Genomic DNA, 229,384 nt, shown 5'->3' with positions numbered 1-229,384 from the left:
CGGCCACCGCACTCCAGTTGTTGCACGCGATCCTGCGAGCGTGATTGATGCCGCACGCAAGCAGCCAGTCGTCGAGAATGCGCGTCACGCCCGAACCGGACGGCAGCAGCACCAGCGCGTGGCTGGCGATCAGCGCCGGCGTCAGCACGCGCTCGCTACCGACCAGCGCGTCGGCCGCCATCCACGCGAACCGCGCTTCCGCGACCGGCTGCGACAGCACGCTGCCGCGCGACGAGCGGCCCGCGATGACCGCGAAATCCAGTTCGCCCGCGTCGACTTTCTCCTCGAGCGCCGCCCCCACGTCGACATACGGCTCCAGCGCCAGCTTCGGATGCTGCTTCTGGACGGCCGCCACGAAACGCGGCAGCCACGTCAACGCAGACAGCTCGCCGACCCCGAAGCGCAGCCGGCCGCTCAGTCCTTCGTCCCGTGCCACCGAGTCCTGCAGCGCAGCGACGGACTCCAGCACGCGCACCACGGCCGGCAACAACGCCTCGCCGTCGTCGGTCAGCACGGCCCGATGCCCGCTCCGGTCGAACAGCGTGCGCTCGACGACCTGCTCCAGTTCGTTGATGCGCTTGGACAACGACGACACCGATAGATGCAGCCGTTGCGCCGCGGTCGAGAAGTTTGCGCACGTCGCAGCCCAGTAGAACGCATCGAGTTGCTTGAGAGTCGGAGTCGCCATTGTCTTTCGCTTTTATCGAACAAATTCATTGGAAGATTATCGCTTTTTATGAACCTCGCGCGTACCTAAAATTCCCGCATCGATTCGATAACAGGCCGCTGAAATGACCCCGTCCGCATCCTCCCATCCCGCAACAAGCCGCCCGCAGGCCGATACGCGTACGCCGCGCGTACTGCGCAACATGCTGAGTCTTCACGATTTCGAGGCTGCGGCACGCCGCGTGCTGCCGCGCCCGATCTTCGGCTATGTCAGCGGCGCGGCGGAAGACAACCGCACGCGCGACGACAACCGTGCCGTTTTCGACGAGTACGGATTTGCCACGCGCGTGCTGCGCAACGTGTCGCAACGGCAGCAGGCGGTCGAGCTGTTCGGACGGCGCTATGCGTCGCCGTTCGGCATCGCGCCGATGGGTATCCATGCGCTGTCGGCCTATCGCGGCGATATCGTGCTTGCGCGCGCCGCGCAGCGCGCGGGCATCGCGTCGATCATGAGCGGATCGTCGCTCATCCCGCTGGAGGAGGTGGCCGCCGCCGCGCCGGGCACGTGGTTCCAGGCGTACCTGCCCGGCGATGCCGGGCGCATCACCGCATTGCTCGAACGTGTCGCGCGCGCCGGCTACCGGACGCTCGTGATTACGGTCGACATTCCCGTGTCCGCCAATCGCGAGAACAACGCGCGCACCGGCTTCAGTACGCCTCTGCGCCCCAGCCCGCGGCTGTTCTGGGACGGTATCACGCGCCCGCGCTGGCTCGCGGGCACCTTCGCACGGACGCTTCTCGCGCACGGCATGCCGCATTTCGAAAATTCCTTTGCGACACGCGGCGCGCCGATCCTGTCGTCGTCGGTGCTGCGGGATTTCTCCGCGCGCGACCATCTCGATTGGGGACACCTCGCGCGGATCCGGCAGGAGTGGAAGGGCGAGTTGGTGATCAAGGGCATCCTCAGTGTGGAAGACGCCGTCATCGCGCGCGACGTGGGCGCGGACGGGATCATCCTGTCCAACCATGGCGGCCGCCAGCTGGACGGCGCCGTGTCGCCGATGCGAATCCTGCCCGACGTCGTCCGCGCGCTCGGCGCCGATTATCCGGTGATGATCGACAGCGGCTTTCGGCGCGGATCGGACGTGCTGAAGGCGGTCGCCATGGGCGCACGGATGGTATTCGTCGGGCGGCCGTTCAATTACGCGGCGGCGGTGGCCGGCGAGGCGGGCGTGCTGCACGCGATCGGCCTGTTGCGCGACGAAGTGGACCGGAACATGGCGATGCTGGGCGTCGATCGATGCAGCCGTTTGACGCAGGACGTGTTGATCCGGAAAGTCTGATTCGTAAAATAATGCATCTATCGGGATAACTTTTCTTATCACAATAGATCGATTTTTTATAAAAACTCGCGCATGCGAAAACGCGGCCGGGTTCGTTTCGACATGCCTCGCAGCATGACGGGCGATCGGCATCAGGGCAGGGGGATCGCTGCACGGATGTCCTTCGCGCGTCATTGCAGGCGTTTGGAACGTGACCGCCATCCGCATGGCTTCGCGGCCGGTCATGAAGGTACGAGTCACATGTCTTTTCCAGGACGCCTGCGTGACACCGACACCGGAACTTCCCGCCCCTGATTCATGGCGGCGGCAGCGCGATCGCTGCCGCCCGTGCGGCCAACGTGCCGTCATTGACGAGTCAGTTGCCGGTCTTGACCTCAATGCGTCGCGGGCGAGCCTCGTCGCGGCGCGGGATCGTCAGCTTCAGCACGCCGTCCTGGAGGCTCGCGTCGATCTTTGACGTATCGAAGTCCGGCGACAGCGTGAACGTCCGGGCGAAGTGCGGTTCGCGGACCTCGGCATGCTGCAGCCGCAGCGTTGCCGGCGTCGGCACAACCGCCTCGGCCTCGATCGAGAGGCGGCTGTCGTGAACTCTGACGTCCAGCTTGTCCTTCGTCACACCGGGTAGGTCGGCCCACAGCGTGACGCCCTGGCTGTCCTCGTAAATGTCGACGGCCGGGGTGAGTGTGATCCGGCGGGGCTGTTCAGTGTCGCGACGCGCGGCGGTGGCGCGGTCGCGTTCAGCCAGTTGGGTCATGTCGGTCATGATCGGCTCCTCGGGTTACTGGACAGTGATGGCGCGCGGCCTGGACGATTCGCGCTTGCCGATACTGATCGACAGGCAGCCATTGTCGTAGCGCGCCTGAACCTTGTCGGGATCGGCAGTGTCGGGCAGTTCGATGACCCGCCGGAAGGTGCCGGCGAAGCGCTCCTGCGTATAGGTGCGCGTCTCGCCACCCGTGTCGGGTTGTGTCGATTTGCGTTCGCCGCTGATGATCAGCAGGCCCTTGTCGACCGATACGTCGAGTTCGGTGACGTCGAGGCCTGGGGCGAAGGCGACAATCTCGATCGACTCGTCGGTCGCACCGATATTGATCTGAGGAAACGCGCCGAAACGGCCGGCGCGGATGCTTGACGGGAAACCGCCGAAAAACTGCGCCATCTGCTGCAGCCGGTCAAGCTCGCTGAAGAGGTCGGTTCCGAAGTAAAGATCGCTCATGATCGTATCCTCCTTGAGTGCAGCCGGGGGGCGAACGGGCCTACGCGCTCCAGTTCGCCTGCCAGACTGCTGGCAAACAAATCGAAACACGCAGCGTGCGGAATGAAGCGACTCGCACGTCTGCCTGAGCGAAACTCAAGATAGGAGCTCTACGGAAAATTTCAAGAGGTGCCGGCGAATTCCTGCACTTGAAATTTTGAAGCTGGCGCCCATCATCGAAGTGGTTCGAAACGGCATGCGGAGGACGCCATGGAATTCGACACGGACTGGCTTACGCTGGGCAGGCATCGTATCCGGCTGCGCTCGACGAAGGGTTTTCCGACCGAGACGATGCGCACCGTCGTGGAGGTCGTCAGGCTCGCGATCGACAACAACATGAGTGCGCGGGCGCGACTCGTCGAGGTCGTCTGTCGGCAGGAAAAGACCTACGAGGCGCTGGTCGGCACGACGATGACGGAGGACAAGATCTGTGCACCGCAACTTGAAGCAGCGGTCGCGGTCGTGCTGGGTCTGTTACCTGAGCAGATCAACATCACGGTCACCCACGTCACGCAGAACGAGGTCGATCTGCACTTTGGCGTGTATGAGCGAATGTTGTCGGAAAAGCTGGGGGCGGTACCGCCGATCCAATGAGCGATCGGTCCGGCGCATTGCCGTGCGGCCCGTGCTTCAACACCAGAGCAGCCTGCGGGCCGTCGGCTACGTCCTGAATGACCTTGAATCGGTCCAGCTCGCGCATCGTCATCGTGATCCGTTCCGTTGCAGCCATCGCAGCCTCCGGCGCCGGGAAGCCGGCGGCCGGTCAGCTTACGCGGTCCGAAAGCGGACATTTCTATCTAGCCACTACAACCAGTCAGGTTGATAATTATGATTATGTCAAATCACAAATTCACCGGAAACCACCACTGAACATCGGTGGATCTTGACCAGTCCGCCACCCCTCACTTTCGCGGCGCAATCTTTTCGAAATCAGCGGCGCACGGTTGCCTCCGCGTCCGCCCGCCGGACGCCGTCACCACCCGTCGCAAACCACCCGCGACAAGCCGATCAAGACACCCACATTCCCTGCATCCTGTGCGAGAAATGCGCACGCTCGGCCGTCTCCATCAGCGACAGGAATTCGTCCTGCATCATGTGGATCAGCGCTTCGTGGTCGCCGGCTTCGAAATACACTTCCGGCTGCTCCGCGAGATGTTCCTCGAGGAATGTTTTCATCCCGTACGCCATGCACACCGGCGGCAGCGCGCCCATGTCGCAATCCTTGAACAGTTCGCGCAGTTCGATTTCCCTGGCGAGCACGAGATGGCGTCCGGTCTTGACCCAAAGGTCCGACAGCCGCACTGCGTGCGACGTCGGCAACACGGCGGCGACGTAGCCTTCGTCGTCCTCGAGCAGCACGGTTTTCGCGAGACGATTGCCGGGGATATGCGCGGCAGCGGCCGTCTCCATACTGGTATGGCTATACGGGTGGTACACAACTTCGTACCGCGATGACTTCTGGCGCAGGCAATCCTGCAGGGTGGCGGATACAGGCATAGCACACCTCATCTGGACGAATCGAGCGAACAAAGTTCGCACCGGATTCGTTCAGCATAGGTCGCATTCGGGCCAATGGAAACGCCCTCGCGCGGCATCCGTACGGGCCCGCCGACGGCCGGACGAGGCCTCGTTTCCGGCAGATCGCCCGCCCTCGCCGGCATGTGAAATCCGGACCCGGAATACGCTCGTCGAGTTGCCTTTCCTGAAGACAGGGTCTGTCGATGGACGTCCTGCCGCGATAGCTCAACCCAATACGACGGCGGAGAAGCGGTAGACCGTTAGTTGCATTTATGGGAAAAGGTACAGACGCACGAATGGCAAGCGCCGCAGCCACGCGAACGCGTCCGGACACGCCGGGAGAGTCTCTGCGAACCGCGCCGACAAAGACCGAACCGTGTCCTATACTGAGCCGGCCGCCGAACCTGCGCGGCAACCGATTCCGGGAGCAACCATGCATTACCAGCTGATCTACGATCTCGTCGACGATTACCTGGCCCGGCGCGAACAGTTCCGCGCCGAGCACCTCGCACTCGCGCAGGCCGCAACCGAACGCGGCGAGCTCATGCTCGCCGGCGCGTTGCAGGATCCGGCCGACCAGGCCGTGCTCGTGTTCGAAGGCGATTCGCCGGAAGCTGCCGAATCGTTCGCGCGCGCCGATCCGTACGTGCAGAACGGCCTCGTCAAATCGTGGCACGTGCGGCCATGGCGTGTCGTGGTCGGCAAGCACGCACCGCGTTAGCGGCGCGCGGCGACGGGCGCGGCTACAGCCACCCCGCCCGCTTGAACCGCCACCATAGTCCGAGATCGGCTGCGAGCATCACCGCGATGCAGCCGTAGAAGCCGTATTTGAGATGCAGCTCGGGCATGTTCGCGAAGTTCATCCCGTAGATGCCGGCAATCATCGTCGGAATCGCGAACAGCGCGGCGAACGAGCCGAGCCGCTTGGTCACCTCGTTTTCCGCAAGCGAGATCATCCCGAGGTTGACCTGAATCGCGGTCACGACCATTTCGCGCCGCCCTTCGATCGTTTTCACGATCCGCTGCAGATGGTCGTACACGTCGCGGAAATAATGTTCCATCCCGCTGCAGACCTGCGGAGTCCGCCCGCCGGTGAGCTTCGCGAGCGGCTCGAGCAGCGGCGCCGTGTGCTGGTACAGCATCACGAGCCGACGCTTGAGCGAATAGAGATCCTCGATGATCGCGCGCGACGATGACGGCGAGCTCTTCGTGAAGATACGGTCCTCGAGTTCCTCCAGCTCGTTGCCGAGCGCCTCGAGAATCGGAAAATAGCGATCGACGACCTGATCCATCAGCGCATAGAACACGAACGCCGAGCCCTCCTGCAGCAGATGCGGTTCGCGCTCGCAGCGCTTGCGCACCTCGCGGAAGTCCTGTTCCGTATGGTTACGAATCGACAGCACGTAGTTCGGGCCGACGAACACGTTCAGCTCGCCGACCTTGAATTCGTCGTCGTCGTCGAGCTCGACCGTATGCAGCACGGCGAACAGCGAGTCGCCATACTCCTCGATCTTCGGCCGTTGATGCCCGTTGCGGGCATCCTCGAGCGCCAGCTCGTGCAGCCCGAACTCTTCGCCCATCAGGTCGATTTCCTCGGGCGTCGGATCCTTCAGCGCCACCCACACGAAACACTCGGGTTTCGACACGTAGTCACTGATGGCGTCGATATCGATGTCGGCCAGCTTGCGGCCGTCCTGGTATGCAGCACAGTTGATCAGCATGGTGTCCGTGATGTTGCGGTTTGCGCGTCAGTTTACCGGTTTGCCGCGCAGGCGGCCCGGCTTGCGCGTCGCGCCGATATTGGTCATGATCGGACTGCATGCCGCACGGCATCGCTTCGACAGGCTCACGGCCCGCTCGTGCGCCCCAACCGTCCAGGAGACAGACCCATGTGGTATTTCGCGTGGATACTCGGCATCGGCGTGGCCCTCGGCTTCGGCATCATCAATGTGATGTGGCTGGAAGCGGAAGTGTTCTCGCGCGACGACAAACGCACCGACACGTCGCGTGCGGATTCGCGGAGCCGGTATTCGTGACGCACCTGGTGTTCTTCTGCGGCCATGCCGGCACCGGCAAGACCACGCTCGCGAAGCGGCTGATCGGGCCGCTGATGCGCGCGACCGGCGAGGCCTTCTGCCTGCTCGACAAGGACACGCTGTACGGCCACTACAGCTCGGCCGCGATGGGCGCCCTCACGTCGGATCCGAACGACCGCGACAGCCCGCTCTACCTGAAGCATCTGCGCGATCCCGAGTACCAGGGCCTGCTCGACACCGCCCGCGAGAACCTCGCACTCGGCATCGGCGCGCTGGTGGTCGGCCCGCTGTCGCGCGAAGTACGTGACCGGCGCATCCTCGACCGCGCGTGGCTCGGCATTACGCCCGACGTCACGCTGACCGTCGTCTGGGTCCATACGACAGAGGACGTCGCACACGAGCGAATCGTCGCACGCGGCAACCCGAACGACGCCTACAAGCTCGCGCACTGGGACGAATACCGGCAACGCCGCTTCGTGCCGACCGGTGACGAATGCGACGGGATCGTGATGTTCGACAACACCGCGCCGTCCGACGCCGACATCGAGACGTTGCTGTACCGCATCGCACCACCGGCGCCGCCCGTGCCGCAAGCGACGATCGTCCCGCCGCTGCCGGCCTGAGCGCGCCCCCGCCCTTCTCTTCTTCCGCGCCTGAAAAAACAACGCCGGAAGCGCTGCTGCGCTCCCGGCGTCGTCATACCACCCTCGTGCCGTCGATCCGTCGTCAGGCGACTTCGTGCACACGCTCCATCGTGCCGCCTTCGTACAGCTTGCCGAAGCGGTTCGACAGGAACGCCTTCAGCGACACCTTTTCCTGCGGGATGAAACCGCTCTGCGGCAGCTTCTTTTCGCGGAACAGATCCAGCACCGCGCACATCGCGCCGGCCGTCGTGATCTGGATCGCGCTCATGTGCATCCCGCACACGTCCTTCGCGAAGATCTTGCGGGTGAACACGTCCTGCACGAGCTGGCCGTCCTTCACGCCCGTCACCGTGACGAACACGAGCACGACGTCCTGCTTCGTCGACGGCACGGCACGGCGCATGATCGACTTCAGCGTGTCGCGGTCGCTCGACAGGCGCAGGTCTTCGAGCAGGAACTGCACGAGTTCGCGGTGGCCCGGATAGCGCACCGACTTGTAGTCGAGCGTCTCGACCTTGCCCGACAGCGTCTCGCACAGCGTGCCCAGGCCGCCCGACGTGTTGAACGCTTCGTATTCGGTGCCGTCCAGCGAGAAGTGCTCGAGGCCTTCGAGCGGCTGCACCCACTGCTTGCGGCCATCGCGGATCGCTTCGCACGGCTGGCAGTATTCGTTGATCAGACCGTCGACGCTCCACGTCAGGTTGTACTTCAGCGCGTTGGTCGGATACTCGGGCAGCGCGCCGACGCGCATCTTCACGTCGCGCACTTCGCTGAAGCCGTTCACGAGCTCGTGTGCGGCGATGCCGATGAAGCCCGGTGCGAGGCCGCACTGCGGCATGAACGCGCGGTCCGAACCGTCGGCGAGTTCGCGAATTGCGTGGGTTGCGCGCACGTCTTCGGTCAGATCGAAGTAGTGAACGCCGGCAGCCTTCGCCGCAGCCGCGACGTTGACCGCGAGGTAGTACGGCAGTGCGTTGACGAGCGCATCGAAGCCCTTCACGGCTTCGCGGATCGCATTGGCGTCGGCCGAATCGACGCGTTGCGTCGCGATCCCTTCGCGCGACAGCTTCGCAAGCGCATCGGCGTCGCGGTCGAACGCGACGACTTCGTAGTCGCCCGTTTCACGCAGCATGTGAGCAATGGTGTGGCCGATCAGACCTGCGCCGACGATGGCGATTTTCATGCGCTTATCTCCTGATAATGGGTTTGGTGTTGGTGTACGGCGTCGAGCCATGAACACAGTTTAGGGACGCGCAAAATCAGTTCCAAGACGAAGAATGATGCGAAACGACCGATACATTCGACGATATGACGAAGCTTTTCGTCATAATGACCGAATCGTCTAAAAATCGCATCAATCGCCGGCTGCAAACGGGCCGCACAAGCCGCGTCCGGGCGCTCGGAAAGAACGAATCCAAACGGGATCGGAGCGGGATGCCGGAAGACGCATGAGCCGTTGCTCACGCCAGCACCATCAGTCGACGCAACGACGCCGGCGTGACGATGCGCACGCCAGCGCGCCGTCCTGCGGCAAACGCAAACGGCGAGCATCAATGAAAGGTAAAGGAGGAAGATCCGCGCAACGATCGCGCTGCGACGTCACGCGCGACGCCGCATGCGAAGCATTAGCCGCCGATCGTGCCGCGATCGATCTTGCGCGACAGAATAATCGACGTCGTCGTGCGCTCGACGCCTTCGAGCGTGCCGATCTGGTCGAGCAGATCGTTGAGGCGCTCCGGCGAATCGGCGCGCAGCCAGGCGACATAGTCGTACTCGCCGCTCACCGCGCACAGCAGTTGCACCTCGGGCATCCGGTCGAGCCTGCGCAGCACGTCCTTGCCGAACTTCGGCGTGAGGATGATGCCGACATACGCGTAAATGCTCGCATCGAGCACGTCCTGTCCAAGCCTCACGCTGTATCCGGCGATCACGTTCGTCCGCTCGAGTCGCGCGATGCGTGCGACGACGGTCGTGCGCGCGACGTCGAGCTGCCGCGCGAGATCGGCGACGCTTGCGCGCGCATCCGCCTGCAGCAGCGCAACGAGTTGCCGGTCGAGGTCGTCGAGTTGGTCGAGGCGGGGTGGACGCATGAGGCTGGGCCGGCGTGCAGCGCACCGGCGAAATGGAACGTGACGCGATGATAGCGCTGAACGCCGGGCCGCCCAAACGGGATCGTGCATCGTGGCAACGATCGAACCGGTACATCGCGCGGACTGTTTCGTACGCATCGATCGCGCGCCACCGTCGCCGCCCGAACGCGCCCGACACCGCGTCCGCCCGCTATGTCCCTTTCAATTTCTATTCGTATCGGTTGTAAGCAAGTGTCGCTTTCGCTGCCGTGTCGTGCACAACGTGCTACTAATAGCGGGCGACGCGAGATGCGCGCTCGCGGCAGTTGCCGCCGCGCCCGCTCGCACGACACCACCCCGGAGAGCCAACCATGAAGAAAATCTCGCTCACCCTCGCTACGCTCGTCGTTGCGGCCAGTGCATTCGCGCAGACCCAACCGCAATCGCAGCCCGCTCCGGCTACGGCCACGCCGACGGCCGCGTCGGCGCCGGGCGCCGAGCAGCGTGCGGCACGCCATGAAGCGCGCATCGAGCAGCGCATCAAGTATCTGCACGACCAGTTGAAGATCACGTCGGCGCAGGAACCGCAGTGGAAAACGTTCGCCGACGCGATGCGCGAAAACGGCGAAACGATGGGCCGCCTCTATCGCGCACGGATCGAGAACCACAACGTGTCGGCGGTCGACGACGTGAAGCAGTACGCGGAACTCGCGCAGGCGAACGCGGACGGCGCGAAGAAGCTCGCCGACGCCTTCGCACCGCTCTACGAGAGCTTCCCGGCCGAACAGAAGGCGTTGGCCGACACGACGTTCCGCAACTGGCTGCACCACGGCGGCGAACACCACGGCAAGGGCAAGGCCAAGGCCAGAAGCAAGGAAGGCAAGGCAGCAGCCGCGCCCGCCGCAAGCGCTCCCGCCCAGCCCTGATCTCCGCATTGCCGGTGCCGCCCTGCCCGTCCGGGCCGAACGGCACCGCGCGTCCCGCGGGTAATCGGCGCGTCACACGGCGCGCCGATTTCGGGATAAGCTGCCGGCTTTTCCCGCACTTCCCCGCCATGCTCGAACTCAAGCACCTCGATCTGCGTACCGATCCGCAGGCCCGTCGCGTCGTCAAGGACGAAACCGTCGCGGTCGCCTTCGCGGATGCCGACGGCGAACTGATGAGCCTCGAAGGCCCGAACCGCTACGTCGCGGGCGACGCGCTGATCACCGGCTCGACCGGCGATCGCTGGGTCGTGTCGCGCGCGCGCTTCGACGCCAAGTACCTGCCCGCCGACTCCGCGCTCGCACACGGCGTGCCGGGCGCGTACCGAAACCGGCCGACCGTCGTGCTTGCCCGCCGGATGGACGAGCCGTTCACGATCGCCCGCTCGGAAAACGGCGACACGCTGCACGGCATCGCCGGCGACTGGGTGATGCAATATGCGCCCGGCGACTACGGCGTCGTACAGGCGCAGCGCTTCGCGCAGGTCTACCACGACGCGTAACCGGCCGCGCCGGCATTGCATCGGCGCTTGCGCTTACGCGAAGTCTTCGTCGAGTTCGAGCTCCGCGTCGCGCTCGATGGCCTGACCGGCCGCGTGCCGCTCCTCGAGCGAACCCAGCATCGCTTCCGTATACGCATGCAGCACCGCGTGGCTGCGTGCGCGCTGCATCGGCCGAAGCGCCAGATACCGCGCGAGCGCGGCCGGCACGATGCGGATATCGAGCGTCATCCGCTTCGGCGTCGCGCCGAAACGCATTGCCAGCCAGTGCACGGACAGGAACCGCCCGCGCGCGTCGCTGCTTTCCGCGAAACGTGTCTGCTCCGGAAAGAGATCGCAGATCACGCGCGCGAGCGCGTCGAATTCAGCGCTCTGGCATTCGATCAGATAGTCGTCCATTCCCTCTCTCCCGTCAGGCCGCCACACGCTGCGGCCGGCACGTCTTCGACAGCACGACGACCAGAATCGCGGTCAGCACGAAATACACGGCCTCGAGCCATCCGGCCGGCAGTACACGGACCTGGTAAAGCAGCGTCGGCGCGACCACCAGCGCATGCAGCACGATCGCGAGCGGCAGCACGCCTGCGCGGCCGGCGCGCACGCCGCGCCATACCAGCACCGACAGCGCGAGCTGCACCACGAAGCCCGCGCAGCGTTCAAGCAGCAACAACAGGATCGACTGCGCCGACAGCGTCGCCAGCATCACGTGCAGCCGCACGACGGTATCGCCCGGCAGGTCCGCGAGCTGTGTTTCGAGCTGGCCGCGGCTCGCGAGCCAGGCGAGATACGACCACTGGCCCCACACGAGCACGCCGACGAACCACGCTTCGGCGCCCGCATGGCCGATCCCGTAGCCGATGCCGCGACCGTCGCCGGCCGACGCGCCATAACGGCGACTCAGGAAGCGCATCCCCAGATAGCGGCCGACTTCCTCGAATACGGCGGTCGCGAGCGCGCTGTATGCGACGAACGCCAGCGGCTGCGTGAGCCACCCGCCTGCCGGCGTCTGGCTCAGCACGAGACCGTGGAAGGCGCGTTCGACGATCATCGCGAACAGCGTGAAGACGGCGACGCCGACGATCGTGTCGCGGCGGTCGAGCGCAAGCGGCTTGCGCAAAATACGGAAGAGAACGAACGGCAGCAGCGCGATGATCAGCGTGGCGGCGATCAGCACCGCCAGCGTGACGGGGGCGACAGTCATGTATTTCCTTGTTCAGGGCAGCGCACCTGACGCGCTGCGTGCCCCGAATGATACTCAGCTTGCCGTCGACGCGCGCGCAATCAGCTCGCCCGGCAGCATCGCGACGCGCACGTCGCCGGCCGCGCCGTCGATGCGTTCGTGCACGAATTCGACGGCTTTGTAGCCGATTTCGTAGGTCGGCTGGCGGATCGTCGTGATGCCGATCAACTCGGCCCACTCGGGATCGTCGATCGACAGCAGCGCGGCCTTTGCCTGCCACGCGGCACCGAAACGCGCGCGCAGATGGCGCGCGATCGCGAGCGCGACCGGCGCGTTCGCGGCGAACAGCGCCGCGCGCACGCCGCGTTGCGTCGCAGCGTCGATGCGCGCGTCGAGGTCGGCGAGCGCCGCCGCGGCCGCATCGGGTTCGTTCAGGTCGAGTACGACCGTCGGCGGCACCGGCAGCCCGCGCGCGTCGAGTGTCGCGCGGAATGCGGCCTCGCGCACGCGCCGCGAACTGACCTGCTCGAACGGCTGCACGACGAAATGGATCGCATCGAAGCCGCGCTCGATCAGGTGCGTGAGCGCCGTCTCGATCGCATCGGCGTTGTCGAGGCCGATCAGGTCGGCCTCGAAGCCCTCGACGGTCCGATCGACGAGCACGGCCGGAATACCGCCGCCGCGCAGCGGGCGCAGCACTTCCTCTTCGGCGCCGAGCGCGTTGACGATCAGCCCTTCGACGCGATACGTCGTGAGCAGTTGCAGGAAGCGCCGCTCCATCTCGACTTCGTTCGCCGCGTGACAGATCAGCGGCATGTAGCCGAGCGCGTGACAGGCGGCCTCGACGCCCTGCAGCACTTCGACGGTATAGGGATTGGTCAGGTCGGCCGCGAGCATGCCGAGCAGCCGGTTACGACCGCGCTTGAGCCCGCGCGCCATCTGGTTCGGCCGGTAATTGAGCCGGGCGATCGCCGCCTCGATCCGCTGGCGCAGATCGGCGGACAGCACGTGCGTCTCGCCGTTCAGGTAGCGAGAAACGCTGGTCTTGCCCGTGCCGGCCTCGCGCGCGACGTCGCTGATCGTCGCCGGACGCTGCGTGGTAAGTTGCGAATCGGTCAAGTCGTGCCTCGCGACGGTCGATCCGCGCCGCTTCATGTGCGGACGGACTTTGTTGTTGGATACGAAAGCCACCCGGCGCGCGCCGCTGTCGATCAGCGTCGGCGCTTCAGCGCCCATGCCGATCCGATGCTGTGCGATCGACCGAAGCCGGCGCATTCGCGCCCGACCCGGTCATCTGCTGCAACGAACAACGGCCGGCCGCACCGGATCTGGCACGGATGCCCGTCGCCGGAGGCCGTTGGCAAGGTGGGCCGGGCCGCGGATGCGACGAGCGGGCGATCATAACGCAGCCTGCCCTCCCGTACCAATACTACCGACTCTAACGGGGCCGGCAGCCTCGCCGGCCGGCCGTCGGCGCTCAGGCGCGCGCGAGCGCGTCGGGATTGACGAGATTCGTGCGCAGCGTGCCGGCGAGCGCGCCGACCAGGTTTTCAGCGGCGCAGCGCGCCATCGCGTGGCGCGTCTCGTGCGTCGCCGAGCCGATATGCGGCAGCGCGACGACGTTGCGCATCTGCAGCAGCGGCGAATCCGCCGGCAACGGCTCCTTCTCGAACACGTCGAGCCCCGCACCGCGGATCGTCCCCGCGCGCAGCGCTTCGATCAGCGCGGCCTCGTCGACCACCGGCCCGCGCGATGCGTTGATCAGGATCGCGCCGCGCTTCATCTTCGCGAATTCGGCCGCGCCGATCATATGATGCGTTTGCGGCGACAGCGGCACCTGCAGGCACACGAAATCCGACTGCGCGAGCAATGCGTCGAGCGTCACACGGCGCGCGCCGTACTGCGTCTCGGCTTCCTCGTGCGCGGACCGGTTCGCATACAGCACCTGCATCCGGAAGCCGAGCGCCGCACGGCGCGCGACCGCCCCGCCGATGCGCCCGAGCCCGACGATGCCGAGCGTCTTGCCCTGCACGTCGGTGCCGTACAGATCGGGGCCGATGCTGCGATGCCAGTGGCCCGCCTTCACCCACTCCGCCAGTTCGACCACCCGCCGCGCGGACGCGAGGATCAGCGAGAACACAGTGTCGGCGGTCGATTCGGTCAGCACATCGGGCGTATGCGCGAGCACGATGCCGCGCCGCGTCAGGTCGTCGACGTCGAAGTTGTCGTAGCCGACCGAGATCGTCGACCAGGCCTTCAGCCGCGGCGCGCGATCGAGCATCTCGGGTGTGACCTTCAGGCTCGCGCCGATCGCGCCGTCCGCGTCACCGAGCGCATCGGCGAGCGCGTCGGCACCGTCGGCCTGCACGACCTCCGCATGCTCGCGCAGGTACGCGAGAACGTCATCGGGCAGCGGCTTGTACGCGACGATACGAGGCTTCATCGTTTCATTTTCCTTGCAGCGGCGCCGCGAGCGAGTGCTCGTCGCGCGCCTGGGGTTTGACGGACAGCGTGAGGATCACCGCGGCGACGAGCGCGACGCTCATGAACGCATACGATGCGACGGGCGACCCGGTCGCGCCGTTCAGGTAGCCGACGAAGTACGAGCCGACGAACGAGCCGAGCGCGCCCATGCTGTTGATCAGCGCCATCGCGCCGCCGGCGACGTTCTTCGGCAGCAGCTCCGGCACGATCGCGAAGAACGGGCCGTACGGGGCATACATCGCGGCGCCCGCGACGACGAGCAGCGCATACGAGATCCAGAAATGCGACGAGCCGAGCGCATACGACGCGGCGAATGCGGCAGCACCAACCAGCAGGAACGGCCACACGAAACCGCGGCGCGAGCCGACCTTATCCGACGCCCACGATGCGACGAGCATTGCGATCGTCGCCGCCAGATACGGCAGCGCCGACAGCCAGCCGGTCGCGACCATCCCGAGCGCGGAGCCGTTCTTGACGATCGACGGCAGCCACAGCACGAAGCCGTACACGCCGATGCTCCAGCAGAAGTACTGTGCGCACAGCTTGATCACGGCCGGCGAGCGGAACGCCTCGCCGTAGTTGCGCATCGGCTTGATCGCCGCCTGTTCGGCCGCGAGCGCCGCGTCGAGGTCGCGTTTTTCCTGTGCGGTGAGCCACGGCGATTCGGCCGGCTTGTCCTGCACGAGGAACCACCAGCACACGGCCCAGATCACGGCCGGCACGCCTTCGGCGATGAACATGTGGCGCCAGCCGAATTCGTGGACCAGATAACCGGACACGACCGACATCCACAACACCGTCACCGGGTTGCCGAGGATCAGGAACGTGTTCGCGCGCGAGCGCTCGTTCTTCGTGAACCAGTTGCTGATGTAGATCAGCATCGCGGGCATCACGGCCGCTTCGACGACGCCGAGCACGAACCGGATCGCCATCAGCGACGGGATGTTGCTGACGATGCCCGTGAGCGCCGCGCAGCCGCCCCACAGCACGAGGCTGACGAACACGAGCTTCTTGACGCTGCGGCGCTCCGCATAGATCGCGCCCGGGATCTGGAAGAAGAAGTAGCCGAGGAAGAACAGCGCACCGATCAGCGACGACAGACCCTTGCTGATCCCGAGGTCCTGGTTGATGCCGGCCGCCGCCGCGAACCCGTAGTTCGCGCGGTCGAGGTAAGCGAGGCTATAGGTGATGAAGACGATCGGCATGATCGTCCACCAGCGTCGGGCTGCAAGATTGGCTGCCATCAGAGTGTCTCCTTGGGTGATCGGAGTGGGCGGGTCAAACGCCCGGCTCCGCTCCCGTCCTTTGGGAATCGACCGGCGGCGGCGCGGCGGCGCCGGATCCGGCCTCATGCAAAACCGTGCACGAAGCACGATATGGGTCCGCGGATTGTGCCGTGCCCGGCCTCTCATTGCGCGGTGACGGTTTCCTCCAGGCGACCGGCGCGATCGCCGGCGTTTTCGAGCCGATCGAGTGCCGCACGCGTCGGCAGGCCTTCCGAATCGCCGATCACCTGGATCGCCAGCGCCCCGATGCGGTTGCCGCGCGCGACGGCCTGCTCGACGGAGCGGCCTTCCAGCAGCGCGCTGACCACACCGACCGCGAAGCCGTCGCCGGCCCCGACCGTGTCGACCACGTTCGCGACGCGCTCGCCCGCCACCGTGCCCTCGCGGTCGTCGGCCGTGCGGAAGTACGCACCTTCGGCGCCCAGCTTGATCACCACGCCGCGCGCACCTTGCGCCAGGTAAAAGCCCGCGATATCGGCCGGCGTGTCGTGCCCGGTGAGTTGCCGCCCTTCGGCCAGACCCGGCAGCACCCAGTCGGCGAGCGCCGCCAGCGCGTTCAGCGTCTTCGCCATCACGTCGGCGGACGGCCACAGCGTCGGGCGCAGGTTCGGGTCGAACGAGATCGTCTTGCCGGCCGCGCGCATCTCGCGTGCGAGGCGGAACGCGAGTTCGCACGACGTCGCGGAGATCGCCGGCGCGACACCCGTCAGGTGCAGGTGGCGCGCGCCGAGCACGTAGTCGGCCACGTAGTCGTCGCACGACAGGTGGCTCGCGGCCGAGCCCTTGCGGAAATATTCGACAGTCGGGTCGCTGCCGTCGTTGTTGCGCGACTTCAGCTGGAAGCCGGTCGGATAGCGCGGATCGACGGTCACGCACGACGCATCGATGCCTTCGCGCGCCAGCGTGTCGAGCACGTAGCCGCCGAACGAATCGCGGCCGACCCGGCTCATCCAGCCGACCCGGAAGCCGAGCCGCGACAGGCCGATCGCCACGTTCAGGTCCGCGCCCGCGATCCGTTTCGTGAATTGCGCCGCGTGCGCGAGGTGGCCTGGCTCGGCGGCGACGAACATCGCCATCGCTTCGCCGTAGGTCACGACATCGAGTGCTACTTTCATGACTGAATTCCTCCGTGTCCTTACGGTCTCACGCGGCGGCGAGCCACGCGACGCGCCGGCCGGCGTCGCCCGCCAGGTCGGCCGCATCGAACGGGAACTCGATGCCGCGCGGCGCCGCTTGCGGCAAGGCCGCGAGCACGCCCGTGACGAGCGGATCGCCCGGCGCCGGGGCCACCGCGAAACGGCGTGCGCCCTCGCCAACGACTGCCTTGCAATGAATGTATTCCACATGCGGCGCAAGCGCCTGTGCGCACGCGAGCGGCGCTTCGCCCGGCCACTGCCAGTTGCCGATATCGAACGTCATGCCGACCGCATCCGGCATGCCCGCGTCGCTCAACGCGGCGAACAGCCCGCGGAACTGCGCGAGCGCGCCGCCCACCGGCAGTTGGCCGTTCTCGACCACCACGCGGGCCCGCGCGCCGCGCGACAGCGCGACGAGATCGGCCGCGTGCGCGTCGCCAGCGAAGCCGCCGAGCTGGAATTTGACGAAGCGCGCGCCGAGTGCGTCGGCTTCCACGAGCGTGTCGCGCAACGCGTCGGCATCGAGCGCGCCCGTTTCGGTGTACAGCGTGGCCGGCGTCGAGTAGACCGACCACAGCCCGTGCGCGGCGAGTTCCGCGCCGAGCGCGGCCAGCGCGCCCGGCGTCGCGTCGTCGTCCGACGCGAACAACTCGCGCCGCACCTCGAAACCGGTCGCGCCGGACGCCGCCGCGGTCTCGATGAATGCTCGGTGGCCCTGCTGGCGCACGCGGTCCATTCCGAATGCACTCGCCACGATCACGATGTCTGCCATTTCTCGCCCTTTTTTCCTGAAATGGAACCGGTTCCATTCGTTTGAGACGGATGGTGCGCTTCGCCTTTGGCGTGCGCCATAGAGGAAATCCCTAGGCCGGACCGTCGTGCAAGTACGCGCCAGCCGACGCGCATCCGGCGTTCCCGGGCCGCGCTCGGCCCGCTTATCCGGCGTCGTGCGTGAGGCTCATCTCGAGGAACTGGACAGCCACGCGCGATGGCGCGGCGCCGTGCGGCACGAGAATCGAGAAATGACGCGTGAGCGGCTCGGGCGCCAGCGAACGCGCCACCAGCGCTGCATCCTGATGGCGCAGCGACATCGCGGACACGAAACCGACGCCCATCCCCGCGCGCACGGCCTCCTTCACGGCCTCGACGCCCGAAATCTCGAACGCGACGCGCATCGGCGCGCCGCCGTGCGCGAACGCACGCTCGACGAGCTGGCGCACGCCGGAGCCCTCCTCGCGCAACACGAGCGGATGCGCGGCGAGTGCGCCGAGCGTGACGCCCGCGTCGTACCCGGGGGCGGCGAGCGGATGCCCGGCCGGCACGATCGCGACGATCTCGTCCTCGTGCCACGCATGCACGGCGGTGCCGGGCGGCAGCGCCTCGCCGGGCGGCCCTTCGATCATCGCGATGTCGAGCGATGCCAGCGCGGCGACCACGTCGGCCGTGTTGCCGCTCATCGTCTGGATTGCCACGCGCGGCGCGCGCGGCTGGAATGCCGCGATCAGGTACGGCAGCAGATAGCTGGCCGGTGTGGTGCTCGCACCGATTCGCAGCGTGCCGGCGTCGAGCCCGCGCACCGCGTCGCGAAACGCGCGCGCCTGCGCGAAGGTGTCGCGCTGCGCCTTCGCGTATTGCGCGAGCTGTTCGCCCACCGGCGTCAGCCGGATGCCGCGGCCGTCGCGCTGGTACAGCGGCTCGCCGAACTCCTCCTGCAGCAGGCGCAACTGGCCCGATACGGCCGGCTGCGACAGATGCAGCGCTACGGCGGCATGGCTGATGTTCAGGTGTTCGGCAACGGCGGCGAACGTTATCAGTTGATCCGGGGTCATTGGGTTGAATTATCGGATTTCCGGATATTTTACGTCACAAATCACAATTTTTCATATCGATATAACCAAATTAGGATTAGGACATCGCAACATGCTTCATAGGGTGCCTCCATGTCCACTGCCCCGACTCCCCATCTTGACCGCGCCGCGCCGTCGATGCGCGGCCAGTTGAACGGCGTGCTGTTCGTCGCGTTGTTCGCCGCCGCCGTTACCAGCCTGTCGCAACTGCCCGCCATCGCCGGGCTCGGCCTGTCGCCGCTGATCGTCGGGATCATCGCCGGCGCGCTGTACGGCAACGCGTTGCGCGACGGCATGCCGGCAAGCTGGGCAGCCGGCGTCAATTTTTCCGCGCGCAAGCTGCTGCGCATCGCGGTCGCGTTCTTCGGCTTGCGCGTGAGCCTGCAGGAAATCGCGCAGGTCGGCCTGCCGGGCCTCACGGTGTCGGTGCTGGTGGTCGTCAGCACGCTCGTGATCGGCACCTGGGTCGGCATGAAGGTGATGAAGCTCGATCGCGACGCAGCACTGCTGACCGCCGCCGGCAGCGCGATCTGCGGCGCGGCCGCGGTGCTCGCATTCGAGTCGACGCTGCAGTCGAAGCCGCACCAGAGCGCGATGGCCGTCGGTAGCGTCGTGCTGTTCGGCACGCTGTCGATGTTCCTGTATCCGCTCGCGTATCACGCCGGCCTGCTCGATCTCGACCCCGCCGGCCTCGGCCTGTTCTTCGGCGGCACGATCCACGAGGTCGCGCAGGTGGTCGGCGCCGCAAGCGACATCAGCCCGCAGGTCACGCACGTCGCAACGATCGTCAAGATGACGCGCGTGATGCTGCTGGTGCCGGTGCTGCTCACGCTCGGCTGGTGGCTCGCCCGCTCCGCACGGGCAACCGCCGACAGCACGCAGGGCAAGCGCAAGGTGGCCGTGCCCTGGTTCGCTCTCGGCTTCCTCGGCTTCGTGATCGTCAACTCGCTGAACGTGCTGCCTGCCGACGCCACGCATACGCTGAACGTGCTCGATACCTTCGCGCTGACGATGGCGATGACGGCCCTGGGCATCGAAACCCGCGTATCGCAGATCCGTGAGGCCGGCCCCCGCGCGCTGACCACCGGCCTGATCCTGTATGTGTGGCTGATCGCCGGCGGCTACGGCATCACGCTCGCCGTGCAGCACTGGCTTGGCTGAGCCGCACGCCCACGCCGCGACAAGCGCCGCGCCCGACGGGGAAGTCCCGCGGGCGCGGCGCAGTGCTATGCTTCGCGACGGTTTCCCTCGTCCTCTTTTCCGCTCTCTTTCAGCCGTGCTCTCGTTCCTGCTGAAGCTGCGCACTCGCGCCCAAACGCTGTTCCGCCTGTCGGACGCCCATACGATGCTGATCTGGTCGGCCATCGTCGGCGTCGGCGGCGCCTTCGCCACGATGGCGTTTCGCGAAGGCATCGACCTGATGCAGCACCTGATCTCGGGGCACAGCGGCAGCTTCGTGCAGATGGCGAGAAGCCTGCCGTGGTACGTGCGGTTCTGGATGCCGGCCGCGGGCGGCTTCCTCGCCGGCTGCGTGCTGCTGCTCGCGACACGCGGCGACAGGAAATCCGGCAAGACCGACTACATGGAAGCCGTCGCGCTCGGCGACGGCATCGTGCCCGTACGGCAGAGCCTGTGGCGCAGCGTGTCGTCGCTGCTGACCATCGGCAGCGGCGGCTCGATCGGCCGCGAAGGCCCGATGGTGCAACTCGCGGCGCTCGCCGCGTCGCTGGTCGGCCGCTTTGCGCACTTCGATCCGCCGCGCCTGCGCCTGCTCGTCGCGTGCGGCGCCGCGGCCGGCATCACGTCGGCGTACAACGCGCCGATCGCAGGCGCGTTCTTCGTGTCCGAAATCGTGCTCGGCACGATCGCGATGGAAAGCTTCGGGCCGATGGTCGTCGCGTCGGTCGTCGCGAACATCGTGATGCGCGAATTCGCCGGCTACCGGCCGCCTTACGAGATGCCGGTGTTCCCGGCCGTCACCGGCCCCGAGGTGCTGCTGTTCGTCGTGCTCGGCGCGCTGTGCGGCGTGCTCGCGCCGCAGTTCCTGCACCTGCTCGACGCGTCGAAGAACCAGTTCAAGCGGCTGCCCGTGCCGCTGCCGGTACGGCTCGCGATCGGCGGCCTCGTCGTCGGCGTGATTTCGGTGTGGATTCCGGACGTGTGGGGCAACGGCTACAGCGTCGTGAACCACATCCTGCATTCGCCGTGGACCTGGCAGGCGCTCGTCGCGGTGCTGGTGTTCAAGATCGTCGCGACCGCCGCGACGGCCGGCTCCGGCGCGGTCGGCGGCGTCTTCACGCCGACGCTGTTCGTCGGTGCGGTGTTCGGCTCGCTGTTCGGGCTCGCGATGAACACGCTGTGGCCGGGCCACACGTCCGCGTACTTCGCGTATGCGATGGTCGGGATGGGTGCGTTCATGGCAGGCGCCACGCAGGCGCCGCTGATGGCGATCCTGATGATCTTCGAGATGACGTTGAGCTACCAGGTCGTGCTGCCGCTGCTGGTGTCGTGCGTGTTCGCGTATTTCGTCGCGCGTGCGACGGGCACGACGTCGATGTACGAGATCACGCTGCGTCATCACCAGGACGCGGAAGAACGGGTGCGCCTGCGCACCACGCAGATGCGCCAGTTGATCCAGCCCGCGCAGACGGTCGTGCCGCTTACCGCGAGCGTGGCCGACATGACGCGCGTGTTTCTCGAATATCCGGTGAAGTATCTGTACGTGACCGACGACACCGGGCGCTTTCGCGGCGCGGTCGCGCTGAAGGACATCACGTCCGACCTGCTCGACAAGCGCGACACGACCGACAAGACGGCCGCGCACTACGTGCATACGCCGTTTCCGCTGCTCACGCCCGACATGCCGCTCGCGACCGCGCTCGAACGTTTCATGGCGTTCCAGGGCGAACGGCTGCCGGTGATCGAAAGCGAAGCCGAGCCGACGCTCGCGGGCGTGGTCTACAAGACCTCGCTGCTCGACGCGTACCGGCGGATGACGGGCGAGCGCTGACGGGCTCGGTGCACGCGACCCGGTGTTGCATGCGCTGCGCCCCGCATCCTCGGCGAACACCCCCCTACACTACGCGCCGCGCGCCTGAACGCTCAGTCCGGCGCGCGCCCCAGCACGACCCGTGCGAAGAACCCTGCGAGCACCGATTCGGCCGCGTCGGCCGACACGTGCTGCGGATCAGCTGTGTAAAACGACTGCACGCCGTCGCACAGGCACATCAGGCCGAACGCGAGCGTCTCGGCCGGCAACAGCAGCGGCGTGCCCGCGCGCTCGGCGAAGCGCTGGATGAATTCGGCCATCTGCAGCCGCTTGCCGTGCAGGAACTGATTGAAGCGCACGCGAAACTTCGCGTCGCGCGCCGCCTGCAGCTTTGCCTCGCCCCACAGCAGCGAATATTCGTCGTCGCGAAACAGCGTCCGGTAGTACGCGAGCGCCATCGACTCCATCTGCTCGCGCGGGCCGCCTCCCTCGAAGATCGCTTCGAAATCGGCCCGTACCGAATCATGGTCGCGCGCGAGCAGTTCGAGCAGCAGCTCCGACTTGCTGCGGAAATTCGAATAGAACGCGCCGCGTGTATAGCCGGCTGCCGCCGCGATGTCCTCGACGCTCGCGGCGACATAGCCTTTCTTCATAAAAATCCTGTGTGCGGCATTCAGCAGACGTTCGCGCGTCTGGTCCCTGCTCTGCTCGCGAGTTAGGCGCTGTGGTTTCATGTCGCGCAGTCTAGCACCAACTCCCTTTCGGATTCATTTTTGCATTTGGATACATGTGTGTATTAGAATCCACCGCAGTTTCCGAACGACCTCGTTCGGCTCTGTTCGTGCGCGCCGAGGCCGGCGCCACTCGGGGCAAGCGCCCGTCGCGCTTGCCGGCTTCGTTCCGCTCACACCTGATCTGGGGGTTTCGTGAATCGCTCCGGTTCCCGCGCCGCGCTGCTGCTCGGCGCCGCGCTCGTCCTCGCCGCCTGCCATCCGAAGGAGGCCGCGCCGCCCGCGCCGCGCCCCGTCGTCGCGCTGCCAGCGCATGCCGACGATGCAGCGCCCGCGCACACGCTGCCCGGCGAGATCCAGCCGCGCTACGCGACGCCGCTGTCGTTCCGCATCGCAGGCAAGATCGTCGAGCGCAAGGTGCGGCTCGGCGATACGGTAAAGGCCGGCCAGGTCGTCGCACTGCTCGATCCGTCCGACGTCGAGAAGAACGCCGCGAGCGCGCAGGCGCAGCTCGATGCCGCGTCGCACGGCCTCGCGTTCGCGAAACAGCAGCTCGACCGCGATCGCGCGCAGGCGCGCGAGAACCTGATCGCGACCGCACAGCTCGAGCAGACCGAGAACAGCTACACGTCGGCGCTTGCGCAGCGCGACCAGGCGCAGCAGCAGCTCGCGCTCGCGAAGAACCAGCTCCGCTATGCGACGCTCGTCGCCGATCACGCGGGCACCATCACCGCCGAACAGGCCGACACCGGCCAGAACGTGTCGGCCGGCCAGGCCGTCTACCAGCTCGCCTGGTCGGGCGACGTCGACGTCGTCAGCGACGTGCCCGAGGCCGCGCTCGCGTCGCTCGCGCCCGGTCACGCGGCCAGCATCACGCTGCCGTCGCTGCCGGGCCGCCAGTTCGCGGCCAAGGTGCGCGAAATCGCACCGGCCGCCGATCCGCAAAGCCGCACGTATCGCGTGAAACTCACGCTCGCCGCGCCCGATCCGGCCGTCCGTCTCGGGATGACCGCGAACGTCGCGTTCGACGGCGCGCCGGCCGCCGGCAACGCAGTGACCATCACGCTGCCCGCGACCGCGCTGTTCCATGACGGCCCGCATCCGGCCGTATGGATCGTGCGCGCGAAGGACGACACGCTCGAGCTGCGCCGTGTCGACGTCGCGCGCTTCAACGAACGCACCGTCACCGTGTCGCACGGGCTGCAGCCGGGCGAGCGCGTCGTGCTGCAGGGCGTGCACACGGTCAGCGCGGGGGAGAAAGTGCGCGCGATCGCGCCGCTGCATCCGGAGGACTTCGCGTCATGAGCGGCTCCCGTGAAGAAGGCCGGTTCAACCTGTCGGCGTGGGCGCTGCGCCACCAGGCGCTGGTCGTCTACTTGATCGCGCTCGCGACGCTCGCGGGCATCCTCGCGTACACCCGCCTCGCGCAATCCGAAGACCCGCCGTTCACGTTCCGCGTGATGGTGATCCGCACGTTCTGGCCCGGCGCGAGCGCGCGCCAGGTGCAGGAGCAGGTGACCGACCGGATCGGCCGCAAGCTGCAGGAAACGCCGGCCATCGACTTCCTGCGCAGCTATTCGCGCCCCGGCGAATCGCTGATCTTCTTCACGATGAAGGATTCGGCGCCCGTGAAGGACGTGCCCGAGACCTGGTACCAGATCCGCAAGAAGGTCGGCGACATCGGCTATACGCTGCCGTCAGGCGTGCAGGGCCCGTTCTTCAACGACGAGTTCGGCGACGTCTACACCAACATCTGGACGCTCGAAGGCGACGGCTTCACGCCCGCGCAGCTTCACGATTACGCGGACCAGTTGCGCACGGTGCTGTTGCGCGTGCCGGGCGTCGGCAAGGTCGACTACTTCGGCGACCCCGACCAGCGCATCTTCATCGAGGCCGACAACGCGCAGCTCACGCGCCTCGGCATCTCGCCGCAACAGCTCGGACAGGCGATCAACGCGCAGAACGACATCTCGTCGGCCGGCGCGCTGACCACCGCCGACGATCGCGTGTTCGTGCGGCCGAGCGGCCAGTTCGACAACGTCGCGGCGATCGCCGACACGCTGATCCGTATCAACGGCCGCACGTTCCGGCTTGGCGACCTGGCCACCGTGAAGCGCGGCTACGACGATCCGCCCGTCACGCAGATGCGTGCGAACGGTCATGCGGTGCTCGGCATCGGCGTGACGATGCAGCCCGGCGGCGACGTGATCCGGCTCGGCAAGGCGCTCGACGCCGAATCGAAGGATCTGCAGGCGCAATTGCCGGCCGGCCTGAAGCTGACGCTGGTGTCGAGCATGCCGCATGCGGTGGCGCATTCGGTCGACGACTTCCTCGAAGCCGTCGCCGAAGCGGTCGCGATCGTGCTGGTCGTGAGCCTCGTGTCGCTCGGGCTGCGCACCGGAATGGTCGTGGTGATCTCGATTCCGGTCGTGCTCGCCGTCACCGCGCTCTTCATGTACCTGTTCGACATCGGGCTGCACAAGGTGTCGCTCGGCACGCTGGTGCTCGCGCTCGGGCTGCTCGTCGACGATGCGATCATCGCGGTCGAGATGATGGCCGTGAAGCTCGAGCAGGGCTACAGCCGCGCCCGCGCCGCCGCGTTCGCCTACACCAGCACCGCGTTTCCGATGCTGACCGGCACGCTCGTCACGGTATCGGGCTTCCTGCCGATCGCCCTCGCGAAATCGAGCACCGGCGAATACACGCGCTCGATCTTCGAGGTGTCGGCGATCGCGCTGATCGCGTCGTGGTTCGCGGCCGTCGTGCTGATTCCGCTGCTCGGCTATCACCTGCTGCCCGAGCGCAAGAAGCACGCGCACGAGGCGCATCTGCCGGACGATCACGAGCACGACATCTACGACACGCGCTTCTACACGCGGCTGCGCGGCTGGATCGACTGGTGCATCGAGCGGCGCTTCGTCGTGCTGCTGATCACCGGCGCCCTCTTCGTCGTCGCGCTGATGGGCTTCACGCTCGTGCCGCAGCAGTTCTTCCCGAGCTCCGACCGTCCCGAGCTGCTGGTCGACCTGCGGCTGCCCGAAGGCGCGTCGTTCGCGGCGACGCTGCGCGAAACGGAGCGCCTGGAAAAGGTGCTCGACAGGCGACCCGAGATCGATCATTCGGTGAACTTCGTCGGCAGCGGCGCACCGCGCTTCTACCTGCCGCTCGACCAGCAGCTTCAGTTGCCGAACTTCTCGCAGTTCGTCGTCACCGCGAAATCGGTCGAGGATCGCGAAAAGCTCGCGACCTGGCTCGAAACCACGCTGCGCAACCAGTTTCCGGCCGTGCGCTGGCGCCTGTCGCGGCTCGAGAACGGGCCGCCCGTCGGCTACCCGGTGCAGTTCCGCGTGAGCGGCGACGATATTGCAACGGTACGCTCGATCGCCGAGAAGGTGGCGGCGACGATGCGCGGCGACGCGCGCGCGGTCAACGTGCAGTTCGACTGGGACGAGCCCGCCGAGCGCTCGGTGCGCTTCGAGCTCGACCAGAAGAAGGCGCGCGAGTTGAACGTCACGTCGCAGGACGTGTCGAGCTTCCTCGCGATGACCCTGTCCGGCACCACCGTCACGCAGTATCGCGAACGCGACAAGCTGATCGCGGTGGATCTGCGCGCGCCGCGCGCGGACCGCGTCGATCCGGCCCGGCTCGCGGGCCTCGCGATGCCGACGCCGAACGGTCCGGTGCCGCTCGGCTCGCTCGGCCGCTTCACGCCGACGCTCGAATACGGTGTCGTGTGGGAGCGCGACCGCCAGCCGACCATCACCGTGCAGTCCGACGTGCGCGCCGGCGCGCAGGGCATCGACGTGACGCATGCGATCGACGCGAAGCTGAATGCGTTGCGTGCGCAACTGCCGGTCGGCTATCAGATCAACATCGGCGGGTCGGTCGAGGAAAGCGCGAAAGCGCAGGCATCGATCAACGCGCAGATGCCGCTGATGGCGATCGCCGTGTTCACGCTGCTGATGATCCAGTTGCAGAGCTTCTCGCGCGTGCTGATGGTCGTGCTCACCGCGCCGCTCGGCCTGATCGGCGTGGTCGGCACGCTGCTGCTGTTCGGCCAGCCGTTCGGCTTCGTCGCGATGCTCGGTGTGATCGCGATGTTCGGGATCATCATGCGCAACTCGGTGATTCTGGTCGACCAGATCGAGCAGGACATCGCCGCCGGCCACGGACGCTTCGACGCGATCGTCGGCGCGACCGTGCGACGCTTCCGACCGATCACGCTGACCGCCGCGGCCGCCGTGCTCGCGCTGATCCCGCTGCTGCGCTCGAACTTCTTCGGGCCGATGGCCACCGCGCTGATGGGCGGGATCACGAGCGCGACCGTGCTGACGCTGTTCTACCTGCCCGCGCTGTACGCCACGTGGTTCCGCGTAAAGCGCGACGAACGCGATCCGCGCGACGGCCCGCCCACCGACGGCAGCACGCCTGCCGCGCCGTCGGGAGCCTGATCATGGAATTGTCGATGAACCTGAAAACGAAGGCCGCACGGGCGCTCGCGGCCGCGACCCTCGCCGGCCCGCTCGCCGGCTGCGCATGGTTCGCGCCGAGCGGCGAGCCGCCCCCGATGCCGTCGCCCGCCCACTACGGCGCCACGCCGCAAGTGCAGCAGACGGTTGCCGCGCAAGGCGTCGCGCAGCAGTTCGAGGTCGGCGCGCAACCCGTGCCCGACTGGTGGACGCAGTACCGCTCCGATGCGCTGAACGCGCTCGTCGACGAAGGGCTGCGCAACAGCCCGACGCTCGGCGCGGCGTCGCATTCGCTCGATGCCGCGCGCGAACAGTTGCGCGGGCAGATCGGCAGTTCGATGCTGCCGTCGATCGATGCGGGCGGGCAGGCCACGCGCCAGCGCGCGCTGGGCGTACCGATTCCGGCGCTCGGCGCGCCGACGCTGCTGTACGACACCTTCGTCGGACAACTGCAGGCGAGCTACACGATCGACCTGTTCGGCGCGGCGCGCTTCGCGAACCGCGCGCTCGCCAAACGCGTCGACGTCAGCGCGTTCCAGCTCGAATCGGCGCGGCGCGCGCTCGCCGCGAACATCGTCACCGCATCGATCACGGTCTCGGTGCTCAACGCGCAGATCGCGACGACCGAGCGGCTCGTCGCGCTCGCGAACGACCAGGCGCACGACGCGCAGCGCCGCTATGCGCTCGGTTCGGCATCGCGCAGCGACGCGCTGACCGCGCAGCAGAGCGCGGACACGTTCGCGGCCAGCCTGCCCGCGCTGCGCCAGCAGCGTGACTCGGCGCGCCATGCGCTCGCTGTGCTGATCGGCCGTACCCCCGACCAACCGCCCGCCGATCTCACGCTCGCCGACCTGCACCTGCCCACGCAGGTGCCCGTGGTCGTGCCGTCGGTCCTGCTACAAAGCCGCCCCGACGTCCAGGCCGCCGATGCGGGGCTGAAGGCGGCCGCCGCCGAAGTCGGCGTCGCGACCGCGCAGATGTTCCCGCAACTGTCGCTGTCGGCGGCGCTGGGCAAAGGCGGCTTCAGCTGGCCGGCGATGCTGTCGGGCGCCGGCGCGATCTGGAACGTCGGTGCGTCGCTGAGCCAGCCGCTGTTCCACGGCGGTGCACTGCTCGCGCAGCGCCGGGCGGCCAAGGCGACCTACGAGGCCGCGGTCGACCAGTACAAGCAGACCGTGCTGGCCGCGTTCCAGAACGTCGCCGATTCGCTCGCCGCGCTGGAGCACGATGCGGAAGCGCTCGATGCGTCGTCGCGCGCCGCGCTGTCCGCGCGCGGCGCCTACGACGACGCGGCCGCCCGCGTGCGGCTCGGCGCGTTGCCGCCGTCGGCCGCGCGTGCGAGCGAACTGCAGTACCGCAATGCGCGGCTCGACGAGATCCGCGCGACCGGCGCGCGCTTCGCCGACACCGCGCGGCTCTACCAGGCGATGGGCACGTCGCCGGTCGCCCCGGCCGGCAACGCCGCGAAGGCCGGGAAAGCCGACGCAGCCGGCAACGTGGATCAAAACACCCCCGGCGCCCAGGCAAGCACGGGCATACCCGACGCGCCGCCGTCACCGCAATAACGACATCACGCGCCCTTCGTGTCGGGCCGACGGCGCGCGGAGCCACCCCGCGCGCCGATGTGCGATCTTCCGCTTGACCCTCACGTAGCGTAACGTTCGAGACTCCAGTGTGCGCACCGAACGGAGGACACCATGCGGCTGAAAGTGGGAGAACTGGCGAAGCGGAGCGGACTGACCGTCCGCACGCTTCATCACTATCACGCGATCGGCTTGCTGACGCCTTCGGCGCGTGCCGACAACGGCTACCGGCTGTACGACCGCGACGACATCGCCCGGCTCCACAAGATCCAGACCCTGCGTCGCTTCGGACTGTCGCTCGCCGAAATCGGCGACCACCTGAACCAGCCCGGCACGCCGCTCGTCGAGCTCGTCGCTAAGCAGATCGCGTCGCTCGACCACCAGCTTGCGCAAACCGCGCAGCTGCGCGAACGGCTCGTGCATCTGCACGCGCAGCTCGCCGCGGGCGCGGAGCCGGAGCTGGCCGACTGGCTCATCACACTGGAGTTGATGACCGTGTACGACCAATATTTTTCCGAGGAAGAACTCGCGCGCCTGCCGATGTACCGCAAGAGCCAGACCGGCGACGCGGAATGGATCGCGCTCGTCGCCGACGTGCGGGCACTGCACGACGCGGGCGTGCCGCCCGAGGACGAGCAAGCGCGCGCGCTCGCCGATCGCTGGATGACGCTGCTCGTGCGCGACACGAACAACGATCCGCGCCTGCTGGCCAAGCTGAACCTGATGCACGAGCGCGAGCCGTCGATGCAGGCGCAGATCGGCATCTCGACCGGGTTGCGCGACTATGTGCTGAAAGCGGTGGCCGAGACCAAGATGCGGATCTTCGAGACGTATCTGGCGCCGGACGAAATCCGTTTCATGCGAGCGCACTATGGCGAGCGCGCGATGGAGTGGCCGCAGTTGATGGCGGACGCGCGCGATGCGATCGAGGCCGGTGCACAGCCCGATTCGCCGGAAGGCCGTGCGCTCGCGAAACGCTGGCTCGACCTGTTCTGCAGCTATGCTGGCCACGATCCCGCCACGCATGCGAAATTCCGCAAGGCGATGATGACCGAGCCGGTGCTGACGAAGGACGCATGGGTCGACGGCACGCTGCTCGGCTTCATGCGCGAGGCGATGGCGCAACTCGCGCCCGCACGCTGATCGCACGACGTCGACGTCGCGGACGGCGCGTGGCGGTTTCGCGCGCCGCCCGGCGAGCCGTCGTGTCGGAGCACTGTCGTCGCACCCTCAGCGTGATCGACATGCACTGAACCACCCGCCAGCCCGGGCACTCAACGATAGTCCTGCAGGCTGATCGCATGCCAGTGCTTCGTCATGTAGCGCAGGAACACGGGCTGCGCCTTCAGGTCCGCACTCGGCGCGGGTGCCGCACCGCCGTCCATGAACTTGCCTTTGACCGTGACGGTCTCCTCGCCGCGCAGCACGTATTTCGTCCCCTGGTCGATCAGGAAGTACTTGACCTGGTCCGCGCTGACGTCGCCGCGGCAGCCAATCTTGTATGCGAACAGGAACTGCTTGCGACCGTTGCCGAGCAGGTCGGTCATCTCGACCGAAGCCGGCACGACGTCGAGGATGACGTCGACCGGGCATTCCTTCACATAGTCGCGCACCGTCCAGTCGGGCCGGCCGTCGAGTGTCGCGGATACCTTGAGCTGCACGTCGTCGCCGGACTCGGTCCGGGCGAATGTCACCGCATGCGCGCCCAGCGCATCGGTCCACGCATATTCGGCAGCCTGCGCCGGGTTGGCCAGCGCAGCGGCGGCCAGAAACATGCAGCGGGAAAGGAGATGGCTCTTCATCGGCGATGACGTTGGAATCGAACGCGCCATTATCGACAAAGCCGCCTGTGGCCGCCAGGTACCACGACGCTACGCTGCGCTCACCCGCCGCGCATCCCGATCCCGAGCGCCTTCATCCGCCGATACAGCGTCCGCTCGCTCATCCCGACGTGCTCGGCCAGCGCCTTGCGCGTGCCTTCGAACGTGCCGGCAATGCGCACGAGCTCCGCGTCCGGCATGCCGCGCGATTCCGCCGCGCGCGTGCGCGGCGCCGCCGATGCCGCGACCAGCTCGGCCGGCAGATGCTCGACGCGAATCGTCCCGTCGTCCGCGAACAGGCACGCGCGCTCGAGCACGTTGCGCAGCTCGCGGATGTTGCCGGGCCACGCGTACGCGTCGAGGCACGCGCGTGCGCGCTCGCTCAGCACGAACGGCCGCGCCCCGGCATCGCCCGCGCCGGCGCGCGCATTCGCGATCCGCCGCAGGATCGATTCGGCCAGCAGCGCCACGTCGCCGCGCCGTTCGCGCAGCGCGGGCAGCGGAATCGGAAACGCGTTGATCCGGTAGTACAGGTCCTGTCGGAACCGGCCGTCGTCGATCATCTCGCGCAGCGGCTTGTGCGTCGCCGCGACGAGCCGGAAATCCGCGCGCAGCGCCTCGACGCCGCCGACGCGCCGGAACGTCCCTCGACTCGATCAGCCGCAGCAGCTTCACCTGCATCGGCAGCGGCACGTCGCCGATCTCGTCGAGAAACAGCGGTCCGCCCTGCGCGGTCTCGACGAGGCCCGGCTTGCGCTGGTTCGCGCCGGTAAAGGCGCCCTTCTCGTAGCCGAACAGCTCACTTTCGAACAGCGTCTCGGCGATCCCCGAGCAATCGACGACCACGAACGGCCCCATCGCGCGATCGCTCGCCTCGTGCAACGCCCGTGCGAACAATTCCTTGCCGGTGCCTGACTCGCCGAGCAGCAGCACGGGCAGCGTCGACGGCGCGACCCGCTGCAGCGCGCCGAGCGCCGCATTGAACGCGTCGGCGCCGCCGACGAGCCCTTCCGCGCTCGGCTGCGCCGACGCACTGCGCACCGTCGTCAGCCGCTCGACGTATGCGATCACGGTGCCGCTCGCATCGAAGATCGGCCGCAGTTCGACGTCGACGTGCTCGGGGCCGCGCGGCGTATGGTGGATGTGCAGCACGCGGTTCAGGCTGCGCGATTCGCGCGCCTGCTTCATCGGGCAATGCTCGCCGGCCTGGTCGCACGGCACGTCGTAGTGATGCGACACCTGGAAGCAGTGCCGGCCCACGTGCTCGACGCCCGCCACGCCGAACTGGCGACGATACGCATCGTTCGCTGCGAGGATGCGGTAATCGGGATCGACGACGATCATCGGCTGCGGGTCGTGCTCGAGATACGCGACGAGCGCGCGCACGTCGGGCATCACATCGCGCGGCGGCGCGGGAACGATCGGAATGGTGTCGTGCGGATGCATGCGGAGGCTCGAAAGCGGATGACCGGACGGGCTGCCAGGTCGACTGCCAATTCTGCCACGACACTGCCAGAAGTGGCAGTCCACATGGGCAGCAGCGCGCCCCCAGCCGTGGCAGATCGTCTCGATCGCATCGAAAAGTCGAGCCAAATCAATTACCTGCTACATCTTCGTGCACGACGTTGCCGATTGGCACGCTTCTTGATCATGAGATTCCCGATTGCAGATGCAGAACCCGATCGAGGACATTCCCGTGAGCCCTACTCCCACGCTGTCGGTCGAAGGCTTTTTCGACCCGGCGACCCACACCGTCAGTTATCTGCTGCTCGATACGGCGAGCCGCGCGTGCGCGTTGATCGACAGCGTGCTCGACTACGATCCGAAATCCGGCCGCACGCACACGGCCAGCGCCGACCGGTTGATCGCGCGCGTCGCCGAACTCGGCGCGACCGTGCACTGGCTACTGGAGACGCACGTGCATGCCGACCATCTGTCGGCCGCGCCGTACCTGAAGGCGCACGTCGGCGGCCGGATCGCGATCGGCTCGCACGTGCGCCGCGTGCAGCACGTGTTCGGCACGCTGTTCAACGCCGGCCCCGGCTTCGCGCAGGACGGCAGCCAGTTCGACCGGCTCGTCGACGACGGCGACACGCTCGCGCTCGGCACGCTGACGATCCGCGCGCTGCACACGCCGGGCCATACGCCCGCGTGCCTGACCTACTGCGTCGACGACGCGACGCGGCGCGCGGCCTTCGTCGGCGACACGCTGTTCATGCCCGACTACGGCACGGCCCGCTGCGACTTCCCCGGCGGCGACGCACGCACGCTGTACCGCTCGATCGCACGCGTGCTGGCATTGCCGCCGGACACGCGCCTGTATCTGTGCCACGACTACCAGCCGGGCGGTCGCGACGTGCAGTACGTGACGACCGTCGCCGAGCAGCGCCGCGCGAACGTGCACGTGAAGGACGGCGTGACCGAGGACGCGTTCGTCGACATGCGCACCGCGCGCGACGCGACGCTCGACATGCCCGTGCTGATGCTGCCGTCCGTGCAGGTCAACATGCGCGCCGGCCACCTGCCCGAACCCGAAAACAATGGCGTGCGCTACCTGAAGATCCCGCTCGACGCGATCTAAGCCGCAGCCGCGACCGGAGAATCCCCGACATGAACATCCGCAAGCTGACCGACACGCTGTCGGTCTCACCCCAGATCGCCGCGACCGACCTGCCCGCGCTGCGTGCGGTCGGCATCCGCGCGATCATCTGCAACCGCCCCGACGGCGAAGGCGCCGACCAGCCGACCGTCGCCGAGATCCGCACCGCCGCCGCGCCGCTCGGCATCGCCGTGCATTACCTGCCCGTCGATACGGGCAAGGTCACCGACGACCAGGCCGCGCAGTTCGGCGCGCTCGTCGCGTCGCTCGCCGGCCCGCTACTCGCGTACTGCCGCAGCGGCACGCGCTCGGCGACGCTGTGGGCGCTGTCGCAAGCCGGCCTGCGCCCGCTGAACGACATCGTCGCGACGGCCGCCGCGGCCGGCTACGACCTCAGCGCACTCGCGTCGCGCCTCGTACAGGGCGGCCGGTACGCCGCGCCGGCCGTCGACGCGCGGCACGACATCGTGATCGTCGGTGCGGGCGCGGCCGGCGTCGCGGTCGCATCGAGCCTGCTCGCACGCGACGCGTCGCTCGATATCGCGGTGATCGACCCGGCCGATACCCACTACTACCAGCCCGGCTGGACGATGGTCGGGGCCGGCGTGTTCCAGCCGGAAACGACCGCGCGCCGGATTGCCGACCTGCTGCCGCGCGGCGTGAAATGGATCCAGGCCGCCGTCGCCGGCTTCGAACCCGACGCGCACACGGTCGTGCTCGACGGCTGCCGGCGCATCGGCTACCGCAAACTCGTCGTGTGCCCGGGGCTCAAGCTCGACTGGCACGCGATCGACGGTCTCGCCGACACGCTCGGCCGCAACGGCGTGACGTCGAACTACCGCTACGATCTCGCACCGTACACGTGGGAACTGGTGCAGGCGTTCCGCGGCGGCAATGCGCTTTTCACGCAGCCGCCGATGCCGATCAAGTGCGCGGGCGCGCCGCAAAAGGCGATGTACCTGTCGTGCGATCACTGGCGGCGCACCGGCCGCCTCGGCACGGCGAACGTCGAATTCCTGAACGCAGGCGGCGCGCTGTTCGGAGTCGCCGACTACGTGCCTGCGCTGATGGAGTACGTGAAAAGCTACGACATCGCGCTGTCGTTCGGCCACAACCTCGTCGCGATCGACGGGCCGGCGCGACGCGCGACGTTCACGCGCACGCTGCCCGGCGGCGGCACCGAGACCATCGAGCGCGCGTTCGACATGATCCACGTCGTGCCGCCGCAGAAGGCGCCCGATTTCGTGCGCGCGAGCCCGCTTGCCGACGCGGCCGGCTGGATCGACGTCGATCCGGCGACGCTGCGCCACAAGCAGTTCGAGAGCGTATTCGCGCTCGGCGACGTCACCAATACGACCAACGCGAAAACCGCCGCGGCCGCCCGCAAGCAGGCGCCCGTCGTCGCGCACAACGTGCTCGCGTCGCTCGGCCGCGCGCAAGGCCATGCCACTTACGACGGCTACGGCTCGTGCCCGCTCACCGTCGAGCGCGGCAAGATCGTGCTCGCGGAATTCCTGTACGGCGGCAAGGTCGCGCCGACGTTCCCCTCCTGGCTGATCGACGGCAAGCGCCCGTCGCGGCTGGCATGGCTGCTCAAGGAGCGCGTGCTGCCGCCGATCTACTGGAAGGCGATGCTCAAGGGCCGTGAATGGCTTGCGAAACCCGCGATCGCACGTTGACCCACCGGATGACGCCATGCTGATTTCCCTCGTACTGGGCGGCTTCGTCGGCGCCGTGCTCGGCCTCACCGGCGCGGGCGGCGGCATTCTCGCGGTGCCCGCGCTCGTCGTCGGGATGGGCTGGCCGATGCAGCAGGCCACGCCCGTCGCGCTCGTCGCGGTGGCGGGCAGCGCCGCGCTCGGTGCGCTCGAAGGCTTTCGCCGCGGGCTCGTGCGCTACCGCGCGGCGCTGCTGATGGCCGTGGCAGGCGTGCCGCTCACGACGCTCGGCGTGAAGCTCGCGCACGTGCTGCCGCAACACGTGCTGCTGGCGTTGTTCGCGCTGACGATGCTGGTCGTCGCTGTCCGCCTGCTGCGGCAGGCGCTGCGCAACGCGCCCGGCGACGCGGACGAGTCGCGGCTGTGCGTCGGCCGCGTGAATCCCGACACGGCCGGCTGGCGTCCTGGCCGGTCGGTCTTCGCGCTCGCGTCGACCGGCGCGGTGACGGGCCTGGATGACGGGGCTGCTCGGCGTCGGCGGCGGGTTCGTGATCGTGCCGATGCTGCGCAAGTTCACGAACGTGTCGATGCCCGGCGTGGTCGCGACGTCGCTGATGGTGATCGCGCTGGTCGGCACCGGCGGCGTGTTCGCGACGCTGGTGTCGGGCACGCGCGCGCCGCTGGACATGATGCTGTGGTTCACGGTCGCGACGGCCATCGGCATGGCGGCCGGTCGCGGCGCGTCGCGGCATCTGTCCGCGCGACACGTGCAGGTCGGCTTCGCGGCCGTCCTCGTGTGCGTCGCGCTCGGGCTGCTGGCGAAGGCCGCATTCGGCGCGTAACCTCCAACCTGCATCGGCCAGACAAAACGCCCGGCCCGACTGATCGTCGGCGCCGGGCGTTTTTCGTTGCGTCGGCAACCGGTGCGTCAGGTCGCGAACGCGGCCATCCGCTTGCGCTCCTGACGCAGCATCACGAAGTTCGCGATCACGACGCCAGCCGTCACCGCGATGATGAACAACGTCGCGAGCGCGTTCATCTCCGGATTCAGGCCGAGGCGCACGCGCGAAAACACGACGAGCGGCAGCGTCGTCGAGCCCGGGCCCGACAGGAACGCCGACAGCACGAGGTCGTCGATCGACAACGTAAACGACAGCAGCCAGCCCGCGATCAACGCCTGCGAGATCAGCGGCAGCGTGATCGTGAAGAACACCTTCAGCGGCGTCGCACCCAGATCGAGCGCGGCTTCCTCGAGCGACGGGTTCAACTCGCGCACGCGCGACTGCACGATGATTGCGACGTACGAGATGCACAGCATCACGTGGCCGAGCCAGATCGTGAACACGCCGCGCTCGGCCGGCCAGCCGATCCACTTCGCCAGTTCGATGAACAGCAGCAGCAGCGAGATCCCCTGGATCACCTCGGGAATCACGAGCGGCGCGTTGATCATCCCGCTGAACAGCGCGAAGCCGCGAAAGCGGCCCATGCGCGCGAGCACGAAGCCGGCCCACGTGCCGATGAACACCGACGCGAACGCGGTCATCACGCCGATCTTCAGCGACAGCCATGCGGCGGTCAGCAGTTCATCGTCCTGCACGAGCGCCGAGTACCAGCGCAGCGAGAAACCCGACCACACGGTGACGAGCTTCGACTCGTTGAACGAATAGACGATCAGGCTGACGATCGGGATGTACAGGAACGCGAAGCCGGCGAACAGTGCCGCGAACTGCAGGTAACGATTCGGCTTCATCGACGGCGGCCCTCCTGCTCCTTCGCCTGGAAGTGCTGGAACATCGCCATCGGCACGAGCAGCAGCAGCACCATCGCGCAGGTCACGGCCGACGCCATCGGCCAGTCGGCGTTGTTGAAGAACTCGTTCCACATCACGCGGCCGATCATCAGCGTGTTCGCGCCGCCGAGCAGTTCCGGAATCACGTACTCGCCGACCGCCGGAATGAACACCAGCAGGCAGCCCGCGATGATCCCGTTCTTCGACAGCGGCAGCGTGATCTGCACGAACGCCTTCCACGGCTTCGCGCCGAGGTCGTACGCGGCTTCGAGCAGGCGCAGGTCCATCTTCACGAGGTGCGCGTACAGCGGCATCACGAGGAACGGCAGGTACGAATAGACCATCCCGATGTACACCGCATAGTTCGTGCGATACAGCTCGATCGGCGTATGGGTGAGCCCGATCCACATCAGGAAATTGTTCAGCAGCCCGTTGTTCTTCAGGATCCCGATCCAGGCGTACACGCGGATCAGGAACGACGTCCAGAACGGCAGCATCACGCCCATCATCAGCAGGTTGCGGGACGCGGGGTTCGAGCGCGCGATGTAGTACGCCATCGGATAGCCGAGCAGCAGACACAGCAGCGTCGTGATCGCGGCCACCCAAACCGAGTTAACGTAGGTCGCGAAATACAGGCTGTCCGTAAACAGGAACGCGTAGTGCGACAGGTTCAGCGCGATGTGCACCACGCCGTCGGTGTAGGACGCGAGTTCCGTATACGGCGGAATGCCGAGCTGCAGCTCCGCGAAGCTGATCTTCACGACCAGCACGAACGGCACGAGGAAGAACAGCACGAGCCACGTGTATGGCCCCGCGACGACCGCGGAGCCGCCCGTCAGGTTGAAGCGCCGCACGGGCCATGCGAGCAGGGACTTGAGCGTGCTCATGACGTCAGCACCACGCCTGCCGTCGCGCTCCAGCGCACGTAGATTTCGTCGCCGAGCGCCGGCGTCTCGAGCTCGGTGATCGCGAGGCTCGACACGTTCGCGATCACCGTCTTGCCCGCGTCGAGCAGCACGTGATACAGCGAATAGCCGCCCATGTACGCGACGTTGCTGATCTTGCCGTGCGCCCAGTTGAACGCGCCTTCGGGCGGCTTGCGCGTGAGCGCGATCCGTTCGGGGCGCACCGACACCGTGACCGGCATCCCGAGCGGGCCCGTGATCCCGTGGCTCACGTAAAGCCGGCTCGGCAGCTCCGGCGATTCGATGTACACGTGATCGGGTTCGTCCTCGACGGTGACGCCGTCGAACAGGTTGGTCGAGCCGATGAACTCGGCCGAGAAGCGGCTGTTCGGATATTCGTAGACGTCGTTCGGCGAGCCGATCTGCACGATCTGCCCTTCGCTCATCACGGCGAGCCGGTTCGCCATCGTCATCGCTTCTTCCTGGTCGTGCGTGACCATGATGCAGGTGACGCCGACCTTCTTCAGGATGTTGACGAGCTCGATCTGCGTGCGCTGGCGAATCTGCTTGTCGAGCGCGGACATCGGCTCGTCGAGCAGCAGCACCTTCGGACGCTTCACGAGCGAACGCGCGAGCGCGACGCGCTGCTGCTGGCCGCCCGACAGCTGGTGCGGCTTGCGCTTCGCGTACTTGCCCATCTGCACGAGGTCGAGCGCCGCGGCCACACGCTCCTTCAGCTCGGCCTTCGGCGTGCCTTCCTGCTTCAGGCCGAACGCGACGTTCGATTCGACCGACATGTGCGGAAACAGCGCATACGACTGGAACATCATGTTCACGGGCCGCTTGTACGGCGGCATCTGCGCGAGGTCCTCGCCGTCGATCAGGATCTTGCCCGACGTGACCGTCTCGAGGCCCGCGAGCATCCGCAAGAGCGTCGACTTGCCGGAACCCGAACTGCCGAGCAGCGCGAACAGCTCGCCCTGGCGCACCGTGAGGTTCACGTTGCGCACCACCTCGGTCTCGCCGAATTTCTTGACGACGTCGACGATCTGGACAAAGTTCTCGGCGCGCGCATCCGCGCCGGACGAAGGAACGAAGGACGGCGCACCCGCGACCGGCGCACCCGACTGGCTATTCATGATCTGCTGCTTCTCTCCTGCGTTTGACGAAAAAGCCCCCGGGGGCACCCAGGGGCTTCATGACTGCCGGCTCGCTTCGGCTCGCTTCAGCGGCCCGATTTCAGCTCGGTCCACAGACGCGTCTGCAGACGCTGGATTTCCGGCGGCAGCGGCTTGAGCAGGAACAGCGTCTTCACGACGTCGGCCGGCGGGTAGACCGCCGGGTCGTTCGCGACGTCAGGGCGCACGTACTTGCGGGCCTCGGCGTTCGCGCTCGGGTAGTACACGGCGTTCGTGATCGCCGCGTGCACCTTCGGATCCTCGATGTAGTTGATCCACTGCAGCGCGGCATCCTTGTCCTTCGCGTCCTTCGGGATCGCCATCACGTCGAACCAGACCGGCGCGCCGCCCTTCGGAATGTAGTACTCGATCTTGTACGGCTTCTTCGCTTCCATCGCGCGATGCTTCGCGATCACGACGTCGCCCGACCAGCCGAACGCGAAGCAGATGTCGCCGCCGACCAGATCGTTGATGTAGCCCGACGAGTTGAATTGCGTGATGTACGGGCGGATCTTCTTCAGCACTTCCATCGCGGCCTTGTAGTCGGCCGGGTTCGTGCTCATCGGATCCTTGCCGATGTAGTGCAGCGCCGCTGCGAACATCTGGTCGGGCGCGTCGAGCACCGACACGCCGCAGGTCTTCAGCTTCGACAGGTTTTCCGGCTTGAACAGGATGTCCCAGTTGTCGAGCGGCACCTTGCCGAGTGCCTGCTGCGCCTTCGTCAGGTTGTATGCGAGGCCGGTCGTGCCGTACGCCCAGGGCACCGAGAACTTGTTGCCCGGGTCGGCGCCGGCGACGAGCGCCATCAGTTGCGGATCGAGGTACTTGAGGTTCGGCAGCTTCGACTTGTCGAGCGGCGCGAAGATGCCGGCTGCGATCTGCTTGCCCGCATAGTTGCTGGTCGGCACGACGATGTCGTAGCCCGAGCTGCCCGTCAGCAGCTTCGCCTGCAGCGTGTCGTCGCTGTCGTAGTTGTCGTAGCGAACCTTGATGCCGGTCTGCTTCTCGAAGTTCGGGATCGTGTCCTTCGCAATGTAGTCCGACCAGTTATAGACATTGAGCTGCGTATCCTTCGCCGCCGCCGCCGATGCACCCACGCACAGCGCAAGCGCTGCGAACCGGCCCACTACCTTTGCTTTCATCCCGTTCTCCCTCCGGCCGGACAGTTGCCCGGCTGCCGTCTGCCTCGTCATGGCGGCGCATCCCGGTGCTCCGCCCCTCGAAAACCCCGAAAACTACCATCATTCACGCGCCGTCACAAAAAAATCATGCCGGTGTCGCGCAAACGGAACAGATTCCCGCTGCGAGCCGCTCCGGGCGGGCCGCACGGCGGGGTGTTCCGGGGGAATTCTATCGGGTAATCGGCGGCTGTCCATCAGGAAAAGAAAGCGCCGGCGAAACGGCATCCGCACGGCGAGCACGCGCGCCGGCCAACCGGCGCCGATGCATTAAAATGATGCCCTGACGATTCATGGCACGAACCCTTCCGATGACCTCCAATCTCCACGACCTGCCCGACAGCCCCTGCATCGGCGTGTGCTCCACCCTCTTCGACGAAGTCTGCAAGGGCTGCGGCCGCACGGCCGCCGAAGTCTCGAACTGGGTGTTCCTGAGCGACGACGAAAAGCACGCGGTGTGGGAACGCATCAAGCGCGAAGGCACCGCGATGCGCTTTCAGTACGACAAGCTGTAAAACAGTCGCACAAAAAAAGAGCGGCATGCCGACCGCCATGCCGCCAACCCCAACTCTGTTCTTTTCCGCACGCGTCTAGAACTTCATCCCGACGCCCACGCCGACGATCAGCGGATCGATGTGCAGCGTGCCGATGCCCTTGTCGCCGAGCGTCGCATCGGTGCTCATCCAGATCTTCTTCACGTCGACGTTCATGAACACCTTCTTCGTCACCTGCACGTCGACGCCGAACTGCAGCGCCGGACCGAAGCTGCTCTTGTTGATCGACACGCCCTCCCCGCCGACGTTGAGTCCGTTGTTGTAGAAGTACGTGTAGTTCAGGCCCGCACCGACGTACGGACGCACCTTGCCGGCATGGTTGAAGTGGTACTGCAGCAAGAGCGTCGGCGGCAGCACGCCCACGCCGCCGAGATTGCCGAGGCTCGACGTCATCTGATGCCGCGACGTGCCGAGGATCAGTTCCACGCCGAGGTAGTCGCGGATCATGTAGGTGAAGTCGAGCTCCGGCACGATCGCGTTGTTCACGCCGGTGTTGATCGCACCGAGCGTGTCGCTCGCGCGCTCGTCCGGCTGGATGCTGATCGCGCGCAGCCGGACCAGTACGTCGCCCTGGTTGATGCCGTCGCCCGGCGACGCCGCGTGCGACAGCGAAGGCATCGCGACGAGGGCTGCCGCAACGGCAGCAGCAGCGGTGACTCGGATTCGAATTGCTTTGTGCATGGAACGCCCCCTAAGAATTGATTCCATTTTCCCAGTGGGGTCTTTTCGCCGTCTTGATATCCGTCAAGCCAGCGTAAACATCGGACGGTTTGTCGCAGGCTCGGACGCACGGCCGGTCAGCAGCAGGTCGAGCAGGTCGCGCACGCTGCGGATCGCGTTGCCGAACGGCAGCGCTTCGCGGCCACGGAAGAACAGGCCGTTCGCGACGTCGCCGCGCAGTGCGGCCGCCAGCCGCGTGTCGATGCAGAAGTGGCCGAATTTCTCGATGCCGTCGCGCAGCCCGCACACGCTCAGGCATTCGAGCGCGGTCGGGCAGCGCTGCCGGAACGCGCCGAGCTTGTTGCGAATACGCGTTTCGTTGCGCAGGTAGCGATCGAGCCACGGCGTCTTCACCGCGCGTGCGGGCAGTCCCGTCACGCTGACGAATTCGACGATGTCGTCGGCGCATGCGTCGGCCAGCACGCGCTTGAAGTTCGGATGCGCGTCGCCTTCTTCGGTCACCGCGAACGGCGTTCCGACCTGCACGCCGTTCGCACCGGCTTCGAGCGCCGCGCGCACCGCGTCGTGACTGTTGATCCCGCCCGCAACGATCAGCGGGATCGTGTCGCGTGCGAGGCCGAGCGACGCCATGACGTGTGCGGTCTCGTCGAGCACGCGTGCGAAATCGAAACGCGCATCGTGCATGTCGTCGATGTGCGTAACGCCGAGATGGCCGCCCGCATGGGCCGGATGCTCGATCACGATCGCATCGGGCAGTCGCCCCTTCTTCATCCATTTCTTCAGCACCAGCGCGATCCCGCGGCTGTCCGACAGGATCGGGATCAACGCAATGTCATGGCCTTGCGTGAGGTCCGGCAAGTCCAGCGGCAACCCGGCGCCCATCACGATCGCGTCGGCGCCCTCTTCGCACGCGACGCGCACGTAGTCCGCATGCGCGCTCACCGCCTTCATCACGTTGACCGCAATCATTCCGCGCCCTTCGGCGTAGGTCTTCGCGAGGCGAATCTCGCGCGCGAGCGCCTCGAGGTTCGCGGCCTCCAGCGTCGCGCGGTCGGAATTCGCGCGACAGCGCGCGAGCAGGTCCGCATGGTGGTGACGCAGGTCGATGCTCGCGATCGTGCCGAGCGCGCCTTCGCGCGCGACGCTGCCCGCGAGACGGTGCGCGGAGATGCCGACGCCCATGCCGCCCTGCACGACGGGCAGCAAGGTGCGGCCGCGAATCGTCAGCGGCGGGAAGGAAGTGCGTGCGGTCATCGGGAACCTCGTCGAAACATCGAAAATCGAAAACGCGATGATCGACGATCCACCGGCGCGCACCTTGACGGCCGTCAATAAAAAAACGGCACGCGAGCGTGCCGTTGCCGGTCGTGCGAGGTGAAACGCTCAGCCCTGAGGCGTTTGCTTGCGCTGCATCGACTTGTACTCGAGATACTCTTCAAGCCCGTACACACCGTTCTCGCGGCCGTAACCCGACTGCTTGTAGCCGCCGAACGGCGCGGCGCCGTTCCACGTACCGCCGTTGATGTCGACCTGACCCGTGCGGATGCGGCGCGCCACGCGCATCGCGCGCTCGTCGCTGCCGGCCCACACCGCGCCGCCGAGCCCGTACGGCGAATCGTTCGCGATCCGCACGGCTTCGTCTTCGTCGCGGTACGTGATGATCGACAGCACCGGCCCGAAGATCTCTTCCTGCGCGATCGCCGATTTCGGATCGACGCGGCCGAACACGGTCGGCTTCACGAAGAAGCCTTTCGCAAGCCCTTCCGGCAGACCTGTGCCGCCCGTCACCAGTTCTGCGCCGTCGTCGATACCGCGCTGGATGTACGCCTGCACGCGCTGCTGCTGCACGGCCGATGCGAGTGCGCCGAGACGCGTCGTTTCCTGGCGCGGGTCGCCCGCGACGTACGCTTCGGCCGCCGCCTTCGCGAGCGCGCGCGCGTCGTCGTAGCGCGCTTCGGGCACCAGCATCCGCGTATGCGCCGAACAGGTCTGGCCGGCATTCAGGTAGCACGCGTTGACCGTGCCCTTCACCGCCGTCGCGAAATCGGCATCGTCGAGGATCACCGACGCCGACTTGCCGCCGAGTTCGAGCGCGACGCGCTTGACGCCCGCGGCCGCCAGCTCGGCCACGCGCTTGCCGGCGCGCGTGGATCCCGTAAACGACACCATGTCGACGTCCGGATCGGTGGCCAGCACCTCGCCGACGACCGGCCCGTAGCCGCACACGAGGTTGAACACGCCCGGGGGCAGGCCCGCTTCGTGAATCGCCTCGGCGAGCATGAATGCATTGAGCGGCGCGACTTCCGACGGCTTCAGGACCACCGTGCAGCCGGCCGCGAGCGCCGGCGCGACCTTCAGCGTGACCTGGTTGAGCGGATAGTTCCACGGCGTGATCGCCGCGACGACGCCGACCGGCTCGCGCACCACCAGCGAGTTGCCGACCGTCGCCTCGAATTCGAACGATTCCGCGAGCTTCGCGTACGCCTTCCAGTTATGGATCGGACCGCCGACCTGGATCGCGCGCGACAACTTGATCGGCATCCCGACTTCGCCGGTGATCGACTGCGCGAGTTCCTCGCTGCGCGCCTGCAGGCGCTCGACGATCTTGCGCAGATAGCCCGCACGCGTCGCGGCCGGCGTTGCGGCCCACGAATCGAAGGCCGCGCGCGCGGCGCGGATCGCGTCCTGCGCATCGGACGCGACGCCCTCCGGAATCCGGCCGATCACGGCCTCGGTGCCCGAGTCGATCACGTCGATCGCGCCCGTTCCGGCCGGCTTGCGCCATGCGCCGTCGATGTAAAACTGATCGTAGATTTTCATCGTTTCCTGTCTCCCGGAAAACGGCCATTCTAGCGAGAGTGGCGCGCCGCCGCGATGACGTCGAACGACACCGAAAGGTCCGGCACACAGGCTGCACGGATGCAGGCACGACTCCCGACGGCCTGCCCGTTCCCGCCGTTGCGGCATTCGCGCCACGCCGACGCGCCATATGGCCCGCATCGTGCTATGTTTTTAGTATCGGCGCCGGCTGTTGCAAACCGCACCATCCGGACTCGATGCCTTTCGTGAGCGCTGCCATGACCGACGCATCCCACAACCTCGGCTCGCAAGACCGCCTGGAGCTGCTGTGCTGGCTCACCTGCGGCAATCTCGGCGCGTTTTACCTCAACGAATCCTGGCCCGACGCGTCGTTCCAGGTCCAGGCCGCGCACCGCTGGCTCGACCGCCATCACCGGCAGTCCGACTGGCTCGCCATCGCGAAGCTGGCCGCGCTCGCGCAGGACATCGCCAAGCGCCACGCCGGCTTCGTCGACGCATCGTGGGCGCGCGACGCGGTCGAGGAAATCGTCGATACCGACGACCTCGACTACCGGGCCAAACTCGTGCAGTGGGTGTACGAAGACTGTTGCAAGGCGCTCGCCGACAAGCGGCTTGCCGACTGAGCGCGCGCCGGCGCGCGCCGTCACTCGATCGGCAACCGCTGCGTCGACTTCAACTGCCGCAGCGACAGGTTCGAGCGGATGCTCAATACGCCCGGCAGCTTACGCAACACCTTCTCGACGAAGTGACTGTAGTCGTCGAGATCGGCTGCCACGACCTGCAGCAGGAAATCCGCTTCGCCGGTCGTGTTGTCGCACGCAAGCACGTTGGGGCTGGCCTGGATCAGGCGCTCGAACTCGGCCGTCACCGCCTCGCTGTGCTGCGTGCACACGATCTGCACGAACGCCATCACGCCGAGCCCCAGCTTTCTGCGGTCGAGCCGCGCGTGATAGCCCGCGATCAACCCCGCTTCTTCCAGCCGCCGCAGCCGGCGCCAGCAGGACGTCTCGCTCAGCGAAAACGCTTCGGCCAGTCGCGCGTTCGACACGCGTCCGTCCTGCTGGAGCATGTCGAGCATGCCACGATCGATCCTGTCCAGTTGCTCCATGAAAGCTCCTTGCGGCAATCCCGCGATGGTCGCAAGACTATCTCGGAAATGACCGTTTCTCAATGGCGAATCGAAAGATAAATCCGCCATAGCCGGGCTATATTGAAAGAGTCATTCTATTCAGGAGGAAATAGTGAAAGCAGTCGTCTATGAAGCATTCGGCGCCGCACCGCGGTTGATGAACGTAGACGATCCGACGCCGGCACCCGACGGCGTCGTGATCGAGGTGAAGGCGACCGGCGTGTGCCGCAGCGACTGGCACGGCTGGATGGGGCACGATCCGGACATCGTGCTGCCGCATGTGCCGGGGCACGAACTCGCAGGCGTCGTGGTCGCGACCGGTGCGGCGGTCACGCGCTGGAAGACCGGCGATCGTGTCACGGTGCCGTTCGTCGGCGGCTGCGGCCACTGCCCGGAGTGCCACTCGGGCAACCAGCAGGTATGCGAGCAGCAGTTTCAGCCCGGCTTCACGCACTGGGGCTCGTTCGCCCAATATGTCGGCATCCATCACGCGGATCTGAATCTGGTGCGACTGCCCGATGCACTCGATTTCCCCACCGCGGCCAGCCTCGGATGCCGCTTCGTGACGTCGTTTCGCGCGGTTGTCGACCAGGGACGCACGTCGGCCGGCCAGTGGGTCGCCGTGCACGGCTGCGGGGGCGTGGGTTTGTCGGCGATCATGATCGCGCATGCGATCGGCGCGAACGTCGTCGCGATCGACATTTCGGACCGGGCGCTCGCGCTGGCGCGATCGGTCGGCGCCGCGGCGACTGTCAATGCGTCACAAGTCGCCGACGTTGTCGATGCGGTAAAGGAGATCACGCGCGGCGGCGCACACGTGTCGCTCGATGCGCTTGGCCATCCGACTACCTGCTTCAACTCGATCAGCAATCTGCGCCGCCGCGGCAAGCATGTGCAGGTCGGGCTGATGCTCGGCGAGCATGCGACGCCGGCCGTGCCGATGAGCAAAGTCATCGCGCACGAGCTCGAGATTCTCGGCAGCCACGGAATGCAGGCGCATCGCTACGACGCGATGCTCGATATGGTGCATGCCGGCACGCTCGCGCCGAGCCGCCTGATCGGCAAGGAAATCAGTCTCGGACAGTCGATCGACGCGCTGATGAACATGAACCGGTTCGAAGGCGCCGGCGTGACGGTCGTGACGGACTTTTCGGGTTGACGCGGCCGGACGTGACCGCCGGCGATGGCGACCGCCCGCTTCTGCCGCCACACCGGCCTTTTCCGCCGTTCGCGCACGAACCGGACGTGCGCGAACGGTATGCGACGCCGGCTTACAGCAGCGACTTCCCTTGCGCGAGCACCTTGTCGCAAATCTGCTTGGTGACTTGTTGCTTCAGGCCGCCGCCGCTCAGGTCGACCTTGCTGCCGTTGCCCGCGTCGAGGATCCCGCTCGCGCCGCTCGTATAGCCGCTGTCGGACGACGCGTTGCCGCCGAGCTTGCTCATCAGCGCGTCCTTCACCGACGATGCGCCGCCGGACGCGCCGCCCAGATAGTTGTTCTGGATGCAGAACTGCAGCAGGCCCGCGACGTTGCTGGTGCTGCCCGACATCAGCGACGACGCGCCGCCGCCCCCCGTGAGCGCGCCGCCGAGGCCGCCCAGGTTGCCCAGTGCACCGCCCGCGCTGCCGCCCGAGTCACCGCCGCCGACCTGCTTCAGCACATCGCCAAGCTGCGCATGGGCGACCGAAAACGGCGCGAGCAATCCGATCAGCGCACCGGCCACGGTCGCGCGGTATAGACGTGTATTCATGTGAAGCCTCCCTGTCGTGACTGCGTGGGTACCGCGATTCGCACTCAAGGATACTCAATCGATCGGTCGAACACAGCCTCGGCGCCGGCGCAAAACGTCAGGCATCGTGATATTGCAGCGGATTTGACAATGCTTGACGGGGAATGCGGTGCGCTTCTTCTGCGAATGGACGGGCACGCGGCTGCGCCAGGTCGGTGCCAGTTCAGGCCCGTTGAGTATGGAGCCGGTTCAATGACGACGAGCGAGCAGTCCGGATAGCCGGATATGGAAAAGCCCGCCGGGTTTCCACCTGGCGGGCTTGCGGTACATCAGTGTCGGGCATGACGCCCGGGCAATTACTCCTGCCCCTGGCTCGTCAGGAACTCTTCGTAATTCCCGCCGAAGTCGAACAGCGTACCGTCCGTGCGCACTTCGATGATCCGGTTCGCCAGCCCGCTCACGAATTCGCGGTCGTGGGATACGAAGATCAGCGTGCCCTCGAACTGCTCGAGCGCGATCTGCAGCGACTCGATCGACTCCATGTCCATGTGGTTGGTCGGCTCGTCCATCAGCAGCACGTTGTGGCGGCCGAGCATCAGCTTGCCCCAGATCATGCGGCCCTTCTCGCCGCCCGACAGCACCTTCACCGACTTCTTGATGTCGTCCGACGAGAACAGCAGGCGGCCCAGCGTGCCGCGCACCATCGTTTCGTCGTCGCCATCCTTGCGGTACTGGTCGATCCAGTCCATCAGCGTGATGTCGTTCGGGAATTCCTCGTACGTGTCCTGCGGCATGTAGCCGACATTCGCGTTCTCGGACCACTTCACCGTGCCGTGATCGAGCTCGAGCGCGCCGAGCAGCGAACGCAGCAGCGTCGTCTTGCCCGCGCCGTTCTCGCCGATGATCGCGATGCGCTCGCCCGGCTGCACCGACAGGTTGAAGTTCTGGAAGATCGTGCGTTCGTACTTTTTCGTGATGTCTTCGGCGACCACCGCTACGTTATGCAGCTTCTTCTCGAACTCGAAGCGGATGAACGGATTCTGACGCGACGACGGCTTGAATTCCTCGATCTTGATCTTGTCGATCTGCTTCGCGCGGCTGGTTGCCTGGCGAGCCTTCGACTTGTTCGCCGAGAAACGGCGCACGAAGTCCTGCAACTCGGCCACGCGCTCCTTCGCACGTGCGTTCGCCGCAGCCTGGCGCTCGCGCGCCTGTGCCGATGCGAGCATGTAGTCGTCGTAGTTGCCCGGCCAGACCTTCAGCGTGCCGAAGTCCATGTCGGCCATATGCGTGCACACCGAGTTCAGGAAGTGACGATCGTGCGAGATGATGATCATCGTCGAGTTGTACTCGTTGAGCGTGTGCTCGAGCCAACGGATCGAGTTGATGTCCAGGTTGTTGGTCGGTTCGTCGAGCAACAGCACGTCCGGCTTCGAGAACAGCGCCTGGGCGAGCAGCACGCGCAGCTTCCAGCCCGGCGCGACGTCTGCCATCGTGCCGTTGTGGAACTTCTCCTCGATGCCGATGCCGAGCAGCAGCGCGCCCGCGCGCGCCTCGGCGTCATAGCCGCCGTATTCCGCAAACTTGCCTTCGAGTTCGGCTGCGTGCATGTAGTCGTCGTCAGTGGCTTCCGGGTTCGCGTAAATCGCGTCGCGCTCGGTCATCGCGGCCCACATTTCAGTGTGGCCCATCATTACGACGTCGAGCACGCGCACGTCTTCATACGCGAACTGGTCCTGGCGCAGCTTGCCCAGGCGCACGTTCGGCTCGAGCGCGACGTTGCCGCCGCTCGGCTCGAGGTCGCCGCCGAGGATCTTCATGAAGGTCGACTTGCCACAGCCGTTCGCGCCGATCAGACCATAGCGGTTGCCCTCGCCGAATTTGACCGAGATATTCTCGAACAAGGGCTTCGGCCCGAATTGCATCGTGATGTTGGCAGTAGAAAGCACGGCAGGTCCCGTAAGAGAGAAATCGACGGAAAACCGTGTATTTTAGCAGGTGTCGGAGAAACTGCCGACCGCACCGCTACGACAGCCGGTGACGAGGTGTTTCCGCGCGGCCCGGCACCCCGTGAATACGGCGGGACGCGGGCCTTTCGACGGTCGCTGGCGGCGGTCACGCTCGCCCCTCAGCCCGACTGTGAATTGCGGGCAGTCGCCTCGGCGCTCGGAAGGCCATATCGCGCAACCAGACCCCTTTAATCTCGATGACGACGGCGCGCTGACCTCTGAAATGGACGCGCGCCGGCAACCGACATCAGCAGCCGGCCGGCGCCCTCGCCCCTCACTTCCCGGCCTTCGCCGCCTGCTTCTGCGCGGCCTTCTCCTTCATCTGCCCGAACAACTGCGAGCACGGCACATCCTTGTTGTTGCTCGGCGCGATCAGCGGAATCAGTGCTGCGAACGGGTTGATCAGGCCGAGGCCGATCATCGCGCCGGCACGCAGCGCGAGCGCGCCCGCGTCGACGCCGACGTTCGGATTCTTGAACGTGCCCTTCGCGTACAGCGGCGAGCGCAGCGAGAAGATCCGGAAACCCTTCGTATGCGGGTGGATCTTCAGATCGAGCGATTCGTCGCGCAGGCTGATCGGCCCGTCGACGTTGATCAGCGCGTCGTCGGTGTCGAGCGCGAATACTTTCGGATCGAGAATGCCGTTGGTCGCGGTGAAATCGATCGCCGCGCAATTGATGTTCACGTCGCGGTTGCCGAACAGCTTCTCGTAGACGACGTTCGCGACGTTCAGCCCCGCCGCCTCCATCAGCAGGCGGCTGATGCGGCCGTCCGTAACGAGCGCCTTCACCTCGCCATTCGAGGTCGCGGCGAGCGCGGCCGGCGAGTTGCCGGTGGCCGACAGCGACGCGTCGCCGTTGATCTCGCCGAGCGCAGACTGCATCACCTTCTGCGTCGGGAACAGTTGCTTGAGCTTCAGGTGCCGTGCAGCCACCGTGAAACGGCCCTTCAGCGGCGTGCCGCTGCCGTCGAGATGCGCGGTCGTCGCGAGGGTGCCGCCCGCGACGCCGAACTGCAGCGGCTCGAGCGACAGCACGCCGTCCTGCAGCACGATGTGCGTGTACAGGTTCGTGATCGGCAGGTTCGCGCTCTTGATCAGCTTGCGGCCGGTGAACTTCACGTCCGCGTCGAGCGCGCGCCAGCGGTCGGTACGGAACGTCTCGACCGGCAGCACGCGCCCCGGCGGCTGGCGCGTCGTGTCGCCGCGCTTGGCCTTGCTCGCGGCGGTGTCCGCGCCGATCACCGGCGCGAGATCGGAGAACTGCAGCAGGTTCGATACGAGCTCGCCCGACAGCTTCGGCCGCGGTTCGCCCTGTGCGTAGGCGAGCGTGCCGCCAAGATCGCTGCCGCCGACGCGGCCGTTGAAGTTCTCGTAGCGGAACGTGCTCGCGTGCGGCTTGAAGTTGCCGATCAGGCGCCCTTCGGTCGCATACGGCGGCGTATCGGGCAGCGTGATGCCGGTAAGCTGGTACAGGTGCGACATCGACGTGCCCTGCAGCCACAGTCGCAGGTCGATCGCCGCGAGATGCATCGGATCGGTCAGCGTGCCGACGATCGCGAGCCGCGTATCGCCGGCCTTCACATCGGCCTGCAACGGGAACGGTTGCGTCGCGTTCTCGATCGCGAGCACGCCGCCCAGCTTGCCGGTGCCGTTGATCGGCACGTTCTTGTAGCGGCCGTCGACCTTGAGCCCGAACGCATACGTCGGCCCGGACGGCGCTGCAGCGGCAGCACCACTGGCGCCGCTTGCACCGGAGGCCGATGCGACCGTCGATACGGAGGAACCCGAACCAGTCGCGGCAGCCGAAGCGGCATCCGACGACGACGCACTCGCGGCCTCCGCCGCCGACGCGCTCGACGCGGCCTGGGCATTCGCCTTCGCGCTCAGTTGCGCGGCACCGCGCTTGCCGACACGCTGGGCCGATGCCGCACGCGAAGTCTGCTCCTGCTCCTTTAGCACGTCGCCAAGCGGAATCGGCTGGCCGAGCGTATCGATCGCAACCGTGAGATCGGCCTTGGTGATCGCATCGCGATACGCGACGGTCCCTTTCGCGAAACCGAAGCTGTCGAGCCGCACCTTCCACGGCGATGGCTGCGACGATTGCTGGAACTGGAAGGTCCACGTATTGCGACCGTCGGCGAGCCGTTCGAGGTCGACCGCGGGATTGACGATGTCGATCGACGGAATGACGATCTCGTGGGCGAACAGCGGCAGGATTGCCAGGTCGAAATGCGCGGCGTCGAGCGTGACGAACTTCGGCGCCTTCGCCCAATCGGGATTGCCGATCTCGAGCTGCGTGGCCGAGAAGCTCGGCCAGGGCACCCACGCGCGCCAGCCGCTCTCGCCCGACGGGCGACGCCAGCCGACCTTGATGTCGCCGTTGATCGCGAATGGACGGCCGAGTGCAGCCGTCACCCGTTCGTTAATCCACGGCTTCGCGCGGTTCCAGTCGAACGTGAAGAGAAAGATGCCGGCTGCAGCAATGACGATTGCGACAATTCCGACGATCCATGCAGCCGATTTACCGATGGCTCGGGTTAGCGTCATGGCGGGTCCGTTGTTGTTCTGCCGGGTTTTGCGCCATGTCGGGCCGCTTGCGTGAATGAACGGCGCACGACACCGGCGGCTTTTCAATCGGTATTATGACGCACGCTGCGGACACACTTCGGCGCCATTAACGCTTTTTTTCACTTTTGACATGACAGCCCCGACCGGTCTCATCGATGCGCGGCACATCACGCGCCGCGACACCAGCAGCGGCAGGACGCTGCTCGCCCCGACCGACTTCAGTCTCGCGGCGGGATCGCGAATTGCTATCACGGGGCCGTCGGGATCGGGCAAGAGCGTGCTGCTGCGCGCGCTCGCGTTGCTCGATCCGCTCGATGGCGGACACATTCTGTGGCGCGGTGAGCGGATCCGGCGCAGCGCGATTCCGCGCTACCGGCGCAGCGTCGCGTACGTGCGTCAGCGCCCCGCGCAAATGGACGGCACCGTCGAAGCGCAATTGCGCTACCCGTATTCGCTCGCGATCTATCGCGACGTCGCGTTCGATCGCGCGCGCGTCGAATCGCTCGCCGTGCGTGCCGGCCGCGGCGCCGACTTCCTCGACAAGCGCGCAAGCGAACTGTCGGGCGGCGAAGCGCAGATCGCCGCGCTGCTGCGCGTGCTGCAACTCGATCCCGACGTGCTGCTGCTGGACGAACCGACGTCGGCGCTCGATCCCGATTCGACGCGCGCGATCGAGGCGCTCGTCGGCGCGTGGTTCGATGCGGCGCCCGATGCACGCGCATACATGTGGATCTCGCACGATCCGGCACAGGCCGCACGCATCGCCGCGACACGGCTCATGATGCAGGCCGGCGTGCTGCACGCCACGGACCCGAAGGAGGCCACGCAATGAGCCCGGCACTGCAGGATCTCAGTCTCGTCGACGTCGGCATCGCCGCCGCACTCGTCGCGGTCAACGGCACACTCTCGGCCGCACTGTCGCTCGGGCTCGGCCGCAAGCTCGCACTCGCGGCCGTGCGAACCGTCGTGCAGTTGCTCGCCATCGGCTACGTGCTCGGCTGGGTGTTCGGCCATCCGCACTGGACCGTCGTGCTGCCGCTCACGGCATTGATGACGCTGATCGCCGGCTTCGCAGGCGCCGGGCGCGGCAAGCACACGTATCGCGGGCAGCGCGCCGACAGCATCGTGTCGATCTGGTTCAGCAGCTGGTTCGTGGCGGCGATCGGCCTGTTCGTCGTGATCCGCATTCATCCGTGGTACGCGCCGCAATATGCGATCCCGATCCTCGGGATGATCCTCGGCAATACGCTCACGGGCGTGTCGCTCGGCGTCGAGCGGATGATGGAGGAATTGACCGCACGGCGCGACCGCGTCGAGACCGTGCTCGCGCTCGGCGCGACGCGCTGGGAGGCCGCACAGGACGCGGCACGCCAGGCCGTGCGTGCCGGCATGCTGCCGACGCTCAACCAGATGGCCGTCGTCGGCGTCGTAAGCCTGCCGGGGATGATGACGGGCCAGGTGCTGGCGGGCCAGTCGCCGCTGCAGGCCGTGCGCTACCAGATCGTGATCATGTTCCTGATCGCCGCGGCATCCGCGCTCGGCACGGTCGGTGCGGTCCTGATGACATATCGCCGGCTGTTCTCGGCCGATCATCGCTTTCTCGCATCGCGGCTCGAAGAACGCGCGCATTGACACGCGCGGTCTTCGCGCGGTGGGCGCTCAGTGCGCCGCGCGGCGCTTGCCGATGGCCTGTCGCAGCGCGGCCGTGACGTCCGCATCGGGCGCGAGTCCGTCGACCGACGCAACGAGCCGCACCGCGCGCGGCGTCGTCACATAGGCCTGCGCGCTCACGTAGCCGCCGCTGCCGGCCGAGCGCGTCGTGACGACGAGCGCTTGCGGCGCGCGCACCCCGAGATCGGCCGTGAACGCGTCGGCGACCGTACCATCGCGCGCATGCAGCACACCGGTTACGTAGTCGTCGATATCGAAGCCCGGTGCGGCATGCGCGGTCGAATACACGCGCACCGCATAGCTGCCGGCCGAGCATGGTTCGAGTGCACCGCTCGATACGACGGCCGTCTGCTGGCGCGACGGCAGCTCGACTTTTTTCACGAAGCTGCAATCGTCGGCCGCCTGTGCATGTGCGGCGACGAACGCAACAGCCGACAGCAGTACGCGCATGCGATGTTTCATCGGGACGACGTTCGGGAAAGATGAAGGATGCCGACGAGAATAGCGTGGCATCCGCATGACGTCACGTGAATCACATGAAAGGCGCGACGAAGGCAGCGACGACGCGCGACACGAAATGCTCGCGCGCCGCCACGCCGAGATCGCGCGAATCCGGATGCCGATTTTGGTTGCGCGCGCACCGGACGATTCACCGGCCGCGCACACGGCTCAGTGCTTGATCGACACCGTCACCTTCGTGCCGTCGCTCATCGTGACGGACTTCGAACCGCCATTGGTCGGAATCGATATCCACTTGACCTGGCTCACCGATATGGCGTCCGGGCACTGCAGCGACTTGCCGCCGACGCTCACGTTGCGCGTGCCTTTCGGCGCAGCGGCCTGGAAGCTCATCTGCACGTTCGCGATGCCCTTCGCGTCGACCGACGGCGCGAGCCGGATCTGGGTCTGGCGGACCATCGCGCCATTCTCGTCGCGCGGCAGATTGTCGGCGTTCGGGCAGCCGTTCGGCATCGCGACCGCGCCGCTCGGCGGCACCGACTTCCAGTTGAAGTCGTCCGTTTCGCCCGAGCGGATCTTGCGCGTCTCCTGCGTGTTGCCGAAGGTCTTCGAATCGACCTTGACGGTGTATTCGAGCTGCCCTGTCCCTCCGCCCTTCAGGCTGCCCTTGACCGGCGGCGCCGCGAATACGCTCGCGCTGACGCACGCCGCCGCGAATACGGCCGACCACGATACGGCGACCGACAAGCTGCGTTGGCTCATGCTGACCTCCTTGTAATGCGGCGGCACGCGCGCGCCGCGCGGTTTTCGATGCATGACGCGTTGTCAGTCTACCGCCAAGCGGCAGGCAATGCGCCGCAAACGCATCGGGTGTTACCCCGCTTGCGTTCGCGACGCGGCATCCCGTACCCGTGATGCCCGGCCCCGGAGCCGCTCAGAAGCCGCTCAGCACGAGCTTGCCGATCGCGCGCCCGGCTTCGAGCAACTGGTGCGCATGCCGCACGTTCGCTGCGTTGATCGTGCCGAGCTGAGCGCCGAGCGTCGTGCGCAGCGTCCCGCCGTCGACGAGCCGGGCCACCTCGCTCAGGATCCGATGCTGCTCGATCATGTCCGGCGTCTCGAACATCGCGCGCGTGAACATGAACTCCCAGTGAAACGCTGCACTCTTCGCCTTCAGTTGTTCGACCGGAACCGGCTTCTCGTTCTCGACGATCGTGCAAATGCCGCCCTGCGGCCGGATGACTTCCGCGGCGGCAGGGAAATGGCGATCCGTGTCGTTGAAGATCAGCACGTAGTCGACGTTCGGGCGGCCGATTTCGCGCAGTTGGGCCGGCAGGTCGCCGAAATGATCGACCACGTCGTCCGCACCGAGCGAGCGCACCCATTCGGCCGACGCTGGCCGCGATGCCGTCGCGATCACGTGCAACTTGCCGAGCGTCTTCGCGAGCTGGATCGCGATCGAGCCCACCCCGCCCGCGCCGCCGATGATCAGCACCGACTTGCCGGCGTCCGCGCCCTGCGGCGACACGCGCAACCGGTCGAACAACGCCTCCCAGGCAGTCAGCGCGGTAAGCGGCAACGCGGCAGCGGCAGCGAAATCGAGCGTGCGCGGCTTGAGTGCGGCGATGCGCTCGTCGACCGCGTGAAATTCGCTGTTCGCTCCGGGCCGCGTGATGCTGCCCGCATAGAACACCGCGTCGCCCGGCCGGAACAGCGTGACCTCGGCGCCGACCGCGACGACCGTGCCGGCCGCATCCCAGCCGAGCACGCGCGGCATTTCCTCGACCTGCGGCTTCGGCGCGCGCACCTTGGTGTCCACCGGGTTCACGGAAATCGCCTCGACCTTCACCAGCAGGTCGCGCGGGCCCGGCACCGGTTGCGGCACCTCCACGTCGAGCAGCGCCTGCGGGTCGTCGATCGGCAGGTAACGGGTCAGTCCAACGGCTTTCATCACGACACTCCTTCAGGGTTCACGGAAATCGGTCGGGCCGCAAAGCAGCCCCATGGATCCCATCGTAGGCCGCCCGATCATTTCAGAAAACCGCTATATTTCCTGAAACATTTTCAGGAATTTCCGAATAATGAGATCCGATCCGGTGCCCGCCTCCGACAAGCCGCTCGACCTGCTCGATGTCGGCCTGTTCGTGCGCGCCGCATTGCTCGCGAACGTGACCGCGGCCGGGCGCGAGTTCGGCGTATCGGCCGCCGTCGCGAGCGCGCGCATTGCACAACTGGAGCGCCAGCTCGGCGCGCGGCTGCTGCACCGCACCACGCGCCGCATCAGCCTCACGCAGGATGGCGAAGTCTTCATGGCGCGCGCCGAAGCGCTGCTGTCGGCCGCCGACGCCGCGCGCGCGTCGGTCGGGCACGGCCGCAGCGAGCCGTATGGGCGGCTGAAGGTGTCGATGTCGTCGTCGTTCGGCCGCCAGCACGTCGCGCCGGTAATTCCTGCGTTCTTGCGCCGCTACCCGTCCGTGTCGCTCGACCTGCGGCTGTCCGACGAGATCGTCGACCTCGTCGACGACGGCTACGACGTCGCGATCCGCCTCGGCGCGCTGAAGGATTCGACGCTCGTCGCGCGCAAGCTCGCGGCGAACCGGCGCGTGCTGTGCTGCTCGCCCGCGTATCTCGCCGAACGCGGCGCGCCGCGCCATCCGGCCGACCTCACGCAGCACGAATGCGTGATCCTCGGCGATCAGCGCGACTGGTCGTTCGCGACGCCGCAAGGCCCGCTCACCGTGCGGGTCGGCGGCCGGCTCGTCGCGAGCAACGGCGAGGCGATCCGCGAAGCGCTCGTCGACGGCTTCGGCATTGCGATCAAGTCGACCTGGGATGTCGGTCCGCTGCTCGCGAGCGGCGCGCTCGTCACCGTGCTCGACGACTATCCGTTCGCGAACGACATCGCGATCTGGGCCGTCTATCCGAGCCGCGCGCACGTGCCGCTGAAGACGCTCGCCTTCATCTCGTTTCTCGCCGATCACTTCGGCGATCCGCCTTACTGGGATCGCGCGGGCGAACGGTAAGCGCCCGCGCCCGGCAAATCCCACGGGGAGCGGCTTCCGGCGCCACTCACGGCCGCATCCGCCAGCGATCCGATCGCGACTGGATACCAACCGGCTACAATGGCGCGTTCGCGACGCCGCGGCCCGCAGCCGAACGGGGCCCCGCGCTCGCAGGTGGCCGCACGCCGGCCACGCACGCGTTTCATTCGCTTCCAATCATTCCGTCATGACCCAGAACCTCGTCATCCAGAGTCTCGCGCCGCTGTCGGACGCGCATCACAAACCGCTGCTCGCGCTGTCGCGCGGCACCCGCATCGTGCAGACCGACGATCACGCGCTGCGCATCGAAAACGCACATCCGGCGCAGCGCCTCGACATCGACGCGTACTGCGGCACGCATGCACTCGACTTCGGCTTCGTCGACGCCGGCCGCGCGCTCGGCGACTTCGGGCTCGTCGTGATGGACATGGATTCGACGCTGATCACGATCGAATGCATCGACGAGATCGCCGACTTCTGCGGGCTGAAGACGCAAGTCGCCGAAATCACCGAAGCATCGATGCGCGGCGAGATCCGCGACTTCAACGAAAGCCTGACGCGCCGCGTCGCGCTGCTCGCCGGCCTCGACGCGCAGGCGCTCGAACGCGTGTACGAGGAACGGCTGCAACTGTCACCGGGTGCCGAGACGATGCTCGCCGGCGTAAAGGCCGCGGGCCTGAAGACCCTGCTCGTGTCGGGCGGCTTCACGTTCTTCACCGAGCGTCTGAAGGCACGCCTCGGCCTCGACTACGCGCACGCGAACACGCTCGAGATCGTCGACGGCAAGCTGACCGGCAAGGTGCTCGGCGAGATCGTCAACGCGGACGTGAAGGCGCGCATGCTGCGCGATACGTGCGCGTCGCTCGGCATCGCGCCAAGCCGCGCGATCGCGATGGGCGACGGGTCGAACGATCTGAAGATGATGGCCGAAGCCGGGCTGTCGGTCGCCTTCCACGCGAAGCCGGTCGTGCGCGATGCGGCCACCGTCGCGTTCGACCACGTCGGTCTCGACGGGCTGCTGCGGCTGTTCTGATCCGCGCGAGCCGCCAATGCGAAACGCCGGCGCGACGTTGCATCGCGCCGGCGTTTCGTTTTTCTGCCGCGATTATCGGTCGAGCGTGGCCTGCAGCGCGCGTTCGATGTCCGCGCGCAGGTCGGATTCGTCCTCGAGACCGACGTAGAAGCGCACCAGCGTGCCGCGATGCGGCCAGTCCGCGCGCATCGACGCGACGTCGTACGGCATCGCGAGACTGCATGCGCCGCCCCAGCTCCAACCGATCGCGAACAGCTCGAGCGCCTCGACGAAACGGTCGATCTGCTCGGCACTGTAGCGTTCGTCGAACACCACCGAGAATAGCCCGCCCGCGCCCGTGAAGTCGCGCACGAACGCTTCATGCCCCGGGCAGTCCGGCAGTTGCGGATGCAGCACGGCCGCAATTTCCGGCCGTGCCTTCAGCCACTGCGCGAGCGCGAGCGCGCTCTTGCTGTGCGCGTCGAAACGCACCTGCATGCTCGGCAGGCTGCGCATCACGAGCGAGCAGTCGTCAACCGACACACCGATCCCGCAGCGCATCCGCGCGAGTTTCAGTTGCCCATGCAGTTCCGCGTTCGCGGTGATCGTCGAGCCCATCAGCACGTCGCTGCCGCCCGACTGATACTTGGTCAGCGCCTGCACCGAGATGTCGACGCCGTGCTCGAACGGTTTGAACGCGAGCCCGGCCGAATACGTATTGTCGATCGCGGTGACGATGCCGCGCGCCTGTGCGACCGCCGTAATCGCGCGCACGTCGGGCACTTCCATCGTCACGGAGCCTGGCGCCTCGATCCAGATCAGCCGCGTGTTCGGCCGGATCAGGTCGGCGATACCCGCACCCACGAGCGGATCGTAGAAACGCGCGGTAATGCCGAAGTCCTTCGCGAGCCAGTTGCCGAAATCGGCATTCGGTCCGTAGATGTTGTGCGGGATCAGCACATCGTCGCCCGCCTTCACGATCCCGAAATAGACGTTCATGATCGCCGCGAGACCCGACGGCTGCAGCAGCGCGTGCGTGCCGCCTTCGATCTCGGCCAGCCGCTGCGCGAGCGCGAGCGACGTCGGGGTCGCATGCAGCCCGTAGCGCCACTGGTTGTCGTTGTGCCAGACCAGCGCGCGCATCGTCGCGAGATCGGGGAACACGACCGTCGACGCGCGCGCAACCGGCGGCACGAACGAGCGGAAGCCTTCCGGGATGACGTCGTCGGGTTGAACGATGCGGGTTTGCAGTGCGCGCTTCGAAGTGGATGCAGTCATGGCAGAGGGCGGGCACAAGGCCGTTCGGTTGCGGAATATCCTGCTAGGTTAGCCAAAATCGGCGCGCTTGGCCCGGTACAATGCGCGCCGCACGCGCCGAGCCAGCGCGCGCTCGGGCGTTCTCAGTCGTCGGTGCGCAGGTTGACGACGCCGCCGACCGTCTCGATCTCCTGCACGCGACCGTTGCGGACCTGCAGCGCCGCGCGCCTGGCCGGCGTGGGATGCAGCACGACGGGCTGCGGATCCGATTCGTCGGAATTCATCCGGTCGGCTTTCAGGGCGCCGGTCGAATCGAAGCGGCCGATCCACACGCCCGTGATGTTCGTGCCGTCGTTCGATTCTTCGATCTCGAGTGTATCGCCATCGCGATCGCCCGCGAGCAGGATCACCTCGCCGGTATCCGTGAACTGGTATTCGCCATGCACGCCTTCTTCGTCCGTCTTCGGACCGAGATGCACGACGATCGGCCGATCGCCAAGCGTGCCCTCGTAGCGCGGCAGCCGGGCGAATTCCGGATTCGGCCGCAGCGGCCGAGCAGGCACCGGTTCATCCTGCTGCACACCCGATGCGGCAACCTGCGCCGCGGCCACGCCCGGCATCGCGAAGCCCGCTGCCAGCGCGCCGGCGAGCACGAGCGCTCGCGGCCATTCCGAATATCGACCCACCTTGTATTGCTCCTTGCTTCAGATTCGCTCGCCGACTGCGGCGATCGACCGTGACCGCGCGTCGCCGATACACATCGTCGCGAACGCACAGCGACCGCGGTACGCACCCTGCCCGCCGCCACTTCACGTCGTTCGAATGAACCGATCGTGCGCGGCCGCGACCAGCGTGCGTAACCCGCGTCAGCCCTGCATCAGGCGTTCCACCGCATCGCGGTGCGGAATCGGCGCGACCGCGCCGTAGCCCGTCGTCGACAGCGCCGCCGCCGCGTTCGCATAGTGCGCGGCCGCGAACGGATCGTCGCCCGCGACGATCCGCGCGACGAACGCGCCGCCGAAGCAGTCGCCGGCGCCCGTCGCATCGATGGCTTCCACCGCGAAGCCCGGCACGACGCGTCGCTCGTGCGGCGTCGCGACGTACGCGCCTTCCCTGCCGAGTTTCAGTGCGACGACCTGCGGCCCGTGTTCGAGCATCGCGTCGACGATCGCGTCGCGATCGTTCGCGCCGGTGAGCGCCGTGACGTCGTCCCAGCTCGGCAGACAGATGTCCGTCTGGCGCAGCGCCTCGCGCATCACCGCGCGGGCGCGCGGCAGCGGCCACAGCTTCAGGCGCAGGTTCGTATCGAAGCTGACCTGCGCGCCGTTGCGGCGCGCATGGTCGATCGCGGCGAACGCGGCATCGCACGCGGCCGTGCTGATCGCGAGACTGATGCCGGACAGGTGCACGGCTTTCGCCGCGGCCAGCGCGTCGAGCGGCAGGTCGGCCACCGCATAGCGGCTCGCCGCGGAACCCGCGCGCAGATAGTCGAACTGATGGCCGTCAGCCCCGTGCGTGACGAAATACACGCCGGTCGGCGCCGTGCGGTCGATCCGCACGTACGTCGTGTCGACGCGTTCCGACGCCCACATGTCGGCCAGCAGCCGGCCGAACGGATCGTCGCCGATCGCCGACACGAAGCCTGTCGACGCGCCCTGGCGCGCTGCGGCGATACAGAAGTTCGACGTGTCGCCGCCGAAGCCCTGCAGGAACTCCGGACGACCCGGCTGCGACTGGTTGAATTCGATCATCGCCTCGCCGAGCGCGAGGATCTGCGGAAACACTGCGGTCATCGCTTAAACCTCGCCCCACAGATCATGGCCGTCTGCGCCCGTGATCTTCACCGACACGAAATCGCCGACCTTGTAGCGCTTCGACGCCTTCGTCGCCGGCTCCACATAGACGACGCCGTCGATCTCCGGCGCATCCGCCGCCGTGCGGCCGATCCCGCCTTCCGCGCTGACTTCGTCGATCAGCACCTTGAGCGTCTTGCCGACCTTGCGCTGCATGCGCTGAGCCGACACTTCCTCGGCCACTTCCATGAAGCGCGCGCGACGTTCCTCGCGAACCTCGTCCGGCAGCGCGCCGTCCAGTTCGTTCGCGGTCGCGCCTTCGACCGGCGAATACGCGAAGCAGCCGACGCGGTCGAGGTCCGCCTCGCGGATGAAGTCCAGCAGCGTTTCGAACTGCTCTTCCGTCTCGCCGGGGAAGCCCGCGATGAACGTGCTGCGGATCGTCAGGTCCGGGCAGATCTCGCGCCACTTCTGCACGCGTTCGAGCACCTTCTCGGCGTTCGCCGGGCGCTTCATGCGCTTGAGCACTTCCGGATGCGCGTGCTGGAACGGCACGTCGAGATACGGAAGCACATGGCCCTTGAACGGACCTTCGGCCATCAGCGGAATCACTTCGTCGACGCTCGGATACGGATACACGTAGTGCAGGCGCACCCAGGCACCGTATTGCGCGGCCAGTTCGCCGAGCGCGGCGACCAGGTCGGTCATGCGCGTCTTGATCGGCTTGCCGTTCCAGAAGCCCGTGCGATATTTCACGTCGACGCCGTACGCGCTCGTGTCCTGCGAGATCACGAGCAGTTCCTTCACGCCCGACTTGAACAGGTTCTCGGCCTCGAGCATCACTTCGGCGACCGGACGCGACACGAGGTCGCCGCGCATCGACGGGATGATGCAGAACGTGCAGCGGTGGTTGCAGCCTTCGGAGATCTTCAGGTACGCGTAGTGGCGCGGCGTGAGCTTGATGCCGGCGGGCGGCACCAGGTCGACGAACGGGTCGTGCGGCTTCGGCAGATGCGAATGCACGGCCTGCATCACTTCGCCCACCGCGTGCGGGCCGGTAACGGCGAGCACCTTCGGGTGGACTTCCTCGATGAGGTTCGAGCCGCTGGCGCTCGACTTCGCACCCAGGCAGCCGGTGACGATCACCTTGCCGTTTTCGGTCAGCGCTTCGCCGATCGCGTCGAGACTCTCCTGCACGGCTTCGTCGATGAAGCCGCAGGTGTTGACGACGACGAGGTCGGCGCCGTCGTACGTGCCGGAGATTTCATAACCTTCGGCGCGCAACTGGGTAATGATTTGTTCGGAGTCGACGAGCGCCTTCGGGCACCCGAGGGAAACGAAGCCTACTTTGGGGGACTGGGACATCTGGAATGTGGGGGCGTGGCGGCAAAAGCGTGAGTTTACAGCTATTTATGGGTCAGCGAGGCAAAACCGGCGGTTGGCACGCGGCGGATCGCGACGCCGACGTGCGGCTCTTGCGGGCGCGCCGGGCGGACAGAGAAAAGCGATCCGGCCCTTTCCATGCGGCACAACGGGTCGGCCGACACGGCAGACGCGCGCCGCGCCGCGAGAAACCAGGCAAGAATCGCCCTGGAACTGCCCCGCCGGCATGCGAAAATCTCGGCATCCGCTCTATTCACACCCAACGGGGCTCGCATGACCACCCACATCACGATCGAATTCACCGAGCACGCCGCCGAAACCATCGGCGAGCAAACCAGCACCAGCTTTTCGTATGACCAGGGCGCGCATGTGCCGCAACCCGGCGACTTCGTCGAACTCGAGAATTCGCGGCAGACGTTTCTCGTGATCGGTCGCGTGTTTTCGCTGAAGGCGAACTACAGCGCGGTGAAGCTCGTGCTTGACCTCCCGCCTGCGGACGATCACCAGGATTTCGATCCGGCACTCTGAGTGAGGGAAACCGGCGTACCACGCCGGCCTCGCGCGTTGCGCGTTGTACGGACACGAAACGTAATCGCGGCCGGTACGCGCGCGAACACGCGCAACCGGACACACCACGCGCAGGTTCGGCTGGACTGACTGTCTGGAATTCGCTCGACCGGGCAACGGTCTTGCCCGCCTCACGCGAAGGCACGGGCATTCGGTGCCGACGATCAGAAACGACCGTCGGCGGCATCCTGCGGCAGCCGGCCACCGACCATCATCGTGCCCAAGCACGCGATCGGTTGCCTCGCACCGCCGCACGTCGCGGCGCCGACCGACCCGCGGCCGGCCCGCCGCAAATACGTTACTTCTTCTCCGGCTCCGGCGTGCCCGGTTGCTTGAACGGGAACGTGCTGAACATCGATTTCGCCTGGTTCTGCATCTGCTCCTGCATCTGCACGAACATGTTCTTCGACTGCTCGATGTAGCTCGTCATCATCCCTTGCATCATCGGCGCCTGCATGTTCATGAACTGCGACCAGACTTCCGGATTCATCGCGTTACCTTCGTAGAGGTTCTTCGATTGATCCGCGAGCTTGTTCTGGATGTCGATGAATGCCTGGATGTTCTTCTCCAGGTACGTGCCCATCATGCCCTGCATCGCATGACCGTAGAAACGGATGATCTGCGACAGCATCGACGACGAGAACATCGGCACGCCGCCACTTTCTTCCTCGAGGATGATCTGCAGCAGGATGCTGCGCGTCAGGTCTTCGTTGGATTTCGCATCGACGACCTTGAAGTCCTCCTGTTCCAGCACGAGCTGCTTGACATCCGTCAGCGTGATGTACGTGCTCGTCTCGGTATCGTAGAGCCGGCGGTTCGGATACTTCTTGATGAGCCGCTCGGCCGTTTTCTTTGTAGTAGTCATGTAACGCCTTCGTGTGCAGCGTAGCGCAAGTGACAAATCCCCGCCTCCCGAATCCGGGAGGCGGGGGCCTTCGGACACGCCAGACTGCGCAGCCATTTCGCCTGCGCAGCCCGGACGTTCAGCCCATGTGCAGGCCGCCGTTCAGCGAGAAATCGGCACCCGTCGCGAAGCCGGAATCGTTCGACGCGAGCCACGCGACGATCGAACCGATTTCCTCCGGGCCGCCGAGACGCCGCACGGGAATCGTCGCGACGATCTTCTCGAGCACGTCCGGGCGGATCGCCTTCACCATGTCGGTGCCGATATAGCCGGGCGACACGGTGTTGACCGTCACGCCCTTCGTTGCGACTTCCTGCGCGAGCGACATCGTGAACCCGTGGATGCCAGCTTTCGCGGTCGAGTAGTTCGTCTGGCCGAACTGGCCCTTCTGCCCGTTCACCGACGAAATGTTGATGATCCGACCCCAGCCGCGCTCGACCATCCCGTCGATCACCTGCTTCGTTACGTTGAACAGGCTCGTCAGGTTGGTGTCGATCACCGCCGTCCAGTCTTCGTGCGTCATCTTGCGGAACACGACGTCGCGCGTAATGCCCGCGTTGTTGACCAGCACATCGATCTCGCCGACTTCGGCCTTGACCTTGTCGAACGCTGCCTTGGTCGATTCCCAGTCGCCGACGTTGCCTTCCGATGCGATGAAATCGTACCCGAGTGCCTTCTGGTCCTCGATCCATTTCACCCGGCGCGGCGAATTCGGGCCGCAACCCGCGACCACCTTGAAGCCGTCTTTCGACAGACGCTGGCAGATGCTGGTGCCGATGCCGCCCATCCCGCCCGTTACGTACGCAATTCGCTGAGACATAAATCTCACTCCATTTCTTGGTTTTGAGAGCCGCCGGAGGCCCCCCTGACTTCACGTGGCGCCGGCCGAAGCCGCAATCGGCCGGCGCACGGATCGGTTTGGCGGTGACGAACGGCCGGTTACGGACGTTCGACCGCGAGTGCGACGCCCATCCCGCCGCCGATGCACAGCGACGCCAGCCCGCGCTTCGCGTCGCGCTTGACCATCTCGTGCAGCAGCGTCACCAGGATCCGGCAGCCCGATGCCCCGATCGGGTGACCGATCGCGATCGCTCCGCCGTTCACGTTCACCTTCGACGTGTCCCACCCCATCTGCTTGTGCACCGCCAGCGCCTGCGCCGCGAATGCCTCGTTGATTTCCATCAGGTCCAGGTCGCCCGGCGTCCACCCCGCACGCTCCAGACAGCGGCGCGAAGCCGGCACCGGACCCATCCCCATCACGCTCGGATCCACCCCCGCGTTCGCGTACGCCTTGATCCGCGCAAGCGGCGTCAGGCCAAGGGCCGCCGCCTTCTGCGCCGACATCACCAGCACCGCTGCCGCGCCGTCGTTCAGACCCGACGCGTTCGCCGCCGTCACCGAGCCGTCCTTCGAGAACGCCGGCTTCAGCCCCGACAGCGATTCCGCCGTCACGCCGTGACGCACGAATTCGTCCGTCGCGAACTGCAGCGGCTCGCCCTTGCGCTGCGGAATCGACACCGGCACGATCTCGTCGTTGAAACGACCGGCCTTCTGCGCGGCTTCCGCCTTGTTCTGCGACAACGCCGCAAATGCGTCCTGCTCTTCGCGCGTGATCCCGTATTCCTTCGCCACGTTCTCCGCCGTGATGCCCATGTGGTACTGGTTGTACACGTCCCACAGACCGTCGACGATCATCGTGTCGACCAGCTTCGCGTCGCCCATCCGGAACCCGTCTCGCGAGCCCGGCAGCACGTGCGGCGACGCGCTCATGTTTTCCTGGCCGCCTGCGATCACGATCTCCGCGTCGCCCGCCGCGATCGCGTTCGCCGCCAGCATCACGGCCTTCAGGCCCGAGCCGCACACCTTGTTGATCGTCATCCCCGGCACGGCATTCGGCAGGCCGGCCTTGATCAGCGACTGGCGCGCCGGGTTCTGCCCCGAACCTGCCGTCAGCACCTGACCCATGATCACTTCGCTCACCTGATCGGGCTTCACGCCCGAGCGCTCCAGCACCGCGCGAATCACCGTCGCGCCCAGTTCCGGTGCCGCAACCTTCGCGAGCGAGCCGCCGAATTTGCCGACCGCGGTCCGCGCGGCCGATACGATCACTACGTCCGTCATTTCCCTTTCCTCCAGGCCCGCACGATACGGCGCATCGCTACCGGCCCTGTTAAAAAAACTGCGGTGCACCGGACAGCGTGCGCCGCTGTCCGGTTTTCGTCAATCGCGCTGCAACACGTAACGGCCCGGCGCCGGCTCGATCACCGGGAACTGCGCCGAACCAAGCTTCGCGGGCGGCGCGACCTTGCGGCCGCCGTACTGGTCGAGCCATTCGACCCAGGTTGTCCACCAGCTGCCCGGCTGCTCGGTCGCCCCGGCAAACCAGTCGTCCGCGGATTCGGGCAGTTCGCCGTCGTTGATCCAGTAGCTGCGCTTTTTCTTCGCCGGCGGATTGATCACGCCTGCAATGTGACCCGATGCGCCGAGCACGAACTTCAGCGGGCCCGTCAGGATCGACGTCGATTCATAGGCGGTCTGCCACGGCACGATGTGATCCTCGCGCGACCCGTAGATGAAGGTCGGCACGTCGATGCGCGACAGGTCGACGGACTCGCCGCACACCGTCAGCGCACCGGGCACGCGCAGCTTGTTCTCGAGGTACGTATTGCGCAGGTACCACGCGTACATCGGGCCGGGCAGGCTCGTCGAGTCGCTGTTCCAGTACAGCAGGTCGAACGGCGCGGGCGTGCGGCCCTTCAGGTAGTTGTCGACCACGTAGTTCCACACGAGGTCGTTCGGTCGCAGGAACGAGAACGTATTCGCGAATTCGACACCGCGCATCAGCCCCGGCGGCGTGCCGTTCTTGCCGCCGATGGTCTGCTCGCGCATCTGCACGTGCGCCTCGTCGACGAACACGTCGAGGATGCCGGTGTCGGTGAAGTCCAGCATCGCGGTCAGCAGCGTCATCGACGCGGCCGGATGTTCGCCGCGCGCGGCGAGCACCGACAGCGCCGTCGCGAGCATCGTGCCGCCGACGCAGAAGCCGAGCGTGTTGATCTGCTCGCGGCCACTGACCTGCTGCACGGCATCGATCGCCGCGAGCAGCCCTTCGTTCATGTAGTCGTCCCACGTCTTGTGCGCGACCGACGCGTCGGCATTGCGCCACGACACGAGGAACACCTGATGGCCATTGGACAGTGCGTGCGCGACGAGCGAATTCTCGGGCTGCAGGTCGAGGATGTAGAACTTGTTGATGCACGGCGGCACGATCAGCAGCGGCCGCTCGAACACCTTGTCCGTCTTCGGCGTGTACTGGATCAACTGGATCAGGTCGTTCTCGTAGACGACCGCACCTTCGGTACACCCGAGGTTCTTGCCGACCACGAATTGCGATTCGTCGGTCTGCGAAATCTTGCCGCGCTGCATGTCGCCGAGCAGGTTCATCATCCCCTGCCGCAGGCTTTCGCCCTGCGTCTCGAGAATCGATTTCTGTGCATCGGGATTAAGCGCGAGGAAGTTGCTCGGCGCGGCCGCGGCCGTCCATTGCTGGACCGAGAAACGGATGCGCTCGCGCGTCTTCGGATCGGTCTCGAGCGCGTCGGCCAGTTCCTGCAGATAACGCGCGTTGAGCAGATACCACGCCGCGGCGAACGCATGCGCGGGCGAAGCCTTCCATGCATCCGCGCTGAAGCGGCGATCCTTCAACTCCGGCGATTCGAGCTTCGCGGCAACGCTCTGCTGCATCAGCGTCATGCAGTCGCGCGCATAGTCGGCCTGCAGTTTCTGGAGCCGTTCGGGCGGAATCGCGGCCACCGGCAGCTTCAGCCCGGCGAGCGGCGACGCCATGCCGCCGAGGCTGCCCAGGTCGGGCATCGACGGCATCTGGAACGGAAGCGATGTCGGGAGTTGGAATGCGGCGAACGGGTTCGCCGTGCTCGCCGCGGTGGCGGCACGCGCCGGATCGGCGAAACCGCGCCATGCGTTCAGCCATGCCTCGAACATCTGCTGCATCGGCTGGGTGGCCTGGTCGAATCCGGTGCTGCTCGCGGAAGTGCCCGCCTGAGCGGACGTCGACGAATTTTTCGATGCTGTCATTACCTGCCTTACCGGTGATTCGTGAGCGTCAATCGTGAAATCCTGCTCGCGCGCGGCGTGCCGGCTGCGAGCCGGGCCGTCATGCTCTGGAGAGGCGTCTCCAGATTCTGCCGCAGTGCGGTATTTTTATCATTATCGTTTTCCCCATGTGAAGCACGGCGTCAAACCACTGAACATTTCTGCACGGAGATAATCGGCGCGAAACAAGCAGGACAAGGCTTCCGGCAAAACATAAAACATATTGACCGACTTGACTTCGCGATTATTCATTCGATTGCCCATGCCACGCCGCATTACCGCGCCAATATCGAGATAAAGCGATTGCGCGACGCAATTAAGCGCGCGCAATCAGTCGATCAGTCGGCCAGCCAGATCGCCGCGGCCATGCGGCCGGTCACACGGTCGCGCCGGTACGAATAGAAACGAGCGTGTTCGGCGACCGTGCAGGCGGTCCCGCCACTCATGTGCGCGACGCCCGCGCGAACGAGGCGCAGGCGCGCAAGCGCGTAGAGATCGGCGAGAAACTTGCCGGGTGCGCCGTCGATCGCGGCGAACGCTTGCCGGGTGTCATCATGCTCCGACAGCGGAGCCGTGTCGAGAAACGCATCGCGTACATCCGAGCCGACTTCGAACGCCTGCGGGCCGATCGCCGGCCCGAGGTACGCATGGAGTTCATTCGTCGCGCCGCCGGCGAGCGCCGCGACACGCGCCGCGGTCTGCTCGACGATACCGGCTGCGAGCCCGCGCCAGCCCGCATGGGCGGCGCCGACCGCCCGCCCCTGCGCATCGCACAGCAGCACCGGCAGGCAATCCGCGACCATCACGACGCACACGGCATTCACGCGAGCCGTGACGCTCGCGTCGGCCTGCACGGGCGCGGCAGCACCGGGCGCGGCATCGATCACCTCGTCCGCGTGCACGATCTGCGCGCCATGAACCTGCTCGAGCCATGCCGCGCTCGACTGCCCCGCCAGCGCCAGCAGGCGCGCGCGGTTTGCGGCGACATGCGCCGGATCGTCACCGGTATGCAGGCCGAGATTCATGCCTCCCGGCAGTTCGGCACCATCCTGCCAGCGGCCGTACGGGCCTTCGCTGACGCCGCCGTCGCGCGTCGTGATCAGCGCGCGCACGCGCGGCGACACCTGCCAGTCGGGCCGTACGCAGTCCTGCCATGTCAACGGCGCAAGGTTCGTCATCGGCACTCATTCCTCGTCATCGTCATCCGGATACGACTCGTCGTCGTGATCCTCGTAGTCGCCGCCGAAATCGCCATCGTCGTAGGCGCCTTCATCGTCGAAATCCTCATCGCCCTGCCCGAAACCGAGCGCCGCGACGAGCGCGTTCATGTCGTCCGGCAACGGGCAGCGCCACTGCATCGTCCTGCCCGTGACCGGATGCACGAGGCCGAGCCGCCATGCATGCAGCGCCTGCCGCGCGAATCCGTCCGGCAGCGGCGCGACCGAGCGCTTGCCGCGTGCGCGTCCGTACACCGGATCGCCGAGCAGCGGATGCCCGACGTACGAGCAGTGCACGCGGATCTGATGCGTGCGGCCGGTTTCGAGATCGCACTGAATCGCGGACACCGGCTGACGTTGCCACATGCATGTGTCAACCGTGCGGAAATGCGTGCGCGCCGGCTTGCCCGACGCGCCCGTGACGACGGCCATCCGCGTGCGCTCGCGCGGATCGCGGCCGATCGGCGCGTCGATCGTGCCGTCTTCGGGCATCAGGCCCCAGACGAGCGCGAAATAACGGCGCTTCACCGTGCGCGCCTGCAGCTGGCGCACGAGGTCGGTCTGCGCGGCGAGCGTGCGTGCGACCACCATCAGGCCCGATGTCTCCTTGTCGAGCCGGTGGACGATCCCGGCGCGCGGCAGGCCGGCCGCGGCGTCGCCGTAGCGGTGCAGCAGGCCGTTGAGGATCGTGCCGCTCCAGTTGCCGGCGGCCGGATGGACGACGAGCCCGGCCGGCTTGTTGATGACGACGAGCGCATCGTCCTCGTAGATCACGTCGAGCGGCACGGGCTCCGGCGTAAACGCCAGTTGCTCCGGCAGCAGGTCGGGCACGAGCTCGATCTTCGCGCCGAGCGGCACCGGCTGGCGGATCTTCGCCGGCGCGCCGTCGACCAGCACGCGCTGCGCCTCGATCCAGCTCTGCAGGCGGCTGCGGGAAAATTCGGGGAACAGCTGGGCGAGCGCCTTGTCGAGTCGTTCGCCCGCGAGCGACAGCGGCACTTCGACGATGCGCGGCGCCTCATCGGCCGCCGCGGAAGGCACGACAGGCGGCTGCATCGCGCCTGCAGCCAGATCGTCATCGGGGGAATCCCCCGACGTAGCGTCGGCGGGCCGATCGCTTGGGCTATAATCTTCGCGATTTGGCTTGCCCCGCGGGGCATTCTGCGAACTTGAACGGGTCATTTAGACTGGGTCACCGAGACTTGAAGCTAGGACATGCGAGCATGATGAATTCGACCAAACGTACGGCCAAGACCGTCGCCGCCCGGGCCGCGGCGGTAGCGGCCGCGGCCCTCATCGCCGGCTGCCACGGCTTGCCGCAGAAGCAGGACGAGACGGCTACCTGGTCGAACAACAAATTATACTCAGAGGCCCAGGACGCACTGTCTGGCGGCGACTGGGGCAAGTGTGCGAAATACTTCGAATCGCTGCAAGGTCGCGATCCGTTCGGCCATTTCGCGCAACAGGCGCAGATCAACGTCGCGTACTGCAACTGGAAGGACAACGAAGCGGCAGCCGCCGATCAGGCCGTCGACCGCTTCATCCAGCTCCACCCGGATCATCCGGACATCCCGTATGCGTACTACCTGAAGGGGATGATCCACTTCAACGACGATCTCGGCCTGTTCGGCCGCTTCTCCGGCCAGGACATGAGCGAGCGCGATCCGCAGGCACTGCGCGAATCGTACGATGCGTTCAAGGTCGTCGTCGACCGCTACCCGAAGAGCAAGTACGCACCCGATGCCGCGGCCCGGATGCGCTACATCGTCAACGCACTCGCGTCGCACGAAGTACACGCGGCCGACTACTACTATCGGCGCGGCGCCTATGTGGCGGCGATCAACCGCGCGCAGCTCGCGATCAAGGACTACAAGGGCGCGCCGGCCATCGAGGACGCGCTGCACATCATGATCCTGTCGTACGGCAAGCTGAACCAGCCGCAACTCGCCGATGACACGAAGCGCGTGCTCGCGGGTACGTTCCCGGACAGCCCGTACATCACCGGCCATTCGCGCCCCGGCGCGAAGAAGTCGTGGTGGCAGTTCTGAGCCACATCCGCGGCAGATAAAAAACCCGGCATCAAGCCGGGTTTTTTATTGACACCGCGTGCAGGACAAGCACACGCGGCATGCACTCATGCGCGCTTTTGCGCGCGATGCTCGTCGAAGAAGTCCTGCACGACCGCGATCTCGCGAGTGCGCTTGAACGGCGGCAGACTCTGCCAGATCCGCCTGCCGTACGGCTTGTCGACGAGCCGCGTATCGCAGATCATCAGCACGCCGCGATCCGTCTCCGCACGAATCAGGCGCCCCGCGCCCTGCTTCAGCGTGATCACGGCCTGCGGCAACTGGTGAACCGCGAACGGGCTCAGGCCCTTCCTGGTGAGCGCATCGAGCCGCGCGGCCAGCACCGGATCGTCGGGCGGCGCGAACGGCAGCTTGTCGATCACGACGAGCGACAGCGCGTCGCCGCGCACGTCGACACCTTCCCAGAAACTCTGGCTGCCGACGAGGATCGCATTGCCGTACGAACGGAAGCGATCGAGCAGCTCGGTACGGCTCGCATCGCCCTGCACGAGAAGCGGCGTATTCCAGCCGCGCGATTCGATCACGTCGCGCAGCTTCGACGCGATCCGGTCGACCGCACGCAGCGTCGTGCACAGCATGAACACGCCGCCGCCCGACGCCTCGATCGCCGGCAGCGCGGCATCGAACACGGCATCGGTAAACGCCGGCGACGACGGCTGCGGCAGGTTGCGCGGCACGTACAGCAGGCCCTGCGTCTGATAGTCGAACGGGCTCGCGAGCGTCATCGAGCGCCGCGAACTGAGGCCCATCTGCGCCGCGTAGTGCGTGAAGTCGCCGCGCACCGACAGCGTCGCCGACGTAAAAACCCATGCGCGCGGCACGCCAGCGCGCTGCTTCGCGAAAATCGGCGCGACCGACAGCGGCGTTTCGTGCAACTGCACGGTATGCGCGAACACTTCGACCCAACGCACCTTCTCGTTCAGGTCGCCGTCAGCGGCGGCCTTGTCGCCGGCTGCCGCGTCGGCTTTCGCCGCTGCTTCCGCCGCGCAGGGTGTCACCCAGCCGGCCAGCAGGTCCTGCAGCTCGCGGGCGCGCCGCAGGCACGCACCGAGCGATTCCGCCCGCTCCGCCTGGCTCGCCAGCGCCGATGCAAGCGCATCGAGCGCCGTCTCGAGCGCGTCCAGCGCGCCGAACATCGGGTGATCGTCGCCGAGCTGCGCGAGCGACATGCGCACGATCTGGTCGTTCGCAAACGCGAGGCGCAGGTCGCGCGCCGCGCGCTCGAGATCGCCGCCGAGCTTCACCCACTCGACCGCATCGCGCGCATGGCTCAGGCCTTCGGCCACCGTGTCGCGCGCGAGTTCGAGGATCTGCGTGGTCGACAGCGTTTCGCCGAAGAACAGGGTCGCGGTCTCCGGCAACTGGTGTGCTTCGTCGAAGATCACCGTGTTCGCGTTCGGCAGCAGTTCGGCCATCCCCGTGTCGCGCAGCATGATGTCCGCGAAGAACAGGTGATGGTTGACGACGACGATGTCGGCCTGCTGCGCCTCGCGCCGTGCCTGCATCACGAAGCACTCCTTGTAGTGCGGGCACTCCTGGCCGAGGCAATTGTCGCGCGTCGACGTGACCATCGACCACACGGGCGCCGTCTCCGGCACGCTCGCGAGTTCGGCCTTGTCGCCGCTCTTGGTGACTTTCGCGAAACGGACGATTTCCTGCAGATACGCGGTGTCCTGCCGCGACGGCAGGCGACCGTTGTCGGCCGTGCGCTGCAGGTAGTAATGGCACAGGTAGTTCGAGCGACCCTTGAGCATCGCGACCGTCACCGGCACCGCGAGCGCGTTGCGCACCGTCGGGATGTCGCGCTGAAAGAGCTGGTCCTGCAGGTGCTTCGTGCCGGTCGACACAATCACCTTGCCGCCCCACAGCATCGCGGGCACCAGATACGCGTAGGTCTTGCCCGTACCGGTGCCGGCCTCGACGATCAGCGTATTGTCGCCGCTGTCGCTGTCGGACTCGGCCGCAACCACGCCTTGCGCAGCCGCTTCGGCCGCCTTGTCGCCGTCCCCGAGCCGTCGTGCCGGCCGCTTGCGGGTCTCGAAGATCTCGGGCTCGGGCATCCGGCGCGCGGACGCCTCCATCGCCGACGCGACGGCGCGCGCCATTTCGATCTGCGACAGGCGCGGGTGATATCCGTCGAGCGCGCGCGCGAGCAACCCGCCTTCGCCGAAGATCGTGTCGAGCTCGTCGACACGCTTGCGGCTCAGCTCAAAGGTGCCTTCGGGCGCACGAACGCGCCCGGCGGACGACGCGTCACGCCGGGCATCGGGGGTGGCTTCAAGCGGTGAATTCAAGGCAAGCGTTCCTGTGTCCAGCGCCCGGGCGGCGCCGGCGCTCGCCAGGCCGCGCTCAGGCGCGCTTATCCGGTTCCAGCTGCGATTGCAGCAAAATGATTTTGTCCTTGGCAGCCAGCTTTTCCTTCTTCAGCCGGTGCAGCGTGATGTCGTCGATGTCGGAGTGCCCTTCTTTCAGCTCGATCTCCCGAGCGAGCTGCTGGTGCTGCTCCTGCAATGCAGCCAAACGGTTGTGCAATTCCTGCTGCTGTTCCGTGTGACGGTTTTGCATACTTGCCTCCTCATCGAAGCAGCGCGCCGACTGGCGTGCCGACACGCTCGAGACTGATTCCGGGTCAACCCAACACGTTACTGCCCCTGCTGTTGCTGCTGCTTGGCCTTCTCGGCCGCTTCCTGCTGACGCCGTTCGACATCGGCCTTGTGCTGTGCGGCTTCCTGCTGCTTCTGCTGATAGCGCGCTGCGTTGTCTGCCCGCTCCTGCGCCTTCTGCGCCGCCTGCTGGTGCGCCTGGTCGAGCTTGCGCTGGAAGTCCGCCTGCTTCTGGTCGTATGCCTGCTTGTTCGCGGCATGCTGCGGCCCTTCCGCGCCGCGCTGCGCCTGCTTCAGTGCATTCTGCTCCTGCTTGTCGCGGAACGCAGCCGCGTTCGCCGCGTCGGTCGCCGCCCGCTGCGGCGCTTCCGCCGCATTCTGCGCCTGCTTCAGCGCCTGTTGCTGGTCACGCTGCTGCGCACGGACCGCGCGCTGCTCGTCGTCGAGCGCGAGTTGCTCCTGGCGAATGCTCGCCCGCTCCTCGCGCATCTGGTCGCGCGCATTGCCGAGACAGTGATTGACGAAGAACTTGCTGTAGCAATCGTGCTCCGCCACCGCATAACGATAATCGTTTTCCGCGGAACGTTGATTGAGCACTTTTTGACGGGCGTCAAAATCCTGGGTGGCGGAAGCCGCAACGGGCGCGGCTGCAACGGCGTCCGGCGCGACTGCGCCCGATGCCTGCGCGTACGCGGCGCAAGGCCCCGCGGACAAAGCCGCGGCAAGCGCTGCGCCGAGCGCGACGAGAGAAATGCGGGAAGTTGGCAACGTCGTAGGAAAGCTGCGGGACATGTGTCAAATTCTATCACCCCCGGCTGGACGCTCCGCCATTTATGGCAAAATGCCCCGCTTCACTCACCCGCGGCATCTGGTCCGGCGGGCCCGTCACGCAGCCCGCCGCGCGCGGTCTGCCGGCCCGCGCCGCGATTTCAGCAGGCAGATCATCCACGACATGACGGAAACCGTAGCACTCAAGATCGTACAGCGCATCGCCACCGAACTGTCCGTCCAGCCGCGCCAGGTCGCGGCGGCCGTGCAACTCCTCGACGAAGGCTCGACCGTTCCGTTCATTGCCCGGTACCGCAAGGAAGTGACCGGCAACCTGGACGACACGCAGCTGCGCCAGCTCGAGGAACGCCTCCTGTATCTGCGCGAGCTCGAGGATCGCCGCGCGTCGATCCTGTCGAGTATCGACGAGCAAGGCAAGCTGACCGACGAGTTGCGCGCCGCGATCGACGCGGCCGACAGCAAGCAGGTGCTCGAAGACCTTTATCTGCCGTACAAGCCGAAGCGCCGCACGCGCGCGCAGATCGCCCGCGAAGCCGGCCTCGAGCCGCTCGCGCAGGCGCTGCTCGCGAACCCGCTGCTCGACCCGCAGACTGAGGCCGCCGCATACGTCGACGCCGACAAGGGCGTCGCCGACGTGAAGGCCGCGCTCGACGGCGCGCGCGACATCCTGTCCGAGCAATTCGGTGAAACGGCCGAGCTGCTCGGCAAGTTGCGCGACTACCTGCATGGCCAGGGCGTCGTGTCGTCGGCGGTCGTCGAAGGCAAGGAAAACGAGGAAGGCGAGAAGTTCCGCGACTACTACGATTACGCGGAAACGATCCGGACCGTGCCGTCGCACCGCGCGCTCGCGCTGTTCCGCGGCCGCAACGCCGGCGTGCTGACCGTCAAGCTCGGCCTCGGCGAAGAGCTGGATGCGCAAGTGCCACACCCCGGCGAAGCGATGATCGCGCGCCATTTCGGGATCGCGAACCAGAGCCGCCCGGCCGACAAGTGGCTGTCCGACGTGTGCCGCTGGTGCTGGCGCGTGAAGGTGCAGCCGCACATCGAGAACGAGTTGCTCACGCAACTGCGTGAAACGGCCGAAGCCGAAGCGATCCGCGTGTTCGCACGCAACCTGAAGGATCTGCTGCTGGCCGCGCCGGCCGGGCCGAAGGCCGTGATCGGTCTCGACCCCGGCCTGCGCACCGGCGTGAAGGTCGCTGTCGTCGACCGCACCGGCAAGCTGCTCGCCACCGACACGATCTACCCGCACGAGCCACGCCGCGACTGGGACGGCTCGCTCGCGAAGCTCGCACGCATCGCCGCGCAGACACAGGCCGAGCTGATCAGCATCGGCAACGGCACCGCGTCGCGCGAGACCGACAAGCTCGCGAGCGAACTGATCGCGAAGCACCCCGAACTGCGACTGCAGAAGATCGTCGTGTCGGAAGCCGGCGCGTCGGTCTATTCGGCGTCCGAGCTGGCCGCGAAGGAATTCCCGGAGCTCGACGTGTCGCTGCGCGGTGCCGTGTCGATCGCCCGCCGCCTGCAGGACCCGCTCGCCGAGCTTGTGAAGATCGAGCCGAAGGCGATCGGCGTCGGCCAGTACCAGCACGACGTGAACCAGCGCGAACTCGCCCGTTCGCTCGATGCAGTGGTCGAGGATTGCGTGAACGCGGTTGGCGTCGATGCGAACACCGCATCGGTCGCGCTGCTCGCGCGCGTGTCGGGCCTGAATGCGACGCTTGCGCGCAACATTGTCGACTACCGCGACGCGAACGGCCCGTTCCCGTCACGCGAACATCTGCGCAAGGTGCCGCGCCTCGGCGACAAGACCTTCGAACAGGCGGCCGGCTTCCTTCGCATCAACGGCGGCGAGAACCCGCTCGATCGCTCGTCGGTGCACCCGGAAGCCTATCCGGTCGTCCAGCGGATCCTCGCGAAGATCAGCAAGCGGATCGACGACGTGCTCGGCAGCCGCGACTCGTTGGCGGGCCTGTCGCCGGCAGAATTCGTTGACGAACGTTTCGGCCTGCCGACCGTGCGCGACATTCTGTCCGAACTGGAGAAACCGGGTCGCGACCCGCGTCCGGAATTCAAGACCGCGACGTTCCGCGACGGGGTCGAGAAGGTCTCCGACCTGATGCCCGGCATGCTGCTCGAAGGGGTCGTGACGAACGTCGCCGCATTCGGCGCGTTCGTGGACATCGGCGTGCATCAGGACGGCCTCGTCCACGTGTCCGCGATGTCGACGAAGTTCATCAAGGATCCGCACGAAGTCGTGAAGGCGGGTCAGGTCGTCAAGGTCAAGGTGATCGACGTCGACGTCAAGCGCCAGCGCATTGCGCTGACGATGCGCCTCGACGACGAAGCGGCCGCACCCGGCATGGCACCGCGCGGCGGCCAGGATCGCGGCAACGCCGGCCGCAGCGGCGCGCGCCCGCAGCGCTCGCGCGAGCCGGAACCGGCCGGCGCAATGGCCGCGGCATTTGCGAAGCTCAAGCGTTGAGCAAACGAACGTAGTCGACCGACGACAAAAAGCCCGCCGGATGGCGGGCTTTTTTATGGCTCGAACGGTGAGCGCGCGGCCGGATCGGCTTGGGCCGCATGAACGGCCCGCGCGCGGCACTCAGATCTCGATCTTGGTGCCGAGTTCGACGACGCGGTTCGCCGGAATCGAGAAGAAGTCGGTCGGCTTCGCCGCGTTCTGATGCATCCACGCGAACACGCGCTCGCGCCAGATCGACATGCCCGGCAGATGCGTCGGCACGACCGTCTCGCGCGCGAGGAAGAACGACGTGTCCATCAACTCGAACGTCATGTCGTGCGTACGGCCGAACTCCTCGAGCACCGCCTTCACGTCCGGCGTCTCGTTGAAGCCGTACTGGGCCTTGACGATGTAGAGGCCGCCGCTCGCATCGCGCGAACTCAGGCGCTTGTCGTCGCGCACGTAAGGGATGTCGCGCGTGACGAACGTCAGGAAGATGGTCCGCTCGTGCAGCACCTTGTTGTGCTTCAGGTTGTGCAGCAGGCTTACGGGCACGAGCTTGTCGTTGCCGGTCAGGTAGATCGCGGTGCCCGACACGCGGTGCGGCGGATGCGCGAGCAGCCCCTGCAGGAACGGCTCGAGCGGAATACCGTCGGCCGCCGTGCGTTCCTTGACGATGTGCCGCCCCTTGTACCAGGTCATCAGCAGGAAGAACAGCAGCGCGCCGATGCCGAGCGGCAGCCAGCCGCCCTGCGCAACCTTCAGCAGGTTCGCGCCGAAGAAGCCGAGGTCGATCGCGAGAAACACCGCGATGATCGCGCCGACCAGCAGCCGGTTCCAGTTCCACACCTTCACCATCACGACGCACGCCAGCACGGTCGTGATCACCATCGTTGCGGTCACCGCAATACCGTACGCGGCCGCGAGGTTGTCGGAGCTCTTGAAGCCGACCACGATGCAGAGGATCACGAACAGCAGCAGCCAGTTCACGACCGGCACGTAGATCTGGCCGATCGCCAGTTCGGACGTGTGCAGCACCTTCATGCGCGGCACGTAGCCAAGCTGGATCGCCTGCGAAGTCAGCGAATACGCGCCCGAGATCACCGCCTGCGACGCGATCACGGTCGCCACCGTCGACAGCACGACGAGCGGCAACAGCGCCCAGTCAGGCGCAAGCAGGAAGAACGGGTTTTCGATCGCCTTCGGATTCTGGATCAGCAGCGCGCCCTGGCCGAAGTAGTTCAGCACGAGCGACGGCATCACGAGTCCGTACGCGGCCAGACGGATCGGCTTCGCACCGAAGTGGCCCATGTCCGCGTAGAGTGCTTCCGCACCGGTCAGCACCAGCACCACGGAGCCCAGCACGACGTAGGCCTGCAGCAGGTGCTCCGACATGAACGACGCAGCGTAATACGGGTTGATTGCCGCGATGATGCCGGGCACGCGCAGGATGTGATACACGCCGAGTGCCGCGATCGCGATGAACCACAACACCATGATCGGGCCGAACAGCTTGCCGACCATCGCGGTACCGTGACGCTGGATCCAGAACAGCGCGATCAGGATCACGATCGTGATCGGCAGCACGAGATGGGACAGGTGCGGTGTCGCGATCTCGAGACCTTCGACCGCCGACATCACGGAGATCGCCGGTGTGATTACCGCGTCGCCGTAGAACATGCACGCGCCGAATATCCCAAGCGCCATCAGCGCGCCCGCGACGCGGGTTTTCGAATCGAGCGGCCGCAGCGACAGCGCCATCAGCGCGAGTACACCGCCCTCGCCGTTGTTGTCGGCCCGCATCACGAACAGCAGGTACTTGATGCCGACCACGAGGATGATCGCCCAGAACAGCAGCGAGATCACGCCGAGGATCGAGCTTTCGGTGAGCGGGATGCCGTGTGCGGGGCTGAACGCCTCCTTCAGCGAATACAGCGGACTCGTGCCGATATCGCCGAACACGACGCCGATGGCTGCTATCGCAAGCGCCCGCATCGAATGTTGGTGTGTCGAATTCGCGTGGGCCGCGTCGGTCGCCTGGATCGTGTCGTTCATATGAAGCGTAATAATCGGGTCCGATTCGGACAAAACGAGCGCTATTCTACTCGCGCCCCCGTGAAACGCTGCCCTGCGCTGTTGCCCTGAAACCACGTGAGCTTACGCTGCGCATGCAATCGGGCGCGAGCTGTGGCAGGGTTGCCATCATAGCCGGGGCCGCGTCGTCTGCCTACCGCACATGTCGATCGCCGTGCCGGCCATCCGGTCCGCCAATGAAAAACGGCGCCGCAAGCGGCGCCGTACAAGGCGTTCCTTCGATCGGCCGACCGCTTACGCGCCCGAACCGTCGCGCTGCGCGCGACCGCGCTTGATCCACGCCTCGAGGTTGTGCGGACGAACCGTGTCCCACTCCTCGAACGGCTGATGAATCCACGGATTCGTCGGCAGATACTGCGTGTGATAGTCGGGCTTGACCTTCGAGCACCCCTTGTACCAGAGCACAGCCGAACGCACGGCCGTGACGGACGGATAACGTTCCTTCAGGTGCTCCTGCACCCGCGCGAGCGTGACGCCCGAATCGACCAGATCGTCGACCAGCAGCACGTTGCCCGCGAGGTTGCCGCGCGTCATCGTGATGTACTGCGCGATGTCCAGATCGCCCTGCTCGGTGCCGGCCGCTTCGCGGTACGAACTCGTTGCGAGGATCGCCAGCGGCACGTCATAGATCCGCGACAACTGGTCGCCCACGCGCAGACCGCCGCGCGCGAGGCACAGGATCTGGTCGAACTTCCAGCCCGAAGCATGCACCTGGAGCGCGAGCAGTTCGATGAGACGATGGTATTCGTCCCAGCCCACCCAGAGGTTCTTGTCGTCGTTGCGCGGATCAGTCATCAAGTCTGCCGCCGACATCGTGATTTGCTGCGTCATTCTGAAAATTAAACCTTGAACGGATGGCGGAGCAGGATCGTTTCGTCTCGGTCCGGGCCGGTCGACACCATGTCCACCGGCACGCCAGCCACTTCCTGGACACGGGTCAGGTATGCCTGCGCATTCGCCGGCAGTGCGTCCCACGTCTTGATGCCGACGGTGCTTTCCTTCCAGCCGGCGAACGTTTCGTACACCGGCTCGCAGCGCGCCACGTCGGCTGCGCCGCGCGGCAGGATGTCGGCGTCCTTGCCGTCGATCTTGTAGCCGACGCACAGCTTCACTTCATCGAGGCCGTCGAGCACGTCGAGCTTAGTCATGCACAGGCCCGACACGCCGTTGATCTGGATCGAGCGGCGCAGCGCGGCTGCGTCGAGCCAGCCAGTGCGGCGCGGACGGCCGGTAACCGAGCCGAATTCCTTGCCGACGTTCGCCAGCGTGACGCCGACCTGGTCCTGACGCTGCGGATTGTCCGCATCGTACAGTTCGCTCGGGAACGGACCCGAACCGACACGCGTGCAGTACGCCTTCGTGATGCCGAGGATGTAGTTCAGCTTTTGCGGACCGACGCCGGCGCCGGCCGACGCCGCACCCGCGACGCAGTTGCTCGACGTGACGAACGGATAGGTGCCGTGGTCGATGTCGAGCAGCGTGCCTTGCGCGCCTTCGAACAGCAGGTTCTGACCGGCGTTGTTCGCGTCGTACAGGCGGCGCGACACGTCGGCCACCATCGGCTTCAGGCGATCGGCATAGCCGAGCATCGTGTCGAGCGTGGCCTGGAAATCGACGGCTGCGGCGCCCAGGTACTGGGTCAGCACGAAGTTGTGGAAATCGAGGTTTTCACGCAGGCGATCGGCGAAGGTCTTCGCGTCGAACAGGTCCTGCACGCGCAGCGCGCGGCGGCCGACCTTGTCTTCGTACGCGGGGCCGATGCCACGGCCGGTCGTACCGATCTTGCCCGCGCCCTTGCGCGCTTCGCGCGCCTGGTCGATCGCGATGTGGTACGGCAGGATCAGCGTCGTTGCTTCGGAAATGAACAGGCGGTCGCGCACGTTCACGCCAGCCTCTTCCAGCTCGCCGATTTCCTTGAACAGTGCCTCGGGGGACAGGACGACGCCGTTGCCGATGTAGCAGGCGACGCCTTCACGCATGATGCCCGACGGAATGAGGCGCAAGATGGTTTTCTTGCCGCCGATGATGAGGGTGTGGCCGGCGTTGTGACCACCCTGGAAACGCACGACGCCCTGAGCGTGGTCCGTCAGCCAGTCGACGATCTTGCCCTTGCCTTCATCACCCCATTGCGTTCCCACGACGACGACATTGCGCCCGGGAGTCACGTTCACTGCGCTGGCAGACATGTTGATTCGTTAGCTGGTTAAAAACGTATTCTACCTATGTTCGCGGGCGATTCCGAATTTTTCCGTTTCGCTTCAACGATATGCACGCCGGACGACGGCCCGCGAACGCCTGTTTAACGGGGCTCGACCACCCACGCGCCGTTGCGCTCGACGAGCGAACGGTCGCAGGCAAATTCGTCAAGCACGTGATCGTGCCCCGGCAATGCCTGGATCACGACCTCGCCCGCATCGCGCAGCGCCACGACGGCCGCGCGCAGCGCGTCGTCCTGCGCCCACGGCGCGAGAATCGCGGTGCCGCGCGCCTCGATCGGCGAAATGCGCGCGAGTTCGCGCAGATCGAGCGAGAAGCCCGTCGCCGGGCGAGCCCGGCCGTACGCCTGGCCCACGTGGTCGTAACGACCGCCGCGCGCGATCGCGTTCGGCACGCCGTCGATGTACGCCGTAAACATCGCACCGCTGTGGTACGCATAGCCGCGCAGGTCGGCCAGATCGATCGCCACTTCGACACCCTTCGCCTGCGCCGCGAGCTGGGCGAGATCGTCGAGCGCGCGCGTGATCTCGGGCAGCACCGGCAGCCGCGCGCGCGCCTCGTCGAGCACGCTCGCGTCGCCGTACAGGTGCGGCAGCGCACGCAGCGCCGCGCGCGTGTCGGCGCCCAGATCGTCGGTGAGTTCGTTCAGCAGCGGCACGTCCTTGCCCGACAGCGCGTCGTACAGCGCCTCGCCACGTTCGGCGGCCTGCGCGTCGCGCGCGAGCAGCGCCGCGAGCACGCCGGCGTGGCACAGATCCAGACGGATCCGCGACAGGCCCGCGAGATGCAGCGCGTCGAGCATCAGTTGCTGGATTTCGAGGTCGGCTTCCAGCCCGGCATGCCCGTAGATTTCGGCGCCGATCTGGATCTGTTCGCGCGTCGCATGCAGGCCGCGCGGGCGCGTGTGCATCACGTGCCCCGCATAGCAGAGGCGCGTCACGCCCTGACGATTCAGCAAGTGCGCGTCGATGCGCGCGACCTGCGGCGTGATGTCCGCGCGCAGGCCGAGCGTGCGACCCGACAGCTGGTCGACCAGCTTGAAGGTGCGCAGGCGCAGGTCGGCGCCGCCGCTCGTCAGCAGCGACTCGAGATATTCGAGCAGCGGCGGCATCACCATTTCGTAGCCGTACGAACGGAAGCGGTCGAGCAGCCTGCGACGCAGCTCCTCGATCTTGCGCGCTTCCGACGGCAGTACGTCGGCGATATTCTCGGGAAGTAACCAGGTCGACATCGGTACGGTCCTACGACGGAAAACAGGGCGCGACACGCGCGCCGCGAAATGAATCGGAAATCGGAATCGGGCGGAACGAACGGCGGATGCGCCGTCCAGGTCAGGTGGCGAGCAGCAGCAGGACGAGCCCGAGCGCCATCACGATGAGCCCGCCGATCCGGATATGATGCGGCGGCCGCTCCGCTATTCTACGAAACGTGTCGCGCCAGGCGACGGGAAACACGAAGGGGAACGCCCCCTCGATGATCAGCATCAGTGCTACCGCGAGCAACAACGAGCCAGCCAGATCCATGCGAGCGACGGCGCCGCTCGTCGCGGCGCCCCAAGTCAGTGTTTGCGGGGAGCGGGTGCCGCCGGTGCGGCACCGCCCGTCGGGCTGCGCATGAAACGGAAGAACTCGCTGTCGGGATCGACGACGATGATGTCGTTGCGCTTGAAGGTATTCCGGTAAGCCTGCAGGCTCGCGTAGAACTGGTAGAACTGCGGGTCGCGGCCGAACGCATCGGCGGCAATCGTCGCGGCCTTCGCGTCGCCCTCGCCCTTGATCGTCTGCGCGGACTTGTACGCATTCGCGAGCACGGCCTGCTGTTCGCGTTCCGCATCGGCCTTGATCTGTTCGACGTCGGCAGCGCCCTCGGCACGCACCTGGGCAGCCTGGTCGCGCAACGCGGCAATCATCCGCTGATAGACCGCGTCCGTTTGCGCGGCCGGCAAGTCGACTCGCGTAAGCTGGACGTCGACCACGTCGATGCCGAAACCGGACGCCGGCTCCCGCACCGCATCGCGTGCCGCATCGGCGATCTCGCGCTGGCCGCCGAGCGCATCATCGAGCGTGCGCTTGCCGAACGCGTCGCCCAGCGCGCTCTTCAACGCACCGGCCAGGCGTTCGTTCGCGGCTGCCGGATCGCCGCTCGTAGCCGTGAAATACTTCATCGGATCGCTGATCCGATACTTGACCGCGTACGCGACGAGCAGGTCGTGCTTGTCCTGCGTCGCGAGTTGCAGCGGGTCCGACGATTCGAGCGACTGCAGGCGCGTATCGATCAGCGTCGCCGTCTGCAGCGGCGGCGGCAGCTTGAAGTGGATGCCGGGGCCCGCGAGTTCGGGCTGCGTGCCGTCACGGCCCGACAGCACCGCCGCGTGGCGCGGGTCGACGGTCAGGACCGTCGACGACGCCGCGAAGGCAACGATCACGATCGCAACGACGAGCGCAATGATTCGGTTCATGTTCTGCGCTCTCCGTTACTTCAGATCGTCTTCGCGCGAGCGGCTGCGGAACGCTTCACGCGACCGCAGCGCGTCGCTGCCCGGTGCCGGCGCGGCGGCGGCCGAAGCCGCGCTGGCCGGCGCACTCGCCGTGCCGTCGGCCGGTGCCGACGCCGCGTCGGGCGCGGATGGGCCGGCGGACACCGCGGCGTTTTGTCGCCCCTGCTCGACGATCTTGTCGAGCGGCAGATACACGACGCTGTTGCCGCCCTTGTTGCCGACGAACACCTTCGTTGTGTTCGAATAGATTTCCTGCATCGTCTCGAGGTACATCCGCTCGCGAATCACCGCGGGCGCCTTCGAATACTGTGCATAGACCTGCTTGAACCGGTCGGCGTCGCCTTCGGCCTCCGTCACCACGCGATCGGCATATGTCTTCGCTTCGTCGACGAGTTTCGCGGCATCGCCCTGCGCCTTCGGCAGCAGATCGCTCGCGTAAGCCTGTGCGGCACGCTTCGCGGCTTCGCGCTCGTCGCGCGCCTTTGCGACTTCCGCATACGCGGCCTGCGTCTGCTCGGGCGCCGCGACGCTTTGCATGGTGACAGCCGTGACTTCGAGCCCGGTCTGGTAGCGGTCGAGATCGCGCTGGATCGCGGTCGAAAGCTGCTCGCGCAGCGCGTCGCGGTCCTGGTTCAGCATGTCGGCTGCACTACGCGTGCCAACGATCGCGCGCACCGCAGCCTGCGCGGCCTGCGACACGCTGCGCTCGGGATCGACGCTGCGGAACAGGTAATCGGTTGCGGAGCGAATCCGGTACTGGACGACGAAACGCACGTCGACGATATCGGCATCGCGCGTGAGCATTGCAGCTTCCTTCACGTTCGCGAGACGCACGACGTTGTTGCGGCCGATCTCGATCGAACGTACCTGCGACGTATCGACGATCTCGTGCGATGCGAACGGATACGGCGCGCGCCAGTGCACACCCTGGCCGACCGTGCCCGACAGCTTGCCGAGTTGCAGCACGACACCCGTCTGGCCGTCCTGCACGACGAACAGCCCGCTGCCCGCATAGACCGCGACCAGCACGCCGATCACGATGCCGACGCCGACTCGCGCGGCCCGGCCGTTGTCCGGCCGCAAGCCGTTGCCGCCCTTGCCGCCTAACAGGCCGCTCAGACGCCGGTTGAAGTTGCGCCACATCTCGTCGAGATCGGGGGGACCGTCACCGTCGCCGCCAGGCGGACGCTTCGATTCGTTCGTACGCGGACGGGATCCGTCGTTGCCCTTGCCTTCGCCACGTCCCCAGCGGGGATCGTTGATCGACAGCAAGGCGCGCATCCGCCGCAAGGTACTCCGCTCGTTGTATTCGTTCACCAGAGTTTGTTCACCAGATTGGACGCCGGCGAACCGGCCGGGACCGGTTAGCGCCCGTGTTCGGAAATCGTGCGGTCTTCGTGTGGTTCAGCGGGTACGCCGTCGAGCGCGCCGTCGGACAACGTCGCGCCGGAAAGGTGTTCCGCGGAGGCGATCTCGGCGATGGCGGCACGCAACGCGTCAAGACCCTGACCGGTGCGCGCGCTCAAAAAGACGCGCGAAATATTACCATATTCGTCCCGCTCGACCGCGTCGCCGCGGGCCGCCAGCTCGGGCACGGCGTCGATCTTGTTGAACACCAGCACCTGCCGGATCGTGTCCGCGCCGATCTCGTGCAGCACGCCGTTGACCTGCTCGACCTGCTCGAGCCGCACCGCGCTCGATGCATCGACCACATGCAGCAACAGATCCGCATGGATCGTTTCTTCGAGGGTCGCGCGAAACGCGGCTACCAGCTGGTGAGGCAACTCACGGATGAACCCGACCGTATCGGAAACGACGATCTGGCCGACTTCGTCGCCCAAGTACACGCGCCGCGACGTCGTATCGAGCGTCGCGAACAACTGGTCGGCCGCATAGGCCTGCGCTTTCGTCAGCGTATTGAACAGCGTCGACTTGCCCGCGTTGGTATAGCCGACGAGCGACACCGACATCGTGCCGCTGCGTGCGCGCTGGCGACGCTGCGTGCTGTGCTGCCGGCGCAGCCGGTCGAGTCGTGACTTCAGCATCTTGATACGCTCGCCGATCAGCCGGCGGTCGGTTTCGAGCTGCGTTTCACCCGGGCCGCGCAAGCCGATACCGCCCTTTTGCCGTTCCAGGTGGGTCCACGCGCGAATCAGCCGGGTCGACAGGTATTGCAGCTGCGCGAGTTCGACCTGCAGTTTGCCTTCGTGGCTGCGGGCGCGCTGGGCAAAGATATCGAGGATGAGACTCGTGCGATCGACCACACGCCTGTTAAGCGCCTGCTCCAGATTGCGTTGCTGGGCCGGTGCAAGGGCGTGATTGAAGATGACGATTTCGACGTTGTGCGCGTCGCAGGCAAGCCGCAATTCTTCGGCTTTGCCGCTGCCGATGAACATCTTGGCATCGGGACTGGAGCGACGACCCGTGAGGGTGACGGCGGGACGGGCCCCCGCACTGGAGGCGAGAAGACTGAGTTCTTCGAGACTGGCTTCGAAATCGGTCTTGCCGAAATCGATGCCGACGAGCGCTGCGTTGATCAAATTATCGGGTGTCAAGATAAGGCGGCTGGCATCGGTCGCTCGCGGCGACCGGGTGCCGGCCGCTGCGATAGGTTAGGACGAGGCTTCCGCGTCCGGGTGGAAATTCACCGGGCGCGCCGGCACGACCGTCGAGATGGCGTGCTTGTAGACCATCTGGGTCACCGTATTACGGAGCAACACGACGTACTGGTCGAACGATTCGATGTTCCCTTGGAGCTTGATGCCGTTGACGAGATAGATCGAAACGGGAACGTGCTCCTTGCGCAGTGCGTTCAAAAACGGGTCTTGTAACAATTGCCCTTTGTTGCTCATGGCGTACTCCATCTTTTTTTGCAGGTTGATCTGGATTGGCGACGAAGAAAAAGAGATCCGGCGCCAATCGCTACACTATAGCCGATTTTGCCTGCCCCGCCCGGAGCCAGGCCATGTGGCCCAGGCCTTGCGGGGCGTGCTTCAGCCCTTGTCCGCGTACGGGTTGTTCGACGAACGGAACTCTATGCGCAATGGAGTCCCAGTCAGTGAGAAAGTTTCGCGGAATCGGTTTTCCAGGTAACGCTTGTACGTTTCCGTCACGGCATCGAGTGCGTTACCGTGGATTACGATCAGCGGCGGATTCTGACCGCCCTGGTGCGCGTAGCGCAGCTTCGGACGCACCGGGCCGCGGCGGCGCGGCTGCTGGAATTCGACGGCCTCGATCAGCGCGCGCGTGAGCTTCGGCGTCGGCAGCTTCGCCATGGCCGCCGCGTATGCGTCGTCGACCGAGCGCATCAGCGCGCCGATCCCCGTCTTCTTCGCGGCCGAAATGTAGTGCGACTTCGCGAAGTCGAGGAATTTCAGCTTGCGAGTCAAATCCGCTTTCGCGCGATCGCGTGCGTGATCGTCGAGACCGTCCCACTTGTTGACGCCGATCACGAGCGCACGCCCCTGCTCGACGACGAAGCCGGCGATGTGCGCGTCCTGGTCGGAAATGTCCTGCTGCGCATCCAGCAGAAGAATGACGACGTTCGCGTCGGATATCGACTGCAGCGTCTTCACGACCGAGAACTTCTCGATCGCCTCGAACACCTTGCCGCGACGCCGCAGGCCCGCGGTGTCGATCAGCGTGTATTTCTTGCCGTTACGTTCGAAGTCGACGTAGATCGAATCACGCGTCGTGCCCGGCATGTCGAACGCGATCACGCGGTCCTCGCCGATCAGGGCGTTCACGAGCGTCGACTTGCCGACGTTCGGGCGGCCGACGATCGCGATCTTGATACCGCGCGACGGATCGTCTTCGTCCGCCTCCTCCGGCTGGCCCGCGTACGCGACTTCCAGCGCCTCGTTGATCATGTCGGTCACGCCGTCGCCGTGCGCGGCCGAGATCGCGCGCGGATCGCCGAGCCCGAGCTCGTAGAAGTCCGTCGCGACCGCCGTGTACTTCATCCCCTCGGCCTTGTTGACGACGAGGAAGATCGGCCGGCCGGTCTTGCGCAGGTAATCGGCAATCGACTTGTCCTGCGGCGCGAGGCCGTTGCGGCCGTCGACGATGAACACGACGACGTCGGCTTCCTCGACGGCCTGGCGCGTCTGGCGCGCCATCTCGTGCAGGATGCCGTCCTTCGCGACCGGCTCGAAGCCGCCGGTGTCGACGACCAGGTACGGCCGTGCGCCGACCCGCCCTTCGCCGTAATGGCGATCGCGCGTCAGGCCCGGCAAGTCGGCGACCAGCGCATCGCGCGAGCGCGTGAGCCGGTTGAACAGCGTGGATTTCCCCACATTGGGGCGCCCAACGAGGGCAATGACCGGTTTCATCTGTGTTTTCTACGGTGATGCGCAGCAGCGGGAGGCCCGCTGCTGCGGGCGGCTGCGCTGAATGAAAATATCACGAATTCGCGCCGCGCCGGATGCGCGCGCCGGGCGCGCGTTGCACGCCGTCGTCTTTCGTTTCGAACTGCCTTTCAAATACCGAGCGGCCGGGAACACCGGCCGCCCTCATGTCGCGCGACCCGCGGTGCGCGGGACAAGCCCGCCGCGCCGCAGCCGCGCATGTTTCGCGCATGTCAGCGCGGACGGAACCCGTACAGGCCGCCGTCCTTCGTCTGCACGACCAGCGTATTGCCCGCAAGAACCGGCGCCGCCGTAATCGCGCTGCCGTCAGTCTTCATCCGCGCGATGAAACTGCCGTCCTCGCGCGACAGGAAGTGCACGAAGCCCTTGTAGTCGCCCATCACGAGCGCATGACCGAGCAGATACGGCACGCCGACGTCGCGGCTCTTCAGTTTGTCGTTGCGCCAGAGCTGGTTCCCGGTGGTGGCGTCGTACGCGGTCACGACCGACCAGTCGTCGCCGCCGGCGACCACCGAGTCGTCCTGCGCCAGGCCGCTGCGGCTCGAGAACGGCTTTTCCCACAACGGCCGGCCCGAGTTCGCATCGAAGCAGCCGAGCTGGCCCTGGAACGTGACTGCGCACGTTTCCGCGCCCACGAGCGTCGGTGGACCGCTGACGTCGTTGATGCGCTCGACTTCGGTCACGCCTTTCGGAAACGATACCGGCGTCTGCCAGAACGGCTCGCCCGTCTGCAGGTTGATCGCAACGAGACCGCCGCCGGGGAAACCCGCCAGCACGGCCGCATCGCCCGCGAACGTCATGCCGGCCGACACGCGCAGGTTCAGCGGTACTGCCCGGTTGCGGTAGTTCCACTTCTGCTCGCCCGTCTGCGCGTCGAACGCGATCACCTGGCCGTCGATCGTGCGAACGATCACGAGGCCGTTGCCCACGAGCGGCGGCGAGAAGATCTCGCCCTGCACGGAGGTCTTCCACAGCTGCTTGCCGTCGGGGCCGAGCACGAACACGCCGCCCTTCAGCGCGCCGACCGCGGTCAGGTTGCCGTCGCTGCCGACACCGGCCGACAGGTCGGAACCGACCTTCGTGCGCCACAGCGTCTGGCCAGTCTTCGCGTCGATCTTCTCGACCGAACCGTTTTCGCCCGCCGCGTAGACGGCGTCGCCGACGGCCACCGGCGAGAACAGGTAGCGGCCGCCCTTGCCGACGCTCGCCTTCCAGACCTGTTGCACGTCCATGACAGGCTTGAACTCGGTGAGCGGCGTCGGCACGCGGCGCGCGTCCTTCGACGACGAGCAGGCCGCCAATGCCAGGACAGCCGCCGCGCAGGCTACGGGCACAGCGTAACGTTTCAGCAAATTCATCGGTTAGCGAAGCAGAGTTAAGAGGTTGAGGGGGCCGTGATCAGCCGCCGAGCGCGTCGAGCTTGAACTGCACGAGCTGGCGCGCGGACTGGTCGTCCTTCGACAGGCCGTCGAGCGCGAGCTTGTAAGCAGCACGCGCATCGTCGGTCTTGCCTTGCGCGGCAAGCAGGTCACCGCGGCGATCCGCCACGAGGCCCTTGAATGCATCGAGCGGCGTACCGGACAGCAGCGCGAGGCCTGCGTCGTACGCCTTCTCGTCAAGCAGCAGCGACGCAAGACGCAGCTTCGCGATCTGCTTGTACTCATCGTCCTTGGCGTGGTCGGCGGCCCATTGCAGCTGCGCCTTCGCGCCTGCGGCGTCGCCGGCGGCATACAGCGTCTTCGCGGCAGCGAGCGCCGTCATCTGCGCATACGGCGTGCTGCCGTACTTGTCTTCCATGTCGGCAGCCGCACGGGCCATCGTCGCCTTGTCGTTCGCGGCCGCGGCCTTCTGGACCTGCTCGTACAACCCGGAAGCCTCGGCGGCCTGACGGCGCTGCCAGTAGTTCCAGCCGTTGAAACCGGCCGCGACGACCAGCGCAGCGAGCACGATCCACGTGGTGAGGTTGCCCCAGCGGGCCCACCACGCTTTCAGACTTTCAATCGATTCTTGTTCGTCGTGATAACTCATCGGCGAGCGATTCCTTCCTGTTCAGGCTGTTCTTGTCAGCGAATGCCAGCGCGATCAGTCGTCGCCGTCTTCGGCGGATGCAACCATCGCATTGATTAGGAATTCGGTCAAGCTTTCGACCGGCACGGTCTGCTGAACGTTCTTTTCCCCTTCCAGGCCCGCACCGCGCAGCGCTTTCACGCCCACCGTGCCATTCGCCACCTCTTCTTCGCCGAAGATCACCGCGAACGCGGCGCCGCTCGCATCGGCCCGCTTCATCTGCGACTTGAAGCTTGCCGGCGCGCCGTCGGCGCTGCAGTGGAAAATCACGTCGAGGCCCGTGTCGCGCAGACGCTCGGCCGCGATGAACGCCTGTTCGCGCGCGGTTTCGCCCTGGTGCACGACGTATACGTCGACGCCTTCCTGCTCGGGGGCGAGATCCTCTTCCTTCAGCAGCTCGAGAATGCGCTCAATGCCCATCGCCCAGCCGCATGCGGCCGTCGGCTTGCCGCCGAGTTGCTCGATCAGCGGATCGTAGCGGCCGCCGGCCGCGACCGTGCCCTGCGCGCCAAGCTTGTCGGTCACCCACTCGAACACGGTCAGATTGTAGTAATCGAGACCGCGCACGAGACGCGGGTTGATCTTGAACGGGATGTTGTTCGCGAGCAGCAGGCGCTGCAGACCTTCGAAGTGCGCGCGCGACTCGTCGCCGAGGAAGTCGATCAGCTTCGGCGCGTTCTGCGCGATCTCCTGCAGCGCGGGGTTCTTCGTGTCGAGCACGCGCAGCGGGTTCGTATACAGACGGCGCTTCGCGTCCTCGTCGAGCACGTCCGCGAACTGCTCGAGGTACTTGATCAGTTCGACGCGGTGCGCGGCGCGCTCTTCGGCGAGGCCGAGCGAGTTGATCTCGAGCTTGATGCCGGTCAGCCCGAGGTCGTCCCACAGGCGCTGACACATCATGATGATTTCTGCATCCGCATCCGGGCCCGCGAAACCGAGCGCCTCGACGCCGACCTGGTGGAACTGGCGATAGCGGCCGCGTTGCGGACGCTCGTGTCGGAACATCGGGCCGATGTACCACAGGCGCTTCGGGCCGTCGTACAGCATGTTGTGCTCGATCGATGCTCGCACGACCGCCGCGGTGTTCTCCGGACGCATCGTCAGGTTTTCGCCGTTCAGCGCGTCGGTGAAGCTGTACATCTCCTTCTCGACGATGTCCGTGACTTCGCCGATGCCGCGCGTGAAGAGCTGCGTATGCTCGACGATCGGCGTGCGGATGTTCTGGTACCCGTATGCGCGCAGCAGCGATTTCACCGTAGCTTCGAAGAACTCCCACAGGCCTGCATCCTGCGGGAGGATGTCGTTCATGCCCTTGACGCCGGTGAGCTTCTCGATCTTGCGTTTCTGTTCAGTCATCGTGTGTGTGGACGAATTAGTTCAGGGCCGCAGCGCGGCCGTAATTGCGTGCGACGTAGTCGCTGACGATCTGCTGGAATTCCTCGGCGATCCGCTCGCCGCGCAGCGTCTTGACCTTCTCGCCGTCGATGAAGACGGGTGCGGCCGGATTCTCGCCCGAACCCGGCAGGCTGATGCCGATGTTCGCGTGCTTCGACTCGCCCGGGCCGTTGACGATACAGCCCATCACCGCGACGTTCATCTTCTCGACGCCCGGATATTCCTTGCGCCAGGCCGGCATCTGCTCGCGCAGGTAGGTCTGGATCTGCATCGCGAGCTCCTGGAACAGCGTGCTCGTCGTGCGGCCGCAGCCCGGGCATGCGATCACCATCGGCGCGAACGAGCGCAGGCCCATCGTCTGCAGGATTTCCTGGCCGACGATCACCTCGCCGGTGCGCGGCGCACCCGGTTCCGGCGTCAGCGAGATGCGGATCGTGTCGCCGATCCCTTCCTGCAACAGCACGCCCAGTGCAGCCGTCGAGGCGACGATGCCCTTCGAGCCCATGCCGGCTTCGGTCAGGCCGAGGTGCAGCGCGAAGCCGCAGCGACGGCCGAGTTCGCGGTACACGGCGATCAGATCCTGCACGCCGCTGACCTTGCACGACAACACGATACGATCACGGCCGAGGCCGAGTTCGACCGCGCGCTCGGCCGAGCCGATCGCCGACTGGATCAGCGCCTCGTACATCACGCTCTGCGCATCCCACGGCTGCGAACGCGCGCCGTTCTCGTCCATCATGCGCGCGAGCAGATCCTGGTCGAGACTGCCCCAGTTCACGCCGATCCGCACCGGCTTGTCATACTTGGCCGCCGCCTCGATCATCTGCGCGAACTGCGTGTCGCGCTTCGCGCCCTGGCCGACGTTACCCGGGTTGATCCGGTACTTCGACAGCGACTCCGCGCAGCCCGGATAGTCGCGCAGCAGCAGGTGGCCGTTGTAGTGGAAATCGCCGACGAGCGGGACGGTCACGCCCATCCGGTCGAGCTGCTCACGGATCGCCGGCACGGCGGCCGCAGCCTCGGGCGTGTTGACGGTGATACGCACCAGTTCGGAGCCTGCGTTCGCGAGATCCTTGATCTGGATCGCCGTGCCGATCGCATCGGCCGTGTCGGTGTTCGTCATCGACTGCACGCGCACCGGCGCATCGCCGCCGATCGTCACGAGCTGCCCGCCCCAACGAACATCCACCGCATGCGACACGCGACGCGGCTGATGCCCGCCGAACACCGGCTCGGTTGAACAAATCTGACTGCTGCGTGGGGATTGAGCTTCGGATTGCATCGTTAGATCCATTTACGCGGAATGCGCCGCGATGCGGCGCATGAATTGAAAAAGCGCCGTGCCCTCTCGGCCTGTCGGCGACAGGCTTTCGTCACGGCGCTTGACGTCAGGGCAACGTGAACCGCGCCACGTTACCCCGCGCTGCCGAATATTTTGCCGGATCGACGGCTTTTCCGTCGAACGTGACCGAATCGAGGCCGGCCTTGTTACCGATCGTGACCTTGAACGGCCCGTCGCCGGCGACCTGCTTTGCTTCGCCGGCCCGCACCAGCCCCGAGAACAGTTCCTTGCCGCTCTTGTCGCGCACGCTGAACCAGCTATCCTGCTTGACCTTCAGTTCGATCATCGACTGACCTGCCGCCACCACAACGCTCGCGGGCTGAGCCGGTGCGGCAGCACTTGCCGCGACGGCCGTCGCGACGACGGGTTGCGACGCGGCTGCAGCCGACGCCACCGCTTGCGGCGCTACGCCGGACGCTGCAGCCGCGGCCGGAGCCTCATTGCCGGTCACCGCCGACGCACCGCTCGCGGCCGCCTCGTCGACAGACGAACCCGCAGCGATGCTGGCAGCCGACACATGCTCCGTATCGCCGCCCTTGAAGCGGGCGAGCCAGCTCGACGAGTCGCCGCCAGTGTGCCACATCAGTACCGCGACCACCGCGACGACGACGATCGCCGTGCCCCACAACCACGGGTGGTGGCGCGACGAGCCGCCAAGCGGAATCGACACGCGACCGCGCGGCAGATCCGTCCCCGACGACGCAGGCATCGACAGATCGACTTCCGGCGCGCCGCGCTCGCGGCGCAGTGCCTGCGCGAACGGTTCCGGATCGACGCCGAGCATCTTCGCGTAGCTGCGCACGACGCCGATCGCGAACGTCACGCCGGGCAAATGACTGATGTCACCGGCCTCGAGCGCACGCAGCTTCTGCGGAGCGACCTTGAGCCGCGCCGACACGTCGTCGACCGTCCAGCCCTTCGCTTCCCGGAGCTGCGCCAGCCGGCCGCCGACTGCCGTCAGCGTTTCCAGTCCCGCCGGTGCCGGCTGCGCGGCATTCGTCTCTGCGCCGTTTGACGGCTGCGGCTCACTCATCCTTGTCCTCGCGTCGATTCTTCTTCACTGGCGAACGCCGCCGGCTCTTGCCGGCCGGCACCCGCAACTTGTCATACCATGCGCGGCGCCGAGGCACCGCGACGGATCGCTATTCGCGTGTTGTACCGCCAAAAGGTTCGGGCATCCCCGGCCAGGCGCGCCAGCGAGGCGCGCCGTCAAACCGCCCGAACTTCGATGATTTTTGCTGCCGCACCCGTTCGCTCCGCCAGACGCGTGCGATCCTTCACGGCGCCGGCCAGCTGACCGCACGCGGCGTCGATGTCGTCGCCGCGCGTCTTGCGCACGGTCGTGACGACACCCGCGTCGATGAGGACCTGTGCGAAGCGCTTGATCTGCTCCGGCTTCGAGCGGATGAGGCCCGATTCCGGAAACGGGTTGAACGGGATCAGATTGAACTTGCAGGGCACGTCACGCGTGACGGCCAACAGTTCGCGCGCATGCGCTTCGGTGTCGTTGACGCCGTCGAGCATGCAGTATTCGAAAGTAATGAAGTCGCGCGGCGCGACTTTCAGATAGCGCTGGCACGCGGCCATCAGCTCGCGCAGCGGATGCTTCTTGTTGAGCGGCACCAACTCGTCGCGCAGCGCGTCGTTCGGCGCGTGCAGCGATACGGCGAGTGCGACCGGCAATTCGGCGCCGAGGCGGTCCATCATCGGCACCACGCCGGACGTCGACAGCGTGACGCGGCGGCGCGACAGGCCGTACGCGTTGTCGTCGAGCATCAGCCGCATCGCGGGCACGACCGCGTTGTAATTCAGCAGCGGCTCGCCCATGCCCATCATCACCACGTTGGTGACGACCCGTTCGGCCTTGCCGTTCGGACCGGGCGCACGACCGAGCGACGCACGCAGTGCAAATTCGGCCATCCGGAGCTGACCGATGATTTCAGCTGTCGACAGGTTGCGGGAGAAGCCCTGCTTGCCCGTCGAGCAGAAGCGGCAGTTGACCGCACACCCGGCCTGCGACGACACGCACAGCGTGCCGCGCGTCTCTTCCGGGATGAACACGGTTTCGACCGCATTGCCGTTTCCGACGTCGATCAGCCACTTGCGCGTGCCGTCGGTGGAAACGTGATCGCTGACGATATCCGGCATCACGATCGACGCGCGGCCCTTGAGCTTTTCCCTCAGGGACTTCGCGAGATCGGTCATGCCGTCGAAATCGCCGGCGTTGTACTGGTGGATCCAGCGCTGCAACTGCTTGGCGCGGAACGGCTTCTCGCCGAGACTGCCGCAGTACGCGACAAGACCCTCGGCATCGAAGTCGAGAAGATTGACGGAAGTTTCGCTCGTCATGATGTGCTGCCTTGCCGCGTGCGCTGAATCCAGCCTACTTGTTGCCAGCCGGAGCTTAGCGCGAGTAGACGTTCATTTCCGGGAAGAAGAACGCGATTTCGACCGCTGCCGTTTCCGCAGCGTCCGAGCCGTGCACGGCGTTCGCGTCGATGCTGTCGGCGAAGTCGGCGCGGATCGTGCCCTTTTCCGCCTTCTTCGGATCCGTCGCGCCCATCAGGTCGCGGTTCTTCAGGATCGCGCCTTCGCCTTCCAGAACCTGAATCATCACCGGACCCGAGATCATGAAATCGACGAGATCCTTGAAGAACGGACGTGCCGCGTGCACTGCGTAGAACTTCTCGGCGTCTGCACGCGACAGGTGCGCCATGCGCGATGCGACGATCTTCAGGCCGGCGCCTTCGAAACGGCTGTAGATCTGGCCGATCACGTTCTTTGCCACCGCATCCGGCTTGATGATCGACAGGGTGCGCTCGATTGCCATAAAAACTCCAAGAAATTAAGAAGTTACAGGTTCAAATGAATCCGCTATTGTAGCACGATCCCGTGTATCATTGCGATTGAACCCTTACACGAGCGAAAGGTTCCGAGTTCATATGTTTTTGCGCTGCCCGGCCATTGAAACCAAGCGGCGCGGAACGTATCTTAGCCACAGCTGCTCCGGTTTGCTGCGCCGTACACCGCGTGCGCCGAACCGGCCCCGGACGCCCATGCGTTCAATGTTAGGAGAAACCATGAACGACTATCCGTACAATTTCGGCCGCGGCGGCTCCGTCAGCACCGCGGAGGTTCGTAACCGCGTGCTGCGGAACACGTACTGGCTGCTCGCGCTGTCGATGATTCCGACGGTGCTGGGCGCATGGGTCGGCGTCGCCACGGGCTTCTCGCTGTTCGCGGCCACGAGCCCGATGATGAGCCTGCTCGCATTCTTCGCGATCGCGTTCGGCTTCATGTTCGCGATCGAGCGGACGAAAAACAGCGCGGCCGGCGTGTTCGTGCTGCTCGGCTTCACGTTCTTCATGGGCCTGATGCTGTCGCGCCTGCTGAGCTTCATCCTCGGCTTCTCGAACGGCCCGTCGCTGATCATGCTCGCGTTCGGCGGCACCGGCGTCATCTTCGCCGCAATGGCGACGGTCGCCACGGTCAGCAAGCGCGATTTCTCGGGCCTCGGCAAGTGGCTGTTCATGGGCGTGATCGTGATCCTGCTCGCGTCGGTCGCGAACATGTTCCTGCACCTGCCGGCGCTGATGCTTACCGTGTCGGTGCTCGCGATCGCAATCTTCTCGGCCTACATGCTGTTCGACGTCCAGCGCGTCGTGAACGGCGGCGAGACGAACTACATCTCGGCCACGCTCGCGATCTACCTCGACCTGTACAACGTGTTCACGAACCTGCTCGCGCTGCTCGGCATCTTCGGCGGCAACCGCAACTGACGTTCGCTGTGCACCATGAAAAAACCGGCCCGAGGGCCGGTTTTTTCACGTCCGCCGCCGGCTGTGCTTCAGTCTCGCTCGAACAGCGCGATCGATTCGACGTGCGACGTATTCGGGAACATGTTCACAACCCCGGCGCCCTTCAGCCGGTAGCCGGCCTCATGCACGAGCAAACCCGCGTCGCGCGCAAGCGTCGACGGATTGCACGACACATAGACGATTCGCTTCGGCAGTGGACCTTCGCCGCTCTGCGCGATTTCGGCCAGCGCCTTCGACACCGCAAGCGCACCTTCGCGCGGCGGATCGATCAGGAACTTGTCGAATGCGCCGAGCGCGCGGATGTCGTCGCCCGTCACTTCGAACAGGTTCCGGCATGCGAACGTCGTATGCCCATCCACGCCGTTCTCGCGCGCATTCGCAAGCGCGCGCGTCGTCAGCGTTTCGCTGCCTTCGATGCCCATCACCTCGCGCGACAGACGCGCGAGCGGCAGTGTGAAGTTGCCGATCCCGCAGAACAGGTCGAGCACGCGATCGTCGCGCGACGGCGCGAGCAGGCGCAGCGCTCGGCCCACCAGCACGCGGTTGATCTGATGATTGACCTGCGTGAAGTCGGTCGGCTTGAACGGCATGCGGATGCCGAACTCCGGCAGCGTGTAGTCGAGCGACACGTCGAGCGGATAGAACGGCGTCACGGTGTCCGGGCCTTTCGGCTGCAGCCAGAACTGCACCTTGTGCTCGTCCGCGAACGCACGCAGCAGCGCTTCGTCGTCCGCATTGATCGGCTCCAGCACGCGCAGCACGAGCGCCGTGACTTCCGAACCGACCGCGAGCTCGATCTGGGGCATCCGGTCGCGGATCGACAGCCCCTCGACGAGCCGGCGCAGCGGCACGAGCATCGCCGACACGTGCGGCGGCAGCACCTCGCAGCTCGTCATGTCGGCGACGTAGCTGCTCTTCTTCTCATGGAAGCCGACCAGCACGCCGCCCTTCTTCGCGACGTTGCGCACGGTCAGACGCGCACGGTAGCGGTAACCCCACGACGGGCCGTGGATCGGCGCGAACATCGTCTCGGCGCGCAGCTTCGACAGATGCCAGAGGTTGTCCTCGAGCACGCGCTGCTTGATCGCGACCTGCGCGCGCATGTCGAGATGCTGCATCGAGCAGCCGCCGCAGGTGCCGAAGAACGTGCATTTCGGCTGCGTACGCATCACGCTCGGGCGCAGAATGTCGACAACGGTTGCCTGCTCGTAGCTCGGCTTGCGACGATAGCTCGAATAGGTCACGCGTTCGCCGGGCAGCGCACCTTCGACAAAGATGACCTTGCCCGGCGTGCCGTCCTCGGTCGCCGTGCGGCCGACACCGCGCGCTTCCATGTCGAGCGATTCGATCTCGAGAACCGGGGCGGGCCCGGGCGCGACGGGCGCATTTTTCGATTTGCGCGCAGAAGTGGGGACGGCTTCGGACACCAGCTTTTCCTGACAAAACGTTGAAGAAGGCGAGATTGTAGACGACGAAGGACCGCATCGCCTGCTTTCGTGGCGCAAGCGTCGATACTGACGCGCATACCGACCGGCCAACGCTCGATCGGGCATGCCGGCAAGCACCCGCACCCAGCACGCGGCCGCCCCGTCCGACGCCCGATCTTGCCAACCGAAGGTACGCATTCTGCTCGCAGGAGGCTCGATCATGCGACTGATCGACTGGAATATTCAATGGGGTCGGGACGCAGACGGCGTCGTCGACCTCCCGCGCACCATCGCCGCCGCCCGCCAGCTCGGCGACTGCGACGTGCTGTGTCTGCAGGAAGTCACGTGCGGTTTCGGCGCCCTGCCCGGCCAGCCCGGCCCCGACCAGTTCGCGGAACTGGCGACGTTGCTGCCCGGCCATACGATCATCGAAGCGATCGGCGCCGACCTGCCGGCGCTCGAGCCCGGCGCACCGCGCCGTCGGTTCGGCAATGCTATCGCGACCCGGCTGCCGGTCGGGCGCGTGCTGCGCCAGTTGCTGCCGTGGCCAGCCGACGCCGGCGCACCGTCGATGCCGCGCGTCGCGCTCGACGTCGAAATCGAAACACGGTCGGGACCGCTGCGGGTGGTCACGACACACCTGGAATACTACTCGGCGCGGCAGCGGCTTGCGCAGGTCGACGCATTGCGCGCCCGGCACCGCGAAGCGTGCACCCACGCCGACCAGCCAGCGCCGGCGGAAAACGCGACGGGACCGTTCACGCCGACACGCCAGCCGCGCGATGCGATCGTCTGCGGCGATTTCAACAGTGCGTTCGACAGCGACGCATACAGGCGCTTTCTTGAGCCGATCGCCAACGCGCCGGCGTTCGTGGACGCATGGGTTGCACGCCATCCCGGCTGCACGCCACCGCCGACGGCCGGCGTCTACGACACGGTGCAATGGTCCGACGGCCCGCTCGCATGCGACTTCGTGTTCGTAACCGAGACGCTGCTGCCGCGCGTCACGCACTGCGAGATCGACGCCGACACGCGCGCGTCGGATCACCAGCCGGTCGTGCTCGAACTCGATTGATCGCGGGCGATGGCGCGGCCCGCTCGCGTCATGCGTCGAACGCGCTCAGGTATTCGGCCCAGTGTGCCGCCGGCTCCTGCGCGAGTGAATTCTTCACGAGCAGGATTTCGTCCGCGTACTCGCTCTGGGTCAGGCCTCCGCGCATCAGCTGGAAGCGGCAATACAGCAGATACGTATTGACGACGTCGGTTTCGCAGTAGTTGCGGATTTCCTCGACACGTCCATCCTGGAACGCCGTCCACACCTGGCTGCCGTCCATCCCGAGCTTGCCCGGGAAGCCGCACAGTTTCGCGAGCGCGTCGAGCGGCGCATTGGCGCGCGCCTGATACATCGCGAGCACGTCCATCAGATCGGTATGGCGCGAGTGATAGCGCGAGATGTAGTTGTTCCACTTGAATTCGCGGTCGTCCTCGCCGAGATCCCAGTAGCGGGTCGCGGGAATCCCGTGCACGAGCGCACGGTAATGGAGCACCGGCAGGTCGAAGCCGCCGCCGTTCCACGACACGAGTTGCGGCGTGTATTTCTCGATCACGCGGTAGAACGACTGGACCAGCGCCGCCTCGTTGTCCTGAGGCGTACCGAGCGAGCGCACGCGAAAGCCGTTGTTGTCGCGGAACACGCAGGAGATCGCCGCGATGCGCTGCAGGTAGTGCGGCAGGAAATCGCTGCCAGTCTTCTCGCGGCGCGCGGCGAATGCATGTTCGGCCACCGCGGCATCGTCGAGCGTCGCGGGCAGGTTTTCCAGACGGCGAATGCCGTCGACATCGGGAATGGTCTCGATGTCAAAAACGAGAATCGGAGTCATCAGTTACAGAACGGCGTCCTTGCGCACGCCATTGGAGGCGAAGAACCGCTTGAGACGCACCAGCGCTTCCTGCTGGATTTGCCGCACGCGCTCGCGCGTGAGCCCCATCTCGTCGGCCAGCTCCTCGAGCGTGGCCGGCTCGATGTGATTCAGGCCGAAGCGGCGCTCGATCACGTGCCGGTGCTTGTCGGACAGCCGCGACAGCCACGCGCGCGTGAGCGTCTCGAGCTCCCGGTGCTGCACTTCGGCGTCGGGCGACTGGCTCTGGTCGTCGGGCAGCAGGTCGAGCAGGCTGCTCGCGGGATCGAGATCGAGCGGCGCGTCGAGCGATGCGGTGTGCTCGTTGAGGGCGAGGATGTCGGTGACTTCCTCGGCGGTCTTGCCGGTAAGGTAGGCGATGTCGTCAATGCTGGCTTCGCGGCGCTCGGCCGCCTCGCCCGTCGACATCGAATTCTTTTCGAGGTGGCGCTTCGCGCGCAGCACCTGGTTCAGTTCGCGGATCACGTGCACGGGCAGCCGCACGGTCCGGGCCTGGTTCATGATCGCCCGTTCGATGCTCTGCCGGATCCACCACGTCGCATAGGTGGAGAAGCGAAAGCCGCGTGTCGGGTCGAATTTCTCGATCGCATGCATCAGGCCGAGGTTGCCTTCCTCGATCAGGTCGAGCAACGGCACGCCACGGTTCAGGTAGCCCTTCGCGATGCTGACGACGAGTCGCAGATTGCGCTCGATCATCACCTGCCGCGCCTCGAATTCGCCGGCCTTCGCGAGGCGGGAATAGCGCTGCTCCTCCTCGACGGTCAGGAGCGGCTTCACGCTGATGCGGTTCAGGTAATGCTGGATCGTGTCGGCCGTGAGCTCGGCCTGCAGCAATGCGCGGAAATCGTCGACGTCGGGCGCCGCCTCCGCACGCTCCTCACGATCGTCGCCACCGTCCGCATCGGCGTCGCGTGCCTCGACATCACGCTCGTTTTCCGCGGCGTCGTCTTCGTCGTCCGTCGAAGCGCCACTTCGCTCCACCGATGCTTGCGTGGCACGACTGATCTTCTCAGACTCGGCTTGCGGCTCGTGGCGCTTCGATTTCGGCATGGTCGTCTCGGTTATTGAGGCGGCAAATACTTCAGCGGATCGACAGGCTTACCCTGCCGGCGAACCTCGAAATGCAGCATCACGCGGTCGGAATCGCTGTTACCCATCTCGGCGATCTTCTGCCCCTTCGTCACCGCGTCCCCCTCTTTTACCATCAAAGCGCGATTGTGTGCATACGCCGTGAGGTAAGTTGCATCGTGTTTGATGATAATGAGGTTGCCGTAGCCACGCAGGCCGTTGCCCGAGTAGACAACGCGGCCGTCGGCCGCCGCTTTCACGGCCTCGCCGGCGGTGCCGCCGATATTGATGCCCTTGTTCTTCGCGTCGTCGAAACCGTTCAGCACCGGGCCGCGCGCCGGCCACGAGAACGTGACGGGGCCGCCCGGCGCGGCCGCCATGTCGCTCGATGCGGCGGCAGGCGGCGGCGTGATCGCGGACGACGTGCCGGCGGCCGGCGCCGCGGGGCCGCTGCTCAGCGGCGCGGTCGCCACGGCTGCGCCGCCGATCGGTGCGGCAACCGGCGCACCGGCGACCGCGGTGCCGCCCGGCGGCGCGACGCGCAGCAACTGATCGACTTCGATCTGGTTCGGGTTCGCCAGATTGTTCCACGCGGCGATGTCGCGATAGTTCTGCCCGTTCTCGAGCGCGATCCGGTACAGCGTGTCACCCGGCTTCACACGGTAGAAGCCAGGCGGCGGCGGGCCAAGCGGCACCGACGGCTGCGCGGCAGCAGTCGTGCCGAGCGTACCGGAGCGGTCGACGACAGGCGCGTTGTCGAGCCGCGTCGCACAGGCGGCCAGAAGCGTGGAGAACGCAGCGACACAGATCGCGCGCTGCGCGAACGTGAGCGGTTCCCTGGATCGGTTGTTTTGCATCGCGCGCAACATACTCATCGGTTTCAAATCACTCCGGATTTTAAAGGGACAAAGAAAACGCGATCAAGCCGTGACTCCCGCCATTGCGCGTGCGCGACGCGCTCGACGAGCGTGAGCACCTGGGGCTGCCCGCTTTGCGCGCCCACCGGCGCGACGAGCCGCCCGCCGATCGCGAGCTGCTCGAGCAGCGCCTGCGGCACGTCGAGCCCCGCCGCCGCGATCACGATCGCGTCGAACGGGGCCGCGGACGGCAGGCCGACACGCCCGTCGCCGTAATGCAGACGGATGTTCGGCACGCGCAGCGGCCGCAGGTTCAGCTTTGCGCGCTCGTAGAGCGGCTTGATGCGTTCAATCGAATACACGTCGCGCGCCACATGGCTCAGCACGGCGGCCTGGTAGCCGCAACCCGTGCCGATCTCGAGGACGCGCTCGAGCGTGCGGCCGGCCATTGCGAGCTCGATCATGCGCGCAACGACCGACGGTTTTGAAATCGTCTGCTGGTGACCGATCGGCAACGCGGAATCCTCGTAGGCCTGCGTCGCGAGCCCCGGATCCACGAACATGTGACGCGGCACCGCGGCCATCGCATCCAGCACGCGCGCGTCGGCCACGCCGTTCGCGCGCAGGCGTTCGACCATGCGCTCGCGAACACGTTCCGACGTCAATGCAAACGCACCGGCCGGGGCGACACTCGGCGCGGCCGGCTTCGGCATCGCGGGCTTCAGCACGGTCGGTTTTGGTGCGCTCGCCGGCTTCGCCGACGTCGCACCGGGCCGCGTCGCGCGGGCCGCGCTCGTATTCACCACGACCGGCTTCGGCACAGCCGCGGGCTTGTCGGCGGCCTTCGGCATCGCGATCGCGGCATGGCGTTCGCCGGCCCGGCCGTCCGATTTGCGTGGCGCTCGCTTGAGATCTTCGAGCGCGAGCGGGAACCGCTTCGCGCGCTCGCCGCTCATGAAGCCCGCCCGCCTGCGCGCACCCATTCGCGCGTTGCAGGCAGCATTTGCGTATGCGTGAGATCGAGTTGCAGTGGCGTGATCGACACGAAACCGTTGGCTACGGCGTGAAAATCGGTGCCCTCGCTCGCGTCCAGCGCCGCGCCCGCGGCACCGATCCAGTAGATCGGCTCGCCACGCGGGTCGGTCTGGCGAATCACCGGCTGCGACGGATGACGCTTGCCGAGGCGCGTGACCTTCCAGCCTTTCAGTTCGTCGTACGGCAGATTCGGGATGTTGACGTTCAGCAGCGGCTGGCCCGGCAGCGGATGCGCGAGATAGTGCTCGACGATTTCCGCGGCGACGCGCGCGGCGTCCGCCAGATGGGCCCAGCCCTTGTCGGCCAGCGAGAACGCGATGGCCGGCACGCCGAACATGATGCCTTCGGTGGCGGCCGCAACTGTCCCTGAATAGAGCGTGTCTTCGCCCATGTTCTGGCCGTTGTTGATGCCCGAAACGACGAGGTCTGGCCTGGCGTCAGCCATGCCCGTCAACGCGACGTGCACCGAATCGGTCGGCGTGCCGTTCACGTAGAAGAAACCCGTACTGGCCGCGCGCTGCACCGACAGCGGCCGCGACAGCGTGAGGGAATTCGATGCGCCGCTGCAGTTCTGCTCGGGCGCGATCACCGTGAGGTCGGCCAGCGGCTGCAGCGCTTCGCCGAGCGCGGCAAGACCGGGGGCGAGATAGCCGTCGTCGTTGCTGAGTAGGATTCGCATCCGGCGATTGTAACCGAGGAAAGATGGCGCGAGAGCGACAGTCCGGCGGCGGCGGACGAGTCGACATGCATGGCTGGGCATGGCACGCCGCCGCGTTGCGCGGCGGCGTTTTGCGCGCTCAGGGAAACGCCGCGCCGCGCCGGGTTTTCCACCCCGAAGGGAGGCCCGTCGAGCGAGCGCTCCCGCGGCAGACACGGCGCCGACCGCCGAGGCTCTCGGCGCTCAAATCGCGCCGGCGTCGCGCAGCGCGGCAATCGCCTGCGCGTCGTAGCCGAGGCCGCGCAGCACCTCGTCCGTATGCTCGCCGAGCTCGGGCCCGAGCCAGCGCGTTTCGCCCGGCGTGTCGGACAGTTTCGGCGTGATGTTCGGCAGCGGAATGTCGGTGCCGTCAGCCAGTTTGAAACGCTGGATCATCTGCCGCGCGATGAACTGCGGATCGGTGAACATGTCGGCGGCACTATAGATGCGCCCGGCCGGCACGTCGGCCGCATTCAGCACGACGAGCGCTTCGTCGATCGTGCGCGGTGCGAGCCATGCGGCAATCGCGTCGTCGATTTCCTGCGTGCGCGGCACGCGCCCGTCGTTGCGCGCGAGTGCGGGATCGTCGGCGAGGTCGTCGCGCTCGATTGCCTTCATCAGCCGCTTGAAGATCGGGTCGCTGTTGCCGCCGATCACGATGCTGCCGTCGCGGCACGCATAGGTGTTCGACGGCACGATGCCCGGCAGCGACGCACCGGTACGCTCGCGCACCATCCCGTACACGCCGTACTCGGGCACGACGCTTTCCATCATGTTGAAAACGGCTTCATACAGCGCAACGTCGACCACCTGCCCCGTGCCGCCGTTGACCTTGCGATGGTGAAGCGCCATCAGCGCGCCGATCACGCCGTGCAGCGCGGCGATCGAATCGCCGATCGAAATGCCGATGCGCGGCGGCGGCAGATCCGGATAGCCGGTGATGTGGCGCAATCCGCCCATCGATTCGGCGATCGCGCCGAAGCCCGGCCGGTCGCGGTACGGGCCCGTCTGCCCGTAACCGGACAGGCGCACCATCACGAGGCCAGGGTTGTCGGCCGACAGCACGTCGTAGCCGAGGCCGAGCTTCTCGAGCAGTCCCGGGCGGAAGTTCTCGATCACGATATCGGCCTCGGTCGCGAGTTGTCGCGCAATCGCCTTGCCGGCATCGGATTTCAGGTTGAGCGTGACGGACTTCTTGTTGCGCGCCTGAACCGACCACCACAGCGACGTGCCGCCCTGCTCCGGATGCAGTTTGCGCCACTTGCGCAGCGGGTCGCCGCCATTCGGATCCTCGATCTTGATCACTTCCGCGCCGAATTCGGCAAAGAGGCGCGACGCGAACGGCCCCGCGATCAGCGTCCCGAATTCGAGCACTTTGACGCCCGCGAGCGGGCCCTGGCTGGTGCTCATGTGTCTCCCTGACATGAGAAACGGCGCCGCCGGCCGGCGGCGCCAGACTTACATCGTGCGGCGGTCGAGCATCGCGCGGGCGATCGTGCCCGCGTCGACGTATTCGAGCTCGCCGCCCACCGGCACGCCTCGCGCGAGACGCGTGACCGCGAGCCCGCGCGCCTTCAGCGTCTGGCCGAGGTAGTGCGCGGTGGCTTCACCTTCGTTCGTAAAGTTGGTCGCAAGCACGACTTCCTTGACGATGCCGTCGGACGCGCGCCGCACGAGGCGGTCGAAATGGATTTCCTTCGGGCCGATGCCGTCGAGCGGGCTCAGGCGGCCCATCAGCACGAAGTAGAGCCCGCGGTACGTCATCGTCTGCTCGAGCATGATCTGGTCGGCAGGCGTCTCGACGACGCACAGCAGCGTCGGATCACGCTCCTCGTCGCTACAGACCTCGCAGATCTGTGCTTCCGTGAACGTGTTGCACTTCTCGCAGTGCTGCAGGTGCTCGGTGGCGAACAGCAGCGACCGGCCGAGCCTCTCCGCGCCCTCCCGATCGTGCTGCATCAGGTGGTACGCCATGCGCTGTGCGGATTTCGGCCCGACACCGGGCAATACGCGCAGCGCTTCGACGAGCGCGGACAGGGCGGACGGCTGTTTCATACGGCGGCAAAGGCGGAACGGACGCTACGCTCAGAACGGCAGCTTGAAGCCCGGGGGCAGCGGCAGGCCCGACGTCATGCCGCTCATCTTTTCCTGCGACGTCGCTTCTGCCTTGCGCACGGCGTCGTTGAACGCAGCGGCGACGAGATCCTCGAGCATGTCCTTGTCGTCCGCGAGCAGGCTCGGGTCGATCGCCACGCGACGCACTTCGTTGCGGCAGGTCATCGTCACCTTGACGAGGCCGGCACCCGACTGCCCTTCGACTTCAATCTGCGCAAGCTGCTCCTGCATCTTCTTCATGTTTTCCTGCATTTGCTGCGCTTGCTTCATCAGTCCGGCGAGGTTGCCTTTCAACATGGGAATACTCCTTCTTGATCGTGTGAAAACCGGCACGCGGTGCGTGCCGGTCAATGTGTGCGGGCGTGATTGTGCCTGTTGCGGTGCAATTCGTTCAATGCAGCGTCGGCGGCGTCGCGTCCGGCGCCGAATCGGCGAGCGGCCGCACCGAGCCTTCGACGATGCGCGCGCCGAAGTCGCGCACGAGTTGCTGGACGAACGGATCGCCGTGGATGTCCTGCTCGGCCTCGCGCTGGCGCGCCGCGCGTGCGACCGCGTCGAGCGCCGCCGCAGTGCGTCGTGCGGGCCCGACCTCGACCGCGACCTCGACCGGCTTGCCGAGCGCGTCGGCCAGCGCAGCCTTCAGTTTCGTAACCTGCGCGGCGTCCGCGTACTGCGGCACCGGCACGGAAAGTTTCAGCGTCGTCGCATCGACGGCCGTCAGCTCGCTGTTGAACGCCAACTGATACGCGACGCCCTTGAGCGGCAGCCGTGCAGCCAGCGCCGGCCATTCGCCGTCGAAACCGACCGGATCGAGCGCGATCGCAGGAGGCAGCGGGCGCGTGTCGACCGGCGCGGACGAGCGGGCATCCGCCGGCTTCGGTGCAATGCGCACGTCGTCGGGACCGCTGTCGAACACGGGCACGAAGCCGTCGTCGGCCGCGCCGCCGAACATCTCGTCCGCACTGAGCGGCACGTATTCGTCCGGCGGGATGTCTTCCCACGGCGGCGGGGCCTGACGCGTGTCGGCGGCCTGCGGCGCGCGAGCCGTCGCGCGCGGCGTCGGCACCTGCACGGCGGGACGCGACGCAGCCGGCTTCGCGGCGGCCGGCTGAGCGTCTGCCGACTTCGGCGCAGCGCCGGCCCGCGAGCGGTCGGACGACACGCGCATGCCGGCATTGCGCAGCACGTCGAGTGCGGCCGAGGCGCCACCGCGCGCCGCGGAACGCGCAGCCGGTTCGGCTGGCGCAACACGCGGCGCCGGTTCGGCCAGCGGTGCGGATTCTTCGTTGCGCTCGGTCGCAACAGGCGGCTCCGGTTCCTTGTGGACAACCGGCATATCACTGGTCGCCGCCGCTTGCGGTGCCGCGTCGGCTTCCGGCTGCGGCGCCGACTCAACCGGTACATTGTCTGCAGCCGGCGCGGCCGCAGGTTTCCCGGCAGCGGGACTTGCCGTATCGGCGGATGGCGCAGGCGACGGACGCGCCGCTGGCGCAGCCGGAGCGGCTTGCGGGCGTACGGCCTGCGCAGGGGCTGCCGGCTTCCTGGCCAACGCGGCCGGCGCAGCAGCCGCCTCCGTACGCGGCGCGGGCACGGCACGCGGCACGGCCGACTGACCGCCGGGCGCACTGCCGGCACCGACGGCCGGCTCGAATGCGAGCATCCGCAGCAGCGTCATCGTGAAGCCGGCGTACTCGTCCGGCGCAAGGCCGAGTTCCGCACGTCCGACCGTCGAGATCTGGTAGAACAGCTGAACCTGCTCGGGGCTCAGCGTTTCCGCGAAGCGCCGCAGGTCGGCCGCTTCGGGCCACTCGTCCAGCACCGAACCCGGCGCGAACTGCGCCCATGCGATCCGGTGCAGCAGGCTCGCGAGATCCTGCAGTGCGGTGGAGAAGGACAGGCTGCGCAGCGACATCTCGTCGGCGATCGCGAGGATCTCAGGGCCGTTGCCGGCGGCGAGCGCATCGAGCAGGCGCACCATGTAGGTCTGATCGAGCGCACCGAGCATGCCCGACACGGCCGCTTCGGTCACTTCGTTCGCCGAATAGGCGATCGCCTGGTCGGTCAGCGACAGCGCATCGCGCATGCTGCCCTGCGCGGCACGCGCGAGCAGGCGCAGCGCCTGCTGCTCGAACGAGATCCGCTCTTCGCCGAGGATGCGCTCGAGGTGCGACACGATATGCCCGGCCGGCATCTGCTTCAGGTTGAACTGCAGGCAGCGCGACAGCACGGTCACGGGAATCTTCTGCGGATCGGTCGTCGCGAGGATGAACTTGACGTGCGGCGGCGGCTCCTCGAGCGTCTTCAGCATCGCGTTGAACGCGTGGTTCGTCAGCATGTGCACTTCGTCGATCATGTAGACCTTGAAGCGCGCATCGACGGGCGCGTACACGGCACGCTCGAGCAGCGCGGCCATCTCGTCGACGCCGCGATTACTCGCCGCATCCATCTCGACATAATCGACGAAGCGGCCCTCGTCGATCTCGCGGCACGCACGGCACACGCCGCACGGCTGCGACGTGACGCCGGTTTCACAGTTGAGCGCCTTGGCGAAGATCCGCGACAGCGTCGTCTTGCCGACGCCGCGGGTTCCGGTAAACAGATAAGCGTGATGGAGACGCCCGCCGTCGAGCGCGTGCGTGAGCGCCCTGACGACGTGCTCCTGGCCGACGAGCGAAGCGAAATCCTTCGGACGCCACTTGCGTGCGAGAACTTGATAGGTCATCGGGAAATTGTATCAGTAACGCTGCGTCGCGCCGACACGCGAAACGGTGCGGAAGACGGGCAAAGCGCGGGGGAAACGGAGAATGACGCAGAAATAAAAATCGCCCGGCGAACGGGGCGAGAGGAAAGGTGACGAGCCCAACCCTCGGCACTGGCGGAAAACGATTGTGGCTGCTTCGTTCCCGACCTGACCAGGTTCACCGCCCCACCATGCGAGGAGGCCCGTCACGGCATATTCTATCACCGCTTCCCGCCGAATGCGACCGTTTGTTCGCAACAATGCGAAGGATTGCGCAAACCGGCGCGCGCGACGCGCTCGCAGGACCCGCGCCAGCGCACTTTATGTAGGGTGGCAATATATAGCAGCTCTTGTATTTCGCACGCAGGCCGCCACCTTCGAAACGCAACGGTCGAACGGCGCGTCGTACCCCTACTTGCGAAGCGGCTACTATCGCCGCCCGCAGCAGATAGCAATTTAGGCTAATATGACGCCCGAACGACCCGCGAGCCGCGCCACGCAGCGCTTACGCCCTTCCTTCCGGAGAGCGGAGCTACCTGCCGCAGCGGCCGGCAGCCGACAGGCGACCGGAGCGCCGCAACGCGCCAAGCAGGCAGTCCCCGAACCGTAAGAGGTATTGACCCAATGAGCGAACAGATCAAACACATCAGCGACGCATCGTTCGAACAGGACGTCGTCAAATCCGACAAGCCCGTGCTCGTCGACTTCTGGGCCGAATGGTGCGGCCCGTGCAAGATGATCGCCCCGATCCTCGACGAAGTCGCGAAGGATTACGGCGACAAGCTGCAGATCGCGAAGATCAACGTCGACGACAACCAGGCAACGCCCGCGAAGTTCGGCGTGCGCGGCATCCCGACGCTGATCCTGTTCAAGAACGGCGCGGCCGCTGCGCAGAAGGTCGGCGCGCTGTCGAAGTCGCAGCTCACCGCATTCCTGGACAGCCACCTGTAATACCGGCAGTTCCGCAGGCGTGTTGTCAACCGACAACACGCCTGCCATCAAGCCGCCGATCGGCCGCTCAGGCGCGAATCGGCGTATGCTAGAATCAAAAAACGTCTACAAGACGCATTAAGTCTCAGAGCGCCTCCGCTCGCCCCCCTCCCTTTATTTCTTTTCGTCGCTTCTCCTCCCTGGCGGGTTCCCCGTATGCATTTATCCGAGCTCAAGTCTCTGCACGTGTCCGAACTGATCGAAATGGCCAATGGCCTGGAGATCGAAAACGCGAACCGCCTGCGCAAGCAGGAGCTGATGTTCGCCATTCTCAAAAAGCGCGCCAAGACGGGAGAGACGATCTTCGGCGACGGCACGCTCGAAGTGCTGCCGGACGGTTTCGGCTTCCTGCGCTCGCCGGAAATGTCGTACCTCGCGAGCACCGACGACATTTATATCAGCCCGTCGCAAATCCGCCGCTTCAACCTGCACACCGGCGACACGATCGAAGGTGAAGTCCGAACGCCGAAGGACGGCGAGCGCTACTTCGCGCTGGTGAAGGTCGACAAAGTCAACGGGCAGCCGCCCGAGGCCTCGAAACACAAGATCATGTTCGAGAACCTCACGCCGCTGCACCCGAACAAGCCGCTGTCGCTCGAGCGCGAAATGCGCGGCGAAGAGAACGTCACGGGCCGCATCATCGACATGATCGCGCCGATCGGCAAGGGCCAGCGCGGCCTGCTGGTCGCGTCGCCGAAGTCGGGCAAGACCGTGATGCTCCAGCACATCGCACACGCGATCAAGCAGAACCACCCGGACGTGATCCTGTTCGTGCTGCTGATCGACGAGCGCCCCGAAGAAGTGACCGAAATGCAGCGCTCGGTCGCCGGCGAAGTGATCGCCTCGACGTTCGACGAGCCGGCCACCCGCCACGTCCAGGTTGCCGAAATGGTGATCGAGAAGGCCAAGCGCCTCGTCGAAATGAAGCACGACGTCGTGATTCTGCTCGATTCGATCACGCGCCTCGCACGTGCGTACAACACCGTGATCCCGGCGTCGGGCAAGGTGCTGACGGGCGGTGTCGACGCGAACGCACTGCAGCGCCCGAAGCGCTTCTTCGGCGCGGCGCGCAACATCGAGGAAGGCGGCTCGCTGACGATCATCGGCACCGCGCTGATCGAAACCGGCAGCCGCATGGACGACGTGATCTACGAAGAGTTCAAGGGCACCGGCAACATGGAAGTGCACCTCGAGCGCCGTCTCGCGGAAAAGCGCGTGTATCCGTCGATCAACCTGAACAAGTCGGGCACGCGTCGCGAAGAAATGCTGATCAAGCCCGAGATCCTTCAGAAGATCTGGGTGCTGCGCAAGTTCATCCACGACATGGACGAAGTCGAGGCAATGGAATTCCTGCTCGACAAGATCCGCCAGACGAAGAGCAACTCCGAGTTCTTCGACCTTATGCGCCGCGGCGGCTGATCGCCCTCGCCCGCAAGAACGGCCGCCCGCGCGTTTCGCCCGGCGGCCGTTTTTCGATCCCAACCTAAACGTGAACGTACAGGTTGATCTATAATCGCGTCATCCCGCTGACCGAATTCCCGCCCCGATGCCGAACGACACCCCGCCTTCGCTGCTGACCGTGAGCGACGCCGCGTCGCGGCTCGGCGTCACGCCCCGCACGCTGAAGTACTACGAAGAGCGCGGGCTCGTCACGCCGTCACGCAGCGGGGGCCGCTACCGGCTGTACGACGAGGCCGATCTCGAACGCTTCGCCCGCATCCTGCGGCTGCGCTCGCTCGGCTTCTCGCTGCACGGCATCACCGAGATGCTCAAGCGTCCGCTCGAAGAAACGGGCGACGGCCGACGCCGCTACTCTGACACGTCGCTGCGCGAGATCCGCACCGGCCTCGCCGCACAGATCGACACACTCGACGAGCGGATCGCGGCCGTCCAGCGCGAACTGAAGGAAGCCGTCGCGCTGCGCAAGGAACTGCAGCACGATATCGACTACATCGAACGGCGTCTCGCCGGCGAAAACCCCGATGCGCTGATCGCGCAGCGGCAGGCCGAAGCCGGCACGCGCCGCACGCGCAAGGCTCGGGCATGAACATCGCGCCCGGCCGCTCGCCGCTGTGGAGCCGCGCGAACCTGCGTGCGGACCTGTTCCCGTGGGCGCTCGCACTCGTCACCGGCATCGACTATTTCGACAACGCGGCCTTCTCGTTCTTCGCGAGCTACATTGCCGGCGGCATCAACGCGTCGCCCGACGAGCTCGTGTGGTCGTCGAGCGCGTATGCGGTCATGGCCGTGCTCGGCATCCTGCAGCAGCAATGGTGGGTCGACCGGCTCGGACATCGCCGCTACGTCGCCGGCTGCATGCTGATGTTCTCGCTGGGCGCGATCGCGGCCGCGCTCGCCGACACGTCGCTCGAGCTCGCCTTCGCGCGCGGCTTTCAGGGCTATTTCATCGGGCCAATGATGGGCGCCTGCCGGATCCTGATCCAGATCAGCTTCAAGCCGCAGGAACGGCCGCCCGCCACGCGCGCGTTCCTGATCATGATCCTGCTCGGCAGCGCGCTTGCGCCGATCGTGGGCGGGCTGCTCGTCGCCCATTCGACGTGGCGCGCGCTGTTCGCATGGACCGCGCCCGCCGGCATCGCGTTCGCGATCCTCGCACTGCTCACGCTGCCCGATTCGGGCAGGACGCCCGACGACGAACGCGGCTCCGGGCACTTCTGGCCGTACGTCGTGTTCGCGCTCGCGCAAGGCGCGCTGCAGATCGTGCTGCAGCAGGTGCACTACCAGCTCTACAGCGGCTCACCGATGCTGATCCTGCTGACGATCGCAGGTCTCGGTGCGCTCGCGTGGTTCGCGTATCACCAGTGGAACCATCCGACGCCGCTCGTGCGGCTGCATGCATTGCGCGAGCGCACGTTCCAGGTCGGGTTGCTGCTGTACATGTTCTATTACTACGAGTCGACGGCTTTCAGCTACCTGACCTCCCGGATGCTCGAAGGCGGCCTCGGCTATCCGGTCGAGAACGCCGGCCGCCTGGTCGGCTCGATGTCGCTGATCTCGGCCACCGCGCTGTTCGCCTACCTGCGCTACGCGAAGCTCGTCACGCACAAGAAATGGTTCGTCGTGCCGGGGTTCGCGATCGCGATCGTCGCCGCCCTGTGGATGACGCGGATGACGCCGCAGATCGGCGAGGCCGCGCTGATCGGCCCGCTGCTGCTGCGCGGGCTGTTGCTGCTGTTCATCGTGCTGCCCGTCGCGAACCTGACGTTCCGCATCTTCGCGATAGACGAATACACGCACGGTTACCGGCTGAAGAACATCGTGCGGCAACTGACGATTTCGTTCGCGACGTCGTCGGTGATCATCGTCGAACAGCACCGCCTGGCCGTGCACCAGACGCGGCTCGTCGAGCGCGCGAACGTGTTCGATCCGGTGTTCCAGCAAACCGTCGATGCCCTCACACGCAGCTATGCGGCGGCCGGCCACGCGCTGAACGAAGCGCACAGCCTGGCGATCGCATCGATCGCGCGAATGGTCGCGCAGCAGGCGTCGTTCCTCGCGTCGCTGGACGGCTTCTATTTCCTCGCCGGCGTCGCGCTCATCGGCGGCCTCTTTGCGGCATGGCAAAAAGAGATCGATTGAGTTAAAAAACAGGCTTTGGATTTCCGTACGCCGTCTCCATGCTTTCGAAACTGACCCGCTGGTTCGATCAGCGCCGCCGCGACCGCGCGCTGCGCAGCCATCCGATTCCCGATGCACTGTGGCAGCAGACCGTCGAGCGGCTGCCGTTCCTCGCCGCGCTGCCGCCGGGCGACGTCGACCGGCTGCGCGAGCTGACCAGCCTGTTCATCGCGAAGAAGTCGTTTTCGACCGCGCACGGGCTCGAGCTGACCGACGCGATGGTCGTGGCGATCGCCACGCAGGCGTGCCTGCCGGTGCTGAATCTCGACCTGTCGCTGTACGACGGCTGGGTCGGCGTCGTCGTGTATCCGGGCGAGTTCGTGATCCGCAAGACCGTGCAGGACGAGGACGGTGTCGTGCACGAAGTCGAGCAGGACGCGAGCGGCGAAGCATGGGAAGGCGGCCCGGTGATCCTGTCGTGGGAAGACGCGCAGATGACCGATGGCCGCGACGCGTACAACGTCGTGATCCACGAGTTCGCGCACAAGATCGACATGGTCAACGGCGCGGCCGACGGATATCCGCCCCTCTTTCGCCGCTGGCATGCGCCGCACCTCGATGCGCAGGCATGGGCCGACGTGTTCGAACACGCGTACGACCAGTTCTGCGCACGGGTCGATGCAGTGCCGGACCGTGCGTGGGCGCGCTTCGAGCGCGACTCGCTGATCGATCCCTATGCGGCCGATCACCCGTCGGAATTCTTCGCGGTGTGCAGCGAAGCGCTGTTCGTGCGACCGCGCGCGTTCGAGTCCGAATTTCCGGAGCTCTACCGGCTGCTTGCCCGCTATTACCGGCAGGATCCGGCCGGCACCGGCGCGCTCGACGCACGTTGAAAAATATTCGTCAACCGTCTGATTTTCTGGCATAATCGCCGTTTTTCGACCTTAGGCAAGTGGCTCGCGCCGGGCTTGACGTCGGCTGATCCGCGCAAATTGCGCGATCCGGCACGGCAAGCGGCGGGTTGGCTACCGCTCTCACCAAGGAAAGACCATGAAAGAAGGCATCCACCCGAACTACCGCGAAGTCGTCTTCCAAGACATGTCGAACGGCTTCAAGTTCATCACGCGCTCGACGATCCAGACGCGTGAAACCATCGACCACGAAGGCAAGACCTACCCGCTCGCCAAGATCGAAGTGTCGTCGGAATCGCACTCGTTCTACACGGGTCAGCAAAAGATCATGGACACGGCAGGCCGTGTCGAGAAGTTCAAGAACAAGTTCGGCGCACGCGCCAACGGCAAGGCTGCAGCGAAGTAAGCTTTGCACCGATCCGGTGGTTGCAACGCACCGGTACCGCACGAAAGGGCAGCCCAGGCTGCCCTTTTTTGTCTCCGCTCGCCGGAAAGCCGGCGGCCGGCAACGGGCAATCGTCTGACGCGCATCGTCCGGCGCGTCTACAATGCCGGATGCTCGAAATCGGCGCGAGCGCGCACGATTGCGCCGGCCGCCCGCTCATAACAAATCGCTCATCTGCATGAAGCCTGTCGTTCGTCTGACCGCCTCCGCCACGCGCGCGCTGCCGCGCTGGCTGCTGCTCACGCTGTGCCTCGTCTATGCGGCGTTCGGCCTGTTCGGCCGCGACCCGTGGAAGAACGAAGACGCGGCGGGCTTCGGCGTGATGTGGACGATGGCCACCGGCCAGTGGCACGACTGGCTGCTGCCGAACCTCGTCGGCAAGTTCATTACGACGGACGGCCCGCTCGGCTACTGGCTCGGCGCGCTGTCGATCCGCGCGCTGGCGCCATGGGTAGACGCGAGCAACGCATCGCGCGTCGACACGGGCGTGCTGTTCTGCATCGCGTGCGCGTTCGTCTGGTACGCCGCCTACCTGCTCGGCCGGCGCGCCGAAGTCCAGCCATTCAAGTACGCATTCGGCGGCGAGCCCGAGCCGCGCGACTACGGCCGCACGCTCGCCGACGGCGCGCTGCTGATCCTCGTCGCCTGCTTCGGACTCGCGGAACGCGGCCACGAAACGACGCCGCAGCTCGCGCAGTTCGCATGGATCGCGATGCTCGTGTACGGCATCGTGCGCGGCATCGACAAACCGATGCAGGGCGCGCTGTGGTGGGGTGTCGCGATCGGCCTCGTCGCGCTGTCCGGCAACCCCGTGCTCGTCGTCGCGCTGCTCGCCGGCACGGCCGCGCTGTGGCTCGTCACGCCAGAGATGCGCAACCTGCGCCTGCCGATGATCGGCGTGCCGCTCGCGGCCGCCATCTTCGCGCTGTGGCCGCTCGCCGCGCTCAACGCAGCGCCTGACGATGCCGCATGGTTCTTCAACCAGTGGATCCACGGCAGCCTAATGCGCTTCTCGGGCCCGCCGACCGAAGTGCTCGGTTATGCGGCGAAGAACCTGCCGCTCTTCACGTGGCCCGCGTGGCCGCTCGCGATCTGGGCGTGGTGGAGCTGGACCGGCATGCGCCGCCGCGCGCACATCGCGATTCCGCTGTCGGTCGTGGTGCCGCTCGTCGCCCTCGTGATCCTGCAGAGCCAGCAGTCGAACCGCATGTACATGCTGCTGCTGCCGCCGCTCGCGGTACTCGCGACCTTCGCGCTGCCGACCCTCAAGCGCGGCGCGATCAATGCGATCGACTGGTTCGCTGTACTCAGCTTCACGATTCTCGGCTCCTTCGTCTGGCTCGTGTGGCTCGCGTCGCTCACCGGCTTCCCGCATCCGCTCGCGCGTAACCTCGCGCGTCTCGTGCCCGGCTACGAACCGCATTTCAAGATCCTGTCGTTCGTCTGCGCGGTGATCGTCACCGTCTGCTGGTTCATGCTGGTGCGCTGGCGCATCTCGCGCCAGCCGAAGGTGCTGTGGCGCAGCGTCGTGCTGTCGGGTGCGGGCACCACGCTGATGTGGGTGCTGCTGATGACGCTGTGGCTGCCGATCGTCAACTACGGCCGGACCTACAGCGACGTCGCGCAACAGATCGCGTCGCACCTGCCGAACGATTACGAGTGCATCTCGCCGGTGCGGCTCGGCGACGCGCAGATCGCGACCTTTGCGTACTTCGGCGACATGCACTTCGAATTTTCTGGCGACTGCGACGTGATCCTGCGCCAGGACCGCTCGGACTTCGGCGAACCGAGCGCGATGTCGGAATACGTGTGGCGTCTCGTGTGGGAAGGCCGCCGCGTCGCCGACCGCGACGAGCGCTTCCGCCTGTACGAGCGGATCGAACGGCCGAAGACGCCGGTCAAGCGGCGCGGCGCGCGCCACCGGGTGGTCGATTGACGATGTTCGCCGACATCCGCCGGATCGTCGGCCTCGCATGGCCGGTGCTCGTCGGCCAGCTCGCGATCATCGCGTTCGGCGTGATCGACACGGCCATGGTCGGCCGCTACTCGGCCGTCGACCTGGCCGCGCTCGGGCTCGGTTCGTCGATCTACGTGTCCGTCTACATCGGCATGACTGGCATCCTGTCCGCGCTGCAGCCGATCACCGGGCAACTGTATGGCGCGCGGCGCCATGCGGAAATCGGCGAGGAAGTCCGCCAGGCGCTGTGGCTCGCGCTGATGCTCGCGGTACCCGGCTTCCTGCTGCTGCATTTTCCCGAACCGCTGCTGCATATCGCACACGCGCCGCCGGCGCTGCACGACCGCACCGTCGATTACCTGCGCATCCTGTCGTACGGCCTGCCGGCCAGCCTTGTATTCCGGATCTACAACGCGCTGACCAATGCGGCCGGCAAGCCGCGGCTCGCGATGATCCTGCAGATCGGCGCGCTGCTGCTCAAGTTTCCGCTCAACGTGTGGTTCATCTTCGGCGGCTACGGCGTGCCGGCGCTCGGCGGCCCTGGCTGCGGACTCGCGAGCACGCTGATCAACTGGGCGCTCGCGCTGATCGGCTTGACGCTGCTCGCAAAGCTCGACGTGTTCGCGTCGCTGTCGATCTTCTCGCGCTTTTGCTGGCCCGTGTGGGAGCGCCAGAAGGCGATCCTGAAGCTCGGCGTGCCGATGGGCCTGTCGTACCTGATCGAAGTCACGTCGTACACGTGCATGGCGCTCTTCATCGCGCAGTTCGGCACGACGACGCTCGCCGGCCACCAGATCGCCGGCAACATCGGCGCGGTGCTGTACATGACGCCGCTGTCGATCGGCGTGGCGGCGTCGACGCTCGTCGCGCGCGCGCTCGGCGCAGGCCACCCGGACGAAGCACGACTGCTCGGACGGCACAGCGTGATGCTCGCGTGCGGAATCGCAGCCGCATACGGCGTGCTCGTGTTCACGCTGCGTCCGCTGATCGTCGGCGGCTACACGCCGAATCCGCTGTCGCAGCCGCTGCGCTGCTGCCGTCGCGATCGAAGGTCACCTGTTATCACTTCTTCGACGTGGCTGCAGATCACGTCCGCATTTGTGCCGCGTGCGTACAAGGTCGCGGTCGTGCCGACCGTGATCTACGCGGTCGCTGTGGGGCGTCGGGCTCGGCGGCGGCTACGTGCTCGGCTTCGACGTCGGCGGCATCGCCCCCGCGTGGCTGACTGGCGCGCGCGGCTTCTGGTTCGCCAACACGATCAGCCTGATGCTGGCGGGCGCGGGGCTCGCGCTGTACCTGCGCCGCGTGAGCCGAGCCCACCTGCCCGCGCGCACCTGATGCGCCGCCGGCTGCCTACGCATCCTCCAGTACGTCGGCCGCGTGATACGACGAGCGCACGAGCGGGCCGGCGACCACCTCCCTGAAACCGAGCGCAAGCCCCTCGTCGCGCCACGCGGCGAACGCGTCCGGGCTCACGTAGCGCCGCACCGGCAGATGGTGCGCGGACGGGGCGAGATACTGGCCGAGCGTCAGCACGTCGACCTCATGCGCACGCAACTCGCGCAGCGTGTCCCTCACCTCGTCGTCTCGCTCGCCGAGCCCGAGCATCAATCCCGATTTCGTCACGAGCGTCGGCCGCGCCCCCTTCGCCTGCGCGAGCAGTTCGAGCGAGCCGCGATAGTCGGCGCCCGGTCGCGCCGCACGATACAACGACGGCACCGTCTCGATGTTGTGATTGAACACGTCCGGCCACGCCACCGACAACGCGTCGAGCGCACGGGCGACGCGACCGCGAAAGTCGGGCGTCAGCACCTCGACGCCGATACCCGGCACGCTCGCGCGCACCGCCGCGATGCAGGCGGCGAAATGCGCGGCACCGCCGTCGCGCAGGTCGTCGCGGTCGACCGACGTGATCACGACATAGCGCAGCCCAAGCGCCGCGACCGCATCGGCGAGCCGCGCGGGCTCGTCCGGGTCGAGCGGCTCGGGACGGCCGTGCGCGACGTCGCAGAACGGACAGCGCCGCGTACACAGCCCGCCCATGATCATGAAGGTCGCCGTACGCTGCGCGAAGCATTCGCCGATGTTCGGGCACATCGCCTCCTCGCAGACGGAATGCAGCCGGTGATCGCGCAGCACGGCCGCCATGTCGGCGACCGCCCCGCTCATCATCGGCCGCGCCCGCAGCCACGGCGGCTTCGGCAGCGCCGCGCCGGCCGCGGGCTCGACGCGCACCGGAATGCGCGCGAGCTTGTCGCGGCTCCTCGCGCCCGGCTGGCCGAGCGCAGTGAAGCTGGGTCGTTCAAGCGCGGCGGCCATCGTCAGTCTCCGAGAAATGCGACGATCAGGCGGTTCACCTCGGCAGCCGCCTCCATCTGCACCATGTGGCCGCTGCCGGCGATCACCTCGGCACGCACGCCGTCCGGCAAGCCCTGCGCATGTTGCGCGGGAATCACCTGATCGCGCTCGCCCCAGATCACGAGCGTGCGCGGTGCGAGCGACGCGACGCGGTCGCGAAACACGCGACGCTGTACGGCACCGTCGAACGCGGCGTTCGCGATCTTCTCGAGTGCGGCCTGCACGCCCTCGAGCCGCTTGTACTTGACGAGATCCTCGACCAGTTGCCGCGTGACGAGTGCGTTGTCCGCGAACAGCGCGCCGAGATGCGGCTTCAGCGTGTTGCGACTGTTGCCGGCGACGAACCCGTCGATGTAGCCGCGGTTGATCTCGGAACCGAGCCCGGCGCTCGCGATCAGCGTCAGCGACGCGACGCGCTGCGGCGCACGCTCGGCCGCCGCCATCGCGATCGCGCCGCCCATCGAGTGGCCGATCAGGTGCGCGCGCTCGATGTGCTGCGCGTCGAGCAGCGCAAGCACCGCGTCAGCCAGTTCGTCGAGGCTGCCCGTATCGACGGCCTTGCCCGATTCGCCGTGGCCCGGCAAATCGAGCGCCCATACGGGCCGGTGCGCGGCGAGCTCCGCATGGTTGAACAGCCAGTTGTTCAGGTCGCCGCCGAAGCCGTGGATCAGCACGGCGGGCGTGCCCGTGCCGTCACCCAGCTTCAGGAAACGCACCGTGCGCCCGCCGATCTGCGCCTTCTCGGGCTGCGGGCCGGCCGCTTCGTCGGACGCCGCACTCGGCACGAAGTCGCGCTGGAATTCGGCGATCGCCGCATCGATGTCCGCATCGCTCGCCTCGGCGGCGGCGACCACGCCGAGCAGCGCACCGACCGGCAGCGTCTCGCCTTCCTGCGCAACCTGTCGACGCAGCGTGCCGTCGAACGCGCACTCGACGCCCGACGAGATCTTGTCGGTCTCGACATCGAGCACTTCGTCGCCCTTCGTCACGCGCTCGCCGAGCGCCTTCAGCCAGCCGTTGACCTGCCCCTGCTCCATCGACAGCCCCCACTTGGGCATCGTGATCATGTGAATCGACATCGTGTCAGCTCCTCGTCTTCAGTACCGCCTGCGCGATCGCATCGGCGGACGGGATGTACAGATCTTCCAACACGCCGGCGAACGGCGCGGGCGTATGCGGCGCGGTCACGAGCTCGATCGGTGCCTTCAGCGAATGGAATGCGCGCCGTGCGACGAGCGCGGCGATGTCGGTCGCGATCGAGCAGCGCGGATTCGCTTCGTCGACGACCACCACGCGTCCGGTACGCTCCGCGCTTTCGAGGATCGTGTCCTCGTCGAGCGGCGAGGTCGTGCGCAAATCGATCACGTCGACCTGGATGCCGTCCTTCGCGAGCTTCGCGGCCGCGTCGGTCGCGAGATGCACCATCCGGCCGTAGGTGACGATGGTCGCGTCGTCGCCGTCGCGCACGACGTTCGCCTCGCCGAACGGAATCGCATAGGATTCCTCGGGCACGTCGCCTTCGCGCGTATAGAGCAGCTTGTGTTCGAGGAAAATCACGGGATCGTTGTCGCGGATCGCCTGGATCAGCAGCCCCTTCGCGTCGTACGGCGTCGCCGGACACACGACCTTCAGCCCCGGGATGTGGGTAAACAGCGACGTGAGCATCTGCGAGTGCTGCGCGGCCGCGCGCAGGCCGGCGCCGTACATCGCGCGGATCACGACCGGCGTCACCGCCTTGCCGCCGAACATGTAGCGGAATTTCGCGGCCTGGTTGAAGATCTGGTCGAAGCACACGCCCATGAAATCGATGAACATCAGTTCCGCAACGGGCCGCATCCCGCACGCGGCCGCGCCAACCGCCGCGCCGATGTAGCCGCCTTCGGACAGCGGCGTATCGAGCACGCGGCCCGGAAACTTGTGGAACAGCCCCTTCGTCACGCCGAGCACGCCGCCCCACGCGTCGTCCTCGCCCGGCGCGCCCGCGCCGCCCGCATTGTCCTCGCCCATCACGATCACGCTGTCGTCGCGCGCCATTTCCTGCGCGAGCGCCTCGTTGATCGCCTGCGAATAAGTGATCTTCCTTGCCATGTCTGTCTCCTGGAATGTTCGGTTCGCCGTACCGGCTGCTGGGTCAGGTCGCGCTCACGGGTATGACACGTACACGTCGGCCAGCAGATCGGCGGCGTCGGGCAGCGGCGCGGCCTTCGCCTGCGCGACCGCGTCGTCGATCAGCGCCTTCACCTGCGCGTCGACCGCGCGCAGCTCGTCGGTCGTCAGCGCTTCGGCACGCACGACGCGCGTCTCGAAATGCTTCAGGCAGTCCTTCTCGTCGCGCAGTTTCTGCACTTCGCCCGGCGCGCGATAGGTCTGCGCATCGCCTTCGAAGTGGCCGAAATAACGCGTGAACTTCACCTCGACGAGCGTCGGGCCGCCGCCGTTGCGCGCGCGCGCGACCGCTTCGCCGAGCGCTTCGTGCACCGCGAAGAAGTCGAAGCCGTCGACGATCACGCCGGGCATTCCGAAGCCGTTCGCGCGATCGGCGATGTTGTCGGTCGCGACCGACCAGCTTGACGACGTCGCTTCCGCATAGCCGTTGTTTTCGGCCACGAAGATCGCCGGCAGCCGCCACACCGACGCGAGGTTCATCGATTCGAAAATCACGCCCTGGTTCGACGCGCCGTCGCCAAAGAAGCACACGCCGACGCCGCCCGTCTTCTTGTGCTTGGCCGCGAGCGCCGCGCCGCACACGAGCGGGCCGCCCGCGCCGACGATCCCGTTCGCGCCGAGCATCCCCATCGCCAGGTCGGCGATGTGCATCGAGCCGCCCTTGCCGTGGCAGACGCCCGTCTTCTTGCCGTAGATCTCGGCCATCATCCCGTGCACGTCGACGCCTTTCGCAATGCAATGGCCATGGCCGCGGTGCGTGGTGGCGACGTAGTCCTCAAGGCCGAGGTGCAGCATCGTGCCGACCGCGGATGCTTCCTCGCCCGCGTACAGGTGCACGAAGCCGGGAATTTCGCCGGTTGCGAACTCGACGTGCAGGCGCTCCTCGAATTCGCGGATCGTGCGCATCAGCCGGTAGGCGTCCAGCAGCTTGTCCCTGCTGAGCTGTGTCGAAACGGTCATGTGTGTCTCCTGGGTAGGTCTGACTGCGAATGCCGCCGCGGCAACGCCCCGGCGACGGATTGCACGGCCTGCGGCCGTCAGTGGAACGTGAAACCGCCGTCGACGTTCACGGCCTGGCCGGTCACGTTGTCCATCGTCGCGAAGAACAGCGCGAGCCGGCCCATATCCTCGGGGGTCTGCGCACGGCCCTGCGGAATCAGCGTGAGCTGGTGCCGCTGCCACGACTCCTCGACCGACTCGCCGTCGGTCTTCCATTCGTCGGACAGCCGGTCCCACATGTAGGTACGCACGATGCCCGGACAGATCGCGTTGACGGTCACGCCGTCGCGCGCGAGCTCCTTCGCGAGCGCGTTCGTGAAGCCGACCACCGCGAATTTCGACGCGCTGTAGTGGGCGAGATTCGGAAACCCTTCCTTGCCGGCAATCGACGCGACGTTGATGATCCGGCCGCTGCGCTGCGCCTTCAGATGCGGGAGCGCCGCGCGGCAACCGAGAAACGTGCCCTTCGCATTCACGTCCATCACGAAATCCCAGTCGCGTTCGGTCAACGCCTCGACCGGATGAATGCTGATCACGCCCGCGCAATTCACGAGGATGTCGAGCCGGCCGAGTTCGGCGAGCGCCTGCGCGACCATCGCGTCGACCTGCGCGGCCTGCGTGACGTCGACCTTCGCGACCGCCGCGCGCCGGCCGAGCGCACGCACCTCGCGGGCGGTTGCGTCGAGTGCGTCGTCGAGCAGATCCGCGAGCAGGATGTCGGCACCCGCACCTGCAAGCGTCAGCGCAATGCCGCGGCCGATGCCGCGCGCGGCGCCGGTGACGATAACGACCTGTCCTTCGAGAACGGCTGTCATGGCGATGTCTCCTTGTCGATTGACTGGAATGGAAGCGATGCGTCGTCGAAAAAACTGGGGGGTCAGTTGCGCCACGCGCCGGCGTCGCGCAGCAACAGCCGCGACGACGCGTAACGCAGCGTGCGGCCGACGTCGACCGTCAGTGGCCCCCGCCAGTCGAGCGCGATCTCGTAGCGATCGCCGCGCGCAACCTCGATCTCGCGTTCGCCGTCGAACGCGAGCGTGCCGTGCTCGAACGGGATCGTCTGCCACGCGCCCGGTTCGAGCCGCTCGCAACTGCGCATCACGACGCGATCGACTCGGCCCGGCGCGATCGGTGCGACGAGCAGCGTGCCGGCCGTCTTGCCGTCGGCCGCGAAACGCATCGCGAGTCCGTGCGGCGCGCTGCGCTCGAGCGGCGCCCACGCGCCGCCGAGCGCCGACAGCCCGATGCCGTCCGGTTCCGCGAAAGTCAGGTAAAGCGTGTCGATGTCGTCGGGGCCCGAGATCGCCCGTGCGCCAGTGAAGCGCTGGCGCGCCGCGCATACGTCGACGAGCGCGATCTCCTCGCGTCCCGCGTTCGAACCGGCCGTGCAGCGCACGACGAGCCGCTTGTTGCGCATGAACGCGACGTCGGCCGGCACGGCGCCGGTCGCGGCAAGCCCGGCCGCGACGCCTGCGACCGTCGCCTCGCGATGCTCGGGAAACGCGTTGTTGGTGCCGGTGGACAGCGCAACGAGCGGCGTCGCGCCGCAATGCGCGGCGACCGCGCGATGAGTGCCGTCGCCCCCGAGCACGACGATCAGCGCGACTTCCATCCGGTGCATGTAGGCAGCGCCGGCCTGCGTGTCGGCGACCGTATCGGAGATCGGCAGGTCGACGAATTCGACGTCGGGCCAGCGCTCCTGGGGTGCGACCGCACGATGCGTATCGAGCGCACGCATCAGCAGCGTCGCGATGCCCGTCTTGTCACGCAATGTCAGTACGCGCTCGACGCCCATCGCGCCGAGGCCGGCGAGCAGGCGCACGACCATGTTGGCCTTTTCCGCCGTCGGGAACACGGATGCATGCGTCGTCAGACGGCGAATGTCGCGCCCCGATGCGGGGTTCGCGATCACGCCGACGGTCACGGGCGTCGTCACGGGCTTGTCTCCATCCAGTGGGCCGGCGCTCGCGCATTGGCTCGCGCGCCGGCCCTGCATGTGTCGTCCGCCGTCATCGAGAGCGGCGGATCGTCGTCGCCGACGCGACTGCGCCGGACTTGCCGTGATATCTGCAAGCAGCGTGCCACCGTGTGTGCAACGACCGGGAAACCCGCGTGCGGACTGGCTCGGCGGCGATACACGGGCTCGACATGGGCCGCCAAGACGCGCGTACGCGTCGCGAAACGGCGCGTGCGTCTCACCGCGTCGATCTCGCGGCGCGCATGTTTCGGCAGCGTGGCTCGCACGCCGACCTATCCGGCAAGCCGCGCGGATCGCGGCACGGCGCGCGCCACCGCGATCCGGGCGCCAATCGCGCACGGCTCGCCCTTGGGTCTCAGCCCCGCGAGACCCGTTGAGATGCCGGTGAGACGAACGTCTCATGCGTCGCGCATGCTGCGATGCAATGTGATCCGCCGAAGCGGATGTGCTACAAGAACAGCGAATTCCCCGCCGTCCGGAACCGGAGCCGACCATGCCCTATGCCGTCCCCCAGGCCCAGCACGCCGACCGTGTGCTCGGCGCGCTCGCCGGGCGCCTGCCCGCGCCGGCCGACTCCTCGCGCCTCGTGTCGTCGTGGCAACGCTCGCTCGAGCGCTATGCGCTCGACCCGGCTTCGTCGATCGGCCCGCGCGTGCTGACCGCAGCCGAGCTGCGCGAGGTGCGCGACAAGGAGGAAGCGTTCCTGCGCGCGTCGGGGCAATGTCTGACGCGCCTGCACGACATGATTCGCGTTGCCGACTATTGCGTGATGCTGACCGACGCGCACGGCGTGACGATCGATTACCGGATCGACCGCGAACGCCGCAACGACTTCCGTCATGCGGGCCTGCACATCGGCTCGTGCTGGTCGGAAAGCGAGGAAGGCACGTGCGGCGTCGCGAGCGTGCTGACCGATCTCGCGCCGATCACCGTGCACAAGACCGATCACTTTCGCGCGGCATTCACCACCCTCACCTGTAGCGCGGCCCCGATCTTCTCGCCGGGCGGCGAACTGATCGGCGTGCTCGATGCGTCGGCCGTCCAGTCGCCGGACAACCGCGACAGCCAGCGCCTCGTGTACCAGCTCGTGCGGCAAAGCGCCGGACTGATCGAGGACGGCTATTTCGTACACAGCACCGCGCAGCACTGGATATTGTTCGGGCATCCGAATCGTCACTACGTCGAGGCGCAGCCCGAATGGCTGATCGCGTTCGACGACTGCGGCAATATCGTCGCCGCGAACCGCCAGGCGCGCGACGCATTGCCGGCGCTGTGCGAACCGCGCCACATCGACGAGATCTTCGACGCGACAGAGATGCCGCTGCGCGATGCCGCACGGCTCGACACGATCGTCGCGCTGAGGCTGCGCGCGACCGGCGCCCCGCTCCATGCGCGGCTGCGCGCGCCGCTACGACGCGCCGGACGCGAAACCGGCACGGCACGGGCCGCCCCGGCATCTCGCCGCCCCGGCACCGCGCAGCGCAACGTCGGTGCGCTCACCCCGTTCCTGCACAGCAGCGACGCGCGCATCGCGCAGCAGGCCGAACTCGCGCTGCGCGTCGCGAGCAAGCGGCTGCCGATTCTCGTACTCGGCGAAACCGGCGCGGGCAAGGAAGTGTTCGCCCGCGCGATCCACGACGCAGGTGCGCGACGCGCACGGCCGTTCGTCGCGGTCAACTGCGGCGCGCTGCCCGACGCGCTGATCGAAAGCGAGCTGTTCGGCTATGCGGCCGGCGCGTTTACCGGCGCGCGCAAGCACGGCGCACGCGGCAAGATCGTGCTCGCCGACGGCGGCACGCTGTTTCTCGACGAAATCGGCGACATGCCGCTCGCGCTGCAGACGCGCCTGTTGCGCGTGCTCGCCGACGGCGAAGTCGTGCCGCTCGGCAGCGACACGCCCGTGCGCGTCGATCTGGACGTGATCTGCGCGACGCACCGCGATCTCGCACAGATGGTGGCCGGCGGCTCGTTCCGCGAGGATCTGTATTACCGGCTGAGCGGCGCGACCTTCGAGCTACCGCCGCTGCGCGAGCGCGCCGACGTGGGCGACGTGATCGCCACGGTGTTCGCGGAAGAAGCGCAGGCGACCGGCCACGTGCTCACGCTCGACCCGGCGCTCGCCGAGCAGCTCGCCGCGTACCCGTGGCCCGGCAACGTGCGGCAACTGCGCAACGTGCTGCGCTATGCGTGCGCGGTGTGCGACACCGCACGCGTGACGCGGCGCGACCTGCCGGCCGATCTCGCCGCGCAGTTCGGCGCCGGCCCGGCCGGCGCGCTGCCGGACGACGAGCGCGGCCGCATCGTCGCGGCACTCACCGCGCATCGCTGGCGCCCCGATGCAGCGGCCCAGGCGCTCGGCATTTCGCGTGCGACGCTGTACCGGCGAATCGCGAAGCACCGGATCGTCGCGCCGCACCGCATCTGACACACGCGGCGCGCGGCGCATCACGCCGCACGCGCAACCGCTTCCGTCGTGCCGTTGTCCGTGGCGAGCGCTTCATCGCGCCGGGCAAATACCTCGTGCGCGGCAAACAGCGCATTCAGCGCGGCCGGAAATCCCGCGTAGACGGCCATCTGCATGAACACCTCGACGATCTCGTCGCGTGTGCAGCCGACGTTCAACGCCGCCTCGACGTGCACCTTGAGTTGCGGCTGTGCGTTGCCGAGCGCGGCCAGCGCGGCGATCGTCGCGATCTCGCGCGATTTGAGGTCGAGCTGCGGCCGGCTATAGATGTCGCCGAAACCGAATTCGACGAGCAGACGCCCGAAATCTGGCGCGATCGGCGCGAGTGCCGCGATCACGCGTTCGCCCACTTCACCGTCGATTTCCTTCAGTTTGTTCCAGCCGCGCGCATAGCGATCGTCAACGAGTCGTTCCATGATGTCCGTCCTGCTCCGATAGTGAATGGGATGTGTTCGCCCGTCGTTCCGTCTCGCGCTCCTGCGTCTCGTAGTACGCGATCTTGTCGCCGATCGCGTCGAGGCTCGCCTGCAGTTCCTCGATATGCGCGCGCACCACATCGCGATGCGCGGCCAGCAACCGTCGGCGCGCCCCGAACGTCGACTCGCCTTGCGCACGCAATGCCGCGAACTGCTGCATCTGCACGATCGGCATGCCGGTCGCTTTCAGCCGCATCACGAAGGCGAGCCAGTCGAGATCGGCCGGCGCATAAAGCCGGTGCCCGGCCGCCGTGCGCGAAATCGCGCGCAGCAGCCCGGCCTGCTCGTAGTACCGCAACGTGTGCGTCGACACGCCCGTCAATGCGGCGACTTGCCCGATCGTCAGCGGGCCGGCAGGGGAAGGAGTGGATACGGTGATCGACATGGCACGCTCAAGGTTAGGAGTTAGAGTTCACTCTAAGTCAAGCGTTGCCGAACGGCCAGCGCGTCAATTTGCGGCCGTCGCTTCCGACACCCACCGTCAGACATCGGCGGACACCGTAAAACATGGTCAAAATCGCGGCCCGGCAGCGCGTTCCGTCTTTACAGCGACGCAAGCCTTCAGCAAGATTCGGACAGCTTGTCTTAAAAAGGGCACGCATTTGTCCTATGCTTAACGGCGACGCTCGGACCGGCGTCGCCCCGCCGTCCGTTACAACGGCCATTCATCCGTCGGAACCTGGGAGCCTTTGCCATGCTGAAAAAGCTGCTGATGCTGTTCGTCGCGCTGTCGCTGTCGCTCGCCGCCGGTCTTGCCGCGGCCGTCGAAGTCAACACGGCCGACCAGGCCGCGCTCGAATCGGTGAAGGGTCTCGGGCCCGTGAAGTCGAAGGCCATCATCGACGAACGCACCAAGAACGGCCCGTTCAAGGATGCGGACGATCTCGCGAATCGCGTGAAGGGCCTCGGCACGAAGTCGGTCGGGCATCTCGAGGAAAACGGCCTGACGATCGGCGGCTCGTCGACGCCGCCCAAGGGCGTGAAGCTGTCGAAGCCGGCCGCGACGACGTCGGCCACCACCACCACCACGCCGGCAGGCACCGCGACGGCCGGCACGGCAGCGCCGGCCGCAAGCACGCCGGAAGCGGCGGGCAAGCCGGCCAAGAGCAAGCGTGCATCGAAGAAGGAAAAGGCGGCCGCAGCCGCGGCGGCATCCGCCGACGCGGGCGCGAGCGCGCCGGCCGCAGCGTCGTCCACGAAGGCGACGAAGGGTTCGAAGAAGAAGAGCAAGAAGGACAAGGCAGCCTCCGCCGCCGCGGCGTCGGGTGCCTGATGCGCGCCGCGCGCGCGACGGCGTGCGCGCGGCATTCGTTCAACGGGCGCCGTCGTTACGGCGCCCTTTTCAGTGAAGGTAAAGAACCATGGGTCTCCTCGACATCGTTGGTGGTCTGATCGGCGGCCAGGCCGGCGGCAACTCGCAAAGCGCGCTCATCACGACCGCGCTCGAATTCATCAACAACCAGCCGGGCGGCCTGAACGGGCTGATCGAGAAGTTCAAGGCCGGCGGCGCCGGCGACGTGATCGGCTCGTGGGTCGGCAACGGCGAAAACCAGCCGATCTCGGCGGACACGCTGCAGAACGTGCTCGGCTCGGACGCCGTCGGCGCGCTCGCGAGCAAGGTGGGCATCGATCCGTCGCAGGCATCGTCGATCCTCGCGCAGGTGCTGCCGCACGTCGTGAACCACGCGACGCCGAACGGTGAAGTGCCGGCCGACGGCCAGGTCGACACGTCGAACGTGCTCGGCGCACTATCGCAGCTCTCCGGCATGTTCGGCGGCAACAAGCAGGCCTGAGCGCACGGCATCCGGCAGCCGCTTCATCCGTTTCGGCCGCTCCATATGCAAACACCCCGCCTGAGCGGGGTGTTTGTTTTTGCGCGCCCGGTGCGAACCGGGCGGGCGGCCTGACGGTCGATCAGTGCACGACCCGGTCGAACACGAACGTGCCGTCGTTGACGTCGACCGGGATCACGTCCTTCGGACCGAAGCGGCCCGCGAGGATCAGCTTCGCGACCGGGTTCTCGATCTCCTGCTGGATCGCGCGCTTCAGCGGCCGCGCGCCGAACAGCGGATCGTAGCCGACCTTGCCGATCTGTTCGAGCGCCGCCGGTGACACGTCGAGCGCCATGTCGAGCTTCGCGAGCCGGTCGTGCAGGCGTGCGAGCTGGATCTTCGCGATCGACTCGATGTTGCTGCGGTCGAGCGCATGGAACACGACGACGTCGTCGATCCGGTTCAGGAATTCCGGGCGGAAGTGCTGCTTCACCTCAAGCCACACCGCGTCCTTGATCTCTTCCTGCGGCGAACCCGTCATCGCCTGGATCACCTGCGAGCCGAGGTTCGACGTCATCACGATCACCGTGTTCTTGAAATCGACCGTGCGCCCCTGCCCGTCGGTCATGCGACCGTCGTCGAGCACCTGCAGCAGCACGTTGAACACGTCCGGATGCGCCTTCTCGATCTCGTCGAGCAGGATCACGCTGTACGGCTTGCGGCGCACGGCTTCGGTCAGGTAGCCGCCTTCCTCGTAACCGACATAGCCCGGCGGCGCGCCGATCAGTCGCGCGACGCTGTGCTTCTCCATGAACTCGCTCATGTCGATGCGGATCAAGTGCTCCTCGGAATCGAACAGGAACGACGCCAGCGCCTTGCACAGCTCGGTCTTGCCGACGCCCGTCGGGCCGAGGAACAGGAACGAGCCGTACGGGCGGTTCGGATCGGCGAGACCCGCGCGCGAACGACGGATCGCATCGGCGACTGCGCTGATCGCCTCATCCTGGCCGACCACGCGCTCGTGCAGCTTTTCCTCGATGTGCAGCAGCTTCTCGCGTTCGCCCTGCATCATCCGCGACACCGGAATCCCGGTTGAGCGCGACACGACTTCCGCGATTTCTTCCGCACCGACCTGCGTGCGCAGCAGCCGCGGACGCGTCGGGTTGTGCTGCTCCTGCTCTTCCGCCTGCGTGACCTGCTTCAGTTGCGATTCGAGTTGCGGCAGCTTGCCGTACTGCAGTTCGGCGACCTTCTCCAGCTTGCCGTCACGCTGCAGACGCGCGATGTCGGCGCGCACCTTCTCGATCTCTTCCTTGAGCTGCGCGCTGCCCTGTACCGCGGCCTTCTCGGCGGTCCAGATCTCCTCGAGGTCCGCATACTCGCGGCCGAGGCGATCGATCTCCTCCTCGATCAGTTGCAGGCGCTTCTGCGACGCTTCGTCCTGCTCCTTCTTCACGGCTTCGCGCTCGATCTTCAGCTGGATCAGCCGGCGGTCGAGCTTGTCCATCTCTTCGGGCTTCGAATCGATTTCCATCTTGATCTTCGATGCAGCCTCGTCGATCAGGTCGATCGCCTTGTCGGGCAGGAAGCGGTCCGTGATGTAGCGGTGCGACAGTTCGGCCGCGGCGACGATCGCCGGGTCGGTGATGTCGACGCCGTGGTGCAGTTCGTACTTCTCCTGCAGCCCGCGCAGGATCGCGATCGTCGCCTCGACGCTCGGCTCGTCGACCAGCACCTTCTGGAAGCGACGCTCGAGCGCAGCGTCCTTCTCGATGTACTTCCGGTATTCGTCGAGCGTGGTGGCGCCGATGCAGTGCAGCTCGCCGCGCGACAGCGCAGGCTTGAGCATGTTGCCCGCATCCATCGCGCCTTCGGCCTTGCCGGCACCGACCATCGTATGGATCTCGTCGATGAACACGATCGTCCGGCCTTCGTCCTTCGCGATGTCGTTGAGCACCGCCTTCAGGCGCTCCTCGAACTCACCGCGATACTTCGCGCCCGCGAGCAGCGCGGCCATGTCGAGCGACAGCACGCGCTTGCCCTTCAGCGTCTCGGGCACTTCGCCGTTGACGATCCGCTGCGCGAGCCCTTCGACGATCGCGGTCTTGCCAACGCCCGGCTCGCCGATCAGCACCGGGTTGTTCTTGGTACGACGCTGCAGGATCTGGATCGAGCGACGGATTTCGTCGTCGCGGCCGATCACCGGATCGAGCTTGCCTGCACGAGCGCGCTCGGTCAGGTCGACCGTGTACTTCTTCAGCGCCTCGCGCTGGCTTTCGGCATCCTGGCTGTGCACCTGCGAGCCGCCGCGTACCGCCGCGATCGCGGCTTCGAGCGCCTTGCGCGTGAGGCCGTGCTGGCGTGCGAGCTTGCCGGCTTCGCCCTTGTCGTCGGACACGGCGAGCAGGAACATCTCGCTCGCGATGAACGTGTCATTGAGCTTCTGCGCTTCCTTGTCGGCCTGGTTCAGCAGCCCGGCCAACTCACGACCGATCTGGATGTCGCCGCCCGTGCCCGTGACTTGCGGCAGGCGCGAAATCGCCTCGTTCAGCGCGCCTTGCAGCGCCTGCACGTGAACACCCGCGCGCGACATCAGCGAGCGGGCGGAGCCGTCCTGCTGCGCGACGAGTGCCGCCAGTACGTGAACGGGTTCGATGTATTGATTGTCGCGGCCTGCCGCAAGGCTTTGCGCGTCCGCGAGTGCTTCCTGGAACTTGGTGGTGAGCTTGTCGATTCTCATTTTGTCGAGACCTCCAATTTTCGATTAACACCAAGATGAGGATGGTTATGCGGGTTTCAAGCGAAATTCGGGTTGATTCAGCGCAAAAATCGATGGGCGGCGCCACAGCGGCCTGCCGGCCGGCTGCAGCCGGGTGACGGGGTGCGGCGCGCGCGTCAGCCGGCCTTCGACGGCGACCCGGCGGACGCAGGCGCGTCGGGCGCCGACGTCTCGGCACGCACGAGCGCGATCGGCCGAATGCCGAGCAGCGCAACGAGCGGCGACGCAGGCGCGGCCAGTTCGCCGACGGTATGACCATCGAGTTCGGCAAAAAATGCATCGCGCGCGGCCGCCAGCACGCCCTTCAGGCGGCACTGCGGCTCGATCACGCAGCCGCGCGACTCGGTAGCGTCTGCGGAGAAGCAGCCGACCAGCGCGAAATCGCTCTCGGTCGCGCGCACGACCTGACCGACCGTCAGCGCCAGCGATTCGGGGAAGAGCCGCAACCCGCCGTTGCGACCGCGAACCGTGTCGACCCAGCCGAGCTCGCCGAGCTGCTGCACCACTTTCATCAGATGGTTCTTCGAGATGCCGTAGGCGTCCGAGATCTCCTGGATCGTCGCGAGCCCCTCGCCGCGCACCGCAAGGTACAGCATTACGCGCAGCGAATAGTCGGTGTAGTCGGTGAGTCTCATGAGCGAATACGGAAAATTATCGATCGTGCCCCGATTTTGCGCCCCCGCTCACCGGGAACGCGCGCCGGACGGGCTTTTGACTGCCGCCTGGCGAGTCCGGGTTGCCCGGACGGCCTGCACGCAATAAGATGCATGTGGTCCGCACATTTCTCAGACCTTGGTGGACGCTATTTTGCGTCAAAATCCTGTCGGCGTCCTGCGCATCGACCGCACCTGCGTCATGTCGACGCGTCGCCGGCGCCAGCCAATGCCCCGATTTTCCCCGGCCTTTCTTGTCATGACTGCCTTGCCCGCCTCGCCCGATACCGCACCGGCCCGCCCCCGCGACGCCGAACCGACCGAAGACAACATCCGCGACCTCGTCCACGCGTTCTACGATCGCGTCCGCGTCGACCCGCTGCTCGGGCCCGTATTCGACGCGAAGCTGAACGGCCGCTGGGACGATCATCTGTCGAAGATGGTCAGCTTCTGGTCGAGCCTCGTGCTCGGCACCAAGGGCTATCGCGGCAACGTGCAGCAGGCGCACCAGCCGCTCGACGGGATCGAACCCGCGCACTTCAGCCGCTGGCTGTCGCTGTTCCTGAAGACCGTCGAGGCACGCTACACGCCGCCCGCGGCGATCCGCTTCATGGAACCCGCGCTGCGGATCGCACAAAGCCTGCAGTTGAGCCGCTTCGGCTGGGATTATCAGATTCCGCCCGAGCAGCAGGCGCTGCTCGATGCGATCGCGCCGCGCCGCCGCGACGACGACGACGCGCATGCGCTGCCGTCACGCGCCCGCGGCGAGCCGTTTCCGACGAAGATCATCGGGCGCGGCACCGATCCGGACGCGTAACGCGGCAAGCCGGCGCCTGCGGCACATCGCCGCAACGAGGACGACGCGCTCAACGCGGCGTGTTGCCCGAGTCGACGCCCCAACGCGCCAGCGCGGCGTCGTCGGTACTGCGGGCATCGACCCAGCGCTCGCCGTCCGGCGTCGTTTCCTTCTTCCAGAACGGCGCCTCGGTCTTCAGATAGTCCATCACGAACTCGCACGACGCGAACGCATCGCCGCGATGCGATGCAACCGTCGCGACCATCACGATCTGGTCGAGCGGCAACAGCCTGCCGACACGGTGCACGATCGCGACCTCGATGCCGGGCCAGCGCCGGCCGGCCTCGGCGGCGATCTTCTCGAGCGCCTTCTCGGTCATCCCCGGATAGTGTTCGAGTTCCATCGCGGCGACCGAGTCGCCTTCGTTCAGGTCGCGCACCGTGCCGACAAAACACGCGACCGCCCCGATCTTCGGGTTGCGCGTACGCAGCGCCGCCACTTCGGCGTTCAGGTCGAAATCGTCGGTCTGGACTCGTACCGTAGCCATGACAAGCCCCTCAGCCGCCCGTCACCGGCGGAAAGAACGCAACCTCGCAGCCGTCGGTGAGGCGCGTATCGGGGTCGGTCATCTCGTGGTTGCACGCCATGCGCAACGCACGCCCTTCGGCGAGCGTCTCGGCCCACGCGCCGCCGCGCAGGCGCAGCCACGCGCGCACGTCGCCGACGGTCGTCACGCCGTCCGGCACGTCGGCCTGTTCGTCGGACACGCCCAGCGCCTCGCGCACGCTTGCAAAGAATTTCAGTTGAATCTTCATGGATCGGGAAGCCGTCGCGTTACGACAGCAGTTCGGAAAACGGAATGAAACGCACGGTCTCGCCGGCGCTGATCGCGTGCTGCGGCGGATTGTCGATCAGGCCGTCGCCCCAGACCGTCGACGTCAGCACCGCCGAGCTCTGGTTGGGGAACATGTCGAGGCCGCCGGCCGCATTGACGCGCGCGCGCAGGAATTCGTTGCGCCGGTCGCCCTTGCTTTGCGAGAAGTCCGCGCGCAGCGACAGCGCGCGCGGCGCGACGTCGCGCACGCCGGACAGGCGCAGCAGGAACGGCCGCACGAACAACAGGAACGTGACGAAGCTCGACACCGGATTGCCGGGCAGCCCGATGAAGTGCGCATCGGGCCGATCGTCGCCGCGGCGCACCGCGCCGAACGCGAGCGGCTTGCCGGGCTTCATCGCGATCTGCCACAGTGCGAGCCGCCCTTCGGCCTCGACGGCCGGCTTCACGTGATCCTCGTCGCCGACCGATACGCCGCCACTCGTCAGGATCACGTCATGATCGCGCGCGGCTTCGCGCAGCGTATCGCGCGTCGCCGCGAGCGAGTCGGGCACGATCCCGTAGTCGGTCACGTGGCAGCCGAGCCGCTCCAGCAGCCCGCGCAGCGTGAAGCGGTTCGAGTTGTAGATCGCACCGGGCTTCAGCGGCTCGCCGGGCATCGTCAGTTCATCGCCGGTGAAGAACACCGCGACGCGGATCCGCCGCGCGACCGACAACTGCGCGCAGCCGACCGATGCGGCCAGACCGAGCGCCTGCGGCGTAAGGCGCGTGCCGGCCGGCAGGATCACCGAACCCTGGCGGATGTCCGCGCCCTGCGCCGTGATCCATTCTCCGGCTTTCGGCGTGTGCAGGATCTCGACCGCGTCGCCGTCGGCCGATGTTTGCTCCTGCATCACGACCGCGTCGGCGCCCGGCGGCACCGTCGCGCCGGTGAAGATCCGCGCGGCCGTGCCCGCGGCGAGCGGCGCGGCCGGATGGCCGGCCGGGATCCGTTGCGACACGGGCAGGCGCCGCTCGCCGTGCAGCAGGTCGGCGACGCGCACCGCATAGCCATCCATCGCGCTCGTATGCATCGGCGGCACGTCGAGCGACGAACTCACATCGACCGCCAGCACGCGGCCGAGCGCATCGAGCGTCGCGACGGTTTCGGCGCCGGGCAGCGGTTTCGCGGCATCGAGCAGTGCGGCGAGCGCTTCGGCGGTCGACAGCATCGGCGCGCGCGGCGCCGCGGAATTCGGGTTCGACATCGATGGAATCGGGGATCGTTGGAGTCAATACGCCATTGTAGCGACGCCATCACGCGCGCGCGCGATATGGCCGACATGCGAAAACTGTGATCGGCGCGAATGTGCGGGGTTGATACTTGTTTCATGGTGCCCCGGGCAGGCGGCACCCGCACGGGCCCGTGCCGATGCTTCGGCCGCCGCGCCGCAAAGCAGAACGGCCGGAACCCCGATCCGTTCGACGAATCGGCATTCCGGCCGCCCTGCCTGCACGCCGGGCTCGCGCCCGGCGGCACATCATGCGCCCGTATGAGCGGCGATGAAGTCCTTCACCTGCTGCGCGTCGGCCTTCACGACCTCGAAACGCTGCGGCAGCGCCTCGAGCCCGTCGAATGCGGCCGGCCGCTCGGCTTCGCGATCGAGCGCTTCGCGGATCGTCTCGCCGAACTTGATCGGCTGCGCAGTCTCGAGCACGACCATCGGCACGCCCGCGTCGAGATGCTCGCGCGCGACCTTCACGCCGTCGGCGGTGTGCGTATCGATCATCGTGTCGTAGCGCGAGAACACATCGCGGATCGTCGCGATGCGGTCCGTATGACTGCTGCTGCCCGACACGAAACCGAATTCGGCCACGCGCGAGAAATCGCCGCTCGCGGCGAGATCGAAGCCGCCCTTCTCCTCGACGTCGCGGAACAGCTGCATCACGCGCGCCGGATCGCGGCCGAGCAGGTCGAACACGAAGCGCTCGAAGTTCGACGCTTTCGAGATGTCCATGCTCGGGCTGCTCGTGTGGTACGTGTTTTCGGCGCTGCGCACGCGATACGCACCGGTGCGGAAGAATTCGTCGAGCACGTCGTTCTCGTTGGTCGCGACCACGAGCTTAGCGATCGGCAGCCCCATCATCCGCGCGATGTGGCCCGCGCACACGTTGCCGAAGTTGCCCGACGGTACCGTGAACGACACGCGCTCGTCGTTGGACTGCGTCGCCGCGAAATAGCCCTTGAAGTAGTACACGACCTGCGCGACGACGCGTGCCCAGTTGATCGAGTTGACCGTGCCGATCTTCTGCTGCGCCTTGAACGCATGATCGTTCGACACAGCCTTCACGATGTCCTGGCAGTCGTCGAACACACCTTCGACCGCTAGGTTGAAGATGTTCGGATCCTGCAGGCTGAACATCTGCGCCGTCTGGAACGCGCTCATCTTCTTGTGCGGCGACAGCATGAACACGCGCACGCCGGCCTTGCCGCGCATCGCGTATTCGGCCGCGCTGCCCGTGTCGCCCGACGTCGCGCCGAGAATGTTCAGCGCTTCGCCGTGCTTCGCGAGCGTGTACTCGAACAGGTTGCCGAGCAACTGCATCGCCATGTCCTTGAACGCCAGCGTCGGGCCGTTCGACAGTTCGAGCAGCGACAGCGTCGCGCCGTTCTCGATGCCGAGCGTTTTCAGCGGCGTGATGTCGGACGCGTTCTCGCCGTGGCGCGTGTTGCTGTATACGGCAGCCGTGTACGTGCGGCGCGTGATCGCGCGCAGGTCGTCGGCCGGCACGTCGTCGCAGAACTTCGACAGGATCTCGAACGCGAGATCCGCGTACGACAGCGTGCGCCAGCGCACGAGCTCGTCGGCGCAAACCTGCGGGTACTCGGACGGCAGGTAGAGCCCGCCGTCCTTCGCGAGACCGCCGAGCAGGATGTCGGAGAACGTATGGCGCTCGCCGATGCCGGCGCCGCGCGTGGAGATGTAGTTCATGTCGTTCCTGGTCCTCAGTTCAGCGCTTCCATGCGCAGCTTCGTCACCTTCGAGACGACCGTCGAGAGGCTTTCGATCTGCGCGATCGCCGCATTGACGTGCTTCTCGATCGTTTCGTGCGTGATCAGGATGATGTCGGTTTCGCCGTTGGCGTCGTCGACCTGCTCCGATTCCTTCTGCAGCAGCGCATCGATCGAGATGCCCGCCGCGGCAAGGATGCGCGTGATGTCGGCGAGCACGCCCGTCTGGTCCGCCACGCGCAGGCGCAGGTAGTAGCCGCTCGTCACCTCGTCGATCGGCAGAATCGGCGTGCTGGACAGGCTGTCCGGCTGGAACGCGAGGTGCGGCACGCGATGCTCGGGGTCGGCCGTGTGCAGGCGCGTGACGTCGACGAGATCCGCGACGACCGCCGATGCGGTCGGTTCCGCGCCCGCGCCCTTGCCGTAGTACAGCGTCGTGCCGACCGCGTCGCCGTGCACGACGACCGCGTTCATCGCGCCTTCGACGTTCGCGAGCAGGCGCTTCTCGGGGATCAGCGTCGGGTGCACGCGCAGTTCGATGCCGTGTTCGGCGCGGCGCGCGATGCCGAGCAGCTTGATCCGGTAGCCGAGCTCTTCCGCGTAGCGAATGTCGGTCGCATCGAGCTTGCTGATGCCTTCGACGTACGCGCGGTCGAACTGGACCGGCACGCCGAACGCGATCGCGCTCATGATCGTCGCCTTGTGCGCGGCGTCGACGCCTTCGATGTCGAAGGTCGGATCGGCTTCCGCGTAGCCGAGCTCCTGCGCGGCCTTCAGTGCGGTCGCGAAGTCGAGGCCGCGGTCGCGCATTTCCGACAGGATGTAGTTCGTCGTGCCGTTGATGATGCCCGCGATGTACTGGATGCGGTTCGCGGTCAGGCCTTCGCGCAGCGCCTTGATGATCGGGATGCCGCCGGCGACGGCCGCCTCGAACGCGACCATCACGCCCTTCTCGCGCGCGGCCTCGAAGATCTCGGTGCCGTGCACCGCGAGCAACGCCTTGTTCGCCGTCACGACGTGCTTGCCGTTCGCGATCGCGCGCAGTACGAGCTCGCGTGCGATGCCCGTGCCGCCGATCATCTCGGCGATGATCGAGATCGACGGATCGTCGACGACCGCGTTGAAATCGTCGGTGATCTGCGCGGCAGCGGCGTCACCGCCGAGCGCAGCCTGCGCCTTGGCCGGGTTGCGCACCGCAATGCGCGCCACCTCGATGCCGCGTCCCGCGCGTCGCTTGATTTCTTCCTGGTTGCGGCGCAGCACCGTGAAGGTGCCGCTGCCTACGGTGCCGAAGCCCAACAGGCCAACTTTGATCGGTTCCATGCTGCGTGTGATCGATGAGTGAGATTAGGGAATGAGGGAATGCCGTGTGATCCTGTCCGCTCAGGCCGAATGGCGCTTGCGGTAGCCGTCGAGGAAGCGCGCGATCCGGTTGATCGAATCGGTCAGGTCGTCGAGGTTCGGCAGGAACACCACGCGGAAGTGATCCGGCGCCGCCCAGTTGAAACCCGTGCCCTGCACGAGCAGCACGCGCTCCTCGAGCAACAGGTCGAGGATGAACTGCTGGTCGTTCTGGATCGGATAGAGCTTCGGATCGAGACGCGGGAACATGTACAGCGCGGCCTGCGGCTTCACGCAGGTCACGCCGGGAATCGACGTGAGCATGTCGTACGCGAGTTCGCGCTGCTTGTACAGGCGCCCGCTCGGCACGATCAGCTCGTTGATGCTCTGGTAGCCGCCGAGCGCCGTCTGGATCGCGAACTGCCCCGGCACGTTCGCGCACAGCCGCATCGACGACAGGATCCCGAGCCCCTCGAGGTAATCCTTCGCATGCCGGCGGTTGTCGCCGCCAAGGCCCGACACGGCCATCCAGCCCGCGCGATAGCCACACGAGCGATAGCTCTTCGACAGGCTGTTGAAGGTCACCGTGATCACGTCCTCCGACAGTGAACCCAGCGCCGTGTGCTCGAGCCCGTCGTAGACGATCTTGTCGTAGACCTCGTCGGCGAACACGATCAGTCCGTGCTGGCGCGCGATCTCGAGCAGTTCGAGCAGCAATTCGTCGGAATAAAGCGCGCCGGTCGGGTTATTCGGGTTGATCACGACGATCGCCTTGGTGTTCGGCGTGATCTTGCGGCGGATGTCGTCGAGGTCGGGCATCCACGCGTTCTGCTCGTCGCACACGTAATGCACGGGCGTGCCGCCGGAGAGGCTCACGGCGGCCGTCCACAGCGGGTAGTCGGGCGCCGGCAGCAGCACTTCGTCGCCGTCGTTCAGCAGCGCCTGGGTCGCCATCACGATCAGCTCGGACGCGCCGTTGCCGATGTAGATGTCGTCCAGACCGACGCCGACGACGCCCTTTTGCTGCGTGTAATGCATCACGGCCTTGCGGGCCGAGAACACGCCTTTCGAATCCGAATAGCCGGACGATGCCGGCAGGTTGCGGATCATGTCCTGGATGATCTCGTCCGGCGCGTCGAAACCGAACGGCGCGAGGTTGCCGATGTTCAGCTTGATGATGCGGTGGCCTTCTTCCTCGAGGCGCTTCGCGTGCTCGAGCACCGGGCCACGGATGTCGTAGCACACGTTGAGCAGCTTGTTCGACTTCTGAATCGGTTTCACGACGACACGGTTCCTGGGTTGGCCTCGCGGCCGGGGGACGGGATCAAAACTGGAGAGCGGCCGGTCTGTGCGCGCTGTCTAGACTGGGGAAAAAGCGGGCGGCCGGACGCAGCTTGTGGCAGCGCTCGACGCAAGTGGCGCCCGGGGGCAACCAAAAAGTTATAATTTAGCGGATTTTGGCCGACTTTCGCAATGCACCATAGCCGCTCCGGGCCCGCGCCGTCAGGCGTCCCGTGCGTGCCGGCGCGCGAAACCGGCCGCCCGGGGCCGTGCGGCCCTTGCCAGACATTCCCCCTACGGAACGCGGAATACCGATTTGAAACTGCACCAGGACGCGAGCGGCGCGCTCAACACCGTCACCGGCTACGGCCCCGATTATGTCGACGTCAACCTCCAGCGCCATGAGGGCAGCGTCATCGTGCTGCCCGGCGCACCGGTCCGGGACTGGCCCGTGTCGTCGTTCGATGCGCTCACCCCCGAGCATTTCGCGACGCTGCTCGAGCCGGCGCCCGAGCTCGTCAGCCTCGGCAGCGGCGCGGCTGCGCTTCCGCACCCGCGCCTCGTGGCCGCGCCACGGCCAAGCGGATCGGCGTCGAGACGATGGACTTCGCGGCCGCCTGCCGTGAACCTGCCAACATCCTGATGGCCGAGGGCCGAAAGTCGCCGCCGCGCTCTTAATTGAACGTTAATCCCCGATGCGGTGGGGCAACTCCGGCCGGCGCGCCGATCGCCCCCCCGGATCGACACCCGGCCGCCCGCCCCCGGGCGCAACGCCCCGGCGGCCCGTCACAACAACCAACAGGCTGAAAACCCATGAACGATACGCCGTCGAGGCTACCGCTCAATCGCATCACGCTCGTCCTCCTGCTCGTCGCGCTCGCGATCGTCTGGTTCGCGCCGCTCGGGCTGCGCCACCTGATCCCGAGCGACGAAGGCCGCTACGCGGAGATGGCGCGCGAGATGTTCGTCACCGGCGACTGGATCACGCCGCGCTACAACGGCTACAAGTACTTCGAGAAGCCGCCGCTGCAGACCTGGCTGAATGCGCTGACGTTCGCGTGGTTCGGCATCGGCGAATGGCAGGCCCGCCTCTACACGGGGCTCGCCAGCTTCGCCGGCGTGCTGCTGGTCGGCTTCACGGGCGCGCGCCTGTTCAACCCGCTGTCCGGCTTCCTCGCGGCCGTCGTGCTCGCGTGCTCGCCGTACTGGAACCTGATGGGCCACTTCAACGCGCTCGACATGGGGCTCGCGTTCTGGATGGCGCTGTCGCTCTGCTCGCTGCTGCTCGCGCAGCGGCCCGGCCTGAGCGCGGGCGCCGTGCGCGGCTGGATGTGGGCGTGCTGGGCCGCGATGGCGTTCGCCGTGCTGTCCAAGGGACTCGTCGGCCTGATCCTGCCGGGCGCCGTGCTGGTGCTCTATACGCTGATCGCGCGCGACTGGGCGCTGTGGAAACGCCTGTACCTGGTGAGCGGCCTGGTGATCTTCTTCGCGATCGTCACGCCGTGGTTCGTGCTTGTCCAGCAGCGCAACCCGGAATTCTTCAACTTCTTCTTCATTGTCCAGCAGTTCCGCCGGTATCTGACCCCGGAACAGAACCGCCCGGGCCCGTTCTACTACTTCGTCCCGGTGCTGCTGGTCGGCTTCCTGCCGTGGCTGTCGGTCGCGTGGCAGAGCCTCCGCCATGCGCTGCGCATGCCGCGCCAGCCCAACGGCTTCGCGCCGATGCTCGTGCTGCTGATCTGGAGCGCATTCATCTTCCTGTTCTTCAGCGCATCGCATTCGAAGCTGATCTCGTACGTGCTGCCGGTCGCGCCGGCGCTCGCGCTGATGATCGGCGCGTACCTGCCGCTGATGAGCGCCGACCGGTTCCGCCGCCACCTGCTCGGCTACCTCGTGTTCCTCGTCGTGGCGGCGTTCGGGATCATCTTCCTTGCCTACCAGGGCGACGCCCGCACGCCGAATGCGCTGTATCGTGCGTTCCAGCTGTGGCTGTACGCGGGTCTCGCGGTCGCGGCCGTCCTGACGCTGGCCGCCGCGTGGCTGAACCGCCGCACGGGCGTCGCGGCCGCGATCACCGCGTTCGGCGCCGCATGGCTCGCGTTCGGCACGATCGGAGGCACCGGCCACGACGAGTTCGGCCGTTACAGCTCGGGCGCGCTGCTCGCACCGACCGTACGCGCGGAGCTGGCGAAACTGCCGGCCGACACGCCGTTCTACTCGATCGACATGCTCGATCACACGTTCCCGTTCTATGTCGGCCACACGACGATCATGGTCCACCGCCAGGACGAACTCGCCTTCGGGATCTCGGTCGAGCCGGACAAATGGATCCCGACCGTCGACGAATGGATCGCGCGCTGGGATCAGGAAACCCACGCGCTCGCCATCATGTCGCCCAGCGAATACGACGCGCTGGTCAAGCAAGGCGTGCCGATGCGCGTGATCGCGCGCGACAACCGCCGCGTGATCGTCGAAAAACCGCAATCGTAAGGACCCGTATCGCATGAATCCCGTTTCGCTCATCTGTATCGTCACCGGCGTGATGCTCAACGCCTGTGCGCAACTTCTGCTGAAAGCCGGCGTCAACGCTGTCGGGCACTTCGAATTCACGCCGTCGAACATCGTCCCGGTCGGACTGAAGATCGCGACCCAGTTGCCGATCATCGGCGGCCTCGGCTGCTATGTGCTGAGCGTCGTCGTCTGGATTCTCGGGCTGTCGCGGGTCGACGTGTCGATCGCGTACCCGATGCTGTCGCTCGGCTACGTGGTCAACGCGTTTGCGGCCTGGTACCTGTTCGGCGAGGTGATGTCGGTCCAGCGGTTGATCGGCATCGGCATCATCCTGATCGGCGTGGTCGTGCTCGCACGCAGTTGAGCGGGCCCGGCGTACATTAAGCGTCCGCCTACAAAAAATCACGGTGCGAATCCGCCAACCGGTGTTTAATTCCGGTTTCGGGCCGGATCGCCCGACCCCTTTATTACACGCCATTACGAGCCAAAGCGTTCATGAGCCAGATTACCGCTCCGTTTCTGCCGTTCACCCGCCCCGAGATCGATGAGGAAACCATCCAGGGCGTCGTCGACGTGCTGCGCTCGGGCTGGATCACCACCGGCCCGCAGAGCCAGAAATTCGAGGCCGCGCTGTCCGAGTACTGTGGCGGCCGGCCGGTCCGCGCGTTCAATTCGGGCACCTGCACGCTCGAGATCGGGCTGCGCATCGCGGGCGTCGGCGCCGGCGACGAGGTGATCACGACACCGGCATCGTGGGTCTCGACCAGCAACGTGATCCTCGAGACGGGCGCGACGCCCGTGTTCGCCGACATCGACCCGATCACGCGCAACATCGACCTCGACAAGCTCGAGCAGGCGATCACGCCGCGCACGAAGGCGATCATCCCCGTGTACCTGGCCGGCCTGCCGGTCGACATGGATCGCCTGTACGCAATCGCGCGCGCACACAACCTGCGCGTGATCGAGGATGCCGCGCAGGCACTCGGCTCGACGTGGAACGGCAAACGCATCGGCGCGATCGGCGACATCGTGTCGTTCAGCTTCCACGCGAACAAGAACCTGACGACGATCGAAGGCGGCGCACTCGTGCTGAACAGCGAGGACGAGGCGACGCTCGCGCAGAAGTACCGGCTGCAGGGCATCACGCGCACCGGCTTCGACGGGATGGACTGCGACGTGCTCGGCGGCAAGTACAACCTGACCGATGTCGCCGCGCGCGTCGGCCTCGGCCAGTTGCCGCACCTCGAACGCTTCACCGCGCAGCGCCGTGCGCTCGCGCGCGCGTATTTCGCCGCGCTCGGCGGCGGCCCGGCCGTGAAGCTCGGGCTCGGCCTGCCCGTCGCCGATTTCGAGAACAGCAACTGGCACATGTTCCAGGTCACGCTGCCGCTCGACCGGCTGTCGATCTCGCGCGCCGATTTCATGGCCCAGATGAAGGAACGCGGCATCGGCACGGGCGTGCACTACCCGGCCATCCACCTGTTCACGCTGTATCGCGCGCGCGGCTTTGCCGAGGGCATGTTCCCTCACGCCGAACGGTACGGCGCGTCGACCGTCACGCTGCCGCTCTTCACGCAGATGACCGAAGACGACGTGCGTCGCGTGGCCGACGCCATCAACCAGATTTGCGAACAATACGGAAAATAAGCGTACATGAGTCACCTTGAAGCACGCGCCGGGCATCCGGGCGCCGCGAATCCGGAAGTATCGATCATCATCCCCGTGTACAACGAGGAAGATGGGCTGGCCGCGCTGTTCGCGCGGCTGTACCCGGCACTCGACGCACTCGGCACGTCGTACGAAGTGATCCTGATCAACGACGGCAGCCGCGACCGCTCGGCCGCCATGCTCGCCGACCAGTTCCACGCGCGCCCCGACACGACGCGCGTCGTGCTGCTCAACGGCAACTACGGCCAGCACATGGCGATCCTCGCCGGCTTCGCGCAGTCGCGCGGCGAAATCGTCATCACGCTCGACGCCGACCTGCAGAACCCGCCCGAGGAAATCGGCAAGCTGATCGCGAAGATGCGCGAGGGCTACGACTACGTCGGCTCGATCCGCAAGCAGCGCCAGGACAGCCTGTGGCGGCGCAAGGCCTCGCTGATGATGAACCGGCTGCGCGAGCGCATCACGCGGATCAAGATGACCGACCAGGGCTGCATGCTGCGCGCGTACAGCCGCCGCATCATCGACACGATCAACGTGTGCGGCGAAGTCAACACCTTCATCCCGGCGCTCGCGTACACGTTCGCGCAGAACCCGACCGAAATCGAGGTCGCGCACGAGGAGCGCTTCGCAGGCCAGTCGAAGTATTCGCTGTACAGCCTGATCCGGCTGAACTTCGACCTCGTGACCGGCTTTTCCGTCGTGCCGCTCCAGTGGCTGTCGTTCATCGGCGTGATCCTGTCGCTCGGCTCGGCCGGACTGTTCGTGCTGCTGCTCGTGCGCCGCTTCATCGTCGGCGCGGAAGTGCAAGGCGTGTTCACGCTGTTCGCGATCACGTTCTTCCTGCTCGGCGTGATCGTGTTCGCGCTCGGCCTGCTCGGCGAATACGTCGGCCGCATCTACCAGCAGGTACGCGCACGGCCGCGCTACCTGATCCAGGCGGTGCTCGAACAGCACGAAGGCGTGCCGGCAGTGCCGGGCGGCGCTCATCGCACGGGGCAAATGCAATGAAGCCGCGCGCCGTCGTCTTCGCGTATCACAACGTCGGCGTGCGCTGCCTGCAGGTGCTGCTGGCACGCGGCGTCGACGTCGCTCTCGTCGTCACGCACGAGGACAACCCGAACGAGAACATCTGGTTCGGCAGTGTCGCGTCGGTTGCCGCCGAGCATGGAATCCCGGTTCTCACGCCGGCCGACCCCGCCGATCCGGCACTGCGCCGTGCGGTATCCGACGCACGGCCGGACTTCATCTTCTCGTTCTACTACCGTCACATGCTGCCGGTGGACCTGCTCGCGATCGCGCCGCGTGGTGCGTACAACATGCACGGCTCGCTGCTGCCGAAATACCGGGGTCGGGTACCGACCAACTGGGCCGTGCTGAACGGCGAAACGGAAACCGGCGCGACGCTGCACGAGATGGCCGCGAAGCCCGACGCCGGCGCGATCATCGGTCAGACCGCAGTGCCGATCCTGCCGGACGATACGGCCACGCAGGTATTCGACAAGGTCACGGTCGCCGCCGAGCAGACGCTCTGGCGCGTGCTGCCGGCGCTGCTCGCGGGCGAGGCGCCGCATCTGCCGAACGATCTGTCGACGGGCAGCTACTACGGCGGGCGCAAGCCGGAGGACGGCCGCATCGACTGGTCGAAGCCGGCCGCGCAGGTCTACAACCTGGTGCGCGCGGTCGCGCCCCCGTATCCGGGCGCGTTTACCGACGTCGGCGGCACGCGCTTCATCATCGCCCGCGCGCGCCTGGCGGCGCCCGGCAGCCCGGCTGCCGCGGCCGCGGCAGATTTGCCGCCCGGCCTGCACGTAAGCGATAATGCGCTATTCGGCGTCTGCGGCGACAGCCGCGCCCTATCCATTCTCGAGCTGTGGCAGCAACGCGACGGCAGCGAAACCGTCGTGACGCCCGCGGAATTCGCGCAGTTCATTCATTCTTCCCGTCATTCATGAAAGCAAAAAAAGTCCTGATCCTGGGTGTGAACGGCTTCATCGGCCATCACCTGTCGAAGCGCATTCTTGAAACCACCGATTGGGAAGTGTTCGGCATGGACATGCAGACCGATCGGCTCGGCGATCTCGTCAACCACGAGCGGATGCATTTCTTCGAAGGCGACATCACGATCAACAAGGAGTGGGTCGAGTATCACGTGAAGAAGTGCGACGTGATCCTGCCGCTCGTGGCGATCGCGACGCCCGCCACCTACGTCCAGCAGCCGCTGCGCGTGTTCGAACTCGACTTCGAGGCGAACCTGCCGATCGTGCGTTCGGCCGTCAAGTACGGCAAGCACCTCGTGTTCCCGTCGACCTCCGAGGTCTACGGCATGTGCTCGGACGAGCAGTTCGATCCGGATGCATCGGCACTCACCTACGGCCCGATCAACAAGCCGCGCTGGATCTACGCGTGCTCGAAGCAGTTGATGGACCGCGTGATCTGGGGTTACGGGATGGAAGGCCTGAACTTCACGCTGTTCCGCCCGTTCAACTGGATCGGCCCGGGCCTCGACTCGATCTACACGCCGAAGGAAGGCAGCTCGCGCGTCGTCACGCAGTTCCTCGGCCACATCGTGCGCGGTGAAAACATCAGCCTCGTCGACGGCGGCTCGCAGAAGCGCGCGTTCACCGACATCGACGACGGCATCAGCGCGCTGATGAAGATCATCGAGAACAAGGACGGCGTCGCGACGGGCAAGATCTACAACATCGGGAATCCGAAAAACAACTTCTCGGTTCGCGAGCTCGCGCACAAGATGCTCGAACTGGCCGCCGAATTCCCGGAATACGCCGACTCCGCGAAGCAGGTTCAGCTCGTCGAAACGACGTCGGGCGCCTACTACGGCAACGGCTACCAGGACGTGCAGAACCGCGTGCCGAAGATCGACAACACGATGCAGGAACTCGCGTGGGCGCCGCAGTCGACGTTCGACGAAGCACTGCGCAAGATCTTCGAAGCGTATCGCGGCCATGTCGGCGACGCGCGTGCGCTCGTCGAGCAGCAGAACTGACGGGACGCTCGCTTGGCTCGTATCGTCCTCAAGATCGACGTCGACACGCTGCGCGGCACGCGCGAAGGCGTGCCGAACCTCGCACGCATTTTCGACCGCTTCAACGCGCGCGCGACCTTCCTCTTCAGCCTCGGGCCCGATCACACGGGCTGGGCGCTGCGGCGCGTGTTCCGCCCCGGCTTTCTGAAGAAGGTGTCGCGCACGTCGGTGGTCGAGCATTACGGCGTGAAGCAACTGATGTACGGCGTGCTGCTGCCCGGCCCGGACATCGGCCGCCGTGCGATCGCCGACATGCGCGCGATCCACGAAGCCGGCTTCGAATGCGGGATCCATACGTGGGATCACGTGTACTGGCAGGACAACGTCCGCGTGCGCGATCGCGACTGGACCGCGCGTGAAATGCAGAAGAGCCACGCACGCTTCGCCGAGGTCTTCGGCGCGCCGCCCGTCACGCACGGCGCGGCCGGCTGGCAGATGAACGACGCGGCCTTCGAGCAGATCGACGCCTGGGGGATGCGCTACGCATCCGACGGCCGCGGCCATTCGCCGTACCTGCCGGTGGTCGGCGGCCGCACGCTGTCGCACGTGCAGATGCCTACCACGCTGCCGACGCTCGACGAGGTGCTCGGCGTCGACGGCGTCGATACGCACAACGTTGCCGCACACATCCTCAGGTTCACCGAAACCAATCCGCACGACCAGGTGTTCACGCTGCATGCGGAACTGGAAGGCCAGAAGCTCGCACCGGTATTCGAGCAGTTGCTCGCCGGCTGGCGTGCGCAAGGCCATACGTTTGCGACGATGGGCGACTACCACGCGACGCTGGACCGCGACTCGCTGCCATCGTACCCTGTCACGTGGGGCGAGATCCCTGGCCGCTCCGGCGAGCTGATCGTCCAGCCCGACTGAGTTCGCGCGCGAGCCGGCGCCGCCCTCCGCTCTTGCGGCGTGCCGGCGCGACGCGCTGCCGAACCGCGCCGCCGCCGCGGCGCCTTTCCATAACAACAGGAGAAACACGTGTCCGTCGAAGTTGACCGTCAAGTTCCCGATTTCACCGCACCGGCTACGGGCGGCGACATTTCGCTGTCCGACCTGAAGGGCAAGAAGCTCGTTCTGTATTTCTATCCGAAGGACAACACGCCGGGCTGCACCACCGAAGGCCTGCAGTTCCGCGATCTCTATCCGAAGTTCAAGAAAGCCGGCGCCGAAGTGATCGGCGTGTCGCGCGACAGCCTGCGCTCGCATGACAACTTCAAGGCCAAGCTCGAATTGCCGTTCCCGCTGATTTCTGATGCCGACGAAGCGCTGTGCACGCTGTTCGATGTCATCAAAATGAAGAAAATGTATGGCAAGGAAGTACGCGGAATCGAGCGTTCGACGTTCCTGATCGATGCCGACGGCGTGCTTCGCCAGGCATGGCGCGGCATCAAGGTGCCGGGTCATGTGGACGACGTGCTAAGTGCTGTACAAGCGCTTTGAGCCGCGTTATATTGGGCCGCAATGAATGCCAGTTCGCCCCATATTTCTCGTAGCTGCGCCGGTGCCCGTTGCGATGCTTCCCGGCACCTGACGCGCATCACGACGGTATCAGCCGAGCCGCATGTCCCGGTCCACGGGGCAGCGGCTTTTTTTATGGATTGGGCGGCGGCTCTCGGTCCACTGCCCACCCCGTCAAGGAGTTGACCGACACTTAGGCGAACCGGCTAGACGAAATTCCTGTGCGCCACCGCGCGCAAACTGCATGCGTCTACGTCACGCAGGATGCGATCAGCGGCGCACTTCATGCGACACGATTCCTCCCGAGGGACACCATGCCTTTGCCTACTCCCCCCAGCAAGCTCGGCAGCCTTCTGCCGCCCGACGAATACAAGGCGAAAGCGCGGCCCGCGAAAGCCGCGAAGAAATCCGCCGAAGGGGACGCATCCACAGCCGGTGACTACGGCCCGGCCAGCGTGGCCCAACCGATGACCGAAGCCGCGAATACGAGCGCGCCGTTACGCGCCGTCGCGCCATCGGCGCAGGAAACCGCGAGCACGCCCGCCCGCGGCCGCAAGACCAGACAAACGGCCGCACTGCTGCAACCTATCCCGCAGCCGGTCGAACCCGCGGCACCCGCCGCTCCTGAAACGCCCGCGACGCCCGTCGTCGCACGCAACGACAAGCCGGCCGCCGGCAAACCGGCCGCCGCGCCCGCGCGCGATGCCGGTGCCGCGACGAAGTCGCGCAGCCGCAAGCCCGCCGAGGCCGAGTTGCAGAAGCTGTTCGTGCTCGACACCAACGTGCTGATGCACGACCCGAGCAGCCTCTTCCGCTTCGAGGAACACGACGTCTATCTGCCGATGATGACGCTCGAGGAACTCGACAATCACAAGAAGGGGATGTCCGAAGTCGCGCGCAACGCACGTCAGGTCAGCCGTACGCTCGACGCACTGGTAGCCGACGGCGGCCCGATCTCGACCGGCATTCCGTTGTCGCGCCTCGGCAGCCGCGAGGCACTCGGCCGCCTGTACTTCCAGACGAAGCTGACCGACATCGCGCCGGTCGAGGGCCTCCCCGAGGGAAAGGCCGACAATCAGATCCTCGGTGTCGTACGTGCGCTGCAGCGCGACCGGCCGGATCGCCAGGTCGTGCTGGTGTCGAAAGACATCAACATGCGAATCAAGGCGCATGCGCTCGGCCTGCCGGCGGAAGACTACTTCAACGACCAGGTACTCGAAGACAAGGACCTCCTCTATAACGGCGTGCGCGAATTGCCGCAGGACTTCTGGACCAGGCACGCGAAGGGGATGGAGAGCTGGCAGGACACGAAGACGGGCACCACCTACTATCGCGTGACGGGCCCGCTCGTCGCGTCGATGCTCGTCAACGAGTTCGTCTATCTCGAGCCGCAGAACGGCGAGCCGACGTTCCACGCGATCGTGCGCGAACTGAACGGCAAGACGGCGCTGCTGCAGACGCTGCGCGACTACAGCCACCACAAGAACAACGTGTGGGGCATTACCGCGCGCAACCGCGAGCAGAATTTCGCGCTGAACCTGCTGATGAACCCCGAGATCGACTTCGTCACGCTGCTCGGCCAGGCCGGCACCGGCAAGACGCTCGTCGCGCTCGCGGCCGGCCTCGCACAGGTGCTCGACGACAAGCGTTACAACGAGATCATCGTGACGCGCGCGACCGTGCCCGTCGGCGAGGACATCGGTTTCCTGCCCGGCACCGAGGAAGAGAAGATGCAGCCGTGGATGGGTGCATTCGACGACAACCTCGAAGTGCTGCAGAAGACCGACGACGCGGCCGGCGAATGGGGCCGCGCGGCCACGCAGGAACTGATCCGTTCGCGCCTGAAGGTCAAGAGCATGAACTTCATGCGCGGGCGCACGTTCGTCGACAAGTACCTGATCATCGACGAAGCGCAGAACCTGACGCCGAAGCAGATGAAGACGCTCGTGACGCGCGCGGGCCCCGGCACGAAGATCGTGTGCCTCGGCAACATCGCACAGATCGACACGCCTTACCTGACCGAAGGCAGCTCGGGCCTGACCTACGTCGTCGATCGCTTCAAGGGCTGGGGCCACAGCGGTCACGTGACCCTCGCGCGTGGCGAACGTTCTCGCCTGGCCGACTACGCGTCGGACATCCTGTAACGCGCCCCGCCGACCGCCCGGTCGGCTTTCGACGTCTCGCGGCGCTCCGTTCCCGGAGCGCCGTTTTTATTTTGGGGTCGGAAACGTTGGTCATGCTTCGTTACCGAACAGCATCACTTACACGCGAAACTTCAAGTAAATTCTCAGGAATGGTTGCTTAAGCCCCGCCGGTACGTCTACCATCGGGTCTGTCTGTTGTCATACGATTCGCGAGCGCGCCGCGCTCGTCCGCCTTGCCATGCTTCGAATCTGCGCTCCCGTCGTCGTCGTTTCGCTGCTTGCGGCCTGCTCCAGCGTGCCGCAGCAGTCGGCTTCGCGTTCCGCGTCGGGCATGAGGATCACGACGCCGCGTGCATTCCCGGCACCTGCCAATTTCCCGAAATTCGTCGACCACAGCGTCGGCCAGGAGGAAATCTCGATCCAGGCGATGAGCCTCGTCGGCGTCCCGTATCGCTGGGGCGGCAACACGCCGACGAGCGGCTTCGACTGCAGCGGGCTCGTGCGCTATGTGATCGGCCGCGCGGCCGACGTGAACCTGCCGCGCACGACCGCCGACATGAGCAGCCGCGGCGTGTCGATCGATCCCGACCAGGTTGCGCCAGGCGACCTGATCTTTTTCAACACGACCGGACGGCCGCATTCGCACGTCGGGATCTATGTCGGCAAACTGCGTTTCGTCAATGCGCCATCGACCGGCGGCACCGTGCGGCTCGACTACCTGACGAACCCGTACTGGGCGAAGCGCTTCGACGGCATTCGCCGCGTCGCGCCGCCGCGCTCGGCCCCGACGCCGTTCGATGCACCGACTTACGAGGCACGGCACGATGCGCCGCGCACCGCGCCGGTGGCCGCCGCTGCTCCCGTCCCTGTCGTAACGGCCGCCGCGCCGCGACAGCCGGCCTATGTCGCGCCGCAAGCCAGTGCGACGCCGTCGCCTGCCCCGATGATGCCGGCCGCACCGGTCATGGCTGCCGCAATGACTGCTCCGGCCGCTGCTGCAGCCGATCCGTACGAACCGCCGCCGCCTCGCATGCAGGCCGCTCAGTCACAGGCAACAGCGACGAATGACGACATGAACGTCATGACGGCTAATGCCGCGCCCGCCAACCCGGCCGAGATCGGCTCACCGATTCCGACGACGGCGCTGACGGCCGCGCAGGCTGCCGCGTTCGATGCCGAACCGCCATCCGCAGCAGTCGCACCGTCGCCGCGCGGTGCCGAGCCCGTGCAGGTGCTGCGTGCTTCTACGCAATCCGCGCCCGCCGGCGCCCGCACCGGCACGGCCGACGATCCGATCGCCCGCTTCGCGAACGGCAGTTACTAGCCCGCCTCTCGTTCCCTGCCGCGACGTCGCCCCCGCATCGGCCATTCGCTGCACCGTCGCATTTGCGTCACCCAAAAGAAAATGCGCCGCAGCCTTTCGGCTTGCGGCGCATTTCACGTCGATCCGGTCGTGCCGGAATCAGAAGATCTGGTGTCCGAGCCACCATCCGCCGGCCGCGAACAGCGCGGCCGCCGGCAGCGTCAGCACCCACGCCCACACGATATTGCCGGCCACGCCCCAGCGCACGGCCGACAGCTTCTGCGTCGCGCCGACACCGACGATCGCGCCGGTAATCGTGTGCGTGGTCGACACGGGAATGCCGAGGAACGACGCGATGAACAGCGTGATCGCCCCGCCGCTTTCAGCACAGAAACCACCGACCGGCTTGAGCTTCGTGATCTTCTGGCCCATCGTGCGCACGATGCGCCAGCCGCCGAACAACGTGCCAAGACCCATCGACAGGTAGCACGCGCCGATCACCCATGCAGGCGGCGCATCGGCAGTCGCGGACGCATAGCCCGACGCGATCAGCAGCATCCAGATGATGCCGATCGTCTTCTGTGCGTCGTTGCCGCCGTGACCCAGGCTGTACAGACCAGCCGACAACAGCTGCAGCCGGCGGAAACGCCGGTCGACCTTGCTGGGCGCGGTACGGAAGTACAGCCACGACACGCCGAGCATGAACAGCGAACCGAGGATGAAACCGAGCAGCGGCGAAATGAAGATGAACGCAATCGTCTTCAGCAGCCCGTCGATATTCAGCGAGCTCCAGCCCGATTTCGCGAGCGCTGCGCCGACGAGACCGCCGATCAGCGCGTGCGACGAGCTCGACGGAATCCCGTAGTACCAGGTGATCACGTTCCAGCCGATCGCACCGACCAGTGCGCCGAACACGACGTAATGGTCGACGATCTCGGGATCGATCGTGCCGCGGCCGACGGTCTGCGCGACCTTCAGGTGGAAGATGAAATACGCGATGACGTTGAATGCGGCCGCGAACACGACGGCCTGCTGCGGCTTCAGCACCCCGGTGGACACGACGGTGGCGATCGAGTTAGCCGCGTCGTGGAAGCCATTCATGAAGTCGAATACGAGCGCGACGAGCACCAGCGTCGCGACCATCCATAGGGCGAGTTGTATCGAATGCATCGTGGTCCGCTCAGGCGTTTTCCAGCACGATGCCTTCGATGATGTTCGCGACGTCCTCGCACTTGTCGGTGATCTCTTCGAGCAGTTCGTAGATCGCCTTCAGCTTGATGAGCGTCTTCACGTCGTCTTCCTCGCGGAACAGCTTCGACATCGCCGCGCGCAGCACGCGATCGGCCTCCGATTCCCAGCGGTCGATCTCCTCGCATTGCTTGAGGATCTGTGCCGACTGCTTCATGTCGGACAGCAATCCGACGGCCTGCTGCACGTGTTGCGCAGACTGCGTGACGATGTGTGCGAGCTGGCTCGCCTCGGACGTGACGGAGCGCACGTCGTACAGCGACACGGCCGTCGCGACGTCTTCCATCAGATCGAGGATGTCGTCCATCGTCGTGATCAGCTTGTGGATCTCGTCGCGATCGAGCGGCGTGATGAAGGTCTTGTGCAGCAGATCGATCGCTTCATGCGTCAGCTTGTCTGCGGCCTTCTCGGCGGTCTGCACGTTTTGCTTGTGAATCTCGGCGTCAGCGAGATTGTCGATCAGCAGTTCGAGCTCGCGGCCACCGGAAACGATGTGCTTCGCGTGCGCGTTGAAAAGTTCAAAGAACTTGCCCTCGGTGGGCATGAATCGACCGAACATGGGATTCCTGAGAGATTGTCAAACGACTGTCACGAAAACGGGCGATATTGTACCGTTTCCGGTCACGACGCGACGCGCGCATATGCGCGCGCCGGGATGGGATACAACGTTTGGCTAAATAAGGGTTTACATCCGGCTTTACTCGCCGTAGAAGTTCTGCGCCCCCGCAAAGTTATCGAACTTCGTGTATTGACCCAGGAACGTGAGTCGAACAGGCCCGATCGGACCGTTACGCTGCTTGCCGATGATGATCTCGGCCGTCCCCTTGTCCGGGCTGTCCGGATTGTAGACCTCGTCGCGATAAATGAACAGGATCACGTCCGCGTCCTGTTCGATTGCGCCGGATTCGCGCAAATCGGACATCACCGGCCGCTTGTTCGGACGCTGTTCCAGCCCCCGGTTCAGCTGCGACAACGCGATCACAGGCACGTCCAGCTCCTTCGCCAGACTCTTCAGCGACCGCGAGATTTCCGAGATTTCGGTCGCACGGTTCTCGCCCTGCGACGAACCCGACATCAGTTGCAGATAGTCGACGATGATCAGGCCGAGCTTGCCGCACTGACGCGCCAGGCGCCGCGCACGCGAGCGCAATTCCATCGGGTTCAGGCCGCCAGTCTCGTCGATGAAGATCTGCGCCTCGCTCATCTTCTGCACGGCATGGGTCAGCTTCGGCCAATCCTCGTCCGTCAGGCGCCCCGTACGCATCCGGTGCTGGTCGAGCCGGCCGATCGAACCGAGCATACGCATCACCAGCTGGGTGCCCGGCATTTCCATCGAGAACACCGCCACCGGCAGCCCGTACTCGACCGCGACGTATTCGCCGATGTTCATCGAGAAGGCCGTGTTGTGCGTGACGACGAAATCGTCGGTCACATACAGGCGCGACGGATGCGAAACCGAAATGCATTGCGTGGCAGTCCGGCGCGACGGCTCAATCCCGGCGATCACCGGCATCTTGCGGCGCGCGCGCCCGGCCGTCAGCCGCTCGCGCTTGCCTTCGAACAGGAACAGGCTCTGCGGCTCCGGATGGCTGATCGTACAGACGTAAGCCGTCGCGCCTGCGTGGCGCTCGCCGCCAGACACACGCGAAGTCGCCTTTTCCGAAATCGCGCACCACGCGCCAAGCGAGCGCGCCAACTCCTGCACGTCGCGCGCAAGCTGCGCGCTGGCCGTCGAATAGCGCACCGTGCCCCACGATTCGACCCAGCCGTCGGTATCGAGCAGCCCGCGCAGCAGATCGATTCGCACGTCCCTGCATGCATCGAGGTAGCAGCGCGGGATGAATTTGTCGTAGCTGGTTCGCCCCCATACGCCGAGCCGCTCGAGCGCCGCCTTCAGCGGATTGACGTTCGGGCGGACACCCTGTTCCGCGGAGCGCCGCTTGATACGCCAATCGTGCTGGCCCGCATATTCGAGTTCGAGCGTCGCGTCGACCCGCGTACGCATCCGGTTCAGCGTCTCTTCGGCCTTGACGCTGAAGCGCACCGCCGTGCCCCCCAGCGAACCGTCGCCGAGCAACGCGCCGAGCACCCACGGATCGACAGGCAGCGCGTCGACATGCCCGAAATCGCCGGTCGGCATCTCGATCCACAAGCGCCCCTGGTAACGCTGATGCGTCAGAAGCGTCCGGATTTCCGCCGTGCTCAGGATGCGCGGCTTCGTCCATTCGCGGTAGTGGACGCACCACAGATGTTCATCGCAGCACTCGGCCGAACGACCATCCGAGAAGCGGACACGATAAACCTGCCGTTCGCCTTGCGGGTAGATACCCGTGACCATCGACGGCGCGCCGTCGACCGATGCGAGTGCGTCACCGATTGCCAGCTCGCCCACGCGCTTCCAGCCGGTCAGCGTCTTCACACGGGCATCCAGCGGCTGCGCCTTACCCATCGACGGGCGCCCCGCGACGATGATCAACTCCCCGCCATGCATGCCCGAGGTCATTCTGTCGAGGTCGACGAAGCCCGTCGGCGTTCCCGTGACGTCGCTCGGGTTGGCAGTGTGATAAAGCGTGTCGATGCGCTCGACCACCTGCGTGAGCAGCGGACCGATTTCGAGAAAGCCCTGATTGCCGCGCGCGCCTTCTTCGGCGATCGAGAACACCTTCGACTCGGCCTCGTCCAGCAGCTGGCGCACTTCCTTGCCCTGCGGATTGAACGCATCGGCCGAGATTTCATCGGCGACCGACACGAGCCGGCGCAGCACCGCGCGATCGCGCACGATCTCCGCATAGCGGCGGATGTTCGCGGCGCTCGGCGTGTTCTGTGCGAGTGCGTTCAGATACGCGAGCCCGCCGACGTCGTCGGCCTTGCCGGACGTCGTCAGCGCTTCGTAGACGGTCACGACGTCGGCCGGACGCGTCGACGCGATCAGCCGGCCGATGTGCTCGTAGATGATCCGATGGTCGTAACGATAGAAGTCGCCCTGCGACAGAAAGTCGGCAATCCGGTCCCAGGCCGCGTTGTCGAGCAACAGGCCGCCGAGCACCGACTGCTCGGCTTCGACCGAATGCGGCGGGACTTTCAGCGATTCGATTTGAGGATCTTGCGGCGCGTTCATGGGTTGGGATTATCGCGAATTACACAGGACGACGCCATACCGGCCGCCAGCGATGCGGCAATAAAAAAGGCAGGCCCCGGTTGCCCGGGCGCCTGCCCTTGTCCGGACGACGGAGGCCGCCCGGAAAGCTTGCGTACGCTTACGCGTGGTCGCCGATCACGTTGATCGTGACGTCGACGATGACGTCCGTGTGCAGCGCGACCTGAACGACGTGCTCGCCGATCATCTTCAGCGGGCCTTCCGGCATGCGAACTTGCAGCTTCTCGACTTCGAAACCTGCCTTCTTCAGCAGATCCGCGACGTCGCCGTTCGTGACCGAGCCGAACAGACGGCCGTCGACGCCCGACTTCTGCGTGATTTCGAACGACTGGCCGTTCAGCTTCTCGCCGACTGCCTGCGATGCTGCCAGCTTTTCAGCGGCGACCTTTTCGAGTTCAGCGCGGCGAACTTCGAATTCGGCGATCGCTTCCTTCGTTGCACGGCGAGCCTTGCGGTTCGGGATCAGGAAGTTGCGAGCGTAACCGTCCTTGACCTTGACGATATCGCCGAGGTTGCCCAGATTGGCGACTTTTTCCAACAGAATGATTTGCATTCGAATTCTCCTTATTGCGTCGCCTGATTACGCCTTGTGCTGATCGGTGTACGGCAGCAGCGCGAGGAAACGCGCACGCTTGATCGCCGTGTCCAGCTGACGCTGATAGTGCGCCTTCGTACCCGTCAGACGAGCCGGCGTGATCTTGCCGTTTTCGCCGATGAAGTCCTTCAGCGTTTCCGTGTCCTTGTAGTCGATCTGCTCGACGCCAGCGGCCGTGAAACGGCAGAACTTCTTGCGCTTGAAGAGCGGGTTTTGTTGCTGACGACGCTTGTCGAATTTCTTACCAGTCGGGCGGGGCATGATTTCAGTCCTTTCCAATGTCCTGCAATGCTGTGATGTGAAACACCAAGGTTCTCGCGTTGCGGCTTTTCTTTGCCAGGAAGCCCGTGAACAGCGTTTCGACGCCCATTTCACGACGCTCCAGCTTGCCGCTCGCCTCACCGGCTGCCACCGCCTCGATCGTCATTTCGACCTGACGGGGAATGCCTGCTTCGACGACTTCCGTGCGGTGATGCAACGTGGCGCTTGCGATCGGAACACCTGCCGGCGTATATCGCACCGGCGCGCGTTCGACGACGCTTGCCGTCAATTGCAACCTGTTCACGTGAGTGACGCGCTCCTTGATGGCTTAATGAATGACGAACTTAAGCCTGCGCTTCGGTCGGCTGAGCTGCAGCCGCCTTCTTGGCTTCTTCGCGCTGAACTTCCTTCATCATCGGCGACGGGCCGGTTTCGGCCTTCTTCATCTTGACGATGAGGTGACGCAGCACGGCGTCGTTGAACTTGAACGCGTGTTCGAGTTCGTCGAGCGTCGTCTGGTCGCACTCGATGTTCATGCAGACGTAGTGAGCCTTCGCGAGTTTCTCGATCATGTAGGCCAGTTGGCGACGGCCCCAGTCTTCGACACGGTGGATCTGGCCGCCGTGCGTCGTGATCGTGGTCTTGTAACGCTCGATCATCGCGGGCACTTGCTCGCTTTGATCGGGGTGCACGATGAATACGATTTCGTAATGACGCATTACACACTCCTTGTGGATTAAAGCCACCCGGGCGTCTGTACCGGTGTGGCAAGTGAGAAGCCGAAGATTCTAACCCGTATACGGGGAAGGTGCAACACCAATCGACGATTTCCGACCGGATTCGGCCATGTTTTCAAAGACTTGAGCGAGCAAAGGGCGGCAACGGCAGCCCGCGCATCGGCAAAAGAAACGGGGGCTGAACATCACGGGCGCAATTCGACGCCGGCGGCCAGCCGCTCGGTTACTCGCTGCGCACCCCGCCCAGCCGCGCGTCGAGCGCCGTCCTGAACGCCGTCAGCGCCGACGGCTCGGCGTCGGTCACCGCCCACCACGTCATCCCCGCAGCGTCCCAGCGGTCGAGCGCATAACCCTGCGACACGGTCGCGTACGGCGCCAACGCCTGCCCTTCGCCGGCCGGCCGCACGTACACGTCGATCACGTGCTGCCGGTAACGGTAGACGAGCACCGCGACGCGGCGGCGCCCGACGTAGTCGAGCCGCCCGCCTGCGAGCGGAAAGCCGCTCGCGGACAGATCCTCGACCGGCGGCGCATAGTCGAGCCTGCCGTTGAACCACGGCTTGACGGTATGCCGGTCGGTCGAGATCACGTCGATGTCGCGCGCCGACAATCCGGCGCGCACATGGCTCGCAACGAGTTCGTCGACCGTTCGATCCGTTTGCGCGTGGCGCGCGGACAGCGCCATTCCGCCCGCCGCCGCGACTGCGACCAGCAGTGCCACGCCCCAGCCGAGCCCGGGCAGCGCAGCGACGCGCGGCCCCGTGCCGACGGCCGCCGGGCGAGCCGATTCGCCACGACCGCCTGGCCAGGAGAACCAGCGCCGCCCGCTCGGCCCGGGCTGCCGCGCAGTGTCGGGCTCCGGCTCCACGGCGGACGACCCGCGCGCCGCCGCGTCGCCCGCTGCCGGCAGCGCGGCGAGGATACTCGCCCGCAGCGCATCCGGCGCCCGATGATAGTCGGCCTGCCGCACCGCGCGTCCCAACGCGACGATCCGTTCGCGTTCGCGGCGGCATGCGTCGCAACCGTCGACGTGCCGCTGGACGCGCAGCGCATCGGGCGCCGACAGTTCGCGGTCGACATCCGCGTCCAGCAACGCTCGCGCTTCGTTACAGTCCATCGCTCGCCTCCGCTGCGGTTCCGCCCGCCGACGCCCGCGCCGGCTTGCTCGCGCCCGCCGGCGATCGCTCGTCGCCCAGCAACGCGGCCAGCCGGCGCCGACCGCGCGCGAGCCGCGACATCACGGTGCCGACCGGCACGTCCGCGATCGCCGCGATCTCGCGGTAACTCAAATCCTCCATCTCGCGCAGCACGAGCACCTCGCGGTATTCGGGCGGCAACTGCACGAGCGCCGCATTCACGCGCCGTGCACTTTCGCCGCGCAGCAGCTCGGCGAGCGGATCCCCGGTCGCCGGTTGCCAGTCGTCGGGAACGCCGGCGTCGTCGAGCGTGTCAGGCAGCGCGACTTCGTGCGCGTGGGTCCGGCGGCGCCACTCGGTGTACCAGGTGTGGCGCACGATCGTGAGCAGCCATGGCCGCGCGTTGTCGCCGCGGCACCCATCGACGAAGCGCAGCGCGCGCATGCACGCGTCCTGGACCACGTCGTCGGCGTCGCCCGCACTGCCGCTCAGCCAGCGCGCCAGGTTGTACGCGGCGTCGAGGTGAGGCAGCACGAGCGCGCGAAACCGCTCGGCGCGCGCCAGTGCATCGTCCGCCCGCTCATCGACCGCCTGTCCGGCTTGCCCCACATGGCCTCCCTGGTCCCTGCGGCCGAAGCCGCTCCCGCTCCCGCGCGACGCCCGGACAGACGGACGGACCGGCAGCATGCGCGCTCGATGACCTTACCGCCGTCGCATCGAGTTTATTCCCGCGAAAAGCCGGTGAAGCCAAAAAAAAACGGCGTTGCCGCAGCCGTTACGGCGTGCTGCTCCAGTAACCGGGACGCGCATATGCATCGCGCAGGTAGTCGATGAAGTAACGCACGCGAGCGGGCACGTAGCGCTGCTGCGGGTAGACCGCGAGGATGTCGTAGTCCGGCAGCGCGTATTCGTCGAGTACCGTCTCGAGTTGGCCCGTTTCGAGCTGCGCGGCGATTTCCCAGGTCGAACGCCAGCCGAGTCCGAGGCCTTCGGCGACCCAGCGGTGCAGCAGCTCGCCGTCGTTGCAGTCGAGATTGCCGGCCACGCGCATCGTCGCGATCTTGCCGTGGCGCTGGAAATACCAGCCGCGGTTCTGGCCGCCCTGCAGGTTGAACGCGAGACAGTTGTGCTTGAGCAGGTCATCGAGCGACTTCGGCCGGCCGTGCCGGCGGAAATACTCGGGCGTGCCGCACACGACGCGCCGGTTCGACGCGAGCTTCACCGCGACGAAGTTCGGATCGACCGAGCCGCCGATCCGGATCGACAGATCGTAGCCCTCGCGCACGAGATCCACGACGCGATCGGTCAGGTTGAACGACAGCTGCATCTCGGGCTTGTCGGCCAGGAACCCGGGCGCGTGCGGCGCGACGTGCTTGCGGCCGAACGCGGCCGGCGCCGACACGATCAGGTGCCCGCTGACCGCCCGGCGCCCCGCGGCCAGTTCGTTTTCGGCCTGATCCCATTCGGACAACAGCCCGCGGCAGCGTTCGAGAAACGCGGCGCCCTCCTCGCTGACCACCAGCCGCCGCGTCGAGCGGTACATCAGCTTCACGCCGAGGCGCTTCTCGAGCGCGTCGATGCGCCGCCCGAGCACCACCGGCGACACCCCCTCCTCGAGCGCGGCTGCCGCGAGGCTGCCCGCGTCCGCGACCCGCACGAACGTCTCGATCTGCTTGAAGCGATCCATCTGCTGTCTCCGTCCCGGTTCCGACGCTGGCGGGAAACCCCGTCCGGTCGTCATTCCATACTTTTAGTTTCGAAATAAGCGACTTGAGCTGATCTTATCAAACCTTTCCCGCAACCCTAAAGTGTCTCCAACAGACCGATTCGCAAGATCCCACCATTCAAGGAGACATTCATGGCCAAGATGAGAGCCGTCGACGCAGCCGTACTCGTGCTCGAGAAGGAAGGCATCCAGACCGCGTTCGGCGTGCCGGGCGCAGCAATCAACCCGTTCTATTCCGCGATGCGCAAGTCGGGCGGCATCAGCCACGTGCTGGCTCGCCACGTCGAAGGCGCGTCGCACATGGCCGAAGGCTTCACGCGTGCCGCACCGGGCAACATCGGCGTGTGCATCGGCACGTCGGGCCCCGCCGGCACCGACATGATCACCGGTCTCTACTCCGCATCGGCCGACTCGATTCCGATCCTCGCGATCACGGGCCAGGCACCGCGTGCACGCCTGTACAAGGAAGACTTCCAGGCCGTCGACATCGAGTCGATCGCGAAGCCCGTCACGAAGTGGGCCGTCACCGTGCGCGAGCCGGCGCTCGTGCCGCGCGTGTTCCAGCAGGCCTTCCACCTGATGCGCTCGGGCCGTCCGGGCCCGGTGCTCGTCGATCTGCCGATCGACGTGCAGCTCGCCGAGATCGAGTTCGACATCGACACGTATGAGCCGCTGCCGGTCTACAAGCCCGCGGCCACCCGCGCGCAGGTCGAGAAGGCGCTCGCGATGCTCAACGACGCGGACAAGCCGCTGATCGTGTCGGGCGGCGGCGTGCTCAACGCGGCAGCCGAAGACCTGCTCGTGCAGTTCGCTGAAACGATCGGCGTGCCGGTGATCCCGACGCTGATGTCGTGGGGCGCGATTGCCGACGACCACCCGCTGATGGCCGGGATGGTCGGCCTGCAGACATCGCACCGCTACGGCAACGCAACGATGCTCGCATCCGACTTCGTGCTGGGCATCGGCAACCGCTGGGCGAACCGTCACACGGGCAGCGTCGAGGTCTACACGAAGGGCCGCAAGTTCGTGCACGTCGACATCGAGCCGACGCAGATCGGCCGCGTGTTCGGCCCGGATCTTGGCATCGTGTCCGACGCGAAGGCCGCGCTCGAACTGTTCGTCGCCGTCGCCCAGGAATGGAAGGCCGCAGGCAAGCTGAAGGACCGCAGCGAGTGGGTCTCGGAATGCCAGGAGCGCAAGCGCACGCTGCAGCGCAAGACCCACTTCGACAACGTGCCGGTCAAGCCGCAGCGCGTGTACGAAGAGATGAACAAGGTGTTCGGCCGCGATACCTGCTACGTCAGCACGATCGGCCTGTCGCAGATCGCCGCCGCGCAGTTCCTGCACGTGTTCAAGGCACGCAACTGGATCAACTGCGGCCAGGCGGGCCCGCTCGGCTGGACGATCCCCGCAGCGCTCGGCGTGCGTGCCGCCGATCCGCGCCGTCCGATCGTCGCGCTGTCCGGCGACTACGACTTCCAGTTCATGATCGAAGAGCTGGCCGCCGGCGCGCAATTCAAGCTGCCGTATGTGCACGTCGTCGTGAACAACTCGTACCTCGGGCTGATCCGCCAGGCACAGCGTGCATTCGACATGGACTACTGCGTGCAGTTGGCATTCGACAACGTGAACGCACCGGAGCTGAACGGCTATGGCGTCGATCACGTGGCGGTTGCCGAAGGCCTCGGCTGCAAGGCGCTGCGCGTGTTCAAGCCGGAAGAAATCGAGCCGGCGCTGCGTCAGGCGCAAACGCTCGCGGAAGAGTTCAGCGTGCCGGTGGTCGTCGAAGTGATCCTCGAGCGCGTGACGAACATTTCGATGGGCACCGAGATCGACGCGATCAACGAATTCGAAGAGCTCGCCGAAAAGGCCGAGCACGCGCCGACCGCGATCTCGATGCTCGACTGATCCGCACGACATTTTTTGACTGACCGACCGAAGAGGCTTAGCTCATGCCGAAGTTTGCTGCAAACCTGACCATGCTGTTCAACGAGGTGCCGTTCCTCGACCGCTTCAAGGCGGCCGCCGACGCGGGCTTCGACGCCGTCGAGTTCCTGTTCCCGTACCCGTATGCGAAGGAGGAACTCGCCGAGCGGCTCGAAACGCACCGCCTGCGCCTCGTGCTGCACAACCTGCCCGCCGGGAACTGGGACCAGGGCGAGCGCGGCATCGCGTGCCTCCCCGATCGCGTCGGCGAGTTCCAGGAAGGCGTCGGCCGTGCGATCGAGTACGCGAAGGCGCTGAAGGTGCCGCAGCTGAACTGCCTCGTCGGCATCCCGTCGGCAAGCACGGCGCGCGACAAGACCTTCGTGACGATAGTCGACAACCTGCGCTTCGCCGCCGACGCGCTGAAGCGCGAAGGCATCCGTCTGCTCGTCGAGCCGTGCAACAGCTTCGACATCCCGGGCTTCGCGCTGAACCGCTCGTCCGAAGGGCTCGACGTGATCCGCGCGGTCGGCTCGGACAACCTGTTCCTGCAGTACGACATCTATCACATGCAGCGCATGGAAGGCGAACTGGCCGCGACGATCGAACGCAACCTCGCATCGATCGGCCACGTCCAGCTCGCGGACAACCCGGGCCGCAACGAGCCGGGTACGGGCGAGATCAACTACGCGTTCCTGTTCGCGCTGCTCGACCGGCTCGGCTACGCCGGCTACGTCGGCTGCGAATACAAGCCCCGCACCACCACCACGGAAGGGCTCGGCTGGCTGCAAAGCGTCGCCGGCTGCGCACCGGGCTCGGCGCGTCGCGCCGCCTGAGATCCGCCCTTCCCGCATCCGCCCCTACAAGGAGACTTTCACATGGCAACCATCGGTTTCATCGGCCTCGGCATCATGGGCGCGCACATGGCGCGCAACCTGCTCAAGGGCGATCATCAGCTCGTCGTGAACGGTGCGTTCCCGGTTCCGGACGACCTGTGCGCGAGCGCCAAGGTCGTCGCGAACTCGACCGAAGTCGCGCAGAACGCCGACATCATCATCTCGATGGTCCCGGACACGCCCGATGTCCGTAACGTGCTGTTCGCCGACGACGGCGTCGCGAAGGGCCTGACGGCCGGCAAGCTCGTGATCGACATGAGCTCGATCTCGCCGCTCGACACGCAGGCATTCGCGAAGCAGATCAATGCACTCGGCTGCGACTACCTCGACGCACCGGTATCCGGCGGCGAAGTCGGCGCACGCGAAGCGACACTGACGATCATGGTGGGCGGCCCGGAGAAGGCGTTCGAGCGCGCGAAGCCGCTGTTCGAGAAGATGGGCAAGAACATCACGCTCGTCGGCGACAACGGTGCGGGCCAGACCTGCAAGGTCGCGAACCAGATCATCGTCGCACTGAACATCGAAGCGGTCGGCGAAGCGCTGCTGTTCGCCGCTCGCTCGGGCGCCGATCCGGAGCGCGTGCGCCAGGCGCTGATGGGCGGTTTCGCCGCATCGCGCATCCTCGAAGTGCACGGCGCGCGCATGACCAAGCGCACGTTCGATCCGGGCTTCCGCATCGAACTGCACCAGAAGGACCTGAACCTCGCCCTCGACGGCGCACGCAAGCTCGGTCTCGCACTGCCGCACACGGCAAGCGCGCAGCAACTGTTCAGCGTGTGCGCATCGCACGGCGGCAAGGCATGGGATCACTCGGCACTCGTGCGGGCACTCGAGATCATGTCGAACTTCGAAATCGGCCAGACGCCGGCCGCATAACGCGGATGCAACGACGCGCGTTTCGCCGCAATGGCGAACGCGCGCGACGAATACACGCGAACCGGCTCGCGGCCGGTCGCATCGATGCGCGTGCACTCGCGCATCACGGTGGGGCGCCCCGCCGCGCATTGCCAAGCGCGTGCGCGACGGGGCGAAAAACGCCGCTCTGGGCTGAGAGCGGCGTGGTGGGGTCCGCAGCGGCACCCGGCGGCGCCGGGGAAGCCTTGGTCGGTCAGACGTCGTCGTCGGGTGTCCGCCTGTCGGATTTCGCGTATTACACTTCTTTACGTTCGTGCGTGCGATTTTTCATGCAATCGTCGCGATGAACGCCTACACTTTCGCCACGCCTTTCGAGAAATCCGCCGCGCTTGCGCTCACCTTCGGTGGCCGCGTCCAGCGCGGTGTTTTTTTCGCCACTTCACGGCGCGTTTTCTTTTCAACCACCTAGGGAGTGCAGCGATGGGTCTTCTTTCGTTTATCAAAGAGGCGGGTGAAAAACTGCTGGGTCATGCCGACGAGCAAGCGGCAGCCGATCCGAATGCCGCGAACCAGACCGCGGCCGATGCGATCAAGAATTACATCAGCACGCAAGGTCTCGACACGTCGAACCTGACCGTCGCGTTCGACGGTGCGTCGCGCACGGTCACGCTGTCGGGCAGCGTCGCCGATCTCGACACGAAGGCGAAGGTCAAGGTCGCGGCCGGCAACGTGCAAGGCGTCGCGGGCGTCAACGACGACGATCTGCAGCCGGACGATCCGCAAGTTCAGTACCACGACGTGAAGTCGGGCGACACGCTGTCGGCGATCGCCAAGGAAGTGTATGGCGACGCGAACAAGTACCCGGTGATCTTCGAGGCGAACAAGCCGATGCTGTCGAGCCCGGACCGGATCTATCCGGGCCAGAAGCTCGTGATTCCGCCGCAGTCCTGAGCATTCGCGCAGCACTGACGTAAAAAGGCAGGCCATCGGCCTGCCTTTTTTACTTCGTGCGACAGCGCTTCATTTCATGCGCCATGCACGCCACCCGATGGGCGGCCATTGGTTACAGCGTGTCGAATGCGCGTTGCAGCGCGTCGCGGCCCTGAATGCCGTTCGCGAGCGCGAGCATCAGCAGCACGCGCGCCTTGAACGGGCTCAGCGACCCGGCGCTCACGAAGCCGAGCGCATCGTCGTTCGCGGCGCCGTTACGCATCACGTGGCCCGAGCCGACGCGCGACGCGCGCACCACGACGACACCCGCATTCACCGCGTCGGCGAGGGCCGCCTGCAGCGTCGCATGGATCGACCCGTTGCCGGTGCCCCCGACGACGAGCCCGCGCACGCCGGCCGCGACGAGCGCATCGACGGCCGTGCGCGTCACGCCCGCATAGCTCGTGACGATTTCGACCGGCGGCCACGCAGCGGCGATCGCCAGTTGTGCATCGCGCGAACGCGTGACGCGGCGCGCGAATTCGACGCGGCCGTCCTGCACCCAGCCAAGCGCACCGAGCTCCGGCGTCTGGAATGCGTCGACCGCATAGGTGCTCGTCTTCACGACGTCGCGCGCGCCGTGGATCCGGTTGTTGAACGCGACGAGCACGCCCTGCCCGCGCGCGGCCGGATGAGCGGCGACCGTCACTGCGTTCAACAGGTTCAGCGGGCCGTCGGACGACAGCGCAGTGGCCGGCCGCATCGCGGCGGTCAGCACGACGGGCTTGTCTCCGGTCACGACCAGATGCAGCGCGTACGCGGTCTCCTCGAGCGTGTCGGTGCCGTGCGTGATCACGATACCGTCGATGTCCGGATCGGCCATCAGCGCATCGATGCGCGCGGCGAGCGTGTTCCAGAGCGGCAGCGCGAGATCCTTGCTGTCGATGCTGGCGGTCTGCTCCGCGTCGACGCGCGCGACCGAGGCGAGGGCCGGCACCGCGTCGAGCAGGAAATTGACGCCGAGCGCGCCGGCCTGATAGCCGGCGGTGCTGGTCGCGTCCGGCGCTGCACCGGCGATCGTGCCGCCGGTGGCGAGTACGGCGATGCGCGGCAGGGCTGCCGCGGACGGGGGGAAAGCGGGGTTCGGAGTATTCATGGCCGCGATTGTAATGGCTCACGGCCGGCATCCGGTAGGGCCTGCGTGCAGTATCGCCGGCTCCCGCCCCGCATCATGGTTTGTCCCGATCGCCGGCACGCGCCCGCCGTCAACGATCGCGCCGCCCGCGGCGTTATAGGAAGGCCGTTTTGGTGTTTTCACGTTGATTTGCCATAATCGGAGCGCGCGGCGCGATGCGGCCCTGTTCCCGTTGCGCCGGGTTTCGTGACGGCGTCGATATAAAACGCAATTCACCCCATGGGAGTGTCGAAATGAAAATCCAATCGCTCGTAGCCGCAGTGCTTCTCGGCGGCATGCTGGCTTCCCCGGCTTTCGCCGCGAACAGCCAGCAGGACAAGATGAAGGCCTGCAACACCCAGGCAGCCGGCAAGACGGGCGACGACCGCAAGGCGTTCATGAAGGACTGTCTGTCGGCCAAGCCTGCGAAAAAGATGACGCAGCAGGAAAAGATGAAGGCCTGCAACACCCAGGCCGCCGACAAGAAGGGCGACGACCGCAAGGCGTTCATGAAGAGCTGCCTGAGCAACCAGCCGGCCGCCTGAGCCCCGGCGCTCCCGTCTCGAATGCCGCGCACCGCTTCGGCGGGCGCGGCGTTTTTGTTTTCGTTGCATACGCATCGACGCGTGCGAGCTGGCGGCGGATGCGTCGCCACATCGGCCGAACGGTGACAACTGCGCCGCCGCACACGCCCCCACACACGCCTCCGTCTTCCCGCCCCCTTCCCCGGCACGCCGTGCGAATGCCGACACGCGATGCGGCAATTCGCCGCGTTTTCTTCTATGATGGCTGCAACGCGGCCCATTCAAGTACAAGACGCGCCATCGGGCCGCCCTCGGACGAACGCGCACGCCGCGTCAAACGGAGGCATGGATGGCATGGAGACAACACCGCTGGTTCCGCCGCTGGGTGATCGTGATCGTATTCTGGGCCGTGCCCGTCGCGATCGTCGCCGTGCGCGAGATCCGCGAGGAAATGGCGTACAACAAGGCCGATCTGCAGCTCGCCCTGACCACCTGGCAGCTCACCGACGCGCAGCAGGCGGCCGGCGCCGCCGCGAAGTGCCATGGCGATCCTGACGAAGCGCACGCGGCAGGTTGCCCGGCCGACGTGCTCGCGGCCAATGCGGCACGCCAGCAGGCGGCCCGCGACGAATACGTGGTGCGCCGCAACACGCTCGCCGGTTATCTGTGGCATGCATTCGTCGGCTACTGGGTCGTGCCGGCCGCATTCCTGTTCGCGTGCGGTGTGGTGATCGCGCTGATCCGACGCGCGCTGCGGCGCCCGCCGATCAAGCCGCCGGTGCCGCCCGTCCCGCACTGACGCTGCGGACCCTGCCCGCGCCCCGGTCTTTCCTTGCCCGCCGCCGACCGCACGCGCGACGCGCTGGCGTGCGTGCACCGATCCGTCCGTTGGCGTGCCGCGACACCCTAAAACGATTTGACGCTTTTTCACGCCTGAACGAAAAGGGGTTGTAATCCACTGTGATATAACTGCCGACGTGATCCGCTCCTTGAGCGAGACTCACTCCGAACATCATCCGATGGAGAAGAACGATGCAAAAACGGAATCTTGTGCTGAAAGCCGCCGCTGCACTCATCGTCGGTAGCCTCGCGCTCACCGGTTGCACCACCACCCCCGACAAGCCCGACAACGCCGCGACCAACGCGTCGAAGCGTCAGGCGATCGATTCGAGCGTCGACGCCACGCTGTCGCGCATGTACTCCACGGTCAAGGGTTCGCGTGAACTCGTCGCGAAGTCGCGCGGCGTGCTGGTCTTCCCGGACGTGATCCAGGCCGGCTTCATCGTCGGCGGCCAGTCCGGCAACGGCTCGCTGCGCGTCGGCGGCAGCACCGTCGGGTACTACAACACGTCGTCGCTGTCGGTCGGCCTGCAAGCCGGCGCGCAGTCGAAGGCGATCGTGTTCCTGTTCATGACGCAGGATGCGCTCGACGAATTCCGCGGCTCCGACGGCTGGGCAGCGGGTGCCGGCGCCTCGGTCGCGCTCGTGAAGATGGGCGCGAACGGCGCGGTCGACACGACCACGGCCACAGCACCGGTCCAGGTCATCGTGCTGACGAACGCCGGCCTGATGGGCGACGTGTCGATCAACGGCACGAAGGTCACGAAGCTGAAGATCTGACGCGGCGCCAGCCTCGCCCGTGCGCACCGCGCGCGAGCGGCAGACAAACGGCGATGTCCTTGCGGGCATCGCCGTTTTTTCATGTGCGCGCGCAGCGGCTCAGGTCGTCGAGTCGATCACCTTGAAGCGCGAGCGCTTCTGCGCGCGAATCAGCGCCTGGTACACGTCGACGTACTGCCGCGCCATCCGGCGCGACGTGAAGCGCTCCTCGAAGCGTTGCCGCACGCGTGCGCGCGGCAGCAGGTGCAGTCGGTTCACGGCGGCCACCGCGCTGATCTCGTCCTCGACGATGAAACCCGACACGCCTTCGTCCACGACTTCCGGCACGGCGCCGCGATTGAACGCGATCACCGGCGTGCCGCACGACATCGCCTCGATCATCACCAGCCCGAACGGCTCCGGCCAGTCGATCGGAAACAGGAGCGCATGCGCGCCCGACAGGAATTCGGCCTTCTGGTGGTCGGCGATCTCGCCGATGTACTCGACATGCGGCAGCGCGAACAGCGGCTTGATCTCGCGCTCGAAGTACTCCTGGTCGGCTGCGTCGATCTTCGCGGCGATCCGGATCGGCAGCCCGCACTGGCGCGCGATGCGAATTGCCGTATCGACCCGCTTCTCCGGCGAAATGCGGCCGAGGAACGCGAGATAGCGCGGCTCGACGGGCTGCGGCAGGTACATCGTCTCGGGTAACCCGTGGTAGACGGTCGTCAGCCACTTCGCCTGCGGCAGCGGCTGGCGCTGGGAGTTCGAGATCGAGATCACCGGCGCGGTGTTGAATGTGTCGAACACCGGCTGCTGCTCGGGCAGATCGAGCCGGCCATGCAGCGTCGTGACGAACGGCGTTTCCTGGCGGTTGAAGACCGAAAACGAGTAGTAGTCCATGTGGAAATGGAGCACGTCGAAGTCCTTCGCGCGGCGCGCGACCGTCTCCATCAGCAGCATGTGCGGTGCGACCCGGTCGCGGATCGACGAGTCGAGCCGCAGCGCGCGCGGCCATACCGGTTCGAGCTTCGCCCGCGTCGTCGAATCACCGCTCGCGAACAGCGTCACGTCATGACCGAGATCGACGAGCGCCTCGGTGATGTAGGACACGACGCGCTCCGTGCCGCCGTACAGCTTCGGCGGCACGGATTCGGTCAGCGGGGCGATCTGGGCAATTCTCATGATCCACGTCTCCTGTGTCCTCGATCGGGATCGGCGGCCGCGCTCGCGCCCCCCATCCCGTGCAGAGCGGGCCGGCATCGCGCCGGCCGGATATCCCATTATTATTCGCGATCCCGATGCCCGGTAGCGCCGGTCTTGCATTTTATGGGGGTTGTTACAGACAGGATACATTCCGCCGGGTGCCCGCCCGTGCGGCGCCGATGCGGGCGCACCGCCCCGCCTGTCCCGCCCGCCGCGACGATCCCGGCCAGCCTGGAAGTGCCCGTCAGCGCGACGGCCACTTCCACGGCGGCAGGTCGCGCGTGTCCGCGTCGACGAGCACGGTCGCGCCGAGCTGCTTGTCGAGCACCAGCGACTCGCAGCCAGCCTCGCGCTCGAGCGTCGCGATGAGCCGCGCCGCATGCGACACGACGAGCACCTGCGAGCGCTGCGCGGCTTGCGCGATCAGACGGCCGAGCGCCGGCAGCAGATCGGGATGCAGGCTCGTTTCCGGTTCGTTCAGCACCATCAGCGCGGGCGGGCGCGGCGTCAGCAGCGCGGCCGCGAGCAACAGGTAGCGCAGCGTGCCGTCCGACAGCTCGGCCGCCGACAGCGGCCGCAGCAGCCCGGGCTGGCGCATCAGCATGTCGAAGCGGCCGCGACAGCCCGGATTGTCGATGTCGACCGACGCGCCAGGAAATGCGTCGTCGATTGCTGCATCGAGCGCCGCGGCATCGCCGATCTCGCGAATCGTCTGCAGCGCGGCGGCCAGGTCGGCACCGTCGTCCGCAAGCACCGGTGTGTGCGTGCCGATGTGCGACTGCCGGGCCGGCGCCTGCGCATCGGTCCGGAAATGATCGTAGAAGCGCCACGAACGGATCCGCTCGCGCACCGCGACGTCTCCGGCGCGCCGACCGGATCGGCGAACTCGGTCATCATGCTGTCGAAGCTCGACCTGTGCGCCCTGCCGGTCGACCAGCAGCGTCGACGGCGCAGCAGCGCGTCGCCCCAGATGCATTCGCGCTTCACGACAGGATCGAGCGCGAACTGCGAACGGCTCGGAACCGGCAGGCCGAGATCGATCGCATAGCCGAAATCGTCGCCGGCAAAACCGAGCCTGAGGCTCACGGGCCCGCTGCGCACCGTGCCGGTCACCGGCGTGTCGCCGTTCAGCATCGCGCGCGAAAAGCGCTCGGGGCCGGCCCACAGCGTCGATGGCAGCCCGCCTTCGCGCGCGAGCGACGGAATCATGGCCTGCGCGGTGTCAGCAGCAGTTGCAGCGCGCGGTACACGCTCGACTTGCCGCTGCCGTTCGGCCCCGTGACAACGGTGAGCGCGGCGAGCGGCACGATCAGCTCGCGCAGCGAGCGGTAGTTGGCGATGGCGAGCGTCTTCAGCGCGGTCATGAGAAAGAAAGGGTTGCGGTACGGGCATGCGTTCAGCGGCCTCCGGTGGCCTTCGGGTCGGCCGCTGTGTTGGCCGCCGTGCTGGCGGCAGGCGGCCGCGCGTGCGGCCGCTCGGGATTGGGCTCTTCCGGCGCCGAATCGTGCGGATACAGCTCCATCCTGCTGCGCGGCAGGCATTGCGGATAGCGCGCCTGCAGGTACGCGATCAATCCCTCGCGCACGCGGCAACGCAGATCCCAGCACGCCGACGAATCGGCGGCGCTCACCAGCGCGCGCAACTGCATCGTGCGCTCGGTTGCGTCGGTCACCTGCAGCACCTGCACGCGGCCGTCCCACTCGGGCGCCGCATGGACGAGCCGCGCGAGTTCCTCGCGCAGCGGCGCAAGCGGCGTACGGTAGTCGACCGACAGGTACACCGTGCCGATGATCTCCGAGCTGCTGCGCGTCCAGTTCGTGAACGGGTTTTCGATGATCCACTGCAGCGGGACGACGAGCCGCCGCTGGTCCCAAAGCCGCACCGACACGAACGAGCCGGTGATTTCCTCGATACGGCCCCACTCGCCCTGGATCACGACGACGTCGTCGAGCCGGATCGGCTGCGTGAGCGCGATCTGCAGCCCGGCGATCAGGTTGCCGAGCACCGGCCGCGCGGCGATACCGGCGACGAGGCCCGCGACGCCGGCCGACGCCAGCAGGCTCGCGCCGACCTGGCGCACGTTCGGGAACGTCATCAGCGCGGCGCCCGTGCCGATGATCACGATCAGCACCATGACCGTCCGCACGAGCACCTTGGCCTGCGTATGGATGCGCCGTGCGTGCAGGTTGTCGGCCGTATCGATCGGATGGGCCTGGATGATCGCGTCGCCGACGCCGGCCGCGAGCCGCACCAGCAGCCAGGTCAGCGAGATGATCGAGCCGACCGCGGCGGCGGTGCGCATTCCGCGCACGAACGACATGCCATCGTCGGCCTGGATCCACAGGAATTCGAGCGCGAGCAGCGCGAGCGTGACGAGCGACGGCTTGTCGATGTAGCTCAGGATCACGCTCATGAGCGGATACGGCTGCGCGATACGCTTGACGATGCGCGCACCGAGTCGATGCACGATCACGACGACAAGCACGACGACGACCGACACGAACAGCGCGCCGAGCCACGAATGCAACGGCGCATCGGCGATGCGCTGCAATTCCTCGATTGAAATCATCGGCGCCCGGGATGCTTCGGTTATGAGGCGCGTCGGCCTCGTCCTGGATGCGTCGGCGATGTCCGGGCGTCGCGCACACCCGGACGCGGCGTCAAATCAGTTGCCGCCCTTGCAGGGAAACGCCTTGCCGAGACCGAGCGACACCGCGGTGCTCGCGTTGTAGTCGGCCAGCTTCGGATTCTCCGCGATGTACTTGCGCACCGCGTCGGTCATCTGCTGCGCCCGGATGTCGGGCGGCAGGCAGAAATACTGCCCGACGCGCGGCCCGGTGGTGCCGCCGATCGCGTCGATGGTGTTGTAGACGCCATCGGCGGCGCCTTCGATGTAGGCCGCGCACGACGCTCGCGACTTGACGTCCGTCTTCGCGCACAGCCGGTCGAGATCCGCGCCCGTGAACGCCGCCGCCGACAACGGCACGGCAAACGCCGCGGCACAAAACATAGCCCGCAACATGGTGTTCCTTATGTCAATGCGGCCCGAAGACCGCTCACTGCGCTGACCGGCGCGACGGCCGGACGCCCGCTGCCAGCCGGTTTCCGGCCGACCGGGCGCGCCCCGCCGTCGCGCCGAAACCGTCATTTTGCACTCTTTTGCGCATCTGCCGGCGTCGAGGCGCCGATGCGCACCGTCCGCTTGGTCAGGATCTCGATGGCGTCCGGCGCCTTGTAGTGCTTCGCGAAATCGAGCGCGGTGATGCCGAGCTGGTTCTTGACTTGCGGATCGGCGCCCTGGTCGAGCAGCAGCGTGACCGTCGACGCATGGTTGCCGCGCGCGGCCATCATCAGCGGCGTCGTGCCGTTCGGCGACGCGGTGTCGATGTAGGCGTCGTGGTCGAGCAGGATCTTCACGACCGCGTCCTGGCCGTTGGTGGCCGCGTAGTGCAGCGGCGCCCAGCCCTTCTTGCCGACTTCCGCGCCCTTGTCGATCAGCAGCTTGACGAGCCCGACGTCGCCGTTCAGCGACGCGAGCATCAGCGCGTTCTCGCCGGCCTTGTCTTCCTTCTCGAGGTCGACGTTCGGCGTCGTGGCGAGCGCCGCGGCGACCTTGTCGGACTTCTCGCGCGCGGCGATCACGAGCAGCGGGTCGCCGTTCGGCGCGAGCGTGTTCGGATCGAGCTTGCCGCTCTTGAGTTGCTGGCCGATGTCGGCGATGTCGTCGAACTTGACCGCCTTGACGACAGCGTCGAGCGACTCGGCGTGTGCGCCGGCGGCGGCAAACAGGCCGCTCGCGACAAGCGCGGCGGCGACGAGTGCGCGCTTGGGCAGGTATGTGGTCGGCTTCGTCATTGTTGTGGGCTCCTTCCCTGGGTTGTGGGCTGTGCCGCGCGTCGTTAGCGGGCGATCTTGAACAGCCGGAAAAAGTTTTGCGTCGTCGCATCGGCGAGCGCCTCGACGGCGATCCCGCGTTCCGCCGGGTGCGATAAAGCGTCCGACATGGCTGACGTACGCAGGTTCATTCGGCTTGCCGCGATACGGCACCGGCGCGAGGTACGGCGAGTCGGTTTCGATCAGCAACCGGTCGAGCGGCACGCGCCGCGCGACGTCCTGCACGTCGGTCGCGTTCTTGAACGTGACGATGCCCGACAGCGAGATATGGAAGTTCTGCGCGAGGGCCTGCTCGGCGACCGGCCACGGCTCGGTGAAACAGTGCATCACGCCGCCCGGCACGTCCGCGCGCTCCTCGGCCATGATCCGCAGCGTGTCTTCCGACGACGAGCGCGTGTGGATGATCAGCGGCTTCATGGTCGCGGTAGCCGCGCGGATATGCGTGCGAAAGCGTTCGCGCTGCCATTCCATGTCGTCGATGGAGCGGCCTTCGAGCCGGTAGTAGTCGAGCCCGTCTCGATCGCGACGACCTTCGGGTGCGCGGCCAGCTCGATGAGTTCGGCGAGCGTCGGCTCCCGTGCGTCCTCGTGATCCGGATGCACGCCGACCGATGCGTAGACGTTGTCGTGCGCCTGCGCTGATCGCGAGCACGTCGGGCAGCGTCTCGAAATCGACCGACACGCACAGCGCGTGCGTGACGTCGTGCTCGCGCATGTTCTCCAGCACGGCAGGCAGGCGGTCGGCGAGACCCTTGAAATTGATGTGGCAGTGAGAATCGACGAACATCGTGTTTCCTGAATACGTAAGGCGGGCGCTCACGCGCTCGCCGGCAATCGTTTCCCCACCCGGCGGAAACAATTCTCGCTCATGCGAACATTTCCCGATAATCGAGAAACAGTTCCTCGAATACGAGCCGCGCGTTGAGCGGATGGTTCTCGACGGTACGCTGGCGCGTCACGGCCTTCATGAAGCGCGCGAACGCATTCGCGTCGACCGCCTCGGCGCAGCGCGCGAGCGCCGTCGCGTGCGTCGGGAAGTAACGCGGCGCGCCCGCCATCCGCTGCGCGAGCAGATCGTACAGCCAGCGCTGCAACCAGCCGAGCACGAGCGGCATCGGCAGCTTCTGGAGCGCCTCGCCGCACGCGAACGGATCGCACGCGGCACCGGCCGCCGGCCGAGCGTGAAATCGCGCAGCGGCCGATTCTCGTCGCTCGCGAGCGCCAGCGCGGCGAGCGGCGCGCCGCCGGCTTCGGCGAGCAGCGCACGTGCATCGTCCACGCCTGGTGCCGAGAGCAAGGCCTGTGCCGTCTCCGGCGCCGGCACGGTCATCGGCCACTGGCGGCAGCGACTGATGATCGTCGGCAGCAGCCGGTCGATACGCGCCGACACCAGCAGGAACACGACGCCCGACGGCGGCTCCTCGAGCGTCTTCAGCAGCGCGTTCGACGCAGCGACGTTCAGCGCCTCGGCCGGATACAGCACGACGACGCGCGCGCCGCCACGGTGCGAGCCGACTCCGCAAAAGTCGAGCAACGCACGCACCTGCTCGATCTTGATTTCCTTGCTGGGTGCGCGCGTCTTTTTGCCGCCGTCGTCCGCGTCGGCCGGCTTCGCATCGTCGGCCGCGCCGGGCGCTTCGCCCGCGAGCGCCTCCGGCAGCACGATCCGGTAGTCCGGATGGTTGCCTTGGGCGAACCACGTACAGGCCGCGCAGGTGCCGCACGGCTCGCCGTTCGGTCGCGGCGCCTCGCACAGGAACCCCTGGGCGAGATGCTGCGCGAACTGCAGCTTGCCGATCCCGGCCTGGCCGTGCAGCAGCAGCGCATGCGGCCATTGCGCACGCAGTTGCTGCAGGCGGTTCCAGTCGTCGGTCTGCCACGGATAGATCATGTGGTGCGTTCCTTGCGTGTTACAGCGCGGCGAGCACGCGTTCGAGCTGCTGGCGAATCTCGGGAATCGACTGCGTCGCGTCGACGATCGCGAAGCGGTGCAGCGCCTCTTCCGCGCGGCGCAGGTATTCGCTGCGCGTGCGCGAGAAGAACGCGTCCGACTCGCTTTCGAACTTGTCGGGCATGCGCGCGGCGCCGCGGCGCTCGCTCGCGATTTGCGGCGCGACATCGAACAGCACCGTCAGGTCCGGCTGGAAACCGCCCTGCACCCAGCGCTCGAGCGTCTCCAGCTTGTCGCGCGGCAGCCCGCGGCCGCCGCCCTGGTATGCGAACGTCGCGTCGGTGAAGCGATCGGACACGACCCAGTCGCCACGCGCCAACGCGGGCTCGATCACGAGCGCGAGATGCTCGCGGCGCGCAGCGAACATCAGCAGCGCTTCGGTCTCGAGATCCATCGGCTGGTTCAGCAGGATCTCGCGCAGCTTCTCGCCGAGCTGCGTGCCGCCCGGCTCGCGCGTGACGACGACCTGCCGGCCGCTCGCGGCCAGTTTGTCTTGCAGGCGTTCGCAGAACCATTGCAGGTGGGTGGTCTTCCCCGCCCCGTCGATGCCTTCGAACGTAATGAATTTACCGCTCGCCATTTATTGACCTCGTATGTACTTGTCCACGGCCTTGTTGTGATCGCCGAGCGTGTCCGAGAACACACTCGTGCCGTCACCCTTCGCGACGAAATACAGCGCGCTCGTCTGAGCCGGATTGATCGCCGCCTGCAGCGAGGCGATGCCCGGCAGGGCAATCGGCGTCGGCGGCAGCCCGCGGCGCGTATAGGTATTGTAAGGAGTGTCCGCCTGCAGGTCGCGCTTGCGCAGGTGGCCGTCGTACGCGTCGCCGAGACCGTAGATCACCGACGGATCGGTCTGCAGCGGCATCCCTATGCGCAGCCGGTTCGCGAACACGGCCGCGACGAATGCGCGATCGGCCGCATGCCCCGTTTCCTTTTCGACGATCGACGCGATCGTCAGCGCGTCGTAAGGTGTCTTGTACGGCAGCCCCGGCGCACGCGCGGCCCACGCTTCGTCGAGGCGGGTCTGCATCAGGCGGTACGCGCGCCGGTAGATGTTCAGGTCGCTCGTGCCCTTGTCGAACAGGTAGGTGTCGGGAAAGAACAGCCCCTCGCCGCTGCCGCGCTGAATCGCGGTGTCCGACGCGCCGATCGCGCGCAGCAGCTCGGCATCGCTCATGCCGGCCGTCGAATGCGACAGATCGGGATTGCCGTCGAGCTCCGCACGCATCCGCTTGAAGGTCCAGCCCTCGATCACCGTCGCGACGTATTCGTTCACGTCGCCGCGCGCGATCTTCTGCAACACTTCATAGGGCGTGATCCCGGTCTTGAATTCGTAGTTGCCGGACTTCAGCCGGCTCGACAGCCCGAGCAGCCGCGTCATCGCGACGAATCCGAACGGCTCGATCGGCACGCCGCCGCGCTTGAGCTGCACCGCGACGCTTTTCACGCTGCTGCGCGGCTTGATCGTGACGTCGAGCGACGCGGCGCCCAGCAGCAGCGGCCGGCTTGCCCAGTAATACCCGCCGCCCGCGCCGGCAGCGGCCACAACGACGACCAGCGCCACGACAGTCGCGGCGCATTTCTTCAGTAGGGACATGGAAACGTGACTCAGGTAAGACCCATATAATACTTGCTCGCCTTCGTCAAAGTCAGGGTTGACTGTTCCCTCATTCCATGAGCACACCGTTCGCTTCACCGGCTGCCCAGGCCGCATCTGCCTCGCTCCCCGTTTTTCCCCGTCCGTCCGCCGCCGATTTCGACGCGCCGGGCGCCTGCATGCCGCTCGCGCAGTTCGGCGTGATCGACGTGGCCGGCGACGACGCCGCGACGTTCCTGCACAGCCAGCTCACCAACGACATCGAGCATCTCGACGCCGCGAGCGCGCGCCTGTCCGGCTATTGCTCGCCGAAGGGCCGCCTGCTCGCGTCGTTCCTCGCGTGGCGCGCCGGCCACGGCGTGCGCCTGCTGGTCTCGAAGGACGTGCAGGCCGCCGTGCAGAAACGGCTGTCGATGTTCGTGCTGCGCGCCAAAGCGAAGCTCACGGACGCGGGCGACACGCTCGCGGTGGTCGGCTTCGCCGGCGACGTGCGCAACGCGCTGTCGGGCATCTTCGACGCGCTGCCGGACGGCGTGCACGTGAAGGTCGACGGCCCTGCCGGCGCGCTGATTCGCGTGCCGGATGCCGCCGGCCGCAAGCGCTACCTGTGGATCGGGCCGCGCGAGGAAGTCGATACGCGCCTCGCCACGCTCGCCGACACGCTGCCGGTGGTGTCTCCTGCCGTGTGGGACTGGCTCGATGTTCGCGCGGGCGAGCCGCGCATCACGCAGCCGGCCGTCGAACAGTTCGTGCCGCAGATGGTCAACTTCGACGTGATCGGCGCCGTTAACTTCAGAAAGGGATGCTACCCGGGCCAGGAAATCGTCGCGCGCAGCCAGTATCGCGGGACGATCAAGCGCCGCACCGCGCTCGCGCACGTCTCCGGCGAGACCGACACCGTGCATGCCGGCATCGAGCTGTTCCACAGCGACGATCCGGGCCAGCCGTGCGGGATGATCGTCAATGCGGCGGCAGCGCCTGCGGGCGGCGTCGATGCGCTCGTCGAGATCAAGCTGGCCGCGCTCGACAGCGGCACGGTGCACCTCGGTTCGGCCGACGGTCCGGCGCTTGCGTTCGATGCGCTGCCGTACGCGTGGCCGACGGAAGTGTGATGCACTGATAACCCGTTCGCGCGCCGGTGCGCACGTTGCAGCCGGCGCCCGATGTTTCCTGCGAGAGATTCGCCCGATGTGTCTGATTGCCTTCGACTGGCAGCCTGATGCCGCCGCCGGTCCTGTCTTTACCCTCACCGCCAACCGCGACGAGTTCTTCCGTCGTACGAGTGCGCCGCTTTCATGGTGGGAGGACGTGCCGGGCGTGCTGGCCGGCCGCGATCTCGAAGCTGGCGGCACGTGGCTAGGCGTATCGCGCGACGGCCGTTTCGCGGCGCTGACGAACTACCGCGCGCCGTTCGACATTCGCGCGGGCGCGCCGACCCGCGGCAAGCTCGTCTCCGACTTCCTCGGCGGCCCGTCCGTCGCGCCGCTCGATTACCTCGGCGAACTGGCCGGGCACGCGGCCGTATACAACGGCTTCAATCTGCTCGTCGGCGACTGGAAGCGCCGCGAGCTCGCGTGGTTCTGCAACCGCGCGGCCGAAGGCGAAACGGGCGTCGCCGCGCCTGTGGCGATCGCCGCCGGCGTGCACGCGCTGTCGAATGCGCGGCTCGACACGCCCTGGCCGAAAGTCGTGCGCAAGCGTGCGGAACTCGGCACGCTGCTGACCGACAACCCGACGCCGTCGCTCGACGAGCTGATCGAGCTGATGCGCGACACGCATGTCGCCGACGACGATGCGCTGCCGCACACGGGCATTCCGATCGAGCGCGAACGTGCACTGTCGGCCGCGTTCATCGAAACGCCCGAATACGGCACGCGCGGCACGACCGCGCTACGCGTGACGATGAAGGAAGGCGTGCGGCTGACGGTAGACATCAAGGAGCGCTGCGACGACGACGGCTCGCACCGCACCGTGCGCCCGGGCACGTTCGAGCGCGCCTTCACGTTCGACATCGACGCGACGAAGCCGCGCTGAACGGGCGCGCGGCGCTACGGCGCGCGCGCCATCTCGACGTGCCGCACGCCGGCTTCGACGAACGGTTCGCCGACGGCCGCAAAGCCGTGCCGCTCGTAAAACGACACCGCAGCATCCAGCGCGTAGAGCCGCACCACCGGTTCGCCGCGGTGCCGCGCCGCATCCAGCAGCGCGTGCAGCACGGCTGACCCGGTGCCCTGCCCGCGCGCGTCGGCCAGCACCGCGACGCGGCCGATCGTGCCTGACGGCAGCAGCCGCCCGGTTGCGACCGCGCGACGCGCGCCGGTCGCAGTGTCGACCCGATAAGCGACGGCATGGAGCGACAGCGGATCCTCGTCATCGAGTTCCCATTCCGGCGGAATCTGCTGTTCGCGCACGAACACCGCATCGCGGATACGCGCGGCATCGCCGCCAAGCGACGTCCAGTCGCCCGTTTCCACCCAGCCGTCCGTCATCGCTTCCTCCGCGCGGCACCCGCGCCACCGCCAAACGCCGTCAAACGTCGTTGAATGCGGCCTTGAGCGCCGCAACCGCGTCGGCATGCGCGGCGCGTACTTCGGGCACATAGCCGCCCATCTTGAAGAACTCGTGGATCATCCCCGGATAGCAGACCAGCGTGACCGTATTGCCGGCCGCGCGCAGCTTCTCCGCGTAAGCGGCGCCTTCGTCGCTCAGCGGATCGTATTCGGCCGTCGCGATCCATGCCGGTGCGACGCCCGCGAACGACGGCGCATCGCGCTTGCCGTCGAGCGGCGCAAAGCGCCAGTCGTCGCGATCCGACCGGTCGCGCACGTATTGCCCGAAGAACCACTGGATCGTGTCCTGCGTCAGCAGGTAGCCGCTCGCGAGCCGCGCGTGCGATCCGGTGTCCTGGTAGCCCGTCACGCCCGGATAGATCAGCATCTGCAACGCAAGATCGATGCCCGCGTCGCGCGCGAGTACCGCGCAGACGGTCGCCAGCGTGCCGCCCGCGCTGTCGCCGCCGACCGCGAGTCGCGCGGCGTCGATGGCGAATGCGCCGGCCTCGCGATGCAGCCAGCGCAATGCGTCGTCGGCGTCGTTCACCGCGGTCGGGAACTTGTGCTCGGGCGCGAGCCGGTAGTCGACCGACAGCACCGCGCACTGCGCGTCGCGCGCGAACATCCGGCATAGCGCGTCGTGCGTATCGATGCTGCCGACGGTGAAGCCGCCGCCGTGGTAGTACACGAGCGCGGGCAGCGGTTCGGCGAGACTCGGCTCGACCGGCAGGTACAGCCGCGCGCCGATCGTGCGACCATCTCGCGTCGGCACGACGCACGCTTCGACCGAATGCATCGGCGCCGGCGCGATGTCGAGGATCGGCGCGCTCTTCTCGTACGCGGCGCGCGCCTGCTGCGGCGTCTGCTGGTGATAGGACGGACGTTTCGCGCGCTCGACCATGTCGAGCACCTGGGCGATCTTCGGATTCAGCGGCATCGGTGAGGACGGCGCGCTCGGCGCCGTGAACGGACAAGCGTCACATGATGCCACGTGCGGGTCAGACGAGCTGCACGAGCTGTTTGCCGAAATTGCGGCCCTTCAGCAGCCCCAGGAACGCGTCCGGCGCTCGCTCGAGCCCGTGCGCGATCGTCTCGCGGTAATGCAGCTGGCGCGTCGCGACGAGTTCGGCCAGCTCGGCCAGCGCGAGCGGCCATGCGTCGGGATGCTCGAACACGATGAAGCCCTGCATCGTCAGCCGCGAACGCAGGATCAGGCCGGGATTCGCGAGCGGCGCGGCAGCGCCGTCGTAACCGGAGATCATCCCGCACACGGCGATGCGGCCGAACGCGTTCATCCGAGCCATCGTCGCATCGAGCACCGCGCCACCGACGTTCTCGAAGCAGCCGTCGACGCCGTCCGGCGTCGCGGCGGCCAGGTCGTCGGCAAGCCGGCCGGCCTTGTAGTCGACGCACGCGTCGAAGCCGAGCGTGTCGACCACGTAACGGCACTTGTCGGGGCCGCCCGCGATGCCGACCGCGCGGCATCCGGCGCGCTTCGCGAGCTGGCCGACGACGCTGCCGACCGCACCGCTCGCCGCGCTGACGACGACGGTGTTGCCAGCCTTCGGCACGATGATCCGGTTCAGCCCGACCCAGGCGGTCACGCCCGGCATGCCCGTCACGCCGAGCCACGCGGACAGCGGCACCCGCGACGTGTCGACCTTGCGCAGTCCGCTGCCGTTCGACGTGCCGTATTCCTGCCAGCCGAACTGTCCGACCACGTGCTCGCCGACCGCAAAATCCGGATGCCGCGATTCGACCACCTCGCCCGCCGTGCCGCCGATCATCACTTCGTTCAGCGGCTGCGGCACCGCGTACGACTTCGAGTCGCTCATGCGTCCGCGCATGTACGGATCAAGCGACAGGAAATGGTTGCGCACGCGCAGTTCGCCGTCGGCGAGCGGCGCGAGCGGCGTCTCGACGAGCCGGAAGTTGTCGGCGCTCGCGGCACCTTGCGGGCGCGACACGAGCAGGATCTGGCGGTTGACCGTGTTCATTGCTGCCTCCTTCGTTTCATTCATGCGGCGTCGGGGCGGCGGCAGCCTGCGCGCCCATGCCCCAAAACAAAACAGCCCTGCCTGTGACCAGGCAGGGCCGCGCGTGGCAGCGCTTAAGCGTCGCTCGGGCCGGGCTGCGCGTCCGGCGCCGTACGCGTGCGTTGCCGCTTGATGTCGCGACCGACCGCGAGCCGCCGCATGTACTTGAACGTGCCGAGCGCCTTCGCGACGAAGTTGCCGTCGCTGTCGCGCACTTCGCCTTCACAGTACGCCATCGTCGTCGACCGATGCATCACGCGCCCGTATGCGCGCAACTCGCCGCGCCCGGGCTGCATGAAGTTCACCTTCATTTCGACCGTGACAACGCCGACGCCGTCATCGGTCAGGCTGCGCGCGGCCATCGCGAGCGCAATGTCCGACAGCGTCATCGTCACGCCGCCGTGCGCGATGCTCCACGTGTTCATGTGCCGTTCGTCGAGCGGCAACACGATCTCGCTCGCACCGTCCTTCGCGGACACCAGCCGCACGCCGAGCAGGTCGACGAACGGGCTTTCGATCGACGGACCGTCCGTCGGGGATGCCGCGTCGCTCATCATGCGCTGTCGGACAGGTAGTCGACGCACTGGCGCGATTCGGCCACCGCCACGACGAATTTCTTCACTTCCTGGTGAACGGGGTGCACCTGGTACGCGTCGAGCGCGGCCTGGTCCGCGAAATCGGACACGAGCACGACGTCGCTGGTCGCATCGAGACCCGGCGTCGCCACGCCGACATCGAGTTGCAGGATGCCGGGCACGAGATCGCGGCAGCCTTCGAGCTTTTCCTTCAGCCTGAGTGCGTTTTGCGCGCGCGTGCCGCCTTCCGCCGATTCCTTCAACTTCCACATTACTATGTGCCTGATCATGTAGTTCTCACTGGTTCGCGCCGGTTCGACAAATACCGCGGAGGCATTGCGTGGCGAGGGTTAGCGGGCGCTCGGCGGTTCGCCGTAGTTCATGGTTCACCGTCCACATCCGCACGAAAAACGGGTAATAAAGCGGGTACGTTCGAGCATCACCGACCCGATACCCGCCTCTTCATCATGCCACTCGCCGACGTCAAGATTCGGCAAGTCAAGGCAGACAACAAGCCTATCAAAATTACCGACGCCAATGGGCTCCATCGAGATTCGACCGGGCGGATCGCAACTCTGGCGCCTCGGCGCGCTAGTAATCGCGAACTGGTCGTACGGCGCTGATGCGCGACACCGGTGGAATCCTGCCCGACGTGAATTCGGATCGGCGTCTGACGGACAACGTGCGCGGCGCGATCGAAGGCAATGGCGACCACGTGGGCGACCTGCATGTGTGACTCGGGCCGGGGCATATGAGCGCGGTCGTGTCCGTAGTGACGGACAACCCGCAGGGCGACGCCCGCGCTTATCACCGTGCCCCGCAGCAATTCAGAAATCTGTCGCACGTTACCATCGAGGTTGTGCCTGCGACGCGCAGGCAATACGGATGGTAGACAAATCCACTGAAGTCGACACGAGTTTGTTCGGCCGCCGCGCCGCTATCGCGTGACCGGTTCAGCAAGCTTATCGCCAGCCGGATAACGTTGCCACATCCTGCGGACGGCTTCGCGCCGCTGTTCGGCAGGCCACCGCACGACGCACTGCAGCGGATCGCCGCCGACGCGACACGACCGCTCCCGACCAGGCTCGTCACCGACGTCGGGATAACGATCGCGAAGCAGTCGCTGGGGTCGAGGTTCACGAGTTCCGCGTATCACGGCACAGTGATCTGGTCGTGGCGGCAAGCGATGTGGGTTGCCACGCTCGATCGTCAGCTTGCGCACCGGACCGGCACCGCCGTGCCCAACCGCAATCCGCTTTCCCCCTCAGTGGACCTTGCGCTTCTTCCGGCGATAACGCCACGCGTCCAGTGCAGCGCAGCCGCCAAAGCCCACGCCGACCGCGACAAACGGCAATCCGATCGCGCACAGGATGAGGATCGCGCCCCACTGCTCGCCGAAACTGCGCACGACCGCGCGGTCGGGGTTGCGGGGATCGTAGAGCACGCGAACGGTGTCCCCGGCATTCAACGTATCGCTGGACGACGAACCCTGCGCGAAGGTAACGGTCCGGCCGGTGTCCGTCCGGAACGTGACGATCGCCGAGTCCATACTGCCGGCGCCTCGATCGCTGCGCTTGCGCTCCGCCATCTCGACGACCTGGCCGGTCGTGTGGATGTAATCGCGGACCTGCTTCTGGTTATGCACGTAAAGTGCGCCCGCGCCGCCCAGCAGGCCGGTACCCAGCAACAACGGCAATCCGGCGACGAGCGCGAGCCCGCCCATCATGCTCATTGCTTCGGATTGAGGTTTCGCATCGGACGCATGCCCGGCAGCCTGCTCGGGCTCCGTCGACGACGAACCATCCCGTCCGACCAGCACGCCGATCCCGGCAAACACGGTGCCCAGAATGGTCAGAATCCCGACGCCGAACCACCGTTCGAAAAAACCGGCGAAGATCACGCCGTCGGCCGGGTGAGCCGGGTCGTAATAGAGCCGGTCCCTGTCGCCCGGATCGGCGCTTGGCGACGTCGTGGCCAGCCGCCCCTTCACCTCGACGGCTTCGCCGCTCGCGGTGACGAACCGATAGACGGTCCGGTAGTGGCCGACGTCGTAGCCGTCGTGTGAAAACCCGACCACGACGGCTTCGGTCTCCGTCATGTGCGAAGCCGCCGAGATCGAGGTATAGACCCAGACGGCGGCACTCAGAAGCAGCGCGACACCGATCAGCAAGAACACGTTCACGCGTCGGCGCGCCGATGCGCGCGTCGCGCCGGTCGCGGCCATATCGGCGGGTTTGCGCGTTGACGTCCTGCGTGCCTTGCGCTGCCCGGCGACGCGCTGTGCGTACCCGGTCGTCGAAACACTGCGTCGCGCATCGACATTTGCGATATCGTCGCCGTCAGGCTTGCTCTTGTCGTTCATACAGCATGTCCGGTCTCGTCAGACCGACATGGTACGGTCCAGGATGCGCCACACTGCCGCATCGGCTCACCGCGACACGACCCGGTTCCGTCCATCACGCTTCGCCTGATACAACCGCTCGTCGACCACCCGCAGCAACGCATCGACCGTGCTCCCGTCGACGCCGTACTGCGCAACGCCGACGCTGACCGTCACCTGCACGCGCTTGAAATCGAGACCGAACGGCGAACTCGCGATCGACGAGCGGACGCGCTCGGCCGTCATGCGCGCCCCTTCTAGCGGCATCTCCGGCAACAGCGCCATGAACTCCTCGCCGCCGACCCGCGCGAGCGCACCCGCCGGACGAATCGCCTCGAGACACTGGCGCACGACGCCGCGCAGCACCTCGTCGCCGATCTGATGCCCGTATGCGTCGTTGATGTTCTTGAAATTGTCCAGATCGAGCGCGAGCAGGCAGAACGGCGTGCCGTCGCGTTCCGCGCGCACGATCTCCCGTTCGACCTGCGCGATGAACTGGCGACGGTTCGACGCGCCCGTCATCGGATCGGTCGCGGCCATGTATTCGAGCTTCTGGTTCGTGCGCCGCAACTCCTGCAGCGCGCTCTCGGCGCGCGCCATCGATTCCGACAGCCGGCTCATCAGATCTTCCTGGCTGTAGATCGCGGAAAACGAACGTGTCGTCTGCAACGCCTGCACCACGCCATAGCTGAGCAGGAAGAACCCGCCCGCGAAGATGGCATGCGCGAGCCACCACATGTGATTCCACGGCTTGCCGAGAATGAACGCGAGCGACGACAGCGCGAACGCCATGATCGACACGCCGTAGATCACCATCAGCGGCGAACGGATACGCCGCGCGAGGAGCACGCCGACGTTGAGCAGGGAAAACACGAGCGCGCCGCCTTCCATCGACATCCGTGTCCCGAGCGCGCCTGCGACGGGCGAATACGCGATGTACGCGACCGCCACGTCGACGATCAGGAAGAACACGATCCACGGCAGCCATGTCCGCGCGCGCGTGCGCTTCTCGATGCGGTCAGGCGGCTCCGAATACGACAACAGGCCGGTCAGCAGCAGGATCGACATCACGAGCCGCGAAGCGGGCCCGTACAGCAGGAACAGCCAGATGTTGTGGTGCGCCATCCCGGTGAACGCGCCATGCAACGCGTAGATCATCGCGAAGCCGAGAAAGCCGAGCGTGAGCCAGCGCAGCAACGGCTCACCGGAAGCCCGGTAGCAGACCCATGTCACGTAGGTGACGAACGCGCCCTCGAGGGTCGCGGCCGCGATCGCGAGTTCATGGAATGCATGGCTCTCGAACACGACGCGCGGGTCGCTGAAAAACCACAGATAGGCGATCAGATAGGCCGGCAGCAATGCGAATCCGACCAGCAGGCATTTTGCGTAGAGCCTCGCAGCCGCGCTCACGACGCGCGGCGGTTCCCCGGCAGCATAGATCGTACTCAATTCGGTCCCCGTTCGGTCTGCTGCGTGGTTCGAACTTCCACGGCGCCGGAAACGCACGATGCATCTGCGCCGGCTGCCGGGAACGCGGCGCGTACGTCGGAGCGACGCACACACGGGCCCATCCTGCCGAAAGACAAATGACAGAGCAAGTATAGGGGCGGCAATTCGTTTGACAAGTAAGGGGAAACGGCATCACCCGGCGGACGCCGTTTACCTTCTCTTCGTCACGAATCGCACCCGGCCATCGCGGATTCGCGCCGCGGTCGCGGCGTCTCCCCCATCAAGCCGCGACCGCCGGCGGACAAAGATCAGACGATTTCGAACAGGCCGGCCGCGCCTTGCCCACCGCCGATGCACATCGTCACCACCACGTATTTCACGCCGCGTCGCTTGCCTTCGATCAGCGCGTGGCCCGTCAGGCGCGCGCCCGACACGCCGTACGGGTGGCCGACCGCGATCGCGCCGCCGTTCACGTTCAGCCGTTCGTCAGGAATCCCGAGCGTGTCGCGGCAATACAGCACCTGCACCGCAAACGCTTCGTTCAGTTCCCACAGGCCGATGTCGTCCACCTTCAGCCCCGCTTGCTTCAGCAGCTTCGGCACCGCGAACACCGGGCCGATGCCCATCTCGTCCGGCTCGCAGCCGGCCACCGCGAAGCCGCGAAACACGCCGAGCGGCTGCAGCCCTTCGCGCCGCGCGACATCTGCGCTCGTCACGACGCACGCAGATGCGCCGTCGGAGAACTGGCTCGCATTGCCCGCGGTGATTACGCCGCCCGGCACGGCCGAACGGATCTTCGACACGCCTTCGAGCGTCGTGTCGGGCCGAATGCCCTCGTCAGCCGACACGGTAACTTCCTGCGTGAACAGCCGGCCCGTCGCCTTGTCGGCGATGCCCGCACGCACGGTGATCGGCACGATTTCGTCGCGGAAGCGCCCGGCCTCCTGCGCGGCCGCCGCGCGCAGTTGGGACTGCACGCCGTAGGCATCCTGTCGCTCCTTTGCAATTCCGTAGCGCTTGGCTACGTTCTCGGCCGTCTGCAGCATGTTCCAGTAGATCTCGGGCTTGTGCTCGACGAGCCAGCCTTCCTGGATCATGTGGCGGTTCATCTCGTTCTGCACGCACGAAATCGATTCGACGCCGCCCGCCACATACACGTCGCCCTCGCCCGCAATGATCCGCTGCGCGGCCAGTGCGATCGTCTGCAACCCTGACGAACAGAAACGGTTCACCGTCATCCCCGGCACGCTGACCGGCAGCCCGGCGCGCAGCGCGATCTGGCGCGCGATGTTCGCACCGGTCGCGCCTTCGGGATTGGCGCAGCCCATGATCACGTCCTCGACGCGCGCGGGGTCGAGCTTCGCGCGCTCGAGCGCGGCGGCAACCACGTGGCCGCCGAGCGTCGCGCCGTGCGTCATGTTGAACGCGCCGCGCCACGATTTCGCGAGCGGCGTGCGTGCGGTCGATACGATTACGGCTTCGGTCATGCGAGTCTCCTTCGGTCCTGCTGAATCGGATGGGAATGCGCTACGCCGTCGGGCGCGCGCCCGCGGACGTCACGTGTGCGACGCCCGCCGCCTGCATCTGTTGCCATGCGTGCGCGAGCGACCCGTTCAGGTCGATGGCGCGGCACGCATCGTTGATTACCGCAGCGTCGAAGCCCGCCGCGCGCGCATCGAGCGCCGACCACGCGACGCAATAGTCGGTCGCGAGCCCGCAACACCACACGCGCTTCGCGCCGAGCTCGTGCAGATAGCCGGCGAGCCCCGTGCGCGTCGTGCGGTCGGCTTCGACGAACGCGGAATAGCTGTCGACCTGCGCGTCGCCGCCCTTGCGGATCACGAGCCTGGCATGCGGGATGTCGAGGCCGCGATGCAGCGCCGCGCCTTCGGTGTCCTGCACGCAGTGCACGGGCCACAACACCTGCTCGCCGTACGGCAGCGCGAGCGTCGAGAACGGCTCGCGCCCCGGATGGTTCGCGGCAAACGACACATGCTCGCGCGGATGCCAGTCCTGCGTCAGCACGACCTGGTCGAAGCGCTGCGCGAGCGCGTTGATCACCGGCACGACCGCGTCGCCGTCCGGCACCGCGAGCGCGCCGCCCGGCATGAAGTCGTATTGCACGTCGATCACGAGCAGCACGTCGTCGGTGCGTTTCATTGCGTTTCTCCTGATTGGGTCGGTCGTGCCGTCACGCCGTGCCGTCAGCCGTTGAACCCGCGCCCGGCCTTGGCCAGCTCGACGATCGACGGCGCAAGCTGCCACGCGTCGCCGTTCGGCGCGGCCGCATAGCGGCGAATCGCGCGCTCGACGTTGTAGAGGCCGACCATGTCCGCGTACAACATCGGGCCGCCGCGCCACAGCGGGAAGCCATAGCCGGTCAGATAGACCATGTCGATGTCGGACGCCTTCGACGCGATCTTTTCCTCGAGGATCTTCGCGCCTTCGTTGACGAGCGCGAACACGAGCCGCTCGACGATCTCGTCGTCGCCGATCTTGCGCCGCTCGACGCCACGCTCCTTCGAATACGCAACGACCATCTCGTCGACGAGCGCCGACGGCTTCGCCTTGCGCTCGCCCGGTACGTAGTCGTACCAGCCGCCGCCCGTCTTCTGGCCGAAGCGGCCCAGCTCGCACAAACGGTCGGCGATCTTCGAGTACTGCAGATCGGGTTTCTCGACATAGCGGCGCTTGCGGATCGCCCAGCCGATGTCGTTGCCGGCGAGGTCACTCATCCGGAACGGACCCATCGCGAAACCGAACCTCTCGATCGCACGATCGACCTGCGCGGGTAGCGCGCCCTCCTCCAGCATGAAGAGCGCCTGGCGAATGTACTGCTCCACCATCCGGTTGCCGATGAAGCCGTCGCACACGCCCGACACCACCGCCGTCTTGCGAATCTTCTTGGCGACCGCCATCACGGTGGCGAGCACGTCCTTCGCGGTCTGCGCGCCGCGCACGACCTCGAGCAGCTTCATCACGTTCGCGGGGCTGAAGAAGTGCATGCCGACGACGTCCTGAGGACGCTTCGTGAAGGCGGCGATCCTGTCGACGTCGAGCGTCGACGTGTTCGATGCGAGGATCGCGCCGGGCTTCGCCACGGCGTCGAGCCGGCCGAACACCTGTTCCTTCACGCCGAGTTCCTCGAACACGGCCTCGATGATCAGGTCCGCATCCTTCAGGTCGTCGTAGGACAGCGTCGGCACGATCAGTGCCATGCGCGCGTCGAGCTTCTGCTGCGTGAGCTTGCCCTTCTTCACCTGCGCGTCGTAGTTCTTGCGGATCGTAGCGAGCCCGCGATCGAGCGCGTCCTGCTTCGTCTCGAGCAGCGTGACGGGCAGGCCCGCGTTGACGAAGTTCATCGCGATCCCGCCGCCCATCGTGCCGGCACCGATCACGCCGACGCGGCGAATCTCGCGCACCGGCGTATCCGACGGCACGTCGGGAATCTTGCTCGCCGCGCGTTCGCCGAAAAATGCGTGCCGCAGCGCACGGCTTTCCGGCGTCATCATCAACGCGACGAAGCCGTCGCGCTCGGCGACGCTGCCCTTGTCGAAGCCGTTCAGCACGCCCGCCTCGATCGCGTCGATGCACTTGTGCGGCGCGGGGAAATTGGGTGCGGCGGCGCGCGCGGAATTGCGCGCGAACTGGATGAAGCCCGCCGCATTCTCGTGGACGATCTTGCGATCGCGCACGCGCGGATGCGGCCCGTTCTGCGCGCCGGCCTTGCGCGCGAACGCGACGGCCGCGTCGAGCAGGTCGCCGTCGGCCATTTCGTCGAACAGCCCGCTCTTCGCGAGTTGCTCCGACGGCACCGGCGCGCCCGACACGATCATGTTCAGTGCGGTTTCGAGCCCCACCGCGCGCGGCAGGCGCTGCGTGCCGCCGGCGCCCGGCAGCAGCCCGAGCTTTACTTCGGGCAGCGCGATCTGCGCCCCCGGTGCCGCGACGCGATAGTGCGCACCGAGCGCGAGTTCCAGGCCGCCGCCCATCACGACGCTGTGCAGCGCCGCGACGACCGGCTTCGCGCTCGCCTCCACCGCGCGGATCACGGTGTGCAGCGTCGGCTCCTGCAGTGCCTTCGGGGTATTGAATTCGGTGATGTCGGCGCCGCCCGAGAACGCGCGGCCCGCGCCGGTCAGCACGATCGCCGTGACCGACTGATCCTGCGCGGCACGCTCGAGCGCGTCCATGACGCCGAGCCGGGTCGACAGGCCTAGCCCGTTGACGGGCGGATTGTTGAGCGTGATGACGGCCACGCCGTCGCGAGTCGAGTAATCCACTGCCATCTGCCTGCCTCCATGCATCGCGCGCCGGGGTGGCTGCGCTTCATTGTGCCCGGTCGAACGGCCGCATGTCCGGATCGAACGGAGGCAGCATACAACGAAAAAGCACGGTCGTTCAATTTGAATTTCTCCCGATCCGGGGGCCGGATCGGGCAACCGTGCGGCGGGCCGACTCCGGCCACGGGGACTTACGGCTCGCAGACCGCCGTCGGCAGTACGTAGTCGCGGAACGTCTCGCGCAGCTTGAGCTTCTGCAGCTTGCCGGTCGCGGTGTGCGGCAGCGATTCGACGAACACGACGTCGTCGGGCACCCACCACTTCGCCACCTTGCCGTCGTAGAACGCGAGCAGCGCCTCGCGGGTCAGGTTCGCGCCTTCGCGCGGCACCACGACGAGCAGCGGCCGCTCGGTCCATTTCGGATGCGCGCAGGCGATGCAGGCAGCTTCGGCGACGCCCGGATGCGCGATCGCGACATTCTCGATATCGATCGAGCTGATCCACTCGCCGCCCGACTTGATCACGTCCTTGCTGCGGTCGGTGATCTGCAGGAAGCCGTCGGGGTCGATCGTCGCGACGTCGCCGGTCGGGAACCAGCCGTCCGACAGCGGCGACGTATCGCTCCTGAAGTAGTGGTCGATCACCCACGGCCCGCGCACCTGCAGTTCGCCGAACGCGACGCCGTCCCATGGCAGTTCGTGCCCGTCGTCGCCGACGATCCGCATGTCGACGCCGCAAATCACGCGGCCCTGCTTTTCCAGCAGCTTGCGCTGCGCGTCGGGCGAGCGCTGCGACTGCGCCCAGTTCAGTTTCGCGAGCGTGCCGAGCGGCGACAGCTCGGTCATCCCCCATGCGTGGATCACGCGCACGCCGTATTCGTCTTCGAACGTGCGCAGCATCGCGGGCGGGCACGCGGAGCCGCCGATCACCGTGCGGTTCAGCGTCGAGAAACGCACGCCGGCCTCGCGCATGTAGTTCAGCAGCCCGAGCCACACGGTCGGCACGCCCGCGGAGAACGTCACGCGCTCGGCCTCCATCAACTCGTACAGCGACTTGCCGTCAAGATCCTTGCCGGGCAGCACCAGCTTGCCGCCGGTGAGCGGCACCGCATACGGCAGCCCCCACGCGTTCACGTGGAACATCGGCACGACGGGCAGCACGGCGTCGAGCGCCGACAGGTTCATTGCATCGGGCAGCGCGGCGCCGTATGCATGCAACACCGTCGAGCGGTGCGAATACAGCACGCCCTTCGGGTTGCCGGTCGTACCCGACGTGTAGCACAGGCCCGACGCCTGCAGTTCGTCGAGGCGCGGCCAGTCATAGCGGCCGTCCTCGGCGTCGACGAGCGTTTCATAGCACAGGTACGGCGTCGCGCCGGACGGCAAGTGTGCGGCATCCGTCATCGCGATCCAGCCCTTCACGTTCGGACACTGCGGCGCGATCGCATCGACGAGCGGCGCGAAATTGATGTCGAAGAAGACGTAGCGGTCTTCCGCGTGATTGACGATGTATGCGATCTGCTCGGGAAAGAGGCGCGGGTTGATCGTGTGGCACACGGCGCCCATCCCGCCGATCCCGTAATAGGCCTCCAGATGCCGATAGCCGTTCCACGCGAGCGTGCCGACGCGCTCGCCCGATTCGACGCCGAGCCGTGCAAGCGCCTGTGCGAGCCGCTTCGCGCGTTGCTCGCAATCGCGGTACGTGTAGCGATGCAGGTCGCCTTCCACGCGCCTCGACACGATCTCCGTGTCGCCCGCATGCCGCGCGGCATGCGCGATCAGCGACGACACCAGCAACGGCATGTCCATCATCTGGCCCAGCAACGGCTTACCCATCTTCTTGTTCTCCCGGAAGGACGCGAATCGGTGACCAGCCTCGAAGCAGTGCGCCGGATTACCACCTGTCCACGACCCGCACATGCCTCGCGCGAGGCGTGCGGGCCGCCATGCGGGCGGCGCGGCGCCGCCTTACAATATCGACTTACCCAGAGGCGCTCAACATGTCGTTTTCCCGAAGCGCAGCCGATGCGGCTGACACACTCCCCGACCTCGCCGCCACGCTCGGCGCGCCCGCCGAAGGCGCGTTCGTCACGCTCGGCGATGCGTTTCATACACGGCTGCCGGCCGCGCCGCTGCCCGCGCCGTATGTCGTCGGCTTTTCCGACGAAGTCGCGCAACTGCTCGGCCTGCCGGCATCGATCGTCGCGCAGCCCGGCTTCGCCGATCTGTTCGCCGGCAACCCGACACGCGACTGGCCCGCGAACGCGATACCGTATGCGTCGGTGTATTCCGGTCACCAGTTCGGCGTATGGGCCGGCCAGCTCGGCGACGGCCGCGCACTGACGATCGGCGAACTTCCCGGCCCCGACGGCCGGCGCTACGAACTGCAGCTCAAGGGCGGCGGCCGCACGCCGTACTCGCGCATGGGCGACGGCCGCGCGGTACTGCGCTCGTCGATCCGAGAATTCCTGTGTTCCGAAGCGATGCATCATCTCGGCATTCCGACCACGCGCGCGCTCACGGTGATCGGCTCCGATCAGCCGGTGGTACGCGAGGAAATCGAGACGTCGGCGGTCGTCACGCGCGTATCGGAGAGCTTCGTGCGCTTCGGTCACTTCGAGCACTTCTTCTCGAACGATCGCCCCGACCTGCTTCGCCAGCTCGCCGACCATGTGATCGACCGCTTTTATCCCGCGTGCCGCGAGGCCGACGATCCGTACCTCGCGCTGCTCGAAGCCGCGATGTTCCGCACGGCCGATGTCGTCGCGCAATGGCAGGCGGTCGGCTTCTGCCACGGCGTGATGAACACGGACAACATGTCGATCCTCGGCGTGACGATCGACTACGGCCCGTTCGGGTTCGTCGACGCGTTCGACGCGAATCACATCTGCAACCACTCCGACACGAGTGGCCGGTATGCGTACCGGATGCAGCCGCGCATCGCGCACTGGAACTGCTATTGCCTCGCGCAGGCGCTGCTGCCGCTGATCGGGCTGCAGCACGGCATCGCCGACGACGATGCGCGCGCCGAGCGTGCGGTGGAAGACGCGCAGGCCGTGCTCGCGAAGTTTCCGGAGCGCTTCGGCCCCGCGCTCGAGCGCCTGATGCGCGCGAAGCTCGGCCTCGAGCTCGAACGCGAGAACGACGCGGAGCTCGCCAACAAGCTGCTCGAAACGATGCACGCGAGCCACGCGGACTTCACGCTGACGTTCCGACGGCTCGCGCAGTTGTCGAAGCACGACGCGAGCCGCGACGCGCCGGTGCGCGACCTGTTCATCGATCGCGACGCATTCGATGCATGGGCGAACCTCTACCGCGCGCGGCTGTCCGACGAAACGCGCGACGACGCGGCGCGTGCCGCCGCGATGAACCGCGTGAACCCGAAATACGTGTTGCGCAACCATCTGGCCGAAGTCGCGATCCGGCGCGCGAAGGAGAAGGATTTTTCCGAAGTCGAGCGACTCGCACAGGTGCTGCGCCGCCCGTTCGACGAACAACCGGAACATGAAGCATATGCGGCATTGCCGCCCGACTGGGCCGGGTCGCTCGAAGTGAGCTGCTCGTCGTGACCCGCACGCCCCGACCGACCGATCAGGAGAACCCCCACATGTCACACGATTCCGACGACAAGACTTTCCCGTACCAGAAGGACGACGCCGAACTGCGCCGCCGCCTCACGCCGATGCAGTATGAAGTGACGCAGCACGCGGCGACCGAGCGCGCGTTCACCGGCGAATACACCGACACGGAAGATGCCGGCATCTACAAATGCGTCGTCTGCAGCACCCCGCTGTTCGAATCCGGCGCCAAATTCCATTCGGGCTGCGGCTGGCCCAGCTACTTCAAGCCGCTGAATGGCGAAGTGATCGACGAGAAGATCGACCGCTCGCACGGGATGGTGCGCGTCGAGGTCCGCTGCAACCATTGCGGCGCGCATCTCGGCCACGTGTTCGAGGACGGCCCGCGAGACAAGACCGGTTTGCGGTACTGCATCAATTCGGCTGCGTTAAACTTCGAGTCCCGACCCGAAAACGAATGAGCGGCGCCGGACGGATCCGACGGCAGCCTCCCCGGCTGCCGCGGTCCGCGACGGTGGCGCCTGGCGGGTCCCTACAACGGTGAAAGGCCGCGCGATGCGACCTTTCACGCAGCTGCGAGCGCCATGAAATTCCTGTTCGATCTGTTTCCGATCATCCTGTTTTTCGCCGCCTTCAAGGTCTGGGGCATCTTCACCGCCACCGCCGTCGCGATCGTCGCGACGCTGGCCCAGGTCGCCTGGGTCGCCTTCCGGCACCGGAAGGTCGACACGATGCTGTGGGTCAGCCTCGGCGTGATCGTCGTGTTCGGCGGCGCCACCCTCGTCCTGCATGACGAAAAATTCATTCAATGGAAACCGACTGTGCTGTACTGGCTGTTTGCGATCGGGCTGCTCGCCGCGCGCTATGCGTTCGGCAACAACCTGATCGAGAAGATGATGGGCAAGCAGCTCACGCTGCCGCATCCCGTGTGGGACAAGCTGAACGTCGCGTGGGCGCTGTTCTTCGCAGTGCTCGGCGTCGCGAACCTGTACGTGGTGCACAACTACACCGAATCGCAGTGGGTGAACTTCAAGCTGTTCGGCACGACGGGCGCAATGGTCGTGTTCATCATCCTGCAGAGCCTGTGGCTCACGAAGTACCTGAAGGACGAGTAACATGAGCGACACCTTTCTCCACGCATCGCCCGACGAACGCATCGCGCTGATCGAGGCGCGTCTCACCGCATCGCTCGCGCCGCAGTCGCTCACGGTACGCGACGACAGCGCACAGCACGCGGGCCATGCCGGCGCCGCCGCCGGCGGCCATTACACGGTAACGATCGTGTCGGCCGCCTTCGCCGGCAAACCACGCGTCGCACGGCACCGGCTGGTGTATGATGCGCTCGCTGATGCGATGCAGCGCGGCATTCACGCGCTCGCGATCGTGGCTTACACGCCCGAAGAATTCAACGAATCTTCAATCTAGTCTCATTAGGAATTCCCGATGATCCTGAAATCCCCCCGCCTGTGGGTCGCGGCGGCTGCCTTTGCAGCGGCACCTGCATTTGCCCAGAACATCGCCGTCGTCAACGGCACGCCGATTCCGAAGTCGCGCGCCGATGCAATGGTCGCGCAGCTCGTCCAGCAAGGCCAGACCGACAGCCCGCAACTGCAGCAGGCCGTGCGCCAGGAACTCGTGAACCGCGAAATCCTGATGCAGGAAGCAATCCGCGAAGGCATCCCGAGCCGCCCGGACGTGAAGGCGCAGATCGCCGTCGCACAGCAGACGGTCGTGCTGCGCTCGATGATCGAGACCTTCCTGAAGAAGAACCAGCCGACCAACGCCGAGGTGAAGGCACGTTACGACGATCTCGTGAAGACCGCCGGCGGCAACCGCGAATACCACCTGCACCACATCCTCGTCGACAGCGAGCAGCAGGCGAAGGATCTGATCGCGAAGATCAAGGCCGGCGCGAAGTTCGAAGACCTGGCGAAGCAGTACTCGAAGGATCCGGGTTCGGGCAAGAACGGCGGCGACCTCGACTGGTCCGATCCGAAGGCGTACGTGCCGGAATTCGCAGCGGCTGCGCAGAAGCTGCAGAAAGGCCAGATGACCGACGAGCCGGTGAAGACGCAGTTCGGCTGGCACATCATCCGTGTCGACGACATCCGCGACGTCGCACCGCCGCCGTTCGACCAGGTGAAGGCGCAGATCGCGCAGCAGCTCGTGCAGCAAAAGCTGCAGGCATTCGAGGAAAACCTGCGCCAGCAGGCAAAGATCCAGTAACGCCGGCGACGATCGCCCACGCAAAGGCCACTCATCGAGTGGCCTTTTTTCATGCGCGCTTGCTACGCATTGCCGCGAAGGCCGTGCGAAGAAAAAGGCCGCTCGAAGCGGCCTTTCTGTCGGGATGGGGCAATCACGTGCGCCAGCGCACCGGGTTGTTACGCCGGCTGGAATGCGCCGTGATAGCGGACGTCGCCCGACGGCCGCGGCGCGGTTTCATCGAACGACAGCGCAAGGAAATGCCCGGGCAGCGCGTGCGCAAACTCGAGACCGTCGAACGGCGCGAAGCCGAAGCGCGCGTAGTAAGCGGGATCGCCGAGCACCACACAGCCGCGCGCGCCGAGCCTGCGCAACGCGTCGAGCCCCGTGCGCACGAGCCCCGCGCCGACGCTCTGCCGCCAGCAATCGGGCCGCACCGCGAGCGGCGCGAGCCCGTACCACTGCTGACTGGCGGCCTGCGCACCTCCGATCGAGACCGGCGAGAACGCGACGTGGCCGATCACGCGCTCGTCGCGCTCCGCGACGAGCGACACGCTGAGCGCACCTTCCGCACGCAGCGCGTCGACGATCCGCCGCTCGAACTGCCCCTGCTGCGGTTCATCCGCAAACGCCGCCACGATCACACGGCCGATCGCACCGACATCGCTCGCGCGTTCGTCGCGCAGCGTGACGATCTCGACCGGTGCGTGCGGATCGAACATCAGCCGATCCAGCGGCGTGCGTTGCGGAACACGCGCAGCCACGGGCTCGCTTCGCCCCAGCCTTCCGGATGCCAGCTCATCGTGACCGTGCGGTGTACGCGCTCCATGTGCGGCATCAGCACCGAGAAGCGGCCATCGGCCGTCGTGACCGACGTGATGCCGGCCGGCGACCCGTTCGGGTTGAACGGATAGCGTTCGGTCGCTTCGCCGCGGTGGTCGACGTAACGCATCGCGACCGCGACGCGATCGATGTCGCCCTGCTGCGAGAAGTCCGCATAGCCTTCGCCGTGCGCGACCGCCACCGGAATGCGCGAGCCTTCCATCCCCGCAAAGAAGATCGACGGCGACTTCTCGACCTCGACGAACGAGAAGCGCGCCTCGAACTGCTCGGACTTGTTGCGCGTGAACTTCGGCCATGCTTCTGCGCCGGGAATCATCGACGCAAGACTCGACAGCATCTGGCAACCGTTGCAGATGCCGAGCGCGAACGTATCGGGGCGGGCGAAGAACGCCGAGAACATGTCGGCGAGGTTCGCGTTGAAGCGGATCGTCTTCGCCCAGCCTTCGCCTGCGCCCAGCACGTCACCGTACGAGAAACCGCCGCATGCCACCGCGCCCGCGAAATCGGCGAGCGTCGCGCGCCCCGCGAGCAGGTCACTCATGTGCACGTCGTGTGCGTCGAAGCCCGCGCGGTCGAACGCGTACGCCGTTTCGAGATGCGAGTTCACGCCCTGCTCGCGCAGGATCGCGACGCGCGGACGTGCGCCCGTCGCGATGAACGGCGCGGCGATGTCATCGGCCGGATCGAACGTCAGCACCGGCGAGATGCCCGGGTCGGCTGCGTCGAGCAGCGCATCGTATTCCGCATCCGCACAGGCCGGGTTGTCGCGCAGGCGCGCGATGCGCCAGCTCACTTCGCCCCATGCGCGATGGAGTTCGGCGCGCGGCGCGCCGAAGACCTTCTTCGCGTCGCGATACACCTCGATCACGTCGCGATCGTTGACCGTGCCGATCACATGCGAGCACGCCGACAGGCCGAACTCGCGCAGCGCGCCGAGCACCGCGTCGCGATCGGCCGCGCGCACCTGCACGACGGCGCCGAGCTCTTCGGAGAACAGCGCGCGCAGCGTGCGATCTTCGCGACGGCCGCTCGTCTGCTTCGCCCAGTCCTTCGCGTCGCCGTAGTCGGATTCGTGATTCGGGTCGAGCGTCAGCATGTCGACGTTCAGCGACACGCCCGCGTGGCCCGCGAACGCCATTTCGCACACCGTCGCCCACAGGCCGCCGTCCGAGCGGTCGTGGTAAGCGAGCAGCTTGTCATGCGTATTGAGCGACTGGATCGCGTTGAAGAAGCGCTTCAGGTCTTCCGGATCGTCGACGTCCGGCGTCGCGTCACCGACCTGCTGCGTGACCTGCGCGAAGATGCTGCCGCCCATCCGGTTCTTGCCGCGGCCGAGATCGATCGCGATCAGCACGCTGTCGCCTGCGTCGGCGATGCGACGCAGTTGCGGCGTCAGGTGCCGGCGCACGTCCTCGACCGGCGCGAATGCGGAGATGATCAGCGACACCGGCGACACCACTTCCTTCGCGACGCCCTGGTCGTCCCACTTGGTCTTCATCGACAACGAGTCCTTGCCGACCGGGATGCCGATCCCGAGCGCCGGGCACAGCTCCATGCCGATCGCCTTGACGGTGTCGAACAGCGCGGCGTCCTCGCCGGCCGTACCGCAGGCGGCCATCCAGTTCGCCGACAGCTTCAGCTTGTCGAGCGACGCGATGGGCGCGCTCGCGATGTTCGTGATTGCTTCGCCGACGGCCATGCGGCCCGATGCCGGCGCGTCGATCACGGCGAGCGGCGTGCGCTCGGCCATCGTCATCGCCTCGCCCTTGAAACCGGCGTAGTCGAGCGCGGTCACCGCGCAGTCGGCCACCGGCACCTGCCACGGGCCGACCATCTGGTCGCGCACCGACGTGCCGCCGACCGAGCGGTCGCCGATCGTGATCAGGAACGACTTGCTGCCGACCGTCGGGTGCTTCAGCACGTCGACCGCGACTTCCGACAGCGCGATGCCCGTCACGTCGACCGGCACACGCTCGGTGCGCACGCGCGCGACGTCGCGGTGCATGCGCGGCGGCTTGCCGAGCAGCACTTCCATCGGCATGTCGACCGGAAATTCGTCGGCGCCCGTCGCTTCGTCGTCGACGAGCTGTAGCTGGCGTTCGTCGGTCGCCACGCCGACCACCGCGAACGGGCAGCGCTCGCGTGCGCAGATCGCTTCGAAGCGCGGCAGGTCGGCCGGCGCGATCGCCAGCACATAGCGCTCCTGCGCTTCGTTCGACCAGATTTCGCGCGGCGACAGGCCCGACTCCTCGAGCGCGACCTTGCGCAGCTCGAAGCGTGCGCCCTTGCCCGCGCCGTCGACGATCTCGGGGAATGCGTTCGACAGGCCGCCCGCGCCGACGTCATGGATGCTCAGGATCGGGTTTTCCGCGCCAAGCTGCCAGCAGCCGTTGATCACTTCCTGTGCGCGACGCTCGATTTCCGGGTTGCCACGCTGCACCGAGTCGAAGTCGAGCTCGGCCGTGTTCGCGCCGGTTGCCATCGAGCTCGCCGCGCCGCCGCCCATGCCGATCCGCATGCCGGGGCCGCCGATCTGGATCAGCAAGGAGCCGGCCGGCACGTCGTGCTTGTGCGTGTGTTGATCCGCGATGTTGCCGAGGCCGCCCGCGATCATGATCGGCTTGTGATAGCCGCGCACCTGGCCGTTGACGTTCTGCTCATACACGCGGAAGTAGCCGCCGAGGTTCGGGCGGCCGAATTCGTTGTTGAACGCGGCGCCGCCGAGCGGGCCGTCGATCATGATCTGCAGCGGCGACGCGATGCGATCCGGGCGGCCATACGGGCCGTGCGCATCGTTCGGGTTGCGCTCGCCGACCGGCTGCGCGGCGTCGCGCGCGTTTTCCCACGACTGGCGCGCGCCCGGCAGGTCGAGGTTCGACACCGTGAAACCCGTGAGGCCGGCCTTCGGGCGCGCGCCGCGGCCCGTCGCGCCTTCGTCGCGGATCTCGCCGCCCGCGCCGGTCGCCGCACCCGGGAACGGCGAGATCGCCGTCGGGTGGTTGTGCGTCTCGACCTTCATCAGCGTGTGCGTGAGCTCGGTGTGGCGGCCATAGCGCTCACCCGGCTCGCCGGCCGCGCCCGCGTTGCGCGGGAACCAGCGCTCGGCCTCGGCGCCGACCATGATCGACGAGTTGTCCGAATACGCGACGATCGTGCCCTGCGGGCTCAGCTTCTCGGTGTTGCGGATCATCGCGAACAGCGACATGTCCTGCGCTTCGCCGTCGATCGTCCACTGCGCGTTGAAGATCTTGTGGCGGCAGTGCTCGCTGTTCGCCTGCGCGAACATCATCAGTTCGACGTCGGTCGGGTTGCGTTCGAGCTTGCGGAACGCGTCGACCAGGTAATCGATCTCGTCGTCGGCGAGCGCGAGGCCCAGCTCGACGTTCGCGTGCTCGAGCGCACTGCGGCCGACGCCCAGCACGTCGACGGTCGCGAGCGGCTTGGCCGGCAGCTCGTCGAACAGGTGCTTTGCGTCGTCGCGCGCGGCGACCACGCTTTCGGTCATTCGGTCATGCAGGGCTGCGGCCACGGCCGCGCGCGCGTCGTCGGACAGCGCCTTCTTGCCGCCGAGCAGGCCCGACTTCAGCGTGACCGTGAACTCGACGCCGCGCTCGATGCGGCGCACCTGCGTGAGACCGCAGTGCTGCGCGATGTCGGTCGCCTTGCTCGCCCACGGCGAAACCGTGCCGAAGCGCGGCAGCACGACGAAGGTCTCGGCCGTGCCCTTCTCGGTCGCCGGCTCGAACGGCGCGCCGTAGTGCATCAGTGCGTCGATGCGGGCGCTGTCGTCCGCCGACAGCGGCTCGACCGCATTGACGAAGTGCAGGAACTGACCGCGCACCGCGACGATGTTGGCATCGATTTGCCTGAGCGTGTCGAGCAGACGGGTTTGACGGAAATCGGAGAGGGCCGAAGCGCCGGGAAAACACGAGAAGTGAGCCATGGGCTGGACTGACGTCGATGAGTCGCGCGAGGTGGCGACGTGGGGCGAAAGGAAGGCCGTAATTATACCCGGAAGTCGGTCGTCCCAGACCGGCTGATCGGCACCCGTCATGCACCCCAACGGTGCGCCCGCCTGTCCGGCGCGGGACGGGCGCCAGACCGCAGCACGCGGCCGCGGCAGCCGGCGGCCGCGCGATGGCGAAACCGGATAGGCTCGCGTGGCGCCGTTTCCCGCGATTTTGGCGCTATCATTCCCGGTTCACCGGGCCGGGGCCCGTCAGCGAATTCTCACCGGGCGGCGTGTGCGCTGCCCGTCATCGAAGCAATCCATGGATGTCATCGTCATCGGCGGCGGAATCAGCGGCGTCGCCACCGCCCACCAGCTACGCGCGGCCGGCCATCGCGTGTGCGTGGTCGAACGCCACGCGACCGTCGCGCAAGGCGCGACCTACGGTGACGGCGGCACGCTGCTGCCGAGCCCGCTCGACGTCTGGTTCGGCCCGACCTTCATGCGCCAGCGCCAGCCGCGCGACAGCGGCATCGTCTACAAGCCGGGCTTCAACAGCGGCGTGCGCCGCTTCGTCAAGGAACTCGGCGCGCTGCGCGAGCCCGACGCGTTCGCCGCGCAGTACGCGCGGCTGCGCCCGTTGATCGACGCATCGCGCGAGAGCCTCGCCGACATCGAAACGCGCTTCCAGCTCGAATTCGAGCAGAAACCCGGCATTCTGCACGTCGTGCGCGACCCGCGCGACTGGGAGGCCCTGCAGCCAGCGCTCGACCTGCTGCGCACGCTCGACCAGCCGTACCGCGTGCTCACCGCCGACGAATGCGCGGCGCTCGAGCCGTCGGTGCCGGCCGAACCCGGCTTCGCCGGCGGCGTGCTGCTCGAGACCGAACGCACCGGCAACTGCCCGCTGTTCGCGAAACTGGTCAAGCAGGCGCTCGACGAGCACGGCGTACAGTTCCGCTTCGGCGCGGAGGTCGCCGCGATTCGCGTGGACACCGGCCGCGCCGCGGTCGAACTCGCGCCGCCGGGCGGCCGGCACGCGACGAACGCGCGCGAAGTCGACGTGATTTCGGCCGACGCGGTCGTGATCGCCGCCGGCGCCGGCAGCCCGGCGCTGCTCGAGCGGCTCGGCTGGCGACTGCCGCTGCATCCGATCCGCGCGCATACGCTGACCGCGCCCGTCACCTACGAAGAACACGCGCCGCACCTGAGCATCGTGGATTCGATCAAGCGAATCTCGATCACGCGCACGCATCAGCGGTTGCGCATCGGCGGCGGCGCCGTCCTGCAGAGCCTCGCCGACACCGCGAAACCGCTGCCCGAGCCTTTGTCCGAGGCGGCACTCGCGCTGCTCGGCCAGGCCGTGCACGACTGGGTGCCGGGCGCCGCGAAAATCTCCGCCGCGCTGTCGTGGCAAGGCATGCAATTGCTGTCGCCGGACGGCCTGCCGGTCGTCGGTCCGACCCCGCATCCGCGCGTCTTCGTCAATTTCGGCCACGGCCCGGCCGGTTGGGCGCTCGCGTGCGGGTCTGCTAAAGTGGTGACCGACTGCCTGGGCGGCGACACGCAGCAGTGGCCTGCCGACACGCTCGCCGCGCTGAGCGCCGCCCGCTTCACGACCTGACCGCCGCGGGCCCGTCCCGGGCGGCATCCTCCCTGCCGTCACGATCCCGCGATGACCCTTGCCCGCCCGCTTCCCGATTCCACTCCGATCGCGCTGCTGCGCGTCGCCGACCTGCGTGCGGTCGAGGCCGCCGCGACCGCCGAGCTGCCGCCCCACACGCTGATGGGCCGCGCCGGCGCCGCCACCGCGCGCTGGCTGTCCGAACGGGTCGCCGGCGACGAGCGCCCTGTCTGGTTCGCAGTCGGCCCGGGCAACAATGGCGGTGACGCGCTGGTGGCCGCCGCGCAACTGCAGCAGCTCGGCGTCGCGACGCAGGCGTGGATGCCCGTGCCGGTCAAACCGGACGATGCGCAATGGGCGCTCGGCCTCGCTCGCGCGGCCGGCGTGCCGCTGTCGAGCGAACCGCCCGCGTCGCTCGACGATTACGCATGGGTCGTCGACGGCCTGTTCGGGATCGGCCTCGGCCGTGCGCTCGAAGGCCCGTTCGCCGCGCAGGCCGCGCGCATCGCCGCGCACGCGCGAAGCGGCGGCCGCGTGCTCGCGCTGGACGTGCCGAGCGGGCTCGACAGCGACACGGGCCGAATCGTCGGTGCGGGCGTCGCGGTCGCCGCCACGCATACGCTGACCTTCATCGGCGCGAAGCCGGGTCTTTACACGGGCGACGGCCGCGACTTCGCCGGCGAGATCGAGATCGCATCGCTCGACGTCGCGCCCCCCGCCGTGCCGGCCGTCGTGCTGAATGCGCCTGCGCGGTTCGCCGCCGCGCTGCCCGCACGCGCGTTCGCATCGCACAAGGGCACGTTCGGCAGCCTCGCGGTGCTCGGCGGCGATACGGGAATGTGCGGCGCGCCGATCCTCGCCGCGCGTGCCGCGCTGTTCGCCGGCGCCGGCAAGGTGCATGTCGGCTTCCTGGGCGCCGGCGCGCCGCCGTACGATCCGCCGTTTCCCGAACTGATGCTGCATCCGGCCGACGGCCTCGACCTCGCTGCAATGTCCGCGATCGCGGCGGGCTGCGGCCTCGGCACACGCGAGGCCGCAGCGACGCTCGTGCGCGACGCGCTCGCGCACGATGCTGCCGCGCTGCTCGACGCCGACGCGCTGACCCTCGTCGCGACCCACGCCGACCTCGCGGCGGCCGTTGCCGCACGCGGTGCGCGCGGCAACGCATGCGTGCTGACGCCGCATCCGCTCGAAGCGGCCCGGCTGCTCGGCACCGACACCGCGACCGTGCAGCACGACCGGCTGGCCGCGGCGCAGGCGCTCGCCGCGCGCTACGCCAGCATCGTCGTGCTGAGGCCGTTCGGGCACGGTGGTTGCGGCGCCCGACGATCGCGTCACGATCAACCGGACCGGCAAGCGGCGCTCGCCACCGGCGGGACGGGGGAGGGGCTGGGCGGCCTGGTCGGCGCGCTGCTCGCGCAGCGCGTCGCGCCGTACGAAGCCGCGCTGGCAGGCGTCTATCTGCACGGCCTCGCAGCGGACACGCTCACTGCGAACGGCACGGGGCCGGCCGGCCTCGCCGCGGGCGAGCTCGCACCGATGGTGCGCACGCTGATCAATCGCCTTTTTTACCCGTCGCCGTGCGCCGACATATAACGCCGCTATACTGAGTGCCCCGCCGCACGGCGGGCCCTCTCGTCCGCCGGCCTTCCGATCCCGATGCGCCGGCGCGGCATTCCTCCCGATTCACGCTTCACTCGAACCGCCATGACGCTGAATTCGCTCCCCGCCTGGACTGCCCTTCAATCCCACTTCGAACAGATCCGCCATGCGCGGCTGCGCGACTGGTTCGCGCCGGAAAACGACCACGCACCGACCCGCGCCGAACGCTTCACGATCCCGGGCGGCGGCCTCACGGCCGATTTCTCGAAGAACCGCATCAACGACGACACGCTGCGCCTGCTCGTGCAACTGGCCCGCGAAGCGGGCGTCGAAGCGCGCCGCGACGCCATGTTCGCCGGCGAGATCGTCAACCCGACCGAAGGCCGCGCAGCGTTGCACACGGCGTTGCGCGCGACCGACCCGCAAGCGCCGTTCCATGCGCAGGTCAGCGCCGAACGCGCGAAGATGGCGACCTTCGCACGCGCCGTGCGCAGCGGCGCATGGACGGGCTACACGGGCAAACGCATCCGCCACGTGATCAACATCGGCATCGGCGGCTCGGATCTCGGACCGAAGATGGTCACGCACGCGCTGCACCACGTCGCGACGCCGGACATCTCGACGCACTTCGTGTCGAACGTCGACGGCGCCGATCTCGCGCGCGTGCTCGAGCAGGTCGATCCGGAAGAAACACTCGCGATCATCGTGTCGAAGACCTTCACGACGCTCGAAACGATGACGAACGCACGCTCGCTGCGCGACTGGTTCGTCGCGCGCGGCTGCCCCGAGGACGCGCTCGCGAAGCACTTCGTCGGCGTGTCGGCCAACCCGGCCGAAGTCGTGAAGTTCGGCATCGCGGCCGACAACGTGTTCGAAATGTGGGACTGGGTCGGCGGCCGCTATTCGCTGTGGTCGGCGGTCGGCCTGTCGATCATGATTGCGATCGGACCGGAACAGTTCGACGAGCTGCTCGCCGGCGCGAACGACATGGATCGTCATTTCCGCGAAGCGCCGCTCGAACGCAACCTGCCGGTGCTGCTCGGCCTGATCGGCATCTGGTATCGCAACTTCTTCGGCTCGCAGAGCTATCTCGTCGCGCCGTATTCGGAAGCGCTGCACTACCTGCCGTCGTACCTGCAGCAGCTCGAGATGGAAAGCAACGGCAAGTCCGCGCGTCTGGACGGCACGTTCGTCGACTACCCGACATCGGCCGTCACGTGGGGCGAGCCGGGCACCAACGGCCAGCATGCGTTCTTCCAGATGCTGCACCAGGGCCCGACGATCGTGCCGATCGACTTCGTCGCGGTGCTGACGCCCGAGCATCCGCTCGCGAGCCATCATCCGAAGCTGCTCGCGAACTGCTTCGCGCAAAGTGAAGCGCTGATGCTCGGCCGCACGCTCGACGAAGCGCGCAAGGTCGCCGGCCCCGGCAAGGAAGCGCTCGCACCGCACCTCACGTTCCCCGGCAACCGCCCGACGACGACGCTGCTCGTCGACGCGCTGACGCCGCGCGCGCTCGGCGCGCTGATCGCGCTGTACGAGCACAAGGTGCTGGTGCAGGCGACGGTGTGGGACATCAATCCGTTCGACCAGTGGGGCGTCGAGCTCGGCAAGATTCTCGGCAAGGTCGTCGAAGCCGACCTGTCGGCCGAGTCGGTCGATCCCGCGAAGCACGATTCGTCGACCGCCGCGCTGATCGAGCGCGCACGTGCGGCGCTCAAGCGCTGACGCGACGCGCGATGCGCATGCCGGCCGTACAGGCGTGAAACGCGCCTGCACGGCCGGCGAGGAAATACAGTGCGGTACTACACCGCGTGCGGGGCGACGATGCGTCCGGCTTCGATCGTTACCGTCGTCGCGCAGCGCCGTGCGAGTTCGGTATCGTGCGTGACGAGCACGAGCGTTGCGCCGTGCGTTCGATTCAACTCGAACATCAGGTCGATGACCGCGTGCCCCGTCGCTGCGTCCAGGCTGCCGGTCGGCTCATCCGCGAACAGGATCGCCGGTCGGGTGACAAACGCGCGCGCGAGCGCGACACGCTGCTGCTCGCCACCCGACAGCAGCTTCGGATAATGCGCGATGCGTTCGGCGAGGCCGACCTGCACGAGCAGCGTGCGCGCACGATCGGCCGCCTCGCGCGCACTGATGCCGCCCTGCAGTTCGAGCGGCAGCATCACGTTTTCGAGCGCGGTCAGGTGCGGCATCAACTGGAACGACTGGAACACGAAGCCGACCGCCCCATTGCGCAGCGCGGCGCGCTCGTCCTCGTCGAGCTGGTCGAGCGCGCGGCCGAGCAGGCGAACCGTGCCGCTCGTCGCGCTGTCCAACCCCGCAAGCAGGCCGAGCAGCGTCGATTTGCCCGACCCCGACGCACCGACGATCGCGAGGCTGCTGCCGGGCCGCACCGCGAGCGTGATGCCGTCGAGGATCGTCAGTTCGCCCGTCGCGTCGGCGACCCGCTTGCATACGTCATGGACTTCGATGATCGGATCGGTAATCTTGAACATGGACACGACATTTCGCTGGAAAAGACGTGCGGCGCTCGCCGCACTGCTGGGTACCCTGCTCGCGGCAACCGTGCCCGCGCTGGCGGCGACGGTTGCCGCGCAGTCGTCGGGCCAGCCCATGCTCGTCGTACTCGGCGACAGCCTATCGGCCGAATACGGGCTGCCGCGGGACACGGGCTGGGTTGCGCTGCTGCGGCAGCGGCTCGCGACCGGACGAATCGATTATAGCGTTGCGAACGCAAGCGTCAGCGGCGACACGACGAGCGGCGGCCGCGCGCGACTGCCCGCCGTCCTGCAACGGCTCAAGCCGTCGATCGTCGTCGTCGAGCTCGGTTCGAACGATGCGCTGCGCGGCGTGCCACTCGCGACGACCGAGCAGAACCTGCGCGACATCATCGCCGATGCGCGGCACGCCCATGCGAAGGTCGTGCTGGTCGGCATGTACGTGCCGGCCAACTACGGGCCCGACTATACGCAGAAATTCCACGCGGTCTATACGCGGCTGTCGAAGGAACTCGAGGTGCCGCTCGTGCCGTTCCTGCTCGCCGGCATCGAGAACAAGCCGGAGATGTTCCAGTCGGATCAGATGCATCCGACACAGCAGGCGCAAGGCATTCTGCTTGACAACGTCTGGCCGGCGCTGAAGCCGCTGCTCGGCAAGCCGCGCGGCTGATACTACCGCCACGCCGGAAAACAAAAAGCCCCGCTTCGAGCGGGGCTTTTTGTCGTGACGTGCGGAACAGTGAACGCCTGAGCGATGCTCAGTTGTCCTCGTCCTGCGCACGGGGCGCCGTACCATACAGCTTCACCTTCGAACGGTCGCGCAGCGCGGCGAGATACGCTTCGCCCTCGCTCTGCGCTTCGACCTGCGCCATCTGCTGCTGCGCGGCTGCGAGTTGCTGCGGATCGACCGCCGAACCCGGGATCACCGCGTTCACGCGATAGATCGCGTAACCGTCCGCACCAAGATCGACGCCGATGTAGGCCGGCAGCGTCTTCGCATCGACCTTGTAGACGGCGCTCAATGCCGCCGGCGTCAGGCCCTGCGATTGCGTACGCGACACCTTCTGCGCGGCACCGAACCCGTCGGTCGACTTCGACTTCTGCAGCTCGGCCAGTTTCGCCGCGCCTTCCTTCTTCGCAAGTTCCGCGGCCTGCTCGGCGATCACCTTCTGACGCACGGCGTCCTTGATCGTGTCGAGCGCGGGCACGGCCGCCGGCTTGTAGTTCGTGACGTGCGCGGAGATCAGCGTGTTGTTGCCGACGTCGATCGCCTGCGTGTTGTTCTGGTTTTTCACCGAGTCGCTCGCGAACACGGCCGCCAGGAACTTCGGATTGTTCAGCGGGCTCGTCGGCGGCAGTTGCGGATTCGGTGTCGGCGTGACGGTGGCCGTCTGGATCGTCAGCTTGTATTTGTCCGCAGCCGGCTGCAGCGACTTCGCCTTTTCATACACGGTCGACGTGAAGCCTTCCGCGTTGTCCGAGAATGCCTTCGACGCATACTGCTGCTTCAGGTCCGCGGCGATCTGGTCCTTCACGTCCGCGAACGGCTTGATCACCGATGGCTTCACTTCGGTCGCCTTCAGGATGTGGAAGCCGAGATCCGACTGCACGACACCGCTGATCTCGCCTTGCTTCAGCGAAAATGCCGCGTCGTCGAATGCCTTGCCGCCCGCCGTCGAACCGCGCGTGATGAAGCCGAGGTCGCCGCCCTTCGCGGCAGACGGCGCGTCCTGCGAGTTCTTCTGCGCGATCTGCGCGAACTGGTCCGGATGCGCCTTCACGTCGGCCAGCAGTTGCTCGGCCTTCGCCTTCGCTGCCGCCTTGTCGGCAGCGCTTGCGTCGCTCGCCGCGGCGATGAAGATGTGGCTCACGCGCGCCTGCGCTTCCGTGCGGAAGTGCGTCGGATTGTCGTCATAGAACTTCTTGATGTCCGCATCGGTCGGCTGCGCGCTCGCGGCGGCTGCGGCCGGCGAATAGACGAGGTACTGGATCGTCGCGGTTTCCGGCGTCGCGAAGCTCTGCTTGTGCGCGTCGTAGTACGCGGCGAGCTGCGCATCGGTCGGCTGCACCTTCGCTGCGTAATCGCTCGTCTTCAATACGAGCGCCTGCACTTCGCGCTGCTGCGCGGCCAGTTCCGACAGACGCTGCGCGAGGCTCTTCGGCGTAAACGCGCTCGACACGATGCTCGCCGGAATCTGCTGCAGCGCGAGGCTGTAGCGCACGCGCTCCTGATACTGCTCGGGCGTCATTCCCTGGAACGACAGCAGCTGTGCATAGCGTTCGACGTCGATCGAACCGTCCGGCTTCTTCAGCGACGCGATCATCGGGTCGCTCATCAGTGCGTCGCGCACTGCGTTGTCGGAAGCAGTGAGGTGCAGACGCTGCGTCTCGTCGGCCAGCACACGTTGCTGGATCAGGCCATCGAGCACTTGCTTGCGGTGTTCGGGTGTATCGAACGCCTTGATGTCGAACTGCCCGCCGAGCGCCTGGCGCGCCTGGTCGATCTGCTGACGGAACGCGCCGTCGAATTCGACTCGCGTGATCTTGTGCCCGTTGACCGCCGCGACGTTCGCACTGTCGTCGAAGAACCCGCGGAAACCTTGGATCCCGACGAAACCCAGCCCCGGCAACACGATCAGGAGCAGGAGCGCCATCATCAGGCGCTGGTGATTACGGAAGAAATCGAGCATGCGTGACGGGAAAATTGGACAAAACGTCCGATATTACAACATACAGGGTGGGACGGGAGAAAAGCAGGCGGCTTCCTCGACTCGACGATCGCGCCCGCAAGCGGGCGCAACCGACGACGCAAATGAAAAAGCCCGCGCGAGGCGGGCTTCTTCATTTTCTGGCGGAGCGGACGGGACTCGCCTACATCCTGCAGGCCGCGGCTGCGCATACATGCGCAGCCCTTCGCGTCCCGCCGGAAGCCGCGCAGGCGGCTTCCTCCACTCCGCAGTCACGCGCCCGCAAGCGGGCGCAACCGACGACGCAAATGAAAAAGCCCGCACGAGGCGGGCTTCTTCATTTTCTGGCGGAGCGGACGGGACTCGAACCCGCGACCCCCGGCGTGACAGGCCGGTATTCTAACCGACTGAACTACCGCTCCTTGGTCTGGCTGAATCGTGAAACTGGTGGGTGCTGAGGGGTTCGAACCCCCGACCTACGCCTTGTAAGGGCGCCGCTCTACCAGCTGAGCTAAGCACCCGTTTCCGATTCGTTCTGGCTGCGATCTGCGTTTCGGCATCAACAACCAGCGAGCCTGCGAGTTTAATTCATTCCAGATCATTTTGCCAAGCCCGAATGCGAATTTTTTTAACATCCATCCATTCGCACGCCACGCCGACTCGCATAAAAAACCCGCGGACACGCCGCGGGTTTCGTGAACAACCGTCAGGGACGGCGTTCGGACGCTCAGTGCTTGACGACTTCCGTCGAGCCGGCATCCTTCGCCGCCTCGCCAACCGGTGCCGCCGCCTTCGCCTCTTCTTCCGGCGGCAGCGGGGTCGGCGTACGTTCGAGCGCGAGTTCGAGCACCTTGTCGATCCAGCGGACCGGCACGATCTCGATCGCGTTCTTCACGTTGTCCGGAATGTCCGCGAGATCCTTCACGTTCTCTTCCGGGATCAGCACGAGCTTGATGCCGCCACGATGCGCCGCCAGCAGTTTTTCCTTCAGCCCGCCGATCGGCAGCACTTCGCCACGCAGCGTGATTTCGCCCGTCATCGCGACGTCGGCACGCACGGGAATCCCCGTCAGCACCGACACCAGCGCGGTCGTCATCGCACCGCCAGCGGACGGACCGTCCTTCGGCGTTGCGCCTTCCGGCACGTGGATGTGGATGTCCTGCTTCTCGAACGCTTCGTCCTTGATGCCCAGACGTCGCGAACGCGAGCGCACGACCGAACGCGCAGCCTCGACCGACTCCTTCATCACGTCGCCGAGCGAACCCGTGCGAATCACGTTGCCCTTGCCCGGCATCACCGCGGCTTCGATCGTCAGCAGGTCGCCGCCGACTTCCGTCCACGCGAGGCCCGTCACCTGACCGACCTGGTTTTCCTTCGCTGCGAGGCCGAAGTCGTACTTGCGTACGCCGAGGAACGTGTCGAGGTTTTCGCCATCGACCTTGATCGCGCCCGATGCCTTCTTCAGCAGCAGCATCTTCACGACCTTGCGGCAGATCTTCGACACTTCCCGCTCAAGCGAACGCACACCGGCTTCGCGCGTGTAGTAGCGGATGATGTCGCGGATCGCCTGCTCGGTGACCTCGATCTCGCCGTCCTTCAGACCGTTGTTTTTCTTTTGCTTCGGCAGCAGGTAACGCTGCGCGATGCTGACCTTCTCGTCTTCCGTGTAACCCGACAGACGAATCACTTCCATCCGGTCCAGCAGCGGCGGCGGGATGTTCAGCGAGTTCGACGTCGCGACGAACATCACGTCCGACAGATCGAAGTCGACTTCGATGTAGTGGTCTGCAAACGTGTGGTTCTGTTCCGGATCGAGCACTTCGAGCAGCGCCGACGACGGATCGCCGCGGAAATCCATGCCCATCTTGTCGACTTCGTCGAGCAGGAAGAGCGGATTGCGCACGCCGACCTTCGCAAGGCTTTGCAGGATCTTGCCCGGCATCGAGCCGATGTACGTCCGGCGGTGGCCGCGGATCTCGGCTTCGTCACGCACGCCGCCGAGCGCCATCCGGACGAACTTGCGGTTCGTCGCGCGAGCGATCGACTGGCCGAGCGAGGTCTTGCCGACGCCGGGAGGCCCGACGAGGCACAGGATCGGCGCCTTGACCTTGTCCACGCGCTGTTGCACCGCGAGATATTCGAGGATGCGTTCCTTGACCTTCTCGAGGCCGAAGTGATCCTCGTCGAGCACCTGCTCGGCGTTCGACAGGTCGTTGTTGACCTTGCTCTTCTTGCGCCACGGCAGGCCGATCAGCGTGTCGATGTAGTTGCGCACGACGGTCGCTTCCGCCGACATCGGCGACATCAGCTTCAGCTTCTTGAGTTCGGCGTCGGCCTTCTTCTTCGCTTCCTTCGGCATGCGCGCGGCGTTGATGCGCTTCTCGAGTTCCTCGAGATCCGCACCCTCTTCGCCTTCGCCCAGTTCCTTCTGGATCGCCTTGACCTGTTCGTTCAGGTAGTACTCGCGCTGGCTCTTTTCCATCTGGCGCTTCACGCGCCCGCGGATGCGCTTTTCGACCTGCAGGATGTCGATCTCGGCTTCGAGCTGCGCGAGCAGGTGCTCGAGGCGCTCGATGACCGGGAACATCTCGAGGATGTGCTGCTTCTGGTCGAGCTTGAGCGGCAGACGCTCGGCGATCATGTCGGCGAGGCGACCGGCTTCGTCGATGCCCGACAGCGACGTGAGAATCTCCGGCGGGATCTTCTTGTTCAGCTTCACGTACTGGTCGAACTGCGACACGATCGCGCGGCGCAGCGCTTCCGTTTCCGCGCTGTCGGCGTGATCGGGCTCGAGCGGCATCACTTCACAGGAGAACTGCGTCTCCTGCTCTTCGATCGACAACGCCTTCGCGCGCTGCAGGCCCTCGACGAGCACCTTCACGGTGCCGTCCGGCAGCTTCAGCATCTGCAGGATGTTGGCGATACAACCGACCTCGTACATGTCTTTTTCGGTCGGTTCGTCCTTGGCCGCGGTTTTCTGGGCGACGAGCATGATGTGCTTGCCGCCTTCCATCGCTGCTTCGAGGGCCTTGATCGATTTCGGCCGGCCCACGAAGAGCGGAATCACCATGTGCGGGAAAACGACGACATCCCGCAGCGGCAGCAGCGGGAGCGTGATGCGTTCCGGCGGAAGAAGTTGGGTGCCTGACATTTCATTTCCCCATGAGTGGAATCAATTGTTCGGTAATTGAGGCCGCCACAACGAATTGCAAGCCTTCAAGTGCGGGAAATATTCGGTAAGAAAGTAACCACCGCGTTTCGAGTCAGAGTTACCCACAAGATAAACGAAAAAAAGCCGCCCACGGACTCATGAACGGCCTTTTCCGCAGAACATCGTCGGCAAGCCGGTCAGTTCGAACCCGCCACCTTCGGCGTGTCCTCATAGATCAGCAGGGGCTTGCCGTCGCCATCGATGACGTTCTCGTCGATGATGACCTTGCTGACCCCCTTCATCGCCGGCAATTCGTACATCACGTCGAGCAATGCCTGCTCGATGATCGAACGCAGCCCGCGCGCGCCGGTCTTGCGGCGGATCGCCTTGCGGGCGACCGCCTGCAGTGCGCCCGGCCGGATCTCCAGCTCGACGCGCTCCATCGCGAACAACTTGTGATACTGCTTGACGAGCGCGTTCTTCGGCTCGACGAGGATCTTCATCAGCGCGGCTTCATCGAGCTTGCCGAGCGTCGCTACCACCGGCAGACGGCCGATCAATTCGGGGATCAGACCGAATTTGATCAGGTCTTCCGGTTCCGTTTCGCGCAGCACTTCGCCCGCGTCGCGTTCCTGCTTGCTCTTGACCGTCGCGCCGAAGCCGATGCCCGTCTTTTCGGTACGGTCCGTGATCACCTTCTCGAGACCGTCGAATGCACCGCCGCAGATGAACAGGATGTTGGTCGTGTCGACCTGGATGAAATCCTGGTTCGGATGCTTGCGGCCGCCCTGCGGCGGCACCGATGCCATCGTGCCCTCGACGAGCTTCAGCAGCGCCTGCTGGACGCCCTCGCCCGACACGTCGCGCGTGATGGACGGGTTGTCCGACTTGCGGCTGATCTTGTCGATTTCGTCGATGTAGACGATCCCGCGCTGAGCCTTGTCGACCTCGTAGTTGCAGTTCTGCAACAGCTTCTGGATGATGTTCTCGACGTCCTCGCCGACGTAGCCGGCTTCGGTCAGCGTCGTCGCGTCCGCGATCACGAACGGCACGTTGAGCAACCGCGCGAGCGTCTGCGCGAGCAGCGTCTTGCCGGAGCCCGTCGGGCCGATCAGCAGGATGTTGCTTTTCGACAGCTCGACGTCGTCCTTCTTGTCGAGATGCTTCAGGCGCTTGTAGTGGTTGTACACGGCCACCGCGAGGATCTTCTTCGCGCGCTCCTGGCCGATCACGTACTGATCGAGGATGTCGCGAATTTCCTGCGGGCTCGGCAGATCCGACCGGGACAGGCTGGCCTCGACGCCGGCGGCAGCCGCCTCGTCGCGAATGATCTCGTTGCAGAGGTCGATACATTCATCGCAGATGAATACCGACGGGCCCGCGATGAGTTTTTTCACCTCATGCTGGCTCTTCCCGCAAAACGAGCAATACAACAGCTTCTCGCTGTTCGAACCTTTTTTGTCCGCCATGAATGTAGAGCCTCCGGACAGGTAAATGACATGATACGCCGAATGCTCCGGACGCCGCGCCTAGGGCGCGACCGGAGCCGGCTGGATGCGCTTGCCGCAGATGCTCAACGCGTTTCGGACGCCACGGGGCGCCGCACGAATCGGGGCGGCACCCTACTTAAACTCAGGGGCGCTTCAGCAGCACCTGATCGATCAGCCCGTACGCCTTCGCGTCCTCGCTCGACATGAAGTTATCACGGTCGGTGTCGCGCGCGATGCGCTCGACGTCCTGGCCCGTGTGCTGCGCGAGCAGATTGTTCAGCCGTTCCTTCAGGTACAGGATTTCGCGTGCCTGGATTTCGATGTCCGAAGCCTGGCCGCGTGCACCGCCGAGCGGCTGGTGAATCATCACGCGCGAGTTCGGCAGCGCAAAGCGCTTGCCCTTCGCGCCCGATGCGAGCAGGAACGCACCCATGCTGGCCGCGAGGCCCATGCAGAGCGTGGAGACGTCCGGCTTGATGAACTGCATCGTGTCGTAGATCGCCATGCCGGCCGACACAGAGCCGCCCGGGCTGTTGATGTAGAGGCTGATGTCCTTGTCGGGATTCTCGCTCTCGAGGAACAGCAATTGCGCGACGACGAGGTTGGCGGTCTGGTCGTTGACTTCGCCGACCATGAACACCAGGCGCTCCTTCAGGAGACGCGAATAGATATCGTACGAACGCTCGCCGCGGCCGCTCGTTTCGACGACGATCGGCACCAGTCCCAGCGCTTGCGCCTCGAAACCCTGCGGCGCGTTCGAAGCAAGCATGTCCAGCAATTCAGCACGAGTGATCATTCAATAAACCTTGTTCGAATGGAAAATTGAACGGAGGGAAGCCGCCCGCTCAATCGCCATATTAATGGCAACCGCGCGCTTGACGTAAAAACGGCGTGCGGGCCGTCGCTCCGACAGCCGGCACGCCGCTAGAGCGACACTTACGCTTGCGCCGATGCGCTCGCGAGTGCCTCGAAGCTCACTTCCTTGTCCGTCACCTTTGCCTTGCCCAGCACGAAGTCGACGACGTTGCTCTCAACGACGAACGCTTCCATCTCGGCGAGGCGCTGCTGGTTCGAATAATACCAGCGGACCACTTCCTTCGGGTCTTCGTAGCTCTTCGCGAACTCGTCGACTTCCGCGCGGATCTGTTCCGGCTTCGCTTCGAGGCCGTTCGACTTCACGAGTTCGGCCAGCACGAGGCCCAGCTTCACGCGACGCTCTGCCTGCTCGGCGAACATCTCGGCCGGGATCGGTGCGTCCTTCGCGTTCGGCACGCCGCGCTGCGCCAGATCCTGGCGAGCCATTTCGACGAGACGTTGCTGGTCCTGCTCGATCAGCGCCTTCGGCACGTCGAGTTCGGAAATCTTCAGCAGCGCGTCCATCACCTGGTTCTTGACGATGGATTGCGTGCGGCGCTTTGCTTCGCGCTCGAGGTTTTCCTTGATCTCGGCACGCATCTTCGTCAGGTCGCCGTCTTCGATGCCCAGCGATTTTGCGAATTCAGCGTCGATTTCCGGCAGGTGCGGCCACTCGATCTTCTTCATTGTGACCGTGAACTGTGCCGTTTTGCCTGCCACGTCCTTGCCGTGGTAGTCGTCCGGGAACTTGAGGTCGAACGTACGCGCTTCGCCGACCTTCAGGCCGAGCGCCGCCGTTTCGAATTCCGGCAGCATGCGGCCTTCGCCGAGCACGAACGGGAAGTCCTCCGCGGTGCCGCCCTGGAACGCGACGTCGTCGATCTTGCCGACGAAGTCGACCGTCACGCGGTCGCCGTTCTTCGCTGCGGTATCCGCACCGCCGTCGCCGTGCTCGCCGGCTTCGCCGCGTGCGTGGAAGTGCACGCGCTGGTTGCGCAGGATGTCCAGCGTGCGGTCGATTTCGGCGTCGCCGATCGACGTCGTCGAGCGCTCGACTTCAGCCGTCGCCAGATCGCCGATCTTCACTTCCGGGTAGACCTCGAACGTCGCGTCGAACGCGTATGCATCTTCAGCCTGCTCCTGCTTCGGCTCGAAGCTCGGCTGGCCAGCGACGCGCAGGTTTTCCGCGCGGCTGATCGTGAAGAACTCCTGGCCGATCTTGTCGCTCAGCACTTCCGCTTCGACCTGACCCGCGTATTGCTGGGCGACCATCTTCAGCGGCACCTTGCCCGGGCGGAAACCCGGCATGCGCACGTTCTTCGCGAGTTTCTGGATACGGGCGTCGATTTCCTTCTGCACGGTGTCTTTCGGCAGGGAAATCGTCACGCGGCGTTCAAGCTTGCCGAGGTTCTCAACAACGTTAGCCATGGCTTCAATCGTCCTAAAATTATTCGAGCGAATCGGGTTTTCCTTGCCGTGCCTGCCTGCGGCGTGAGGTGCACGTAGGTGCGTCACACACGCCGCGCCGGAGCGCCACGCCATCCCTGCACGCGCCGGATGGCTAGCGCAAGCGGCTCGGAGCACGGCTTTGGCCGGAAGAATCGACTATTCTAGCAAACAATCTTCCTCATACCGCCAGATCGGCACGACTCACGTGCGTACCCGGCGTGTCGTCTGCTTCCCGTACGCGGCAATGCGAGCGGATCGCCGCTATGCCGAACGCCATATCCACCGCGGGCCCGCCATCCTGTAAGCTCCGATTGAGCGTGCGCCGCCGTCGCGACCGCGATTCTTCACACCAATTTCGCCTTCCGGAGACACCATGCCGCAACACCCGTCCGCGCCTGTCGTCGTCATCGCGCCCGATTCGTTCAAAGGCTCGCTTTCCGCCGAGCAGGTCGCGGACGCGATCGCCACCGGCATCCGCCGTGCCCGGCCCGATGCGGTCGTGCGCTGCTGCCCGATGGCCGACGGCGGCGAAGGCACGCTCGATGCGATGCTGGCCGGCGGCGGCACGCGGCGCACGCTGCGGGTGGCCGGCGCGTCGCTCGCGGCACGCGACGCGGCGCTCGGCGTGATCGACGCGCGCACCGCGATCGTCGAGACGGCCGAGATCGTCGGCATCACCGATGCGGTCGGCATGAGCGTACCGGTCGAGGCGCGCAGCACGCGCGGGATGGGCGAAGCGATCCGCACGCTGCTCGACGAAGGCGTGCGCCGCTTCTTCGTCGCCCTCGGCGGCAGCAGCACCAACGACGCAGGCGCCGGCCTTCTCGCCGGCCTCGGCCTGCAATGCTTCGATGCGGCCGACCAGCCGGTGGAACCCGTCCCGGCACGGCTCGCCGACATCGCGCGCATCGACGTGTCGGAGCTCGATCCGCGCCTGAAGGAAGCCGAATTCATCGGCATGTCGGACGTCGACAACCCGCTGACGGGCGCGCATGGCGCAACCGCCGTGTTCGGTCCGCAAAAAGGCGTGACGCCCGAGCAGGTTGCGCCCCTCGACGCCGCGCTCGCGCGCTTCGCGGACCTGCTTGAAGCCGCGCTCGACCGGCGCAGCCGCGACTTGGCCGGCGCCGGCGCCGCAGGCGGTCTCGGTTTCGCGCTGCACATGCTGGGCGCGCGGTTCGAAGCCGGCGCGGAAGTCGTCGCACGGCAAGTCGGCCTCGATACGGCGCTCGCGGGCGCCGACTGGCTGATCACTGGCGAAGGCCGCTCCGACGTGCAGACACTGCACGGCAAGGCACCGTTCATCGCGTGCCGCCATGCGCAGGCCGCGGGCGTGCCCGCGTCGCTGCTGTCGGGCGCAGTCGACCCGGCCGCGCTGCCGCGCCTGTCCGAGCATTTTTCCGGCTGTTTCTCGCCGGCACCCGGGCCGATCACGCTCGACGTCGCGATCCGCGATGCGGCGAACCTGCTCGCTAACGAAGCCGAACAGTTGACACGGCTGAAGTACGGCGCACACTGACCGTTGACCCGAGCGCGCGATACAGGAACAATCGGGCCCGCCCTTTTTCTTCAGGATTCGACATGAAAGGCCGTCAAGCCGGGCTCGATCAGTTTCTGACCTATCGCCTCCACGCGCTCACGAAGCGATCCGACCGCGGGATCGCCGAGGTGTACCGGCACAAGCTGGACATCTCGCTGCCCGAGGCGCGCGTAATCGCCGCCGTCGGCGCCTTCGGTCCGTTCTCGATCATGGATCTCGCGCGCCACACCAATCTCGACAAAAGCCAGGCGAGCCGCGCGGCCGAAGCTCTGCTGCGCCAGGGGTTGCTCGAGCGCAGCGCGAGCGAGGAGGACGGCCGGATCGTGCTGATCGCGCTGACCGCAGACGGCCGCGCGCTGAATCGCAAGATCATGCCGATCGTGCGCAAGTGGAACGAAGGCCTGCTCGCGGGCCTGTCCGACAGCGAGCGCCAGACGTTCGAGCGGCTGCTCGACAAGGTCGTCGCGCACGCGATCGAACAGGATAACTGAGGCGGCCCAACGCTCGATGTCCGCGCCGCGCGTTGCTCGGTGCGGTACCGCGTGCGTCGCAACAAACATCGGATCGACGGGCGGCCCCGCGAGTGCGTCACGCACGATGCAGGCCGCCCTGTTTTATTCAGATGAATCAGCTGGCCGCCCGGGTTGCGTGAGTGCACCGGGCCGCCGTCCGGCCTCCCCCGCCCCGGTACACGGCGAACGTTGTCCTCCCCGGTCCGCAACCGCCTCCGCATACCGGCCGCCCTCTGCTACAGCCCGCTGTTTTCCGCCCGCTGACGCAGCAAGCCGAGCACCGCGTCGCAATATGGCGTCGGCACATCGAGCTTGCGGCCCAGTTCCGGAAACACGCCGAGGATCGGCCCGATCTCGAGCGGACGCCCCGCCTCGAAATCCTGCAGCATCGACGTCTTGAACGCCCCGAGCTTGCGCGTCACCGCGATCCGCTCCGGCCCGCTCATCCCGGTGTGAAGACCGAGCTTCGCGCCGACCGCAGCAGCCTCCTCCATCATCCGCAACGCAAGATGCTCCGTGTACGGATCGTCGAGCAACTGCTCGGCGGTCGAACCCGTCAGCGCGCTCAGCGGATTCATGTTCATGTTGCCCCACAGCTTCGTCCATATCTCGGCGCGGATCGCCGGCGTCGACTCGACGTCGAAGCCGCCCGCGGCAAGCGCCGCCGCGAGCCGCGCCGTCGGCGCATCGAGTCGCGGATCGGGCGAGCCGACGATCAGGCGATTGCCGCGTCCGCGGCGCACGACACCCGGCCCATCGGTGCTCGACGACAGATGCACGACGCAGCCGATCGCCTGCGCAGGCGGCAGCGCCGCCGACACCGCGCCGCCCGGATCGACCGCGTCGAGCGGTACACCGTCGATCGCCCCCGCGAGACCGTGCGTGAACCACCACGGCAGCCCGTTCATCGCGGCGACGATCACGGTGTGGGGCCCGACCAGCGGTGCGATGCGCGCGGCCAGCGCCGGCAACGCCTGCGCCTTCAGCGCGATCACCACGTAGTCCTGCACGCCGAGCGCGGCCGCATCGTTGCTCGCGCGCACGGGAATCGACGACATCGCGCCCGTCTCGTCGATCACGCGCACACCGTGCGCGTTCAACGCATCGAGCGTCGCGCCGCGCGCGTACGCGCTCACGGTCATGCCGGCCCGCGACAGCGCCGCCGCGAGCAATCCGCCGATCGCGCCGACACCGACCACCGCCGCACGCACCGACCCTGAATTCATGTCGTTCATGATGGAAATTCGTCTCCTGGGGCTGACGAGCATAACGCTCAATGGTTGCGGATACAACTATTTATGCGAGCGCGCGACGTACCCGCGTCGGCCCGGTTCACCGTACCGGACTGCCGGCCTCGGCCGGTTCGTCGTCGGTCGGCCCCGTCGCACCGAGCACGCCGGCGATCTGGCTCTTGTCGTGCATGCCGAGCTTGCGGTACGCGCAGCGCAGGTAATGCCGCACCGTCGTCGGTGAAATCGCCATCTGCTGCGCCACCTCCTTGTGCGAGCGCCCGGCGCCGTAATAGCGGATCGCCGCCAGCTCGCGCGGGCTCAGCCGGTCGAGCAGCGAGCGCGGCCGCGCCTCGATCTGGAACAGTCCGGCGACCGGCACGCACTGGATGCGCAACGCGTCGCCGATGAACGGCTGGCCCGACTGGCGCCGCACGTGGGTGACCAGCGGCTCCGGCACGCGCGGCCCCGTCCACTCAGGCCATTCGGTACGCAGCACGTCGTCGAAGCCGTGATCGGCGTGGTGCAGCACGCCGAAGTTGTCACACAGCGCGCGCGCCGCCGGCGCCGCCGCGTCGCCGCGCTCGCGCGTGAGCTGCGCCGCCCGATTGATCGTGAGCGCGGCCGCGAGATGCGGAATCGTCTCTTCGAAACGATTCGCGTCATCGTCGCTGAACGGCCGGTTCAGGCCCTGCCGGTAGATCGACATGAACGTCGTCAGACCGAAGCGCCGATCGAGCGTACACACGCACATCAGTTGCGCGAGCCCGTACTTCACGCACCAGTCGCGAAACCGCGCATCGACCCCCGGCTCGACGACCGACAGCCGCACCGCGCGGCCATGCGCGCCGAGCAGCGTGCGACGGGCGAGCGGATCGCAGTCGCGCACGCGTTTCCAGTCGCTGAAAAACGCGTGCGGAAGACGGTACAGGAAGCTGTTGTGCATCACCGGGCCGGTCGGCACGTGCGTCGCGACGCCGGTCCACGCGGCATCGAACGGGATCAGCGCCTGCAACAGCGAAAAGAAGCGACACTCGAACTCGCCGATCCCGGATTGCGCGGCGACCGCATACAGGTCGAGCAGCATCAGGCCGAGCGCGCGCTGCGATGCGTCGCCGCGCGTGACGCCGTCGAAATCGGCGCGGCGGGACGGCAATGGCGGCCATGCGGATTCGTCGAGCACGATCGCGGCAGGCACGTCGCGCAACGCGTCGAGATCCTGCCCGATATCCGTCGTGATCCTCACCTTCCGCTCCCCTGCCCGTTCGGGCCGCTGATACGCGCAACGCAGACCGGCCGATTATAGCGATCGTCATTTTTGACGGGCACCGCTGCCGGAACACGCGGCAACCCCATCCATTTGAACGGTAGGCCGCACGTTGCTGCTGCGCAGCACGCGTCGCGGCAGCGCGGCGGCACGCGTGTGCCGCACTCCGCGGGTTTTCCGCACCGTTCATCTGTACGACTGTTCGACAGCTTTCCTGCTGCGGACACTGCGTCGCGACAACACCAACGACACACACCGATGCAGGACGGTATGGAGAACCCCACGTGACGAAACCCCGCTTCATCCGCACAGCCGCGACCGCAGCCGTCGTGACGCTCGCTACGTGCAGCGTCGCCGCGCACGCGCAATCGGCACTCACGCTGTACGGCGCGCTCGACACCGGCGTGCAGTACCTGACGCATGCCGACGGACGCCACTCGGCCGTGCAGTTGCAGAACTACGGCATCGTGCCGTCGCAGATCGGACTGAAGGGCAACGAAGATTTCGGCGGCGGCTGGCGTGCGCTGTTCAAGCTCGAGCAGGGCCTGAACGTCAACGACGGCACTCCGACCGCTCCCGGCTACGCCTTTTTTCGCGGCGCATACGTGGGTATCGCGGGCCCGATCGGCACCGTCACGCTCGGCCGGCAGTTCAGCGTGCTGTTCGACAAGACGCTGTTCTACGACCCGCTGTGGTACGCGTCGTACAGCGGCCAGGGCGTGATCATGCCGATGACGGCGAACTTCATCGACCACTCGATCAAGTACCAGTCGCCGACCTTCGCCGGCTTCGACGCCGAAGCGCTCGCCGCCACGGCCGGCGTCGCCGGCAATACGCGCGCCGGACGCGTGCTGGAACTGGGCGGCCAGTACACCAGCAACGGGCTGTCGGTGAGCGCGGTGCTGCATCAGGCGCATGGCGATGCAACGGCCGCGGATGACGCATCCGCCCGTCGCCGCGAACTCGGCACGCTCGCCGCCCGTTACGCGTTCGCGACGCTGCCGCTCACCGTCTACGCGGGCGTCGAACGCGTGACCGGCGACCTCGATGCGGCACGCACCGTCATCTGGGGCGGCGCGCGTTACCTGATCGCGTCGAGCGGAATCGGACTGAACGCGGGCGTCTACCACACCGATTCGCACACGCCGGCAATCGGCCATCCGACGCTGTTCATCGCGAGCACCACGTATGCGCTGTCGAAACGCACCGTCGCCTATGTGAACGTCGGCTATGCGCGCAACAGCGGCCAGAGCTCGCAGACCGTCTACGAATACGACCCGACGCCGCTCGCCGGCGCGGCGCAGTTCGGCGCGATGGTCGGCATGTACCACCTGTTCTGATCCCGTCCACCTGGAACCCGCCATGAAAACCCTTTGCTCCGATGCCGCGCCGCCGTCCGACGGCCGCGCATCGACCTTTGCGCGCTCGACGCTCGTCGCGCTCGTCGTGTTCGCCGCCATCACGCCGCTGCTGCTGCTCGTCGCGCCGGCCGTCGCCGGTCAGCTCGCGACGCAGCTCGGACTGTCCGCATCGCAAATCGGCACCTACTTCTTCGTCGAACTCGGCGCGTTCAGCCTCGCGACCGTGCCGTCGTATCTGTGGCTCGGCCGCGTCGATGCGCGCCGCGTCGCCGCTTGCGCAATCGCGCTGTTCGGCGCGGGCAATCTGCTCACCGCGGTGTGGATGCCGGGCTTCGTCGCGCTGCTCGCGCTGCGCGCCGTCACCGCGCTCGGCGGCGGCTCGTTGATGGTGCTCTGCATGACGAGCGCGGCCACCAGCAAGAACAGCGATCGCGTATACGGCCTGTGGGTCGTCGGCCAGTTGATCGCGGGCGCGATCGGGCTGTTCGTGCTGCCTCACGTGTTCGTCGCGTTCGGGCTGCGCGCGCTCTACGTCGCGCTCGCGGTGCTTGCCGTCATCGCGGCGCCGCTGTCGCGCGGCTTTCCGGCGACGCTCGGCGCACGGGCCGCGTCGGCGCAGACCACGCGCGACGCCGCATCGCATACGCCGCGGCTGTACGTCGCGCTCGCGATCGGCAGCGTGTGGACGTTCGCGAGCCGTGCCGCGGCGCAAGCCGGCCTCGATCCGCAGTCGACCGGCAACGTGCTCGCGATCGCGAGCGTGATGGGAATCGCCGGCGCGGCGCTCGCGTCGTGTGCGGGCGGCCGCGTCGCGCGGCGGGCGATGCTCGCCGCCGGGTACGCGCTACTCGCGGCGTCGCTCGTCGCACTCGCCGCACTTCCGCATGTGAGCGGCTACAGCGCCGCGATCTTCGCGTTCAAGTTCGCGTGGACCTTCGTGCTGCCGTTCATTCTCGCGACCGTCGCGCAGATCGATACGTCCGGGCGCCTCGTCGCGACGCTCAATTTCGTGATCGGCGCGGGCCTCGCGGCCGGTCCGCTGCTCGCCGGGCTACTGCTCGACGCAGGCGGCACGATGCACGCGCTGTTCGCGATCGCGACGGCCGTTGCGATCGCATCGTTCGCCGCGCTGCGTCATATCGATCGCCGCGCGCCCGCTTCCGTGATTCCCGTTTCCTCCCAACCGTGACAGGTCAAGCCCATCCATGAATCGCACTGCCTTCTTCACCGACGAACGCACCTTCTGGCACACCAGCGGCACGCACGCGCTGTTCTTCCCGGTCGGCGGCTGGGTCCAGCCGCCGTCGAGCGCGGGCTACGCCGAATCGCCCGATTCGAAGCGCCGCTTCCTGTCGCTCGTGCAGGCGTCGGGGCTTGCCGCTCACCTCGACATACACGGTGCCGCGCCGGCCACGACCGGCGATCTGCTGCGCATTCATCCCGCGAGCTATCTCGACGCGTTCCGCGCGCTCAGCGACGCGAACGGCGGCGACCTCGGCGATCTCGCGCCGTTCGGCAAGGGCAGCTACGAGATCGCTGCGCTGTCCGCAGGCCTCGCGATCGCGGCCGTCGACACGGTGGTCGCCGAATGTGCGGCCAACGCGTTCTCGCTGTCGCGGCCGCCGGGCCATCACTGCCTGCGCGATCGTCCGATGGGCTTCTGCCTGCTCGCGAACATCCCGATCGCGATCGAGGCCGCGCGTGCGAAACACGGGATCGAACGCGTCGCGGTGATCGACTGGGACGTGCACCACGGCAACGGCACGCAATCGATCTACTACGACGACCCGGATACGCTGACGATTTCGCTGCACCAGGACCGCTGCTTCCCGCCCGGCTACAGCGGCGGCGGCGATCGCGGCGAAGGCGCGGGCGTCGGCACGAACCTGAACGTGCCGCTGCTCGCCGGCAGCGGCGACGACGCGTATCGCTACGCATTCGAGCGGATCGTGCTGCCCACGCTGGAGCGGTTCCGGCCCGAACTGATCGTCATCGCGAGCGGCCTCGACGCGAGCGCGGTGGATCCGCTCGCGCGCATGCAGCTGCATACCGACAGCTACCGATTCATGACGCGCGCGGTGAAGGAGGCCGCGCAGCGTCACTGCGGCGGGCGGCTCGTGATCGTTCACGAAGGCGGCTATTCGGAGGCGTATGTGCCGTTTTGCGGACTCGCGATCGTCGAGGAACTGACCGGCATGCGCACCGACGTCGCCGATCCGATGCTCGAGCTCGCGATCGCGCAGCAGCCGGGAGAACGCTTCGTCGCGTTCCAGCGCGCGTTACTCGACGAGCTGGCGACGTCGTTCGGGTTGTAAGGCCGTGCTCTCGCCCGCTCTCTCGCGCTCCCTCGCGGGAACGGGCGATGCCGGGGCCGGCATGCTCAGCCCCTTGCGGGATCGGTGCGGATCGGGTCTCCTGTGCATTTACACCTGCCAGGCTCCGGCCTTTCTTCAGATGAAATCGTCCCCGCGCGAACCCGATTCCAACGACAAAGCGCGCCGCCGGCCTTCGAAGCTCGCCGTGAATATCGCCGCCGTGCTGGTTGGCGTTATTACGTTCGCGATCGGCGTGGCGTGGCTGATCTATAGCTGGGTCGTCGATCGCGAAGCGCAGTATTTCGCGATTCCGCTGGTGTTTTCGGTACCGGTGATCGTGGCGGTCGCGGTGCGCAGTTTCTGGGACTAGCCACGCTCGCAACGACAAAGCGCCGCGGTCGGTCGACGCGCGGCGCTTTCGGGAATCGGATGTATCGCGTTGATCGAACGAAGCGGCAAGCCGCTCCGTTCGTCGGTGGCACAGTCACAGGCCCGCGCGTGCGCACGGGTTCGGAACCGTCCCCTGATAGCCCTGGGTCACGCTCAGCGCGGAACCCAGCAGCGCCTTGCCAACCGATTTCAGCACGGTGTCCATGTTCAGCGGCAGGCCACTTTCGATCGGCCGTCCGGAGTAAGCCGTGCACGCCGCCGACGGCGCGGCCGTCTGCACCGATCGCGCGCTCCAGGCAATGTTGTCTGCGGGTATCCCGGCAAAAGCCGGCATGGCCAGCGTCAAGGACAAAACGGAAATCAGCGTGCGCGTGGTGTGGATCAGCGACGGCCCCCGGTTAAACAGCCCGCGTAAATGAAAGGTTTTGTTCATGATTATACGGAGCCGGGTTGGCGGCGCACGCAAAAGCGTGTGCGGCCGCGGAACGGCATCAACCGCCATGGCGACCGCAGTACGGCGCGCCGCAAGCCGCGGCCGGGATAGCAGCCGAGCATGAGGACATTTCGACGCCTCGTTGCAAGAGCATCGCCCTCCGCGAGGCTCGCCGCTTCCGCGAGTCCAGCGATCTGCACGTATAACAAAAAGCCCCGCGAGTGCTGAGCTGCACCCCAAAAGTTGGACATCGATCCAACCTTTGGGGTGTTTTTCATGAGCAAGTACACGGAGCAGTTCAAGGTATCCGTTGCAGAGGAGTACGAGTCCGGCCACGCTGGGTTCCGTGAGATGTCCAAGCGCCACGGCGTCGATGAGGCGACGATCCGCAAGTGGGTGGCGGCCCATCGCATACATGGTCCGGTAATCCCCCCGTTTTCCACGGGGTTCAGAAATAGAAACTAAGCGGCCATGGCCAACCGCTGCTTTGGCGTAAATCCGCCCAGGGCCATGTTCGGGCGGTCATGATTGTAAGTCCACATCCAATCGGTCGCGAAGCGCTGCACGTGGTCCAAGTCTTCCCAGTGGTACTGCGACAGCCATTCGTACCGTACGGTCCGGTTGAATCGTTCGACATACGCATTCTGCTGCGGCTTGCCCGGCTGGATGTAGTCGAGCCTGATGCCGTACTGTCGGGCCCATTCGATGATCGCCGCGCTCAGGTACTCGGGCCCGTTATCGCACCGAATCGCTTTGGGCCTGCCGCGCCAACCGATGATCTGCCGCAGCGCACGGATCACGCGTTCCGACGGTAATGAGAAGTCGATCTCGATGCCGAGTGCCTCGCGGTTGAAGTCGTCGATCACGTTAAACAGCCGGATGCTACGTCCGTCGGCAAGTTGGTCGTGCATGAAGTCCATCGACCAGACCTGATTGACGGCAGACGGCACCGCCAGCGGTTCCGGGACCTGCCTGACCAGTCGCTTGCGCGGCTTGATTCGCAGGTTCAACTCCAGTTCGCAATAGATCCGGTACACGCGCTTGTGATTCCAGCCGAAGCCTTTCACGTTGCGCAGGTACAGGAAGCACAGTCCGAAGCCCCGGTTCCGGTGGTTGTCCGTCAGGCGCAGCAGCCAGTTCGCAATCTCGTCGTTCTCGGCGCTGCGCCGACCGACGTACCGATAACAGGCCTGGCTGATCCCAAATGCCTCACATGCCAGCCGGATCGATACGCCCCGGCTGCACACCGCATGCATGGCCATCTCACGCCGGCAAGATGGCCTCAATCTTTTTTTGCGAGCGCCTCCGCTACGATCTCGGCCTTGATCTTCTCCTCGACGTACATCTTGCGCAGCCGGGCGTTCTCGGCCTCCAGTTCCTTCATCCGCGCGATCAGCGAAACGTCCATGCCGCCGTACTTCGAACGCCATTTGTAGAACGTCGCCGTGCTGATGCCCAACTCCCGGCACAGGTCCGGCACCGACAGCCCCGATTCCACGCGCTTGAGCGCGTCCATGATCTGGCTGTCCGTGAATCTCGATTTCTTCATTCCGTAGAACTCCCTCAACAAGAAAATTCTACTTCTGATCACACCGGTTTCTCGGGGGGATTACCCTCGTGCCGGTGATGTATGCCTGGGAGCCAGCAGCAGCGTTGATAATGTTGCCGCCGCCGCTTACAACAAGATAGTCTCCGGCCGATTCGTTAATTCCATTGTTACTGCCATCGACCGTGATGACCTGATGACCTGAGACGTTTCTTGTAGCCATCCGGCAAGTGAGTTCTCTTTTATCCTATGGACAAGGAGGACTCGATGAAGAAGCGATTTACCGACGAGCAGATCATCCGCATTTTGCGCGAGGCCGAGAGCCGGGATGAGCCGGTGAAGGATCTATGCAAGCGCCACAACATTTCGGAACAGACGTTCTATCGTTGGCGCAACAAGTTCGGCGGGATGGACGTGGCTGACGCTCGTCGGCTCAAGGAGCTGGAATCGGAGAACGATCGGCTCAAGCGCCTGATCGCCGAGCAGATGCTGGTAATCGACGGCCTGAAGGAGTTCAGCCGAAAAAAATGATCACCCCGACGGGCCGGCGCGAAGCGCTGGAAGTCCTGACTCGGCGGGGGCTCTCGCAACGCAAGGCATGTCGCTACCTGGGACTGAGCCGCCGAGTGGCGACCTATACGCTCAAGCAACCGGAGAAGGATCGGAGTTTGGGCGAGAGGCTGATGGCGGCCGCGCAAGAGGTGCCGCGCTTCGGCTATCGCCGGATGTCGGCCTGGCTGGCGTTGAGCGAATCGCGCGTGCGGCGAATGTGGCGAGCCCTTCAGCTCAACATTCCGCGCCGACGTCCTCGCCGACGTCGTTGCGGCGACGACATACGCCTGCCAGGCGCCACACAGCCCAATTCGGTTTGGAGCTATGACTTCGTGCACGATCAACTAGTGGATGGCCGGGCCTTGAAGATGCTATGCGTGATCGATGAATACACCCGCGAGTGTCTGGCGATCGAGGTTGGCGCCAGCCTGCGGTCGCAGGACGTGATCTTGACGCTATCGCGACTCATGCGGCTGTACGGCAAGCCCGCGTTTGTTCGGTCGGACAACGGCGCCGAATTTACCGCTGCCAAGGTCATGCGTTGGCTGCGAGACGCTGCAATCGGTCCGGCCTTCGTTGCGCCTGGCAGTCCATGGCAAAACGGATTCGTCGAAAGCTTCAACGGCAAACTGCGAGACGAATTGCTAAACCGCGAATGGTTCCGCAGCCGCGCCGAGGCCAAGGTGCTCATCGAGCGCTGGCGGCAGTTCTATAACGAGCGCCGGCCCCACAGCGCTCATCGCTACCAACCTCCGGCCACGGTCCGTCGAGCCTGGCTGGATTCCGATAATATCGACGCGAGACTCACTGCCTGACTGGCTACAAAATTCCGCCGCAGGTCATCGGGTCTACCATCACCTATCGGTGCATTCGACAGCACTGGAGTCCAAACTCCATTAGTCTCCCTCGTCCAGCTCGTTCGTTCCAGTGCATCATGGTCATCGGCTGCATAGGCGAAGTAAGACAGGTCAACACGCACTGGTAGAAGCTTCTTGTAACGTCCATACAGCGTATTCAAGTACCGGCGAATAGAACCCTCTTGGCTGTCGAGATTACCCCGCCAGTTATACAGCGACTTCCTCACGCCTCTACGCACTGCCTCCGTACGCAGACAACTAATGAAGTTGTTGTACAGATCTGCTGCTACTGCCTTGCCGACACTACTCGATAACGTACCGTTACTGAATATCTCAGCGAATGGATGCCGCATGAAGCAGTCGAAGAAGAGTTGGATATCAGCACTGTAGGCATACTCAGGACAATACAGGTCCATCCATTGTCCACATTGAGGCATGAACCCCGACAGGCTCCTATATCCGGAATATCCAATCGGATTACGTACTGCTCGCTGATACCCTGCTTGATTATGGATCTCAAAGGGCACTTGATCAGTCTCCAGTACCGCGTCAAGAAAACGTACCAGATCCCACATCAGATCGGCATACTCGCCAATCTCCCAGTACCTGACGAATCCGGAATGAGATTGACAGTTCTCATAGACACTCGAACCCAATCCGGAGTGATTGCCATGATTTACTTGTTGACTCACCTTGAATCTCCATTACCAGGACATTCGATAGGCGAGTTGTATGTTTTTTTATCGTTAGACAACGGGCATTCAGAATGACTCGACACCTCACCACAATCATCAAAATGAGGTCACCCTCTCCATGCAAGTGAATCTATGATGAATATTGCAGCATCTATCATTGATGGCACTCGATCATGAAGCTCTCATTTCTGCCGATGAGACAACTCACCATACTCACAAGACCCCCTTCATCCACAAGACAGATAGTCACGAATACCGAACACATCACCTCTCTTATAGTTAAGAATATCCATGGATACATGACACCGGAATACCCATTATAGTTGCGAATATTCATGAATACAATCTTAATATAGGAGACAGCCAGAACATCGCACCACAAACACCAACAACAAATACCATCACACCCAGAAAGCACAAGCATCTCATCGGCTTTATTCGGTCAATTTTAGGGAAATACTCGCTACCGAATTATCCAAACAATCATCCCACTATAACGGCACACACCCTTCACACTGCCACTCCAGAAAATCACTCCTCGGCTACCGAATAGATCTCCTCACGCCTTATCACTCCCTCCATTCCGAGACCGCACCAATCTCCTAGCATGCGCCGCCTCGTCACCAACCCCATCAAATCCACAAACAAACCTCACTTAAAGCCTATAAGCCGTCCACCCCACAAAAAGACAATGGCAACGACACCATTAATCATCGGCACTCGCAACACCATCAAAGAGAACACTGATTAACTCAATTTTCCACATGGGAATTTATTTAATCATACAACAAGGATGCGACT

General features: G+C 66.3%; 205 protein-coding genes, 2 tRNA genes, 1 other RNA gene and 9 pseudogenes (1 of these 217 running past the window's edge). 80 read left to right on the top strand and 137 right to left on the bottom strand.

Annotated elements, in window-relative coordinates; genetic code table 11:
- Positions 1–688, bottom strand: the 5' portion of a protein-coding gene (locus J7024_RS01345) for a LysR family transcriptional regulator (protein ID WP_124825672.1). The gene continues 200 nt to the left of window position 1, outside the view; only the first 688 of its 888 coding nucleotides appear in the window; it begins with the start codon at positions 686–688; its stop codon lies beyond the left edge, outside the window.
- Between the two features lie 103 nt (positions 689–791).
- Between J7024_RS01345 and J7024_RS01340 the strand changes: the two genes are divergently transcribed.
- Complete coding sequence (locus tag J7024_RS01340; RefSeq protein ID WP_124825671.1) at positions 792–2,009, top strand: alpha-hydroxy acid oxidase; 1,218 nt, start codon at positions 792–794, stop codon at positions 2,007–2,009.
- Between the two features lie 355 nt (positions 2,010–2,364).
- On the opposite strand, the gene J7024_RS01335 is transcribed toward J7024_RS01340, so the two are convergent.
- Together J7024_RS01335 and J7024_RS01330 are read right to left on the bottom strand one after the other, a co-directional pair.
- Positions 2,365–2,772, bottom strand: a complete 408-nt coding sequence (locus tag J7024_RS01335) for an Hsp20/alpha crystallin family protein (protein ID WP_124825670.1) — start codon at positions 2,770–2,772, stop codon at positions 2,365–2,367.
- Between the two features lie 15 nt (positions 2,773–2,787).
- Complete coding sequence (locus J7024_RS01330) at positions 2,788–3,225, bottom strand: Hsp20/alpha crystallin family protein (RefSeq protein ID WP_175750869.1); 438 nt, start codon at positions 3,223–3,225, stop codon at positions 2,788–2,790.
- Positions 3,226–3,474: 249 nt separating this feature from the next.
- Here J7024_RS01330 and J7024_RS01325 point away from each other — a divergent pair, with 249 nt between their 5' ends.
- Positions 3,475–3,858: a hypothetical protein gene (locus J7024_RS01325; protein ID WP_124825668.1), complete on the top strand. Its 384-nt coding sequence runs from the start codon at positions 3,475–3,477 to the stop codon at positions 3,856–3,858.
- Between the two features lie 414 nt (positions 3,859–4,272).
- Here J7024_RS01325 and J7024_RS01320 read toward each other — a convergent pair whose 3' ends face one another.
- Positions 4,273–4,761, bottom strand: a complete 489-nt coding sequence (locus J7024_RS01320) for an aminoacyl-tRNA deacylase (protein WP_096505238.1) — start codon at positions 4,759–4,761, stop codon at positions 4,273–4,275.
- Between the two features lie 454 nt (positions 4,762–5,215).
- On the opposite strand from J7024_RS01320, the gene J7024_RS01315 reads away from it, so the two are divergent.
- Positions 5,216–5,503, top strand: coding sequence for a YciI-like protein (locus tag J7024_RS01315; protein ID WP_124830439.1), 288 nt, complete (start codon positions 5,216–5,218; stop codon positions 5,501–5,503).
- Positions 5,504–5,525: 22 nt separating this feature from the next.
- Here the strand turns inward: J7024_RS01315 and corA are convergent, their stop codons facing one another.
- The gene (gene corA, locus J7024_RS01310) at positions 5,526–6,503 is read right to left on the bottom strand and encodes a magnesium/cobalt transporter CorA (RefSeq protein ID WP_124830440.1); all 978 of its coding nucleotides are present in this window, start codon (positions 6,501–6,503) and stop codon (positions 5,526–5,528) included.
- Between the two features lie 168 nt (positions 6,504–6,671).
- On the opposite strand from corA, the gene cydX reads away from it, so the two are divergent.
- Both cydX and J7024_RS01300 read left to right on the top strand, forming a co-directional pair.
- The gene (gene cydX, locus J7024_RS01305) at positions 6,672–6,818 is read left to right on the top strand and encodes a cytochrome bd-I oxidase subunit CydX (RefSeq protein WP_124830441.1); all 147 of its coding nucleotides are present in this window, start codon (positions 6,672–6,674) and stop codon (positions 6,816–6,818) included.
- Positions 6,815–7,441 carry an AAA family ATPase gene (locus J7024_RS01300; protein ID WP_124830442.1) on the top strand — a complete coding sequence of 209 codons (627 nt, stop codon included), beginning with the start codon at positions 6,815–6,817 and terminating at the stop codon, positions 7,439–7,441. Before cydX ends, J7024_RS01300 begins: the two co-directional genes overlap by 4 nt.
- A 103-nt stretch (positions 7,442–7,544) precedes the next feature.
- Here the strand turns inward: J7024_RS01300 and J7024_RS01295 are convergent, their stop codons facing one another.
- From J7024_RS01295 to J7024_RS01285, 3 genes are all read right to left on the bottom strand, one after another.
- The gene (locus J7024_RS01295; RefSeq protein WP_006755042.1) at positions 7,545–8,645 is read right to left on the bottom strand and encodes a saccharopine dehydrogenase family protein; all 1,101 of its coding nucleotides are present in this window, start codon (positions 8,643–8,645) and stop codon (positions 7,545–7,547) included.
- Positions 8,642–8,926 (bottom strand): hypothetical protein, encoded by a 285-nt coding sequence (locus tag J7024_RS01290; protein WP_124830443.1) that lies wholly within the window; start codon positions 8,924–8,926, stop codon positions 8,642–8,644. Before J7024_RS01290 ends, J7024_RS01295 begins: the two co-directional genes overlap by 4 nt.
- Before the next feature lie 161 nt (positions 8,927–9,087).
- Positions 9,088–9,552: an Lrp/AsnC family transcriptional regulator gene (locus J7024_RS01285; RefSeq protein ID WP_006755043.1), complete on the bottom strand. Its 465-nt coding sequence runs from the start codon at positions 9,550–9,552 to the stop codon at positions 9,088–9,090.
- 350 nt (positions 9,553–9,902) lie between these two features.
- On the opposite strand from J7024_RS01285, the gene J7024_RS01280 reads away from it, so the two are divergent.
- On the top strand, positions 9,903–10,457 hold the full coding sequence (locus tag J7024_RS01280; protein WP_124830444.1) for a Spy/CpxP family protein refolding chaperone: 555 nt from the start codon (positions 9,903–9,905) through the stop codon (positions 10,455–10,457).
- A gap of 128 nt (positions 10,458–10,585) precedes the next feature.
- Positions 10,586–11,017: a PGDYG domain-containing protein gene (locus J7024_RS01275; protein ID WP_124830445.1), complete on the top strand. Its 432-nt coding sequence runs from the start codon at positions 10,586–10,588 to the stop codon at positions 11,015–11,017.
- A 33-nt stretch (positions 11,018–11,050) separates the two neighbouring features.
- Here the strand turns inward: J7024_RS01275 and J7024_RS01270 are convergent, their stop codons facing one another.
- The 8 genes from J7024_RS01270 to J7024_RS01235 all read right to left on the bottom strand — a co-directional run bounded on the left by J7024_RS01270 (position 11,051) and on the right by J7024_RS01235 (position 18,929).
- Complete coding sequence (locus tag J7024_RS01270) at positions 11,051–11,413, bottom strand: DUF3022 domain-containing protein (RefSeq protein WP_124830446.1); 363 nt, start codon at positions 11,411–11,413, stop codon at positions 11,051–11,053.
- Between the two features lie 13 nt (positions 11,414–11,426).
- Positions 11,427–12,215, bottom strand: coding sequence for a YhfC family intramembrane metalloprotease (locus J7024_RS01265; RefSeq protein WP_175752082.1), 789 nt, complete (start codon positions 12,213–12,215; stop codon positions 11,427–11,429).
- 54 nt (positions 12,216–12,269) lie between these two features.
- A complete protein-coding gene (locus J7024_RS01260; RefSeq protein WP_175760640.1) occupies positions 12,270–13,313 on the bottom strand; it encodes a LacI family DNA-binding transcriptional regulator in 1,044 nt (347 codons plus the stop codon).
- A gap of 358 nt (positions 13,314–13,671) precedes the next feature.
- Positions 13,672–14,637 (bottom strand): NAD(P)-dependent oxidoreductase, encoded by a 966-nt coding sequence (locus J7024_RS01255; RefSeq protein ID WP_124830449.1) that lies wholly within the window; start codon positions 14,635–14,637, stop codon positions 13,672–13,674.
- Between the two features lie 4 nt (positions 14,638–14,641).
- Positions 14,642–15,922, bottom strand: a complete 1,281-nt coding sequence (locus J7024_RS01250) for an MFS transporter (protein WP_124830450.1) — start codon at positions 15,920–15,922, stop codon at positions 14,642–14,644.
- Between the two features lie 164 nt (positions 15,923–16,086).
- Entirely contained in the window at positions 16,087–17,079 is a 993-nt protein-coding gene (locus J7024_RS01245; protein ID WP_124830451.1) for a sugar kinase, read from the bottom strand.
- A gap of 28 nt (positions 17,080–17,107) precedes the next feature.
- Positions 17,108–17,872: a TIM barrel protein gene (locus J7024_RS01240; protein ID WP_175760644.1), complete on the bottom strand. Its 765-nt coding sequence runs from the start codon at positions 17,870–17,872 to the stop codon at positions 17,108–17,110.
- A 163-nt stretch (positions 17,873–18,035) separates the two neighbouring features.
- On the bottom strand, positions 18,036–18,929 hold the full coding sequence (locus J7024_RS01235; protein ID WP_124830453.1) for a LysR family transcriptional regulator: 894 nt from the start codon (positions 18,927–18,929) through the stop codon (positions 18,036–18,038).
- Between the two features lie 111 nt (positions 18,930–19,040).
- Between J7024_RS01235 and J7024_RS01230 the strand changes: the two genes are divergently transcribed.
- Positions 19,041–20,108, top strand: a complete 1,068-nt coding sequence (locus J7024_RS01230; RefSeq protein ID WP_124830454.1) for a YeiH family protein — start codon at positions 19,041–19,043, stop codon at positions 20,106–20,108.
- 115 nt (positions 20,109–20,223) lie between these two features.
- Positions 20,224–21,957, top strand: a complete 1,734-nt coding sequence (locus tag J7024_RS01225; RefSeq protein ID WP_199568439.1) for a ClcB-like voltage-gated chloride channel protein — start codon at positions 20,224–20,226, stop codon at positions 21,955–21,957.
- Positions 21,958–22,049: 92 nt separating this feature from the next.
- On the opposite strand, the gene J7024_RS01220 is transcribed toward J7024_RS01225, so the two are convergent.
- The gene (locus tag J7024_RS01220; RefSeq protein WP_124830457.1) at positions 22,050–22,670 is read right to left on the bottom strand and encodes a TetR/AcrR family transcriptional regulator; all 621 of its coding nucleotides are present in this window, start codon (positions 22,668–22,670) and stop codon (positions 22,050–22,052) included.
- 192 nt (positions 22,671–22,862) lie between these two features.
- Between J7024_RS01220 and J7024_RS01215 the strand changes: the two genes are divergently transcribed.
- From J7024_RS01215 to J7024_RS01200, 4 genes are all read left to right on the top strand, one after another.
- Positions 22,863–23,972 (top strand): efflux RND transporter periplasmic adaptor subunit, encoded by a 1,110-nt coding sequence (locus J7024_RS01215; RefSeq protein WP_124830458.1) that lies wholly within the window; start codon positions 22,863–22,865, stop codon positions 23,970–23,972.
- Entirely contained in the window at positions 23,969–27,118 is a 3,150-nt protein-coding gene (locus J7024_RS01210) for an efflux RND transporter permease subunit (RefSeq protein ID WP_124830459.1), read from the top strand. The genes J7024_RS01215 and J7024_RS01210 overlap by 4 nt, the downstream gene beginning before the upstream one ends.
- Positions 27,119–27,120: 2 nt before the next feature.
- Complete coding sequence (locus tag J7024_RS01205; RefSeq protein WP_124830460.1) at positions 27,121–28,701, top strand: efflux transporter outer membrane subunit; 1,581 nt, start codon at positions 27,121–27,123, stop codon at positions 28,699–28,701.
- A gap of 132 nt (positions 28,702–28,833) precedes the next feature.
- Complete coding sequence (locus J7024_RS01200) at positions 28,834–29,862, top strand: MerR family transcriptional regulator (RefSeq protein ID WP_124830461.1); 1,029 nt, start codon at positions 28,834–28,836, stop codon at positions 29,860–29,862.
- A 131-nt stretch (positions 29,863–29,993) separates the two neighbouring features.
- Here the strand turns inward: J7024_RS01200 and J7024_RS01195 are convergent, their stop codons facing one another.
- Positions 29,994–30,521, bottom strand: a complete 528-nt coding sequence (locus J7024_RS01195; RefSeq protein ID WP_124830462.1) for a M949_RS01915 family surface polysaccharide biosynthesis protein — start codon at positions 30,519–30,521, stop codon at positions 29,994–29,996.
- Between the two features lie 80 nt (positions 30,522–30,601).
- Positions 30,602–31,985: pseudogene (locus J7024_RS01190) on the bottom strand (sigma-54 interaction domain-containing protein).
- A 223-nt stretch (positions 31,986–32,208) separates the two neighbouring features.
- On the opposite strand from J7024_RS01190, the gene J7024_RS01185 reads away from it, so the two are divergent.
- The 3 genes and pseudogenes from J7024_RS01185 (at position 32,209) to J7024_RS01175 (ending at position 35,638) form a co-directional block, all read left to right on the top strand.
- Positions 32,209–33,120 (top strand): MBL fold metallo-hydrolase, encoded by a 912-nt coding sequence (locus J7024_RS01185; RefSeq protein ID WP_261323848.1) that lies wholly within the window; start codon positions 32,209–32,211, stop codon positions 33,118–33,120.
- 29 nt (positions 33,121–33,149) lie between these two features.
- Complete coding sequence (locus J7024_RS01180; protein WP_124830465.1) at positions 33,150–34,817, top strand: bifunctional protein tyrosine phosphatase family protein/NAD(P)/FAD-dependent oxidoreductase; 1,668 nt, start codon at positions 33,150–33,152, stop codon at positions 34,815–34,817.
- Positions 34,818–34,833: 16 nt separating this feature from the next.
- Positions 34,834–35,638, top strand: a pseudogene (locus J7024_RS01175) (sulfite exporter TauE/SafE family protein).
- Positions 35,639–35,724: 86 nt separating this feature from the next.
- Here the strand turns inward: J7024_RS01175 and J7024_RS01170 are convergent.
- The 4 genes from J7024_RS01170 to J7024_RS01155 all read right to left on the bottom strand — a co-directional run bounded on the left by J7024_RS01170 (position 35,725) and on the right by J7024_RS01155 (position 39,810).
- Positions 35,725–36,546, bottom strand: a complete 822-nt coding sequence (locus tag J7024_RS01170; protein ID WP_096505189.1) for an ABC transporter permease subunit — start codon at positions 36,544–36,546, stop codon at positions 35,725–35,727.
- The gene (locus J7024_RS01165) at positions 36,543–37,472 is read right to left on the bottom strand and encodes an ABC transporter permease subunit (RefSeq protein WP_124830466.1); all 930 of its coding nucleotides are present in this window, start codon (positions 37,470–37,472) and stop codon (positions 36,543–36,545) included. Before J7024_RS01165 ends, J7024_RS01170 begins: the two co-directional genes overlap by 4 nt.
- The gene (locus tag J7024_RS01160; protein WP_124830467.1) at positions 37,469–38,629 is read right to left on the bottom strand and encodes an ABC transporter ATP-binding protein; all 1,161 of its coding nucleotides are present in this window, start codon (positions 38,627–38,629) and stop codon (positions 37,469–37,471) included. Before J7024_RS01160 ends, J7024_RS01165 begins: the two co-directional genes overlap by 4 nt.
- Positions 38,630–38,715: 86 nt before the next feature.
- Positions 38,716–39,810 (bottom strand): polyamine ABC transporter substrate-binding protein, encoded by a 1,095-nt coding sequence (locus tag J7024_RS01155; protein ID WP_124830468.1) that lies wholly within the window; start codon positions 39,808–39,810, stop codon positions 38,716–38,718.
- Between the two features lie 347 nt (positions 39,811–40,157).
- Here J7024_RS01155 and J7024_RS01150 point away from each other — a divergent pair, with 347 nt between their 5' ends.
- Positions 40,158–40,361, top strand: coding sequence for a DUF1289 domain-containing protein (locus J7024_RS01150; protein ID WP_124830469.1), 204 nt, complete (start codon positions 40,158–40,160; stop codon positions 40,359–40,361).
- A 75-nt stretch (positions 40,362–40,436) separates the two neighbouring features.
- On the opposite strand, the gene J7024_RS01145 is transcribed toward J7024_RS01150, so the two are convergent.
- From J7024_RS01145 to J7024_RS01135, 3 genes are all read right to left on the bottom strand, one after another.
- Positions 40,437–41,081 (bottom strand): OmpW/AlkL family protein, encoded by a 645-nt coding sequence (locus J7024_RS01145; RefSeq protein ID WP_124830470.1) that lies wholly within the window; start codon positions 41,079–41,081, stop codon positions 40,437–40,439.
- A 63-nt stretch (positions 41,082–41,144) separates the two neighbouring features.
- On the bottom strand, positions 41,145–42,335 hold the full coding sequence (locus J7024_RS01140) for an NAD(P)H-dependent flavin oxidoreductase (protein WP_124830471.1): 1,191 nt from the start codon (positions 42,333–42,335) through the stop codon (positions 41,145–41,147).
- A 129-nt stretch (positions 42,336–42,464) separates the two neighbouring features.
- A complete protein-coding gene (locus tag J7024_RS01135) occupies positions 42,465–43,901 on the bottom strand; it encodes an aldehyde dehydrogenase family protein (RefSeq protein WP_124830472.1) in 1,437 nt (478 codons plus the stop codon).
- 257 nt (positions 43,902–44,158) lie between these two features.
- On the opposite strand from J7024_RS01135, the gene J7024_RS01130 reads away from it, so the two are divergent.
- The gene (locus tag J7024_RS01130) at positions 44,159–44,524 is read left to right on the top strand and encodes a hypothetical protein (protein ID WP_096505175.1); all 366 of its coding nucleotides are present in this window, start codon (positions 44,159–44,161) and stop codon (positions 44,522–44,524) included.
- A gap of 20 nt (positions 44,525–44,544) precedes the next feature.
- Here J7024_RS01130 and J7024_RS01125 read toward each other — a convergent pair whose 3' ends face one another.
- A complete protein-coding gene (locus tag J7024_RS01125; protein WP_124830473.1) occupies positions 44,545–45,009 on the bottom strand; it encodes an Lrp/AsnC family transcriptional regulator in 465 nt (154 codons plus the stop codon).
- 133 nt (positions 45,010–45,142) lie between these two features.
- Here J7024_RS01125 and J7024_RS01120 point away from each other — a divergent pair, with 133 nt between their 5' ends.
- Positions 45,143–46,189 carry a zinc-dependent alcohol dehydrogenase family protein gene (locus tag J7024_RS01120; RefSeq protein ID WP_124830474.1) on the top strand — a complete coding sequence of 349 codons (1,047 nt, stop codon included), beginning with the start codon at positions 45,143–45,145 and terminating at the stop codon, positions 46,187–46,189.
- A gap of 112 nt (positions 46,190–46,301) precedes the next feature.
- On the opposite strand, the gene J7024_RS01115 is transcribed toward J7024_RS01120, so the two are convergent.
- The 3 genes from J7024_RS01115 to J7024_RS01105 form a co-directional block, all read right to left on the bottom strand.
- Positions 46,302–46,781 (bottom strand): DUF2501 domain-containing protein, encoded by a 480-nt coding sequence (locus J7024_RS01115; RefSeq protein ID WP_234744725.1) that lies wholly within the window; start codon positions 46,779–46,781, stop codon positions 46,302–46,304.
- A 335-nt stretch (positions 46,782–47,116) separates the two neighbouring features.
- Positions 47,117–48,709 carry an ABC-F family ATPase gene (locus J7024_RS01110; protein ID WP_124830476.1) on the bottom strand — a complete coding sequence of 531 codons (1,593 nt, stop codon included), beginning with the start codon at positions 48,707–48,709 and terminating at the stop codon, positions 47,117–47,119.
- Positions 48,710–49,043: 334 nt separating this feature from the next.
- Positions 49,044–51,317 (bottom strand): AsmA family protein, encoded by a 2,274-nt coding sequence (locus tag J7024_RS01105; RefSeq protein ID WP_124830477.1) that lies wholly within the window; start codon positions 51,315–51,317, stop codon positions 49,044–49,046.
- Between the two features lie 151 nt (positions 51,318–51,468).
- On the opposite strand from J7024_RS01105, the gene J7024_RS01100 reads away from it, so the two are divergent.
- Entirely contained in the window at positions 51,469–52,170 is a 702-nt protein-coding gene (locus tag J7024_RS01100) for an ABC transporter ATP-binding protein (RefSeq protein WP_124830478.1), read from the top strand.
- Positions 52,167–52,970, top strand: coding sequence for an ABC transporter permease (locus J7024_RS01095; RefSeq protein WP_124830479.1), 804 nt, complete (start codon positions 52,167–52,169; stop codon positions 52,968–52,970). Before J7024_RS01100 ends, J7024_RS01095 begins: the two co-directional genes overlap by 4 nt.
- Before the next feature lie 27 nt (positions 52,971–52,997).
- Here J7024_RS01095 and J7024_RS01090 read toward each other — a convergent pair whose 3' ends face one another.
- The 3 genes from J7024_RS01090 to J7024_RS01080 all read right to left on the bottom strand — a co-directional run bounded on the left by J7024_RS01090 (position 52,998) and on the right by J7024_RS01080 (position 55,419).
- Positions 52,998–53,471, bottom strand: a complete 474-nt coding sequence (locus J7024_RS01090) for a PliI family lysozyme inhibitor of I-type lysozyme (protein ID WP_175760646.1) — start codon at positions 53,469–53,471, stop codon at positions 52,998–53,000.
- Between the two features lie 207 nt (positions 53,472–53,678).
- On the bottom strand, positions 53,679–54,230 hold the full coding sequence (locus tag J7024_RS01085; RefSeq protein ID WP_124830481.1) for a DUF6013 family protein: 552 nt from the start codon (positions 54,228–54,230) through the stop codon (positions 53,679–53,681).
- Between the two features lie 172 nt (positions 54,231–54,402).
- Positions 54,403–55,419: a zinc-binding alcohol dehydrogenase family protein gene (locus tag J7024_RS01080; protein WP_124830482.1), complete on the bottom strand. Its 1,017-nt coding sequence runs from the start codon at positions 55,417–55,419 to the stop codon at positions 54,403–54,405.
- A gap of 130 nt (positions 55,420–55,549) precedes the next feature.
- Here J7024_RS01080 and J7024_RS01075 point away from each other — a divergent pair, with 130 nt between their 5' ends.
- Both J7024_RS01075 and serB read left to right on the top strand, forming a co-directional pair.
- Positions 55,550–56,491 (top strand): LysR family transcriptional regulator, encoded by a 942-nt coding sequence (locus J7024_RS01075; RefSeq protein ID WP_124830483.1) that lies wholly within the window; start codon positions 55,550–55,552, stop codon positions 56,489–56,491.
- Positions 56,492–56,696: 205 nt separating this feature from the next.
- Entirely contained in the window at positions 56,697–57,542 is an 846-nt protein-coding gene (gene serB / locus J7024_RS01070; protein ID WP_124830484.1) for a phosphoserine phosphatase SerB, read from the top strand.
- A 72-nt stretch (positions 57,543–57,614) separates the two neighbouring features.
- On the opposite strand, the gene J7024_RS01065 is transcribed toward serB, so the two are convergent.
- From J7024_RS01065 to rimO, 4 genes are all read right to left on the bottom strand, one after another.
- The gene (locus tag J7024_RS01065; RefSeq protein WP_124830485.1) at positions 57,615–58,799 is read right to left on the bottom strand and encodes a cystathionine beta-lyase; all 1,185 of its coding nucleotides are present in this window, start codon (positions 58,797–58,799) and stop codon (positions 57,615–57,617) included.
- A gap of 122 nt (positions 58,800–58,921) precedes the next feature.
- Positions 58,922–59,464 carry a hypothetical protein gene (locus tag J7024_RS01060; RefSeq protein ID WP_124830486.1) on the bottom strand — a complete coding sequence of 181 codons (543 nt, stop codon included), beginning with the start codon at positions 59,462–59,464 and terminating at the stop codon, positions 58,922–58,924.
- Positions 59,465–59,644: 180 nt separating this feature from the next.
- Entirely contained in the window at positions 59,645–60,571 is a 927-nt protein-coding gene (locus J7024_RS01055; protein ID WP_124830487.1) for a sugar kinase, read from the bottom strand.
- A gap of 3 nt (positions 60,572–60,574) precedes the next feature.
- The gene (rimO, locus tag J7024_RS01050; RefSeq protein ID WP_121862176.1) at positions 60,575–61,936 is read right to left on the bottom strand and encodes a 30S ribosomal protein S12 methylthiotransferase RimO; all 1,362 of its coding nucleotides are present in this window, start codon (positions 61,934–61,936) and stop codon (positions 60,575–60,577) included.
- 291 nt (positions 61,937–62,227) lie between these two features.
- Here rimO and J7024_RS01045 point away from each other — a divergent pair, with 291 nt between their 5' ends.
- Complete coding sequence (locus J7024_RS01045; RefSeq protein WP_124830489.1) at positions 62,228–62,482, top strand: hypothetical protein; 255 nt, start codon at positions 62,228–62,230, stop codon at positions 62,480–62,482.
- Positions 62,483–62,819: 337 nt separating this feature from the next.
- On the opposite strand, the gene phaR is transcribed toward J7024_RS01045, so the two are convergent.
- The 4 genes from phaR to phaC form a co-directional block, all read right to left on the bottom strand.
- A complete protein-coding gene (phaR, locus tag J7024_RS01040) occupies positions 62,820–63,386 on the bottom strand; it encodes a polyhydroxyalkanoate synthesis repressor PhaR (RefSeq protein WP_006478701.1) in 567 nt (188 codons plus the stop codon).
- Between the two features lie 118 nt (positions 63,387–63,504).
- The gene (locus J7024_RS01035; RefSeq protein WP_096505142.1) at positions 63,505–64,245 is read right to left on the bottom strand and encodes a 3-ketoacyl-ACP reductase; all 741 of its coding nucleotides are present in this window, start codon (positions 64,243–64,245) and stop codon (positions 63,505–63,507) included.
- A gap of 119 nt (positions 64,246–64,364) precedes the next feature.
- Entirely contained in the window at positions 64,365–65,546 is a 1,182-nt protein-coding gene (locus tag J7024_RS01030) for an acetyl-CoA C-acetyltransferase (protein WP_199568441.1), read from the bottom strand.
- 99 nt (positions 65,547–65,645) lie between these two features.
- On the bottom strand, positions 65,646–67,520 hold the full coding sequence (gene phaC, locus J7024_RS01025) for a class I poly(R)-hydroxyalkanoic acid synthase (protein WP_124828577.1): 1,875 nt from the start codon (positions 67,518–67,520) through the stop codon (positions 65,646–65,648).
- A gap of 21 nt (positions 67,521–67,541) precedes the next feature.
- Here phaC and J7024_RS01020 point away from each other — a divergent pair, with 21 nt between their 5' ends.
- The gene (locus J7024_RS01020; RefSeq protein ID WP_124828576.1) at positions 67,542–67,940 is read left to right on the top strand and encodes a hypothetical protein; all 399 of its coding nucleotides are present in this window, start codon (positions 67,542–67,544) and stop codon (positions 67,938–67,940) included.
- On the opposite strand, the gene pgeF is transcribed toward J7024_RS01020, so the two are convergent.
- Both pgeF and J7024_RS01010 read right to left on the bottom strand, forming a co-directional pair.
- Entirely contained in the window at positions 67,877–68,716 is an 840-nt protein-coding gene (pgeF, locus tag J7024_RS01015; protein ID WP_124828575.1) for a peptidoglycan editing factor PgeF, read from the bottom strand. The two genes, J7024_RS01020 and pgeF, sit on opposite strands and share 64 nt — an antisense overlap.
- A 6-nt stretch (positions 68,717–68,722) precedes the next feature.
- Positions 68,723–69,937 carry an RluA family pseudouridine synthase gene (locus tag J7024_RS01010; RefSeq protein ID WP_199568442.1) on the bottom strand — a complete coding sequence of 405 codons (1,215 nt, stop codon included), beginning with the start codon at positions 69,935–69,937 and terminating at the stop codon, positions 68,723–68,725.
- Positions 69,938–69,978: 41 nt separating this feature from the next.
- On the opposite strand from J7024_RS01010, the gene J7024_RS01005 reads away from it, so the two are divergent.
- Complete coding sequence (locus tag J7024_RS01005) at positions 69,979–70,803, top strand: outer membrane protein assembly factor BamD (RefSeq protein ID WP_096508771.1); 825 nt, start codon at positions 69,979–69,981, stop codon at positions 70,801–70,803.
- A gap of 86 nt (positions 70,804–70,889) precedes the next feature.
- Here J7024_RS01005 and J7024_RS01000 read toward each other — a convergent pair whose 3' ends face one another.
- The 3 genes from J7024_RS01000 to J7024_RS00990 form a co-directional block, all read right to left on the bottom strand.
- The gene (locus J7024_RS01000; protein WP_175751246.1) at positions 70,890–73,136 is read right to left on the bottom strand and encodes an ATP-dependent DNA helicase; all 2,247 of its coding nucleotides are present in this window, start codon (positions 73,134–73,136) and stop codon (positions 70,890–70,892) included.
- Between the two features lie 55 nt (positions 73,137–73,191).
- The gene (locus J7024_RS00995) at positions 73,192–73,407 is read right to left on the bottom strand and encodes a YdcH family protein (protein ID WP_006478692.1); all 216 of its coding nucleotides are present in this window, start codon (positions 73,405–73,407) and stop codon (positions 73,192–73,194) included.
- A 77-nt stretch (positions 73,408–73,484) separates the two neighbouring features.
- Positions 73,485–74,237 carry a hypothetical protein gene (locus tag J7024_RS00990; protein ID WP_124828572.1) on the bottom strand — a complete coding sequence of 251 codons (753 nt, stop codon included), beginning with the start codon at positions 74,235–74,237 and terminating at the stop codon, positions 73,485–73,487.
- A gap of 160 nt (positions 74,238–74,397) precedes the next feature.
- Between J7024_RS00990 and J7024_RS00985 the strand changes: the two genes are divergently transcribed.
- Entirely contained in the window at positions 74,398–76,722 is a 2,325-nt protein-coding gene (locus J7024_RS00985) for a Tex family protein (RefSeq protein WP_124828571.1), read from the top strand.
- Positions 76,723–76,842: 120 nt separating this feature from the next.
- On the opposite strand, the gene J7024_RS00980 is transcribed toward J7024_RS00985, so the two are convergent.
- The 17 genes from J7024_RS00980 to ndk all read right to left on the bottom strand — a co-directional run bounded on the left by J7024_RS00980 (position 76,843) and on the right by ndk (position 95,510).
- The gene (locus J7024_RS00980) at positions 76,843–78,756 is read right to left on the bottom strand and encodes a potassium transporter Kup (RefSeq protein ID WP_124828570.1); all 1,914 of its coding nucleotides are present in this window, start codon (positions 78,754–78,756) and stop codon (positions 76,843–76,845) included.
- Positions 78,757–79,029: 273 nt separating this feature from the next.
- Positions 79,030–79,626, bottom strand: coding sequence for a phosphoribosyltransferase (locus J7024_RS00975; protein WP_175751245.1), 597 nt, complete (start codon positions 79,624–79,626; stop codon positions 79,030–79,032).
- Between the two features lie 8 nt (positions 79,627–79,634).
- A complete protein-coding gene (locus tag J7024_RS00970) occupies positions 79,635–80,981 on the bottom strand; it encodes an adenylosuccinate synthase (RefSeq protein WP_124828568.1) in 1,347 nt (448 codons plus the stop codon).
- Positions 80,982–81,094: 113 nt separating this feature from the next.
- The gene (locus tag J7024_RS00965) at positions 81,095–82,243 is read right to left on the bottom strand and encodes an ATP phosphoribosyltransferase regulatory subunit (RefSeq protein WP_124828567.1); all 1,149 of its coding nucleotides are present in this window, start codon (positions 82,241–82,243) and stop codon (positions 81,095–81,097) included.
- Between the two features lie 100 nt (positions 82,244–82,343).
- Positions 82,344–82,535 (bottom strand): DUF2065 domain-containing protein, encoded by a 192-nt coding sequence (locus tag J7024_RS00960; RefSeq protein WP_009687995.1) that lies wholly within the window; start codon positions 82,533–82,535, stop codon positions 82,344–82,346.
- Between the two features lie 35 nt (positions 82,536–82,570).
- Positions 82,571–83,470 carry a protease modulator HflC gene (gene hflC / locus J7024_RS00955; protein WP_124828566.1) on the bottom strand — a complete coding sequence of 300 codons (900 nt, stop codon included), beginning with the start codon at positions 83,468–83,470 and terminating at the stop codon, positions 82,571–82,573.
- Between the two features lie 15 nt (positions 83,471–83,485).
- Entirely contained in the window at positions 83,486–84,826 is a 1,341-nt protein-coding gene (gene hflK, locus J7024_RS00950; RefSeq protein ID WP_124828565.1) for an FtsH protease activity modulator HflK, read from the bottom strand.
- Positions 84,827–84,873: 47 nt separating this feature from the next.
- The gene (hflX, locus tag J7024_RS00945) at positions 84,874–86,049 is read right to left on the bottom strand and encodes a GTPase HflX (RefSeq protein WP_175751243.1); all 1,176 of its coding nucleotides are present in this window, start codon (positions 86,047–86,049) and stop codon (positions 84,874–84,876) included.
- Between the two features lie 72 nt (positions 86,050–86,121).
- Complete coding sequence (gene hfq / locus J7024_RS00940) at positions 86,122–86,361, bottom strand: RNA chaperone Hfq (protein ID WP_006399927.1); 240 nt, start codon at positions 86,359–86,361, stop codon at positions 86,122–86,124.
- A 141-nt stretch (positions 86,362–86,502) separates the two neighbouring features.
- Positions 86,503–87,840, bottom strand: a complete 1,338-nt coding sequence (der, locus tag J7024_RS00935; protein ID WP_044848985.1) for a ribosome biogenesis GTPase Der — start codon at positions 87,838–87,840, stop codon at positions 86,503–86,505.
- A gap of 248 nt (positions 87,841–88,088) precedes the next feature.
- Positions 88,089–89,234: an outer membrane protein assembly factor BamB gene (gene bamB, locus J7024_RS00930; RefSeq protein ID WP_124828563.1), complete on the bottom strand. Its 1,146-nt coding sequence runs from the start codon at positions 89,232–89,234 to the stop codon at positions 88,089–88,091.
- Positions 89,235–89,274: 40 nt separating this feature from the next.
- The gene (locus J7024_RS00925) at positions 89,275–89,904 is read right to left on the bottom strand and encodes a tetratricopeptide repeat protein (RefSeq protein ID WP_124828562.1); all 630 of its coding nucleotides are present in this window, start codon (positions 89,902–89,904) and stop codon (positions 89,275–89,277) included.
- A gap of 54 nt (positions 89,905–89,958) precedes the next feature.
- Positions 89,959–91,299, bottom strand: a complete 1,341-nt coding sequence (hisS, locus tag J7024_RS00920; protein ID WP_124828561.1) for a histidine--tRNA ligase — start codon at positions 91,297–91,299, stop codon at positions 89,959–89,961.
- 16 nt (positions 91,300–91,315) lie between these two features.
- A complete protein-coding gene (gene ispG / locus J7024_RS00915) occupies positions 91,316–92,620 on the bottom strand; it encodes a flavodoxin-dependent (E)-4-hydroxy-3-methylbut-2-enyl-diphosphate synthase (RefSeq protein ID WP_124828560.1) in 1,305 nt (434 codons plus the stop codon).
- 106 nt (positions 92,621–92,726) lie between these two features.
- Positions 92,727–93,713 (bottom strand): helix-turn-helix domain-containing protein, encoded by a 987-nt coding sequence (locus J7024_RS00910; protein WP_124828559.1) that lies wholly within the window; start codon positions 93,711–93,713, stop codon positions 92,727–92,729.
- A gap of 176 nt (positions 93,714–93,889) precedes the next feature.
- Complete coding sequence (rlmN, locus tag J7024_RS00905) at positions 93,890–95,029, bottom strand: 23S rRNA (adenine(2503)-C(2))-methyltransferase RlmN (RefSeq protein ID WP_124828558.1); 1,140 nt, start codon at positions 95,027–95,029, stop codon at positions 93,890–93,892.
- A gap of 55 nt (positions 95,030–95,084) precedes the next feature.
- Positions 95,085–95,510, bottom strand: a complete 426-nt coding sequence (ndk, locus tag J7024_RS00900) for a nucleoside-diphosphate kinase (RefSeq protein ID WP_006478674.1) — start codon at positions 95,508–95,510, stop codon at positions 95,085–95,087.
- A 250-nt stretch (positions 95,511–95,760) separates the two neighbouring features.
- Between ndk and J7024_RS00895 the strand changes: the two genes are divergently transcribed.
- Entirely contained in the window at positions 95,761–96,459 is a 699-nt protein-coding gene (locus J7024_RS00895) for a Bax inhibitor-1/YccA family protein (RefSeq protein ID WP_124828557.1), read from the top strand.
- A 68-nt stretch (positions 96,460–96,527) separates the two neighbouring features.
- Here the strand turns inward: J7024_RS00895 and rlmD are convergent, their stop codons facing one another.
- Complete coding sequence (rlmD, locus tag J7024_RS00890) at positions 96,528–97,925, bottom strand: 23S rRNA (uracil(1939)-C(5))-methyltransferase RlmD (RefSeq protein WP_124828556.1); 1,398 nt, start codon at positions 97,923–97,925, stop codon at positions 96,528–96,530.
- A 220-nt stretch (positions 97,926–98,145) separates the two neighbouring features.
- Here rlmD and J7024_RS00885 point away from each other — a divergent pair, with 220 nt between their 5' ends.
- Positions 98,146–99,000 (top strand): endonuclease/exonuclease/phosphatase family protein, encoded by an 855-nt coding sequence (locus tag J7024_RS00885; protein WP_124828555.1) that lies wholly within the window; start codon positions 98,146–98,148, stop codon positions 98,998–99,000.
- A 28-nt stretch (positions 99,001–99,028) separates the two neighbouring features.
- Here J7024_RS00885 and J7024_RS00880 read toward each other — a convergent pair whose 3' ends face one another.
- From J7024_RS00880 to ffs, 10 genes are all read right to left on the bottom strand, one after another.
- A complete protein-coding gene (locus J7024_RS00880; RefSeq protein WP_124828554.1) occupies positions 99,029–99,805 on the bottom strand; it encodes a 3'-5' exonuclease in 777 nt (258 codons plus the stop codon).
- Positions 99,806–99,808: 3 nt separating this feature from the next.
- Complete coding sequence (gene rpoS, locus J7024_RS00875) at positions 99,809–100,894, bottom strand: RNA polymerase sigma factor RpoS (RefSeq protein WP_124828553.1); 1,086 nt, start codon at positions 100,892–100,894, stop codon at positions 99,809–99,811.
- A gap of 11 nt (positions 100,895–100,905) precedes the next feature.
- Positions 100,906–101,787 (bottom strand): peptidoglycan DD-metalloendopeptidase family protein, encoded by an 882-nt coding sequence (locus J7024_RS00870; protein WP_124828552.1) that lies wholly within the window; start codon positions 101,785–101,787, stop codon positions 100,906–100,908.
- Between the two features lie 5 nt (positions 101,788–101,792).
- Positions 101,793–102,725, bottom strand: a complete 933-nt coding sequence (locus J7024_RS00865) for a protein-L-isoaspartate(D-aspartate) O-methyltransferase (protein ID WP_234744737.1) — start codon at positions 102,723–102,725, stop codon at positions 101,793–101,795.
- Complete coding sequence (gene surE / locus J7024_RS00860; RefSeq protein WP_124828551.1) at positions 102,722–103,483, bottom strand: 5'/3'-nucleotidase SurE; 762 nt, start codon at positions 103,481–103,483, stop codon at positions 102,722–102,724. The genes J7024_RS00865 and surE overlap by 4 nt, the downstream gene beginning before the upstream one ends.
- Positions 103,484–103,705: 222 nt before the next feature.
- Complete coding sequence (locus J7024_RS00855) at positions 103,706–104,911, bottom strand: CaiB/BaiF CoA transferase family protein (RefSeq protein ID WP_124828550.1); 1,206 nt, start codon at positions 104,909–104,911, stop codon at positions 103,706–103,708.
- Positions 104,912–104,959: 48 nt separating this feature from the next.
- Entirely contained in the window at positions 104,960–105,556 is a 597-nt protein-coding gene (gene recR, locus J7024_RS00850) for a recombination mediator RecR (protein ID WP_014896897.1), read from the bottom strand.
- A gap of 30 nt (positions 105,557–105,586) precedes the next feature.
- The gene (locus J7024_RS00845) at positions 105,587–105,913 is read right to left on the bottom strand and encodes a YbaB/EbfC family nucleoid-associated protein (RefSeq protein ID WP_006755698.1); all 327 of its coding nucleotides are present in this window, start codon (positions 105,911–105,913) and stop codon (positions 105,587–105,589) included.
- A 94-nt stretch (positions 105,914–106,007) separates the two neighbouring features.
- On the bottom strand, positions 106,008–108,338 hold the full coding sequence (gene dnaX / locus J7024_RS00840; RefSeq protein WP_124828549.1) for a DNA polymerase III subunit gamma/tau: 2,331 nt from the start codon (positions 108,336–108,338) through the stop codon (positions 106,008–106,010).
- Between the two features lie 127 nt (positions 108,339–108,465).
- Positions 108,466–108,564, bottom strand: an RNA gene (gene ffs / locus J7024_RS00835) — signal recognition particle sRNA small type.
- Positions 108,565–108,980: 416 nt separating this feature from the next.
- On the opposite strand from ffs, the gene trxA reads away from it, so the two are divergent.
- The 8 genes and pseudogenes from trxA to J7024_RS00795 all read left to right on the top strand — a co-directional run bounded on the left by trxA (position 108,981) and on the right by J7024_RS00795 (position 117,576).
- Positions 108,981–109,307 carry a thioredoxin TrxA gene (gene trxA, locus J7024_RS00830; RefSeq protein WP_006402348.1) on the top strand — a complete coding sequence of 109 codons (327 nt, stop codon included), beginning with the start codon at positions 108,981–108,983 and terminating at the stop codon, positions 109,305–109,307.
- 195 nt (positions 109,308–109,502) lie between these two features.
- Complete coding sequence (gene rho / locus J7024_RS00825) at positions 109,503–110,765, top strand: transcription termination factor Rho (RefSeq protein ID WP_006478662.1); 1,263 nt, start codon at positions 109,503–109,505, stop codon at positions 110,763–110,765.
- A 127-nt stretch (positions 110,766–110,892) separates the two neighbouring features.
- The gene (locus J7024_RS00820; RefSeq protein WP_124828548.1) at positions 110,893–111,393 is read left to right on the top strand and encodes a MerR family transcriptional regulator; all 501 of its coding nucleotides are present in this window, start codon (positions 110,893–110,895) and stop codon (positions 111,391–111,393) included.
- Positions 111,390–112,946 (top strand): MFS transporter, encoded by a 1,557-nt coding sequence (locus J7024_RS00815; protein WP_124828547.1) that lies wholly within the window; start codon positions 111,390–111,392, stop codon positions 112,944–112,946. The genes J7024_RS00820 and J7024_RS00815 overlap by 4 nt, the downstream gene beginning before the upstream one ends.
- Before the next feature lie 38 nt (positions 112,947–112,984).
- Complete coding sequence (locus J7024_RS00810; RefSeq protein ID WP_124828546.1) at positions 112,985–113,818, top strand: zinc-dependent peptidase; 834 nt, start codon at positions 112,985–112,987, stop codon at positions 113,816–113,818.
- A 157-nt stretch (positions 113,819–113,975) separates the two neighbouring features.
- Positions 113,976–114,242: a type B 50S ribosomal protein L31 gene (locus J7024_RS00805; protein ID WP_124828545.1), complete on the top strand. Its 267-nt coding sequence runs from the start codon at positions 113,976–113,978 to the stop codon at positions 114,240–114,242.
- A 142-nt stretch (positions 114,243–114,384) separates the two neighbouring features.
- On the top strand, positions 114,385–116,217 hold the full coding sequence (locus J7024_RS00800; RefSeq protein ID WP_124828543.1) for an ArnT family glycosyltransferase: 1,833 nt from the start codon (positions 114,385–114,387) through the stop codon (positions 116,215–116,217).
- Positions 116,218–116,219: 2 nt separating this feature from the next.
- A pseudogene (locus tag J7024_RS00795) lies at positions 116,220–117,576 on the top strand (MATE family efflux transporter).
- A 15-nt stretch (positions 117,577–117,591) separates the two neighbouring features.
- Here J7024_RS00795 and lipA read toward each other — a convergent pair.
- The 6 genes from lipA to J7024_RS00765 form a co-directional block, all read right to left on the bottom strand.
- Positions 117,592–118,557, bottom strand: a complete 966-nt coding sequence (lipA, locus tag J7024_RS00790) for a lipoyl synthase (RefSeq protein ID WP_124828541.1) — start codon at positions 118,555–118,557, stop codon at positions 117,592–117,594.
- A gap of 2 nt (positions 118,558–118,559) precedes the next feature.
- Positions 118,560–119,675 carry an acetoin dehydrogenase dihydrolipoyllysine-residue acetyltransferase subunit gene (locus J7024_RS00785; protein WP_124828540.1) on the bottom strand — a complete coding sequence of 372 codons (1,116 nt, stop codon included), beginning with the start codon at positions 119,673–119,675 and terminating at the stop codon, positions 118,560–118,562.
- A gap of 4 nt (positions 119,676–119,679) precedes the next feature.
- Positions 119,680–120,684, bottom strand: coding sequence for an alpha-ketoacid dehydrogenase subunit beta (locus J7024_RS00780; protein ID WP_124828539.1), 1,005 nt, complete (start codon positions 120,682–120,684; stop codon positions 119,680–119,682).
- 54 nt (positions 120,685–120,738) lie between these two features.
- On the bottom strand, positions 120,739–121,722 hold the full coding sequence (locus tag J7024_RS00775) for a thiamine pyrophosphate-dependent dehydrogenase E1 component subunit alpha (protein ID WP_098556211.1): 984 nt from the start codon (positions 121,720–121,722) through the stop codon (positions 120,739–120,741).
- Between the two features lie 77 nt (positions 121,723–121,799).
- On the bottom strand, positions 121,800–122,576 hold the full coding sequence (locus J7024_RS00770) for an SDR family NAD(P)-dependent oxidoreductase (RefSeq protein ID WP_124828538.1): 777 nt from the start codon (positions 122,574–122,576) through the stop codon (positions 121,800–121,802).
- A gap of 62 nt (positions 122,577–122,638) precedes the next feature.
- Positions 122,639–123,697: an ATP-NAD kinase family protein gene (locus tag J7024_RS00765; protein WP_124828537.1), complete on the bottom strand. Its 1,059-nt coding sequence runs from the start codon at positions 123,695–123,697 to the stop codon at positions 122,639–122,641.
- 535 nt (positions 123,698–124,232) lie between these two features.
- Between J7024_RS00765 and J7024_RS00760 the strand changes: the two genes are divergently transcribed.
- On the top strand, positions 124,233–126,164 hold the full coding sequence (locus J7024_RS00760) for a sigma-54-dependent Fis family transcriptional regulator (protein WP_124828536.1): 1,932 nt from the start codon (positions 124,233–124,235) through the stop codon (positions 126,162–126,164).
- 20 nt (positions 126,165–126,184) lie between these two features.
- Here J7024_RS00760 and J7024_RS00755 read toward each other — a convergent pair whose 3' ends face one another.
- Positions 126,185–126,619: a carboxymuconolactone decarboxylase family protein gene (locus J7024_RS00755; protein WP_175787213.1), complete on the bottom strand. Its 435-nt coding sequence runs from the start codon at positions 126,617–126,619 to the stop codon at positions 126,185–126,187.
- A complete protein-coding gene (locus J7024_RS00750) occupies positions 126,603–127,064 on the bottom strand; it encodes a MerR family transcriptional regulator (protein WP_124828535.1) in 462 nt (153 codons plus the stop codon). The genes J7024_RS00755 and J7024_RS00750 overlap by 17 nt, the downstream gene beginning before the upstream one ends.
- Positions 127,065–127,373: 309 nt before the next feature.
- Here J7024_RS00750 and J7024_RS00745 point away from each other — a divergent pair, with 309 nt between their 5' ends.
- Complete coding sequence (locus J7024_RS00745) at positions 127,374–127,952, top strand: ComEA family DNA-binding protein (RefSeq protein WP_234744713.1); 579 nt, start codon at positions 127,374–127,376, stop codon at positions 127,950–127,952.
- 88 nt (positions 127,953–128,040) lie between these two features.
- Complete coding sequence (locus J7024_RS00740) at positions 128,041–128,472, top strand: YidB family protein (protein WP_124828533.1); 432 nt, start codon at positions 128,041–128,043, stop codon at positions 128,470–128,472.
- 121 nt (positions 128,473–128,593) lie between these two features.
- Here the strand turns inward: J7024_RS00740 and clpB are convergent, their stop codons facing one another.
- Together clpB and J7024_RS00730 are read right to left on the bottom strand one after the other, a co-directional pair.
- Positions 128,594–131,191: an ATP-dependent chaperone ClpB gene (gene clpB, locus J7024_RS00735; protein WP_124828532.1), complete on the bottom strand. Its 2,598-nt coding sequence runs from the start codon at positions 131,189–131,191 to the stop codon at positions 128,594–128,596.
- A 155-nt stretch (positions 131,192–131,346) separates the two neighbouring features.
- A complete protein-coding gene (locus tag J7024_RS00730; RefSeq protein WP_124828531.1) occupies positions 131,347–131,865 on the bottom strand; it encodes an Rrf2 family transcriptional regulator in 519 nt (172 codons plus the stop codon).
- A gap of 277 nt (positions 131,866–132,142) precedes the next feature.
- On the opposite strand from J7024_RS00730, the gene J7024_RS00725 reads away from it, so the two are divergent.
- Complete coding sequence (locus J7024_RS00725) at positions 132,143–132,700, top strand: group III truncated hemoglobin (protein ID WP_234744712.1); 558 nt, start codon at positions 132,143–132,145, stop codon at positions 132,698–132,700.
- A 49-nt stretch (positions 132,701–132,749) separates the two neighbouring features.
- On the opposite strand, the gene J7024_RS00720 is transcribed toward J7024_RS00725, so the two are convergent.
- The 6 genes from J7024_RS00720 to J7024_RS00695 form a co-directional block, all read right to left on the bottom strand.
- A complete protein-coding gene (locus J7024_RS00720; RefSeq protein WP_175751235.1) occupies positions 132,750–133,226 on the bottom strand; it encodes a molybdenum cofactor biosynthesis protein MoaE in 477 nt (158 codons plus the stop codon).
- Positions 133,227–133,236: 10 nt separating this feature from the next.
- Positions 133,237–133,494 (bottom strand): molybdopterin converting factor subunit 1, encoded by a 258-nt coding sequence (gene moaD / locus J7024_RS00715; RefSeq protein WP_006758354.1) that lies wholly within the window; start codon positions 133,492–133,494, stop codon positions 133,237–133,239.
- Between the two features lie 19 nt (positions 133,495–133,513).
- Complete coding sequence (locus J7024_RS00710) at positions 133,514–134,761, bottom strand: molybdopterin molybdotransferase MoeA (protein ID WP_124828528.1); 1,248 nt, start codon at positions 134,759–134,761, stop codon at positions 133,514–133,516.
- 273 nt (positions 134,762–135,034) lie between these two features.
- Positions 135,035–136,486 (bottom strand): threonine synthase, encoded by a 1,452-nt coding sequence (gene thrC, locus J7024_RS00705; protein ID WP_124828527.1) that lies wholly within the window; start codon positions 136,484–136,486, stop codon positions 135,035–135,037.
- 14 nt (positions 136,487–136,500) lie between these two features.
- Entirely contained in the window at positions 136,501–137,829 is a 1,329-nt protein-coding gene (locus J7024_RS00700) for a homoserine dehydrogenase (RefSeq protein ID WP_124828526.1), read from the bottom strand.
- A gap of 60 nt (positions 137,830–137,889) precedes the next feature.
- Positions 137,890–139,128 carry a pyridoxal phosphate-dependent aminotransferase gene (locus J7024_RS00695; RefSeq protein ID WP_124828525.1) on the bottom strand — a complete coding sequence of 413 codons (1,239 nt, stop codon included), beginning with the start codon at positions 139,126–139,128 and terminating at the stop codon, positions 137,890–137,892.
- Between the two features lie 316 nt (positions 139,129–139,444).
- Between J7024_RS00695 and J7024_RS00690 the strand changes: the two are divergent.
- From J7024_RS00690 to J7024_RS00650, 9 genes and pseudogenes are all read left to right on the top strand, one after another.
- Positions 139,445–139,817: pseudogene (locus J7024_RS00690) on the top strand (Mth938-like domain-containing protein).
- A gap of 124 nt (positions 139,818–139,941) precedes the next feature.
- Entirely contained in the window at positions 139,942–141,618 is a 1,677-nt protein-coding gene (locus J7024_RS00685) for a glycosyltransferase family 39 protein (RefSeq protein ID WP_124828523.1), read from the top strand.
- A 13-nt stretch (positions 141,619–141,631) separates the two neighbouring features.
- Positions 141,632–142,003, top strand: a complete 372-nt coding sequence (locus J7024_RS00680) for an EamA family transporter (protein WP_096503033.1) — start codon at positions 141,632–141,634, stop codon at positions 142,001–142,003.
- A gap of 131 nt (positions 142,004–142,134) precedes the next feature.
- Positions 142,135–143,286 (top strand): DegT/DnrJ/EryC1/StrS family aminotransferase, encoded by a 1,152-nt coding sequence (locus J7024_RS00675; protein ID WP_124828522.1) that lies wholly within the window; start codon positions 142,135–142,137, stop codon positions 143,284–143,286.
- Between the two features lie 6 nt (positions 143,287–143,292).
- The gene (locus J7024_RS00670; protein ID WP_124828521.1) at positions 143,293–144,315 is read left to right on the top strand and encodes a glycosyltransferase; all 1,023 of its coding nucleotides are present in this window, start codon (positions 143,293–143,295) and stop codon (positions 144,313–144,315) included.
- Positions 144,312–145,259 (top strand): formyltransferase, encoded by a 948-nt coding sequence (locus J7024_RS00665; protein WP_124828520.1) that lies wholly within the window; start codon positions 144,312–144,314, stop codon positions 145,257–145,259. Before J7024_RS00670 ends, J7024_RS00665 begins: the two co-directional genes overlap by 4 nt.
- Positions 145,256–146,311, top strand: coding sequence for a bifunctional UDP-4-keto-pentose/UDP-xylose synthase (locus J7024_RS00660; protein WP_096503041.1), 1,056 nt, complete (start codon positions 145,256–145,258; stop codon positions 146,309–146,311). Before J7024_RS00665 ends, J7024_RS00660 begins: the two co-directional genes overlap by 4 nt.
- 12 nt (positions 146,312–146,323) lie before the next feature.
- The gene (locus J7024_RS00655; protein WP_124828519.1) at positions 146,324–147,220 is read left to right on the top strand and encodes a polysaccharide deacetylase family protein; all 897 of its coding nucleotides are present in this window, start codon (positions 146,324–146,326) and stop codon (positions 147,218–147,220) included.
- 108 nt (positions 147,221–147,328) lie between these two features.
- The gene (locus J7024_RS00650) at positions 147,329–147,790 is read left to right on the top strand and encodes a peroxiredoxin (protein ID WP_124828518.1); all 462 of its coding nucleotides are present in this window, start codon (positions 147,329–147,331) and stop codon (positions 147,788–147,790) included.
- A 192-nt stretch (positions 147,791–147,982) separates the two neighbouring features.
- Here J7024_RS00650 and J7024_RS37230 read toward each other — a convergent pair.
- Positions 147,983–148,227: pseudogene (locus tag J7024_RS37230) on the bottom strand (hypothetical protein); the annotation flags it as partial.
- On the opposite strand from J7024_RS37230, the gene J7024_RS00645 reads away from it, so the two are divergent.
- Positions 148,123–149,952 carry a PhoH family protein gene (locus tag J7024_RS00645; RefSeq protein WP_124828517.1) on the top strand — a complete coding sequence of 610 codons (1,830 nt, stop codon included), beginning with the start codon at positions 148,123–148,125 and terminating at the stop codon, positions 149,950–149,952. The pseudogene J7024_RS37230 and the gene J7024_RS00645 overlap by 105 nt on opposite strands.
- Before the next feature lie 238 nt (positions 149,953–150,190).
- Positions 150,191–151,276 (top strand): C40 family peptidase, encoded by a 1,086-nt coding sequence (locus J7024_RS00640; protein WP_124828516.1) that lies wholly within the window; start codon positions 150,191–150,193, stop codon positions 151,274–151,276.
- A 138-nt stretch (positions 151,277–151,414) separates the two neighbouring features.
- Here the strand turns inward: J7024_RS00640 and J7024_RS00635 are convergent, their stop codons facing one another.
- The 10 genes from J7024_RS00635 to J7024_RS00590 form a co-directional block, all read right to left on the bottom strand.
- The gene (locus tag J7024_RS00635; protein WP_124828515.1) at positions 151,415–152,425 is read right to left on the bottom strand and encodes an inorganic phosphate transporter; all 1,011 of its coding nucleotides are present in this window, start codon (positions 152,423–152,425) and stop codon (positions 151,415–151,417) included.
- A 10-nt stretch (positions 152,426–152,435) separates the two neighbouring features.
- Positions 152,436–153,062: a DUF47 domain-containing protein gene (locus tag J7024_RS00630; protein ID WP_034188683.1), complete on the bottom strand. Its 627-nt coding sequence runs from the start codon at positions 153,060–153,062 to the stop codon at positions 152,436–152,438.
- 138 nt (positions 153,063–153,200) lie between these two features.
- Positions 153,201–155,621 (bottom strand): replicative DNA helicase, encoded by a 2,421-nt coding sequence (gene dnaB, locus J7024_RS00625; protein ID WP_124828514.1) that lies wholly within the window; start codon positions 155,619–155,621, stop codon positions 153,201–153,203.
- A gap of 139 nt (positions 155,622–155,760) precedes the next feature.
- Positions 155,761–156,213, bottom strand: a complete 453-nt coding sequence (rplI, locus tag J7024_RS00620; RefSeq protein WP_124828513.1) for a 50S ribosomal protein L9 — start codon at positions 156,211–156,213, stop codon at positions 155,761–155,763.
- Positions 156,214–156,240: 27 nt separating this feature from the next.
- Positions 156,241–156,516, bottom strand: coding sequence for a 30S ribosomal protein S18 (gene rpsR, locus J7024_RS00615; RefSeq protein ID WP_006486248.1), 276 nt, complete (start codon positions 156,514–156,516; stop codon positions 156,241–156,243).
- 4 nt (positions 156,517–156,520) lie between these two features.
- Positions 156,521–156,820: a primosomal replication protein N gene (priB, locus tag J7024_RS00610; RefSeq protein ID WP_031399239.1), complete on the bottom strand. Its 300-nt coding sequence runs from the start codon at positions 156,818–156,820 to the stop codon at positions 156,521–156,523.
- Between the two features lie 40 nt (positions 156,821–156,860).
- The gene (rpsF, locus tag J7024_RS00605; protein WP_006755436.1) at positions 156,861–157,235 is read right to left on the bottom strand and encodes a 30S ribosomal protein S6; all 375 of its coding nucleotides are present in this window, start codon (positions 157,233–157,235) and stop codon (positions 156,861–156,863) included.
- Positions 157,236–157,476: 241 nt separating this feature from the next.
- Positions 157,477–158,370, bottom strand: coding sequence for an anti-sigma factor family protein (locus J7024_RS00600; protein ID WP_124828512.1), 894 nt, complete (start codon positions 158,368–158,370; stop codon positions 157,477–157,479).
- Complete coding sequence (locus tag J7024_RS00595; RefSeq protein ID WP_233409975.1) at positions 158,360–158,998, bottom strand: RNA polymerase sigma factor; 639 nt, start codon at positions 158,996–158,998, stop codon at positions 158,360–158,362. The genes J7024_RS00600 and J7024_RS00595 overlap by 11 nt, the downstream gene beginning before the upstream one ends.
- A gap of 166 nt (positions 158,999–159,164) precedes the next feature.
- A complete protein-coding gene (locus J7024_RS00590; RefSeq protein WP_124828510.1) occupies positions 159,165–160,076 on the bottom strand; it encodes a LysR family transcriptional regulator in 912 nt (303 codons plus the stop codon).
- A gap of 171 nt (positions 160,077–160,247) precedes the next feature.
- Here J7024_RS00590 and gcl point away from each other — a divergent pair, with 171 nt between their 5' ends.
- The 5 genes from gcl (at position 160,248) to lysM (ending at position 164,743) form a co-directional block, all read left to right on the top strand.
- Positions 160,248–162,023, top strand: a complete 1,776-nt coding sequence (gene gcl, locus J7024_RS00585; protein WP_124828509.1) for a glyoxylate carboligase — start codon at positions 160,248–160,250, stop codon at positions 162,021–162,023.
- Between the two features lie 44 nt (positions 162,024–162,067).
- Positions 162,068–162,877 carry a hydroxypyruvate isomerase gene (hyi, locus tag J7024_RS00580; protein ID WP_011657073.1) on the top strand — a complete coding sequence of 270 codons (810 nt, stop codon included), beginning with the start codon at positions 162,068–162,070 and terminating at the stop codon, positions 162,875–162,877.
- Between the two features lie 42 nt (positions 162,878–162,919).
- Positions 162,920–163,813, top strand: coding sequence for a 2-hydroxy-3-oxopropionate reductase (locus J7024_RS00575; RefSeq protein ID WP_124828508.1), 894 nt, complete (start codon positions 162,920–162,922; stop codon positions 163,811–163,813).
- Positions 163,814–164,135: 322 nt separating this feature from the next.
- The gene (locus J7024_RS37065; RefSeq protein WP_260435059.1) at positions 164,136–164,261 is read left to right on the top strand and encodes a hypothetical protein; all 126 of its coding nucleotides are present in this window, start codon (positions 164,136–164,138) and stop codon (positions 164,259–164,261) included.
- An 11-nt stretch (positions 164,262–164,272) separates the two neighbouring features.
- Positions 164,273–164,743, top strand: coding sequence for a peptidoglycan-binding protein LysM (lysM, locus tag J7024_RS00570; protein ID WP_096503069.1), 471 nt, complete (start codon positions 164,273–164,275; stop codon positions 164,741–164,743).
- Positions 164,744–164,855: 112 nt separating this feature from the next.
- Here the strand turns inward: lysM and J7024_RS00565 are convergent, their stop codons facing one another.
- Positions 164,856–165,878 carry an asparaginase gene (locus J7024_RS00565; RefSeq protein WP_124828507.1) on the bottom strand — a complete coding sequence of 341 codons (1,023 nt, stop codon included), beginning with the start codon at positions 165,876–165,878 and terminating at the stop codon, positions 164,856–164,858.
- Positions 165,879–166,150: 272 nt separating this feature from the next.
- Between J7024_RS00565 and J7024_RS00560 the strand changes: the two genes are divergently transcribed.
- The 3 genes from J7024_RS00560 to J7024_RS00550 all read left to right on the top strand — a co-directional run bounded on the left by J7024_RS00560 (position 166,151) and on the right by J7024_RS00550 (position 168,040).
- Positions 166,151–166,441, top strand: coding sequence for a PsiF family protein (locus tag J7024_RS00560; protein WP_124828506.1), 291 nt, complete (start codon positions 166,151–166,153; stop codon positions 166,439–166,441).
- A 328-nt stretch (positions 166,442–166,769) separates the two neighbouring features.
- Positions 166,770–167,219: a hypothetical protein gene (locus J7024_RS00555; protein ID WP_162826239.1), complete on the top strand. Its 450-nt coding sequence runs from the start codon at positions 166,770–166,772 to the stop codon at positions 167,217–167,219.
- A 233-nt stretch (positions 167,220–167,452) separates the two neighbouring features.
- The gene (locus tag J7024_RS00550) at positions 167,453–168,040 is read left to right on the top strand and encodes a BPSL1445 family SYLF domain-containing lipoprotein (RefSeq protein ID WP_098556119.1); all 588 of its coding nucleotides are present in this window, start codon (positions 167,453–167,455) and stop codon (positions 168,038–168,040) included.
- A gap of 99 nt (positions 168,041–168,139) precedes the next feature.
- On the opposite strand, the gene J7024_RS00545 is transcribed toward J7024_RS00550, so the two are convergent.
- The 10 genes and pseudogenes from J7024_RS00545 to mltG all read right to left on the bottom strand — a co-directional run bounded on the left by J7024_RS00545 (position 168,140) and on the right by mltG (position 176,669).
- Positions 168,140–169,204, bottom strand: a complete 1,065-nt coding sequence (locus tag J7024_RS00545) for a glycosyltransferase family 4 protein (protein WP_124828505.1) — start codon at positions 169,202–169,204, stop codon at positions 168,140–168,142.
- Between the two features lie 265 nt (positions 169,205–169,469).
- On the bottom strand, positions 169,470–170,201 hold the full coding sequence (locus J7024_RS00540; RefSeq protein ID WP_327796253.1) for an AAA family ATPase: 732 nt from the start codon (positions 170,199–170,201) through the stop codon (positions 169,470–169,472).
- A gap of 229 nt (positions 170,202–170,430) precedes the next feature.
- Positions 170,431–170,589, bottom strand: a complete 159-nt coding sequence (locus tag J7024_RS37225) for an AAA family ATPase (RefSeq protein ID WP_327796252.1) — start codon at positions 170,587–170,589, stop codon at positions 170,431–170,433.
- A 32-nt stretch (positions 170,590–170,621) separates the two neighbouring features.
- Positions 170,622–171,794: a mechanosensitive ion channel family protein gene (locus J7024_RS00535; RefSeq protein ID WP_234744711.1), complete on the bottom strand. Its 1,173-nt coding sequence runs from the start codon at positions 171,792–171,794 to the stop codon at positions 170,622–170,624.
- 96 nt (positions 171,795–171,890) lie between these two features.
- On the bottom strand, positions 171,891–172,247 hold the full coding sequence (locus J7024_RS00530) for a Rap1a/Tai family immunity protein (RefSeq protein ID WP_031399254.1): 357 nt from the start codon (positions 172,245–172,247) through the stop codon (positions 171,891–171,893).
- A 122-nt stretch (positions 172,248–172,369) separates the two neighbouring features.
- Entirely contained in the window at positions 172,370–173,080 is a 711-nt protein-coding gene (locus J7024_RS00525) for an ankyrin repeat domain-containing protein (protein ID WP_124828460.1), read from the bottom strand.
- A 44-nt stretch (positions 173,081–173,124) separates the two neighbouring features.
- Positions 173,125–173,905, bottom strand: a pseudogene (locus tag J7024_RS00520) (TatD family hydrolase).
- Positions 173,906–173,984: 79 nt separating this feature from the next.
- Positions 173,985–175,009, bottom strand: a pseudogene (locus J7024_RS00515) (DNA polymerase III subunit delta').
- A gap of 19 nt (positions 175,010–175,028) precedes the next feature.
- Positions 175,029–175,649 (bottom strand): dTMP kinase, encoded by a 621-nt coding sequence (tmk, locus tag J7024_RS00510; RefSeq protein ID WP_124828457.1) that lies wholly within the window; start codon positions 175,647–175,649, stop codon positions 175,029–175,031.
- On the bottom strand, positions 175,650–176,669 hold the full coding sequence (gene mltG, locus J7024_RS00505) for an endolytic transglycosylase MltG (RefSeq protein WP_124828456.1): 1,020 nt from the start codon (positions 176,667–176,669) through the stop codon (positions 175,650–175,652).
- A 77-nt stretch (positions 176,670–176,746) separates the two neighbouring features.
- Here mltG and ygfZ point away from each other — a divergent pair, with 77 nt between their 5' ends.
- The gene (ygfZ, locus tag J7024_RS00500) at positions 176,747–177,781 is read left to right on the top strand and encodes a CAF17-like 4Fe-4S cluster assembly/insertion protein YgfZ (RefSeq protein ID WP_234744710.1); all 1,035 of its coding nucleotides are present in this window, start codon (positions 176,747–176,749) and stop codon (positions 177,779–177,781) included.
- A gap of 76 nt (positions 177,782–177,857) precedes the next feature.
- Positions 177,858–178,703, top strand: coding sequence for an NRDE family protein (locus tag J7024_RS00495; protein ID WP_124828454.1), 846 nt, complete (start codon positions 177,858–177,860; stop codon positions 178,701–178,703).
- A 14-nt stretch (positions 178,704–178,717) separates the two neighbouring features.
- Here the strand turns inward: J7024_RS00495 and J7024_RS00490 are convergent, their stop codons facing one another.
- The 5 genes from J7024_RS00490 to J7024_RS00470 form a co-directional block, all read right to left on the bottom strand.
- Complete coding sequence (locus J7024_RS00490) at positions 178,718–179,158, bottom strand: GNAT family N-acetyltransferase (RefSeq protein WP_124828453.1); 441 nt, start codon at positions 179,156–179,158, stop codon at positions 178,718–178,720.
- A gap of 40 nt (positions 179,159–179,198) precedes the next feature.
- A complete protein-coding gene (locus J7024_RS00485) occupies positions 179,199–180,158 on the bottom strand; it encodes an alpha/beta hydrolase (protein WP_124828452.1) in 960 nt (319 codons plus the stop codon).
- A gap of 61 nt (positions 180,159–180,219) precedes the next feature.
- Entirely contained in the window at positions 180,220–181,218 is a 999-nt protein-coding gene (locus J7024_RS00480; protein ID WP_124828451.1) for an NADP-dependent oxidoreductase, read from the bottom strand.
- 113 nt (positions 181,219–181,331) lie between these two features.
- Positions 181,332–181,811, bottom strand: coding sequence for a PaaI family thioesterase (locus tag J7024_RS00475; protein ID WP_006753420.1), 480 nt, complete (start codon positions 181,809–181,811; stop codon positions 181,332–181,334).
- Positions 181,811–182,122, bottom strand: coding sequence for a Dabb family protein (locus J7024_RS00470; protein ID WP_124828450.1), 312 nt, complete (start codon positions 182,120–182,122; stop codon positions 181,811–181,813). Before J7024_RS00470 ends, J7024_RS00475 begins: the two co-directional genes overlap by 1 nt.
- A 292-nt stretch (positions 182,123–182,414) precedes the next feature.
- Here J7024_RS00470 and J7024_RS00465 point away from each other — a divergent pair.
- Positions 182,415–182,724, top strand: a pseudogene (locus J7024_RS00465) (CDF family Co(II)/Ni(II) efflux transporter DmeF); the annotation flags it as partial.
- A 372-nt stretch (positions 182,725–183,096) separates the two neighbouring features.
- Here the strand turns inward: J7024_RS00465 and J7024_RS00455 are convergent.
- From J7024_RS00455 to J7024_RS00430, 6 genes are all read right to left on the bottom strand, one after another.
- Complete coding sequence (locus J7024_RS00455; protein WP_234744709.1) at positions 183,097–184,056, bottom strand: DUF3592 domain-containing protein; 960 nt, start codon at positions 184,054–184,056, stop codon at positions 183,097–183,099.
- Between the two features lie 204 nt (positions 184,057–184,260).
- On the bottom strand, positions 184,261–185,661 hold the full coding sequence (locus J7024_RS00450) for a sensor domain-containing diguanylate cyclase (RefSeq protein ID WP_124828448.1): 1,401 nt from the start codon (positions 185,659–185,661) through the stop codon (positions 184,261–184,263).
- A gap of 308 nt (positions 185,662–185,969) precedes the next feature.
- On the bottom strand, positions 185,970–187,148 hold the full coding sequence (locus J7024_RS00445; RefSeq protein ID WP_124828447.1) for an acetyl-CoA C-acyltransferase: 1,179 nt from the start codon (positions 187,146–187,148) through the stop codon (positions 185,970–185,972).
- Positions 187,149–187,188: 40 nt separating this feature from the next.
- A complete protein-coding gene (gene pncA, locus J7024_RS00440) occupies positions 187,189–187,821 on the bottom strand; it encodes a bifunctional nicotinamidase/pyrazinamidase (RefSeq protein ID WP_124828446.1) in 633 nt (210 codons plus the stop codon).
- A 44-nt stretch (positions 187,822–187,865) separates the two neighbouring features.
- Entirely contained in the window at positions 187,866–189,950 is a 2,085-nt protein-coding gene (locus J7024_RS00435; RefSeq protein ID WP_175751229.1) for a 3-hydroxyacyl-CoA dehydrogenase NAD-binding domain-containing protein, read from the bottom strand.
- A 185-nt stretch (positions 189,951–190,135) separates the two neighbouring features.
- Positions 190,136–191,779: a 3-(methylthio)propionyl-CoA ligase gene (locus J7024_RS00430; RefSeq protein WP_124828444.1), complete on the bottom strand. Its 1,644-nt coding sequence runs from the start codon at positions 191,777–191,779 to the stop codon at positions 190,136–190,138.
- A gap of 164 nt (positions 191,780–191,943) precedes the next feature.
- Here J7024_RS00430 and J7024_RS00425 point away from each other — a divergent pair, with 164 nt between their 5' ends.
- The 5 genes from J7024_RS00425 to J7024_RS00405 all read left to right on the top strand — a co-directional run bounded on the left by J7024_RS00425 (position 191,944) and on the right by J7024_RS00405 (position 195,747).
- The gene (locus J7024_RS00425) at positions 191,944–193,512 is read left to right on the top strand and encodes a protein adenylyltransferase SelO (RefSeq protein WP_124828443.1); all 1,569 of its coding nucleotides are present in this window, start codon (positions 191,944–191,946) and stop codon (positions 193,510–193,512) included.
- A 38-nt stretch (positions 193,513–193,550) separates the two neighbouring features.
- On the top strand, positions 193,551–193,982 hold the full coding sequence (gene msrB / locus J7024_RS00420) for a peptide-methionine (R)-S-oxide reductase MsrB (protein WP_059529717.1): 432 nt from the start codon (positions 193,551–193,553) through the stop codon (positions 193,980–193,982).
- A gap of 123 nt (positions 193,983–194,105) precedes the next feature.
- Complete coding sequence (locus J7024_RS00415) at positions 194,106–194,636, top strand: septation protein A (protein WP_006753406.1); 531 nt, start codon at positions 194,106–194,108, stop codon at positions 194,634–194,636.
- 1 nt (position 194,637) lies between these two features.
- On the top strand, positions 194,638–194,946 hold the full coding sequence (locus tag J7024_RS00410; protein ID WP_124828442.1) for a BolA family protein: 309 nt from the start codon (positions 194,638–194,640) through the stop codon (positions 194,944–194,946).
- A gap of 18 nt (positions 194,947–194,964) precedes the next feature.
- Positions 194,965–195,747: a peptidylprolyl isomerase gene (locus J7024_RS00405; protein WP_234744708.1), complete on the top strand. Its 783-nt coding sequence runs from the start codon at positions 194,965–194,967 to the stop codon at positions 195,745–195,747.
- A gap of 158 nt (positions 195,748–195,905) precedes the next feature.
- On the opposite strand, the gene J7024_RS00400 is transcribed toward J7024_RS00405, so the two are convergent.
- Positions 195,906–196,448 carry a GNAT family N-acetyltransferase gene (locus J7024_RS00400; RefSeq protein ID WP_175858583.1) on the bottom strand — a complete coding sequence of 181 codons (543 nt, stop codon included), beginning with the start codon at positions 196,446–196,448 and terminating at the stop codon, positions 195,906–195,908.
- On the bottom strand, positions 196,448–200,512 hold the full coding sequence (gene purL / locus J7024_RS00395) for a phosphoribosylformylglycinamidine synthase (RefSeq protein ID WP_234744707.1): 4,065 nt from the start codon (positions 200,510–200,512) through the stop codon (positions 196,448–196,450). The genes J7024_RS00400 and purL overlap by 1 nt, the downstream gene beginning before the upstream one ends.
- A gap of 328 nt (positions 200,513–200,840) precedes the next feature.
- On the opposite strand from purL, the gene J7024_RS00390 reads away from it, so the two are divergent.
- From J7024_RS00390 to pgi, 3 genes are all read left to right on the top strand, one after another.
- Positions 200,841–202,142, top strand: coding sequence for an FAD-dependent oxidoreductase (locus J7024_RS00390; protein WP_175761360.1), 1,302 nt, complete (start codon positions 200,841–200,843; stop codon positions 202,140–202,142).
- Positions 202,143–202,193: 51 nt separating this feature from the next.
- The gene (locus J7024_RS00385) at positions 202,194–203,738 is read left to right on the top strand and encodes an NAD(P)H-hydrate dehydratase (RefSeq protein WP_234744706.1); all 1,545 of its coding nucleotides are present in this window, start codon (positions 202,194–202,196) and stop codon (positions 203,736–203,738) included.
- 111 nt (positions 203,739–203,849) lie between these two features.
- Complete coding sequence (pgi, locus tag J7024_RS00380; protein ID WP_234744705.1) at positions 203,850–205,472, top strand: glucose-6-phosphate isomerase; 1,623 nt, start codon at positions 203,850–203,852, stop codon at positions 205,470–205,472.
- Positions 205,473–205,549: 77 nt separating this feature from the next.
- On the opposite strand, the gene J7024_RS00375 is transcribed toward pgi, so the two are convergent.
- Positions 205,550–206,251, bottom strand: coding sequence for an ABC transporter ATP-binding protein (locus tag J7024_RS00375; RefSeq protein WP_124828436.1), 702 nt, complete (start codon positions 206,249–206,251; stop codon positions 205,550–205,552).
- On the opposite strand from J7024_RS00375, the gene J7024_RS00370 reads away from it, so the two are divergent.
- A complete protein-coding gene (locus tag J7024_RS00370) occupies positions 206,250–206,924 on the top strand; it encodes an arylesterase (protein ID WP_124828435.1) in 675 nt (224 codons plus the stop codon). The two genes, J7024_RS00375 and J7024_RS00370, sit on opposite strands and share 2 nt — an antisense overlap.
- Positions 206,925–207,012: 88 nt before the next feature.
- Here J7024_RS00370 and J7024_RS00365 read toward each other — a convergent pair whose 3' ends face one another.
- From J7024_RS00365 to tig, 7 genes are all read right to left on the bottom strand, one after another.
- A complete protein-coding gene (locus tag J7024_RS00365; protein WP_175751228.1) occupies positions 207,013–208,944 on the bottom strand; it encodes a SurA N-terminal domain-containing protein in 1,932 nt (643 codons plus the stop codon).
- 342 nt (positions 208,945–209,286) lie between these two features.
- Positions 209,287–209,363, bottom strand: a tRNA-Asp gene (locus J7024_RS00360).
- 23 nt (positions 209,364–209,386) lie between these two features.
- Positions 209,387–209,462 (bottom strand) — tRNA-Val (locus J7024_RS00355).
- 206 nt (positions 209,463–209,668) lie between these two features.
- Positions 209,669–212,092, bottom strand: a complete 2,424-nt coding sequence (gene lon / locus J7024_RS00350) for an endopeptidase La (RefSeq protein WP_044843675.1) — start codon at positions 212,090–212,092, stop codon at positions 209,669–209,671.
- Positions 212,093–212,289: 197 nt separating this feature from the next.
- The gene (gene clpX, locus J7024_RS00345; RefSeq protein WP_006754177.1) at positions 212,290–213,561 is read right to left on the bottom strand and encodes an ATP-dependent Clp protease ATP-binding subunit ClpX; all 1,272 of its coding nucleotides are present in this window, start codon (positions 213,559–213,561) and stop codon (positions 212,290–212,292) included.
- A 163-nt stretch (positions 213,562–213,724) separates the two neighbouring features.
- On the bottom strand, positions 213,725–214,378 hold the full coding sequence (gene clpP, locus J7024_RS00340; protein ID WP_006496351.1) for an ATP-dependent Clp endopeptidase proteolytic subunit ClpP: 654 nt from the start codon (positions 214,376–214,378) through the stop codon (positions 213,725–213,727).
- Between the two features lie 140 nt (positions 214,379–214,518).
- Complete coding sequence (tig, locus tag J7024_RS00335) at positions 214,519–215,865, bottom strand: trigger factor (RefSeq protein ID WP_124828433.1); 1,347 nt, start codon at positions 215,863–215,865, stop codon at positions 214,519–214,521.
- A gap of 394 nt (positions 215,866–216,259) precedes the next feature.
- Here tig and J7024_RS00330 point away from each other — a divergent pair, with 394 nt between their 5' ends.
- Together J7024_RS00330 and J7024_RS00325 are read left to right on the top strand one after the other, a co-directional pair.
- The gene (locus J7024_RS00330; RefSeq protein ID WP_124828432.1) at positions 216,260–217,405 is read left to right on the top strand and encodes a glycerate kinase; all 1,146 of its coding nucleotides are present in this window, start codon (positions 216,260–216,262) and stop codon (positions 217,403–217,405) included.
- 62 nt (positions 217,406–217,467) lie between these two features.
- Positions 217,468–217,917 (top strand): MarR family winged helix-turn-helix transcriptional regulator, encoded by a 450-nt coding sequence (locus tag J7024_RS00325; protein WP_124828431.1) that lies wholly within the window; start codon positions 217,468–217,470, stop codon positions 217,915–217,917.
- A gap of 257 nt (positions 217,918–218,174) precedes the next feature.
- On the opposite strand, the gene J7024_RS00320 is transcribed toward J7024_RS00325, so the two are convergent.
- The gene (locus tag J7024_RS00320) at positions 218,175–219,173 is read right to left on the bottom strand and encodes a 2-dehydropantoate 2-reductase (protein ID WP_124828430.1); all 999 of its coding nucleotides are present in this window, start codon (positions 219,171–219,173) and stop codon (positions 218,175–218,177) included.
- A gap of 97 nt (positions 219,174–219,270) precedes the next feature.
- Complete coding sequence (locus tag J7024_RS00315; RefSeq protein WP_124828429.1) at positions 219,271–220,413, bottom strand: helix-turn-helix transcriptional regulator; 1,143 nt, start codon at positions 220,411–220,413, stop codon at positions 219,271–219,273.
- A gap of 305 nt (positions 220,414–220,718) precedes the next feature.
- Between J7024_RS00315 and J7024_RS00310 the strand changes: the two genes are divergently transcribed.
- The 4 genes from J7024_RS00310 to J7024_RS00295 all read left to right on the top strand — a co-directional run bounded on the left by J7024_RS00310 (position 220,719) and on the right by J7024_RS00295 (position 224,480).
- The gene (locus J7024_RS00310) at positions 220,719–221,774 is read left to right on the top strand and encodes a porin (protein WP_234744704.1); all 1,056 of its coding nucleotides are present in this window, start codon (positions 220,719–220,721) and stop codon (positions 221,772–221,774) included.
- Between the two features lie 22 nt (positions 221,775–221,796).
- Positions 221,797–222,984, top strand: a complete 1,188-nt coding sequence (locus J7024_RS00305) for an MFS transporter (RefSeq protein WP_234744703.1) — start codon at positions 221,797–221,799, stop codon at positions 222,982–222,984.
- Positions 222,985–223,000: 16 nt separating this feature from the next.
- Positions 223,001–224,110: a class II histone deacetylase gene (locus tag J7024_RS00300; protein WP_124828426.1), complete on the top strand. Its 1,110-nt coding sequence runs from the start codon at positions 223,001–223,003 to the stop codon at positions 224,108–224,110.
- Positions 224,111–224,249: 139 nt separating this feature from the next.
- Positions 224,250–224,480 (top strand): hypothetical protein, encoded by a 231-nt coding sequence (locus J7024_RS00295; protein WP_124828579.1) that lies wholly within the window; start codon positions 224,250–224,252, stop codon positions 224,478–224,480.
- A gap of 114 nt (positions 224,481–224,594) precedes the next feature.
- On the opposite strand, the gene J7024_RS00290 is transcribed toward J7024_RS00295, so the two are convergent.
- The gene (locus tag J7024_RS00290) at positions 224,595–224,933 is read right to left on the bottom strand and encodes a hypothetical protein (protein ID WP_233409912.1); all 339 of its coding nucleotides are present in this window, start codon (positions 224,931–224,933) and stop codon (positions 224,595–224,597) included.
- A gap of 276 nt (positions 224,934–225,209) precedes the next feature.
- Here J7024_RS00290 and J7024_RS00285 point away from each other — a divergent pair.
- Positions 225,210–225,356: pseudogene (locus tag J7024_RS00285) on the top strand (transposase); the annotation flags it as partial.
- Between the two features lie 38 nt (positions 225,357–225,394).
- Here the strand turns inward: J7024_RS00285 and J7024_RS00280 are convergent.
- A protein-coding gene (locus tag J7024_RS00280) for an IS3 family transposase (protein ID WP_234744731.1) occupies positions 225,395–226,482 on the bottom strand; the annotation gives its coding sequence in 2 pieces (ribosomal slippage) (positions 225,395–226,221 and positions 226,221–226,482; 1,089 coding nt in all).
- Positions 226,483–226,746: 264 nt separating this feature from the next.
- Between J7024_RS00280 and J7024_RS00275 the strand changes: the two genes are divergently transcribed.
- Positions 226,747–227,846 (top strand): IS3 family transposase gene (locus J7024_RS00275; protein ID WP_175752763.1). Its coding sequence is split into 2 segments (ribosomal slippage): positions 226,747–226,999 and positions 226,999–227,846, totalling 1,101 coding nucleotides; the frame shifts between segments, so codons are not numbered across the junction.
- Positions 227,847–229,384 lie beyond the last annotated feature (1,538 nt).

Origin of the sequence: Burkholderia sp. WTPI3, from assembly GCF_021483755.1 — a bacterium.
Lineage (GTDB): Bacteria > Pseudomonadota > Gammaproteobacteria > Burkholderiales > Burkholderiaceae > Burkholderia.
This window is presented reverse-complemented; position numbering and strand designations above follow the sequence as displayed.

Excerpts from the sequence above, each read along its gene's own strand:
- J7024_RS01275 (WP_124830445.1), top strand. The coding sequence starts at position 10,586 with ATGCTCGAACTCAAGCACCTCGATCTGCGTACCGATCCGCAGGCCCGT.
- J7024_RS01170 (WP_096505189.1), bottom strand. The coding sequence starts at position 36,546 with ATGAAGCCGAATCGTTACCTGCAGTTCGCGGCACTGTTCGCCGGCTTC.
- dnaB (WP_124828514.1), bottom strand. The coding sequence starts at position 155,621 with ATGAACGCGCCGCAAGATCCTCAAATCGAATCGCTGAAAGTCCCGCCG.
- J7024_RS00385 (WP_234744706.1), top strand. The coding sequence starts at position 202,194 with ATGACCCTTGCCCGCCCGCTTCCCGATTCCACTCCGATCGCGCTGCTG.
- J7024_RS00365 (WP_175751228.1), bottom strand. The coding sequence starts at position 208,944 with ATGCTCGATTTCTTCCGTAATCACCAGCGCCTGATGATGGCGCTCCTG.
- J7024_RS01220 (WP_124830457.1), bottom strand. The coding sequence starts at position 22,670 with ATGAAACCACAGCGCCTAACTCGCGAGCAGAGCAGGGACCAGACGCGC.
- J7024_RS01330 (WP_175750869.1), bottom strand. The coding sequence starts at position 3,225 with ATGAGCGATCTTTACTTCGGAACCGACCTCTTCAGCGAGCTTGACCGG.
- J7024_RS01150 (WP_124830469.1), top strand. The coding sequence starts at position 40,158 with ATGACCTCCAATCTCCACGACCTGCCCGACAGCCCCTGCATCGGCGTG.
- clpX (WP_006754177.1), bottom strand. The coding sequence starts at position 213,561 with ATGGCGGACAAAAAAGGTTCGAACAGCGAGAAGCTGTTGTATTGCTCG.
- J7024_RS00730 (WP_124828531.1), bottom strand. The coding sequence starts at position 131,865 with ATGAGACTCACCGACTACACCGACTATTCGCTGCGCGTAATGCTGTAC.
- phaC (WP_124828577.1), bottom strand. The coding sequence starts at position 67,520 with ATGACAGCATCGAAAAATTCGTCGACGTCCGCTCAGGCGGGCACTTCC.
- cydX (WP_124830441.1), top strand. The coding sequence starts at position 6,672 with ATGTGGTATTTCGCGTGGATACTCGGCATCGGCGTGGCCCTCGGCTTC.
- hisS (WP_124828561.1), bottom strand. The coding sequence starts at position 91,299 with ATGACTGAACAGAAACGCAAGATCGAGAAGCTCACCGGCGTCAAGGGC.
- tmk (WP_124828457.1), bottom strand. The coding sequence starts at position 175,649 with ATGGCGAGCGGTAAATTCATTACGTTCGAAGGCATCGACGGGGCGGGG.
- mltG (WP_124828456.1), bottom strand. The coding sequence starts at position 176,669 with ATGTCCCTACTGAAGAAATGCGCCGCGACTGTCGTGGCGCTGGTCGTC.
- J7024_RS00800 (WP_124828543.1), top strand. The coding sequence starts at position 114,385 with ATGCCGGATGCTCGAAATCGGCGCGAGCGCGCACGATTGCGCCGGCCG.
- J7024_RS00600 (WP_124828512.1), bottom strand. The coding sequence starts at position 158,370 with ATGGACTGTAACGAAGCGCGAGCGTTGCTGGACGCGGATGTCGACCGC.
- J7024_RS00980 (WP_124828570.1), bottom strand. The coding sequence starts at position 78,756 with ATGAACGACACGATCCAGGCGACCGACGCGGCCCACGCGAATTCGACA.
- J7024_RS01035 (WP_096505142.1), bottom strand. The coding sequence starts at position 64,245 with ATGTCTCAGCGAATTGCGTACGTAACGGGCGGGATGGGCGGCATCGGC.
- lipA (WP_124828541.1), bottom strand. The coding sequence starts at position 118,557 with ATGGCCGCCGCGCTTGAACGACCCAGCTTCACTGCGCTCGGCCAGCCG.
- J7024_RS00590 (WP_124828510.1), bottom strand. The coding sequence starts at position 160,076 with ATGGATCGCTTCAAGCAGATCGAGACGTTCGTGCGGGTCGCGGACGCG.
- J7024_RS00390 (WP_175761360.1), top strand. The coding sequence starts at position 200,841 with ATGGATGTCATCGTCATCGGCGGCGGAATCAGCGGCGTCGCCACCGCC.
- J7024_RS00880 (WP_124828554.1), bottom strand. The coding sequence starts at position 99,805 with ATGACTCCGATTCTCGTTTTTGACATCGAGACCATTCCCGATGTCGAC.
- J7024_RS00975 (WP_175751245.1), bottom strand. The coding sequence starts at position 79,626 with ATGACGCAGCAAATCACGATGTCGGCGGCAGACTTGATGACTGATCCG.
- J7024_RS01230 (WP_124830454.1), top strand. The coding sequence starts at position 19,041 with ATGTCCACTGCCCCGACTCCCCATCTTGACCGCGCCGCGCCGTCGATG.
- J7024_RS00415 (WP_006753406.1), top strand. The coding sequence starts at position 194,106 with ATGAAATTCCTGTTCGATCTGTTTCCGATCATCCTGTTTTTCGCCGCC.
- J7024_RS00430 (WP_124828444.1), bottom strand. The coding sequence starts at position 191,779 with ATGGGTAAGCCGTTGCTGGGCCAGATGATGGACATGCCGTTGCTGGTG.
- J7024_RS00475 (WP_006753420.1), bottom strand. The coding sequence starts at position 181,811 with ATGAGCGACGCGGCATCCCCGACGGACGGTCCGTCGATCGAAAGCCCG.
- J7024_RS01280 (WP_124830444.1), top strand. The coding sequence starts at position 9,903 with ATGAAGAAAATCTCGCTCACCCTCGCTACGCTCGTCGTTGCGGCCAGT.
- J7024_RS00885 (WP_124828555.1), top strand. The coding sequence starts at position 98,146 with ATGCGACTGATCGACTGGAATATTCAATGGGGTCGGGACGCAGACGGC.
- J7024_RS00660 (WP_096503041.1), top strand. The coding sequence starts at position 145,256 with ATGAAAGCAAAAAAAGTCCTGATCCTGGGTGTGAACGGCTTCATCGGC.
- J7024_RS00970 (WP_124828568.1), bottom strand. The coding sequence starts at position 80,981 with ATGTCTGCCAGCGCAGTGAACGTGACTCCCGGGCGCAATGTCGTCGTC.
- J7024_RS01205 (WP_124830460.1), top strand. The coding sequence starts at position 27,121 with ATGGAATTGTCGATGAACCTGAAAACGAAGGCCGCACGGGCGCTCGCG.
- J7024_RS00845 (WP_006755698.1), bottom strand. The coding sequence starts at position 105,913 with ATGTTGAAAGGCAACCTCGCCGGACTGATGAAGCAAGCGCAGCAAATG.
- J7024_RS37065 (WP_260435059.1), top strand. The coding sequence starts at position 164,136 with ATGAACGCCTACACTTTCGCCACGCCTTTCGAGAAATCCGCCGCGCTT.
- ndk (WP_006478674.1), bottom strand. The coding sequence starts at position 95,510 with ATGGCAATCGAGCGCACCCTGTCGATCATCAAGCCGGATGCGGTGGCA.
- J7024_RS01155 (WP_124830468.1), bottom strand. The coding sequence starts at position 39,810 with ATGAAAGCAAAGGTAGTGGGCCGGTTCGCAGCGCTTGCGCTGTGCGTG.
- J7024_RS01200 (WP_124830461.1), top strand. The coding sequence starts at position 28,834 with ATGCGGCTGAAAGTGGGAGAACTGGCGAAGCGGAGCGGACTGACCGTC.
- J7024_RS01255 (WP_124830449.1), bottom strand. The coding sequence starts at position 14,637 with ATGAAGCCTCGTATCGTCGCGTACAAGCCGCTGCCCGATGACGTTCTC.
- rpoS (WP_124828553.1), bottom strand. The coding sequence starts at position 100,894 with ATGCCGAAATCGAAGCGCCACGAGCCGCAAGCCGAGTCTGAGAAGATC.
- J7024_RS00675 (WP_124828522.1), top strand. The coding sequence starts at position 142,135 with ATGAGCCAGATTACCGCTCCGTTTCTGCCGTTCACCCGCCCCGAGATC.
- J7024_RS01240 (WP_175760644.1), bottom strand. The coding sequence starts at position 17,872 with ATGGCAGACATCGTGATCGTGGCGAGTGCATTCGGAATGGACCGCGTG.
- lon (WP_044843675.1), bottom strand. The coding sequence starts at position 212,092 with ATGTCAGGCACCCAACTTCTTCCGCCGGAACGCATCACGCTCCCGCTG.
- J7024_RS00550 (WP_098556119.1), top strand. The coding sequence starts at position 167,453 with ATGCAAAAACGGAATCTTGTGCTGAAAGCCGCCGCTGCACTCATCGTC.
- moaD (WP_006758354.1), bottom strand. The coding sequence starts at position 133,494 with ATGAAGATTCAACTGAAATTCTTTGCAAGCGTGCGCGAGGCGCTGGGC.
- J7024_RS01095 (WP_124830479.1), top strand. The coding sequence starts at position 52,167 with ATGAGCCCGGCACTGCAGGATCTCAGTCTCGTCGACGTCGGCATCGCC.
- J7024_RS01005 (WP_096508771.1), top strand. The coding sequence starts at position 69,979 with ATGATGAATTCGACCAAACGTACGGCCAAGACCGTCGCCGCCCGGGCC.
- J7024_RS01320 (WP_096505238.1), bottom strand. The coding sequence starts at position 4,761 with ATGCCTGTATCCGCCACCCTGCAGGATTGCCTGCGCCAGAAGTCATCG.
- J7024_RS00435 (WP_175751229.1), bottom strand. The coding sequence starts at position 189,950 with ATGGCAGTGGATTACTCGACTCGCGACGGCGTGGCCGTCATCACGCTC.
- lysM (WP_096503069.1), top strand. The coding sequence starts at position 164,273 with ATGGGTCTTCTTTCGTTTATCAAAGAGGCGGGTGAAAAACTGCTGGGT.
- J7024_RS00525 (WP_124828460.1), bottom strand. The coding sequence starts at position 173,080 with ATGACGAAGCCGACCACATACCTGCCCAAGCGCGCACTCGTCGCCGCC.
- J7024_RS00770 (WP_124828538.1), bottom strand. The coding sequence starts at position 122,576 with ATGACAGCCGTTCTCGAAGGACAGGTCGTTATCGTCACCGGCGCCGCG.
- J7024_RS00545 (WP_124828505.1), bottom strand. The coding sequence starts at position 169,204 with ATGAGAATTGCCCAGATCGCCCCGCTGACCGAATCCGTGCCGCCGAAG.
- J7024_RS01030 (WP_199568441.1), bottom strand. The coding sequence starts at position 65,546 with ATGACGGACGTAGTGATCGTATCGGCCGCGCGGACCGCGGTCGGCAAA.
- J7024_RS01210 (WP_124830459.1), top strand. The coding sequence starts at position 23,969 with ATGAGCGGCTCCCGTGAAGAAGGCCGGTTCAACCTGTCGGCGTGGGCG.
- tig (WP_124828433.1), bottom strand. The coding sequence starts at position 215,865 with ATGGCTAACGTTGTTGAGAACCTCGGCAAGCTTGAACGCCGCGTGACG.
- J7024_RS00540 (WP_327796253.1), bottom strand. The coding sequence starts at position 170,201 with ATGCATCTGGGGCGACGCGCTGCTGCGCCGTCGACGCTGCTGGTCGAC.
- J7024_RS00895 (WP_124828557.1), top strand. The coding sequence starts at position 95,761 with ATGAACGACTATCCGTACAATTTCGGCCGCGGCGGCTCCGTCAGCACC.
- J7024_RS01145 (WP_124830470.1), bottom strand. The coding sequence starts at position 41,081 with ATGCACAAAGCAATTCGAATCCGAGTCACCGCTGCTGCTGCCGTTGCG.
- dnaX (WP_124828549.1), bottom strand. The coding sequence starts at position 108,338 with ATGACCTATCAAGTTCTCGCACGCAAGTGGCGTCCGAAGGATTTCGCT.
- J7024_RS00480 (WP_124828451.1), bottom strand. The coding sequence starts at position 181,218 with ATGAACACGGTCAACCGCCAGATCCTGCTCGTGTCGCGCCCGCAAGGT.
- J7024_RS01335 (WP_124825670.1), bottom strand. The coding sequence starts at position 2,772 with ATGACCGACATGACCCAACTGGCTGAACGCGACCGCGCCACCGCCGCG.
- J7024_RS01245 (WP_124830451.1), bottom strand. The coding sequence starts at position 17,079 with ATGAAAGTAGCACTCGATGTCGTGACCTACGGCGAAGCGATGGCGATG.
- J7024_RS00635 (WP_124828515.1), bottom strand. The coding sequence starts at position 152,425 with ATGCATTCGATACAACTCGCCCTATGGATGGTCGCGACGCTGGTGCTC.
- J7024_RS00995 (WP_006478692.1), bottom strand. The coding sequence starts at position 73,407 with ATGCAAAACCGTCACACGGAACAGCAGCAGGAATTGCACAACCGTTTG.
- hflC (WP_124828566.1), bottom strand. The coding sequence starts at position 83,470 with ATGAACCGAATCATTGCGCTCGTCGTTGCGATCGTGATCGTTGCCTTC.
- J7024_RS01270 (WP_124830446.1), bottom strand. The coding sequence starts at position 11,413 with ATGGACGACTATCTGATCGAATGCCAGAGCGCTGAATTCGACGCGCTC.
- clpB (WP_124828532.1), bottom strand. The coding sequence starts at position 131,191 with ATGAGAATCGACAAGCTCACCACCAAGTTCCAGGAAGCACTCGCGGAC.
- serB (WP_124830484.1), top strand. The coding sequence starts at position 56,697 with ATGACCCAGAACCTCGTCATCCAGAGTCTCGCGCCGCTGTCGGACGCG.
- J7024_RS01125 (WP_124830473.1), bottom strand. The coding sequence starts at position 45,009 with ATGGAGCAACTGGACAGGATCGATCGTGGCATGCTCGACATGCTCCAG.
- J7024_RS00670 (WP_124828521.1), top strand. The coding sequence starts at position 143,293 with ATGAGTCACCTTGAAGCACGCGCCGGGCATCCGGGCGCCGCGAATCCG.
- J7024_RS01185 (WP_261323848.1), top strand. The coding sequence starts at position 32,209 with ATGCAGAACCCGATCGAGGACATTCCCGTGAGCCCTACTCCCACGCTG.
- rpsF (WP_006755436.1), bottom strand. The coding sequence starts at position 157,235 with ATGCGTCATTACGAAATCGTATTCATCGTGCACCCCGATCAAAGCGAG.
- corA (WP_124830440.1), bottom strand. The coding sequence starts at position 6,503 with ATGCTGATCAACTGTGCTGCATACCAGGACGGCCGCAAGCTGGCCGAC.
- J7024_RS00700 (WP_124828526.1), bottom strand. The coding sequence starts at position 137,829 with ATGGAACCGATCAAAGTTGGCCTGTTGGGCTTCGGCACCGTAGGCAGC.
- purL (WP_234744707.1), bottom strand. The coding sequence starts at position 200,512 with ATGGCTCACTTCTCGTGTTTTCCCGGCGCTTCGGCCCTCTCCGATTTC.
- der (WP_044848985.1), bottom strand. The coding sequence starts at position 87,840 with ATGAAACCGGTCATTGCCCTCGTTGGGCGCCCCAATGTGGGGAAATCC.
- thrC (WP_124828527.1), bottom strand. The coding sequence starts at position 136,486 with ATGAACTACATCTCCACGCGCGGCGCCGGCATCGGCGAGCGCCATACG.
- J7024_RS01045 (WP_124830489.1), top strand. The coding sequence starts at position 62,228 with ATGACCACCCACATCACGATCGAATTCACCGAGCACGCCGCCGAAACC.
- J7024_RS01250 (WP_124830450.1), bottom strand. The coding sequence starts at position 15,922 with ATGGCAGCCAATCTTGCAGCCCGACGCTGGTGGACGATCATGCCGATC.
- J7024_RS00810 (WP_124828546.1), top strand. The coding sequence starts at position 112,985 with ATGCTTTCGAAACTGACCCGCTGGTTCGATCAGCGCCGCCGCGACCGC.
- pncA (WP_124828446.1), bottom strand. The coding sequence starts at position 187,821 with ATGAAACGCACCGACGACGTGCTGCTCGTGATCGACGTGCAATACGAC.
- J7024_RS01340 (WP_124825671.1), top strand. The coding sequence starts at position 792 with ATGACCCCGTCCGCATCCTCCCATCCCGCAACAAGCCGCCCGCAGGCC.
- J7024_RS01090 (WP_175760646.1), bottom strand. The coding sequence starts at position 53,471 with ATGAAACATCGCATGCGCGTACTGCTGTCGGCTGTTGCGTTCGTCGCC.
- J7024_RS00775 (WP_098556211.1), bottom strand. The coding sequence starts at position 121,722 with ATGACCGTTTCGACACAGCTCAGCAGGGACAAGCTGCTGGACGCCTAC.
- ispG (WP_124828560.1), bottom strand. The coding sequence starts at position 92,620 with ATGCAATCCGAAGCTCAATCCCCACGCAGCAGTCAGATTTGTTCAACC.
- J7024_RS00865 (WP_234744737.1), bottom strand. The coding sequence starts at position 102,725 with ATGAGCGGCGAGCGCGCGAAGCGGTTCCCGCTCGCGCTCGAAGATCTC.
- J7024_RS00750 (WP_124828535.1), bottom strand. The coding sequence starts at position 127,064 with ATGTCGATCACCGTATCCACTCCTTCCCCTGCCGGCCCGCTGACGATC.
- J7024_RS01115 (WP_234744725.1), bottom strand. The coding sequence starts at position 46,781 with ATGAATACACGTCTATACCGCGCGACCGTGGCCGGTGCGCTGATCGGA.
- J7024_RS00755 (WP_175787213.1), bottom strand. The coding sequence starts at position 126,619 with ATGGAACGACTCGTTGACGATCGCTATGCGCGCGGCTGGAACAAACTG.
- J7024_RS00425 (WP_124828443.1), top strand. The coding sequence starts at position 191,944 with ATGTCGTTTTCCCGAAGCGCAGCCGATGCGGCTGACACACTCCCCGAC.
- J7024_RS01135 (WP_124830472.1), bottom strand. The coding sequence starts at position 43,901 with ATGAAAATCTACGATCAGTTTTACATCGACGGCGCATGGCGCAAGCCG.
- rimO (WP_121862176.1), bottom strand. The coding sequence starts at position 61,936 with ATGTCCCAGTCCCCCAAAGTAGGCTTCGTTTCCCTCGGGTGCCCGAAG.
- J7024_RS00485 (WP_124828452.1), bottom strand. The coding sequence starts at position 180,158 with ATGCCGCTGAATCCGAAGATCGCCCAGGTGCTCGACATGGTCGAGCGC.
- J7024_RS00555 (WP_162826239.1), top strand. The coding sequence starts at position 166,770 with ATGGCATGGAGACAACACCGCTGGTTCCGCCGCTGGGTGATCGTGATC.
- J7024_RS01235 (WP_124830453.1), bottom strand. The coding sequence starts at position 18,929 with ATGACCCCGGATCAACTGATAACGTTCGCCGCCGTTGCCGAACACCTG.
- J7024_RS00990 (WP_124828572.1), bottom strand. The coding sequence starts at position 74,237 with ATGTCCCGCAGCTTTCCTACGACGTTGCCAACTTCCCGCATTTCTCTC.
- msrB (WP_059529717.1), top strand. The coding sequence starts at position 193,551 with ATGTCACACGATTCCGACGACAAGACTTTCCCGTACCAGAAGGACGAC.
- J7024_RS00630 (WP_034188683.1), bottom strand. The coding sequence starts at position 153,062 with ATGTTCGGTCGATTCATGCCCACCGAGGGCAAGTTCTTTGAACTTTTC.
- rlmN (WP_124828558.1), bottom strand. The coding sequence starts at position 95,029 with ATGACGAGCGAAACTTCCGTCAATCTTCTCGACTTCGATGCCGAGGGT.
- J7024_RS01075 (WP_124830483.1), top strand. The coding sequence starts at position 55,550 with ATGAGATCCGATCCGGTGCCCGCCTCCGACAAGCCGCTCGACCTGCTC.
- J7024_RS01065 (WP_124830485.1), bottom strand. The coding sequence starts at position 58,799 with ATGACTGCATCCACTTCGAAGCGCGCACTGCAAACCCGCATCGTTCAA.
- J7024_RS00305 (WP_234744703.1), top strand. The coding sequence starts at position 221,797 with ATGAAAACCCTTTGCTCCGATGCCGCGCCGCCGTCCGACGGCCGCGCA.
- J7024_RS00780 (WP_124828539.1), bottom strand. The coding sequence starts at position 120,684 with ATGGCAAGGAAGATCACTTATTCGCAGGCGATCAACGAGGCGCTCGCG.
- J7024_RS01195 (WP_124830462.1), bottom strand. The coding sequence starts at position 30,521 with ATGAAGAGCCATCTCCTTTCCCGCTGCATGTTTCTGGCCGCCGCTGCG.
- J7024_RS01100 (WP_124830478.1), top strand. The coding sequence starts at position 51,469 with ATGACAGCCCCGACCGGTCTCATCGATGCGCGGCACATCACGCGCCGC.
- gcl (WP_124828509.1), top strand. The coding sequence starts at position 160,248 with ATGGCCAAGATGAGAGCCGTCGACGCAGCCGTACTCGTGCTCGAGAAG.
- recR (WP_014896897.1), bottom strand. The coding sequence starts at position 105,556 with ATGAAACAGCCGTCCGCCCTGTCCGCGCTCGTCGAAGCGCTGCGCGTA.
- J7024_RS01180 (WP_124830465.1), top strand. The coding sequence starts at position 33,150 with ATGAACATCCGCAAGCTGACCGACACGCTGTCGGTCTCACCCCAGATC.
- J7024_RS00290 (WP_233409912.1), bottom strand. The coding sequence starts at position 224,933 with ATGAACAAAACCTTTCATTTACGCGGGCTGTTTAACCGGGGGCCGTCG.
- rplI (WP_124828513.1), bottom strand. The coding sequence starts at position 156,213 with ATGCAAATCATTCTGTTGGAAAAAGTCGCCAATCTGGGCAACCTCGGC.
- J7024_RS00300 (WP_124828426.1), top strand. The coding sequence starts at position 223,001 with ATGAATCGCACTGCCTTCTTCACCGACGAACGCACCTTCTGGCACACC.
- J7024_RS00640 (WP_124828516.1), top strand. The coding sequence starts at position 150,191 with ATGCTTCGAATCTGCGCTCCCGTCGTCGTCGTTTCGCTGCTTGCGGCC.
- J7024_RS00325 (WP_124828431.1), top strand. The coding sequence starts at position 217,468 with ATGAAAGGCCGTCAAGCCGGGCTCGATCAGTTTCTGACCTATCGCCTC.
- J7024_RS01130 (WP_096505175.1), top strand. The coding sequence starts at position 44,159 with ATGACCGACGCATCCCACAACCTCGGCTCGCAAGACCGCCTGGAGCTG.
- J7024_RS00530 (WP_031399254.1), bottom strand. The coding sequence starts at position 172,247 with ATGTTGCGGGCTATGTTTTGTGCCGCGGCGTTTGCCGTGCCGTTGTCG.
- J7024_RS00805 (WP_124828545.1), top strand. The coding sequence starts at position 113,976 with ATGAAAGAAGGCATCCACCCGAACTACCGCGAAGTCGTCTTCCAAGAC.
- J7024_RS01165 (WP_124830466.1), bottom strand. The coding sequence starts at position 37,472 with ATGAGCACGCTCAAGTCCCTGCTCGCATGGCCCGTGCGGCGCTTCAAC.
- pgeF (WP_124828575.1), bottom strand. The coding sequence starts at position 68,716 with ATGACGAACCTTGCGCCGTTGACATGGCAGGACTGCGTACGGCCCGAC.
- J7024_RS01055 (WP_124830487.1), bottom strand. The coding sequence starts at position 60,571 with ATGACCGCAGTGTTTCCGCAGATCCTCGCGCTCGGCGAGGCGATGATC.
- ygfZ (WP_234744710.1), top strand. The coding sequence starts at position 176,747 with ATGAGCACACCGTTCGCTTCACCGGCTGCCCAGGCCGCATCTGCCTCG.
- J7024_RS00405 (WP_234744708.1), top strand. The coding sequence starts at position 194,965 with ATGATCCTGAAATCCCCCCGCCTGTGGGTCGCGGCGGCTGCCTTTGCA.
- J7024_RS01140 (WP_124830471.1), bottom strand. The coding sequence starts at position 42,335 with ATGACCGCACGCACTTCCTTCCCGCCGCTGACGATTCGCGGCCGCACC.
- pgi (WP_234744705.1), top strand. The coding sequence starts at position 203,850 with ATGACGCTGAATTCGCTCCCCGCCTGGACTGCCCTTCAATCCCACTTC.
- J7024_RS00870 (WP_124828552.1), bottom strand. The coding sequence starts at position 101,787 with ATGAGTATGTTGCGCGCGATGCAAAACAACCGATCCAGGGAACCGCTC.
- J7024_RS01265 (WP_175752082.1), bottom strand. The coding sequence starts at position 12,215 with ATGACTGTCGCCCCCGTCACGCTGGCGGTGCTGATCGCCGCCACGCTG.
- clpP (WP_006496351.1), bottom strand. The coding sequence starts at position 214,378 with ATGATCACTCGTGCTGAATTGCTGGACATGCTTGCTTCGAACGCGCCG.
- J7024_RS00295 (WP_124828579.1), top strand. The coding sequence starts at position 224,250 with ATGAAATCGTCCCCGCGCGAACCCGATTCCAACGACAAAGCGCGCCGC.
- J7024_RS00925 (WP_124828562.1), bottom strand. The coding sequence starts at position 89,904 with ATGAGTTATCACGACGAACAAGAATCGATTGAAAGTCTGAAAGCGTGG.
- J7024_RS00855 (WP_124828550.1), bottom strand. The coding sequence starts at position 104,911 with ATGAGCACCAGCCAGGGCCCGCTCGCGGGCGTCAAAGTGCTCGAATTC.
- J7024_RS00400 (WP_175858583.1), bottom strand. The coding sequence starts at position 196,448 with ATGTTCGATCCGCACGCACCGGTCGAGATCGTCACGCTGCGCGACGAA.
- J7024_RS00535 (WP_234744711.1), bottom strand. The coding sequence starts at position 171,794 with ATGATTTCAATCGAGGAATTGCAGCGCATCGCCGATGCGCCGTTGCAT.
- J7024_RS00785 (WP_124828540.1), bottom strand. The coding sequence starts at position 119,675 with ATGTCGATTCACATGATCACGATGCCCAAGTGGGGGCTGTCGATGGAG.
- J7024_RS00565 (WP_124828507.1), bottom strand. The coding sequence starts at position 165,878 with ATGAATACTCCGAACCCCGCTTTCCCCCCGTCCGCGGCAGCCCTGCCG.
- J7024_RS00330 (WP_124828432.1), top strand. The coding sequence starts at position 216,260 with ATGCCGCAACACCCGTCCGCGCCTGTCGTCGTCATCGCGCCCGATTCG.
- hyi (WP_011657073.1), top strand. The coding sequence starts at position 162,068 with ATGCCGAAGTTTGCTGCAAACCTGACCATGCTGTTCAACGAGGTGCCG.
- J7024_RS00575 (WP_124828508.1), top strand. The coding sequence starts at position 162,920 with ATGGCAACCATCGGTTTCATCGGCCTCGGCATCATGGGCGCGCACATG.
- J7024_RS00495 (WP_124828454.1), top strand. The coding sequence starts at position 177,858 with ATGTGTCTGATTGCCTTCGACTGGCAGCCTGATGCCGCCGCCGGTCCT.
- J7024_RS01080 (WP_124830482.1), bottom strand. The coding sequence starts at position 55,419 with ATGAAAGCCGTTGGACTGACCCGTTACCTGCCGATCGACGACCCGCAG.
- J7024_RS00820 (WP_124828548.1), top strand. The coding sequence starts at position 110,893 with ATGCCGAACGACACCCCGCCTTCGCTGCTGACCGTGAGCGACGCCGCG.
- J7024_RS00760 (WP_124828536.1), top strand. The coding sequence starts at position 124,233 with ATGCCCTATGCCGTCCCCCAGGCCCAGCACGCCGACCGTGTGCTCGGC.
- J7024_RS00960 (WP_009687995.1), bottom strand. The coding sequence starts at position 82,535 with ATGGATCTGGCTGGCTCGTTGTTGCTCGCGGTAGCACTGATGCTGATC.
- rpsR (WP_006486248.1), bottom strand. The coding sequence starts at position 156,516 with ATGCCCCGCCCGACTGGTAAGAAATTCGACAAGCGTCGTCAGCAACAA.
- J7024_RS01085 (WP_124830481.1), bottom strand. The coding sequence starts at position 54,230 with ATGAGCCAACGCAGCTTGTCGGTCGCCGTATCGTGGTCGGCCGTATTC.
- J7024_RS01315 (WP_124830439.1), top strand. The coding sequence starts at position 5,216 with ATGCATTACCAGCTGATCTACGATCTCGTCGACGATTACCTGGCCCGG.
- bamB (WP_124828563.1), bottom strand. The coding sequence starts at position 89,234 with ATGAATTTGCTGAAACGTTACGCTGTGCCCGTAGCCTGCGCGGCGGCT.
- J7024_RS01325 (WP_124825668.1), top strand. The coding sequence starts at position 3,475 with ATGGAATTCGACACGGACTGGCTTACGCTGGGCAGGCATCGTATCCGG.
- J7024_RS00680 (WP_096503033.1), top strand. The coding sequence starts at position 141,632 with ATGAATCCCGTTTCGCTCATCTGTATCGTCACCGGCGTGATGCTCAAC.
- J7024_RS01010 (WP_199568442.1), bottom strand. The coding sequence starts at position 69,937 with ATGACCCGTTCAAGTTCGCAGAATGCCCCGCGGGGCAAGCCAAATCGC.
- J7024_RS00710 (WP_124828528.1), bottom strand. The coding sequence starts at position 134,761 with ATGTCGAACCCGAATTCCGCGGCGCCGCGCGCGCCGATGCTGTCGACC.
- J7024_RS00910 (WP_124828559.1), bottom strand. The coding sequence starts at position 93,713 with ATGAGTGAGCCGCAGCCGTCAAACGGCGCAGAGACGAATGCCGCGCAG.
- J7024_RS00645 (WP_124828517.1), top strand. The coding sequence starts at position 148,123 with ATGCCTTTGCCTACTCCCCCCAGCAAGCTCGGCAGCCTTCTGCCGCCC.
- J7024_RS00560 (WP_124828506.1), top strand. The coding sequence starts at position 166,151 with ATGAAAATCCAATCGCTCGTAGCCGCAGTGCTTCTCGGCGGCATGCTG.
- J7024_RS01105 (WP_124830477.1), bottom strand. The coding sequence starts at position 51,317 with ATGACGCTAACCCGAGCCATCGGTAAATCGGCTGCATGGATCGTCGGA.
- J7024_RS00725 (WP_234744712.1), top strand. The coding sequence starts at position 132,143 with ATGACTGCCTTGCCCGCCTCGCCCGATACCGCACCGGCCCGCCCCCGC.
- J7024_RS00375 (WP_124828436.1), bottom strand. The coding sequence starts at position 206,251 with ATGTTCAAGATTACCGATCCGATCATCGAAGTCCATGACGTATGCAAG.
- J7024_RS01285 (WP_006755043.1), bottom strand. The coding sequence starts at position 9,552 with ATGCGTCCACCCCGCCTCGACCAACTCGACGACCTCGACCGGCAACTC.
- hfq (WP_006399927.1), bottom strand. The coding sequence starts at position 86,361 with ATGAGCAACAAAGGGCAATTGTTACAAGACCCGTTTTTGAACGCACTG.
- J7024_RS00470 (WP_124828450.1), bottom strand. The coding sequence starts at position 182,122 with ATGATCAGGCACATAGTAATGTGGAAGTTGAAGGAATCGGCGGAAGGC.
- trxA (WP_006402348.1), top strand. The coding sequence starts at position 108,981 with ATGAGCGAACAGATCAAACACATCAGCGACGCATCGTTCGAACAGGAC.
- J7024_RS00490 (WP_124828453.1), bottom strand. The coding sequence starts at position 179,158 with ATGACGGACGGCTGGGTGGAAACGGGCGACTGGACGTCGCTTGGCGGC.
- J7024_RS00665 (WP_124828520.1), top strand. The coding sequence starts at position 144,312 with ATGAAGCCGCGCGCCGTCGTCTTCGCGTATCACAACGTCGGCGTGCGC.
- J7024_RS01160 (WP_124830467.1), bottom strand. The coding sequence starts at position 38,629 with ATGAATAGCCAGTCGGGTGCGCCGGTCGCGGGTGCGCCGTCCTTCGTT.
- J7024_RS37225 (WP_327796252.1), bottom strand. The coding sequence starts at position 170,589 with ATGACCGCGCTGAAGACGCTCGCCATCGCCAACTACCGCTCGCTGCGC.
- J7024_RS00410 (WP_124828442.1), top strand. The coding sequence starts at position 194,638 with ATGAGCGACACCTTTCTCCACGCATCGCCCGACGAACGCATCGCGCTG.
- J7024_RS00445 (WP_124828447.1), bottom strand. The coding sequence starts at position 187,148 with ATGACCGAAGCCGTAATCGTATCGACCGCACGCACGCCGCTCGCGAAA.
- phaR (WP_006478701.1), bottom strand. The coding sequence starts at position 63,386 with ATGACTACTACAAAGAAAACGGCCGAGCGGCTCATCAAGAAGTATCCG.
- J7024_RS00745 (WP_234744713.1), top strand. The coding sequence starts at position 127,374 with ATGCTGAAAAAGCTGCTGATGCTGTTCGTCGCGCTGTCGCTGTCGCTC.
- J7024_RS00685 (WP_124828523.1), top strand. The coding sequence starts at position 139,942 with ATGAACGATACGCCGTCGAGGCTACCGCTCAATCGCATCACGCTCGTC.
- J7024_RS00370 (WP_124828435.1), top strand. The coding sequence starts at position 206,250 with ATGGACACGACATTTCGCTGGAAAAGACGTGCGGCGCTCGCCGCACTG.
- surE (WP_124828551.1), bottom strand. The coding sequence starts at position 103,483 with ATGCGAATCCTACTCAGCAACGACGACGGCTATCTCGCCCCCGGTCTT.
- J7024_RS01295 (WP_006755042.1), bottom strand. The coding sequence starts at position 8,645 with ATGAAAATCGCCATCGTCGGCGCAGGTCTGATCGGCCACACCATTGCT.
- J7024_RS00815 (WP_124828547.1), top strand. The coding sequence starts at position 111,390 with ATGAACATCGCGCCCGGCCGCTCGCCGCTGTGGAGCCGCGCGAACCTG.
- J7024_RS00985 (WP_124828571.1), top strand. The coding sequence starts at position 74,398 with ATGACGGAAACCGTAGCACTCAAGATCGTACAGCGCATCGCCACCGAA.
- rho (WP_006478662.1), top strand. The coding sequence starts at position 109,503 with ATGCATTTATCCGAGCTCAAGTCTCTGCACGTGTCCGAACTGATCGAA.
- J7024_RS00965 (WP_124828567.1), bottom strand. The coding sequence starts at position 82,243 with ATGTCGACCTGGTTACTTCCCGAGAATATCGCCGACGTACTGCCGTCG.
- J7024_RS00720 (WP_175751235.1), bottom strand. The coding sequence starts at position 133,226 with ATGGCTACGGTACGAGTCCAGACCGACGATTTCGACCTGAACGCCGAA.
- J7024_RS00740 (WP_124828533.1), top strand. The coding sequence starts at position 128,041 with ATGGGTCTCCTCGACATCGTTGGTGGTCTGATCGGCGGCCAGGCCGGC.
- J7024_RS00320 (WP_124828430.1), bottom strand. The coding sequence starts at position 219,173 with ATGAACGACATGAATTCAGGGTCGGTGCGTGCGGCGGTGGTCGGTGTC.
- J7024_RS00455 (WP_234744709.1), bottom strand. The coding sequence starts at position 184,056 with ATGGCCGCGACCGGCGCGACGCGCGCATCGGCGCGCCGACGCGTGAAC.